A 230,686-nucleotide genomic window follows, 5' to 3' on the forward strand; every position below is an offset into this window, starting at 1 on the left:
TTTTGGAAAGCTTATATTGCAATCTCCACTAGTAAATGATCATGTTTTAGAAACGGTACGCAAGTTCGATCATTATCATTTACTTGAAATTGATCATATTATCGGTACAGGCGAAACAGCTGTCAAAACAACCATTCACACAACTGAAGATTTTCTTGCCCCAAATCGAGCATTATCCCAGCTATTGCAGTCAACAAATGCTGATTATACGTATGAGGAATTTGACGGAGATCATACATGGAAACATTGGCAGCCATATATAGCAAAAATGCTAGTTAAAATGTTTCCTTCTTAAGAATGTTGTTTTTTTATAGAACCCATATAAAACGTAGTGTATGCAGACTACGGATAACAGCAACAAACTTTACGAAACCAGCTATTCATAAAGAAAATTAACCATCAGCAAAGGTGTTCCTCAAGCCTTCACTGATGGTTAGTTGCGCTTATCGGACCTTTATGGGGTAAGTTTAGTCCTCGATTTTCCTTAGCTTCAAATTGGTCCGTTAAAAGTGGAATAAAGCAAACCTCCGTTCGCCAAACATTAGATTTTTTCTGAAATCTTTGAACTAAAAAGAAGAATTTTGTTATAATATCTTACATATAGAACATTGAAATCGTAATAATAGATAGTCCATTTTCTATATTTTAAATTAAACCTTTTATTTTGAAATGGAGGTCCATCGAATGAAATACGGTATTGCTATTTTCCCTGGAAAAGATTTGCAGGATTTGGCCAATTCTCTTCGAAAAAGATATGATCCAAAATATGCTTTAATTCCACCACATATTACGTTAATCGGCGATTTTGAAGCTAATAATGAAGAGATTGAAGAAATAAGTAAAAAACTGGCAACGATTGCAAGCCATTATCATTCTATTCCCATTAAAGTAACAAAAGTCAGTTCTTTTAAACCCGTAAGCAATGTTGTTTACTTAAAGATTGAGCCAAGTACAGACTTAGAACACCTGCACCAAGAACTAATAAGTACATTGGCTGTTAACCCAGAGCATCCATTTGTTCCGCATATTACCCTTGGGCAAAATTTATCGAGTGACGAGCATTTGGATTTATACAGTAATTTACGGATGCAAAACTACAATTTTGAAGAAACAGCGGACCGTTTCCATTTGCTTTATGAATTGGAAAATGGATCATGGACAGTCTATGAAACATTCCGTTTAGGAAAGGAATAGTGAAAAGTGGAAGTAGTAGTTGTTAAAACAGATAAAGAATTAGAAGATGCATTTTATGTACGACAAACTGTTTTTGTAAAAGAACAGAACGTACCAATGGAAGAGGAAATTGATGCGTATGAAAAGGATAGTGTTCATTTTGTCCTTTATGATGGCGACAAACACCCAATTGGTGCTGGACGCTATCGAACCTTTGATGAATACGGAAAAGTGGAAAGAATTTGTATTCTCTCTACCAATCGCAAAGGAGGCGCAGGTAAAGCAATTATGAGTAAAATTGAGGAATATGCCCTAACTAGCGGTGCCCCTGCCCTAAAACTAAACGCACAAACACATGCGATTCCTTTTTACAGCAAATTAGGATATGAAGTAGTTTCGGAAGAATTCTTGGATGCTGGTATCCCACATAAAACAATGATTAAGAAATTATAAGGTTATTTTGGTTGCCCTATTGTTTGAAGCAAAGCTTTCCTGCTAAAAGGATAAAGCTTGTGGTTAAACTTAATAGGGCAACCTTTTTTGTTTCCACGATTATAGAATATAAAGGTTTAATTTTTCTACATCTGCCCAAAATCACTAGCGTCGCATAAACATTGACGGAATTTTCCGTTATTAATTATCCTTACTTTTGAGTAAAAAGAAAGATGATTAAACATAGGTAGTAAACATCCATTTTTTTACTATACCTTGTGGCGAGTGTGATAGAGACAGTGATTGGCTTATGGGACAGTGTTTCCCCCTATTTTTCTCAACCAAATGTGTTCCGGTTTCCATAAAGCTGCTTTCAAATAACGACTAATTTGTAAGTACGATCGCTTACTTTTCGTGTTCCGTTGAGCCAGTACATTCAAGCAATAGACGATCATCGCTATATACACTTGGTTGTGCACAGCTTGTTCACTCTGTCCAAAGAATTTTTTGATATTCAAATGCTGTTTCATCCATTTGAAAAACAGTTCAATGGCCCACCGTGATTTGTAAAGTTCAGCGATTTCATCCGCACTTAAATCAAAACGATTCGTTAACAAGTGTAGCTCATTTCCTTTTGTATCCCATACTTTGATCAAACGGAAAACATTCTCCGATCGATTTTGTGTGGTTCCAATGACGACCATCTCATCCGATAACACAGAAGAATCTTCTGGTAACGAGAGTGTTTCAAGGCTACGTACAACCGCATTTTTACGCAGTCGAGAGACGAAGAAATAGCCTTCATCTGTCATGCGATCGAATCGTTCATAGTCCAAGTATCCACGATCAAACACATACATGCATTCTTTGTCATCGACCAGGATCTCAAGCTGGCCTCGGTCATGTTCGTTGGCATTTGTAAGCACGGATTGATCTGGATAGGAATGACCTTTTTCCATAAATACGAGGCGTAGATGGAGCTTCACACCAGATTTGGTTTTTCGAAATTTTGCCCACTTATGGTTGTTCAAGTTTAATGGTAATGTACTGGAATCAATAATTTTAAGAGGTGTTGTCGTTTTTCGTCTCGCTTGAAAATCAGTCTTCCGATGAATTTGCTTGACTAAATCAAGAAAAATAGTTTGGAAAAACTCCGTTGGAACCAGATTTAATCGCCTACCCAGTTGAGAGAAACTAATGGAATCAAGTTGAGTGGCGTTTTGTAATTCTTCTGAAAACACGCAATCACTTAATGCACGCAAACTCTCCGTTTCATGGAGTTGTGCATATAGTAGTAATTTCAAAAAGGAAGTCATATGCAGCTTCTTCGTATAGTAATTTAATTGATAGTTTTTCACTTGTTCCTCTAACAAATTGTTGGAAATAGGTGAAAGCCATTGTTCAAATGATGTTTTTCGTGTAAACTTATCCATGCGTTAGTCCTTTATTTTGGATTTGGATAGGTTACTACCACCAACCCATTATAAAGGCTTTTTTTATAGAAAAGTTTATTTGCGGAAAATTTAATTTATTTAGCTATGTTGAATTATTTTAATGCGACACTAGTGGCCCAAAATAAATGTAGGAAAGGGTGATTTGCATGGAATTCACACATATATTCGGCGAACTTTTTATTGGCTATTTCTTATTGCTTCTTTTAACAAAAGTATTAGGAAAAACACAAATCACTCAGATTACTACATTTGACTTTGTCTCTGTCTTAGTACTAGGTGAGCTTGTTGGAAATGCTATGTATGATGCAGAAACTGGAATTAAGGAAATTATTTATTCCATACTTGTTTGGGGAGGGCTAATTTACATAACAGAATTTATTACCCAAAAGTTCCGAAAAAGCCGACAACTTTTAGAAGGAAAACCATCCATCATTATAAATAAAGGCAAAATTGATTTTAATGAGTTAAAGAAAAATCATTTAGATATTAATCAATTACAACATTTACTTCGTGCAAAAGATGTTTTTTCGATTACAGAATGTGCTTTTGCTATTCTAGAAACAGACGGTACAATAAGTGTTCTAAAGAAATCCGCGTTTGTTAATCCAACTAAGCAGGATATGAATTTACCACTTGATATTATTTCCCTACCGATAAGTATCATTCAAGATGGAGAAATCATAAAGGAAAATTTACCTCGTGTTGGTTGGAATGAGGATCAATTAATACAAGAATTAAAAAAACAAAATGTTCAATCCCATAAAGATATTTTATATGCCGAATGGCGCGAAGGGTCGCCATTATTTATTCAGAGCTACAAGATGAATTAAAACCCTTTATATCTGTGCATGAAAATAAGTGCCTTTTCCAGTTAATTGCGCCATTAACTTCTCATTGGCTGCTTGTTCTTCATGCATGTGTTTTTGCTGGTAAGAAGTCTGAGAAGGATGTTTCATCTCTAGATTGGCAGAAAAATTAGCGATTTTTGCAACAGGATAAATTTCTTCTTTCTTATAATTCTTCGCTTTGCTAACAATATCTCTAATCGCATACTGGTCTGCTTGAAAATGAGTGATTGGTAAAATATATCCCATCAGAATCTGTCCCTTCTTTTTTATTATTGGCTGTTTTGGTAAAGTTTGTTTCTATTCCCCGCGACCTGAGTATACTTCGCTTTTCGTGGGGAAAACGGAAGCCTCCTTAACGTCTGCCTCTCGGATTTCATCTATCTCGCTAATCTCCATAGCGTCTACGTATAATCAGGTTGCTCCATATACTATCTTTTACATTCTCCTATTAACAATCAACCTTATTATGGTATCCTTTTCCCTTCTTTTCCAAATACTAAACCCCTTTTCTACTCTTTCAACTATCCTCTGTTTTTGATATGATAGATATTATTTCTAATAATGCACGGTTACATGTATTACTAATAGATTCGAGGTTTCCTATGTTAACAGCTTTTTATTATGATAGACTCATTTCATTGCATACAATTGACAGACAAGAATTACAGAAAATTTATGAAGCTGGTAAAAATGGTTTTCTCGCATGCTCTGTATGTGGAGAAGCGGTAAAGCTATATTTGGGAATAAAAAGCGCTCCCTACTTTTATCATTATTCTTCTAAACAACCATGTATGACAGAAGCTCCTAATGTTGAAGAGGAACAAGCTGCTACCATTGATATCAATTACGAAGAGAAAAATGGCTTTCGAATTCCTAAGAGTAGAAGTATTTCGAAAAACAGTACAGAAAACACTCCTTTTCAACCGCCAATGTCCGTTAAAGCGACCAGTCATACATCTGAAATCGCAAAAAGTAAACCAGTCACTTTCCCAAAGGAATCTTATTTAACTATTCTAAAACAAAATGGCTATTCTCTTGATACTACCCAAAGTAAAGCTGTTGCAATAGATGATGGACCAATTCTGGTACTTGCTGGTGCAGGAAGCGGCAAAACGCGTGTACTAACGATGCGTGCAGCATATCTCATCCATGAGAAAAATGTTGATCCGTCATCCATTATGCTTGTTACTTTTACAAATAAAGCGGCTAATGAAATGAAAGAACGGTTATTGCACTATCCAATGATGAATAAAAGCTACGTGCAAAAAATTGTTTCAGGAACTTTTCATAGCATTCTCTACCAAATATTAATTTTTCATGAACGAGAGAAATGGCAGCGAAATAAGCTATTAAACAGTAATTGGCAAAGAGAACTTTTATTAAAGGAAATTGCAAGAGAAAAGCAAGTGGAAGAAAAAGACTTTCCTTTCGATGCAGCTCTTCAATTGATAAGCGCTTGGAAAAACAGCATGCTATTCCCTAAGGAAGTTAAACCTGTTAATGACTGGGAAGAAAAAGTCGCCCAGTTATACATTGGCTATGAAACGAAAAAACAACAGCGAAATCTGTATGACTTTGATGATATGCTTCTTGGTGGCTATCATTTCTTTCTTGAGAATCCAACTATATTGGAATCTTATCAAAGACGTTTTACTCATTTCTTATTGGATGAATTTCAAGACATTAATAAAGTGCAATATGAATGGATGAGGCTAATGGCTAAATCAGCACAATCTGTTTATGCAGTAGGCGATGATGATCAATCTATTTATTCCTTTCGCGGCAGTGATCCAAAATACCTGTTAGATTTTGAAAAAGATTATCCGAATGCTAAAACAATTATTCTAGATTATAATTATCGCTCTTCTCAAGAAATTGTATCGGTAGCTAAATCCACTATTAGTAAAAACACGAAAAGACGCACAAAAAAAATGATTACTGGCTATTCAGGTAAACATCCGCTTGCTTTTTATCCATATGACGAAGAAGAAGAAGCAACCATGATTTTGAGCGATATTCAAGAAAAGATAAAGATGGGGTATGAGCCTAAGGATTTTGCGATTTTATTTCGGACAAATACAAATAGTCGGGCTATGTTTGAGCGACTTGCTTCGTCTAGTCTGCCATTTCGTTTAGAACAAGATACTGGCTCCTTCTATCAAAGATTTATCGTCAAAAGTATGATGGCTTATTTAAAACTTATCCATGATCCAGATAATCAGCAGGCTGTTGCCGATATTCTTCCTACCCTGTTTTTGAAAAAAACCGTGTTACAGGATATTAAAGCAACAAGTATTCTAGAAGATTGCAGCTTTTTAGATTGTCTTGTTTTTATTAAAACAGGCTTTGCCTTTCAAGAAAGCAGATTAAAAAAGATTCCAGAAATAATAAAACGATTAATTCGTTATTCTCCTTTAGATGCGATAAATTATATTGAAAAAGAACTAGGCTTTCAGGAGTTCATCAAAAAACGAGGCAATGAAGGAAATCAGTGGGATAAAGGGTCAGATGATATCCGAGATTTAAAGGTTGTTGCCCGCAAATTCCAATCAATTAAAGAATTTGTACAATATACGGATCATATGATTGCGATGAATGAAGAATTGCGAAAACAATTCAAAAATGAAGAGAATGTCATCAGCTTAAGTACGATTCATCGTGCAAAAGGTTTAGAATATAATACGGTCTATATTCTTGGTACGGTTGATGGGTCTATCCCTCATGACTTTGCATTAGATTCATTCCGCAATAACAACATCATTCCGTTAGAAGAAGAACGTCGTCTTTTGTATGTTGCAATGACAAGGGCACAACAAGAACTATTTTTATCAATTCCTATGTATTTAAGAGGCAAAAAAGCAAAGGCTTCGCGTTTTTTATCTCCCTTGTCGATAACAGCTTTTACTTCTGAAGAAAAAGATTGCCCAATTATATGAGTTTCTATTTTTAAAAAAATAGGGTAACTATGTCGTGAATTCGAGTAGTTACCCTTCCTTATTCCTTACTTTTTATTAATCATATTAGATAAAGTATTGAAATCAAGCTGTTTGCCGTCTTTTACAATAGATTGAACGATTTTATCCTCTGTTTGTTTCGGAACAGACTTTCCAGCTATTTGTGATACTCTGCGAATAACACTTCTCACTGTTTTTTCATCTTTAAAATTAGCATTTTGTAAGGAATTCGCTAGTTCCAAAATATCTTTCATATTTACGCCAGTTTTTGACTCGATATTTTTAAAGAAATTATTGTTCATACCTGTGTTTCCTCCTTCGATGAGCTACTTTACATTGTATGAAACAAAGAAAAAAAGGTGAGAACATAAGAAAAGAAAACAAAAAATGAATAAAAGGCTTATTAAAATAAAAGGCTGTTTTCGTAAAATTTGTTGCGATTACCCGCAGCCGGAATACACTTCGCTTTCCGTGGGGCTAAGCTTAAGCCTCCTCACTTCGCCTCCGGGGTCTCAGACTGTCTCGCTAATCCCCGTGGCGTCTTCGTGTATTCCGGCTGCTCCATTTTTCCAACTAATTCTTTTTTCCTATTGAATAAACAACAATCCTTTAGAAAACAGCCAAATAAAAAGGAGCTCTCTATGAAAGAGAACTCCTTTCCCCATTGACTAATTGATTAGTTGTAGAAGCTAGCTCCTACGATAACTAAAAGGATAAATAAAACAACGATTAATGCAAAGGAAGAGATACCATATCCTCCACCGCCATAGCCGCCGCCATAGCCATATCCACCATAACACATTCCTACTTCACCTCGTTTCTCCTTGTACTCATTATCAGAATATGGAGAATTGAAGTTTATGTATAGGCAAGCTACTAATAATAATTAGAATGTACGAATGTCATGAAAAAAATTATGCTTTAAGTATATTTCAACACCGAGTTATTCTAATCATAAAAATCAAAAGTTAGCTCTCCTTGATAATCTATTTGCGCGAGAAATACTTCACTTAAATGTATTCCTCTTTTTCTAAGTGCCGAATATACCCATTTCTCCGTAAGGTTACATTTTTCTAAAGTACTTTTATTAATTTTGCCGTCCATAATAATAGTATATAACTCTTTTTCAACAGGTGGTAAATCGATCATATCCTCTACAAGTAAAGGCTGTTTTGCTTTTTTTAAAAGGACACTTAATTCCCCATTTGCTTCTAATGTAGCAAATTCCACATCTTCTACTCGAAAGATAGCCTTGATTCGTAATTGCTCCAATAATTCATCTATACTATACTTTTCTTTTTTTAGATGCTTTTCGATTACGTTACCATCTTTAATAAACACAGTTGGTGTGCCTTCCACAAAATCTCTAAAGCGTTTGTACTTTAAAGATAGATAACTGATTGTAATAGGAATACATGTCCAAATGATAATAGAAGCAACCCCATCTACTATTTTCAACGTTGAATCCAATGATATAGACCCAGCAATATCTCCAACTGTTATTCCAACAATATATTCGAAAAAGGAAAGCTTTGAAAGTTGTTTTTTACCGAGAAGTTTTGTAATAAAAAACAAACTGATAATAATCAAGATAGATCGGATAATTGTACTAATTAATTCATCCATATCAAGACCCCTAGTTATCCTATTCATTCTTCCATAAAAATTAATTCCTTTTATGTCAGTAGTTACCCCTTAGGTTTAAACAGCAATGCACCGATAAAACCAAATATGATAGCAGCAGATATCCCTGAGCTTGTTACTTCGAACATTCCAGTTAATACGCCAATTATACCGTGCTTTTCTGCCTCTTGCATTGCCCCGTGCACTAATGCATTACCAAAACTCGTAATTGGAATTGTAGCACCTGCGCCTGCAAAATCAGCAAATGGCTCGTATAATCCAAATCCATCCAATATCGCACCAGCAACAACTAATGTCGTTAATGTATGTGCAGGGGTTAGCTTAGCAACATCAAACATAAGCTGTCCAATAACACAAATAATTCCACCTATGACAAATGCCCAAAAAAACATTGGAAGCATAGTAATTCCTCCTTTTCCTTTATTTCATTCCCTATTACAATTAACAGGGGAAACTTGATACCTTGTCTTACTGATTAGATTTCAATTGATACAGCGTGAGCGATACAAGGGATTGATTCATTTTGTTGCACAGTTAGTGGAGAAAGAAGTGCACCAGTTGCTACTAATAGAATTCTTTTATACATCCCTTTTTTCATTTCATTTAATAAATGTCCATACAGTACAGTAGCAGAACATCCCGCTCCACTGCCTCCAGATTGCACAGGCTGCTCATTTGTGTAAATTAATAATCCACAATCTTTCATTTTATTTTCATCGATCGCCAAGCCTTTTTCCTTTAAAAGCCCTATTGCCGTTTCTCTACCGATTTTCCCTAAATCACCTGTTACAATTAAGTCATAGTGAGAAGGATCCAAATTCAAATCTTGAAAATGAGTAAGGATGGTATCTGCAGCAGCTGGAGCCATTGCCCCACCCATATTAAAAGGATCTGCTAATCCCATATCTACAACTTTTCCAATTGTCGCAGAAGTTGTATACGGTAGTTGCTCATTTGATTGATTTTTGGTAACTAAGGCAACGCCAGCACCTGTTACGGTCCATTGAGCTGTTGGCGGCTTCTGACCACCATATTCCGTTGGATAACGAAATTGCTTTTCTACGGCTGCATTATGACTAGAGGCACCTGTTAAGACATTATTTGCCCCTTGATAGTTAACCATAAAAGAAGCAAGTGCTAAGCCTTCCATAGACGTTGAGCAAGCGCCAAATAACCCGAAATAAGGTATTTTTAAATCTCTTGCAGCAAAGCTTGAGGGCGTAATTTGGTTGATTAAATCACCAGCTAAAAAAAACTGTGTATCTTCTGGCTTGGTTTCTGCTTTTTTTAAAGCTGTTTGTGCCGCTTCTTCTAATAAAATGCGATGGGCTTGTTCATAAGAGGTTTTCCCCATCCATAAATCATCATGCAATATGTCAAAATCATCAGCTAGCATTCCATTTGCTTCAAAGGGACCGCCAGATACCCCGGTAGCTTTTATTACTGGATGATTTTGAAAAACCCAGGATTGTTTTCCCTGAAGCATTAGAATCCCCCCGTCATCATAATAAATATTGTTTTAATAAGCGCTACTACAAATGCAGAAAATACTCCGAATAAAATAACCGAACCAGCAAGTTTGAAGATATTTCCGCCAACTCCAAGTACAAATCCTTCTGTACGATGTTCAATAGCTGCAGAAATAATACTATTACCAAATCCTGATACAGGAACTGCGCTTCCTGCTCCTGCAAATTGTCCTAATCGATCATAAATTCCAAACCCCGTCAATAACATAGAGAGAAAAATAACCGTTGCTGTTGTCGGATTACTAGATGTTTGTTCTGTAAAATGAAAGAAATAAATATAGAAATAGGAAATGAGCTGTCCTATCATACAAATAAACCCGCCGACAAAAAATGCTTTTATGCAATTTTTTAGAACAGGCCGTTTTGTTTCATATTTTTGTTCGAATTTTTCATATTGCTGTTGTTCTGGTGTTTTATTCTTTTTTTTACTATCTGCCACTTTTTGCCCTCCTTACGTCAATTCATTATTTAGTTTAATAATTTCTTTTAAACGCTTTTCCGCTTTTTCTTTGCTAAAGTCTGGCTCTTGGGTTTTATCCCATAAGCGAATGGTTTCTAAGAAAATTTTAAAATCACTGGAAACCGTGAATTTTTCATCTGGATATTTTGATTTCAGCTTTTCTGTTAATTCTTTTTCAATTCGTTTCATTTTGAAACGGGCCATCTGCTTTACCTTATAGGCAACTAATGTATCCTTTTTCCCTTTAATCACAGCTACATCATAAATAGATGGCATCATACTTGTTTCTTCTTTTATTCCTTGGAGCAATTCCTCTTGACCGGCTGCTGTCTCCGTATAAAGAGCGATTGGAGCTGGATCTACCTTTTTCAGCATAGACCATCTGCTATTCGGAGTTTCTTTCTCACAACCAGTTAAGAATACACATATGCTAAAAATTAAAATATAAAAGGCGTACTTTTTATTCGTCATATTCTTCCCTTCCTATGTAAATGATGAATTGATGTATCTTTATTTTTTTCTTATTAAGCATTATTTATTAGATATTTCCAAAACAAAAGACATCCAATTTTTTCAAACTAACTTTTGAGTACAAAAAAAATACCCGCACAAAGTCGGGCATTTTGCTTATTTTGATAATTTTTTTCCACAATTACATCCAGATTTTTTTCTTTTGCTTTTAGTTGGTTGTGTTTTTTTTGGTTCAGTTACTTTAGGTACTTTTTTTCCTAGCAACTCCAATCCCTCCAATATAATTATCTATGCACGAATAATGTGCTTATCACATTGTATGATGGTCAAAACTGTATGTGTAAATAACCAGCCTACCTACTAGTAACTATTCAACAAACAGTCTTTGTAAAACAGCTTCTATCAAAGAAGCAGCTCCAGCTATGGCAAAGACGAGAACAAAAGGTTCACAAATGCTTGGAAAGAAATAATATAAAATAGTAAGAAAGATAGCAACCCACACACCAGTACACCAATAACAGCTGATTAATTCACCAAAAAACCCGCGAATCTTTCCTGATTTAGGAACAATATAAACTTCTATCTGCCCATCTTTATTTTGTTCTTTTACTTCTTCCAAGAAAATTCCCCGAATAAATTCTGTGATTTGATCAAAAACGATTAATCTTGTTAAACGAAAACTTGCCAAAATTAATAAAAAAAGCTCCATCCAATGGATATTCATCCAGATTCTCCTCTCTAATCGACCAAGATATTCAATACGAATGGTCAAACGCCCAAATTTTGAGAAAAAAGGCGTTTGTCCGTAACCCATAAGGCTCTTCGGCAATATGTTAGTAATGTAAGAAACATAAAGAAAGAAACAAACAAGGAGGAAAACAATTATGGGTTGTGGAAAAAAAGAAGATATTTACGGTACATCCAGCTGTGTTTGCGAAGTGGTTCGTGCCATTAAAGATATCCAAGATAACGCTGAAGACACTTGCGAATGCGAAACTAACTGTTTCTCAGAGCCGCTAGGATCCCTTGTATCTCCAACAAAGCGTAACAAAGCAGATACTCGTGTATTCGTTTTAAGCACTGCAGATGGCTCTCCATTCCATGCATTTTATACAGGTTCAGACTGCAACTGTGTATCCATCTTTTTCCGAGTAGAGGACGTATTTGATAACTGCTGCGCAGTATTAAGAGTTCTTGCTCCGATCGGTAAAGACAGAGAAACACTTGATATCGTAGGACACAAAGGAATCGACTTAAGCAAAATTTGTGAATTAGAAGGATTCCGTCGTACTTCAAGCTGCATAACAGTTGACTTAAAATGCTTCTGTGCTGTTCAATGTATCGCTGATGTTGACTTAAATATTTGTGACTAATAACGGAAATTAGTATATGTTTTATCTCGGAGGACGTCTTTTAGGCGCCTCCATTTTGTTTTACTCCTCTCTGTTTTCATTTTATGCGCAGAAAAAGTTTGCCATGTTACTAGACAAGTCTGATTCAAATCTGTTCACGAATTTGTTAAAAATAGGTTAATGAGAAGTCCAAAATTAATACCTTTTGTTTACGCTAAGGGAGTATGAAATAACTTATCCTTTCTGACTGATTGCGTAAAAGCAAGTTTTTTTTTGCTTTATGAAAAAATGGCATTCATTCGCTTTATGAACGCCTTTTTTCTTGCTCTTTTGTTCAAAAATAGCGTTCATTCACTTTATGAACGCAAATTTCCCCTTTCTCTCTTGCACTAAAGCGGCGTTCATTTAAAATAAATTCCCCCACACACATGCTACCTATAAATAAAAAAGGTTATTTCAATTTGATAAATGCTCGAAATATAGTAGTAAAACCACTATATTTTAGGCACAGAATCTAATTGAAATAACCCTCTTAATAAATAGGCATTTATATACCAATCATTCTTACTTCCTGAATCGCAGGTAAATTTAAAGTGATGGTGGTCTGATCCATTAACTTTATATCTACTTTATCTTCTTTTAAATCAATAACAAATCCACGAACATTTTCGTTAGCAGTTATAACCAGACACGGTACGGGCGGTAACTGTTTAGGAAAATTAAGTAAGTACTCCAATTTCTCGATAATTTCCATTTCTTTAAAGCTCTTCAATCGTTTAAAGGCTGGTTTTCTTGGCGTTTTTTCAGCCTGCTGCTCTTGATAATGTTGGATTTGTTCTTGGAGATTAGAAATTGTTTGTTTCTCCGCTCCTTCTTTTACTTGCTCTTTTTGCTCTTTTATTTCTTGTAGCATTTCTTCCTTCTGCTTTTTCTCCATTAGCTCTTTGTATTGTTTTTGTTTGGAAATTTTCGCAGAATAGCTGACTTGCATATTGCCTTCCATCATTTTTGTACCAGACAGAGAAAGCTGAGGCTTATCATTCTCACTATACATCAAATTTCACCTCCTAAAATAAACAACACAATTTTATAGGATTCATCCTAATGTATGCATGATTTGCCTAATATGTAACTTTAATTAACGAAAAAGGGATAATTAGTAGCTGGAGAGGAATGAATGAAACAAGAAAAGCACAAGCACCTGCTTACACGGACAAACTGGAAGTACACGTGAGGTTCCTGAGGTAAAATTAGTGCGTCAGTGAGCAGATATTGACTTAACGTAAATAGAGAACGAGTCATGAACCAGTAGCTCCTAAGTGCCGGGAGCTAGACACCAAATTAATGTGAGAAAACTTATACTTTCTAAAACGTTGAAAAAACAAAAGGCAACCAATCACCAAAATTAACGGATAGGTTGCCTTTACTTTAATGGAATTAACCAACAATATGAAAACCTGAGTCTACATGAATATTTTCTCCAGTAATTCCTCTTGCTAAATCACTGAATAAGAATAATGCCGTATCCCCTACTTCTTCTGGAGTAGTTGTTCTTCTAAGTGGAGAACGTTCTTCGATTTCTTTTAGAATCGAATTAAAATCACTAATTCCTTTTGCAGATAATGTACGAATTGGACCTGCAGAAATGGAGTTTACACGAATGCCTTCTTTTCCTAAATCAGCAGCTAAATAACGAACGCTAGCATCTAAAGAAGCTTTTGCTACACCCATTACATTGTAATTTCTAATCGCACGCTCTCCGCCTAAATACGTTAAAGTCACAATGCTTCCGCCTTCTGTCATTAGCCCTTTCGCTTCTTTTGCTACAGCTGTTAATGAATAAGAGCTAATATTATGTGCTAGCAAGAATCCGTCTCTTGTTGTATTCAAATAGTCGCCTTGTAATTCTTCTTTATGAGCAAACGCAATACAGTGAGCAATTCCATGAATTGTTCCGACTTCTTTTTTAATTGCTTCAAAGCATGTAGCAATCTCTTGATCATTTGTTACATCACATGCTAATACAATGCTATCTGTTGAATCTAAAGTAGCAACAAGGTCACGAACGCTTTTTTCTAATCTTTCCCCTGCATAAGTGAAAATTAAACGAGCACCTGCTTTATGCAAGGAAGTCGCAATTCCCCATGCAATACTTCTTTTATTTGCTACACCCATTACTACATAGGTTTTGCCTTTTAATGAAAAAGTCATTCTTATTCCTCCTATATACTATTACAAGTTATTAGTACCTAGTACTAATTTTACTACAAAAAAATAAAAAAAGAAAGCACTGTTACAATAGGCACTTTTATCAATTTTATGTTTTGGAAGGTGATTCTATTTCTCTTTTGCTTTTTTCTTGGACAAACGGCAGTGGTGATGCCTCTCTGTTACCTTTTCTCCCTGCATAAGGTAGCAATCCCTATTTACATCCAACTAAAAAGCTTTCTCCTCCTTTTATCCAAAAAGGAAGAAAAAGCTTCATTACTCGCTTATTTAAAATTAAATTCCAATTGCCGCTTTAATTCTGTTACATACTCATGTGAACCCGTTACAAGAAGATGGTCATGAAGCTGTAACTCCGTATCTCCATGAGGAATAACGAAATCAGACCCTCTAAAGATGCGAACGAAAATGACATCTCCAGTGAATGGGAATGAGCGTAAAGACATTCCTTCAAAATCTGTATTTCTTAATGTAATTTCATGTAATGATGTCTCCGTATTGCCAAGTAAAGCAAAAATATTTGGAGATTGTATTAGTGCTGTTAATAAAGCCTTCGTCGATGTCAACATGGAGAAAACCTCGATATCTTCTCTTCGTAACTCCTCTTCGTTCTCCATCGATTCCACACGACAAATAACTCGGTCCACTCCTGCCCTTTTTATCATAAGACTCATCTCAGCATTTAAGAGGGAATCTCCGGTCGAAACTACAACAATATCGGCTAAATAGATATCTGTTTGTTGAAGAATCGCTTCCGAATAATTTTCCAACTCAATAATTTCAAATAAGGAATCAGCAATTTGAAAATCCTGTTTTTCTTGTTTTTTATGATAGAAAGTGACATCATACAGAGTTGACTTCAATTCTTGATAAACTTGCATTGTTACTTGATTGACTCCAATAATAGAAACTTTTATCACTTTTTCTTGAACCACATCTTTCGGGAACAATTTTTTAAAGACTATTGGAGTAATAATACAAGAGATAATAGCAACTAGAATAAAGATTCCGCTCATTTGAGGTGTTATTATGTTTAATCGTTCACCAATTGTCGATGCTGCAATAACAAGAGACAAGGTTGATGTTAATAAAAACCCAGAAGCCACAATCGTTTTGTTATCATACCATTTTTTTAAATAGTAGATGGGTAATAACTTACTGACTAATAAGGCAATTAATAATAACGGAATAAATAGTAATAGTTTAGGGTCTGTGAATAACGACCATAAATCCATCTCGACACCAATCATCACAAAGAAAATTGGGATTAGAAATCCATACCCAAAGGAATCTAACTGATGAACCAATTCCTCATTTGGTGATAATAGTGACACTAGCACACCTGCCAAAAAAGCTCCTAAAATATGTTCCGCTCCGACAGATTCTGATAAAGCGACAAGAAAGATAATCAGTGCAAATACAGCTCTTGTACCGATTTGTACCGTTCCTCTTGAAAGAGTATCCATTAATTTATTATTTTTTATTCTTCTACCAACAAAGTACAGAATTAACCCTGCTACAAAAAGAATTAATAAGAGCCAAGTATTTCCCCCTGATTCATGGATAGACGCAAAAATGGCAAGTAAAATCATTGTGACTAAGTCTGCGATAACTGCCACAAGCAAGATAATTTGCCCAATAACAGACTTCATTATATTTGCTTCTTTTAAAGTAGGAACTACTACCCCTAAAGAAATAGTTGCAATAATTATCGTCATTAAGAAAGCACTCTCAACAAAACCAGCGAGCACAAATAAAAAGCTTAATCCGATTGATAGAACAAGAATGGCGGCAAAAATAAGCGATGCTGTCGGAAAGGATTTTGGCTCTAATTTTCCATTAGGAAGGGTTTCTCTTTTTTTCTTACTAGAAAAAGCGGAAAAATCTATCTCTAAGCCACTTAAAAACATTAAAAAGATAAAACCTAACGTTGATAGAGTCTCTAGCCACATATCCTGCTCCACTAGATTAAATCCACTTTTTCCGATTATTAATCCCATTAAAATTTCCGCGACAACCACTGGAATAATATTTAGTTTTAGCCGTTGAAGAATAATAGGTGTTAACAAGGCAACCGTAACAACGATAACTAGTGATGCAAAAGAAGCACCGTGTTCCATCGCTATCCCTCCTCTTTTTCTAATTGGTTAAATAGCTCATAAACATTGTTGCCATACCAAAATAAATCAAAATACTGATAATATCATTAATTGTTGTAATAAACGGTCCTGAAGCAACAGCAGGATCAATATTAAACTTGTGCATGATAAGAGGGATAATTGCCCCAGCTATTGTTGCTACAATCAAGGTTCCAAGAATGGAAATGCCGACTAGCATACCAAGAAAGAAATCACCCTTCCATACATACACAACCATTGTAACAAGTATTCCACAGATTGTTCCCGTAATGAAACCAGTCCCTGCTTCTCTTACAATTAATTTCAAACTACTTTCTTTTCCTATATCTCCTGTGGCGATTCCTCGAACAGCTACAGCTAGAGCTTGCGTTCCTGTGTTCCCAGCCATACCAGCTATTAATGGAATAAACACAGCGAGAATGGCAACTTGATCTAACGTTTCTTCAAACCGGCCAATAAGGCTTGCTGTAAACATACCGAGAAATAATAAAATGATTAGCCACGGGAGTCTTTTTTTTGCAGCAGAAAATGGATGCTGATCAACAAAATCCATGCTAGATACAGCAGCAAACTTTGAATAATCCTCAGATGCTTCCTCTTGTATAACATCAACAATGTCATCAATGGTAATTATCCCAAGTAATCGTTTTTGAAAATCAACAACTGGAAGTGCTAAAAAATCATAGTCCTGCATTTTTTTAGCTACCTCTTCCTGATCCTCACTTACCGAGACCGAATAAATACGATCGTTCATAATTTCTTTTATTAGAGTTTGATTATCACTAATGATTAGACTTCGTAAAGATACAACACCGACTAATTGTTTTTCTTCATTTACAACATAAATATAGTAAATCGTCTCTGCGTTTGGAGCCTCTCTTTTCAAAATTTCCATTGCCGTTTCTACTGTTTGTTCTGCCGATAAACTAATATAGTCTACAGTCATAATACTTCCTGCAGTTGATTCTTCATAATGCATCAGTGCTTTAATCCTTGCTGCAGTAGGTTGTTTCATTATGGCCAAATAACTTTCTACTTGCTCTTTATCTAAAACATTTAAAATATCGACAGCATCATCAATAGACATATTTGCCAAAGTCTCTGCTACATAATTAGGCAGAAGCTTGGAAAATATCGCTTGATACTCCCAGTTATCCATTTCTAAATTCGCAAACATTTCGGCAATTTCACTTGGAGCTAAATATTCAAACACTTGAGCTCTTTCTTCTATCTCCATTTCCTTAAAAAAGGAAGCTTGATCATAAGGATGTAAATCAAGGAAATTTTTTCGAAACTCCTGTAAGTTTTCATTTTGTAAAGAATGGAGAATGACACCACGCTGTGCTTCATTTGTTAATATTTTTTCTGACATTCGCTTTTCCTCCTCTCTTTTTGGAAAATAAATATGTTTTTTATAGTAACAAAAGATAGACAATTTGTCTTTTATTTTTATACATACATGTCATCACTTTATCTTTCCCCAAAACCAGAAACAATTAACAAAAATGCTAGGTACAGCAATGGGGTATAGTATAAAAAGAACAGGAAGGGGGATTTTATGAAACTGGATATCATCGGAGATATTCATGGATGCTATGAGGAGTTCAAGCAATTAACAGAAAAATTAGGATACACTTGGGAACAAGGTTATCCACAGCATCCTCAAGGAAGAAAGCTAGCGTTTGTAGGAGATCTAACAGATCGTGGTCCTTCTTCCTTATCCGTAATAGAAACCATTTATCTATTAGTGAAAAATAATTTAGCCTATTATGTGCCAGGTAACCATTGTGATAAGCTATATCGCTTTTTCTTAGGCAGAAATGTAAAAATCGCCCATGGGTTAGAAACAACAGTAGCGGAATGGGAGCAATTAAATAAAAAAGAACAACAAAGAATAAAGGGAATGTTTAAAGACCTATACGAAAATGCACCGTTATACCACATCCTTGATAATCAAAAGCTCGTTATCGCCCATGCAGGCATTCGCGAGGATTATATTGGCCAATATCATAATAAAGTAAAAACTTTTGTGCTTTATGGTGATATTTCTGGAGAAGTACATGCAGACGGTTCACCAGTAAGAAGAGATTGGGCTAAATATTATAAAGGCAATGCGACTATTGTTTATGGTCATACTCCGGTAAGAGAAGTAAGAGAAATTCAACGTACCTATAACATTGATACTGGTGTTGTCTTCGGAGGAAAATTAACAGCCCTCCAATATCCAGAGTTGACGATTAAATCTGTACCGTCGAGTCTGCCATTTATTGCAGAAAAATTTCGCACTTTTGAAAATCAACCAGTAGTCGTCAAACAAAGCCCATGAATACATCAAAGTCTAATAAAAAGGCTGTTTTCGTAAAGTATGTTGCGATTACCCGCAGCCGGAATACACTTCGCTTTCCCTGGGGGTCTCAGACTGTCTCGCTAATCCCCGTGGCGTCTTCGTGTATTCCGGCTGCTCCATTTTTCCAACTAATTCTTTTTTTCGATTAAAAAACAACAATCCTTTAGAAAACAGCCAATAAAAAAGAGTTAAAGATCTTTTAAGTGATCCTTAACTCTTTTTCATGCCTTGCTCTATCCTTTTCATATCATCGGGAAGAGCAACGGTAAATGTCAACGATTGTTTGGTTACAGGGTGGGTAAACTGGAGAAAAAAACAATGCAGAGCTTGACGATTAATCCTGTCTCTTTTCCCTCCGTATAAGTCATCTCCTAGAAGCGGATGCCCTTTATAAGCAAGATGAACTCGGATTTGATGTGTTCTTCCTGTCTCTAGTGATAATTCTACGAGTGAGAAATGCTTACCTTGTGACAATACTCGATAATGAGTAATGGCAGTTTGCCCATCTGCTCTTACTTCTCTTTTAATAATGCTATCTGAGCATCTGCCAATTGGCTCATTAATCGTATCATTTAATGGCGAAATTTCCCCTTCTGCAAAAGCGAGATATTTTCTTTTTACATCGCCGCCTTTTTGCTGTTCGCTAAGTAAATGATGGATGTGGCGATGCTTAGCAATAAGAACTAATCCAGATGTATCTCGATCTAATCGTGTAACAATATGGGTTGTTGATTCAATTCCATGTTTCAAATAGTAACCAACTAAAGCGTTAGCCAAGCTGCCAGTAGGATGCTCTCTTGAAGGAATAGTATTCATCCCATATTCCTTTTGTACAATTAATAAATACTCATCCTCAAAAATAATGTTTAACGGAAGTTGTTCAGGACTTAATCCACTGCTAGGTAGCTCAGGTGGAAAAAGAACTACTAATCGATCGCCACTTTTCAAAGTATAGCGCACATTTTCTTCGCTCTCATTTACAAGAATCTTCCCACCTTTAAACTTTATATCTGTTAAGGCAGCCTTGGAGATACTTTGCTTCTTTAAAAAATCTTTAATGGTAATGCCTGTTTCATGCTGCATAACCCACTCTAACGTAAAGCTCAAACTATCGCTCCTGTCTATTGCTTATTCCGAAATGAAAGAATCATGTACTCGTTTCCAGAACGGAAATGGACGAAACCTTGCAAACCTTACTTTTTCTTCTGCTACTCGATATTGAATCGAATGTACTTTTTTATGTAATAGATTCAAATGATCAATCGAAATTTGAAAATTAGGTTCATTAACTGGTTTAAGTACACAAGTATGATGTTTCGGCAATATTAATGGCGATCCTACTGTTCGAAAAACTCGATTATTAATAGATGCCATTTCCGCAAGCTGTATCGCTTCAATGGAAGGATGTACAATTGCTCCACCTAATGCCTTGTTATAAGCTGTACTTCCTGAAGGGGTCGATACACAAAGTCCATCCCCTCTAAATCGCTCGAAATGTTTTCCGCTCATTTCCACATCCATTACAAATGTCCCTTCGATACTTTTGACCGTTGATTCATTTAAAGCTAAGTATCTCGTTTCCTTCTCTTCATTCTGGTAACGCACAATCACTTCTAAAATAGGATATTCAATAATGTTATATGGCGTTTTTGCGATGGCAATCACTAGTTTTTCCAATTCAGCAGGCGTCCAGTCTGCATAAAACCCTAAATGACCTGTATGCATCCCCACAAATGCCGTCTTGTCTAAACGATTGCTATAACGATGAAAAGCGTAGAGAAGGGTTCCATCTCCACCTACAGAGATAACAATATCTGGCTCTTCTTCATCATATTCAAGTTCAAAATCAAGTAAATATTGTTTAATTATTTGGACTAAGTTTTCTGATTTCGAATCACCCTTTGAGGTAACGGCAAATTTCATAAGTTTGGTAGCTCCTCTTCTCAGTTTAGAAATGCAGAATATAAAATGAGTTTCTTTTGAATTACTAAGAAAACACTAATTATTCTTGTCATTTTCTTTTTTACGATTAAAGAAAGCTTGTGCATCTTGAATTTCTCCCCGGATTAAAGACATTTCTTTATCCAAACGAAAGGCACCTTCGGCAGCTCCCTGTAACCTCATTTTAATATCTTCTGGAAATTGCCCTTTATATTTATAATTCAATGAGTGCTCAATCGTCGCCCAAAAATTCATTGCAAGCGTACGAATTTGAATTTCGACTAGGAGTTTCTTTTCCCCATTGATGGTTTGTACAGGATAGACAATTACCACATGATAGGATCGATAGCCGCTTTCTTTTCTATGTAATATGTAATCTCGCTCTTCAACAATTTCGAAATCATTTCTTTGTCTTAATAGTTCAACTACTCTTATAATATCGTCAACAAATGGACACATCATACGGAGTCCTGCAATATCCTGCATTTCCGTTTCAAGTTTGTCTAAAGGAATCCCCTTTTCATTTGCCTTATCCAATATACTTGCAATCGGTTTTACTCGCCCTGTTACAAATTCTATTGGAGAATGGTCATCTTCATGATCAAATTGACGTCTCATTCCTTTTAGTTTAACCTTTAGTTCCTCCACTGCTAACTTGTAGGGAGCCAAAAATTGATCCCATTGTTTCATATATAACACCTCATTTCCAAGGTTCTTTTCAGACGAGGTATTTCTTTTATAGAAGATTTGTTAATTATTTCTTATTCTTATCTAACAGGAGGAATGCCAACATTCTAAACTGCAATTATACTAATTCCTGTTTAAAAAAAATCTAACAAATCATTGTAGAAAAATGGATGAAACTGCTTTTTCCATATCCTCTCCATAATTTCCATTTCCTCGAATATTTTCAATTAAATATTCTATTTCCTCTTTAAAGCTTTCTAGCAATATTTCCCCATTTGCATCTTTTACAAAAAAGGCATCATTTGAATCTACTGCTTCTTTACAGTCCTTCCATACCTTTTCCGGAATTTCCAGATAAACATATTCGTTTTCTTTTTCAAGTAAATATATAAACGCAAGAGAATCAGAATCAACAAGGATTTGACCACATGCTTTCGTACTTTCTAGAATTGCATTCTCTTGCAATTGAAATACCAGTTCATTTTCCCTTTTTATTGTCTCTTTAATCTTCCATTTTTGCTTCATAATTCACCCTCCAACTATGCATATTTTACCACAATCAAAAGAATTATCATAGAAAAGCGGAAGAGCCTGATTAGCGGTGTACAAACTGGAAGGATATCGACTGAGATAAAGGAAACACGATGAGCAACAGCGAATCGATGTTGACTTATCGTAGGGAGGTAGCCTGAAGTTTGCTAACCGCTAGGCGCTGTAGCTAGACATATAGAAAAGCGGAAGAGCCTGGGTAGCGGTGTACAAACTGGAAGGATATCGACTGAGATAAAGGAAACACGATGAGCAACAGCGAATCGATGTTGACTTATCGTAGGGAGGTAGCCTGAAGTTTGCTAACCGCTAGGCGCTGTAGCTAGACATATAGAAAAGCGGAAGAGCCTGGGTAGCGGTTTATATAACAAAAAATGAATGTAATAAGACCCTAAAAGAAAATCGTCAATAAAATAGCATGTTTGGCAATCACACTTTATAATAATAGACAAGTCATTTTGGAAAGGATTTATTTATGTCTCATAATCAAAACATTGAAATAGAATTTAAAAATATGTTAACAAAAGAAGAATACGCATTGCTCCTAACTCATTTTCACATTCAAAAAGAAGAACTATTTGAGCAAGAAAATCATTATTTTGATACAAGTGATTTTGCTTTAAAGAAGAATCATTCTGCTCTAAGGATTCGCAAAAAAAAGGAAGATTATGAATTAACTTTAAAGCAGCCACATCGCGACGGACTTCTTGAAACAAATAAAATTCTTTCAAAGGAGGAAAGCGACGCTATTTTCGCAACTGGGAAAATAAATGATGAACAAATCTCTGGTCTTTTATTAAATATGAACATTAACCCAGCCTCCATATTATATTTTGGTAGCTTACGAACAATTAGAGCAGAAAAACAAATTGGAAATGGTTTACTAGTTTTAGATCATAGTTTTTATTTAAAAAAGGAAGATTATGAGTTAGAATTTGAAGTAAGCAATCGGGAAAAAGGAGAAATATATTTTACAGAGTTATTATCTACCCTAAAAATTCCCGTTAGAAAAACGAAAAACAAAGTCCGTAGATTTTATGAAGAAAAATATAAACAGAAATAACCTTAATTTATTTAATCAAAGTACAAATTAAATCACTTAAAAACAGATTAATCTTTTACACCCTGATATGTAGCAATAAAGATTTTCACACTCTTTATTGCTTCTATTTTGTTAGCTACAAAAGCGTTTTAGATTTTGTTATTTTAAGAAGTTGCTAATAGACGGAGGAAAGCAATGAAAATTGATCAATTTAAAGTAATGCTTGAACTCCAAGCTTTACAAGGTTTAAATTCAACAAACACTACCAGTAATGCATCTACTCTCTTCCAAGATTTTCTCAGTAATATGTTGACATCTGAAACAAATTTAACAAATTCAATCGAAAACAATACATTAGGAGCATCTTCCACACCTTTAGGATTAGCGAATAATGTTTCCCTTCTGCCACTAAGTTTAACTAAGCTGAATGCTTCATCGTCATCCACCACAGATTTCGATGAAATGATTAGAACAGCAGCGGAAAAATATAATTTGCCTGAAAAACTAATAAGCTCTGTAATCAAAGTAGAATCCAATTTCAATCCAAATGCAACTAGCTATGCTGGTGCATCCGGTTTAATGCAACTAATGCCAAGTACAGCAAAATCATTAGGAGTACAAAATGTATTCAATCCATTGGAGAACATTATGGGCGGAAGTAAGTATCTAAAACAAATGTTAGAAAAATACAGTGGAAATGTCGAACTTGCTTTAGCTGCATATAATGCAGGACCAGGTAATGTAGATAAGTATGGGGGTATTCCGCCTTTTAAGGAAACACAGAATTACGTCACTAAAGTGACACAGCATTATATGGCATAATTTTCATCTCGATCTATTTACAAGCTATTTATTTGTACAATGAAATGTCGATTGTTACAATATAATTAAAGTAACGATATAAAAGAACAATAAAGGAGTTTTAAATATGGTCGAGAACATGTCGACACCTTATGAACGAATTGGTGAAGCCACATTAAATAAACTTGTAGATTTATTCTACAATCATGTTGGTCAACATCCTGACCTAGCTCCTATCTTCCCAGAAGATTTAACAGAAACAGCTCGTAAACAAAAACAATTTCTTACACAATTTTTAGGTGGTCCAACTCTTTATTCTAATGAACACGGTCATCCAATGCTAAGAGCGAGACATTTACCTTTCCCAATAACAGAAAAACGTGCACTAGCTTGGTTAGCTTGTATGGATCAAGCTATGGAAGAAGTAGAATTAGATAGCAAACTACGAGAAGAGATTTTTTCAAGACTCGTGCTGACAGCAAAACATATGATTAATTCGGAGGAAATCGAAACTAAAAAAGGTGATAACACGTGATGGAAAAAGACTTTTCTGTATCCAAGCCGAAAACAGCTGATGACAATTGCCAAGAAAGCAAACCACTCGAAATATATATGTTTATCGACCCACTCTGTCCTGAATGCTGGGCGCTTGAGCCTATTATGAAAAAATTGCAGATTGAATATGGACGATATTTCTCCCTTAAACATGTATTAAGCGGTAGATTATCTGCCTTAAATTGTAGTAAGAAAAGTAAGTATGCGAATATCGCTGAATTTTGGGAAAAAACCGCTAGTCGTTCAGGGATGTCATGTGATGGATCTTTATGGTTTGATAATCCAATCATTTCTCCTCATTTGCCTTCCATTGCACTTAAAGCAGCAGAATTGCAAGGACGGAAATCTGGTATGAAGTTCTTACGAAAATTACAAGAGCTATTATTTTTGGAGAAAAAAAATATTGCTACATTTGAAGTTCTTAAATCGTGTGCTAAAAGTGTGGGAATTGATGTAATAGAATTTATAGCTGATATTCATTCAAACAGTGCAGCTAAGGCATTTCAGTGCGATTTAAAAATCACCAGAGAAATGGAAGTAAATGAAATTCCCACACTCGTCTTCTTTAATGAAAATATCGAAGAAGAAGGAATTAAAGTGACAGGTTATTATCCATATGAGGTATACGTACAAATTATCGAGGAAATGCTGCAAATCCAACCAGAAAAAGCAGCTCCACCACCGCTTGAAAACTTTTTAGAATGTTTTAAGTTTGTCGCTTCAAAGGAATTATCTGTTGTTTATAATAAATCGATTCAAGAAATTGAAAAAGAAATGAAGAAGTTACAATTACGACAATTAGTAGAGCAAATACCAGCTAAATACGGGGTATTTTGGAAATATATTGGTTAAAAATGGGGGATGTGGCTATCTATTAAGATGCCATGTCTATTTTTTTATATAGTGTATTTTAATTATAGGAATGTCAATTTGAATAAAAATAAAAAAGGACTTGCTGTCTCAAGGCAAGGCCTTTTTTATTTTTACGAACAAAGGGGATGGGAGAAATTTTTCACGGTCAAACAAAGGGGTATAAGTTTGTTTGTGATTAACTTCACAACTAAATAGTATCATAGATCGATAATTTTCTGCAATACACCTGGTACTTTGTTCACAAAAATGTCAAAATTAAAAGATAAAAAGAAGAACCAAATGAAAAAACGAGCAAAAGAGCTGCCTCTCTTACTCGTTTTTCCATTCTAAAGACTATTGAAGCTCATTCAATAAGCTTTCCATTTCATTTAATTTCTCTTCAAAAACCTTACATGCTTCTTCAATTGGTGTTTTGCTTGCCATATCTACTCCAGCTTTTTTCAGTACTTCAATTGGATAATCAGAACTACCAGCCTTTAAGAAATCGATGTATCGTTCTACTGCTGGGTTTCCTTCCTCTAAAATTTGTTTACTTAAAGCAGTTGCAGCACTATAGCCTGTCGCATATTGATATACGTAGAAATTATAATAAAAATGTGGAATTCGAGACCATTCCAAACCAATTTCTTCATCTATAATGATATCTTCTTCTCCAAAATACTTCTGATTTAATGCATAGTATTCTTTTGTCAATAAGTCTGCCGTTAAAGGCTCGTTATTACTTGCTTTTTCATGAATTAATTGCTCAAATTCAGCAAACATTGTTTGGCGGAATACAGTTCCTCTGAATCCTTCTAAGAAATAATTGAGCAAGTATAGACGTTTTTGTTTATCCGTAATGGTTTTAAGCAAGTAATCATTTAATAGTGATTCATTACAAGTTGAGGCTACCTCTGCAACAAAAATTGAATAGTTTCCATAAGGATATGGCTGGGATTTTCTTGTATAGTAGCTATGCACAGAATGACCAAACTCATGGGCTAATGTAAATAGATTGTTTACATTGTCCTGCCAGTTCATTAGAATATATGGATTTGTACCATATGCTCCTGAAGAATAGGCACCACTTCTTTTCCCTTTATTCTCATGGACATCCACCCAGCGGTTTTCAAATCCTTCTTTTAAAATAGAAGCATACTCTTCTCCGAGAGGAGCCAATCCTTTAATGACTAAGTCTTTTGCTTCTTCATAAGGTATTTCCATTTTCACATCTTTTACCAATGGAGTATATAGATCATACATATGGAGCTTATCTACACCTAAAACCTTTTTACGCAGCTTCACATAGCGATGCAATAATGGTAAATTTTTATTAATCGTTTCCACAAGGTTTTCATATACTTGTTCTGGAATATTGTTACCAGCAAGTGCCGCATGTCTTGGTGAATCATAATTTCTAATTTTTGCGTTAAAGGTATGATTTTTTATTTCTCCACTTAATGTTGAAGCAAACGTATTTTTAAATTTACCATACGTATCATAAACTGCTTTAAAGGCATCACGACGTACACGTTGATCCGCACTCTCCAAAAAGCGTGTGTATCTACCATGTGTAACCTCTACTTCTTCTCCATTTTCGTCTTTAATGCTTGGGAATTCCAAGTCAGCATTATTTAACATTCCGAACGTGTTGCTAGATGAATCCAATACCTCTGAAGCTTGGGCAAGTAACGCTTCCTGTTCTGCATTTAAAACATGTGGACGTTGTAGATTAATCTCTTCTATCGCCTTCTTATAAAGCTTCAGTTCTTCCTTTTCTTCTAAAAAAGTATTTATGACTTTTTCATCAATCGATAATAACTCAGGAACGATATAAGCAAGTGCACTTGCAGCATGTGCATATAAGCTTTTAATACGACCTTCTACTCCTTGATAAAAGCTATTTGTTGTATCCTGGTCGTAGCGCATATGTGCATATGTATATAATATCCCAAGCCTTGATAGTAGCTCATCTTGATATTGTAAAGCTTCATAAAGTACATCAGCACTATCAGCAAGCTTGCCCTGATATTCGGTAGCCTTTTGTGATAAATTCTTTACTTCTTCAAATTCTTTGTCCCATTCTTCATCACTTGCGAAGATATCCTCTAATCTCCAAGTATCTTCTGCTGGAACCTCATTACGTAGTGGTAATTTCTTAACACCTGTTTCTGTTGACATGCTTCATCCTCCACTCTATTATTTCGCCATACGAATATAAACCTTACTACATATTCTCTGTTTGCCGACTAACTCCTTCTTATTCTAACAAATTTTCGCTCTATTTCCGATTTTAACGCATGAACTAGTTGCATACATATCCAAGTAGCATATGTGTATTTTATGCTATTTCATTTATGTTTATTGCATATCATTTAATTTTTTTAAATGCTTATAAAATGCCACTTCTTCTTGTGTCTGTACCTTATAATTTCTGATTTCTTTCCAATAAAGAAGACGATAAAAATTCGGTTTTATTTCTTCCATAATTTTCAAATTAATAAGTGTCTGTAAATATTGCTTAACGGCTACTTTCCAGTTTTTCTCTTTTAGAAAAGGCAAGTCTCTTATCTTTATATTGCCTTTTTCTATTCTCCTTTGGAAATGTCCATAAACTTTTTGGAGGGGATATATTTTTGTTGCATCGAAAAAGCTGTCTAAAAAAATAGTGGCCTGCCAATAAAGTGGAGGTGTTTCTATGAGGAAGCCTTCTTTTAAGGGTATACCGATAAATGGCGGTAAGAAATGGGGATGTAGTTCCCTTGCATATAGCTCTTTTAAAAAATGATCATTTGTTTTTGTTGGATAATGCACATCCTTTGTCTTTTGACGGTGAATCAACTCTCGCCAATAAGAGATAGAAAAATTCTTATTTGATAGGATGGGAAGTTTCAGTTCGCCCTCCATTTTTACTAAGGGATAGGAAGAAGTGGAGATAAATGTTTGAGAAATAGAGATAGGGACGGGGTTTTGAATCAAGTAAAATACCCTATCATAAGGACAATATGTTGGGAGTAGATACTGATTCTGATAAAAAGTGAAAAATTGATAAATAAAGGTGGAAAGTTTCACTTTGATCGGATTCCATTTTTTCAAATGATGAAAGCCAATAATCCAAATCGGGTAAATATTTATTTTTCGATAACCTTCTGTACGTTTTTTTACTAATTGCGGAGAAATAACTGCGCATTGATATTCGATCACATATTGCTCCTTGTTAAAGACAAAACTAATATCTGCTCGCTGCTTTATTTCTGGAAAATAAGGTTCTAATTTAGGTTCAAGATTAACTTCGAGCAATTTTTGATATAGTTGTAGCTTTCCTTGCAAATGATAAGAAGACTCAGCCTCTCCATTCCCCGCACACCATTGTGTCCTCTCATGTGCAAAATGAGTAATCTTCTTCTCCCCCATTTTTAAAATGACTCTCCCTTTACATTCTGGACAATATATCGGCAATTCACGTAAGCCTTTTAGCTCATCCTTATTTTCCATCGTAAACAAGTTAATCATTTTTCCTTCTGCCGTTATTGCTGTATACAAGTAATATCCCTCCTTTTATCCTCTTTTTTTATTATTCTTTTTTGTTCTTCTTATTCCTGCAAAAAATTTAAACTTCTCAGAAATACTCACAAAATGAATTTTCTATAAAGACAACTTTAATACTCTCTTCAGCAAAAGTAATTCTCCTAAACCAGAAAAGGGCTAAATTTTCTTCACATTACCATTGAACAAAAATGCTAACATAAAGAGAATTTTAGTCCTTTTCAGAAGTATTTCCTTACATTTATTTCATATATCAAAAAAACAGCATTTATAATAACGGAGATAACAATCTAGAAGTCGATTCAAGCATTCGATATCCGTAATGCCTTTTATTAAAGGTCTCCACTTCTAATTCGATTGAGTGAGTTATATCTTCTAAATAATCTTTCACTAGTTTTTCTGTACTTCTTGTCCTATATAAAAAGGCACTTACTTCAAAATTTAAATGAAAGCTTCTCATGTCCATATTACATGTCCCAATGGAAGCAATTTCACCATCTACAATAATAATTTTGCTATGCATAAATCCTCGATTGTATTCAAAGACTCTTACTCCTGACTCCAGTAATTCTGGGAAATAAGAACGAGAAGCATGGAAAACGATTCGTTTATCTGGTTTGCTAGGAACAAGAATCCGAACATCCACTCCACTTAATGAAGCGATTTTTATAGCAGAAAAAATATCTTCATCCGGAATAAAGTAAGGAGTAGCAATCCAAATTGATTTCTTCGCCGAAGTAATCATGCTGAAAAAAATACTTTTAATAACACTCCATTCATTATCTGGACCACCTGCAATCAATTGTACTCCGCCATGGGAATTTTCCTCAGAAACTGGTGTTAAATATTCCTCTGTTAAGAAACTATGGTTGGTCATATAAAACCAATCTTGAAGAAAAATCAATTGTAAAGACCTAACCGCATCTCCTTTCAGAAGCAAATGAGTATCTCTCCAATAACCAATCGAAGGATTTCTTCCTAAATACTCATCTCCAATATTTAAACCTCCTACAAAGCCGATATTTCCATCAATGATAATAATTTTGCGATGGTTTCTAAAATTAAATTTGCTATTAAAAAAAGGCATTTTAACAGGACTAAAAGCAACCACTTCAATGCCAGCCTCTTTCATTTCTAAGCAGAACTTTTTAGATAGCTGCCAAGACCCAACAGCATCATATAAAAATCGAACCTGTACTCCGGCTCTTGCTTTTTCAAGCAAAATATCCTTTATCTCTTGACCTATATCATCATCTCTCACAATATAATATTCCATGTGAATATGGTGTTTCGCTTTCCTTAATTCCTTTAAAATGGTCGAAAACGTCTCATCTCCATCTGTTAGTACTTGAGTGGAAGTACCAAATGAAATTGGACTATTTCCAAGTTTCTCGGCTAAGTGAAATAAATTGCGTTGATGTCCATCCAGTATCTTTTTCTTCTCTTCTTTTCGGGAACTAATTTCACGTTCAATCTTCAGAAATGCTTCTTTATCTAGAAAGTACTTTTTTCGATAAATTCTTTCTTTGCGATAGTTCCTCCCGAAGAACAAATAAAAAACAAACCCAATAATTGGAAAACTTCCTAATACAATTAACCAGGTTAATGTTTGTGTCGGATGCCTATTTTCAAAGAAAATGACAAAGCCGATAAAAATTACCGACAAACTTATAACTAAACTTAACTGTCCGTAAATTCCCCCTTTTACGGAGAAAAATAAATTAAACACATAAACAAATAGAGCTGCTACTACAAAAAACAATCCTAACCTAGCAGTATGATTCATGACAGGCACCGCCATTCTCCCATTTACTTACAATAAGCTTCGTATAGCTCATTTATTATTCCCTTATATTTACCCACAATGCCACTAAAATACTCCCATCTAAAGCGTTCCTCCGCTCTTTCTGTAAGTAGAGTGAGACCTGACATGCTTTAAGTGATTTAGGTCTATCATTACATTTTCTACAGGTGTCTATATCTATTCATCAAGCTTGGCATTTATACATCCTTCTTCTGCTTCCCTCTTATCTGTACACAAAAAAACTCTACAATGATAGGCACTAACCACACATTGCAGAGTTTCTATTTAGCATCAAATTTTTCTTATATTAATTAAAGTATTTTCTTAACTCCATAAATACTTCATTCTCCATAATAACCTTTCCATACTCTTCAAGAACATGAATAGTCATTTTGGAATCCTCTTGAGCATATTCCAGTAAAATGCTTAATGCATTTTCTACTTCCTCTTCTGGAATTTCCTCGTCAAGGAACTGTACAAATAAGTAATATTTTCCATTGTAGCTATAGAGTTTTGTATCCATTCCTTCTAGCCCTTGCATTTTGGATAAGGAAATGATGTCCTCAAAATCATTAAACGTTAAAAGAAATTCAAGACTCTCATCATACTCCTCTTCACCATCTTTTATAGTAAAGTGTTGATCCATTAAGTCTTCAAAACGTTCATCAATAGGTAAATCCTTTAGCTTATCCTCCGGAATGGAAATTTCAAACTTCTGTCCGTCTTTAGAAAGCTGCGCTTTTGTAACAAGAATTTCCAAGCCTTTTTCTAGAGCTTGAACTTGGATCCATAATGGTCCATCAAAGATAAAGTCCTCTTCTTGATGCACTTCGTCCATCATTTCCCAAAATAATTCCTCACTGCGCTCCCGATTGTACCAAATCTCCTCACGTTTAAATCCACGTTCTTCTATATCAATATACGAAATATAAAACTTTACTGTATGATCATTAATTCTTTCAATTTCCATACGCTAACACTCCCTTCAGACTATGATGGAAGGGACAAGAGACCCCCATACAGATTTGTTTTATTTCTTACAAGTAAACTTTCTGAAATAAAATATAATTTTTCCTTGTATTGTACCTTGTACTTTATATTTTATGACAAAAGCAGTATAAATGGAATTAAAACATCTTGGGTTTGAAAAAAACCATTATATGCCTATTCAAAAAACATTCACAATTCTCCATTTTTTTCATGGTTGATAGTTGACTTCTACTTATTCTTTTTTAATACCATATTCCTGTTTAGTTATATTTAGTAGTATTACCTCATAGAAATTATTTCAAACTAAAAAGAAAAGGCAATCAGTGACAGTTTTAACCAAATCCCCAAAGTTTTTATCAGAATCTGTTTCTTCTATTCATAAGGGGAAAGAAAAGGAATTAAATGTTTACCCGTGAATAAAAAAGAAAAATCTGACTGAAAGATACCAAATATATATTTGGTATCGATTAAGTCAGATCTTTTATACTGCGTTCATATTAGTTAACTAATCGTTGTGCTTCTCGTAATTGGAAAGTACGAACTTTTCTTGGTAAAAATCTGCGAATTTCATCTTCATTGTACCCTACTTGCAGCCTTTTTTCATCAATGATAATCGGACGTCTTAATAGCCCTGGGTTATTTTGAATAATGCCAAATAAATCTTGTAATGGCATTGTTTCTAAATTCACATTTAGTTTTTGAAAAGTTTTACTTCTTGTTGAAATAATCTCATCTGTTCCATCTTCTGTCATACGAAGAATTTCTTTTATCTCCTCAATAGAAAGTGGCTCAGAGAATATATTTCTTTCTTTATAAGCAATTTCATGTTCCTCTAACCATGCTTTTGCTTTTCTGCAGGATGTACAACTTGGTGAAGTGTATAATGTTACCATTTTACAAATTCACGCTCCCTTTATTTAGACATGTAATTAACTACATTCGTTATAATTATAAAAAACTTGAGTTCTTGCTTGGAAATTCTTAAATTATAATTAATTCAATCAAGTAATTTATATTAATTATTATACACTAATTGTTTGCTTTATGGTATATGTTTTAAAAAATTTATCCACAAGTATAATTAATTTCTGTATATTAGCTATTAATCTTACGTTATTTGTTGTTATTCTCCTCCTTTATGTAAGAAAAACTCGTTAAATTAAACCGAATTTCTCGCTTATTTTCTTGCTTATCATTATAGACGTTTGAAAACAAAAAAAGTTTCAAAAATTTATCGTATCTGTTAAAATATTTGTTCTAAAATATATACTTTCTGATTAATTACCCATCATTCATTTCTTTTAAACCTATTTCTATTCTCAATTAAAGATATTTTAATGAAAATGAATGTTTCCACTATTAGCTTCTCATTTATGCTTATTCATAAAATCAAATATCATCAAGTATATTTTTCTGTTCTTGGCCATTATTAAATTGAACGACTTTATCGACTGGTTCATAAGCTTCCCCGTAAAAATGGATATCATTATACGTATGAATTTTATTATAGGTTTTTACCAATGCTTGATAAACGACATCTTCGTTTTCATTATTAGGTGCCCAATAAAGTATCTCCATTGCATTTACTTCCCTTGTGGCTAGGGATAACCTTCTATACCCAATGGATGTTGCATGTTTAAACCCTTCTCTTTGGTAAAACTTAAGCCTTTTTTTCGTATCACTATCCTTGTAATTTATTGGTTCCACTTCTAATATAATTGGTTTATCCTTTTCTTTTAACTTCTCCACTAATTGATGCCCAAGCCCCTGACCTCTGGCTTCATTGGAAACAAATAAATAATCAACAAAGATAAAATCCTCTGCTTCCACATACATTAATACATGGTATTTCCCTTCATCTTTATGATAATATTCCGGAAAATCCTTTAACAAGGCTTCCATATGTTCTTGTGATTTCATTTCTTCTACGGGAAAATACTGATTTAACTTATCATACCAATGCATGCCTTAATCTCCTTTTTTCTCTTCATTTTTCGGTGTGTAATCTACATTCTTCGTATAATTATTCCCTGCATTCCATAGTAAAAACTCGTTAACTCCTTGATCATTTAATGCTTCAATCTGTTTTTGAACCTCTTCTTTTCCGTATACTTGATAATTATCTTTTCCAAGCCATGCAGCCGTAAAATCTTGAAGCCATGGTCTTGAAATAGGCGGGTTCTTTAATTCATTCAACTTTTTCTTTTCCATTTTCGTATACTCACTCACAAGTTCATAAGGATGCAAATCTGGTTTTTCAATTCCAAAATACGCGGTCCAATGACTTGGATAGATCATCGAAGAAATGACATCAACATGATTACTTATTTTAGAGAAATTTTGACCGATTCCTGGTGCTTCTTCTAAAGTTGCTGTATATCCAAATATATCCACAGAAACCTTCACGTTATAGGGTTCTAGCTTTTCTTTGGCATACTGAACAAAATCTGTTACCGCTTCTACCCGTTTCTGCCCTTCACTTTTATTTAAATTCTCATAATCACCTTTTGTATAGGTTAATTTATCTCCCTTATTTTCAAAGCCTTCTGGAAAACGAACGTAATCGAATTGGATTTCCTGGAAACCCATTTTAGCCGCTTCAATAGCAAGATTGACATTATAATCCCAAACCTTTTCTTCAAAAGGGTTAACAAATGCTTCTCCTCTTCCATTGGTCCAAACCTTTTCTCCCTCCACAAATGACCATTCTGGTTTTTCTTTAGCTAAAACGGAATCCTTGAAAACAACAATTCGCGCAATCGGATAAATTTTCTCTTTTTCAAGCTGCCCTAATAGAGCCGTCATATTTTTGATAGAATTACTACCAATTTTCCGATATGATGAGCTTTCTTCCGGCATAAAGGTCAAATTACCATGATCTTCTTTATAATCAATTACCATTGCATTTAAATCGGTCGTTTTTATTAAATCAATTAATTGATTCCATTTATTCCCTCCAATTGAATTTGCATTTACATAAATCCCTCTTACAGCATCAGGGTATGTAAATTGGAAGGAATTGTTTTTCATTCTCGGTAAAGAATCTGGCCATTGTTTAACCATAATCTCCATTTGTTTTGTTGGCTGTTTTGGAATTACCTTCTCCTCTTTCGCAAATGCAATATGTGGAACCAATAAATAGAAACTTAATCCAAAGGATAAAAACTTTTTATTCATAGTGAAAACTCCCATCTATGTACAGTATCAATTATCTACTAACGTTGTATATATTATGTATACCTTTTATTGTAACAAACACAAACAACCTTAAGCTAATTTAGTTATTTTCGAACTGCACAAAGATAGAATTGCCAATAACAAGGCTCCAAAACAAAAAAGTCGACAACCTCCTTTCCGCTGAGATTGTCGACTTTGAGAATTATTTATTCTCCAATTGCATTTTATATTTTTTACATTCACTTTCAGAGCAATAAACAAAATGTCCTGGCTTAATTTCTCGCATTTTAAGTTCTTCGCCCTCTTCATATTGATGGACGGTCGGATCATAGACTGTTCTTTTTCTTGTACGCTCTGTTTCTGGATCTGGCAGAGGAATTGCTGATAATAAGGACTGTGTATATGGATGCATTGGGTTGTTATACAATTCATCTGCAGGCGCTAATTCAACTAATTTCCCAAAATACATCACACCAATACGGTCACTTATATACTTAACCATTGATAAATCATGGGCAATGAATAAGTAAGTTAAACCTTTTTCTTTTTGAAGTTTCTTCATTAAGTTAACAACTTGTGCTTGAATCGAAACATCTAATGCGGAAATCGGTTCATCAGCAATGATAAAGTCTGGATCTACTGCTAGAGCACGCGCAATTCCAATTCTTTGTCTCTGACCACCAGAGAACTCATGAGGATAACGATTAGCATGCTCTTTATTTAAACCAACTGTATGAAGCAGTTCGTATACTTTTTCCATTCTTTCTTTTTTGTTTTTCGCTAAACCGTGTATGTCAATACCTTCTGCAATAATATCAGCAACGGTCATTCTCGGATTTAAAGATGCATAGGGATCTTGAAAAATCATTTGCATTTTGCGATTAAACTTCTTTAAGTCCGTTCTTGATTTTCTTCCATGTACGTCTTCTCCGTTAAATAGTACCTGACCACCTGTTGCATCATACAGGCGAATAATGGTTCTTCCAGTTGTTGATTTCCCACAACCTGATTCCCCAACTAAGCCTAGTGTTTCTCCTTTGTAAATATCAAAGGTAACATCATCTACTGCTTTCACGACATTAGGAGTACCGACATTAAAATACTGCTTAAGATTTTTTATTTCTAATAACTTTTCAGCCATCTTATTTATCCCCCTTTACTAATACTGGTGTTTCAAAGTTAGAGGGTAGCTTTCTTATTCTTTCTTTAACAGAAGCAGGTGGTTCTACCGCTGGCGCATCTGGATGCAATAGCCACGACTTTACAAAATGTGTCTCAGACACTTGATATACTGGCGGCTCTTGTTCAAAATCAATTGCTAGCGCATATGGATTTCGAGCAGCGAACGCATCCCCAATTGGAGGATTTGTTAAATCTGGCGGTGTTCCAGGAATAGCTGCAAGCTCATCTTCATTATCATTATCTAAACTTGGCATGGATGCAAGGAGTCCCCATGTATATGGATGTCTTGGATCGTAGAAAATTTCATCCACCGTACCCATTTCAACGATTTGTCCTGCATACATAACAGCAACTCGATCCGCAACATTTGCCACAACCCCTAAATCATGGGTAATAAAGATAATGCTTGTATCCATTTTCTCTTGCAAATCTTTCATTAAATCTAAAATTTGCGCTTGAATCGTAACGTCTAATGCTGTTGTTGGTTCATCTGCAATTAACAGATGTGGATTGGCTGCTAACGCTATGGCAATCATCGCACGCTGCCTCATTCCACCAGAAAATTCGTGTGGATATTGATCTACTCTTTTCTCTGGTTTTGGGATTCCAACTAAACTTAAAAGTTCAATTGCTTTCTTTTTTGCTTTATCTTTGTTCATTTGCTGATGTTTAATCAGTACTTCCATAATTTGCGTTCCAATACGCATTGTCGGATTCAAAGATGTCATTGGATCTTGGAAAATCATACTCATTTCTTTTCCGCGGATGCTTTCCATCTCTTTATCTGTTTTTTGAACAATATCTTCCCCATTAAATAAAATTTGTCCACCTTTAATATGACCAGGAGGCATAGGAATTAATTTCATTAATGTTTGTGAAGTAACACTCTTACCCGAACCAGATTCACCAACAATTGCTAATGTTTCTCCTTTATATAAATCAAAGGATACTCCGCGAACCGCCTGCACTTCTCCTCCATACGTATGGAATGAGACTTGTAAATCCTTTACTTCTAATAATTTTTCCATTTATCTCACTCCTTACTTACGTAGTCTTGGATCAAGCGCATCTCGAATTCCGTCGCCAATAACATTAAATGCAAAGATTGTTAAACAAATAAAGATTGCAGGGAAAAATAAGCGCCATGGATAATATTGCATTGCACCAATTCCATCATTAGCCATCGTTCCCCAACTCGCTAATGGAGGAGTTAAACCTAAACCAAGATAACTTAAAAATGCTTCTGTGAAAATAGCATTTGGAACAGTAAGTGTTAAAGTTACAAGAATTGGTCCCATTGCATTAGGAATTAAATGCTTGCCCATAATTCTTGAAACACTTGCTCCTAATGTTCTAGAAGCCAGAATATACTCTTGGCTCTTTAATGATAATACTTGTCCACGAACCATTCGAGCCATATTGATCCAGCCAGTAATACTCATTGCTAAAATCATTGTCCAAATTCCTTGACCAAGAACAACCATTAGAAGGATAACAAGTAAAAGGTAAGGAATTCCATATAATACGTCAGCTATACGCATCATTACTTCATCTGTCTTTCCACCTTTATAGCCTGCAATCCCTCCCCAGATTACACCAATTACTAGGTCAATAAAGGCTGCCGCTATCCCAATAAACAGCGAGATTTTTGCGCCATACCAGATACGTTCGAACATATCTCGACCAAGTTCATCTGTTCCAAAATAGTGTTCTGCACTTGGGGGCTGATTCGTTTTTGTTAAATCATTTTCATAATAATTATATGGAGTTAATAATGGCCCAACAAAAGCCATAGCGATTAAAAGAATTAATAGGACAAGTCCAAATACGGCAAGCTTATTTTTTTTGAAACGAGTAAATACATCTTTCCAGAACGATAGACTTGCTTTTGAAATTTTTTCTGATTCTATGCTGCTATTGCCTACTATTTCAAATTTATCTTTCGAAATTTCTTGCATCTTTACGCTCCTTTCTTCCCGCTCGATAGTTTTATTCGAGGATCTATTAATCCGTACAACAAGTCGACAAGAAGAACAGATACTAACAGGATAATACTATAAAAAACAGTTACTCCCATAATCGCTGTATAATCACGGTTGTTTATGCTTTTTACGAACTGTGATCCAAGACCAGGAATCCCGAAGATTTTCTCTATTACAAAACTACCTGTAACAATTCCCGCAGATAATGGACCCATGTAAGAAACAACTGGAAGGATCGCATTACGGATGGCATGCTTCACTGTAATATTAAAACCGCTAATCCCTTTTGCTTTTGCTGTTTTAATATAGTCATTGCTTAATACTTCTAACATAGAAGATCTAGTTAAACGGGCAATAAAAGCTGTAGGACCTGCTGCTAGAGCCACTGCTGGTAGAACACTTTGCATAAAAGTCCCCCATCTAGCTACAGGGAAAATGCCTAGTTTCATTGCAAAAATATATTGTAAAAAAGCGGCCATTATAAAAGATGGAACCGAAATTCCTAATACAGCAACAATCATCGCTAAGTAATCTTGCCATTTATTATGTCTTAATGCCGCGATTACTCCTAAGGTAACACCAATTGCTAAAGCAATGAATATTGCTTCTAATCCCAATACTAATGAAACGGGAAACCCTTCATTAATTAATTGATTAACAGTTTGGCTCTTATATTTAAAAGATGGACCAAAATCCCATTGAACTACACGTAGCAAATATTCTCCATATTGAACATACCAAGGCTGATCAAGACCATAATGGGCATTTAAATTTGCTTCGATTGCAGGTGGCATTTTCTTTTCCGATGTAAATGGGTTACCCGGTGCCATTCTCATGAAGAAAAACGTTGCTGTAATGATTAACCATAAGGATATTGCCATAAACAGCAAACGTTTTGTCAAGTACTTAATCATGGTTTTACCTCCATTTTTTTCTAAAACAATGCGAATAGAAAGCAAGAGGATGCCTTAGGGAACGAGAATACGAAGTATCACTCGTTAAATAAGACAGCCTCTTTTATCTCTTTGGCTTGTACATCCTAAAAAGGTCCGGATTATCCGAAAGTACGCACCTTTCTTAAACATGATTGAATAATTAAGCCATTCCCTTAATTATTCAAAATGTGCCCATTTTAACTGAGCTTCTCCTAAGCCTGAAATTACTACATCTTTCAGGTTCTCTTTTTGCACCCATGTGTTTGTATAGAAATAAACTGGCGCAATTGGAAGTTCGTTCATAAGAATAGCTTCTGCATCTTGTAATAACTGTTTACGCTTCGCCTCATCTGTTTCTTTTTGTGAAGCAATAAGAAGTTCTTTGTATTCTGGGTTTTCCCAACCAGTGTCGTTATTTCCACCGTTTGCATCACGGTAAAGCTCTAGGAAATTAAATGCGTCATTATAGTCACCAGACCATGACATACGTCCAATTTGATAGTCACCAGAATCAATTTTTTCTAAATATACTTGCCATTCTTCGTTATCTAATTCTACGTCGATTCCAAGATTCTTCTTCCACATATCTTGTACTGCTTGTGCAATCTTCGCATGTGCTTCACTTGTATTGTAAGATAAAGTGATTTTTGGTAAATCTTTTACACTTGCATAGCCTTCTTCTTTCAACCCTTTTTCAAGAGCGGCTTTTGCTGCTTCGATATCATTATCTTTAAAGTAACCTTTTTCGTTTTCTGAGAACATTGTTGGAGGAACAACTGCCATAGCTGGAATTTGTCCACCTTGTGTAATTTGCTCAACAATTGCTTTACGATCAATCGCATATGTTAATGCTTTGCGAATATTTTCATTGTTAAATGGCTTTTCTTCTGTATTAAATTTATACCAATAAGTACCTGCGATTGCTTTCACATTTAGGTCCCCATTGTCTTTCAATGCTTTAATGGAATCGGTAGGTAATGCTCCAAATGGTAAGCCAGCCCAATCTAACTCATCGTTATCAAACATACTTAGTTCGGTTGTTGGCTCTTCCACCATTGACATTTCTACTGTCTCTAATTTAACTGTGTCAGCATCCCAATAGTCTTCATTCTTTTCTAGAAGGATCGATTCACTATGATTCCACTCTGTCATTTTGAATGGACCATTTGTAACATAGTCATCTCCAGCATCTTTATACCAATCTGGATTTGCTTCTGCGACATTTTTATTAACTGGGAAATAAGTATAAAAAGCTAATAGTTGCAAGAAATAAGGTGTAGGATTTACTAATGTCACTTCTAATGTTTTTTCGTTCACAACTTTAACAGCCACATCATCAAGACTGCCTTCACCATTATTTGCTGCTTCCGCACCTTTTATGGAATATAGTTGATATGCATATTGAGATTGATTTTGAGGGTCAATTGCCCATTTCCAAGCATATTCAAAATCTTCAGCTGTTACTGGATCACCATTTGTCCATGTAGCATCTTCACGAATTTTGAATGTATAGGTTAATTGATCATCCGAAACTTGGATATCTTCTGCCATAGCAGGCTGAGGAACACCATCTTTATCAATACGTGTTAATCCTTCAAATGTTTGAATTAACACACCACCTGATGTTGAATCTGTAGCTAATGCTGGATGTAATGTTGGTGGCTCTGAAACGATATTCAGACGTAAGTTTTGTGATGATGATTTATCACTACCACCTTTGTCATTACCACATGCAGCAAGAAAAGCACTTAGTATTAGCACTAAGCTCATTAGTACAAGCATTCTTTTTCTCATGTAATTACCCCCTAAATAATTTTCCTCAAATGGAACTTCGAAAATAGCTTTCCCATTCTAAACCTCAGAATACACAAGTAATCATTTCCTAAATAGTCAGTTATTTTAAATGGCTGTTTTCGTAAAGTTTGTTGCGATTACCCGCAGCCGGAATACACTTCGCTTTCCGTGGGGCTAAGCTTAAGCCTCCTCAGCTTCGCCTCCGGGGTCTCAGGCTGTCTCGCTAATCCCCGTGGCGTCTTCGTGTATTCCGGCTGCTCCAATTTTCCTATTAATTCTTTTTTCCTATTGAAAAAACAACAATCCTTTAGAAAACAGCCTTTTAAATAAATAACTATTTGCCGAACAAAATAAAAAACGTTAATAAAACCTATATAATGTTATACAAAAATAATTATTTCGTTCATTCTATTCATTATGTATTCTTACTTGTTTTAAATAATCTGAAATATCACTACCTAATCCATTCGTAATGACAATTATATAATCGGAATATTTATTACGCAAGAATTTTGTAGAATTTTGTAGAATAAAAACAAATCTGAAATATAAAAATCTACAGAATAATTATATTAATATAAATATATCCGAATTATCACAATTAGAAGAATACACTTTCTACTTCATTATTTTATTTTCACTCACTGATTTATCCAACTCTTACTCTTTTCCCTAAAAGATACCGACAAAAGAATCCCTATTTTTTTATTAAAATCGACAATCTTTAATAAAACAGCCTTTGAATATCAACTAATCATGCTAAAATGGTTATAATAATAATTATAATTAAGTTTCTAGATTCTATTTTAAAAAGTGATTTTTGTATTTGCTCGAAGAAAGCGTTGTTTTGGGAAGATATTGTCTTTCTTTTGCAGATTAACATAGCTAGTAAAAAGGCCTATTAAATAGAATGAATCACTTGATTAGATGCATCTGCCACCTAATCCTGTGTCTAGAATACATATTGGAGGAAGTAATGATGAAAACTATCTTTTCTGGAATTCAACCTAGTGGAACTATCACATTAGGAAATTATATTGGTGCATTAAGCCAATTTGTGGAGTTGCAAGACGAATACAATTGTTTCTTCTGTATTGTGGATCAGCATGCTATAACAGTACCGCAAGACCGGCTGGTACTTAGAAATAACACTCGTAGCTTAGCTGCCCTTTACTTAGCTGTGGGTATTGATCCCCAAAAAGCTACTTTATTTATTCAATCTGAAGTTCCTGCCCATGCTCAAGGAGCTTGGTTGATGCAATGTGTCTCTTATATCGGCGAATTAGAGAGAATGACACAGTTCAAAGACAAATCAACTGGCAAAGATGCTGTGTCTGCCGCTTTATTAACATACCCACCATTAATGGCTGCAGATATTCTTTTATATAGTACAGATATCGTTCCAGTTGGAGAAGACCAAAAGCAACATCTTGAATTAACTCGTGATCTTGCCGAACGTTTTAATAAAAAATACAATGACATTCTGACAATTCCAGAAGTGCGCATTCCAAAAGTGGGGGCAAGAATCATGTCCTTACAAGATCCTACAAAAAAAATGAGTAAATCCGATACAAATAATAAAGCAACTATCACTTTGTTGGACGAACCAGCCCAAATTATTAAGAAAATCAAAAGCGCTGTTACAGACTCAGAAGGTATAGTTAAATTTGACCGAGAAAACAAGCCAGGCGTGTCCAATTTATTATCTATTTACTCTATCCTTTCTGAGGAAAGTATTCCAAGTCTGGAAGCCAAATACGAAGGTAAAGGCTATGGAGACTTTAAAACAGACTTAGCGAATGTTGTAGTTGATGCATTAAAACCAATTCAAGAAAAATACAACGAGCTAATGAATTCGACTGAATTAGATGACATTTTAGATGAAGGCGCAGCAAAGGCAAATAAAGTCGCAGGTAAAATGATTAAAAAAATGGAAAATGCGATGGGATTAGGTCGTAAACGCCGTTAATATCCGCTCTTATAGAAACGATGGATGACTCCATCATTTCTGGTTGTCGACAAAAGCATTTTAAAAAAGTTAAATGAACTTTTTTAAAATGCTTGAAGTGGAAGGGGTGAGACTCCTGTGGGATTAGCGCGAGCTCCATGGAAAGTGAACCCCTGAAGCGGAAAGCAACATCCCTATTAGAAAAGGCAATATAAAGAAGACCATAGGCAAAAATTTCAAATTTCAAGAAGTTTTTCTACAGTTCTAAAACCCGATGAAAATTCATCGGGCTTTTTCATTCCTATTAATTTTGTAAAACGACTACTCTTAATTTACTTTCGGACCATGCTCCATTTCCCATAGTTTTTCAAAAAACGGCTGACCTTTTATAATATTCTCACAAAACTGCTCATGCTTATTCGACCAACCGTATTTTGTACACTCAAATAGTTCATTCCATGCATGTTCAAAATTTAAATGCTGAATCTCAAAATAACGTTCCGGACTCCATTCCGTATACCAATAGCGAACTTCTGCCACATTTTCAGACGAATATAGTTGATCTAGCGCCATAAACAATAATTGCTTTAATTGTCTTTCTTTTCTTGTTAATCCATTCATCACATGCGGCTCAGGTGATAAAATATGGAATTCTTTCTTTTCTTCGTTGTTTTGAAAGTTATAATAAATAGTTTCTTGATTTTCAAGCAGTTCATAGGCCAACTGTTCTTGTCTAGGTATCATTCGGCTCTTCCTAATTGGTACAGAATAACCTATTGTATCTACTACTAAAAGACCAATTCCATCAGAAACTACAAAACAATAATCTAATTGAATTCGTTCATGATTTTTTCGTAGATATGCCTTTTGATAAATTTCTTCTAATAATTGTCGTGGTATTTCCGCTAAATCATTTTCTATGTAATTGTATAAACATGAGTCTACTTTCAATAGCGGAACTTGATCCAATAATTCAACACCATCATCTTTTCTCCATTCATGAAAGTGACAAACATTATATCCGTTTTCTTCCCCTTCAAACCAATTTACCCAAACATCATGAAGATACTGCATATTTTATCCCTCACTTCAACAACTGTTTGTCCATAAGTATTGGCAGAGCGTAGTAAATTTATTCCTATTTTCAAAGGATTATTTTTAATCCTCCATTAATTTTGAAAATAACTTACTATCATAATATGTACAAACTTTCGCTTACATGTCTTTTTCATACTACTTTTATGACTATTTTTTCAGTCTGGTTATCCCAGTAAAAGAGATTCCTCTTTGTTTTTCAAATAAGATGCAATAGACGAGCAGGTTCAACGCTCGCCTTAAAAAATTTCTTATCCCCACTTAACGCGCAGTAAGTCCCCCCGCTAATAGAAATTTTCTTTATAAAAATGCTTCGCTTTTTATTGTAAAGTGCATTTTTTCTGCTATTTTTTTTTGAGAATGATAAGTATTAACTAGATAGAAGCCTGTATTATAACCAATCATTCGTGGATAGCGTCCATATCCATACAATAATTGATCATGTATCTCTTCTGTTTTTTTTACATCTAGATGCTCCTTTAGCTCTTTACCCCAAAATTTCTTTATTTTATCCTCTTCATATAAGTGACACCAGTTGGCATTATATGCTTCTCCACAGTTTTCCTTAACGGCAAGCTCAGCTAATCCTTCCATGATAATAGAATCTAGTAATGTATAATTCTCAATATCTTTTTTTTGATGATGAATTCGGCAAACATGATGGTATTCGTGGATAAAAAGGGCTTCTAGCTCCTTATCATTTTCTACTTCTCCAATAAACAAGAAAAGTTGATTTGGAAACGATACACCGGATTTATTTTCATCTCCTCTCCAGGAAGCCTGAAAGGGAAAAATATATATAGGTACATCTGGTCCATTCCATTTTTTCTTATACTTTTTAAAAAATCGGTCTATTTTATTCCATGTATCTAGTTCTTTCATTTTTTCAAATGTTTGCTTTGAACGTCTTGATGGCTTATACATTCCAAATTCCATTAGATATCGATATATATTTTGAGTTTTATCTCCATTAAATGTTGCTTTAAAATGTTCACATATAGAAGTTGGCTCATAAAAGTCATCCTCTAACCATTTACTTGTTTCGATTACCCCCACCAATATTTCCCCTTTTAATTCATTTTATCCTAATCATTTATCAGTATATGGATACTTAATTTATTGGTTCCATAACTATCATCACCTTACAAAAACTTCATTTCCTATTTAGAAAATCGCAAGCACCTAGTAAACTTCAGCTCAACTTTCCTATGATATTAAAAAAGGGATATACAAAGAAGAGCCTCATTTCGAGTTCTTCTTTGTATATCCCTTTCTTAATAAGCAACGATTTCTGTTAATGATGAGAAAAAACAAGTTATCTTACTATCTAATTTTTATTTATGTGAATCTTTCATAATCCTGCTTCCACACCCACAAATGATCGAGTGCTTCAATTTTTTTATTGGTTGTTTACACTCTAAACAAATAATTTCCTTTTTTCTTTTATGCTTTTGAACACTGCTGACAGGTTCCATAAAATTGGAGACTATGGGAGCTGATAATGAATTTAGATATGGATTTCGCAAATGCTTCTACCTCCCTTAATGTAGGATACCAAATATCTACTATCTCTCCACAATCACTACAGACAATATGATAATGTTCCTCTTTTTTCCATTCATATTTACTTAAGCCTTCTCCAAATTGTATCTCTTTTAACAACTGCAATTCCGTGAATAAATGAACGTTATTATAGACAGTCGTAATACTTACTGATGGCATATTCTCATTTAGTACATGATAAATTTCATCTACTGTCCAATGCTTATTATCTTTAGAAAGTATATTAATTAATTCTAGCCTTTGTGGCGTTAAACGGACATTTTTTTCTTTCAATAGGTTTTTAGCCTTTTCTATACTCAGCATAGAGTTCTTCCTTTCTCTGTAATATCCCTTTATACTGCCCACCTTAAAAAGAAAGCGTTTTCTCAATATGATAATCAAATCCGGCTTGTCTACGTTAAATAATAGAATTATAGTTTTAATTATATACACTTTATAATAATAGTCAATATTAATTTAAAATAATTATAAATAAAGGTTTTAAAGAAAAAAAACTGTTAGAATCTGCCTATAGGATATGACAGATTCTAACAGTTTAATAAATGCCTTTTTCTTTTATAATTATTGATATTTCTTAAATACTATTGTAGCGTTATGGCCACCGAAGCCTAGAGAATTACTCATCGCTACATTTACTTCTTGTTTTCTATGGGTATTAATTACATAATCTAGGTCACAATCGGGATCTGCCGTTTCAAAATTAATAGTTGGTGGTAAGATACTATCTCTTATTGCCAATACACTAAAAATAGCCTCAATTCCACCTGCTGCACCTAATAAGTGACCAGTCATTGATTTTGTAGAACTCATTGGAACTTTATAAGCATAATCTCCAAATACTTCTTTTACAGCCATTGTTTCGAACTTATCGTTATATGCAGTACTTGTACCATGTGCATTAATATAAGAAACATCTTCTGGTGCAAGTCCAGCATCATTAATTGCCATCTTCATTGCTCTTGCTCCACCTTCGCCACCTGGTGCAGGTGAAGTAATATGATAAGCGTCTCCAGTTGAACCATATCCAACTATTTCTGCATAAATTTTAGCGCCTCTTGCTAAAGCATGTTCTAATTCTTCAAGTACAACAATTCCTGCTCCCTCTCCAATAACAAAGCCATCACGATTTGCATCAAATGGTCTGCTTGCTGTTTTCGGATCTGGATTGAAAGATAAGGCAGTATTCGCACAGAAACCAGCAACAGACATCTTTGTAATAGGTGCTTCTGCGCCACCAGTAATCATTGCATCAGCATCTCCACGCTGAATAACTTTAAACGCATCTCCGATTGAGTTTGTTCCAGTTGCACATGCAGTAACAGTACAAGAATTTACGCCTCTTGCTCCTAATGTTATTGAAACTTGTCCAGATGCCATATCCGGAATTAACATTGGTACAAAGAAAGGACTTACTCGTTTATACCCTCTTTTTTGGAAGTTTTCATATTGATTTTCGAATGTTTCCATTCCACCAATACCAGAGCCAATCCATACTCCCACACGTGGTGCATTTTCATCCGTGATTTGTAAATCAGCATCTTTAACAGCCATCAAAGAAGCTGCAAGCGCATATTGTGTAAAGCGATCCATTTTTCTTGCATCTTTTTTATCCATAAAATCTTCTGGATTAAATTCCTTCACTTCTGCAGCTACTTTTGCTGGATATTCATCAGCATTAATTCTTGTTAATGGTCCAATTCCTGAAACTCCAGCAACAATATTTTCCCAGGTAGTTATTGCATCATTACCAAGTGGCGTTACAGCCCCAATTCCAGTAACAACTACTCTTTTATTCGTACTCATGACCTATTCTCCTTTTCTATATAGCATCAAATTTAAAGTATGTTCTATTTTATAGGAAGAAATTTATTATTTTCCCCAACGCATAGCAATTGCGCCCCAAGTCAAGCCTCCACCGAAACCGACCATTACAAGCACATCATCTTCTTTAATTTTGCCTGCTTCTAGTTCTTCCACTAATGAAATTGGAATAGACGCTGCACTTGTATTTCCATATTTATGAACCGTTTTAGAAAGTTTCTCTTCTGGTAAATTCAATCTTTGTCTAGACGCTTCCATTATGCGAATATTCGCTTGGTGTGGTATAAGGAAATCTACATCTTCCTTAGATAATCCTGCTTTTACTAAAACATTTTCACTGCTTTCACCCATTTGACGAACTGCAAATTTAAAGACTTCTCTTCCATTCATATAAATATAGTCTTCATCATCTAAATAAAGATGTTTTCCACCAGAACCATCTGCTCCTAATTCAAAAGAAAGAATTCCTCTTCCTTCTGAAACTTTACCTAGTACAGCAGCTCCAGCTCCATCTCCAAAAAGAACAGCAGTATTACGGTCTTCCCAGTTTGTTATTTTGGACAGCTTCTCTACGCCAACTACTAACACATATTTATATACACCTGTATCAATAAATTGCTTCGCTGTTACCATCCCATACATAAATCCTGCGCAGGCAGCACTTAAATCCATGGCAGCGGCTTTTTTAGCCCCTAACTTTTCTTGAATCATACATGCAACAGAAGGAAATGATTGATCAGGTGTAACAGTTGCAACCATAATCATATCGATATCTTCTGGATGAATATCAGCATCAGCAATTGCTTTCTTGGCCGCAGCTAATGCAATATCAGATGTATTTGTATTGTCATCTGCAATTCTTCGTTCTTGTATACCAGTTCTTGTTCTAATCCATTCATCATTTGTATCGACCATTTTTTCTAAATCAAAGTTTGTTAAAATTTTCTCTGGAAGTTCACGGCCAATACCAATTATTCCTGTACCCAAAGCTTTCAGCTCCTTTATAGTCACCGGTTTATCCGGTATGTGTTTCTTTTTGACTGTTATTTGCATAAAAAAGCTATATGAACAGTCTTTTTCATAAACTCTCGTTAAATAAGCTAATTTACCCCACTCTTAACGGACAGTAAAACTCCCCCCTCAAGCTTATTGGAAGTTTCACTTTATCCGCAGCCTGCATACAAGCAAGGAGTATAGGCTGGCTACTAGTAGATCTTAAGCCGAAAATAAATCCAATAGTGATTCTTTTAGTTTACCCTAATTTTATCATTATGGACTTACAAGAAAAGAGAAAAAACAGTCTTATTACAGTAATATATTATTATCAATTATTATGACTTGGTACTAATTTTATCAAATTCCTCCACCCTTTTGCAACATATTTCACTTTCTATTATATTGGTCTAAGCATTTCCCGATATTTTTCATAGCATATTAAGAACATAACGCGAAGATTGTGTAATAGGAGGAAATATAGTGGAGGATTATAATGATGAATTCTACGATGAAAAGGAAAAAGTAGATGTGACAACAGAGGAGGAAGAAAAAGAAATTGATCACTTCTCCCTGTTTATGTTTGGTACAAACAGTCGTTCCATAAGAAAAAATGAAAAGATAGACCATGAACGACTAAGCGATGAGAAGCCTTCCTACAATAGAAGAATGAAAGGAGATAATTGGATTCTAGGAAGGGGCGGCGGCGGAGATATAAATCAAGTGGAAGAAAAAGAAGAAAACGAAAATTTCGATGCCATTGCAAATTTCATAAATCAAATTGACCTTGAGCTTCTTATGAAAAATGTAGATATGTTTATGACATCTGCTAATGATTTAAAACCGATTTTCAAAAAGATAACTCCCTTCATAAAAAAATGGATGGATTAACCAAATAACAATGTGATTGCTTGTTAATCCACCCCTTTTTTATAGAGGATTTAAAGGCTCATATAATTCCACATAATCGTAATCCATTTGCAATACCATCTTCATTATTACTTGTTGTAACATAAGTGGCTGACTTTTTAACAATGTCAAAAGCATTTCCCATTGCAACTGGATATTTTACTAGCTCAAACATTTCTAAATCATTTAATCCATCTCCAAATGCATATGTATTTTCTACAGAACAATTTACATGCGAAAGTAAATACTCTATACCTGTAGCCTTTGACTTACCAGCCGGATAGATATCACATCCATAAGGTGAATTTCTTATAAACTGAAAATTTGGAAATTTCTCTTGGTAAAAGGTTTCTTCACCAGGTTCACAGAAGATTAACATTAGATGAATAGCCTCTTGATCGTACAAGCCTTTATTTATCGGAGGATATTCCCCCCCTACTCTTTCATAATTTTTCCTGATTAGAGTAGAGCCCTCACTCGTAACACTTATCTTTGCAGCATTATAAAAGGCCATTTCATGCCTATTTTTTATTGCCTCTAAGTGCAGTTCTTTAACCTTTCTTACCTCTAATGGATTTTCATAAATGACAGTTCCCTTATACATTACATACTGTCCATTCATCGCAACAACTGAATTGATGCCCGTCGCTTCTAAAATATAGCCAATTTCCATTAAAGTTCGCCCTGTTGCTATAATAGGCTCAATCCCTTTTTCTTTTAGCTTTTTTATTGCCTCTATTGAACTTTCGGACACTTTAAGCTCGCTTGTTAGAAGCGTTCCATCTAAATCAAAAAAAACAATCTGGTTTGTTTCCATACTTGTTACCACTCCTTTCCAATTTCATTACCGTACGCTTCGTTCCATTGACTTTGAAATACTTTCACATCTCTTTGAGTTGCTGGAAAAGCAATTAACTTTTCGATTATTTCTGGAGCTACAGTCACTGAATGTGCTCCAGATAAACAGGCTTGATAAACTTGGTTTACGTTTTTAAAACTTGCTGCCAATACTTCAGTACTGATTTTATGAATAGTAAATAAATGAATAATATCACTTACTACTCGGATTCCATCTCCTGATAAATCATCGATTCGATTAACATAAGGAGCCACATATTTTGCTCCTGCATTAGCAGCTATCAATGCTTGAAATGGTGTATAAATGGTAGTAGCTAACGTTGGAATATTTTTGGAGGTTAATTGTTTTATTGCTTTTATTCCTTCCTGTGTAACTGGAATTTTTATAATGTTTTTCCCTGGAATCAACTCCTGGAAATATTCAGCTTCCTCTACTATTTCACTAGCACTATCTGCAATAACTTGGATAAAAAGTTCCTTTTCTTCTCCTATTATCTTTCGAATCTCTTGAAGCGATTGAGTATAATGCATTTTCTCTTTTACGAGAATAGAAGGGTTTGTTGTTACACCCGAAATAGGATAATATTCATTTATTCTTTCAATTTGGGTAAGATTTGCTGAATCAATATAAAGTCTCATGAAGTAAATTCCCCCTTTATAAATAGAATGTTTTCGTAAAGTTTTTTCTGGTTACCGTAACTTGTAGCCTGAAGAGTTTCCACACCTAACTTCCTCGATATTCTTCAGCATGAGGTGGGGTTCTTACTGCCTGTTAAGTGTGGATAAAACATTTAAAAATTACAATAGGAGATTCCCTTTAACGATCTAATCATGCAACAATTTAGCTAACTTCATGCAAGGATTAAAAAACGAGTTGGAAGTCTCCTATCATTTTGTTCTTATTTTGAAACTATTTTCAACTTAGTACCAATTTCAAAAACTGGCATTTCTTTATCTTCTATATAAAGAGTACCAGGTAATTCAGGGTTAGTTGATCCATCAAACCGGATCGTAATATGGCCGATAGATGTTAAGTTTCGTTCTACAATTTCACCTACAGAGGTAATTTCAAATGATTCATTATTTATTAATAATTTCTGACCTGGTTTGATACTATCCTCTACATCAACTATTTCAATCCCATAGCAAAACTCTGCTAATTCTTGAGGTGCTCCATCCCCAAAAAGAATAATCATTTTTTCCTCTAAAAAAGTTGTGGCTAATGGCCCTATGCTATTAATTGTGTTTTCGTAAATTGTTTTCATCCTGTTCGGCATATTGAATAATGCCATTCGCCTCCATTCATTGTTTTTATCGCTTACAACTTTCCATATTCTTAATTACTATATAATCCAAAACTTGCTAACCAAGCCACAAACACTCGTGGTACACCTATTAAGAACCTAGAGTAGAGTACTGACGGTACGCCTACTTCAACTGTTTCTGCTTCTGCCTCTGCTAAGCCTAACCCAACTGGAATAAAATCAGCAGCACATTGAGTATTAATTGCAAAAACGGCTGGCAATGCTAAATTTGGCGGGATATTTCCTTTTCCAATTTCAACACCAATCAAAGTTCCAATAATTTGTGCAATTACTGCTCCAGGTCCTAATAAAGGAGAAAGAAACGGCAGGGAACAAATAAATCCGATTAATAATAGACCAATAATATTTCCCGCTAACGGTGACATTAATTTAGCAAATAGGTTTCCGACTCCTGATCCTTGAATAATACCAATTAATAAAGAGACAAAGGCCATAAATGGGATAATGGTGTTTATTAATGTTTGAACTGCTTCACGACCAGCCTGATAAAAAGTACTAATAACTTTACCAGCGCCAAGACCTATTTTGGTAAGCAGTCCTTGTTTTTGATTTTCAGCCAAGGTTTGAGAGATTTTTTTATCTGAACTATATTTATACTCTTTCTTAGGAGTGTCCTCTTCCTTTTCTACAGCACTAGCATTTTCTAATAAAGCTTCCTCTTCTACAAGTTCAATTTGATTTAATCCTACTGCAGATACATAGATGTCTTCTGTAATAAATTTTGCCAAAGGTCCACTTTTACCAGTAGGCATAATATTAATCGTTGGGATTCTCTTTTGTGGATAAATACCACATCTTAATGTCCCGCCGCAATCTATAATAGCAATTGCAATTTGCTCATCTGGTACAGATGTTTTAAATCCATTTACTGGCTCAGCACCAGTTAATTCCGCAATTCTATCTACAATATCTGGTTTTGCTCCTCCACCAGTAATATACACAATTTTATTTCGTTGCTCCGTTGGTGTAACAATTAATGGACCACCAAATCCACCATTTCCTTTTTTTATTTTTATTGTTCGATATTGTGCCATAATGGAATCCCCCATTTTAATGATTTAATTTTACTTCGGAACTTAGTTTGATTCCTTGCTGTTTTTCTACCATTTTTGTTGTAAAATCAGTGATCCAGCCTGCAAAGAAGTTCATTACTATTCCAACAAGGAAATATCTAACTGCTAGATCTGCCGTACTAAATCCTAATTGTTCAATACCTGCTGCAATTCCTAGAAAAATAAATAGTTCGCCTGGATTAATGTGAGGAAATAATCCATTACTTGTGTGACAGAAATAAGAAGCAGATGCATAATAACTAGGTTTATACTTCTCTGGTAAAAATCTTCCTAAAGATAAGCCCATCGGATTCCCTAGCATGAATGTTCCTAATAATGGCAAAACTAAGTATCTTAATAAGGGATTTTTTGAAGATGCCGACGCTAATCGATTGATGCGATCTTCACCAATTAATTGGATGATTGTATTCATCGCTACTAGTAATAACAAAACAACTGGTACAATGCCTGTCATCCATGAAATAAAGGTCTCTGCTCCTGTATCAAATAAATTTCTAAACCCTTCAGCAAACTTAATGATATAATCCATGAAATCCACCTCTTCTTATTTTTTGGCTGTTTTCTATAAGATTGTTGCTTTCTCAATAGAAAAAATCAATTAATGAGGAAATCTGAGCAGCCTGAATACACGTAGACTCCTGTGGGATTAGCGAGACAACCTGAGACCCTGCAGGCCAAAGGCAGACCGCGGCTCAGCGCGAGCCCCACGGAAAGCGGAGTGTATTCAGGCTGCAGGTCATAGCAACAAACTTTACGAAAACAGCCTATTTTTTAAATGAAACTGCATTTTCTGCACGTATCATCATTCTTTTAAAGAAACTATCTTTTTCCGGCACTACGCCGCCACTCATAATAATTTTATAATTATTGGAAGCATCTAAAATTGCATCCCTTAATAATTTGTTGCAATGCTTTAAATCTTCTTCTTTTAAATTTCTAATATTTTTATCAAGAAAACCTGGCAAATCACGAAACTTCGCCATGACAGTTACTCCTTGCATTTTTTTTGCGGCAAGGATTCTTCCATTATTGTTGATTGCAAATAAGACGATTGTCCCCGCTTTAATTCGACCAGGTTTCTTGCCAATAGCTACTTTCCCCATTCTTCTTAGTTCCGAATAGCCCTTTGTAAAATGTTTAATCTGTAAAAATCCTAACCCCATTTGAATAACAAATGCTCCTGCTATTAAAAGCATCAAAATAATTAGTTCCATTCTTTCACTTCCTAACTATCTTTTTTAACGCCATCTTCAAGATAAAGACATAAATCTTCATAGTTTTCAACATAAACCATCTTATTCACCAAATTAGTATTAGAAGATATATTAATAATTTCATCATAAATTTTCACTAATAAACTAGCATCATATTCTGTATTCTCAGGTAGAGCTAATAAAAATACTATCTTTAATGCGTAATTATCCTGCCAGACTGTTTCTGGAAAAATACCTATTGCTAGCTCTATTTTGTCTGACTGATAATTGATGGTATGTGGAAGTGCAATATATTTATCAAATATCATCGAACCTTTTTCTTCTCTTATTTGCAAGCGCTGTTTGAAGCCATCATCGACGTAACCATTTAAAACGAGTTGATCAACCATTCGATTTAAATTTTCTGAATAACTTAACGACTTATCCAAAATAAAGAATTTCTGTTTATTTAGTAGTAGTTTAATAACAGATTGGAAACTTGTACTACTATTTTCATTTATCTTAAATTTATCTAAGTAACTAATACGTTCAATTTGTTTGAGAACCTTTTTCTCATCAAAGATTTCATTAATGATTACTAACGGCGTTTGAATGGCATAAGGTATATTAACTGTCGAAAAGACAATATCGTACTTATCTAATGTATTCTTACTTACTTCATTTTCAGAAAAAATATCTATTTTAGTATGAGGGTCGAGTATTTTCTTCAGCTGCATTGCTACAATTTTTGCTGTCCCTCTACCTGTTCCGCAAACAATAACTACCTGTTCCAATTTCTTAAGATTTTCCTTATTATTTTCGATGAAAACACCAAAATATAGTGCGATATATCCTAGTTCTTCTTCTGAAACTTTCATTCCATATTCTTTGAAAATTCTTTCTCCAACTATTTCTGACATTTGATATGCCAAAGGATACTTTTCTTTGATATCATCTAATAAAGGGTTTTTTAATTGGATATTAAACATTAGACGGTTAATCATGAAAGTAAGATGATATTGTAAATCCTTGTAAAAATCTCCACTTTCTTTTACCTTATTTAAATTAAAGCCTAAATAAATGATGCTATTATCTAATAAATTCGTGATTTCCTTTGTCACTGTAATACCTTCAATGGAATGACTATTAATTGGTGTCCTTCTCCCGACGATTGGCAATGCAATAAAAACAATCTCATCTCTAGGTATGTTTATCGATAATTTCTGTTCAAGCACTTTGCCTATTTCTAAGGCTATATGAAAATCAGGTGAATTTACTATCCTATGGTATTTATCATCCATCTCTTTTATTGAATATCCTTTTAAAAGACGATCAAGCATAATGATAATGGAATGAAGTAACCTATCTCTCGTACTTATCTCAAAGTCGTAATGATTAGCGATGTTTATAATTTCCTCTTTAATATCCTCATCCAACGGATCTTCGGTAAAAAGATAGGAAAATAAATTATCCAATATAAAAAATCGCAAATCAATTTCTCTTCCCTTTAAGTACATCCCCTTGTTCTGTTTTCCTTTAATGGCAAGATTATACGTTTCTAGAGCTACTGAGGCTTTTTTTAATTCATTCACTAGTGTTGTTCTTCCGACGTTTAACTGAAAAGCCATTTCATCCATTGTTATTATTCCGTCATCATTCAATAACATATTTATAACAGTGGCAATTCTTTTTTGTGGTGAATCAACCTTGTGCGAATATACATTAAGGTTTTCTATAACCTTGTTAAGTTTTTGCTGATCATTGATTTTTAAACAAAACCCTTTCCCTCTTTCATTAATCAATTCTGCTATTCCTTGTAATTCTTTATTAAATTGATTAATTACCAGTCGAACTGTTCTTGTACTTACCCCCATTTGCTGGGCAAGATAATCCAAAGGACAGTACATTTTCTTAGTTGTTAATTCGAATATTTGCCTTATCCGATTACTTGTATTTAAATCAGTCATTCCATTACACACCCTTATATCGTATTGCTCATATATGCACAATGCTTATATTCAATTTACTAAATATATCATAAAGCGCTGGTGAATTAACTGATTTATGCATGAATCATTAGTTTGTTAACCACGGGACTTCCCGCCTGATATATTAAAGGTTGTTCCTGTAATATAGCTAGCTTTATCCGAAGCAAGATACGATACTAAATCTCCAACTTCTTGTAATTTACCTTCCCTGCCAATTGGAATTGATTTACTATAATCAGTTGATAATCCATCTACCGTCACTCCGCGAGTATAAGCTAAAGCCTCATTATAAGCATCTGTTCGCAATCCTGTTTTTTCTAATATTCCTGGAGCGATCGCTACTACGCGAATATTATAAGGACTTAACTCTTTAGCCCATGCTCGAGAAAACGAAATTAATGCCCCTTTTGTTGCCGAATAGCAACTCTGACCTGCTGATCCCTCTTGTCCTGCTTCTGAAGCAACATTGATAATTACACCTTTTCCATGTTTCAGCATTTCCTTTGCTGCTGCTTGGGCACAAAAGTACGGACCTTTTTGATTAACAGCAACCATAAAATCAAAATCTTTTTCATTTAATTCATATTGTGGTTTTTCACCCTTTACATCTACTAATAATCTCGGTAAATTAACCCCAGCATTATTTACTAAAATATCAATCTTTCCAAACTCTGCAACTGTTTTACTAACCATTTGTTCAACGCTTTCTTTATTAGTTACATCACATTTAATAAGATATGCTCTGTCCGCTTGTGGTCCCTCTTCTCCTACTAAATCGGAGATAATTACTTTTGCACCATTATTAATTAACTCTTTAGCAATGGAATAACCAATCCCAGAAGATCCTCCTGTTACAATTGCCACTTTTCCTTCAAGGTTTAACCAAGAATTATCCATCCAACTTTTCCTCCTCATCATTAAGCGTTTTCATTTCTATGGTTTAAGTATAAGACTCATTCTTTATTACATTAATACCTTTATTTGCACATAATAGTGCAGAGTGTGGTATTAATTAGTCGCTTTATATTTATAGTCATTAATTTAAACTTGATTTATTGCATAATAAAAATCATTTTTTCTAAAAGAGCGTCTGAGCCTTTTTTTAGAAAAAATGATTTTTTATTGTCTTCTCTTTTAATTCTCATTTGGCAACTTTCCTGTTTTCTTATACCGATTTAGCTCCTTCTGCAATATTTCTACAAATTCTTTATCTACATTGGGACTAAATTCCCCTAGAAAAATGGTATTATCTCTAATCCCACATAATTGATTCCCAGACTTCAGTTTTCCCTCATCAAACGCCTGAGCTACCTGGCCATACAGCTTAGGTATGTCTTGAATTGTGCTTGTTAATACTGTATATTTTCCTATTGTAGACTGATCCGAAATATATCCAATCGCATATAATCCATTTTCTTTCATTCTTTCAATGATATCTACATGAAAGCCATCACCAATTGGATAAACAATGTCTACATTTTGACTGATTTCATTATCTAACAGACCCATCGCTTTTTCTCGATCATCCCAATCATTGACAAATTCTTCAAGAACTCTTACATCCTTATTGATATAGTGAACCCCTGCTTTAAATCCACTGGCTTCCTCTTGCCATTCGTAAGCACCGATGACCCCAACCGTATTTGTTCTAGTCATATAACCGGCAACCATTCCGCCAAAAAAGCCCATCGGATAATTTTCCATTCTAATATTACTTGTATTCTTTTGTGTTGCTAGTTCTCTTCCGTTTAAACTGACAAAGTGAATGGAGGGATATTTATTTGCAAGGATATTAAAGTACTGCACAAAGTCTCCCCCATGACCAAAAATTAAATTAACACCTTTCCCTTGAAACTCCTTCACTGCTCTTTCTGCAACTGTATAAGAGTCGATTGACTCTTTATAAAACACGTCTAGGCCAAGCTTTGTATGTATATTTAATAAACCTTTATACCCTTGCGTTCCCCATGCTTGATCACTCACAGTTCCAGCCACAAAGAGACCTACTTTGTCTATCTTTCCTTTTTTCTCAGACGAATCATAAAAGAATAGGAAAAGAAAAAGAACACACGCAATTATAGGAATGATTAAAATAATCTTTCTCCTAAAAATCGATTTACGGATGTTCGTTAATATACTTTTCATGGTAATTACTCCTATAATACTACTAAATTCTATATAATAAATGATGCTTTTTTTGCTGTTCTAAATTATCTTTTATCGTTTCTTTATTTTCAACCATCACTTCTTGTAAATAACTGGAGAAACTTATATCTTTCGTTAATCCTTTTGGCATATCCCATTTTAATTGTTCTAAGCATCTTTGCCAATGGTTTATTTCCGTACTCTTTAATAGAATATCATTATTTTGTCCTTTCTTTGTCTGTTTTACTACTTCCTTTACAGCATCTTCGATAAATATTGCATCATTTGTATATTCTCGGATATTTAACTGAATATTTTTCTGCTCTTTTCCTTCAATGACCTGTTGAAATAGAAAATCACTAGGCTGCCAGGGTCCATATAGTGTTGGTAAATATACTACTTGCATCGCATAACCATTTAGAATATCTTTTATGGATGTAATAAAATCTAATTCCGTTTCTATGGATATAACATTTACTAGAAAAACGAACCTTTTATTTTGTGATTCCTTTTTATCACTGTACTCTGAAAACAGATTTTTCACCTTATCATATTTCGATAATTGTTTTAGCGTATAGAAATCAAAATATAAAACTTCTATGTTTGTATCTTGGAGAATAGACGTAAATTCAGCCAAGCTTTTTTCACTAAAATTTGCATTTCGACCTATCTCCATTCTTTTCTCATCTAGGTCTTCTACTACTAGGTCAGGATAAGTTATCCCAATTATTTCTTCTCCTTCTTCAAGTAACGCTGAGCATATATGAAACCCAAGAAAATGGTATGCACCGAATATTACAGCTTTCTTCATTAAAAAGCCTCCCATACAAAATACTTACTGTATCATATGCATCGGAAAAGACAAATATTTCGCAGCTTAACAAAAGCGTTTCCTACAAATTTTACTTACCGAACCTTTGCGGATGAGTTTCAACACCTAACTTCCTAGATTATCAGCAGTTTACGGTTTGGCCTTACTGACCATTAAGAACGGAAAAAAATGATGCTGTTCTTTTAGCAAATGCTATTAGAACAACATCATTTTTTTCATAATGTTTTTTCATACTTCTTAAAAAACGAGGCAATTTGTTTCGGAATGGTACTCCGTTTTTCTGGTAAAACATAGGAAACGAAAATAGGCAGATTTTTTTCTTCCCAAATAACAGAAGCTTTTTTTAAACCATGTGATTGATAATAGGATCTACCATTATGCAAAATTTGAATAATTTTTGTTGGTATGTCAGTCTCCTCTAATTGATACTCCTTTTTCTCCTTTACTAGCTCGAATAATTCATGCTTATTTGTATTAAAAGCAATACTTATTTCATTGGTTAATTTTTTTATAAAAAACTTATGCTCTTTCTCTCTTTCTAAATGTTCTTTCAAAGATAAAATCGGGTTTAACAAAACAACAGAGCGTATATTATCTTTCATCTCCATCATCAATCGAATCGCTGTCAGTGCTCCCATGCCTTCAGCAATAATATGAATTCTTTGGTTCAATATTTCTGTTCGAATAATATGTTCATATAATCTTCTAGCCAATTGTAAGGCTTTTTCACTTCCCCAGTTCTTTCCATAAAGATTGGAATAAAAAATCGTATATCCATTATCCCGTAACGATTCAATTAAGTTACGTTTTCCTTCATTTTGATTCCAAAAACTATTTGTGTCTGTTACAAAATTTCTTTCGTCTCCAATTATTAAGATACCGAAACCATTAGGTCGATGAGGATAATGTATCATGTTCCATTCGGTATCTAGCTGGAAGTTCCGGTTCTCCATCTTAAAAACTCCTTTTTAGCATTTTCCTTTTAATAATGTATGTCTCTTTTATTAAAACGTAAGGGAGTTTGCCTATATTTAAAGAAGAAATGCGGAGTTACATGACTAAATGCTGAAAAAATCGAATCAATTTTTTTCACCAGAAGAATGACTGAATAGCCTATGCGTGCATACTATTAATACATAAAAAGTGAAGAAATTAAGAAAGCTACATTAATCACATTTATTATTTATCTACAATGTGGTAAGATGATTATGATAAGCAAGCTATAAAGAGGTGAATTCGGTTGCGTTACATAATGACAATTTTTTGGACATTTTTACTTGCTCAAATGTTAGTTTATGTTGTTGGTTCAATGAATGGGGTTCCTTTTAGTTTTTCAATGGGGCTAATCCTAACAGCTGTCTTTTCAGTATTAGTTTTCATTTTATCAGCAATTATTCCAGATGAACCTACTCATGAAGAAGGTTCTCACTAAAACATGAATATTGTAGTAAATGGTGATTAAATAATATGCAAAAATAGTGGAAGAATTCCTCTATTTTGTATATATTACTTAATCACCTTTTTTCTTGTAAGTGATGATCTTAAATAAAAAAACCTGAATACTATATTGTCTAACTGTATTCAGGTCCTTATTAAGGTTAAGTTACTACATATGTCTTAAAATAATATGTGCATTTTCTTCATCAATTTGAACATGATCAATTTCTTTTATTTTACCAGCAATTATCTCTTTTGCTAGCAGTGTTTCTATTGTTTTCTGTAAAAACCTTCTAAGTGGTCTTGCGCCAAATTTTGGATCAAAGCCATTTCTTGCAACAAATTCTTTCGCTTTTTCTGTCATTTCTATGGTGATATGCTGATCAGTAAGCCGCGCTTGTAATTGAACAACAAGCTTTGAAACAATATCTTTAATATTTTCTAAAGATAAAGGTTTAAATAAGATCACTTCATCGATTCTATTTAAAAATTCTGGTCTAAAATGACCATTTAATTGATTCATGACTCCCTCTCTTATTTCTTCTGGTATTTCCTCTGCCTCTCCCGTTTCTAATAATAAATGGGAACCAATATTAGACGTCATGATTATAACTGTATTTTTAAAATCAACAGTTCGACCTCTTGAATCTGTAATTCTGCCATCATCAAGAACTTGAAGTAAAATATTGAATACTTCCGGATGAGCTTTCTCCACTTCATCTAATAGGACAACAGAATATGGTTTTCTTCTGATTGCCTCTGTCAATTGTCCTCCTTCTTCATATCCTATATATCCTGGAGGAGCGCCGATTAAACGAGACACAGCATGCTTTTCCATATACTCAGACATATCGATACGGATCATTTGCTCTTCACTATCAAAAAGCGTTGCTGCTAATGTTTTTGCAAGTTCTGTTTTTCCAACACCAGTAGGGCCTAGAAATAAAAAGGAGCCAATTGGTCTATTCGGATCTTTTATTCCCGCTCTTGCTCTTAGCACAGCATCACTAACTAACTGGACAGCCTCTGATTGGCCAACAACTCTTTCTTGAAGAATCGATTCTAGTCGTAATAGTTTTTCTCGTTCTTTTTCTACTAATTTGGATACAGGAATTCCTGTCCATCTAGCAACAATATTGGCAATTTCCTCTTCTGTCACTTCTTCACGAAGGAGACGATTCTCCTGTTCTTGCTTTGCCTTTTCTTCCATTTCTTTAATTTCTTTTTCTAATTTTGGGATACTTCCATGTCTTAACTCGGCTGCTTTATTCAAATCATAATTATTTTCTGCATCCTCTAGCTCTCTCTTTTTCCGTTCGAGTTGTTCTTTTTTCTCATGTATGGATTGCAAAGCATCCTTTTCCTGTTGCCATTTTGCTTTTAAGGCATTAGAACGTTCTCTTAAATTAGCTAGTTCCTTTGCAATAACAGCTAGTCTCTCTTTACTTTGTAAATCTTCTTCCCCATGTAAGGCAGCCTCTTCAATTTCTAGCTGCATAATTTTTCTGGTAAGTTCATCAATTTCAATAGGCATGGAGTCTATCTCTGTACGAATCATCGCACAAGCCTCATCTATTAAATCAATCGCTTTATCTGGCAAAAAGCGTTCTGTTATATACCGATCCGATAAAGTTGCTGCTGCAATAATCGAACGATCTTGAATATTCACGCCATGATGAATTTCAAATCTTTCTTTTAACCCTCTTAAGATTGCTATCGTATCTTCTACAGTCGGCTCCGAAACAAGCACCTGCTGAAAACGACGCTCAAGTGCTGGATCCTTTTCAATATACTGGCGATGCTCATCTAATGTTGTAGCACCAATACAATGGAGCTCTCCTCTTGCTAGCATGGGCTTAAGCATATTTCCTGCATCCATTGCACCGTCTGTTTTTCCTGCCCCCACAATTGTATGCAATTCATCAATAAACAAGATGATGCGTCCATTGCTATTTTTAACTTCTTGTAAAACCGCCTTTAAACGTTCTTCAAATTCCCCTCTAAATTTAGCTCCTGCCACCAATGCACCCATATCTAAAGAAAAAATAGTTTTATCCTTTAAGCCTTCTGGCACATCTTTTCGAACGATTCTTTGGGCTAAGCCTTCTACAATTGCTGTTTTACCTACTCCAGGTTCTCCAATTAATACTGGATTATTTTTAGTCTTTCTTGATAAGATTCGGATTACATTCCGGATTTCATTATCACGACCAATTACTGGGTCCAGTTTTCCCAATTTTACTTCTTCCACTAAGTCTCGACCATATTTACTAAGTACTTCATATGTCGCTTCGGGATTTTTGCTTGTCACCTTTTGTGTCCCCCTTATCTCTTTTACTGCTCTTTTCATTTCTGTTAATGGAATATCTTCTTTTAATATACTTCCTACCTTAGACTGTGCTACTTTATATGTTGCAAGAATGAGATGCTCTACGGATAAGTATTCATCTTCCCATTCAGCCATCTCTTCTTCTGCTCTCGTTAGAAGTTGCTGCAAACCAGCTGTTATATATACTGTTCCTTGTTGAGCACCACTTAACGAAACTTGTGGCTTTTTCTTCAATTCTTCTGTTAATTTATCAATAACCCTATTTGGATCTTTTTGTAGCTTATTTAAAATGGTAGTCAATAAATTATCCTGTTGATGAAGAATAGCCAAAAACAAATGAATATCATCTATTTCTTGATGACTTTCTTTTATTGCAAGGGATTGCGCTTCTGTTATTGCTAATTGGACTCTTTCTGTCATCTGCTCTACATTCATTTTACAAGACTCCTTTTTGACCTTTTTTGACCTTTGTTTTTATTATAGTATAATTTATCCATATGTAAAGAGGCTGGGACATAAGTATTCCAGCCAAGGATAATTCCGAACAATTATACGAAGATGCTAATGAATGTTCCGTATAATTGTTCGGGCTTTTATTTGTTTTTCAAAGGATGTTTCCATGAAGTTTGGTGCGATTCCCCGCAGCCGGAATACACTTCGCTTTCCATGGGGCTCGCGCTGAGCCGCTTCGGCCTGTGGCCTGCAGGGTCTCAGACTGTCTCGCTAATCCCATAGGAGTCTTCGTGTATTCCGGCTGCTCTGTTTTTCCAACTAATTATATTTCCTCTTGTAAAAAGTGTGCGAAAGCAGCCGCTATTTACTAGCTATATTAGAAATTGTTCGTCTTTACAGAGTATCTATTTAGTTATGTCCCATCCTCATCTTTAAATAATTTTAATTAAAACCTGATAGTTAGTTGCACTTATCGGACCTTTTTCAACACCTTGCTTCCTCGATCTTCCAATGTGTTAACAAGATCTCCCGAGAGAAATGGGAGCCTCTTAGCTAAGCCTATTATATTAGATCTCCCACTTTCCTTTATCTCCTCTAGGAGTCAAAATGCTTGCAGCAAGAAACAACTCAAGAAAATTAAACTTCATTTTAAACCTTAAAAATACATTCTTAAGGTTTTCTTTGATACGACCATAATCTATTGTGATTGGACGTTTCTGGAAAGCGATCTCCGGCTTTCATTTTTAATTTTTGAGGATTATTTACGTTACTTCCGGTTTCACCAATTTCTATATATAAACCATTGTTTGGTGCCTTTTGCCCTGGACGAAACTGTCTATTTTGACCCAAAATAAACTCCTCCTTTATCCATTACCAAATCGAAAGCTAAGTAAACACGAAGCAAAAATCGTCTTACTTAACTGCTTATTAGTATTGCCTTTTTTTGATTGAACATTACGGAAAATAATGACTGGTAGAAGTAAATACTTTTTATTTATTAGAGCATGCTATAAAGAATACTTCCATGATTGGGTGTGCACTTATCAAACCTTTACAAATACCTAGCTTCCTCGCGGGTTGGGTTGGTTGGGTCTTACTGCCCTTTACATATCTGGATTGTATAATCGCTGGTTTGTAAAAAACAAAGGCTGTTTTCTAAAGGATTGTTGTTTTTTCAATAGGAAAAAACAATTAGTTGGAAAAATGGAGCAGCCGGAATACACGTAGACTCCTGTTGGATTAGCGAGACGGTCTGAGACCCCGGAGGCGAAGCTGAGGAGCTCAACGAAGTGTATTCTGGCTGCGGGTAATCGCAACAAACTTTACGAAAACAGCCAAAACAAAAAAGTACTATTAACAATCACTTCCATTGTTAATAGTCCTGAGGGATTTATTTACTAATCATTTTAAAATCTCAACCAGTAATGCCTTTTGTGCATGCAATCTATTGCCTGCCTGCTGGAAGACATAGGAATGACCGCCATCGATAATTTCTGTTGTTACTTCTTCTTCACGATGTGCTGGTAAACAATGTAAAAATATATAATCAGCTTTTGCATGCTTTACTAATTCTGTATTAATTTGAAAGCCTTGAAAATCCTTTAAGCGCTGTTCATTTTCTTCTTCCTGACCCATGCTGGTCCAAACATCTGAATAAATTGCATCTGCCTGTTGAACAGCCTCTACAGGATTATTTGTTAAAATAATCTTACTTCCACTTGCTTTAGCAAAAGCAGATGCTAATTCTGCCACCTTTGCATCCACTTCGTAGTTTTTTGGTGTCGCTATGGAAATATCTATTCCTACTTTTGAGCATGCTATTAGCAAGGAATGAGCAACATTATTTCCATCTCCTATATATGCAAGCTTAAGACCTTGTAAAGTTCCTTTCACTTCTAATAAAGTAAGTAAGTCTGCTAATGCTTGACATGGATGGTATAAATCCGTTAGGCCGTTAATAATCGGTATTGTTGCATGTTCTGCTAATTCTTCCACAATGTTGTGAGAAAATGTACGAATCATTATCGCATCTACATATTGGGACAGAACTTTTGCAGTATCAGAAATTGTCTCCCCTCTGCCAATTTGAAGATCACGACTATTTAAATACAGTGCATGACCACCCAACTGTAGCATTCCTGCTTCAAAGGACACTCTTGTTCTCGTAGATGATTTCTCAAAAATCATTCCCAATGTTTTCCCTTTTAAAGGAGTAATGATGTCCCCCTTTAAGTGTGCTTCCTTCATCGTTTTTGCCTTATTGATTAATTCAAGAATCGTTTCCTTTGAATAATCTGCTAATGTTAGTAAATCTTTTCCCTTTAAATTTAGGTCTGATGCAATCATCATACAGTACTCACTCCTTTTCTTATATGTTCATGCCATTCCTGAATCGAATGAACGGTTAATTCCTTCCCTTTAAAGGATGAAATAAATGCCTCTAAACTTTCTTTTTGTGTAAAAGTAATAATTCGATTTCTAGTTGCTAATTCACGAGATTGTTTATCTTCTTGTAAATTTGTTGGATTGTAAAAGGCAATCGTTCCCTTATCTGCTAATAACGATTCAACTGTCTTATTATCAGCCATTTCAACTGATAAATGGACTAGTTCAGCCTTTTTACAAATATCCACTACATCTTCTGTCGTTTTAACGACAATTTTCATCTCCTGTTTTGACACTTTCTTTAAAGTTGGATGAAATACTTTTTTCAAGGCTTCTTCCACCGTATCTGCCAGCGCAATTCCCTCTCCAGTTGAACGCATTTCTGGCCCCAATTTAGAATCTAAGCCCTTTAAAGCATAATTTGAATAAACAGGATATTTAATACAAGTGAATGCTATTTCGTCAGTAAATACTTTTTCTTCTTCTGTGAACGTATATTTCCCAAGCAATATTTTTGTCGCAATTTGCACTAATGATACCCCAGTCACCTTACTTACAATCGGTACAGTTCGACTAGCACGAGGGTTTACTTCCAGTACATAAACATCTTCCTTATTTATGATATATTGGATGTTCATTAATCCTTTATAGCCTGTATGCCGCACAATTTTTTGAGCGTACTCTATCATCTTTGCTTTTACATTTAATGATAAGTTTTTAGCAGGTAATAAAGATAAACTGTCCCCTGAGTGTACTCCTGTTTTCTCGATATGCTCCATAATAGTAGGAACACAAATATCCATTCCATCTGCAGCTAAATCCAATTCCGCTTCAGAAGCTTCCATAAACTGATCGACGAGCACTGGATATGGTACATCTGTTTGCAAGTAGAATTGTAAAGCTTCTTCATCGTTTATGCGTTCCATTCCTTTACCGCCAATAACATAGGATGGACGTATTAGAACCGGATAGCCTAGTTTCTTTACTGATTCAACGATCTGCTGCTCATTTTCTGCGATATCTCCTTGGATATGAGGAATATCTTCTTCCTCCAATAGCTTATAAAATAAATCTCTATCTTCTAAAACATCAATCGTCTTGCTATTTGTTCCAAGAATATGAACTCCATAGGCTTCTAGCTCTTTTGCGACGTTAAGGGCGGTTTGACCACCTAATTGGACAATTACGTCCTCTATACCTTCCGATTCAATGACATTCATAATATCTTCTACTGTTAATGGTTCAAAATATAAACGATCTGCTGTTGCAAAATCCGTACTAACAGTCTCTGGATTATTATTAATAATGATGGTTTCAATTCCTTCTTCTTTTAATGCAAAAACGCCATGAACCGAGCAATAATCAAACTCTATTCCTTGCCCAATTCTAATTGGTCCACTACCAATAACAAGTACTTTTCGTTTATTGCTTTTATTTTGCTCATTTTCTCCATAGAAACTGGAATAATAGTAATTAGTTTTTGCTTCAAATTCGGCTGCACAAGTATCAACCATTTTGTAAATCGGAAGCACTTCTAATTGTTTTCGCTTTTCACGAACATCCTTTTCTGAGCTATTCCAGGCACTAGCTAAGAAGGCATCACTAAATCCTTTTTCTTTCCATTTCAGTAGATTTTCTTTCGTCACTGTTTGAAGTGAACAATCGATTATTTCTATTTCCATACCTATTAGTCTTTTAAAACTATTCAGGAAGAATAAATCAATTTTTGTTAAATCATGGATTTTTGCAACAGTCTCTTCTTTTCTAATTAATTCTAATATTACAAAGAATCTTTCATCCGTTTGTTCAAGCATTTTTTCATATAACGCTTCAACTGTCATATCCTTTAACCCTGGGAGTGTTAAATCACTTCCTTTTATCTCAAGAGAACGAATTGCTTTTAATAAAGCCCGCTCCATATTGCGATCTATCCCCATGACTTCTCCTGTTGCCTTCATTTGCGTGCCGAGTTTTCTTGAGACAGCTGGAAACTTATCAAATGGCCACTTCGGAATTTTTACTACGACATAATCTAATGCAGGTTCAAAGCTTGCAAATGTATCTCCAGTTACCGGATTTATCAATTCATTGAGATTATAACCCACTGCTAATTTGGCCGCCATTCTCGCAATTGGATAGCCAGTTGCCTTTGATGCTAGAGCAGAAGATCTACTTACTCGTGGATTTACTTCAATTAAATAATATTTCTTACTGTTCGGATCTAATGCAAATTGGATATTGCATCCGCCAATTATTCCTAAAGCAGAAATGATTTTAATAGAAGCAGAACGCAGCATCTGATATTCTACATCTGTCAATGTTTGCGATGGAGCAATAACAATGCTGTCTCCAGTATGAATTCCGACTGGATCGATGTTTTCCATATTGCAAATGGTAATACATGTATTCATACTGTCACGCATTACCTCATATTCTACTTCCTTAAAGCCAGCAATACTTCTTTCCACTAGGCATTGACCAATTGCACTCTCTTTCAAGCCGCCAGATACAAGACTAATGAAATCTTCCATGTCCCCAGCAATACCGCCACCAGTTCCGCCTAAGGTATATGCAGGTCTCACAATGATAGGAAAACCAATTTCATTTGCGAAGTCTACAGCTTCTTCGACTTCATGCACAACTTTGCTTTCTGGTACAGGTTCATTTAATTGATACATTAATTCTCTAAATGCTTCTCTATCTTCTCCCTTTTTGATAGATTCAATAGAGCTTCCTAGCAATTTCACTTGATACTTTTCTAAAATGCCTTGTTCACTCAATTGAAATGCTAGATTTAATCCCGTTTGCCCCCCTAAAGTAGCAAGAATTCCATCTGGTTTTTCTTTTTGAATAATCATTTCGAGAACATCTACTGTTAACGGTTCAAAATAGATTGAATCAGCAAAGGTTTCATCTGTCATAATCGTAGCTGGATTATTATTAACAAGAATGACTTTATATCCTTCTTCTTTCAAAGCCATGCATGCTTGTGTGCCAGCATAATCAAATTCTGCTGCCTGACCAATCACAATTGGTCCAGATCCTATTACAAGTATGGTTTTTATCGTCGTGTCTTTAGGCATATGCAAAAACTCTCCCATTATTTGCTTTAACATTTTCTATAAATTCATCAAATATATAACACCCTTCTGAAGGGCCTGGATTTGCTTCTGGATGGAACTGTACAGTTTGTAATGGATAAATGCTGTGAGATAGTCCCTCAACCGAACCATCGTGAAGATTATAAAATCTCGCTTCACAGCCAGTAGTAAGCAAGCTTTCTTCTTTCACTACGTAACTATGATTCTGCGAGGACATAATCACCTTCTTTTTTTTGCGATCCATCACAGGATGATTCGCTCCTCGATGTCCGAATGATAGTTTCGTAGTTTCTGCTCCTAGAGCTAATGCAGCAAGTTGATGTCCTAAACAAATACCAAGAGTTGGATAATGCTTAATCAACCCTTTAATCGTTGGTAGAATGCTTATTAATTCCTTTGGATCCCCAGGCCCATTTGATAAAAGAATGCCATCAGGCTGCAGTGATTTAATACGTGTAAATTCTGTATCATATGGAACGACTGTTACTTTACAATCACGCTCTAATAATGCTGTTAACATACTTTCCTTTTTGCCAAAATCAACAAGGACTATATGATATTTCCCCTGTCCATACGTCTGAAATTTCATTTCTGAAACTTTCGCTACTTTGACATCTTCCTTTAAAGAGAATGTATGGACTGAAATTTCTTTTTCTTCCGTTATAACGGCCGGCATGGAACCTGATTGTCTAATATTTTTTACAATGGAGCGAGTATCTACATGGCCTAACATCGGGATATTCCATTTATTCAAATAATCTTGTAATGAATATTCAGCTTGATAATGATATGCGTCACTATTCGCTTCATAAACAATAACACCAGCTACGTGAGGCTTTTTACTCTCAAAATCTTCCTTATTAATGCCATAGTTTCCGATTAACGGGTACGTAAAGACAATAATTTGATCTTTATAAGATGGGTCTGTTAGTACTTCCTGATACCCAGTCATTCCAGTAAAAAATACGATTTCTCCCTTTATTTCTCTGACAACGCCATTTGTAACAAAATCACCTTTATATTTCACACCATTGTTTAAGTGAAGATAACCTTCCATATTGAATACACCTCTATAATGAATGTATAGTTACTCTTTATTTCTTATAATTATACACAAACATGCAAAAAAATACATATCAGATCGTTAATTTTGCATGAATATTTAAATTTTTCTCTAAAATGGCTATTGCTCTTTCTATATCTTCCTTTGGGGTATTAAGACTTGGTAATAGTCGTATAACCTTTTCTCCAGCATTTAAAACGATTAATCCTTCTTTTCTCAATTCTTCTAAAATGGAAACTACAGGCATATCTAATTCAATTCCGATCATTAGTCCTAATCCTCGAATATCCTTTACTAGTTGATTTCCAGACAGTTTTTGCTTTAGAAGACTAAAAATCCATTCGCTTTTCGTTTGTACCTCTTCTAAGAAAGTGGGTTGAAAGATTATTTCCATTGTTTTAGTAGCTGCTGCCATGGCTATTGGATTTCCTCCAAATGTTGTTCCATGACTGCCGGGACCAAAAAATTCCTTTAATCTCCCGTCTGCAACGATAGCACCTGTTGGGATTCCGTTTGCCATTCCTTTTGCCACACTGATAATATCTGGTTTAATTCCAAAGTGCTGAAAGGCAAATGCTTTTCCTGTTCTACCAATTCCCGTTTGAATTTCATCAATTAACAATAAAGCACCCTTTTCTTTACAAAGCACTTCTACTCCTTGAAGAAACTCTTTTGAAGCAACATATATACCGCCTTCTCCTTGAACTACCTCGAGCATTACCGCAGCTACCTCTTCTGTTAATTGTTGTTCTAATGCTTGTAAATCATTAAATGGAACATACTCAAATTTATCCAGCATCGGACCGTACCCTTGCTTAATTTTATCCTGACCTGTTGCTGACATTGTCGCAAATGTTCTACCATGAAAGGATTGGTGGAATGTAAGGATTTTCGTTTTTCCTGTTGCCTTGCGCGCAAGCTTAATTGCTGCCTCGTTTGCCTCAGCACCACTATTTGCAAAGAAAACAAGATCTAATCCAGATGCATTTGTCAATATTTCCGCTGTCTTTTCTTGCAGATCTATTGGAAAAAGATTCGAAATGTGCCAAAATTTATTTAATTGTTGTTCAACAGACTCTTTTACTTCTGGGTGACAATGACCTAAATTACATACTCCTATTCCTGAAGTAAAATCTAAATACACACCACCATCTTTACAGTATAAGTAGCTGCCTTTTGCTGATTCTGGCTCCAGCTCCCATTTTGAATAGGTGGGGAATAAATGACTCATTCTACAATCCCTTCTTTCACAACGATTCTTGTTCCAAGTAATTCTTGACCATCAAAAAACTGTTTTTTCCCTGATACAATCATTACACTATTTAGTCCACTTTCTAGTGCAGCTATGGCAGAGGTAACCTTTGGGATCATTCCCCCACTGATCTGCCCGACTTCGATAAAATGATTAATTTCCTCTTGCTCCATTACTGATTGAAACTCGCCATTTATTAAAATCCCTGCTACATCTGTTACAAAGAGGCATTGTTCTGCGTGTAAATACTTAGCAACTGCTGAGGCTACATAATCTGCATTTATATTTAATTTTCTACCGTCCTCTGTAATTCCTAATGGAGTTATTACTGGGATTAAATTCTTCTCTAATAAAGAAGAAATTAACCTTATATTAACTTCAGAAACCGCACCTACCAGTCCAAGCTTTTCTTCATCAATCAGAGAAGCACTAATACAATTATCATCTGTCCCATTAAGTCCAATCCCGCTTAAGCCATGCTCCCTTAATAACTGAACAAGCTTACGATTGGTTTTGCCTGAAAGGACCATTTCAACTATTTCCAACGCCTCTTTCGTCGTTTTACGAAGTCCATTATGAAAGGTCGCTTTCACTTGAAAATGATCAAGCATTTCATTAATGTCAGGACCACCTCCATGTATGAAAACAAGTTGATAGCCATTATTCTTTAACATTTTCAAACTAGTAAAAAATTCTGGTGTAAGCTGATCAATTACACTGCCACCACATTTTATAACAATGGTTTTCATCCATTATCACCTCAAGTTCTGTAGCTTGCGTTTATCTTTACATAGTCATAAGATAAATCGCAGCCCCACGCTTTTCCTTCTCCTTTTCCATTATGCAAATCAACAAAAATCTGAATAAAATCCTGATTTAAATAATTGATTGCAACTTGTTCTGAAAAGGATTGTGGTTCACTTTCCTTAAGCATCACGATATTTCCAATTGCAATATCAACACTAGCAGGGTTAACTGCTGTATTTGTTTGACCAATAGCTGTAATAATTCTTCCCCAGTTTGCATCTGATCCATAAATTGCTGTTTTCACTAAATTGGAACCAACAATTTGCTTGGCAATAGCACGTGCTTCCTCATCATCTTTACTACCTGAAACTTTTACTTCTATTAGCTTTGTAGCTCCTTCTCCATCTTTTGCAATTTGCTTGGCAAGACTCTCACAAGTAGCAGAAAGTAACTCTAAAAAGATCGGATAATCAGGATGCTCTTCTGTAAGAGCTTCGTTTTTCGCCATTCCATTTGCCATGACTAACACTGTATCATTTGTAGAAGTATCTCCATCTACTGTAATTTGATTAAAGGTAGTAGGAATAACTTTACTTAAAGAGTCTTGAAGAATTTCCGACGAGATATTTACATCTGTCGTTATAAATCCAAGCATCGTTGCCATATTAGGATGAATCATTCCAGAACCTTTTGCCGTTCCTCCCATCGTTACGGTTACTCCAGCAATACTAGCGGAATAGCAGCATTTTTTCATAACTGTGTCAGTAGTCAAAATTGCCTCTTGAAATGCTTCAGCATGTTCCAGGGTAGAATCAAAGATAAATTGGTTAATTCCTTTTTCGATTTTATCCATTTGCAGGTATTCGCCAATGACACCAGTTGAAGATACAGCAACATATTCTTCCTTTATGTGAAGATGGTTTGCCATTATCTTTCTCATTTGATATGCATCATTTAAGCCTTGTTCTCCTGTACATGCATTTGCACAGGCACTGTTTACTACCACTGCCTGAATTTGTTTTTCCTTTGCTATCGATTCTTGCGTTACTTTTAACGGTGCAGCTTGAAAGTGACTTGTCGTATACACAGCGGCGCAATTTGCGGGAACTTCACTCACAATTGCACCAATATCTTTCTTGTTATATCGAAGTCCGGCATGTACTCCTGCAGCTCGAAAGCCAATTGGAGTAACGATACTTCCTTGTTTGATTTCTTCAATATGAGATGAATGCTGATGAATATTGTTAATAACCTGCACGTAGGCTCCTCCTTAAGGGTAAAGCGGAAGAAACTGTAATCCCATCGTTTCTTCATAGCCGTTCATGATATTTGCGTTTTGAATGGCCTGACCCGCAGCCCCTTTCACTAAATTATCAATAACAGATACGATCGTTAATCTTCCTGTACGTTCATCCACATTTATTCCGATATCACAAAAATTAGAGCCAGTTACTTCTTTTATCGAAGGATAGGTATGAAGTGGTCGAACGCGTACAAAAGGACTGTTCTTATACATTTCCATATATAAATCATGAATATGTTCACTTGTTATACTTTTATTTAATGTAGCGTATATAGTTGCCATTATCCCTCTGCTTGTCGGCAATAGATGAGTCGAAAAAGTAATAGCCTTCATCTCAGCATTCCAATCAACTAATTGTTGCTCTATTTCTGGAATATGCTGATGTTCATTCACTTTATAAATTTTAAAATTTCCACTCATCTCAGCGAACATATTAGCCCTTGAGGGACTCCTTCCCGCTCCAGAAATGCCAGATTTAGCATCAATAATAATACTATTTGGTATAATCAGATTTTCTTTCACTACTGGTGCTAATCCTAAGAGCGTTGCAGTGGGGTAACACCCTGGGTTTGAAATTTTCTTGCTAGAAGCTATGTTTTCCTTATTCCATTCGGAAAGCCCATAGGCAAAGCTCTTAACAACCTCAGCCGATACAGGTTCTTTTTTATACCATTTTTGATAATCTTCTGTATTCCTTAAGCGCAAATCCCCAGATAAATCGACCAGTTGTATCTCTTTATCTATGAATTCTTGCACCAACTTTCCGGAAACACCTGTTGGAGTAGCAAAAAAGACAATATCGCATTCCTTTGCTATTTTTTCTGGATTTATTTGTTCAAGTTTATTTTCTATAATATTAATCAGGTGCGGATATTCATTCCATACTGGGACTTCTTCTCTTGTTGTATGTACAGACTTGATTGTAAACAATGGATGACTATGCAAAATTCTAATTAATTCCACTCCTCCATAGCCAGTTGTACCAATAATAGCTGCCTTCATAACTTCCTCCTTTCGATAAAATTAATGTATATTTAATCATTTTTATTTATATTTATTAATCTAAGATTCTCTTATTATAAAAACTACTGGATATAAAATCAACACTTTTTCATAAAAGTAGTAGTTTTCTTATTATTCAGATAATTAATTAGATATAGTGATGTTAAAAAAAATCCTAGTTGAGTTAAAAATTAAGGTATAACGTTCAAAGCCGATACAAATTAGAGCAAAGATTATAATCGAAAATAGCATAACTAATCCAAGTTTGAAAGATTGTTTGTTTTAATAAAAAAATTCTATTGAAAAAACTAAACAACAAACTTGAGGAAAACAAACCAATTAAAATTAATCTAGCACTATCTCCATAAAATGAAACTTCCATCAGTGGGGGTTCCTTCCTCCCCACTGATGGTTAGTTGAACCAATCGGACCTTTACGGACAGTTAATCTCCCACCTAGATTCCTCGTATTCTCCTAAGCTTGAGAGAGGAGGCTTAAGCTTAGCCCCACGGAAAGCCAAGTGTATTCCGGCTGCGGGTAATCGCAACATACTTTACGAAAACAGCCATAAAGAAAAAGAATTTCATTTAACAACATCATCATATGAGGCATTTATCTAGTGGTGTCAGAAATTTCCACATAAAGCTTATCTATAAATCTTCCACTACTAGATAGGCAGCTTTCACTGGACCATGGACACCGACGACTAGATCCATTTCAATATCCGCAGAGTTGCTTGGTCCTGTAATATAGTTAATGCATGACGGGAGTACTTCTCCCTTTTGAACTTTTTCTCGTAAGATTTTTGCTGCTTGAGTCATTCTTGGCACAATCGTACTTTTTGGGACAATTACGATACTATGAATAGGTAAAAAACTGACTGTTCTCCCTCGATCCTTTCCACTATAAAAAACAACAGTGCCTGATTCCGCTAACGTAATTTCGCTTATGGTAATGCCTATATTTGCTTGTTCTGCTTTTACAATATTTTCTTTTCCTAAAGAAGCGTCCCATTCAAAAACATCGATATTTTCTTCAAGCAGTTTCTCTTTAAATAAAGCGTGGAGTCCATACTGCTCATACCGCGCATCCTTCCAAGTAACAATCTTTCCTCCACCATATTCTTTTATTAAATTATACAGTGTGTGTGTTAGTTCCTTTTGGGAAGTAATAACTAAGTCTGTATGAATAAGCGTACATTGCGATTTTAAGACCTCAACTAACTCATCCTTTGTTGCCTCCTTCAGCACTTCTTCTTGTGGATGATAATTCCATTGCGGCTGTTCTAGCTTGGTTTTCCTTTGTCTACCTAATCTCGATGCAATTGTTTCGAGAAAAGCGTCTCTGTTCTGGATAGTCCCTGTCATTCTTTCCCCTCCTCCTTGTCTCGATTCTTGAACCAATCGCGAAATCTCTCTTTATTTGGTGCTGGAAGATCACGGATATCTGTCCATTCTTTTAACATTCCGACACCCTTCGTAATTTTATCTCCTTTTACTAATGGTTTCGTCACGGCTGGGGCGATTTTAGAACCAATATTGTATAGCTTGGGTGAAGAAGCACCGATACCAAAAGCTTTAAATATCATCTTTTCAGAAATTGGCGCTTTTCCTTCCTTTTCCACAATTACTTGTCTATGCTTATGCAGCAGTTCATGAAGCGGAATTTTTACCGGACACGCATCTGTGCAAGCCGCACAAAGAGTGGACGCATATGGGAGCTCTTTATATTCTTCATACCCACCTAACAATGGTGAGAGAACAGCTCCAATTGGTCCTGAGTAAATAGAACCGTATGAATGTCCTCCAACATGTCTATATACAGGACAAACATTTACACAAGCTGCGCAGCGGATACATTGTAGTACGGATTGAAATTCTCCACCTAGAATATCTGAACGACCGTTATCCACAATAACTAAATGAAAATCTTCTGGTCCATCTACATCCTCAGCCTCTTTAGGACCAGTTAACGTTGTCACATAACTAGTTAATTTTTGGCCTACGGCACTTCTTGTTAACATGCCAACCAATACTTCCATTTCGGAAAAAGTAGGGACAATGCGTTCCATCCCCATCACAACTATTTGTGTTTTGGGAAGTGCTGCAACTAAATCAGCATTTCCTTCATTTGTTACAAGTGTAATCGATCCTGTTTCTGCAACAGCGAAATTGCATCCTGTAATGCCCATATCCGCAGTTAGATATTCATTTCGAAGTACTTGTCTTGCATGCCATGCTAATTCTTCTGGCTTTTCTGTATTGGTATAGTTTAATTTTTTTGAAAAAACATCACGGATTTGTTCTTTATTTTTATGCAAAGCTGGAACAACTATATGGGATGGAGGATCATGATCATCTACCTGCAAAATATATTCTCCTAAATCCGTTTCAATTACCTCACACCCAGCTTCCTCTAACTTTTTGTTTAAGGAAATTTCTTCTGTTACCATCGACTTTGCTTTTACCACTTTTTTCACTTTTTTTTCTAACGCTACTTGCTCAATATAATGACTTGCCTCTTCTGCTGTTTTGGCGAAAAAAACATTCCCACCACGCTTTGCCACTTGTTCACTCAGTTCGAATAAATAGTAATCAAGATTTTCTAAAACATGCTGGCGGATTTCTTCTCCATGGGACCGCCATTCCTCCCAATTTCCCATCGCCTCGGTCACATTATTTTTTCTTGCTTGAATTGTTTGCTGCGCTTTTGATACAGCACCACGCATAAATACGTTTTCTAGTTCTGTTGACACTCTATCCTTAAATTTTTGAGAACTTGTTTTCATCGACATAGCTTTTCATCCCCCTGTTATGCTCGACTATTTAATACTTCTGCTATATGTAAAGCCTTAATTGATTTGCCCTTTCGACCCATTCTTCCCCCGATATTCATTAAGCAGCCTGCGTCTGCACTAACTACATATTCAGCATTTGTGGATTCTACACATGCAACTTTTTCATCTACCATCTGCTCGGAAATTTGCCCCATTTTCACAGAAAAAGTCCCCCCAAAGCCGCAACAATTCTCCTTTAATGGTAATTCGGTATATTCTACCCCTTTCACGTTTTTTAATAGCTTAATAGGAGCGTCTTTCACTCCTAGTAATCTCGTCATATGACAAGATGTATGGTAGGTAACTTTCCCATGGAACGTTGCTCCTACATCTTCAACTTTTAAGACATCTACAATAAACTGTGTTAACTCGAATGTTTTAGAGGCAAGTTCTTTTGCAATTGGCTCCCATACCGGATCCCCTTTAAAAATATGCTGGTATTCATGAAACATATAGGCACAGGAACCAGAAGGACAAACAATATATTCAGCATCTTTAAAGGATTTCATCATTGTTTTCATTACTTCCTTCGTTTCCGTTACATAGCCACTATTATAGGATGGCTGTCCGCAGCAGATTTGTGTCGTTGGAAAATCGATTTCGCATCCTAATCTTTCTAATAATTCTACCGTTGCTCTTCCCACATCACTTTGAAACATATCAACAAGACAGGTAGCAAATAATGTCACTTTCATTCTGAAAATCCCCCTCTAAGATTAAACTGTACATCCTAATAATCATCAGATGATATGAACAGGTCATCTGATGACCTTATTATTAAAAGCACCCTACATACATTTATAGAGTGTTTTTTACTATTATTGGAAAAATAATAATTAAAGCGTTTTCATTAATATAGAGTTAATTTTTCAATTTGCAAGAAGAAAAAATTTTAAAACATTTACATTTAAAACTGAATGTTAAGCTTTATGCTCTTTCTCAGCAAAATATTCTTTAAGCACCGCTTCAACCTTTTGTAGATGATAAAGCATTGCCTCGCTTGCTTCAGCCTCATTATTCTCCACAATAGCCTCATAAATGGTTAGATGCTCCTCATACAGGCGTTCTGTCGTTGTTTTTTAGAAAATAACCATAACCGCCTCGTTTCTTTCATTGCTTCTTGCATGATATCAGAAACGTTAAGTAATAAGTTTACAAGCAAAGGATTTTGTGAAGCTGCTGCAACTGCTAAATGAAAGTTCAAATCCGATTTTTCTCCTAATTCTTCTATTCCATTTGCCTGTTTCATTTCTTCTAACGCTTGTTTCATTTTTTCTAAATCTTCGGTTGTGCGGTTTTTTGCTGCAGCAGCAGCTGCGCCTACCTCCATAATTCTTCTTACTTCAAGGAGATGATTAAGGTCTTCTTTCTCCATCAAAATCGCAGAAGGAAAAGAAAACATAATTTGATCAGCTTCAAACTCTTTTACATAGGGGCTGGGACATAAGTATTCCAGCCAAGGATAATTCCGAACAATTATACGAAGATGCTAATGAATGTTCCGTATAATTGTTCGGGCTTTTATTTGTTTTTCAAAGGATGTTTCCATGAAGTTTGGTGCGATTCCCCGCAGCCGGAATACACTTCGCTTTCCATGGGGCTCGCGCTGAGCCGCTTCGGCCTGTGGCCTGCAGGGTCTCAGACTGTCTCGCTAATCCCATAGGAGTCTTCGTGTATTCCGGCTGCTCTGTTTTTCCAACTAATTATATTTCCTCTTGTAAAAAGTATGCGAAAGCAGCCGCTATTTACTAGCTATATTAGAAATTGTTCGTCTTTACAGAGTATCTATTTAGTTATGTCCCATCCTCTTACATAGGTCCCTTCTCCTTGCCTCATTTCAATCAAACCTTTTGCTTTCAAAGCAGAAAGCGCTTCCCTTACAGCAGAACGACTTACGTGGAAATTTTCTGCAAGCTGCTGTACAGATGCCAATTTTTCACCAGGTCTTAAACCTCCTGAGCGAATTCCTTCATGCAAGGCTTCTGCTATTTCTTCATAAATTTTTTTGGGTCGAATCTGCTTAAATTCCATTATTCTACCTCCAAAGCGTCCATCCCTTTTATTGTTATTATACTGCTAAAAGTCGCAATGTACATAAAAAAAAGTCATAAAATTGTCAATTTTATGTTGTTTTTTGGAAAACATCATTTTATAATAGGTTCATCAAGTCATCAGATGACCTAATTTTTGGAAGATTGAAATGATAGCGGTTTCTTCATCTGATCATTGTCTAATAATCAATAATTCAACATGAAATGGAAAAAGAAATATAATAAGGGAGATGAATTTATGACGTTTACTCAAAATTTTACCGCTGTTGGCGACAATTTGGCATTATCTGCTATAGTAGCAGTAATTCCAATTTTGTACTTTTTTTGGGCGCTTGCCATTAAACGGATGAGAGGACATGTAGCCGGAATTACTACCTTGCTGCTCGCTTTATTTCTTTCTGTAATCGCTTTCAATATGCCTGTTGGAATGAGTATGATGTCTGCTAGCCAAGGCATCGTTTATGGACTATTACCTATTGGCTGGATTATCGTTACATCCGTGCTTTTGTATAAATTAACCGTTAAAAGCGGACAATTTACCATTATACGCAATTTTATTTTGTCCATTACAGAAGATCGCAGACTTCAAGCATTACTTGTAGCTTTCTCATTTGGAGCATTTTTAGAAGGAGCTGCTGGCTTCGGGGCACCTGTTGCTATTTCTGCTGCCCTTTTAGTCGGGTTAGGTTTTAATCCATTATATGCTGCCGGTATCTGTTTATTGGCTAATACGGCACCTGTTGCATTTGGGGCAATCGGTATCCCAATCACCGCTGTAGAGGGGCCTACTGGCATTCCGGCGTTAGAAATTTCTAAAATGGTTGGGCGTCAACTGCCATTTATTTCAGTTTTTATTCCATTTTATCTAGTTATTATTATGGCTGGCTTTAAACGAGTATGGGAAGTGCTTCCTGCTATTTTAGTATCAGGTATTTCCTTTGCATTCACACAATATTTATCATCTAATTTCCTAGGACCTGAATTGCCTGATATTTTATCTGCCTTAGTTTCTTTATTTGCATTAGTTATTTTCTTAAAATTCTGGAAACCGAAAAAGATTTTTCTCTTTAAAGGGGACGCGGAAACTGCAGCAGCATCAGCAGAACAAGAGAAAACTCCAGAATCTACATACACAGCTGGTGAAATCTTTCATGCTTGGTCTCCTTTTTTAGTATTAACTGCCTTCATCTCCCTTTGGGGAATTCCTACTGTGAAGTTAGCATTATCAGGTTATTATGAAGGAACAAACATTATTTTGAAGGGTCTTAATAAATTAGGAGAACTTTTGACCTTTATGCCTGAAGTACCACTACTTCACAATAAAATTATTAATGGTGCTAGTGAAGAAGTTGCAGCCATTTATAAAATAGAAATGTTAGGTGCTGCTGGAACTGCAATATTATTTGCTTGTATTGTTACAAAATATATTGCCCGACTTTCCTGGAGAGAAGTGTATGAGACATCAAAGGAAACACTTCAAGAGTTAAAATTTCCAATCTTAACAATTTCGTCTGTAGTTGGTTTTGCCTATGTAACAAATGCATCTGGTATGTCCACAACGCTTGGAATGACATTAGCTAAAACGGGAGCATTATTTCCATTCTTCTCTCCAGTCCTTGGATGGCTTGGCGTATTTATTACTGGTTCTGATACATCGGCCAATTTACTATTTGGAAATCTACAAAAAATCACTGCTATATCTGTTGGCATGGACCCTGTGCTTGCTATTTCAGCTAATTCAAGTGGAGGAGTTACAGGGAAAATGATTTCTCCACAATCTATCGCTGTCGCATGTGCTGCGGTTGGTTTGGCTGGCAAAGAATCTGAACTACTTCGCTTCACCTTAAAACATAGTATATTCCTTTTGCTACTTGTATGTATTATTACCTTCCTGCAAAACAATGTGTTATCCTGGATGATTCCTTAAAATTCATCGACAAAAAAGTAGAGAAATCCTTGTAAGATTGCTCTACTTTTTTCTTCTTCCTACAATAATCATTGATTTTCTGTCTCTTCCAGCAAAATCACTTTTACTATATCACCACATTTATAGCCTGAATCTCCTCCAGGCAATATTGTTAAGCCATTTGCAAAGGCTAAGCTGCTCACAATATTCGATTTATCTACGCCACTTGTGCCTGTTTCTAGCTTTCCATCTACAATGGAGACTCTACTTCTAATAAGACGTGTAAATGGATTTGCCATTGGAAAATCTTCTTGCAACACCGCATCAACTATAGGCAAATGAGGCTTCTGGGAAAACAGAAAGCTTTTTATGATTGGGTTTGTAAACAATTCAAATCCCACATAACACGCAGAAGGATTTCCTGAGAGTCCAAATAATAATTTGCCATTTAGCTGTGCTACTGTTGTGACGCTCCCAGGTCTCATCGCTATTTTATTAAAAAGTACTTCAGCCCCCAGCTTGCGGTAAATATCTGGCAATAAATCATAATCGCCAACAGAAACCCCACCTGTCGTAATCAGCATATCAACTGAATTTAATTCATGTCGAATAGCTTCATAACTGGTTTCCATAATATCTGCCAACTTGCCGAAATAACGAGGAATAGCACCTGCCCGTTCGATTTGCGCCATTATCATATAAGCATTGCTATTTCTGATCTTTCCTTCTTCCAGTTCTTCATCCACTTCCAATAATTCTGTTCCTGTCGCAAATACACCTATAATTGGTTTCTTGGCAACAGGAACTTGTTCTATTCCAAATGTTGCTAAAAGCGCTACTATTCCTGGATTTATTTTTGTTCCTTTTTTTATTAAAACAGTTCCTTCCTTTACATCTTCTCCTTGAAATGATATATTTTCTCCTTTATGTAAAACATGGTCTATTTTTATATATGTTCGTTGTTCCTTTTTCAGCTCTTCCGTTTTTTCAAACATTACAACAGCATCTGTATCAGTTGGCAGCATGGCTCCTGTCATAATCCTGATTGCTTGATACTTCCCTATTTTTTTATGTGAGACTTGCCCAGCCCCAATTTCATCAATTATTTCTAATTCAATTGGATGTGTTTTTGATGCAGCAATTGTATCTGCTGAACGTAATGCAAACCCATCATAGCTGGAGCGATCAAATCGTGGAACATTATGTGACGCTTTAATATCTTCAGCTAAATAACGGCCGTTGCTATTAAAGATGGATACAAATTCCTTTGTCCCTTCCCTTTTATATTCCATTACTTTGCTTATTGCATCTTCTATTAGAATAGGAACTCTATCCTCTGCTGTCATTGCCTTTCCTCCTTATCCATGAAACAACTAAAAAAGAACTATTCTGATACCATAAAGTATTTTTTCGTGCATTTGGTTCATTATCATTAGCTCTCAACCACCAATATAAGACATTTCTACTTTTGTGCCAGAAGTGGCTGCTTCTTCTTTTCGTTCATCTGAATATCTATCCTGTCTATTCCGCCAAATAGTTCGAATATATTCAAGCAGCTCCGCATCGGATGCCTCTTGTCTCATAAAATCACGGATATTATGGCCATTTCCGTTAAAAAGACATGTATATAAATGACCATTTGCCGATAACCTTGCTCTCGTGCAGCTCGAGCAAAAAGATTCAGAAACAGAGGTAATAAAGCCAACTACTACATTGGAATCCTTGTACTTATACTTTTTGGCTACTTCTCCAAAGTAATCAGCCTCTAGCGGCTCGAGTTCAAATGATTCTTGCAACTGATTATAGATTTCTCTTTTTGTTATAACATCCTTCATTTTCCACCCATTTGTACTGCCAACATCCATATATTCAATAAAACGAAGTTCTAATTCATTTTCTTTACAATAGGTTGCCATCGGGATGATTTCTGAATCATTCATTCCTTTTTTTATTACCATGTTTATTTTAATTCCTAAGCCAGCTTTTTTAGCAGCTTCTATTCCTTTTTTAACAGGAGTAACGCCTACATTACGACCATTCATCTGACCAAACAATTCATCATTTATGCTATCTAAACTAATGTTTACTCGCTTGAGACCAGCCTTCTTTAGGTCGTCGGCATATTTAGGAAGAAAAATTCCGTTTGTTGTTAAGGCAATATCATTTAGACCTTCTAATGGAACAAGTCTTTCAATAAGCAAGGGTAAGTCCTTACGTAACAATGGCTCTCCACCAGTCAACCTAATTTTCTCAACACCTAATTGCACAAATAATTTCGCTATTCTTTCTATCTCTTCATAAGTTAATAATTCACTTGGAGGAAGAAAGGGATAATCTGGACCAAAAATTTCTTTCGGCATGCAATATTGGCACCGTAAATTACAGCGATCAATAACACTAATGCGCAAATCCCTTAGTGGTCGATTTAACTGATCCTTCATATTCGATCTCACTCCTTTTTACTAAACTTTCATAAAGTGAAACTTCCATCACGGGGGAGTCGTACTGTCCGTTAAGGGTGGGATAAAAGTTTCACTTTGTATTTTTCTATCATATCATTTTTCATAATATACAGTATATTATATACAAAGAAAAAAAGAAGAGGGTTTCCCCTCTTCTTAATAACCATATAAAATTCATCTACCTAGCTTCTTATCGGACACCTAAGGCAATTTTTGCATATCTGGACATTCTATCTTTTGTCCAAGCTGGCGACCAGACAATGTTTACTTCTGTCTCTTTTACTTCTGGAATATCTGTTACAGCTGCCTTTACTTGATCGACAATGACGCCTGCAAGCGGACATCCCATTGCTGTTAAAGTCATTGTTACAACCAATAATCCCTCTTCTTTAAGCTCCAAATCGTAAACTAATCCTAGGTTTACAATATCGACTCCAAGCTCTGGATCGATAACAAGCTCTAGTGCACCCATAATACTGTCTTTTAATTCTTCATTCATTCGAAGGCACCCCTTATTTTTATTTATATTCAAACGTATTTATTTTTTACCGTAAATGAAGCTTTATCTTTATAGTTACACTATAACAAATAATTATGATTAGAAAAAAGGATTTGAATCACGCTTTTATTAATCCCTCTGCTAAATGTTTTTCAAACCATTCCACTGTTTTAAGCATGGCTTTTCGGCTTACTTTATGACCAGTATTTTCTTCGGAAAGGTATACTAGTCGATCTGGTGCTTCCCTGTACAAAGGTTTTATATGTTCATAAAACTGATGGGAGTATTCATAAGGAACCACTTCATCCTTTTTGCCATGCCAGAACATAAGCGGACGATTTTTTAATTTTTCTGGAGCCTTACTTAAATCCAATTCTTCTAACTGCTTAATTAATGCTTCAATTTCGCTATCATTTATTGGCAGCTCATAGCCCCTCTTCTTCACTTCAGAAATGGTATAATGAGCAAATTTTTCATAATATGGCATCCCCATTAAGCTAACTGCTGTGTTAATCCAAGAATATTTTCTTAATGCACCCAATGTAACGATTCCACCCATACTTGTTCCAACTATACCTATATGCTGATCATCGATAAGCTCTTTCTTACTGAAATAATTTTTTATCTCTTCTATTTCATCAATCGTTTTCATTACGATATTCCAAAAGTGCATGTTTAATTCCATAGCAGATAGTCCTTGTTCTCTTTCTCCATGATATAAACAATCAGGCAGTACAACACGAAAACCTATCTCTGCTAAGTGATAGGCAAAATGGAGATTGTGCTCCTTTGCACTTGTGAAGCCATGTGTAAATTGAATATATGGTCTTTTTTGATCATAGTAGTCTTTTTTTACAATATGCAATACAGGAATATCTTCTATATGTAATTTTTCAACTAGAATCATTATCCACCCCTCCTTTTTTGGAAAAAATAACTGATTCATGTAAAATAAAAGGGAAACAATAGAAGGGGAATATATCTTCTATTTCTTTGCTTTTTTTTACATAACTTAACACCGTGAAAGTAGAATTAACGAATAAAGTGTAATAATATTTTATATGTATAAGTAAGTGTAACATGAAGTGGCATTTTTTTCGAAAAATACGCCCCTACTAGCTGGAATAAAAATTAATATACTGACACTAAAGGAGACACTATGACAGAAAAACACCTAATTGCATTAGACCTTGACGGAACTTTATTAAAAGATGATAAAACCATTTCTCCCCTTACCAAAAAAGTTATTCAAAAAGCGATGGATGAGGGTCATGAGGTGATGATTGCAACGGGAAGACCATTCCGCGCAAGCGAAGCGATTTATCACGAATTAAACTTACGTACTCCTATCGTTAACTTTAATGGAGCTTTTATTCATCATCCAAAGGATACTAATTGGGGTTTTTATCATTCTCCACTTGATATAAAAACGGCGCGGGACATCGTAGCTGCCTGCAATGATTATCCTTTTCTCAATATTATCGCAGAAGTAATAGATGATGTTTACTACCATTATCACGATGAAAAATTGATTGATATTTTTTCCTTAGGAAATCCAAAAGTTACAACCGGAAATCTATTGGAATTTTTAGAAGCGTCACCTACTTCTATCCTAATTCATGCCGAAGAAGAACATGTTCCTGCGATCCGTAAGCATCTATCTGATGTTCATGCAGATTTAATTGACCATCGCCGTTGGGCCGATCCATTTCACGTCATTGAAATTGTTAAATCTGGAATCAATAAAGCCATCGGATTACAAAAGGTATCTGATTATTATCAAATTCCACAAAAAAATATTATTGCATTTGGCGATGAAGATAATGATTTCGAAATGATTGAGTATGCTGGCACAGGTGTAGCAATGGGAAATGGAATTAAAGAGTTGAAAACACTTGCCAATGATATTACTTTATCCAATGAAGAGGACGGTCTCGCTATTTATTTAAATGAAGCTTTAAATCTTCGTGTTCTTTAAGATTTGGGTATCATTACCGTCTTTATTACAACTGTTTTCGTCCATACTATAATTGAAGCAGTCATTACTGTTTCATGTGATATTTAAAATGCTTCTTTCTGTCTTTCCAATTACACTCAACACTCGGAGGGATCATTAATGGGAAAACGAAACAAATCGAAACGTTTTGTACAACAAGGAGTAGATTCTGTGACAAAGCATTCCGAACGTATCCCTTATCATATGACATATGCTGAAGCTGAGAGCTATAAAATGTCAAATGAAAGACCATCTGATGGAGGATTAGAATAAATGGGAAATAGACTTTTTCAAGAAGCTAGACAAGCAGTCGAAGTAGCTAAAAATGCTAACGGTCAAGATGTAAACGGCTTAGTTGATAAAGCAAAGAATGCAATTAGTTCTGCTTATGCTAATACAACGACAGCCGAACAGCATCAATTAGCCGAATTACAAACAGAGCTGGATCAAATTCAGACACATTAAATTAAGAAGAGCTGTCCATAAAGGAACCCTCCATAAGCAATAAAAAGAGAAATGCTTGGGAGACAGACCTTTATTGGGCAGCTTTTTTGCTTCAACTTAAATTGCAACGCAAAACTCCATTCAAAATCAAGTTTCACGAAAATGTTTCTAATACTACTGAATATGGTTCTTTCCCTTCTTCAGAAAAATATAAAATTACTGTTCCATTCGTCGGCAAATCTTTTTTATTCAAATGAATTTGCAATAAAAATCTGTTATTGTTAATTTGTAATTTTTGCTTTGTTAATAATTCATTATGCCCATCTTCGACAGAATAAAAAATAGTCCCTGCTGTTGTTGCTTTCCCTTTTACAACATAATTTCCGTTTGTACCACTAACAGTTACATCTTGTAGTTTTACTTGCTCTTTCGTCGAGTTTGCTGATGCCGCTATCGATAGGAATGGCATACTAATGAACAAACATAAAATTATTGCAGTAATTTTTTTCAAAATGCTTCCTCCTTTATGCTTTTCTAAAGAAACCGAGTACTGCTGTTGTCTGTACAACATTGGTAAATGCTTGCGGATCAACTTCCTTAATGACACGTTCCAAATCAAATAATTCATACCGAGTCACTACAATCATTAGCATTTCCTTTGGCTCATTAGAAAATGCTCCACGAGCAGGCAAAATCGTAATTCCCCTCACTAATTTTTCATGAATTGCAACTTTTAGCTCATCTGTTTTCTTTGTAACAATCATCACCGTTAATTTTTGGTGGGCTGTATGTATCGTATCAATCACCTTTGTCGCTGCATAAAGATTCACTAGCGTATATAAAGCTTTTTCCCAACCGAACATGGCTCCAGCTGTGATAATAATAGCTCCATTCAGAATAAAGAAATAGGTACCGACGGGCTTATCTTGTACACGTGAGAGAATCATGGCGATAATGTCCATGCCTCCAGTTGATGCCCCCCACTTCAACGTTAATCCAACCCCAACAGCCGCAATGACACCGCCAAAAACAGCATTTAACAAAATATCATGGGAATAGCTATGGACTGGAATTATTTCCATAAACAAAGACATAAAAACAACACTTAAAAAACTAAAACACGTAAATGATTTTCCCACTTTGATCCAACCAAGAATCGCAATTGGCACATTTAGGATAAATAATAAAATCCCGGTAGAAATAGGTGTTACTTTTGATACAAGCTGTGCGACACCAGCAAATCCGCTTGCGTATACATCAGCAGGTATTAGGAAAAAATTCATGGCGATGGCATTTAAAAGTGCCCCAAAAATAACGACAATTAATTTTTTTGTTAATAACCAATACATAAGTATCCTCTCCAATACGATATATAGTAATTTTTACTATTTTAACCGTTACTATTCATTGTTTTTTCCTGCAAAGTTTTATAAACTACAAATAAGTATGCCTTGTTTTAAAAAAACAAGGCATTTTTACAGAGATTATCGTTATTTATCATAACAGTACTCCAATTACCATATGTTTTTATAAAAAAAGAAAGAAGTGAAATGAATATGACTTTTAAAATCCTAGCAGATAGTGCAAGTGATTTACCTCTATCCTATTATGAAAAAAACGAGGTTTCACTACTACCGCTAAAAGTTAACCTAGACGGTAAGGAATATGAGGATTTGAAAACAATAGAACCACTTACTGTCTACAATGCTATTCGCAGTGGACAAGTTCCAAAAACCTCTCAAGTTTCTCCTGCATTATTTAAAGATATTTTTACAGAATTAGCACAAAATAATGATAAAGGTGTTTATATTGCTTTTTCTTCGCAATTATCTGGAACCTACCAAACAGCAGTAATGATATTAGAACAAGTAAAGGAAGAATATCCTGATTTTGATTTAACGATCATTGATAGTAAATGCGCATCATTAGGTGCTGGATTAGTGGTTCAAGAAGCGGTAAAATTACGCGATCTAGGTAAAGACATAAGTGAAATTATACCACGCCTGCAGTTCTTATGCGAGCATATGGAGCACTTATTTACAGTAGAGGATCTAGAATATTTAGCAAAAGGCGGACGTGTTTCAAAAGCCTCTGCATTTCTTGGTGGGTTATTAAATATTAAGCCTTTATTACACGTTGAAGATGGGAAGCTTGTCCCTCTTGAAAAAATTCGTGGCAAAAAGAAACTTCTCCGCAGAATGATTGACCTAATAGAAGAACGAGGAGATAAGTTGGATCAACAAGTGTTTGCAATCAGTCATGCCGATGATGAAGCGACAGCTTTAGAAGTAAAAGAAATGATTGTAGACAAATTCCAACCAAAAGATGTGTTCATTTCATCAATTGGCGCATCTGTTGGTTCTCATACTGGTGCTGGAACAATCGCTATTTTCTTCTTAAATAAACTACCTAAATAAATACGTTAAGTTAAAAAGAATAAAATTTACTCCTTTCACTCATACTAACAATGTTCTAATAGAACAAAAGCTGACGTTGAAAGGAGTATTTTTTATGCCACATACTTCTGATAATGATAAAAAAGCCAAAGATAATAATGCATTGCGTCATGAAAAGAACATGATGCGTGAAAAAAACCGCAAAAACGGCAAACATCAATATAGTAAAAAAACAGATCACCTGTAAGAACAACGGAGATCGGAATGGCTAATATAGGAGCTGCCTGATTTTTAAGGCAGTTCTTTTTTGGCACTTCCTCTGGGTGAAAAGTTATCGAGGTTATTTCTCTGTTACCTTATGGCACTTCCTACATCTGAAAAAGGCATTGAGATAAAACTATGCGCCTTTAACTTTCCAAGCCTTTTCTATAATTAAAAAGGCATCCCAAAGATATAAATACTTTGAAATACCCCATTATCCAGCCTATTTTGGATTAGTTTTGACTGTCTTCTTTTAAATACGTCCATCCTTCTTCTTGGTAGACTTTATTTTCCTTCATTAGCTTTCCAAGCGCCCGTTTGAAAGATCCTTTACTTAAATTAAACCGTTCTTTAATATCCTCTGGCATGCTCTTATCTCCATACGGCATTGCACCCTTTCGAGTAATTAAATAATCTAGAATTAGTTGGGCATCTTTATCAAGCGCTTCTTCTTTTCTCGGTAATAATGATACATTTACCGTACCATCTAGCTTTACATCAATAATACGACCGTTCACCTTTTCTCCTAATCTTGGTTCCTGGCCTCTCTCTGATTCATGGATAAATCCTTTAAAGCCTTCCTCTGTATAAATCCAGCTACCAACCTTTGCTGTTCGATAAATATAGCCATGGATGTTTTTATTAAAATCCGCTCTTGTCGCTTTTGTTGCCATTTCTTCAATGATAGGATCTGTTGCAGGTTTAACATATAAGTAGTTGTTCTTATTTACCTTTAACGTAATATAAAGCATATCCCCAACTTCTGGCCAAACCTCTTCATGAACTGGTAAATCATCCTCGCCTAATAGCATGTCCTTTTTTAAGCCTATATCAAAGAAACAGCCGATTCCCTCTTTGCGATCCGTTACCTTTACCCAATCATACTTCCCGACTGCGATGGACGGAATAAACGTACTCGAGCACGCTCTTCCTTGTGAATCACTATAAATAAAAACGCGTACTTCATCGCCCTCTTCAAATTTCTGATCAGTTTCACTAAAATGCAAAAGCACATCCTCGTCTTCCTCTTCTAACGTCAAAAAGTACCCGAAAGATGCTATCCTAGCCACTGTTAATATTTCTACTCGTCCCATATAATCTCTTAACGACATTTGGTTTCCTCCTTTAATTCTTGTCTATTTCAACTTTACTCTATATTCTGCCATCCTAATTATTTCCTTATTTACGAATATTCCATGCCTAAAGTTGTTACAACTGCTTAATTTTACTATAATACAAGCATAAAAGAAATTGGATTTACTACAGACTTACTTATAATTCGTATTAAATTCCAATTAATCAGGAGGTAAATATGGCAAAAGAAAGTTCATTTGATATTGTATCAAAGGTAGATTTTTCAGAAGTAACGAATGCTGTCCAGCTGGCGATGAAGGAAATTCAAAATCGTTATGATTTTAAAGGAAGCAAAAGCAATATCACATTAGACAAAGAGGACTTAGTGCTTGTTTCAGATGATGAATATAAATTGGAACAGCTAAAAGATGTACTTATTAGCAAAATGTTTAAACGTGGGATTCCTATCAAAAACTTAGATTATGGCAAAATAGAAGGTGCTTCAGGTGGTACGGTTCGCCAAAGAGCGAAATTGATACAGGGCATTGATAGAGACAATGCAAAAATAATAAATGCATTAATTAAAAATAGTGGTTTGAAAGTGAAAACGCAACAACAAGACGATCAAATTCGTGTAACTGCTAAAAGCCGTGATGATTTACAAAAGATTATTGCTGCTGTTAAAGACGAATCAAAAATTACAATTGATGTGCAGTTTGTCAATTATCGCTAATAATAAAGGGTGGGAACCATTTGGGTACCATCCTTTTTTACCTGCACTCCTTATCAAACAACCCTATTTTTACCATGTTTATTTCAACTGATTTGGGAAAAATAAGTAAACATGCACAGAATATAGAAGGAGTGCTTGAAATGGCTAACAATAATAACGAACAAATTGAACAAACATTTCCCCCTCAACATCAAGAACAACAACCAGGTATTCAAACTGAAATGAATCCTATTCCGAAAGATGTAGATCCCTCTTATAAAGGATCTGAAAAATTAAAAGGAAAAGCGGCAATCATCACTGGTGGTGATAGCGGAATTGGCCGTTCTGTTGCTATTTACTATGCAAAAGAAGGTGCTGATGTTGTAGTAGTATACTTAGATGAGCATGATGATGCAAATAAAACAAAAGAATTAGTCGAAGCAGAAGGAGTAAAATGCTTACTGCTTGCTGGGGATATTGGTGATGAAAGCTTCTGTAAAGAGGTGGTAGAAAAGACCGTTTCAGAATTTGGCAAGGTTAATATTCTCGTAAATAATGCTGCAGAGCAACATCCGCAATCAAGCATACTGGATATCACGTCAGAACAATTAGAGAAAACATTCCAAACTAATATTTTCTCTATGTTTTATTTAACAAAAGCCACTCTTCCACATTTCCAAGAAGGCGATACGATAATCAATACAACATCGATTACTGCCTATAAAGGGAATGAAACATTAATTGATTATTCAGCTACGAAAGGAGCTATTACTGCCTTTACTCGTTCCTTATCAGGTTCTCTAGCTGGACAAGGCATACGAGTTAATGGTGTAGCACCAGGACCAATTTGGACACCACTAATTCCTTCTACCTTTGATAGTGAACAAGTGGCATCTTTTGGAGCAAATACTCCTTTTAAACGTGCTGGTCAACCTTGTGAACTTGCACCAGCCTATGTATATTTAGCTAGTAATGATTCCACTTATGTTACTGGACAGGTCCTCCATGTTAATGGTGGTACAATTGTTAACGGATAATTTTCGATATAGTAAATGTAAGCCGCTCGCTCCTCTATTTTGCGAGTGGTTTTTCCATTAATAAACTAATTTTCTTTTCTCCCTTTTAAAATCTTTCTTAACTGTCAACACTATTGGCAAAAAGATATAGAAAGATTACAAAGGGAGTGTGAGAAAATGATTGATTTAGCCTCTATCTATCATCGCAGCGGAGATAATTATTGTTATTTACAAAATGGAGATACCCTCCATATCCACATTCGAACAAAAATAGCAAATGTCAAAGAAATAGAACTAATCTATGGGGACCAGTACGAGATGATTGACTATCATTGGGTATCTCAGCGCATAACAATGGAAAAAAGCGGATCTGATTCCCTGTTTGACTATTGGCATTGCACAATTACCAATAAAAAAAGAGTCCGCTATGGCTTTATAATAAGAGATAATGAACAACAAATAACCTATACAGAAAAAGGATTCTTTCCTTTTATCCCAGAAGATGCTGGCTATTATTTTTGCTTACCTTATCTTCATCAGAAAGATGTTTTCACTCCCCCTTCTTGGGTATCCACAACTGTCTGGTATCAAATTTTTCCGGAACGATTTCGCAATGGAAATAGCTCCTTGAATCCAGCGGATATTGCTCCTTGGGGGCAAGAGGAGCCAGGATTGTGGAATTTTTTTGGCGGTGATTTTCAAGGGATTATCGACTCTTTAGACTATCTTTCTGACCTTGGCATAAATGGTATTTATCTTACTCCTATTTTTCACGCAAAAAGCAATCATAAATACGATACCATTAACTATTTAGAAGTAGATCCGCAATTTGGCGATACCGAAATGCTCAAACGTCTTGTAAAAGAATGTCACGAGCGTGGAATTCGAGTAATGCTTGATGCCGTATTTAATCACTGTGGTTATCAATTTCCACCATTTCAAGATGTTCTAAAAAACAAAGACAATTCACGCTATAAAGACTGGTTTCATATACATAAATTTCCTTTAAAAGAAAATGACACATTAAATTATGAAACATTTGGCTTTTATGAAACAATGCCAAAGTTTAATACAACAAACCTAGAAGTAAAGGATTATTTATTACATGTAGCACAATATTGGATAAAAGAATGTGATATCGATGGCTGGCGCTTAGATGTTGCCAATGAAATTGATCATGATTTTTGGAGATCCTTCCGTTCCGTCGTTAAAGATCTAAAACCTGACCTCTTTATATTAGGAGAAATTTGGCATGATTCTTTACCATGGCTAAGAGGTGATCAGTTTGACTCCGTTATGAATTATCCATTGCTAACAAAAGCGTTACAATTTTTTGCTTATGACATGATTTCTTCTCAACAATTTATGGAAGAGATGACAACCACTATACAGTCCTATCCAGATACAGTGAATAAAGTATTATTCAACATTATTGGCAGCCATGATACCCCACGGATTATGCATGAATGCAGTTATCGCAAAGAACGTGTAAAACTTCTGTTTACCTTTCTCCTCACTTACCCTGGGACTCCATGTATTTACTATGGAGATGAAATTGGGTTAGGCGGGGGCAGCGACCCTGGATGTCGAAAGTGTATGCCATGGAACTCAGACGAACATGACGAAGAATTAAAAGGCTTTGTTAAGCGATTAATTCAAGTCCGTAAACAAAGTTCCTTTCTCATTAATAATGGCTCTTTTTACTTTTTGTCACAATCTGACTCTTGTTTAGCGTATTATACAAAAAAAGACGATGAAATCCTTTTAACAGTTATAAATAAGAGTGATATGGAAGCACAATTTCTTCTTCCCTTCCCATTACGAGGAAAAAAAATATCCCTTTTATTAACAGAGGAAGAATATGCTGCTGAATCAGATGATCTTGCAGTAATTCTGGGACCATATGAATGCAGCATCCTTCGTTTCGATATGAACTATGAATTTATCCATGCAAGGTAAATAACAAAAGCAACTAGAGATTTAAAGATAAGTATTCCAGCCAAAGATAAATCCGAACAATTATACGAAGATACTAATAAAAGTTCCGTATAATTGTTTGGTTTTTTATTTGTTTTTAAAAGGATGTTTCCATGAAGTTTAGTGCAATTCCCCGCAGCCGGAATACACTTCGCTTTCCGTGGACAACGCTTGAGCCTCCGGGGTCTCAGACTCTCTCGCTAATCCCCCGTGGCGTCTACGTGTATTCCGGCTGCTCTGTTTTCCCAACTAATTATATTTCCTCTTGTAAAAAGTATGCGAAAGCAGCCGCTATTTACTAGCTAAATTAGATATTGTTCGTCTTGACAGAGTATCTATTTAGTTATGTCCCAACCTCTCTTTTTTCCAACAAATGAAAAATAATGATTGTTTCCTGCTGCTGAACGTACTATATTTACTATTATATCAAATTGTTTGAATTGTCAGGGGGAAACAAAGTGAATCAGCAATCATCAAAATCTATTGGACTTCCATTACTTATCTCGATTATCGCTATCTCGTTTTCTGCGATTTTCGTAAAATGGTCGGAGGCTCCTGCCACTATTTTAAGTATGTATCGAATGTGGCTTGCATGTCTTATTATGATTCCTATGGTATATATTCATAGAAATGATTTTAAAAAACTAACGAAAAAAGATTGGTCGTTCTTATTTTTTTCAGGTTCTTTTTTGGCTTTACACTTTGCTCTCTGGTTCAGTTCTCTAAAGTTTACTACTGTAGCTAGTTCTACGATTATCTTGGCACTGCAGCCTATTGTATCCCTTCTTGGCGGATTTATTTTCTTTCGTGAAAGAACTACTTCTGCAGCGATTATGACAATGGGAATTGCTATCGTTGGCGCTATGATGATCGGATGGGGAGATATTGGACTAGACAGCAATGCAGTCATTGGAGATATTCTTTCCTTTTTGAGCGTGATTGCTGTAGTTGGTTATTTATTAATCGGTCAAAATATTATTAAAAAAATGACCCATTGGATATATACCTTTACCGTTTTCTTTTTCGCAGCTTGTTTGTTAACCATTTATAATCTAATAGTTGGTGAAACATTGACAGGCTATTCTGGAAAAGAATGGGGTATTTTCGTATTGCTTGCCATTGTGCCGACACTTGCACATGTTATTAATAATTGGTTACTTAATTATGTTAATGCAACAACTATCTCTATGAGTATCCTAGGAGAACCCGTTGGGGCTACGCTTTTAGCTGTTTTACTTTTAAACGAGCGGTTAATCCTTGCTCAAATCATAGGCGGATTACTCGTTTTGTTCGGCGTCTTCTTTTTCTTACTACAAAAGCAGCATAAACCTGCCATTACGCAAGAAAAAACAATAGGATAGATTATTATTAAAAATCAGTGGACATAATCCGCTGATTTTTCAGTGTAAACAAGCAGCTATCTATCCATTAATAAAGGAAAAGTTCTTTACGATCGAAACTACTCTTTCTTTTTTTGAATATTCCTGGTAAATTGGCAAATACTACTTTAAGCATATACATATTTCCAATTAGGAGATTCCTTTCATGCTAAAAGAAAATCTATCTTTAAGCCAGTTATTTGCTATTATTATTGGATTTAATCTGGGCACTACCCTTGTAATTGTACTTGGTATTTCCGCAAAAGAAGATGCGTGGATCGCCGTGCTGCTTACCACCGCTATCGGCATATTAATCGCCTCTTTTTTTCTCAATCTAAACGAGTTAGTGCCTTCAAAAAATTTATTTGAGATTATTGAATTTGGATTTAATAGAGTTATTGCTATTCCAATAACGCTAATCTATACCCTGTATTTTTTTATCTTGCCTCTATAACCATTAGAGATTTTGGAGAATTAACGTCTACCTTTATCCTACCTTTGACTCCGATTGAGGTCATTGTGATTACGCTAATGGTTATTATAGGCTATATTGTGTATTTAGGTATTGAAATACTAGGACGGACAACGGAAATATTTATTCTATTAATCAAGAAGATTAAAAGGAAAGATAAGGCTAAACTACATGAAAATCCCTAGCTAGCATGAACATTCTCATACTAACTAGGGATTTCTTTGTATTATTTTACTCTACAACATTGATATTATAATCTTTAAACCAATAATGAATTTGTACTAAGTGTGCGAGTAGCTGTGGACCTGTCATCAACTGACCAAACCACGGCTCTTTAAATGCAGAGCCTTCTGTTTGAATAATTTCTGCGAGACGTTCTTTATCAAAGAATTCATATAAAGCAGAGCTCTTATCTGTTAAAGCAGTTTTTAACATATCTGTTACTGTTTTTGTGTAAATAGGATTATGTGTTTTTGGATAAGGGCTTTTCTTGCGATATAATACTTCATCTGGAAGAATTCCTTCTAACGCTTTTCGCAATAATCCTTTTTCCCTGCCCATATAATTCTTCATTTCCCATGGTACATTCCACACATATTCTACTAAGCGATGGTCAGCAAATGGTACACGTACCTCTAGGCTTGCTCCCATACTCATTCTATCTTTTCGCTCCAATAAAGTGGTCATAAACCAGAGCTGATTAAGATAAAATAATTCTCGGCGTTTTGCATCTTCTTTGTTTTCTCCAGCTAATTTAGGTGTCTCTGCAATTGTTTGGTTATATTTATCCATCATATAATCTTTTAATTGCAATTTATCGCTCCATGCATTTTTCAATAGCTTTTGTCGTTCTTCAATCGATCTCATCCACGGGAAGCCTTCTCTTTGCAAATCCGCCTCTCTCCTAAACCATGGATAGCCACCAAAAATTTCATCTGCACATTCGCCGGATAAGCTCACAACAAAATCTTTCTTTATTTCTCGACAGAACCATAATAAAGAGGAATCCACATCCGCCATCCCCGGCACATCTCTTACCGTTACCGCCTCATGCAAAAAGGCAGCTAATGTCTCTTGGGTGATCACACAATTATGGTGGATGGTTCCAAAAGTGTCCGTCATTTTTTGGATATAAACGCCATCTGAATTTGGCTGGAACTCATTTGCTTTAAAGAATTTATCATTGCCTTCATAATCGATGGAATACGTATGAAGCGGTCCTTTTCCCGTTTTCGCATATTCCATGGAAGCAATGGCTGTAATAGCACTGGAATCCACACCACCTGAAAGAAAAGTACTTAATGGTACGTCTGATACTAATTGTCTTGTAACAGCATCTTTAAAAAGGAAACGTACTTTTTCAACTGTTTCATCAAATGTATCTTTATGTTCTTCACTTTTTACATTCCAATACCGCCATACTTTCAGCCCATCCTGTGTAAACTTTAATGCATGCCCTGGACGAAGCTCTTTAATGCCTTTAAAGATACCACTTCCTGGTGTGTGAGAAGGCCCAAGAGCAAACACTTCTGCTAACCCTTCTCTATCTAGCTCTGTTTTCACATTCGGATTTGCTAGCAATGCCTTTAATTCAGATCCAAAGATAAAGCTAGTTCCAACTTCAGCGTAAAACAACGGTTTAACCCCTAATCGATCTCTTCCAATGAATAAGGAATTGCGTTTTTCATCCCAAACGGCAAAGGCAAATATTCCATTTAAGTATTCGAGGCAATCTTCTCCCCACTCTATATAAGAAGTAAGTAAAACTTCTGTATCAGAATGACCTTGAAATGAATATCCTTTTATTAGTAATTCTTTTCTTATGTCTTCCGTATTATATAACTCACCATTGTAACAAATCGTGTAGTGATAACCCTGTTTTTCTTTTGTCATTGGTTGAATACCATTTAACGGATCTACTACCACTAATCGTTTATGACCGAATCCTGCATGCAGTGTAGTCCAAACATTTGTATCATCTGGGCCTCTTTTGGCCAACGTTTCTGCCATAGCTGATAATACTTCCGACTCTTTTCTTAAGTCTTTTTTGTAATCAGCCCAACCTGTTATTCCACACATGATTATCATCCTTTCTTTCGTGGAACTTATGATTAGATACCAATCAATCAGTATGGAGTATTCTATGCCCTAAAAATAAAATGGTTATTTGTCCATATGAAGTTTATCTAATGTTCCATTTTAAAAAAGAAAATTAATCGTTTTCAATCTTTTAAGGAAGGAAAAAGAAGGATTAGTTATAAAATTTTGTTTATCTGTCTAAAAAGAATTTATGGGCGTGTAATCTTTGGGAGGTTTACAATGAACAATCAGCACAGATCAAAACTAATTGAATTTCAAACGCGTGCCTTTACAAAAGGGACAGTTGAATATATAAATAATCAATGGATTTTTTTCGATGAAGAAACAGAAGACGCAGCTATGCTTGATGAATATTTACATCAAGAAATTGAAATTCTCATCTTAAATCGTTGGCGAAAAGGAATTCTACTTGAGGAGGGCAAAGTAAATGTTTCTAGTTCCATCCACTTTCTAGAGCATGAAGATCCAATTCGCATAAGAAAACATCTAGTATTTGCCTTAGAAGAATTATTAGATGATTTAAGTGACGATAGCTTTTATCAGTTTATTACTACGTTAAATTCGATGAAGTTCTCCATTTATGATTGTATATATTGTTATAATCACCTTACCTTTTTAAAGGATGAAAAGCGGAAGAGTGGTGTAAATATGATGATTTTTGATAATGAGGAGGGACTCTGTAGCGTTAATCATCATTTCTTTTATAATGAAAAAAGCACCGACCGTTTTGAATTCACCTTAAATACTGGAAAACGAATGATTGTGGAGAAGCTTTCTTCTTGAAACATTTCCTATCCATTTTTAAAACTGTCGACAGGATGAACTGCCGACAGTTTTTTATATCAAATAAGTGTTTTCGTTGTCATTATTTCCATCCAAAAAACAACTTCTGTTCATTTCGGCCACGAATTTCGAAAATAGTTCTCTAACTATCTACATGCACTTTTGCGATCTCTTTGGCATCCTCCCCTTTTGCTTTTCTAATAATCATATATACTCTCCTTTTTCTCCTTATATATGGAAGGATTTCTTCCCTTCCCATTCCTTAAACCAAGTTACTTCAAGTCCAATTGATCCTGTTTGTATCCACTCTACTGCCTTTCATACAAGTGGAGAAGCATTATCTATGGATAGTTTATCTAAATTTTCTTATGAATAACTAACAATCTATTATTTTCTATGTAAATTCCATATACACCAAAAGGTAGATGAAAATTTTTCTGTTCGCTCACATGTTATTCCTCCAGATTCGGTTTACAGTTATCTTCTCTTGATTGAAATGGACCTGAAGAACATCTGGATTCGAGAGCTCTCTCCATTCTTTAAAACATACTGTTTGATCAAAATATTTCCATATCAAAGAAAGCAAGTTTCCATGAGTAACAATTGCAAAAGTCGTTTCCTTTCTATACATACACTCTTTTATAACAGTGACGCCTCTTTCCATTGCTTGTCTACTAGACTCTCCACCTTCGTATACGATGTCTAGGTTTGTAAAAGATTTTTCTAATAGCAAGAGCCACTCATCCAAGTTTTTGTCACTAAGCTTTCTCTCGATTAAACGTTCATCTTTATGGATCGGCAGCTGAAGCCTTTCTGCTAAAGGTTGAATTGATTTATAGGCACGCAAATATGTACTGGATAGGATATATTGAATATTCTTTTCTTCGAGAAAATCTGCTAGTTTAACAGCCTGTTTTCTTCCATTTATCGTCAGTTCAGCATCTTCATTTTGTCCTGTCGCCTCACAATGACGAATTAGATACATGGTTTTGTTTTTATTCATTTTTCTCTCCTTCTCCCCCATTTACAAGTTCTCCTTTAAAGCTTGCATTAATCGATTGTAATAAGAAATAGGATGTGGCGCAAAATTTTCTCGTCCAACTTGTCGCTGAATCATTTCTCGTTGTCCACTTTCCTTCCTTTCATATCCAACAACTTCGATTAGCTGTTCCGTTCCTTCCCATAATGCATAGAAATCTTCCAATCTAGTCGATACAATTCCCGCTACTTCTTCTTCCTGTAATTGAAACTCATCGAAACCTATGTTTCTTTTATATAAAAAAGTATGGGCAAATTCCTTGTCCAAAAAGTTTCCATTGTTCATTTCATAATTCAACACACCTAAGTAAATTAACTCCTCCATTTTCGCATATATCCCAATCTCTTCTTCCATCTCTCTTATACCATCTACAATCTCTTCATGTGCTAGCAAATGACCCGCTGCCGTAATATCTAAAAGATTGGGATAATCCTTTTTCAAAGGACTTCTAATTTGTAAATAGAGGTACAATTGTCCATCCTGTTCAGATACAATCCAACAATGAAAGGTTTCATGCCATAATCCCTTTTCATGAACTTCGCTGCGGGTTACAATACCGATTTGTACTCTCTTTTCGTCAAATACTTTTAATTGCTCTTCTTCCATGATGTTATCGCTCCTCTTATATTCTTTATAATAGAATCCTTCTTTATTTACTAACCATTATGAGTTAAATCCCCCTAATTTTGTATACATTTATACTCCTTTTCATAAATGTATTATTAATGGGCTTAACTATTATCAATTAGAAAACACATTTATCTATATCCCCATAAAAATCGAGACTAATGAAAAAGGAGTCCTCTATTAATAGAAGACTCCATTCTTACCTATATTTTATAATTCATCGGCAGCAAATACTATTCCCGCCCTTTTTCTAGCAACTGTAATAATCTCCATCACCTGAAGGCTATGTTCTAGTTTTTTCAACATTTCACTTTTATTTTTCTCACGAATTATTCTTTCGAATGCGACAAATTCTTCGTACATTCGATGTGTATGCTCATTTTTATTCATATTTTCAACTACTTTACTAGCAGTACTAATTGTAAAAGAATCAAGACTATTAACAGGTCCATTAACTGTTAAGAAGCCATTCTCTCCTTGAATAGTAGCAAATGATTGACCCATACTATCTTTAGATCCGATACAGACCGCTTTAAAGCGATCATATTCTAAAATCAAGACTCCAGAAGTATCAATTCCCTGAGACAGATTTGGATAATACTGTACACCGTTTGGTTTCCCAAATATCCCTACAACAAAATGAATATTATAACTATTAATATCCATTAATGCACCACCTGACATCTCAGGATTAAAAGCCGGTAAGATATTGCCTTCTTTAAAGGCATTGTACCGAGATGAATATTGAGAATAATTTACTTCTACAACCTTTACATCACCTAATTTAGGTAACAATTCCTTTATTTGTGAATAGTTTCCTCTATATTGATTAGTAATTGCCTCTATTAAATAAAGATCGTTACTTCGTGCGATACTTTCCAATTCCTTTAATTCATCTAAGTTAGATGTAAAAGGCTTCTCACAGATAACATGTTTTCTAGCTCCTAATGCTAGTTTTGTATAGGAATAATGAAGATGATTTGGTAATGCTATATAAATTACATCTATTTCAGTATCAGCAAGCATTTCTTTATAATCTATCACTAGTGTTGCATAAATATTGTCGCAATTTTCAGTCTGATTATCCTCCTTGTTTAGAGCCAAAAAGGTAAATACCTATTCAAAGGTGGCTCCATCCATTTGGGTTTTTTTTACAATTAGACTTGTGCGACAACAACAATTTGCTTATTAAGGGATGGCTTTCCCTTCAATCTTTCGAAGCCAGATATGGGCTGGTTTCCACAATGCAGCCCTTAAATAACGGCTAATTTGTAAGGTTTTTCGCTTACTTCTTGTTTCAAGTTGTACGAGAACATGTAGGCAAAAAACAATCAGTGCGATAAACACTTGGTTTTGAATCGCCCATTCACTTTGACCGTAGAACTTTTTGATGCTGAGATGCTGTTTGATCCATTTAAAGAACAACTCAATTGCCCACCGTGATTTGTACATCTCTGAAATTTCTTCGGCACTCAAATCAAAACGATTGGTAATTAAATGCAGTTCATTTCCTTTTGAATCCATCACTTTTAGAAGACGAAAGTAATTTTCAGCACGGTTTTGAGTCGTACCAATCAACACCATTTGATCTGACAAAACAGCTGAATTCTCGGGTAGTTTAAAATTATAAACTTCCCGTATGACTGCGTTTTTCCGTAGCCTTGAAAGAAAAAAGTAACCATCATCTGTCATTCGGTCAAAGCGCTCGTAATCTAGGTAGCCACGGTCAAACACATACATGCATTCTTTATCATCAACCATGATTTCAAGCTGACCACGATCATGTTCTTTTGCCGTTGTTAAAACAGCCTTTTCAGGATAGGAACTCCCTTTTTCCATAAACACAAGTCTCAAATGCAACTTGACACCCGCTTTTGTTTTGCGGAACTTTGCCCATTTATGATTGGTCAAATTAAGTGGCAATGTGCTTGAATCAATGATTTTTAACGGCATAATAAGCTTTGTATAATGTGTTTTTGCATGAATTTGTGCGACTAAATCAAGGAAAAGCCTTTGAAATAAATCTGGATTTATACCGTTTAATCGGCGTGAGAGCTGAGAAATACTGATTGAATCAAGATCAATGCCTTTTTGTAGTTGGTCGTCGAAAAGACAATCGCTTAGCTCATGCAAACTTTCGACTTCTTGTAGCTGTGCAAAAAGGAGTAATTTTAGAAATGAGTCTGTTTTTAGTTTTTTCGTATAGTAATCTAATTTCAACGTTTTCACGGTTTCTTCAAAAAGTTGAAGATTTATTGGTGAAAACCATTGTCCAAATGAAGTTTTTCGTGTAATCTTGTCCATGTGTTGGTCCTTTTTTAGTGGATTTGGACGGGTTACCACCTGACTTATCCATTATAAAGGACTTTTTCTTTGCACAAAATAATAAAATTGAACATTTTGAGTATTTTTAATAATGAAAATAAATTAATGCAACACTAGTGATAATCTATATATATTTTTTTGATAAGATATTCTTTTTGTAAAGATAATAAGAATTCTTTTTTAGCTGGTCTTCCAAAAATCGCCACCAAGTCTATTTGGGGTATAGATTTAAACACAGGTAATAAATCCTGAACAATCATTCCTGCTCCCACTATTCCAAGTTTCATTTCATTTACATCCTTTCATTCCCTCTTCTAAAATTGCCAATTGTAATAGTGTTTCGTCATCTTTTATTATTTATTCCTCCCGATGTATGATAGTATAATAAATTGTTTTCACCTTTATATTTTCTCTTTGTAAAGCAAAAGGAAGGTGATACCGATTTGTACTTTTACCATTTCTTATATATCCAATTGTTAGCATAAAAATACTCCTTTTTATCCTCAATGAGTTTATTATAGGATGGAATAATAGAGAATTCCATGTAAGGATCTTGATTTAACGGATTTAGGATAAAATGTTCAAGACTTAACCTAAAATAAAGCTGTTTTGATGAACAAAATGTTCAAATTTAAAGGAGTGAGACGGTTTGTTGCTAGAACAAATTGCAAATAGAACGGATTATACTGCAGCAGAAAAAAATATTGCAAAATATATATTGGAGAATGCTAACTTAATTGAGAGAATGACAATCCAAGAGTTAGCACAAAAAACATTTACTTCACATACTTCTATCATTCGCTTTACTCAAAAACTAGGGATGAAGGGCTTTAAGGATTTTAAGATTATGCTTGTTAAATCTATCGAACAGAAAAACCATGTCTTATCTGAAATTAATCCCAATATTCCTTTTGAAGATGACGCTTCCCTTATGAAGATTAGTCAAGATATGATGTATTTAACTCAACAGGCTATCAAAGAAAGTTACGAGTTATTAAATGAAAGATCACTGTTTAAGATGGCTAAGTATCTATACAATTCAAAACGAATCTTTATGTATGCTGTAGGGGATTCCCAAATTCGGGCAGAAAGTTTTCAAAATAAACTTTTAAAAATAAATAAATATGCAATAATTGCAACGGCTCGTAATGAATTTGCCAACAATACGGTTAACATTGATATAAATGATTGTGCCTTCTTTATTACTTATGAAGCTAAATCAAAGGATGACTTAATTGCTGCTCGTATATTAAAAGAGAGACAGGTGCCAATTTTATTACTTACAGCCTTTCCTGAAAGTAAACTAGCCAAAATGGCTGATGTTGTTTTAACCATACCAGCTTTAGAAAAGAAAGAAACATACAAAATAGCTACCTTTTCATCACAAGTAGCTATTGATTATGTACTTAATGTGTTGTTCTCCAGCTTATATCAAATTAATTACTCACAGAACATAGAACACCAAAGAAAAAGTACGGAATTAATCGATAGCTTTCTTTTTTAAAAGATAAGAAAAATCCCTAGTCTAAATGTGTTGCTATTTTAAACTAGGGAGGGATTAAAAAATAAACATTAAGCGAGGTTTATTTCTTTCTCCACTTTCCATTCTCCTCATACAAAAATCGAGTATATACAAATTATCCTCAAGAATCCAAGAACTAACTTTTAGTAAACACTATTTGTAGCACTTTGTTTACTTTTCATTTTCCTCCAGGACAGAAGGTTAACAAAGAAAAGCAACAGACCGTATATATAAACGCCAAAAGGAAGAGATATACTGATATAATGGATACCCGCCAAAATCGGCAGAGGGATCAACAGCAGAAACAATCTCCAGCTTTGCTGGTTCCCACCTGATTCAAAAGACATGGAAAAAGGGATTTGTTTATCTAATAATTGATAGCAAACAATAGCATAAAAGAAAGCAGATAGAAACACTACTAATAAATCAGGAATAATTCTTATTCCAAACAGAAACACAAACACTATACTTAATAAAAAATAAATGGGTAAATATAATTTAATTATGACCGCTTTTAACGAACCTTTATAATAGGCATAAAAATCTGAAACTGGGAGTGTTGTAAAAATCCATGCTCCTTTATATTTTCCTGAATACCTCAACATAAAAATAATCGTCGGGATATTAATCATTGTAAAATAAATCGTTAAATAAGAAGAACTTGTTGCAAATTCGATTTCCTCAAAATTTGTGCCACTATAAAGAAACAAAAAGGGAATAACGATGGAAAAACCTAATGACGGATAAACCTTTAGTTTAAAATCTCTTTCCTGGCTAATCATTTGTCCTGTAAAATCATAAAAAGCCTTTTCTTCCCTGCTTTTTATAAAAAGTGATAATAGCCATTTTCTAAACTTTGAAACCTTTCTTTTTTTCGCTTTACTTTGGCTCGTCAATTTTTCTAAGTTTTTCTCAAAAACAGGAATTAGCTTCCCATAAATAATAATCGCGATAATTGGTAAAACAAGAGCGAGAGTGGCGAGAAGTATCATCATCTTTTCGGTATTCCCATTCAAAATCCATTCATACGGACCTGCAAACCACATTGGAATGATAAAAATATGCCACCAATGTACTTGATACACAATATTTAAATCAACAAACTCAAAGCTTCGAATAACAAGTTGGTACCCTACCATAATAACGATAGACAAGCCAATCTGAACATAATTGATTATATCCTTTAGTTTTTCTCCATCAAAAAAACGCAGAATAGCCAAGTATAATAATGCTGTAATAACAACAATAAATAAATTAGCTAAAACAAGGAGAACAACTGTTATTAAAAAAAAGACAATGCCTTGTTTTATGAGACTTACGACTAACGGAATAAAGGTGATCGCAATCGTTAGTTGAGACAGATAAATCATGATATGTAACACTTTTGCTGCATTGATTGTTCTCCTATTAACTGGTTTCGTGTGTACAATATGCTTGTCGCGAACATCCAATAATACAGCAGAAAAATCTGAAATCATAGAAGTCATAACGAGAAATAAAATAATTCCAAAAGAAATACTCATTTGAAAAAGGTAGTTGTCACCGAATGCCATAAACGGAATAAGAACTAATCCCATAAAAGCATATAACCATAAAGATTTTATATAGGCATATTTATCTTCTTTCTTTTCTTTTTTCTGATTAGACTGTGAGAAAATGGTTGGTAGTTTGCGTTGATCCATCATAAGTTTTACTTGAAGAATGGCCCTTAACACCTCATAATCGATGCCTAATTTCTGAAAAAAAGCTTTAAAGCGATCAAGAAGTTTTAATACCGTATAATCTGTCATGATTGCACCTCTTGCACAACGGATACGAAGGATTCCCCAATTTCTCTATGATTATGAAATCCTGTAAGTTGATTAAAGATACCTTCTAAACTTCCTTGTTCATTTTGTGTCTGAAGCTCTTTGAAGCTTCCATCTACCACAATCTTTCCCTCATTTAATAAAATAATTCGACTACTTATCTTTTCTACAACATCCATAATATGAGAAGAATAGAAGATTGTTTTTCCAGATGACGCGAGCTGTGCAAGAATTTCCTTAAATATCATCACACTATTAGCATCTAGCCCATTGATTGGTTCATCTAGAAATAAAATATCAGGGTTATGTAAAACACTAGAAATAATTAATAGTTTTTGCCGCATTCCTTTTGAATAAGAGGATATTCTGGAATGATAAACCTCACCAATTCCAAACAGCTCCATTAATCTTTGCGCTTTTTGATCAACAAAATCTGCATTCATCCCATACAATTTGCCTATAAAGGTTAAATACTCATAGGCAGTTAGATTATCATACACCTCTGCTATCTCTGGTACATACCCAATTCTCCGCTTATACTCGATTGAATCTTGATTAATTTCTTTTCCGAAAAGTTTTACTTCCCCTTCATTATAACTTTCAATCCCAAGGATAATTTTAACGGTGGTGCTTTTTCCAGCTCCATTCGGTCCAATATAACCAATAATCTCCCCGCGTGAAACATGAAGATCAATCCCTTTTAAAACCTCCTTTACACCATAGTTTTTCCGTAATCCTTTTATCGTAATGATTTCTTCTGTAGCCATTGGTTTTCCTCCCTTATAGACTTTTCTGTCTCTATGATTCTAAAAAAAGGAAAAAATCTCCTTTTTATCTATTGTACCATTCCTCTTTACAGCATTTGTAATATGTTTTTATATTCGATAAAAACCATGTTAAGAAAAATTTCATTAGCAGGGCTTTTTCCTCATTCCCCGCGAGTTTCAACACCTAGCTTTTCGACCAAATCTTGAGCTGGATCGTTAAAAGTGGGATAAAAAAACTCAGCAAAAGCCTTTAAGGCTTCTAACTGAGTTTCTGTTATTATTCTCGTTTATTTACATTTTACCTTCATATAAAAGCGAGATTGGGTAGCATCCAAGTATCCCACTTCTTCTAAATGCTGATAAAGCCGATACAATGCATCTTGGTATTTTTCTACGCTAAAATCTGGAATTTGCCAAGGAATCGCTTTTAAATAGAAAAGAACTGAGCCCAAGTCATAAAATCGCTGTGTAGGAAACTCCTCTCTTTGCTCTAGAATCTCCCATTGGTCAATAGAAAAATTCTTGAGAGCTGATTGAAGATTCCACTCCTTAAATTCAGAATTAACAGCAACTCCAAACCAGTCATTTAACTCCTTGCAATCCCAGCCACCTACTTGCTGGGTGATAAAGATTCCATTCGTCTTTATTATCCTTTTTAACTCCTTTACAGAGTATGATTCATGCCTGTTAATTATTAAGTCGAAGTGATTATCTGGAAACGGCAAATGCTCATTATCAACAACTTCATATACTTTGACTCCTAAAGGTTCTAACTTCCTTTTCGCAATCGGTACATTCGGTTTATAGCCTTCTGTTGCATAGACGGTTGGTGGATAGTACCCCTTTAATAGAGAAAGAAACTCTCCGCCACCAGTACCCATATCCAATATAGCAGTAGCTCCCTGCATTGCGGAGATCACTTTACTACCATAAGACCAGGAAAGCAGGCTGTTTTGGATTCTCCCTGTATCATAGATGCTCGAAAAATCCCAGCCTTCAAACTTCTCGTTTATTTCCTCTAAATACCTATGAAAATTTGAATCTTTCACTTTTTATTCCTCCTCTATTTTCTCTTTTCCTACAAAAGATAGTGGATAGTGGAGGGCCTCTGCAATAATGATTTTATATTTCATGTTCCAGTAATCTCATATCTTCGCATCCTCTCAAGCTTATTTATATAACCATTGTTGTATACCATTTTTCCTATCATTCTTAATCGAAAAAATAACGATAGTAGGTAATAAAGGTAACGAGAATACTAATAACGATAAATAAAATAAGTCCAATAATTATTGGCGAAATCCGGAAATGAAAAGGACCAATTCCAGCTTCCTCCCATGTCCAGCCGGCAATGTTTGCATTGAAGGTTGCATTGGTTTGATGAATATATAGACGAAAAAGATAAACAATTCCAAAAAGCAAAAGACTGCCTAATAAGATGGTGTCGATAAAGTGAAACTTCCATCAGTGGGGGTTTTTCTTCAACCCCCACTGATGGTTAGTTGAACCAATCGGACCTTTACGGACAGTTGATCTCCCACCTATCTTCCTCGTATTCTCATAAACTTGAGGGGGGAGTCTTACTGTCCGTTAAGAGTGGGGTAAAGTTCCATCCTAATAAATAGGATGCAAACCATATTATCAATGTTTCGACTGTTAAAGTTGCTAAAATTATATAGATACTTTTCATGCAAATCCCCTTATCATTTTTGCTCATTACTAAATCTGTTATTTGAAAGTTTAGTTTTTTTGATACAGATGAATAGCTCTTGTATTATGTCCAAGTATATGTAATGAAAGTTTCTTTGCACCTAAAGTTTGAACGTATTTTCCCAATGTTAAAAGGGCTGCTGTTCCATATCCTTTATCTCCATAAATAAGTACCTGCCTTCCACAGACAGATACTTATTTAACTACCTTTTTTACTTACTACATATCTCTAATAGTGTCATTCGTTAATCGCACGAGGCTACCACTTGGCTCAAAAATAACAGAAATTAATAAGGTAAGAGGCAGAACAACCACATATAAAGTGAAACTTCCATCAGTGGGGGTTTCCTTCCCCCCCCACTGATGGTTAGTTGAACCAATCGGACCTTTACGGACAGTAGATCTCCCACCTATCTTCCTCGTATTCTCAGAAGCTTGAGGGGGGAGTCTTACTGCCCGTTAAGAGTGGGATAAATATCCTTTAACTATTTTTCGTATCAAGTGTTTCAGCTCCTTCCTCATCAATTTTGGAATCTATTTCCTTTATTATACACCGTTTTTTATTTTTTCGAAATATTCCATCATAACATTTTTTTACACATGTCTTTTTTCAATAAGCTGAATGCCGATGCCTAGCATAATCGTTCCCATTAAACAAAGAATTCCTGCTGGAACCATGATGTCCATCCATGAGGCACTTTCAATAATCCCTTTTTTTAATAGCTCCATTCCATAAGTAATGGGAATAAATTTAGATAAAAGAAGCATTACTTTCGATGTAACGATTTCAATTGGCCAATATGCTCCGCCAAGCATAGCAAAGCTAACTGATACAAGTGGAATAATGGCATTGAACTGGCTTGGTGTTTTAACAAGACCTGTAAGGAGAATCGTTAATGCCACGATGGAAAATAAGTATGGAATGATTAGTACATACACCAAATAAAAATTTCCATTAAAATCAATATTTAATCCATATTTAAAAAGAAGAAAGATCATAATAATTTGTGCGTATCCTATGAAAAAGCTAAATAATAGATGTCCTAAATATATTTGGGCTTTCGACGTAGAGGATAAGATAAAACGATCCCATATTCCATTTTGTTTATCTCTTAGTATCTCTATTACCGTAAATGAAATGGTATAAATACAGAAGAATAAAGTAAATCCAAATAACGACTGGAGTGACTGATTATAAGTCGCTTCTTTTTCTGATAAAGTTTGTTCATTTGATACCGGAATAATTGGCGTTTCTTTATTACTTATAAGCACCCTTTTTGCTTCTTCTTTATCCGCTGCATTATTTAATAATGCATCTTCCTTCAGCATATAACCATAATAGGTTTGAAGAAAATTTTGCACCATTAATACATTGGCAGTTTCGGCTATCCTAAAGATCGTATAAGTATCTGCATTTATCGATACCCCTACATCTGCTTCCCCTTTTGCCAATTGTTCCTTTACTTCTTCTTCTGTATATGAAACAAACGAATAACTCTCACTTTTATTCAAATCCTTTAAAATGTTATTTGCTTTCGTCGACTGATCAGTGAAAATTGGCACCTCTACTTTTGTAAAGGAAGAGATCCCGACTAAATAAGCAAATACGATACAGATAAGGGAGGTTATAATAAATCCGCCTGGCTTTCTTATAAATTTCTTGCATTTCCCCCATAGTACTGCATTCATCGTATCCCTCCTCTTTTCTTCAAGGTAACTACACTAAGTAAAAGCAAAAGAACAGAAAACAAAAGAATTGCTCTTAGCTGACTCCATATATCCCCTAAGGAGTACCCTTGATATACTTTTAAATACGCAGTAAGCGCAGCTCCCCCAGGAGAATATTTACCTAATGTTTCCATAAATCCGCCAATTGCACTCACATTGAAAAAACTGCCGCCAATAAAAGCTAGGATCGGAACAATGAGAGACGAAAAAATACTTTCCACATTTCGTGAATTAGTAGCAAAAGCAACCGCAGTAGTAAATGTGGCGAATGTTGCTGCCATTATGCTCACAGTCAAAGTTACGAATAAATGATTGATTATACTAGGAAAGACTACTCCATAAATCAATGCTGTTAAGCTAAATAAAATCGTTAATTGTAATAAAGATAATATAAATGCTGCCATAAAAACGCCAGTAAAAAATACGATTTTTGGAACATTTGCTAATAAGATTCGCTCATACATAAGCTCTTCCTTTTGCTGAAAAGCAAAACCCGCTACGGTTGTAGAAATATAGAACACAAACATGACACACATTCCCACTCCATAATAAGCAAAAGCACTAATCTCTTTTTTCTTTTCAATATTCTCAATTTGTCCATATATGTTTGTATTTACTAATGCGGAATAATCAATTTGAAGATCTTGTGCTGTTTTTTGATAAACCCATTCTTTTTGATAATTTGTAATAATATCTTGGATAATGGTTGCACGAAGGGATTGTTCATCCTTTGTCTTTAGGATCCACGCCGGAATCGTTGTGTTTTTTTCTAAAAGATTATTATAAAATTTAGTAGTAAAGCCTTCTGGAATAAGTAACACACCGTCATAATCTTTTTCCTTCACTTCTTTTATGTTCCGATATTCGGTGATAGATAGAACTTTCTTTAATTCTGGACTCTTTCCTACTACATTAATAAATATGTTTATCGGTTCAAGGGATTCAATAAGCGCTATGTTAGCTGCTTTTTTCTGTTCGGCTGCATTAGACTGTCTAATTTTCTCTATTACTTGTTGTTGTGCTTGGTCTGCTTCATCTTCCACTACAACAGCGAGCTTTGCAGTCACTTCTACCTCTTCATTATTATTCAATGCCCCTAAAGCACTTCCAAGAATAGTTATGAGTACAAATGGCATAAGCAGTAATACAATTAGTTCCCGTGGTCTTCTCCAAATCATCAATAATTCTTTCTTTATCATTTGCCAAAGCATATGGTACCCTCCTAATCCCTTAATTGACGACCTGTTAAATGCAAGAAAACATCTTCTAAAGTAGGTGTCTCAATATGGACAGAGAGTACATTTGTTTTCTGCTCTTCGGCAATTCGCAAAATATCTTTCAGTAAATGAACTTGTCGTGGCACGATTACAGTAATTACTGATTGTTGAATGGAGATATTTTTAATATTTTTATGATGGCGGAGTGCTTCTGTAAATTCATGCTTTACTATTTCCACCTTAATATTAATGGCAGTTTCTGCGGAGAGGATGTTTTTTATATCCTCTTTCGCGCCAGAAGCAATAATTTCACCATGATCCATAATATAAATGCGATCACAAAGAAATTCGACTTCTTCCATATAGTGACTGGTGTATAGGACAGTCATTTGCTTTTCTTTATTTAGCCTTTTAACGGTTTCTAAAATGTAATTTCTTGATTGGGGGTCAATTCCAACGGTTGGTTCATCCATAATAATAATTTCTGGTTCATGAATTAATGCAACACCAATATTTAATCTTCTTTTCATCCCACCGGAAAAAGTTTTCACTAAATCCTTTTCCCGCTCCTTTAAACCGATTATTTCAAGAACTTCATCTACCCTCTTTTGTAGTATATTTTTAGGGATTCGGTGCATTTTTCCAAAGAAAAGTAAGTTTTCTCGTGCAGATAAATCCAGATAAACAGCAATATCCTGTGGGACTACTCCAAGTATTTTTCGTAATGTCTGTGGTGTTTTTAAAATACTTTCGTTATTTAGTCTTACATCTCCAACATCGGGAGCAATTAACGAAGATATCATGGAGATTGTAGTAGATTTCCCAGCCCCATTTGGTCCAAGCAATCCTACTATTTCTCCCTTCTCTAAATATAAATTAACGGAATTTACAGCTTGTTTTTGTTTAAATGATTTAGATAAATTCATTATCTCTAACAAGGTCATCATCCTTTCTATATACAGAATAATGAAAATACACCTCGATTCCTATACCTATAGGTCATTTTTTTCCAAAAATAAAATGACTCAGGTCATATATTTTTTATTCTTATTGAAAATTACAGCAAATTGGCAAAAAGCATACTTTCCCTTAAAAAGGGTAAAACATAAAGAAGATAATCTCTCGGAAAGGAGCTGAAAGATTTGGGCATTTTAGTCCTAGTCATTCTAATTGCATTAAATGCTTTCTTTGCTGCCGCAGAAATTGCGCTCATTTCCTTAAATGACAATAAAATTAAACATATGGCGGACACAGGTCATAAGAAAGCTAAAATAGTCTATAAACTACTATCAGAGCCTAGTAAATTTTTAGCCACCATCCAAATTGGTATTACCCTTGCAGGATTTCTAGCCAGTGCCTTTGCAGCTGATAGCTTTTCTGGTCAATTGACAGAGTTATTTTTAACAATGGGAATTCCTCTCTCTCAAGGACTGCTTGATTCTATTTCAGTCATTATTATTACTCTACTGTTATCCTATTTCACCCTTGTTTTTGGTGAATTAGTTCCTAAACGAGTGGCTTTAAAGAAAGCAGAAGGTATTGCGATGTTTGCTGCAAGTCCATTAACGGTACTTTCCAAAATAACAGCACCATTTGTCGCCTTCTTAACATTCTCCACCAATCTAGTTGCACGCCTATTCGGAGTACGTCCAGGTGAGGAAGATGAGGAAGTAACAGAAGAAGATATAAAAATGATGATAGATGTAGGAAATGAAAGAGGAAGTATTGACGAAGATGAGCGAATGATGATCCATAATATTTTTGAATTTGATAATAAAAATGTCACGGATATTATGACCCATCGCTCCAATATGGTAGCCATTCCTTCCGATTACACATTAAAGGAGATAGCTACTCTAGTGAACCGTGAAATGTATACTCGCTACCCTGTTTACGAGGAAAACATTGATAACATTATTGGCATCCTACATTCCAAAGATCTGTTAGCCTATATGGGCAAAGAAGATACCTCATTTCAATTAAGTGAGATTATTCGCAAACCTTATTTTGTATTGGAATCAAAAAGAATCGATGAATTATTTATCCAGATGCAAAAAAATAATGTTCTTTTTGCCATTGTCGTCGATGAATATGGCGGAACAGATGGAATTGTTACAATGGAGGATTTAGTTGAGGAAATCGTCGGCAATATTTTTGATGAATACGATGAACCAAAACCTCCTGAAATTAAGATTATCGGGGAACATACCTATCTATTGCAAGGGACTATTAGTTTAGACGATGTGCAAGAATTATTGAAAATTACCTTGCCGATAGAAATTTATGATACATTAAGTGGTTTTCTCATTAGTAAGATTGGCTATATTCCAAATGATCAGGAAAAACCATCCATCACTTTCAAAAACTTTGAATTTCAAGTAGAAGAGATTGTAGATCGCAGAATCAGCCAAATAAAAGTAACGAAAATAATCGAAGAAGAATCACCAACAAACAATACTTTAGAAAAATGACTCTTTCAAAAGAAAAATGGCTTATCTTTACCTAAATAAGCAGCAGACTTTGTAAAAAATTGATATATTTGAAACTCCCACTTCCGACATGATGAGTGGGAGTTTACTCTATCCCTCTCATTTCTTCACATTTATTCCCGATTATTCGCCTAAAATATCACCAAGCAAATACTATCCTTTGAATCGTTCACAAGTAATTTAAGTAACAGTAACTTTCCTGTTGCCACCATACCTGTACTAATGTAATCCCTCTTTTCTTCTTCCTATTCCATCAATATGTACTAAGTAAATTTTCCCCTTCCTAAAGTTCAACTAACCATTCAGTGGTGGTTTTCCTTCCTCCCCCACTGATGGTTAGTTGAACTAATCGGACCTTTATCTCCCACCTATCTTCCTCGTATTCTCATAAGCTTGAAGGGCGAGTCGTACTTTCCGTTAAGAGTGGGATAAAATTTTTCCTATGAATTAACGGCTACCTTTATTATACTTGATAATGATTTAGCATTTACTTTATGTTCTATTGGAGGTTTTTTTATGAAAAAATACGGAAAGGATATCCTTGTAATTATATTTGGATCCTTCCTTTTTGCATTAGCTGTCAATTTATTTGTTATTCCTAATGACTTAGGAGAGGGAGGAGTTACCGGGGTAGCCATTATTGCTTATTACTTATTTAAATGGTCGCCAGGTATTGTTAACTTTACGTTAAATAGCATTTTATTAATAATCGGCTATAAATTTTTAAGTAAACAAATGATTGTTTATACCATTATTGCAGTCTTCTTCAACTCATTATTTTTACATCTAACAGAGTCATGGACGATATATTCTGATGAATTATTTGTTAATGTCATTTTTGGTGGAGTTTTTGCTGGGGTTGGAATCGGTTTAATTATAAGAGTAGGCGGTACAACAGCTGGTTCTACTATTCTCGCAAAGCTAACCAATAAGTATCTCGGTTGGAGTATTAGTTATGGCTTATTATTTTTTGATCTACTTGTTGTATTTGCATCCTTTTTCCTTATAAAAGCAGAAGGGGTCATGCTGACAATTATCATGCTCTATGTTGGAACAAAGGTAATGGAATTTGTCATTGAAGGCGTTAATCCGAAGAAAGCAGTCACGATTATTTCCAGTCACCCCACTGAAATTGCCGATCAGGTAAACGAGCAATTAAATCGTGGAGTCACTGTATTATCTGGACATGGCTATTATACAAAAGATGAAAAAGAAATACTGTATATTATTATTAATAAACAAGAAGTTGTTAAACTAAAGAAAATAGTAAAGCAAACAGATGAGAACGCCTTTATTACCATTCACGATGTAAGGGACGTCTTTGGTGAAGGTTTTATCCATCTCTCTAAAGCATAATAAGGGGATTTCTGGGCCAAATCCCCCCTTTGGCTTATTTGTGTATATGTAAGTTGAAATCTACTCAGATTTTGCACTACTAGATACTAGATTTACCCAACAAAGAAATTACTTCATGTTCTATTCCGCTCTGGGATTTATATATAATCATTCCGCACTGCATATATGGCTAATTGAGTTCTATCTCTTAATTCTAATTTAGCTAAAATTTGGGTGATATGATTTTTTATCGTTCCAACTGATAATAATAATTCACTGGAGATTTCTTTATTTGTTTTTCCTTGACCAACTTTTTTTACGATTTCGATTTCACGTTTTGTTAGTGCAACCATCTGATTCAAAGAATTGTCGTAATGGCTCTCTCTTTAAGAGCTTAGGCATTAATTTAGCTGCAACTTGATCATGTATCGCCATACCACCTATTAAACAGCTTTTTATACTATTTACTAGCGTAACACTATCTGTCGTCTTTAGCAGAAAGCCATTAGCACCCTCTTGAAATGCTTGTATTGCATATTCTTCATCATTAAAAGTCGTAAGGATCAGTATTTTTATATGCGGAAATTGCTGATGAATTTCTTTTGTTGTCTGCATTCCATCCATAATTGGCATTCGAATATCCAAAAGGACAATGTCGACAATTGTACGCTCTAATAAAGACAATACTTCTTTTCCGTTTCCCGCTTCAGCAACAACTTGGATTTCTTCATCTTGTTCGATAATCATCTTTAAACCATTTCTGACAATCGCTTGATCCTCAGCAATTAACACGCGAATCATCTCTACATTCCTCCCCAACAGGAATATTTCCTTGTAAAATAAATTCTCCATCCAATTGAAGAATCTCTAATTTGCCATGTCCTTCTTCCATTCTTTTTTTCATGTTTTCTAACCCAAATCCGTAATGAAAAGGATGTTTATGTATATAAGGGTTTCTAATTTCAAACGTTAAGCTGCCAATTGGTGAAACACCTAGCGTAATATATACTGCCCTTGAACTCCCATATTTCATCGCATTTGTTATTCCTTCCTGGATACAACGATATAGAACTGCACTTTGCTTATTACTCAGATTGACTTGAAGTACTCCTTGTTTCGTTGTAAAGTGAACATGAATATTGTTTTCACTTTCCAATTTTTTAACAAGAGCAATAATGGAAGCAATTCCTCCAAGTTCTTCAACTTGTAAAAGCCGAACCGCTTTTCTCGTTTCTTCTAAGCATTCCTCTGTCATATTTTTCAAAAGGAGATATTGCTCTTTCTTCTCTTTAATCCAATATTGTTCAATTTGCATCATTAAGGCTGTCAGCTGATGACCGACAGAATCATGCATTTCTCTGGCAATAAGATTTCTCTCCTCCACTCTTGCAGCATGCTCATTGTAATAAGATTGTCTTTTTTGTATACGATAATCACTTAATAAAGATTCGTATGTCTCCCTGATTTGTTGATAATCTTCGTCCAGTTCATTTAAACGTACAAGTAGATACGAAATTAGCAAGAAGAAACTTATCCAGATCATAGTAGGATAGGAAAATAATATAATGCCAATAGCTAGGCTCAGCAATAAAAACAGGATTACAACCATTCGAAAGAAATCGCTTGATGTGTTTGAACTCATTTCTATCATAAAATAAAAGAGAAAAAGCAAGAGATACGCATATAATTCTTTTCCGACTGCAAACTGGATTAATTCTAGAATAACGATGATGGAAAGAAACGGAATGCTTTTTCTTGTAAACACAGGTACAAGAAAATAGAATGCCAGAATAATAGATAAAAGAAATAATAGCATGACAAAATGCCAAGCATCTGTGTTATATGCTTGATATAACGCACCTAAACATAAGAAAAACAGAATTCCTGTTTTTATCGTAAAGACCTTCATTAGTTCCCCTTTCTAACAGCATCTCTTTTTTATAGGATGTTTTCGTAGAGTTTATTGCTCATTACCGGCAATCCTGAGTAATTAATATTATTCTTATTGAAAGCAACACTTCTTTAAAAAATGGCCCTTTTATAAAAGGGCTTGTAAAAGATATCTCTTCTACAAGCCCTCTCGTTGTTTCTATTAAATACTATATCCAATCACTAATACGAGAATAAAGGAAACTACCAATAAAATCCATAGTGTTTTTGTATTTTCCCCTTTTTTTGTGCGAATAAGTACCATTTCAAGCATGCCAATAACCCAAATACCTACAAGCATCTTTATCGTATGCATGAAATCCATCCCTGTTTTTGCGATTAAGCCAATCCCAGAACCAATAATAAGAATGTATACAACCCGTAACACCATATGTAGGATTTTACTTCCCTTTTCTTTTCCAGCTTTATGTAAACCGAATGATAAGGCAAATAGAACTAGCCCAATAATCCACGTCAGTACATGAGCATCTGTTGAACTCATATATATTCCCCCTCCTTTTCTCCATTATTTTAACATATATCGCTTCATTTCCTCTATTTTCGACTCTTTACTTATCTCTTGCTACTTTATTTATAAGAGTGCCAATCCCTTCAACCGATATTTCAATGGTATCTCCTGCCTTTAAGAACCGAGGCGGATTAAATCCTTTCCCTACTCCAGCAGGTGTCCCTGTTGCAATAATATCCCCTGGCTCTAACGTCATTCCTTTAGACAATACACTGATAACCTCTTCGATTGGGAAAATAAAATGCGTAGTATTAGATTGCTGTCTAACTTCTCCATTTACCGTTGTAGTAATATTTAATGAATTGGGATCTGTTATACTATCACTTGTCACAATCCATGGCCCCATCGGAGCACTCGTGTCCAAGCTTTTTCCAATGAAAAATTGCTTATGTTTCTTCTGCAAATCTCTTGCTGTAATATCATTTAAGATAGTATAGCCAAATATGTAATCCAATGCCTTCTCCTTTTCAATCCCCTTTCCTCTTTTCCCAATAACAACTGCAAGTTCACCTTCATAATCAAGCTGTTCGGTTACTTCTTTATGTTCTAGAACATCATTCAGATGTCCAATAACCGTTGTCGGAGCTTTTGTAAAGACCATTACGTGCTTAGGAATATCTTCTTTACTTCCCATTTCTATTGCATGTTCTACATAGTTTTTCCCAACGCAAAAGATATTTTTTCTCGGTCTCGGGATAGGGGCTAAGAACTTCACCTTTTCCATTGGAATATAAAAATTAGCTTGATCATTTTGTTCTTCTATCCAATGAATTAAACTTCTTACATTATTTAAAAAGTCTTCTTGTTCCATACATGTAACTAAGTCTTCTGCATAGGGGCGTCTGCCTGTACGCTTTTCTTCCGCATCATTCAATGGCACTATTCCATTTTCATCCACTATTCCTACCAAAATTTTCTCTTCTAAAGAAATTGTCGCAAACTTCATTTCTCTTCCCCCCATTTTTATGACTAAAATCATTTAAGAAAATTATAAACTTTCTAAATGCTTTTTCCAAATAGAAAAAAGACTTGCTTAAACTCATCAAGATAATTAACTACCTAACACAATTATTTTCCGCTTGCTTATGGACAGATTTCTAGTCATAGTACAACCATTCATAAGAATAAGTTAATTAGGAGAAGAATTTATCTATCTAGGTAAATGTATCACCTATTCTGTTGTGTTCCATAGTATGTATAAGAATATTGTATAAAGGATGTTGAATATGCCAGCAATCGTTGGAGTAGCTCAAGTCATATCTGTTGGGGGTAGCTCTATTTTTAATATTGGCGATGTTTATAAAATGATGCCTATCTCTAATGCGAAGACTTTTTCTGGATCTGGCTCTTTTAATACAGGTGATGGATTAAAAGTTACTAACTATCGTAGTTCTACTAATACGTATGATAACGACGGTCTGGATCAACCAATTGCAGGAAATGCGTAAGTAGACTAAAGGGTGATGTGTAAATGAATTATTTTATCCAACAATCCATAGTCATTAACACGATTAAAATCGGAGGTATCTCAAACTCCTCTGTATTACAAATAGGTAGCGCCGGTATCATTAAACCTGCCTCTTATTTATACAATACAGGCGGATTCACCGAATCAGCTCCCGAACTTAAGCCAGATCAGCCTGGATTAAACATTGCAGATGAAGAAACGGTTTTCTCACCTGCAGTTCCCTTGCAAGCTCCTCGAAAATAGGAAAGATTTGCAATAAGGAAAGGGGGATAGAATTGTCTTATGATTTCTACCAATACAGTGAAAAAATGCGTAATTATTTACAGTTGCTTGAAAAAAGGATAAAAGATTTAGAAAAGCAAGTTGCTGCCTTAACCATTGATCTAACAACTATAAAAGAAAAACCTACTGTTCATATTGATCGAATTGACTACAGCTTTGATCAATTAAAAGTGGAAACATTAGAAGGAACACTAAATATCGGTCTTAATCCAGAAGATCTAAGCAATATTGAAGAGCTTGCGATTAATCAAAATTCACCAATTAATCAGCCGCATGCCCCTTTCTATCCGCCCATCGATCCAAAGCAAATGATGAACCGATCCATGGATATAGAAGAGGAAATGAATCAATTTATTCAACTAGAACTGCCTGACATCATTCGAAAAAAACAAACAGAACTAAATATGCCAGAAGAAGAATCTTATGTCACTTTTATTCAAGATGACATCAACAAACAATTGCCAACAAGAATTCAATATTATTTACAACAAGGTGCCAATCGCAAACAAAATGGAAACAATTTATCGAACGAAGCAATTATCCAAGCTTTAAAGGAGGAAATGGAAAACGGGGTTCACCTATTCCTAAGCCATATACCAGATAATATGAAGGGAAGTGGAAATGAATGAATTTTCAAGTATACAACCGAGAGCTTCAAGTAGGAAATATCAATATTATTGGGGTTGCAAGTTCCTCTATTTGCCTTGTTGGCGATGCCCAAACAATCCAATTAGCTTCTACATTTGATACACCAGCTGAATCACTAATAATCGGTCCCTTTGTTCCACTGCATCCGAAAATTTAATTATGTTACAGCGTACATCTGTTGTCGATTCAGTGAAGGTCAGGACAGTATCCTTTTCTTCGATTGTGGAAATTGGGGACGCTACTTATCATCAAGCTTTTTCACGAGCTTTAGCTGTTCAAAGACAACAGGAACTCTTTTATGGAACAGAAGGTGTTTACGAAGAGTATGATGTCTTTAAGGAACCTATCCCTTTAATACCGATTATCGAAAATGTAGAATGTCATTTTGAAAATGTGAAACCCATTATTAAAGTTCATCATATAGATATTACAGGTATATCCTCTTCTTCCTTATTACAAATAGGAAATTGTCGTCATATGTATACAGAAGCAAGAATTAAGCATATTCGCCAAATCGAGCAATCGATAGCAACAGAAGTTGGGGATAATTTGATTCAATTAAATGAACCTAGCCAATTAGGTATCCCAACCTCTGAAAGTCCCGTTTCTGTTACCGGTACAGATATTATGGGATCGCCTTTTTCAGGGGTGGGGCCAGAGCAGGAACAATAAAAGTGTAATCTCAATCTATATTCTTTCCATTTAGGGCGATTATGCATGGAACCAATAGGGCTATTTCGGTTAAACTTCTAAATATCAGCCAAAAGCTTAATGATTTCAGCCAAATCAATCGCTTTATCAGCCAATATATCCAGTTTTTCAGCCAAACCTGCAATGCTATTAAAATATGGTTTTACTGTTTCGTTCATACTGGCTAAATATGAAGTATCAACATGATAAAGTGAAACTTCCATCAGTGGAGGTTTTCCTTCATCCCCCACTGATGGTTAGTTGAACCAATTGGACCTTTACGGACAGTTGATCTCCACCTTTCTCCCTCGTATTCTCATAAGCTTGAGGGGGGAGTCTTACAGTCCGTTAAGGGTGGGATAAAGATACGAAACAAGGAGGTTAAAAAATGCCTGCAATCGTAGGACCAGTACAAATTGTTAACGTGGGGGAAGGAATTGTTCAATTTGGAGATTCGTTGTTTATTTCTCCTAAAGGGAATTCCAAGGCAACTTTAGGCTCAGGTACCTCCAATACTGGAGCATTTATTATTACAAATAACGGATTGAACGCTAGTAACTATGTAGACACTAGTTTAATTGATCAACCAGTTGTTGCAAATAACTAAGCATAGAATCATTAATTTTTTTAGGGAGGAAAGAATCATGCCTGCTATAATAGGTCCGATTCAAATTGTTAACACAGGAGCAGGAATTGTTCAATTCGGAGATTCCTTATTTATCTCGCCTAAGGACAATTCAAAAGCAACGATAGGCTCAGGTACCGGTAATAACGGTGCGTTTGTTATCACCAATAATGCAATCAATTCCAGCAATTATACAAATGGCAGCGGTGTGGATCAACCAATAGCTGACAATAATTGATAAGAATGTTCTTTAGGAAAACATTTTTCTTTAATCTAAAAAAGCATCCCGCACTATTAGGAGGGCACTGAAAAACTGGCTAGTTAATGATGATGGGCAATAGCCACTTTTTAAACATAAGATGATGGATTTGTTTTCCGAGGCGTCCGCTCGCTTTCCATGGGGCGAGCGCCAAGCCTCCTCGTCACTACGTTCCTGCGGGGTCTCGGACTTTCTCGCAGCTCCCATAGGAGTCGAGCGGACGCCTCTCCAAACCAACCTTATTTTCACTTTCAAATATACTTGCTCTTCATTTCGCACGAAAAAAACTTTTTCAGTGATCTCCACTATTAGTCTGGCTGTCTTTTTAGGTTAGTTTTTAAAAACATTTATAGCTTAAGCACATGAGCACCATCAAAGAAGAATAAGTATTTCTCTTCAATTTTTCGTTTTAAGATTTTTTCTAATGCTTCTGTATAAAGCTCTATTTGGACTTTATAGCGTGATTCCAATATTGGTTTAGCTTCTTCATATCCACCCTTATATCGAGCAGATATCGTGTCTGTTTTATAATCAAGCAATACTGTACCTAATTCATCCTCAAAGAATACATCTATTATCCCTTGCACGAGAACCGGCTCCTCGCCTCCTTTCCAGTCTGCATATACTCGACTCGCTGGATAGGCAATATTAAACGGGATTTCTCGTACAAGCTTTGGTGCCTGTTGCATTCTTTTTCCTAAAGGAGATTGGAAAAAGGATAGAATAGAGGAAATATCAATAACTTCCGCTTGGTCGATCGTTAATAATTCCTTTTTGACCATATCCTCTACTAAATGATTCAGACTAGCTTCTGTTACTTCTTCTTTTATCACTATATGCTGCATAACCATATGCATAGCGGTTCCGATTTCTGCTGGGCTTAATTTTTTTTCCTGCATAAATTTAGGGCGATTCCAAACCGTTTGCTTCCACGCTTTTGCAAGTTCTATCCCACTTTGAACATCACGTAATTCTCCTTGGCGCTTCAATTCAGATACCGACTGCTTCGATCGATGAGAAGTGCTTTCTTTAGAAGCGTATGACCATGCAAATGTTTCTTTGATTGCTTCTTTATAGGTAGAAGTACTCTCCATTCTTTTTCCTTCTGTTACCTTTTCCAACCATTCATTTTCTTTATTTTCTTCTTCCACTGATCGACTCAAAAGCTCTTCTTTTTGAAGAATCCTTACTTCCCAATTAGATGGGTGAACAGAGATTGCTTCTTTTTCACTCCAGCTTTCTAAATGAATCCATGTATTGTCACGATGTCTAACTAATGCAGGACCAATCCAATCTAAATAAGACTTCGCTTGGGCACGATCAAATTCATTTAAAAGCCAATTGGAATGTCCCGCTATTTGCGCCCATTTCTGTTTTGCTTTTTCTATATCCTTTACAGCACCTATTAAAATAAGTTTTTCCTTCGCTCGAGTTAAAGCAACATACAAGACCCGCATTTCTTCTGCAAGTAGCTCCATTTTTTTCTTTTTTGCAAAAGCAATTTGCGGAAGAGATGGATAAGATATTCGTTTTTTTGCATCGATATATTTTGTAGCGAAGCCTAAATCTTTATCTAATAAAAAATTCTTTCTTAAATCCATTGTATTGAAATTACGTCCCATCCCTGCTATAAAAACAAATGGGAATTCTAAACCTTTACTACTATGGATTGTCATGATCCGAATAACATCTTCTTGTTCCGTTAAGGCTCTTGCTGCTCCTAAATCATTTCCTCGATCTCTCATTCGCTCCACAAATCGAAGGAAGCGGAATAAGCCACGAAATGATGTCTCTTCATATTGACGTGCTCTATCATAAAGTGCACGCAAATTTGCCTGACGTTGATTTCCTGCTGGTAATCCACCAACAAAATCATAAAAGTATGTTTCTCGATATAACTTCCAAATCAACTCCGATAATGAGCCTCTTCTTGCTTCCGAGCGCCAGTCAGCAAGTCGATCAAAAAACGGTCTTATTTTTTCATACAGAACCTCTTCTTTCTGACTGCTCGAATGAATAAATGCCTGAATGGATTCATAAAACGCTCCTTGCTTTTTCGCAATTCGCAGCCTGCTTAACTCCTCTTCCGATAAACCAACAATTGGGGAGCGAAGAACCGAAGCAAGCGGAATATCTTGATATGGATTATCAATAACCTTTAATAAGGACATCATAATATCCACTTCTGTTGATTCAAAATAGCCGGTCGTTAAATTAGCATAGGTCGGTATGTTATATTGCTTTAATTCTTCCATAATTTGTGGAGCCCATGTCATGGATCTTAATAGGATAACCATATCCTTATAGCGAATTGGTCGATATGCTTTTTGCTTTGCATCATATACCTCTTGGTTTGTTTCAAATAATTCTTTTACTTTTTCGGCGATGACCCTAGCTTCCAGTTGTGATTGTTCAAGCTCTGCTGCATCAAGTCCCGTTGTCTCTCCTTCACTTTCACTGTCATCACTAATTTCCGTGCTTTGATTTACTAAAGCAACTTCAATTGGGTAAGGAGTTTCTTCTGGATAACTTGCACCTAGCTTTAACTCTGCACTTTCGTCGTACTCAATTTCGCCTACTTTCACTCCCATAATTTGCTTAAAGAGAAAATTGGTTCCTTCTAATACTTCTTTTCTACTTCGAAAGTTTTTCGCTAAATCAATTTTAAAACCAGCATCCTCGCGCTCTTGAAAACGAAGATATTTGGCTAAAAACAAGTTCGGTTCTGCCAATCGAAATCGATAAATACTCTGTTTTACGTCCCCAACCATAAAGAGATTTCCTTCAGACTCAATATCCTTTGTTACTAGCTTTAGAATCGATTCCTGAACTAGATTGACATCCTGATACTCATCTATAAGAACTTCTTTAAACTGATTTCGATAAAATAATGCTGCTTCTGATGGGATAAGTGCTGTAGTGTTTTCTCCAATCTGACTTAAGATTGCTAGACAATAATGTTCCAAATCGGCAAAGTCCACTAATCCTTTATCCATTTTTACTTGTTGAAATCTTTCCCCAAACGCTGCCACAAGATAAACAAGTGTCTCCACATGTGGCTTCATCTCCGCCATATCTTTTAAAAAGCTTTGCGGCTTTCTTGTAAATAGATCACTTTGCAATTCTTGCAATATTTTTTTCGCGCGATCTCTGATTCTTTGTCCTTCTTCTATTAGCGCGGGATCATACTCGTCTCCTTTACATGGCTTTGCTCGAGAAAACTTTAAGGACTGCATTGCCTCATATAATGTTCCCCAAGAATGAGCCATTGCCTTTTCTAGGATAGACACTATTTCTAAATCATCCAAGAAATTACTAGCACGCGGAGCAGGTCCTCCTGGAAGCTGTGTCAATTCATAGCCATACTCAAGCAGCTTTCTTACTCCTTCTAGTTGTAGCTCCACATCATCGATTAAATGCTGCATAAATGGTAATTCCATAATGTCCGTATCTTCACCGATAGCATACATCTTGATTAAAGACTGTAAATAAGCAGACGGGAATGGATTAGCACGAGAAAAATCATAGATTTCTTGAATCATACGTTGGAGAGCATCGTCACTACGATCGTTCGTAAATGCATCTACTAGATCAAAAAATGCAACATTGTTTTCTTTTCCATATTCTTCTTCAAAAAGATCTTCTAAACATTCATCTCTTAACAATTGCGCTTCTGTTTCATCGGCAATTCGAAAGCCTGGATCCAAATCAATGACATAATAATATTTTCGAATGACTTCTAAACAAAAAGAATGAATTGTAGAAATATGAGCTTTATTTAAAAGCGCCAATTGTCTTTTTAAATGCTGCGACGTTGGATTTGCGTTAATTTCCTTTTCCAATACCTCGCCAATCCGGTGCTTCATTTCCGCTGCTGATGCATTCGTAAACGTAACTACAAGCAATTCATCGACATTTATAGGCTGATCAGATACTATTTTTCGAATCATTCTTTCTACTAATACAGCTGTTTTACCAGAACCAGCTGCTGCAGCAACTAAAATGTCCTGCCCGCTAGACATAATCGCTTTCCATTGATCGTCTGTCCAGGTAACATCTGCTGGTTTGTCCGGTATCTTAATCTCTTTCACTTGTATTAGCCTCCTCTCTGATTAATTGCAGCACCTCTTCCTTTGAATAGGCTGGCAATTGTCTATATTGATTTGTTTCCAGCGCTTCATCAAATTGACAAACAGACTTAAAGGAACAGAAAGTACAAGGCTTCTTATCATTTAATCGATATGGCTCAATTCCTACTTCGCCACTAATAATCTTATTTCCTGAATCCCTATATTTGTGACGAACGAATTTTTGCATTTCATTAAAGTCATCTCTAGTGGCTACTTTAGACGCTTTTGTAAGAGTTCCATCTGTTTTAAAGCCAGCTGGTACAATCGGAGAATTCCCTTTTTCCAACGTTTCATCCATTAATTGAATGACTCGTTCTTCTCCAAGCATTAGTCCATTCATTTTAAATTTCTTTAATAGCTCTTCTTCAATTTCTTCTAGCGTTAATATTTTCTTACTTGAAATCATCGGATTGTGAACATGAAAATATAGTACTCCAGCTGGACTCGCTTCCTTATCTACTAAAATCGTGCTATTTGTAATGATTAAATCTAAATAAGTAAGCATCTGTAAGGATAAACCATAATATACTTCGTTCATATTCAATTCTTGGCCGCTTGATTTATAGTCAATTACTCGTAAATATACTTCATCACCAACAACTGCTTTATCAACACGATCGATTCTGCCAATTAAATTCATATTTGTGCCATTTTTCAACGGAAAAGAAATAGACGGCAGCTTACCTTGTGGTCCAAATTCAAGCTCTAAATCGATTGGTGCGAATCCGCTATGTTTGGCATGCTCGCTCAAAATAAGTGAAGCTCTGCTAATAATTTGCTCTAGCTTTCTTTTTATATAATGATGTCTATTAGTGCTAAGTAGTATCTCATTTTGCAATTTCGGTGCTAACATATCTACCGCATCTCTTGCTAATCTTTCACACTGCTCCCTCGTTAAGCTAGACCACATTAACTCTTTATGCATAACCGTTTCTGCAATATATTTTAAAGCAGCATGAAATAAATCCCCTATAGCAGGTGCTTCTAAGCGATATACTTGCCGTTCTCGAAGCTTTAATCCATGGGTTGCAAAATGTGAAAATGGACACGCGTGAAATAATTCCATTCTTGAAACACTGGCTGAAATAGTTTCCCCATATAACTCGCTGCTTGTTTGCTCCGATAATTGCTCCGTTTTATTTTGATAGGTTAAACTAGAAAATACTTTTTTGGCTGGTTCCTTCCAGTTTGGATGTCCGATATATTCATTGTAAACATCCCACCAAAAATCATAAATTGGATACTCTCTTTTCTTTAAATAAAGCTGCCCTGTTAAGTAAGATAAGGTTGTTTGAAAATGAACTACATAATCTAACTGTCCTTCTTCTGACAGTTCTTTTGGATCTGACATATAATAGATGGTTGTCGCTTTAGGAAATAAATCTTGCATTCTTTTGATATAAGTAGATGGCAAAATAGATTTTCCTTCATCATTTGCCAGCGGGTAAGTTAAGTAAAGATGATCGGATGGCGTTGTAAATGCTTTGTAGGCAAGAAACTCCTCATCTAACAGTCTTGTTTTACTAGTAGGAGCAAGCTTCATGCCTTTTTGTTGTAATGCTTCTCTATCACTATCCGCAAGTATGCCCTCATCCTGGAATCTTGATGGAAAAACACCCTCATTTAGACCAATGACAAACGCAACTTTTATATCATTTAAACGCGATTGTTCTAAATCAGCGATCAATACTTGATCCAATGCTGGAGGGACTAGGGAAAATTTTAATGTATCCAAGCCTGCACCAATAACAGTTGCAAATTGCTTTATTGAAAACTCCTCTTCCCCTAGTATCTCGACAAATTGATCTAGTAAATCTACTATACTATTCCAAGCTTGATCATGTTCTCCAGCCTTTACTAACTCTCCTTTTTCCTCTAGTTCATTCTTCCAGTGTTCCATTTTCACTGGTACTTCAAGTTCTTCTAAAAATAAATATAATGCTTCACATTTTGCTCTACCTGTTTTCCCTCTTTTCAAACGATTTTGAAGCCGAATTAACGGCGCAGTTAAAGAGAGGCGCAACTCATTTAATTCTTGCTCGAATTCCTTTTCTGCGTCTGTCTGAACACCTTGATCAAATTCTAGCCCTTTGATTCTTCTATACTTCCAGCGTTCTTTTGAAGTCCACCTGCTTCCCTTTATTCCATAGGCAAGGCAATAATTTTCAAGCCTGTCTACTTTTTCCCTAATATTATTTTTGCGTTCATGAAGAGGAAATAGTAATTCTGTCTTTATCGACCGAAAGACGGGCTCATAGCGCCAATTTGTTTCAAAAATTTCCAAAGATGATCGAATTAACTCCACTAAAGGATGATCATGCATTCTACTTTTTTGATCAATAAAGAAAGGAATATGATAATCTCTAAAAACAGTCTCCATAATATTCTGATATGTAGACAAATTACGAGAAAGCAGACTGATCTCTCGATAGCGGTAATTCTTATTTCTAACAAGCTTGATTATTTCACGTGCGATTCCTTCTATTTCTGCTCGAGGATTAATACTTTCAGCAAATGTGATTGTTGTTTCTTCTTTATAAGCTTTTGCTGGTCTACTGTCAAAATGACTTTCTATATATGCTAACGATGGATGGCTATTCTTTTTTGATTCTTTGAACTTTACAAGTTCGACTTCCACTCCTAATTGCTTTGCCATCGTCTGGACTGTTTGGAAAGATTCAGTCGTCATACGAAACAAACTTAAATCATCCATTTGGGAAGATAACGGTTCTAATGTATTTGTGATTGTCACTCGTTCACATATATGCATTAACTGTTGAATGATTAAATATTCTTGTGGGGTAAAACTGTAAAAACCATCAATATAAATTTCTGCATTTTGTAAATAAGAAGATTCGCTAATCTTTTCTGCAAGCAAACGGAAATAATCCTCTCCATCGATATATTTCCCAACAATTCTTGCTTCGAATTTTTCATATATTAATTCAAGATCACTTATTTTATCCATTAATGCTTTTGTAGATTCTTTTGTTTCCCCCAACTGCTCTTTCGTCGATAATAGTTCGTCTGGAGTAACCGTGTATCTTCTAAATTCTGTGACCAATTGTTCTACTTGATCAATAAATCCGTTTTTATCGGCAACCTTTTTGAAAAGGGTTAGTTCATTCTTATTCTCTTCAATAATTTTTCGAATTAGCATACTTACGCCCATGCTATTTATATGGTAGCGACTGATTCCGCCTGTTTCTTGCAATACTCTCCATGCAAGACGGGTAAAACTGTATACTTGCGCCCGAAACATTCCTTGCACCTCGGAACCAGATAGTAAACGCTGATCGGATAAAAAGGTCATCTGATCTGGAACGATGTAAATAATGGGATTGCCTTCCGGATTTTCGGCAAGTTTCGCTTGGATTTCTTCTATACAAAACCTTGTTTTTCCGGTACCAGATCGACCTAGTAATAAACGAACACTCATCCAATGCTCCCCCCTTTTTCTTTATCTCAATAATATTTTATATGTAAATAACATCATATCATAGAAACACATGTTTCCATAGAAAAGTGATACTGGATATTTTTTCTCTTCCTATAAGTAACGAAAAAAAAGAACCCAATTTTGAGTTCTCATTTAATCCAGCAAAACTAAAAGGAAAATTGTATTTCATTAAATGGCCAATAACGCAAACTTACCTTTCCAACTACTTGATCAATCGGAATAAAACCAAAATGTCGACTATCCCAGCTTCCTAAACGATTGTCCCCTAATACAAATAATTTTCCTTTTGGCACCGTAACCTCTCCCGTGATCTCTTCCAACGTAAAATTCCCAGTTAATCTTCCGGTAGATACTTGTTTCCGGTAATCATCTAGAAAAGGCTCCTCATACTTTTTCCCATTTATAAATAGATGGTCATCTCTATATTCTACTTTATCTCCAGGGATGCCAATTACTCGTTTCACATAATCATCATTTTCGTTAGCATGAAAAACAATAATATCAAAGTGATTAAAATCAGTCATTTTATAACCAACTTTATTAACAACTAATTTATTTCCGTCCTGTAATGTTGGCATCATCGATTCACCTTCCACTACATAATTGGAGAAGAAAAAAGCACGAATTATAACAAAGATGATAATCCCGATCGCAAATGCCTTTAACCATTCTATGCTTTCTTTCTTTATTGCTTCTTTCAACCTCTATCTCCTCCAAACAAAATTTACAGACCATATTTTCTAATGGCTTCTCTCTTTCTCATCTATACCTGCACTATTCATTTTTATCTCGATCCTTTTTCCAATAACCCAAAGAATAAAGATCGCAATTACGACAGGAATCGTACGTAACGGCTGAGTAATCATTGACTTCAAATCATAACCGATAAAGCTAATTGTACTAATCATAACTAGCTTTCCTGCAATTACTGCGAGAACATATTGGCTCGTACTTATTCTCGACAAACCAGCGACTATATTTACAAGGGCAGAAGGTGTAAACGGAAAACATAGAAGCAAAAACAAGGGACCAAATCCATGCTTTTCAATCCAAATCATTGGTTTCTGCACCTTTTTGTGATTACTTAAAAACCTTAGTAATCTTTTTTTTCCATATCTTCTTATAATCGAAAATACAAGCAATGCTCCTAAAATTGTTCCAGCCCATGAATATAGAAATCCCAGCCAAAATCCAAATGCATTTACATTAGCCATAATAAAAACAAAAAGCGGCAAAAAAGGGATAAACGCTTCTATCATTGGCAATAAGACACCTGGCAACGGTCCAAATGAACGATAACTATCTATTAAATCCATTATTTTTTCAAGCGTAAACCATTCTTTAATTAAGTTGATATCCATGAGCACAAAACCCCTTGTATAACTTACGCATCTTTTCGTATGTGTATTCTTTTAATTAAGTTCGTTTCAATGAATCCCATTAAAAAACGTAAGGATTCCTTGTACCTTTCCTCTTCTAACTAAACAATTTACTTATAGCATTTCAATGAACAAAATAAAGTGAAACTTCCATCAGTGGGGGTTTTCCTTCCTCCCCCACTGATGGTTAGTTGAACCATTCGAACCTTTACGGACAGTTGATCTTCCTCATATTCTCATCAGTTCGAGGCGGGAGTTTTACTGTCCGTTAAGAGTGGGATAACTCTACCTGACTATTCCATTTTAATTCATCTATTACTATCTAAATATAAAGAATATGTTAAAAAAAATCCGAATTATTGAGCTAAAAATTCTTTTATTGCTGCTTTATTCGCTTCTAAATCAATCAATAAGACAGCGGCTCCGTTCACTTTCATATCCTGGAAGCTTCCATCTACAGGAACTCGTAATGATTCTACCTCGTGATTTTTTGAAGTTAATAAATCTTTTCCGATAAACAGCATATCTCCCGTGTCCATGCTCGTATTTATATAAGGCATAATTACCCCTGCAAGTTTTGGTAGCTTAGCAAATGTCTGGACTGCAGAAACTTGATCAGCGATTGCTTGTAACGTTTTTTGCTGTCTCGCTACTCTTCCAAAGTCAGATTCTGCATCATGGCGGAAACGAACATATCCTAATAACTGCTTTCCATTTAAATGCTGTACTCCTGGCTCTAACGTAACACCAATATTTTTTGACATTTGTTTTTCTACATCGATTTCTACGCCATTCGGGAAGGCTTCATCAATAACTGCTTCAAATCCTTCAAAATTAATAATGGCATAATATTGCAAATCTATATCAAAATTTTGTTTGATTGTTTGTCTAAGTAGTTCAGGACCATCAATTGTATAAGCTGTATTAATCCTACCTTGTCCATATCCTGGTATCTCTACATACATATCTCTCATTAAGGAAATGATTTTATATGTACCTTTATCTGGATGATATTGGGCAATCATTATCGTGTCTGTGCGAGATTGTGTTTCTCCTTTACGCTGGTCACTTCCTAGTAAAAGAATATTCGTTCCTCCGTTAATATCCTCTTCCCCATTAAATTCATATTTAACCTCATCCACACCAAGTTTACCTAATGATTGCTTTTCTCCTTGTTTAAATTGAAAAATACTATATATCCCTGCAAATAATATAAATAGAATGAGGAATAGAAAGAAGACTCTTCCTTTTCGTAATCTCCTTCTTTTCTTTCCTTTTCTATATTCCGTTCTCCCCATTTCATTTAATCCTTTCCATATTCATAATCGTTTTTAAGCATGTATTATTATCAATTGTAACCTTTGCACAAAAATATAGACCTTCTTTTCTATGTAAAATCCTACTTATTATCTAACCCCTTAATTACTTAATCATAAACTTTCTTTTTACTATCATATCAAAAAAAGTTCCATTAGACATTTTTTTCTTGCTTAAAATTACATTGCAGGGTAACACTGTACTTTTTTTGTCTATTCATCTACTCATTCTTCGTTATTTTTAGAAAGGCTGTTGATGTATATAATGATCTAAAATAACAACCTCTCCTCCTATAAAAAGAAGGCACCAAATGGCACCTTCGATTATTGATTCATTATACGTATTCCAAAAACCAATTGTTAATATAGTTCAGTCTCTCTATTCTAAGGGCAGGTTTTCCACTTCTGGAAAGTTCATGATTTGATTCTGGAAAACGAACAAATTTTGTTTCCTTCTTCTGTATCTTTAATGCACAATAAACAATTGCTCTGCTTGTTCAATTGGACAGCGATAATCCTTTTCTCCATGCAAAATAAGCAATGGAGTTTTAATATTCTTTACATAGGTTAAGGGAGAATGCTTCCACAGTGTTTCGATATCATTTAAATCTGCTTTAATTTGCCAATCAGCAAAATAATAGCCAATATCACTAACCCCATAAAAACTTATCCAATTAGAAATGGATCGCTGTGTGACTGCAGCCTTAAAACGATCGGTATGTCCCACAATCCAGTTAGTCATAAAGCCGCCATAACTACCGCCTGTAACACCTAAACGTGAAGAATCAATAAAATTAAATGTCTCTAAGCAATAGTCTACAGCATCCATAATATCCTCATAATCCTTCCCACCATAATCGCCGCGGACAGCGTCTACAAATTGCTGTCCATAGCCATGGCTTCCTCTCGGATTAATAAATAATACAGCAAAGCCATTGGAAGCTAGTGTTTGAAATTCATGAAAATAAGAATTAGCATACATGGCATGCGGCCCTCCATGAATCTCTAATACTAATGGATATTTTTCTCCCTCTTTAAAACCTTGTGGCTTCATTAACCAACCATGAAGCTCCCAGCCATCTCGAGACGCAAATTGTAGCGGTTCAGCTTCGGAAAAAGCATGCGATTCAGCAAATTCTTTATTCACCTCTGTAATTTGCTGAATCTCTCCTGTCTCTAAATCTAGAGTATATAAATCTCCTGGATGTGTAGGTGTACTAATAGCTACAACCGCCTTTTTTAAACTTCCTCCAGTGGATAAGCCGTATACATGCTGATTATCAATGAGAGATGGATAGATTGCTCCAGAAATATTTCCAAAATAAACAACTGTATTTCCATGATCGGATGCTAAGAAAGTAAAGCTTTCATTATCCTCTCCCCACAGCATTCCAGGTGTTACTACTCCCTGTTGAAAATCACCGATTGCATAATCGCCAACATTAACATCCCACTCTGGAGTCAAGCATTGTAGAAAATCAGATTCTAAATCATATACCCATAGTTTTGATAGAGTAGCATTCTCATACTCTCTGTCGCTTCCGATTAATCCTATTCTTTTACTATCAGGCGTCCATGTTACTTTCCCATAATTCCCATTGCTTTCCGTAATCCTCTTCCAGTTTTTCTCTTTTCTGTTATATAAATAAATATCAGAGATAAAACTAAAATCCTTCTCTTTATTTTGATCTGCACTAATAGCTATATATTGTCCATCTGGTGACCAGCTTTGCAAGTAATAATTATTGTCTCCAGTCGTAAGTTGCTCCATATTACCACTTTCGATATCGATCACCGCAATATGATCATAACTTCCATCCCAAAAGCCTTTGCCATCTGATTTGTACTTCATGTTAGTTACCTCTAAGGCAGTAAGGTTGTCCTCTTTGTCTTCCTTTTTAGACTCTTTGTCTGCTACGGTTTCACCTGTTTTGAAATTACTTTGAAAAGCTATTTCTTTGCCATCGGGAGACCAGACTGGATTACTTACTCCATTCACTAAATAAGTAAGCTGCTTTGCTTCTCCCCCTTTTTTACTTAATAAAAATAATTGATTTTTCCCAGAACGATTAGAAATAAAGACAACTTGTTCTCCATTTGGTGACCATCTTGGAGAATGGTTTCGATCCTTCCCAAATGTCCATTGAGAGGTTTCAAGTGTATTTAAATTCTTATGAAAAATATTAGAATAATACTTATCGGTTTCTTTACAAATGGAAGTGAGTACATATAAACATTCTTGCCCTATTCCATTAACTTGTGGATCCACCACAGATTTTAATTCATATAAATCCTCTGCATTTATTCTTTTACTTTCTTTCACTTCCATCTTCCTTCCTTGTTAAAGTTATTATATATTTCGACGAATGAAATACTTTCCCCTCCTTATTTCCTTTTAAAATTTTGCCTATTTTTGTAAAGTTTGTTGCTACTGATCTGTAGACTGAATACCTTCGATTTCCAGGGTCTCGCTAATCCTTGCATGAGTCTACATAATTCAGGCTGCTTAGTTATTCTATACCTTAAGTTTTCCTATTGAAAAAACAAACATCTTTTAGAAGTTTTTAAAGAAATTGTATGCTTAACATTCCACTTCCTGCAATTATTCACTTGAAAATAAGAAACAAAACAAGTATTATCATATAAGAACAAACGTTCTATCCATCAAAAAAAGAAGGGGCTAAAGGATATGACACGAATTCCTGAAATACAAAGAGACATTATGGAAAAGGCCATTTATCTTCCTATGCTTTTAACTATACTTAATCGGGATCTACAGGTCGTCAAAATAAGTAATTTTAAATTAAAACAACCTTATATAGACCTTATCGAAAATTCAATGAAAGCAGTACAATTGGAGTTTAAAAAAACGAAGAGTTATATGTATAGGCATACAATGAAGATACAAGAAGTAAATCGTGATGAAGCATTTACCATGTTTTTATTTATTTATAACGGATATGAGGAATTTCATAACTACTTTAACCCACGCCTTCGTAATAAAGCTCAGGAATTATTAGAGTATTATTTATATAAGCGGTTTCACTAGTGTCGCATTAAAATAATTCAACATAGCTAAATAAATTAAATTTTCCGCAAATAAACTTTTCTATAAAAAAAGCCTTTATAATGGGTTGGTGGTAGTAACCTATCCAAATCCAAAATAAAGGACTAACGCATGGATAAGTTTACACGAAAAACATCATTTGAACAATGGCTTTCACCTATTTCCAACAATTTGTTAGAGGAACAAGTGAAAAACTATCAATTAAATTACTATACGAAGAAGCTGCATATGACTTCCTTTTTGAAATTACTACTATATGCACAACTCCATGAAACGGAGAGTTTGCGTGCATTAAGTGATTGCGTGTTTTCAGAAGAATTACAAAACGCCACTCAACTTGATTCCATTAGTTTCTCTCAACTGGGTAGGCGATTAAATCTGGTTCCAACGGAGTTTTTCCAAACTATTTTTCTTGATTTAGTCAAGCAAATTCATCGGAAGACTGATTTTCAAGCGAGACGAAAAACGACAACACCTCTTAAAATTATTGATTCCAGTACATTACCATTAAACTTGAACAACCATAAGTGGGCAAAATTTCGAAAAACCAAATCTGGTGTGAAGCTCCATCTACGCCTCGTATTTATGGAAAAAGGTCATTCCTATCCAGATCAATCCGTGCTTACAAATGCCAACGAACATGACCGAGGCCAGCTTGAGATCCTGGTCGATGACAAAGAATGCATGTATGTGTTTGATCGTGGATACTTGGACTATGAACGATTCGATCGCATGACAGATGAAGGCTATTTCTTCGTCTCTCGACTGCGTAAAAATGCGGTTGTACGTAGCCTTGAAACACTCTCGTTACCAGAAGATTCTTCTGTGTTATCGGATGAGATGGTCGTCATTGGAACCACACAAAATCGATCGGAGAATGTTTTCCGTTTGATCAAAGTATGGGATACAAAAGGAAATGAGCTACACTTGTTAACGAATCGTTTTGATTTAAGTGCGGATGAAATCGCTGAACTTTACAAATCACGGTGGGCCATTGAACTGTTTTTCAAATGGATGAAACAGCATTTGAATATCAAAAAATTCTTTGGACAGAGTGAACAAGCTGTGCACAACCAAGTGTATATAGCGATGATCGTCTATTGCTTGAATGTACTGGCTCAACGGAACACGAAAAGTAAGCGATCGTACTTACAAATTAGTCGTTATTTGAAAGCAGCTTTATGGAAACCGGAACACATTTGGTTGAGAAAAATAGGGGGAAACACTGTCCCATAAGCCAATCACTGTCTCTATCACACTCGCCACAAGGTATAGTAAAAAAATGGATGTTTACTACCTATGTTTAATCATCTTTCTTTTTACTCAAAAGTAAGGATAATTAATAACGGAAAATTCCGTCAATGTTTATGCGACGCTAGTGAAGCGGTTTACTATTAGTTAACAATAACAAATAAAAAAAATCCATGCGTTAGCTATCTCATTTTCCCTTCTTTTTTTTATAGATCATTTGCGTTTCAGCTAATTTCTTCTGTTTTTCCACCAGTAAACTTTTATAGGTTAATTTAGGATTAATGCTTGCTTCATGATTATAGCGCTGTAAAGTTTTTAATGAGTTCGTCCGCATAATTTGATTTCTTAGCGTATAAAGAGAAATATCCACTTCTATTTTCTGTAAATTTTGAAAGGTGATTCTCACTTTGGACACTTCTATTTTTTTGGTATCGAGAATATGATGAAGAGAAATCCATGCGCAGTTGTTATTTCTAGGAGAGTGAGTTGGAAAAAAATAAATGGAATTAAAATCATCAATAACAATTGGCAGCTTGTGGTGATATGTCATTAATTTACGTGTCCCGTCTCTTCTCCCTTCATAGGAACTGCCCAGATAACCACATGTAGTTTTGACAATCATTAACGGGGTGAGTTTGCACAAGAATACCTTATCATGTTCATATACCTTTGAATAAATAGTACCGTTAGTTAAGATGTAAGGCAATACTGCGAGCGTGTAGTAATTAATACAATACTTATCTACTATTAAGTAATTTTCTTTCATCCATAAACCACTCCTTTTATTAGTAATTCTCCCTTATAATAGCACTTTTCACCTAATAAACTTAATTATTTATTTCATTTTTAAGAATATAGACATACTTTATAATCAAATTTCTAAATTTTTAAAAAACAAATTGATAATTATCAAATTTTCCCATATAATATTAAAAAGGCATCAGGAGGGAAAGACAATGAATGACAAGTCGTATACTGAGTTTACAAAGTTAAGTGCCCTTAAAAAAAACGCGGAAACTTATGTAAAAGACCTCTATATTGAAATGTTGCTTTCAGAAATTCAATTAAATAATGAAAAAGCAAGTTTGATGTCCTTGATCGATAAAGCCATTGATGAACAAGATAGAGAAAAGTTCAATGAACTAAGTATTAAATTCAACTTATTATGTAAGCGCTTTGGTACTTGATAATAATAGATTTACTTAAAATGTAAGGATGATTCAAAAAGCCTAATCACTTAGCTAGGATTACGCTCTTTGAATCATCCTTTTATCTTTTTGTATAGAATATTTTTAAAAATACAAAGAGCAACTTGAATATACATTGATTCTTGTAGAAATAGTGAAACCTTGTCTCACCATTCGCCGAAAGAACTCCAAAGTGTATTCAAGTTGCTATCAGATGAACAAACCAAAAGTAAAAACCGTTCCTTATTGCTTCTCATTTTGTAAACGAATGCTTTCCTCTTCCAGTTTACTAATTCTTTCTAGCATTGTCGGATGGCTATAGCGGAATATTTTTACTAATAATGGGGGATTCACCTCACTCAACCCTGTTTTCGCTAGCTTTTGAAAAGTAACAATACCAGCTTCCGGATTGTCTGTTAATTGGATTGCATAGTTATCCGCCCTTTTTTCCTCATATCTTGAAATTAAATTAGTTAATGGATTTACAGCAAAAAGTAACATGGAAATTAATAAAAGAACTAGAGGGAAAGACTGGATATCCTCTATTTTCGATATTTTAAGGGCTGGTCCCCATCTATTCACAATCCAGTGCATTAATTTATAAACAAAATACAAACCAAACAAGGAAAAGAATAAGGAAATACTAATTCCGATGTAAATATGTTTTTCTACATAGTGAGCCATTTCATGTGCCATTACAAACAAAATTTCCTCATTCTCTAATTCTTTTAAGCTTGTATCCCAAAGCACGATTCTTGCATTGCTTCCTATTCCTGTTACATAGGCATTTAATGCGCTCGTTTTATCCGACATATTCACTTCAAATACATGATCAGCTGGTATATTGGAGGCACTGGCCAGCTTCAATATCTCAGTCTCTAATTCTTTATCCTTTAAAGGCGTGAAATCATTATATAAAGGATCAATGACGACAGGCTGGATAAACGTAAGAAATAATGTAAACGGAATAGATAAAAACCATCCATAAAGCCACCATCTCTTTTGGCTCTTTCTCATTAGCCAATATAAGACTACGACAACAAGGTATACAATAACAAAATTCACCCAAAAATCAATTAATTGATCCTTCATCCAAGAAGGAAAGCTTTGGGTAGAAATATGATACGTTTTCGACAAAGAGTAACTGATATAACTAATGGGAAATGTAAGAATAAACGCTGTTATATTCAGCCAAAATAAATAAATTGCCGTTTGCAACGGCTTATGTTTCGCAGAAGTCTCTCCCCACTTTTTAAACACTTTGGAAAAACCAAATAACAAAATAAATAAGTAAAGAAGCCATTCAAACGGTGTAGATATAAAAAACAAAAAGTTCCTTACCCGCGAATATTCCTCACTTAATAGCAATTCTCTACTATTTAGAAAAGTACTCGGATCGGCTTGTGACCCCTGATATTCAAATGGTAAAGTTGGACTAGTGTATTGAAATAAATACCAATAAAAAAACAAGCCGTATAACACATAGGCAACTACTGCATAAAAACCAATTTTTCTAGTCATAATCTCCCTCCTGCCTGCCTAGTACAACCTATTATAATAAGTAGTCCCAAAAAGAGTTTTTTAGAACTAAAAGGAGATATTTTTGCTATTTATTTTACTTCTGTCCAGGCGTCTCAGCCGATACTATTTCCTTAGGGAAGCAAACTCCTCGTTATCATAGATCATTAGTCTGACAACAGTCGCATTAATTTAAAAAAACATATTCCCTGCTACACTTTACTTTAAAAGTGTGAGCGCAATGGAACGGACCCGCTTTTACTTTTAACTACAAAAAAGCATCCAAAATAATAAGATACCTACTATCATTTAAGATGCCTAAAAATTATTCTTCTATATGATCAATAAATTAATTGCAGAAAATCTTCTTTTGTTACATTTCCAAAATAATGCTTAATAGAAATGTCTTCTAATGCCTTTTCTAATTCAGAGCGGTCATAGCGGACACCAATCAATCGCTTTTCGATATCTTCTACATCGCCAACCCCAAAGAAGTCACCATAAATTTTGCAGTTTTTCACAATTCCTTTAACTACATCAAATCTTACATCAATTTGGCCAACTGGGAAACGATGAGAATGCTGTAAGTTAAATTTAGGGGATTTTCCGTAATTCCAATCCCAATTTTGGTATCTTTCTTTTGATAGTTGATGGATTTTCTCCCAATCTTCAGCTGTTAATACATATTCTTGAATATTCTCTTCCCCATCAAAAAGATAAATTAATAGCAAGCGGCGAAATTCTTCGACTGCTATTTTTTCTGGAAGAAACTCAGTGATATTTGCAACTCTGCTTCGTACTGATTTAATCCCTTTTGATTCGATCTTGTCTTTTTTCACTTTTAAGGCTGATACAATATGATCCATTTCAGAATCAAATAACAAGGTACCATGTGTAAACATTCTGCCTCTTGTAGAAAATTGGGCATTCCCTGAAATTTTTCTACCTTCTGCAAGCAGATCGTTACGTCCGCTTAATTCAGCATTTACTCCCATACTTTTAAGAGCTTGGACAACGGGTTCCGTGAATTTTCTAAAATTATGGAAGCTATCTCCGTCATCCTTTGTGATAAAGCTATAATTTAAATTACCTAGATCATGATAAACAGCACCGCCGCCAGACAATCTTCTAACAACATGTATACCTTTTGATTCAACATATTCAGTATTAATTTCTTCTATTGTATTTTGGTTTTTCCCAATAATGATAGAAGGTTCATTTATATAAAATAAAAGAAAAGTTTCATTTATGTCTAAATTTTTCAAAGCATATTCTTCTATTGCTAGATTAATGCGCGGATCTGTAATCCCTTTATTATCTATAAATAGCATAAAAAGACACCCCTTATAATTTTGTAGAATTATATCCAAATTTCCCGAATTTAATTGCCCTTTTATACTATAACGAAAAAACGGCAAATAATCACTTCATTTGTACTTTTTTCATAGAATTGGCAAAGTTTTTTTTGTAACAGCATTAAAAAAAGCTGCAACTAAGTAACTCCACCATTATCTATTGATAATAAGTTCAATAGATGTTCCTGTGAAGATACAAAGTTAGCAGCTTTCCGTTTATTCGACAGTTGCTTCTACTTTCGTATTTGTATAATAACGTTTGTACTTAAAGATAAAGTAAGCAGCTGTACCAGCAAAGAATATTAGTGGATAAATACCAAGAATCTCTGCATTATGCCACATAAATTCTAAATCACCTGTAGAGATAACAGCTTTTAATCCAGCTACAGAATAAGACATTGGCAATAGATTGTGGATATGCTGTAGCACATTTGGTATTAACTCTAACGGGAAAGTACCCGCACTTGTTGTTAATTGGAAAATCATGATGATGACGATAATAAACCGTCCAGGATTTCCAAATAAAGTAACAAAAAATTGGATAATCGAGAAAAATACTAAACTAGTTAGCACGGTAAATAGGATGAACAATGGTACACTTTGCACTTCCATACCTAAAATGACTAATAATACAAAGGAAGCAACAAGAGCCTGTAAGACACCCACACCGATTAAAATGATTGTTTTACTTAAGAACCAACGAATACCGCTCTTCGGCTGCTCTTCTGGTTCTGCAAAAGAGAACACAATAGAGAGCATTAATGCACCAACAAATAAGCCAAGAGAAATGAAATATGGTGCCAAACCAGTACCATAGTTTGGAACGTCTGATACCTTTTCTTGATCAACTAAGATTGGCTCAGCTATCATGTCATATGTTTTTTCATCTGAATGAATGGAACTTGCTTCCTCTGCTCCATCTGATAATTTGGAGGCAAGCTCTTTACTGCCATCAACTAAGGAAGAAGTTCCGTTCACCAATTCCTTTGAACCACTTTTTAGTAAATTAGTTCCATCTGATAAGGCAGTCGATCCTGATGCAAGTGTATTCATTCCGGATACCAGAGTATTAGCACCAGTAGCTAACTTAGAAGAACCGTCGACAGCTTTTGAGAACTCTGCAGCATACTTATTCATCCCAGCAACAAATTGTTCTTGACCAGCTACCTGCTGTTTTACCCCATTTTCTAATTGGCTGCTACCATCACTTAGCTGATTAACACCTGATTGCAGCTGTTTTTGTCCTTCATTTAAGTCCGTTAACCCATTAGATAAGCCCTCGCCACCTGCTGCCAGTTGGTCTGCAGCTTGACTCAAAGCTTTCGTATTTGTTGCAATCGACGAACTACCGTCCACTAAGCCTTGAAGTGCTGCTACTAGCTGTTGTTTGTTTTCTTCTGGTAATCCTTGCAACATTGGCATCATTGCATTAATTGTTTCCTGTAAGGTTTTAGCCCCTTCATTCAACTGATTTGCACCAACTGCTAACTGTTCAGATTTATCACTCCACTCAGTCAAATTTTGCGTTAACTTATTTGAACCTGATTGCAGTTGATCTGCTCCCTCTATTAAGGAAGGTAGATTTGTTTTAACTGTATTAATTCCATCTTTCGTTTGAGAAACGCCATCAAGGATCGCTTGATCTCCCCCTTGCAATTTCTGTGCAGCACTATTTAATTCTCCCTGTGCTGATTGTAATTGGGATAATCCTTGATTTAAATCACCTGCACCAGTAGCAAGCTCTTTCACTCCATCATTTGCACTATTTACACCATCAGAAAATTGTATAGACTTTTCAGCAAGCGTTTCTAGATTTTTATACACTTCTTCCGTGCCTGATTTAATTTTGTCTGTGCCTTCTTCTAAATCCTTTGCACCAGTACTTGCCGTTTTTAAGCCATCTGACATTTCTGTAATGTTTTCAAATATAGACTCCGCATAGGTTTCAGTCACTTCTTTACTAACACCTTGTTTTATTTTTTCTATCGCAGAATTCCCTATTTGAGAAGAAATAAAGTTATATCCTGGATTTGAAACATACTTCAAATCTAATTTTTGCGGATTATCTTCCAATAATGTTGTCGCATTTTCCGAAAATTCCTTGGGAATTTCAATCAGCATATAATACTTTTGTTTTTCTAAATCTTTATATGCCGTTTCTTTATCTACAAAAATAAAATTAAAATCTTCACTATCCTTTAAATTTTCCACTAAATCTTTTCCGATATCTAACGATTTACCATTCATCTCTGTCCCGGTATCTTCATTAACAACGGCAACAGGTAATTTATCTAAGTTTCCATACGGATCCCAGAAGGCCCATAAATAGATACCAGCATATAAAACTGGAATAAATACAATAGCAATGACAGAGATCAGCATCATTTTATTTTTAAAAATAGAGGACAGCTCTGCCTTTAATAAACTTTGTTTCATGTAATTTCCCTCCATTTTTAATAAAGTGAAACTTCCATCAGTGAGGCTTTTCCTTCCTCCCCACTGATGGTTAGTTGAACCAATCGGACCTTTGATCTCCCCCCCATCTTCCTCGTATTCTCAGAAGATTGAGGGGGGAGTCTTACTGTCCGTTAAGAGTGGGATAAATCATTTTATCCTTTACAATTTCCGATAACAATAAAGGACAAGCATCGAATTTATCTATCTTTTTCCTTTAGTAGCTTTTGGACGTACTTGCTAAACCATGAAAAAGATGTAATTCAAAGTTAGAAGCTATTTCCTCTGCAGTTAGGGGTGGGTGCTGTTTCTCCCACTCAAAAATTAACGCTAAATATACTTTAAAAATAATAAAGGAAGTTAACTCCGTATTCTGTGTTTTAATTTCTCCTTTATCAACAGCTTCTTGGACACGTATTTTCATGTAATTTAATATGGCATTTTCTAAATGACTAATTACTTCTTTCACTTCCAAAGTACCCATTTCGCGTTGCTCTTGGAAAAGCTTAACCGTAAGTTGGTGCTCTTTTCGGTATTCAATCATATTCATCAGTGCTCGATGCGCATTTTCCATAAATGTAGAGGAAGAATCAAATGATTCATCTGCTTTCTCCTTCATTTCCACAATCAAATCATTAATAATTTCAAAAAACAGTTCTTCCTTATTCTTAAAAAAGGTATAAATCGTTCCTTTTCCTACGTTTGCAATTTTAGCGACATGATCCATAGTAGTTGCTTTATAGCCAAACATAGAAAATGATTTTGTTGCCGCCTCTAAAATAAGCTTCCTACGATCAACAGCCAAATCTCCCACCTCTTTCTTAAGTTATCTTTTCATGTTGAAGAAAACATACACCAGTCTGCTTTGACGTTCTCCATTAATTAACTTTATTATGACTAATCTTTAGTCTAGGTTCGTTCCATCGCGCTTTTCAATAATGTCAAAAGGAACATGCTTTTTATGAAATCAGCCTTATTTTCCACCGAAACTGACTAAAATAACATTTCGGTCAGTTAGTACAAAAATGAATATATCACAGTGTTAAATCTGTTGCAACAAAAGAAACCAAGTGATTTTCGTAAAAATCACTTGGTTCCGTTTACAATATAATAATAACAAGAAAAAAATAATTTTGTCATTTACCCTTTAATAGGCGCAGCAATTTCTTTTAAAACAGCTGTTGCTAATGCATCAATAAATTCTGGCTGTGCATTCGGCATTTTTGGTCGATAATAACTTGCCCCAACTTCTTTCGTAACGACGAGGCATTCGTAATCATTGTCATATAAAACTTCTAAATGTTCAGCTACAAAGCCTACTGGAACATACACAAATGCTTTATATCCATACTTAGCATGTAAATCTCTTGTTAAATCCTGAACATCTGGACCAAGCCAAGGATCTGGTGTATTACCTGCACTTTGCCAGCCAAGATAATAAGTAGAAATTCCTGCTCCCTTTGCTATTAACTCTGCTGTTTCCTTTAATTGTTCCGGATAAGGATCTCCATATTGAAGAATTTTTTCTGGTAAGCTATGTGCAGATACAATTAAAGCTGCATTTTCTCTTTCATCCTGAGACATTTTTGCGTACGTCTCTTTTAATTGGTTGACCCAATAGTTAATAAACTTAGGCTCCTTATACCAGCTTTCCATACTATGAATCGTTAAGCCACCTAGTTTGTCTGCTTCTGCTTTCGCACGAGTATTATAAGCTTTAATACTGAAAGTAGAATAGTGAGGAGCTAAAACAATACTAAATGCCTCTTGAATTCCATCGTCATGCATCATCTTTACTGCATCTTCTACAAATGGTTCAATGTGTTTTAAACCTAAATACATTTTAAATTCAATATCAGCTTGAATCTCATTAAGATGCGCTTCTAATCCCTTTGCCTGTTCCAGCGTGATTTTTGCCAAAGGGGAAATGCCTCCGATTGCTTCATAGCGACTTTTTAAATCTTCAAGCATTTCATCTGTCGGCTTTCTTCCATGTCTAATATCTGTATAATATCTTTCAATATCTTCTTCCTTATATGGAGTTCCATACGCCATGACTAGAAGGCCCATTTTTTTGCGAGTCATTTTCATTACCTCTTTTCTTTCTATATATTTTATATCCTTCTAACTGTAGATATCCGTAAAAGTGATTTTTATTTACCAACAAGCTTACTTAATAAATCACCAGAATACTCATGAATAAAACCAGTCAATCTTTTCAACACAGCAGGATCTACATCCGGAAATACACCATGTCCTAAATTAAAGATAAAGCCTGGTTGTTCTATTCCCTGCTCAATGATTGTTTTCGCTCTTTCTTCAATAACACTCCATGGTGCAAGAAGCACAGCAGGATCTAGATTTCCTTGAACAGCTTTGGTTATCCCCATTTTTCTTGCTTTAGATATAGGTAATCTCCAATCTAGCCCAACAACATCAAGAGGAAGATCATTCCATTCAAGAGCCAAATGACTTGCCCCTACTCCATGCATAATGAAAGGTACATTTTCATTCGCTAACTCTGAAAAAATTCTTTTCATTACAGGCTTTATAAATAAGCGGTAGTCCTCCACATTTAATGCTCCCACCCATGAATCAAAAATTTGAATCGCACTTGCTCCTGCACTAATCTGTGCCTTCACGTAAGTAACAACCATATCACCAAGTTTTTCCATTAGAGCATACCAAGCTTCTGGTTTCGCATACATAAATGCTTTTGTTTTATGATAGTTTTTGGATGGTCCACCTTCAATCATGTAACTAGCAAGGGTAAAAGGAGCACCAGAAAAACCAATTAAAGGTACATTTAATTGCTCAGTTGTAAGGAGCTTAATTGTGTCAAGGACATATTTAATATCTTGTTCAGGATGTAACATACCAAGTCTTGAAACATCATCCATTGACTGAATAGGATTCTCTATCACTGGTCCAATTCCTGATTTTATTTCCACATCCACACCAATTGCCGGCAGTGGTGTCATAATATCTTTATATAATACCGCAGCATCTACATCATACTGATCAACAGGTAATTTTGTCACATAAGCACATAATTCTGGCTGATGTGTTATTTCAAATAAAGAATATTTCTCTTTAATTGCTCGGTACTCAGGCTGGGAACGGCCAGCTTGCCGCATATACCAAACTGGAACATAATCCGTCTGCTGTCCTTTTGCCGCTTTAATAAATGTATCTTTCACTTGTTTGCTCATCCTCTATAAGTCCACCTTTCAAAGGTATGTATTCCATTTATCTATAGTAATTTATACATTCCACTTATTTATAATCATTATTAAGTTATAATATTTATAAATAATATGCAAGTAAAAAGTTTTGTGGGGAGGATTTTTTATAAAAGAAACTACCTATCCCTCTTCTTATAGCCATACCATTACCAATAAAGTGAAACTTCCATCAGTGGGGGTTTTCCTTCCTCCCCCACTGATGGTTAGTTGAACCAATCGGACCTTTACGGACAGTTGATCTCCCACCTAGCTTCCTCGTATTCTCATAAGCTTACGGTTGAGTCTTACTGTCCGTTAAGAGTGGGCTAAAAAGGAATGTCCACATCTAGACACCCCACTCTCTCTTTACTTAATGTAAAAATATTCATTTTCCATATACATATATTTTAATAATATATCTTTTTCACTACCTTTGCATAGATAACTTATCACTTTGTCACAATTTAGACATTTTTACCCGAAAAAACCGAAGACCTTTACTCTAACAATTATACTGAAAGCACGCGAAAAAAATTTACTTTGTGAAAACCTATTTGAATAGGTTGTAGGTAAAAATAAGTTACAATGAAAGAGGTATGCTTATAATATTAATTTGTGAAATAAAACAATTTTTATTATAAGGATATACAAAATAGGTTATATAATTAGTTATGTAGAAGTTTAAGGGGATTTCATCGTAACCTTCCCCTTCTATTGTATGCTTAAAATCTTTGTTATATTGGAGGGAGATTATTGAATATCTATCTTACAAGCGGAACCTATGATTATTTAAGGAAAAAATACGAGAGTGAATTTTCTAAAGAAACATTATTGTTAATGCAAGATGAAACTAGCGATCGGGCGATACTGCTTCATGAAAGCCAAACCCCTTCTTTATTTCAAGAACCAAGAAGCTATGATATTTTATTCAGCGATGGAGTGTTAGAAAACAAAGGTTTTATTACAATGAATCACATTCCAGTAAATGAAGAGAATAAACCTATTTTCGAACATAATATGCTCCATTACTTTACTTCTCACCCGAACAGAACAATGACGGCTATTCGATTTCTTCGCCCTAGAAAGGGAGACACTTATATTCTCTTTTGCCTATGGGAAGAAAAAGCTAGTTATATTAAGTGGAAGCAACAGCCAGAAAATGCTAATGCGCCAATTGGCAAAAACAGTGAAAAGAGCTGGAATTCTTCCCAACACTCTATCTTTAATGGAAAACCCTACTTTGTCCAATTAACTATTCCTGAAGAAGTGGAGTCATAAAATGAAATTTCCATCAGTGGCGGTTCTTCTTCATCCCCCACTGGTGGTTAGTTGAATCATTCGGACCTTTACGGACAGTTGATCTCCCGCCTCTCTTCCTCAAATGCTCTTAAGCTTACTGCCAAAGTCTTACTGTCCGTTAAGTGTGGAATAAAAAAATCCTTGTAGCCTATGAACAAATGACTACCTTGTTTTAATAATGCCATTTCTATTCGCATACACAGCTGCTTGTGTTCGGTCGGCTACTCCTAATTTTGATAAGATATTGCTAACATGAGTCTTCACTGTTTTTATCCCTATGTAAAGTTCTTCACTAATTGCTTGATTTGTCATCCCCTCACCAATACACATTAGTACTTCAAATTCTCTTTCCGTTAACTCATCATGAGGTTTTCGTTCTGTTGCTCGCAATTTTTTCACCATTACGTTAGCAACTTTCGGTTCAATCACTGCTTCCCCACTATATGCTTTATTAATGGCATGAACAACTTCAGAAGCGCTTGCCGTTTTTAATAGATAGCTAAAAGCACCTGCCTCTATTGCCGGAATTACTTGTGCCTCATCATAAAAGCTAGTGATAATGATAACTTTGCAGCTAGGATAATCCATTAAAATAGCCTTTGTTGCTTCCATTCCATTGCCATTTTCCATTAATAAATCCATTAGCACAATATCTGGTTTTTCCTTTAACACAAGCTGAACTGCTACCTTGCCATTATTTGCTTCTCCCACGATTTGCATATTAGACTCTGTCATTAAATAAGAAATGATTCCTTTTCGCACCATTTCATGATCATCTACTACTACCACTTTAATCATTTCTCCCACCCCTTTATCGGAACTCTAATATCGATATATGTGCCTTCACCAATTTTCGAACGAATTTCCATCACACCACCAATTTCCTCACATCGTTCTCTCATTGTTTTTAATCCATATGATGCAATCCTCTCTATAGTTGGATCAAAGCCTTTGCCGTTATCACTTATATGTAGAGAAGCATATTCTCCACGTTCTTCCAAAATGATTCTTACTTTATCTGCATGAGAATGACGAAGCACATTTGACAAAGCTTCTTGAACAATTCGAAATAAATGTTCTTGTCCAGCTGTAGATAAGCCTTCTATTTCATCAATACTTGCAGAAAAATGAAGCGTTGTTTTTCCTTTCAGCTCTTGAATAAGTTTAATAATGCCATCGCACAGTGTATCATTGCTTAATTCAATAGGTCTTAAATGAAGTAATAACGCTCGCATTTCTCCTTGAGCTTTTCCAGCAATCGAAACAATTTCCTTTAACTGTTGTTTCGCTAATATGGGATCACTATCAAAAATTTTATAAGCAGCAGAAGACATCATATTTAAAGCAAATAATTGTTGACTAACTACATCATGCAAATCCCTTGCCAGTCGTTGTCTTTCTTCTATTACTGCAGCATTGTGCGCTGTTTGACCTAGTGTTGTTTTTTCATTTGCTAATCTCTGCAGAGAATGCACTTGCTCTTGTTGATAATCAGCAAGTTGATTAAGTTCTTCTTTTAAATCATACACATACTCATTTGTTGCAAGCTGCATTTTTTGCGGTACTTTCCCTCTCCTTAAAGAGGATGTAAACCAAAATACTTCATCTAACTGTTTCTTTAGCGTGCTGTTCCATTTAAAAGCAAAATAAAAACCGATCATTGTTGTGAGGAAAAACCAGATTACAGCTAAAACAAAACTTCCTATCGTCGACATTACATAATATGGAAATGTGTACATACTTATAAATAACAACAATGAACTAATTAAACTTGTTAACACTACATTTCGGTAATACCCGTAGCGGCTATTTGTCTGTTTCATGTTTCCCCCTTATACTTTTTGCACTGTAATATCGCCTATATTAAGTAAAATATTTAACTTAATCTTTTTTATGGCCTCTTCATAATCAGCAGATTTAAACTCCATGCTATTTCCTATCCCGTCCTTAATCGACTGGAGAATTCGTACTTCTCCAATCTTTGCTTCTGCATGCACATAAATCGCTAGATCATCTGGAACAATAATTTTCACATCACCAATTCTTGCATGGATAAATAGTTCTGTTTCCCCTTCAGGAATAAAAGCTTTGCTAAAATCGAGATAGACATCTCCTATCCCATGCGAAATCTCCATCGGCTCAACAGCCCAATTGTCTGTGTTATATTTAACATCTCCGATTCGAAAAGATTTCGTAGTATACCGTTTTCCCATACTATTTATTTCAAAGGTAAATTTAGGTTTTATTAATCCTAATGCCATTAAAATAATAATTAATGGCCACAACCTCCAAAAATCCATAAATTTGAATTCTAATATTTGAAAACGATCCAATATTAAGAGACTGGAGAAGGTAAGAAGAAACAAGGTGAAAAACAAATTACTTTTTCGCTTAATCGCTATTTGATAGAGAGAAAGCAGCCCGTAAATAAGCAACAAAAACGGATATATTATGACAAATAATTTTTTTATTTCCAAGGAAATGACACCGATATTAACAAGTAATAAAATTACTCCCACAATCAGTAAACTAATAGAAAACATTATTTTGGAGATAGATTTTCTCAAAAACTCCCCTTCTTTCTTTAGACATCTATATCTAGAATATTGGGTTTCAACAAACAAAACATCCTTTGTATTCGTATAATTCTAAAAAGTATTACATTTTTAAAATATAAACCTATTGTACTACCATTATGAATTTTTTTGCTCCTTCTTTCGATGTTTTTTTCTCCATCTTGAGAAGGAGTCTATTACACCTCCTTTATTCTTTCTTGATTCTTTTAACATGAACGTTTCATCTGCTTCAAAAGGAATAAGGTAAACTCCCCATTTTTCACAGGAGAACCAATCACCTTTTACATACAGCGACATAATCTGTATTAACCGAATTGTGATAGATGCCTATAGCATCATCGACTTTAAATCGGGAAAGGAGCTGTATTTATTTGGATATCGAATTAACAGCACTTCATTGGATATATGTATTATTCATTGTCTTTATCATCGGCTTTATGGTAATGAGAAGAGATACTACCTTTATTTGTATCGTCGGAATCTTTCTTTTGGCGATAACAGCGACAGGTTCCCTAAGTACCTCGATTAGCAGCATTTTTAATAGCTTCATCTTTGCGATTACAGAATTGTTACCTACTATCGTTGTCATCTCTATTATTGTGGCAATGAGTAAAATTCTGACGAAAACTGGTATTAATGATGTGATGATTTCTCCCTTTTCCAAACTCATTCGTTCACCTGGTCTCGCTTATTGGACGATAGGGATAGTAATGATGTTGATTTCTTTCTTCTTCTGGCCATCACCAGCTGTGGCATTAATCGGGGCTGTACTGTTGCCAGTAGCTTTACGTGTCGGTCTGCCAGGAATAGCAGTTGCCATGGCAATGAATTTATTTGGTCACGGCATAGCATTATCAGGAGATTTTATCATTCAAGCTGCTCCAAAGCTTACAGCAGATGCAGCTGGTATACCAGTCCAAGATGTCATGCATGCAAGCATTCCACTTGTCATTGTTATGGGGCTTGTGACAACTATTACTGCGTTCTATTTTATTAAACGCGATATGAAAAGAGGAACTCTTACGTTTTCAACTGGAGCCACCTCTGCTAATAAATCGGATATTCTTCCGCAAGTAAATAGATTACTACTTAGCAGCACACAAAGGAAATTGTTTGCTATCCTTATTCCGATTCTCTTTATCCTTGATGTCGTTGCCATGTTTCTTTTAGATTTACAAGGGGGAGATGCTACGGCACTAGTTGGCGGAACATCGATTTTCATTCTACTTTTAATAACATTAGTAAGTTATAAAAATAAAGGGTTGGAGAAAACAACAAGTTATTTGATCGAAGGATTCCAATTTGGCTTTAAAGTTTTTGGTCCTGTTATTCCAATCGCCGCCTTCTTTTATTTAGGTGACTCAGGTTTTAGTACGATCATCGGTGACTTTCTTCCAAAAGAATCCCATGGAATCGTCAATGATCTCGGCGTAGCCTTGGCTTCAACTGTTCCATTAACAAAAGAAATCGGCGCCATTACATTAACAGCTGTGGGAGTTATTACAGGCTTAGACGGCTCTGGCTTTTCAGGAATTTCGTTAGCAGGATCGATTGCAGGTTTGTTTGCACATGCGATTGGCAGTGGGATAAGTACATTAACTGCTTTAGGGCAAATTGCTGCTATATGGGTTGGAGGCGGAACTTTAGTTCCTTGGGCACTAATACCCGCCGCTGCAATCTGTAACGTCGATCCATTCGAATTAGCAAGAAGAAATCTTCTTCCCGTCTGTATTGGATTAGTGGTAACTACTATTTTTGCCATGTTCCTTATCTAACTAGTTACTAACACTTAGAAACCAACAAAAAGGCTGGGTCATAAGTATTCCAGCCAAGGATAGATCCGAGCAATTATACGACGATACTAATGAAAGTTCCGTATAATTGTTTGGTTTTTTGTTTGGTTTTTTAAAGGATGTTTCCATGAAGTTTGGTGCGATTCCGGCTGCTGTGTTTTCCCAACTAATTATATTTCCTCTTGTAAAAAACGTGCAAAAACAGCCACTATTTACTAGCTAAATTAGAGATTGTTCGTTTTTACAAAGTATCTATTTAGTTATGTCCCAACCTTTTTCTCCTGTTTATTAAGTCGATCTTTAAAAGTTTCATACAAGCTAACCCATAAAAACAACCAGATACCTCCTAATAAATAACCACCAATAACATCTGTTGGGTAATGAGCACCTAAAACAATTCTACTTATTCCGATTAAAATAATTAACAAAAATGAAGCAGCTGCTAAAATTAGCTTTCCTACATTTCTTTTTATCTCATTCGCAAGAATATGAGCAATAAATAAATAAAGAAGTAAACCTACCATCGCATGCCCACTAGGAAAGCTAAAACTGTCTGTCTCCATGGCATCAGCAGTTACTGGTCTGGGTCTTGCCACCAAATCTTTGACCCATTTATTCAGTTCATTTCCAAGTCCCACACATAAGACAAATGCTGCAATCCCCGTATAATCTTTCTTTTTCCACCAAAGAAATGGGATAAATAACAAAGCAATAATCCCAATTCCCATTTTATCTCCTAAGTAAGATATTCCTTTCCAAAAAGGATTGAAACTAGCTGGAAAAAGTGTATCTATAAACTCAGTTAGCCCTGTTTCAAACGATAAATTCTCCTGTCCATTGACAGCGACAATTAGAATTATAAAGAACAGGAATGATAGAACTAGTAATCCCCAAGCCATTTTTGAATTTCTAATATCCATAATTTCCTCCTAAATGATATTCCATATTATCCTTATTTTAGCAACATCAACCTTATTAGGATAGGAAAAATTCACATGAACGGTATTTACTTTGCTCTCTTTTCTCCTATCTTCTTACTTTTTCCATGCTATAATGAAAATATTCTAAATAGTAAAACGAGGTGAAAGAGATGCTACAAACTATGTGGGAACGATTAGAAACTTATTACGACGAGATGATCGAAATACGGAGATACCTTCATCAATATCCAGAATTATCATTTAAAGAGCATAAAACCGCTCAATATATCATCTCTTTCTATGAAAAATTAGGAATTCATGTTACTGGAAATGTTGGTGGGAATGGAGTTGTCGCAAAAATAGATGGAGGAAAGCCTGGAAAAACAGTAGCAATACGTGCTGATTTTGATGCCCTTCCGATACAAGATGAAAAAGAAGTACCCTATAAATCAAAGATTCCAGGTGTGATGCACGCCTGTGGTCATGATGGACATACAGCAACATTATTAATACTTGCTAAAGTAATAAATGAATATAAAGAAGAGCTATCAGGAAATTTTGTATTTATCCACCAGCATGCAGAGGAATCAAACCCTGGCGGAGCAAAAGCAATGATTGCAGCAGGCTGCCTCGAAAACGTGGATGTAATTTTTGGAACGCATTTATGGGCGACACTCCCGACAGGTACTGTCGCCTACAAAGCTGGTCCAATGATGGCTGCTGCAGATGAATTCAAAGTTAAAATTCAAGGCCAAGGCGGACACGGAGCACAGCCCCATAAAACAAAAGATTCTCTTGTGACCGCTTCTCAGCTAGTCATAAATCTCCAACAAATTGTCAGCAGAAAAGTTAATCCTATTCATCATGCTGTTGTAACAGTAGGTTATCTTGAATCCGGTAATGCTTTTAATGTAATTGCCGATACAGCAACACTTGGCGGAACAGTTCGCACATTTGATTTAGGATCGCAAGCATTAATAAAAGAAGAACTAGAAAGAGTAATCAAGGGAACCTGCTATACTGCAAACAGTACGTATGAATTTATTTATGATGATGGCTATCCTGCTGTTGTAAATCATCCAGAAGAGACTTCCTTTTTAGCTCGCTGTGCACAAACTATTCCAGGATTGCTTGTACAAGAAAGCGAACCAGAATTAACCGGGGAGGATTTTTCCTATTATCTTCAGCATGTTAAAGGAACTTTTTTCTTCACAGGTGCAATGCCTGATACGAACGAGCCAACTTATCCTCATCATCATCCAAGATTCGATATTAACGAAAAGGCCATGCTTATTGCTGCAAAAACTTTGTGCTCTGCCGCTGTCCAATACGACCTTTCCTATTCGAAAGAAAAAACTAATACAACAATAAATTCGTAAATTTCCGAATGGAAAACGGAATGGATTCATCTTAATGAACCCATTCCGTTTATTTTGTTTGATTCTGTTCTTGAAAATAGCGCCAGCGATAAACGTTTCTAACTGCTTCTCCTAATTGATCCATTAAATTATAATTGGCGTATGCACCTACAGCTGCCCCGATACCTGGTACTAATTGAAGCATTTTTACAAAATCAATAAAATCGCGATATTCTTGCTGTAACTCCTGCCAATTAAGAGAAGCAATTTTATGCCTTTCTTCTTCCCAATTTTCGATTACCTCTAATGTTTCTCTTCTTTTTTCTTCACTCGAAAAAGCTAGCTGAAAAATATACAGTAAGTAGATTCTTTCCTCTAATTGATCCGTATCGTATCCGTACGTAGTTGCTGCCTCCATTAAAAACTTCATTTTAATGGAAAGTAACAGCGGAAAATCCGCCAAACCAAGCAATAGCCCGCCAGCACCTGTTCCCGCTCCTTCCACAACAGCAACTTTTTTGTATTGACTAATTTTTTTAGTTAACTCTTCATCTTTTCCTTGTAAAGAATGGAAGAAAGGCGGATTCTTTTTCTTTATAATATTACTGCCAGCTAAGGTAGCTTGAATCATCTGCTTGATTGCTTCCGTGATTGTTTGGTGAACTTTGTCTGGTATATAAGAATTTATTTTGGTTTGCGCTTTCTTAGACACTCTATTTAAAATGGACGAACGCTTTTGAATTTTACGTTTCCACTCCTCTACTTCTTCTAAAGCTCTTTGTTCATATTCATTCATTTCCCTTCCTCCTTATGCTTATTCTTACGTACAATAGAAAGAATGGTTCCCTTTTTTCTTTGTTTCTAATCACAAAAAAGGAGCCTCAGTACCTTCTATAAACACACAAAGGTTAAAGCTCCTGACACAATTATCCGTTTTTCACTTTTTTATTTATGTAAAACAGCACAAAGAAGATAATAAAAACAACATTTACAATGAAAGAAATCAATGCATACATCCAGTCCCCTTTTGAGGCAATAATAAGAGATAAAATAATCCCTTGGGAGCCTAAAATAGATGCCATAATTTGCTTAAATGATTTTTCTCTATAAGAAGATTCCACCGGATAAATAGTAATCCACAGTTTATTATCATATGCATTCCAAAGGGGCAGTAACTGCAATCCTGTTAAAAAAACAAACAATACACTTATGAATACTTGTCCAGGTCCAAAAGACAAGAAAAAGATGAAAATTCCACTTATTGCTGTAAGCCGAATCGTTAATCCGAAATAATCACCTGCACGAACGTAGGTCCTCCAGTATAAATGGGTGAATACTTTTTCTTTCGCATAAGGAACACGGTTAAACAATACATCAAGAAAACGTCTTCGTTTAATACGGTTTCTTAGCTTTGGTACTTCTGTAAACATATTAGCGAAACGATAAAAAGATGCTAGTCTTTTTTCATCCTGCTCAATTAAATATTCCCATTTTACTCCTTTGTTGCTAGTTGCCTTCTGAAAATATATAAGCAAGAATGCCATGATAAGGAGCAAAGCAAGTATAAAAAGCGGAGAAGAATCGGCAAATAATAAATACAGGATAGCTAAGTTAATCAAGAAGCGCACAACCGTGTCTATATAATGATAGCGAACATTTACATAGTATTGAATATGCCAACGAATCAGCAAATTAGCTCCTTTACTAATTAGTAACACAATAAGCAAATACCAAAATTGACTAAAATCTCCGCCATGTACTTGCGCATATAATGGCATTAAAGCAGCAAGAATTATAACCAGTACATACCCTTGAATGACAAAGCTAACCATCATCGATTGCAGAAAATACTTTTTCATTTTTGTTTCCACTGCAATTAAAAAGATTCGATCAGCATCCTTCAAAAAGGTGTAGGTTGGGCTATTCGTCACAAAAAGAGTAAGGATAAAGCTCATGATAAGAGCAACAGGAAAATCATTAGGAATCGTTTTTAACCATGCTTGATAATAGTAGGCAGCAGTTCCTAGTAAAAAAACTAAAACAATGACAAGATGTCCATTAAAAATATACTTTAAATATTGGCCATATTCTTTAGCTGTTTGTCCAGCTCGCGCTCTCCACAGTTGCTTTTCATTAAATTCAAACATGTTCTTCTTCCTTTGTTAGAAGGATATATAAATCATCTAATGTTGCACCTGGCATATTAAATGCTGCCCTTAACTCATCCATCGTTCCCTGGCACTTTATTTTCCCTTCATGAATGATAATAATCCGGTCACAATATCTTTCCGCTGTAGCAAGAATATGAGTGGACATTAAAATACCTGCACCTTTTTCCTTCATTTTCTTTAGTTGGTCTAATAATGATTGAATTCCAAGAGGATCTAAACCAACAAATGGCTCATCAACTATATAAAGCGATGGCTCTACTAGAAAAGCACACATTATCATAACCTTTTGCTTCATTCCTTTGGAAAAATGAGCAGGAAACCATTTTAATCTTTTCTCCATACGGAACTCTTTTAATAGTACGTCCATTCGTTTTTGATATTCTGATTCAGACAAACCATATGCCATTGCCGTTATCTTCAAATGTTCTTCCAATGTTAATTCATCATATAATATAGGTGTTTCTGGTACAAAGGTAAATTCTTTTCGATACGCCTCTTTATCTCCCTCAAACGTCTTTCCATTAATAAGGATTTCTCCTTTATGTGGCTCCATTAACCCGATTATATGCCGGATTGTTGTACTTTTCCCAGCTCCATTTAAACCAATCAAACCAACCATCTCATTCTTATTGATGGAAAAAGAAATATCTTTTAGAACAGGATTCTTCGTATAGCCTCCAGTAACATTTTTTATTTCTAATAATGCCATCTATTGTACCTCCAATATGTATTATCTATAGTTTAACAACATTCTTCTTTAATTAAAAATGATTGCACAGAAAAATTTTTTATTCTTTTGTATATTAATTTCAGTTCGGGGACATTCTAATTATTGAAGGGGAGCACCAAAGGAATATTGCAGTATAACTCCAATATTAAATGAGGTGTTTGCAAAAGATTCTATAAAGATCTTTTAAAATAAACTTCCATTCGTTTTTAAAAGGGGATGTTTGCCTTGCATAAGCGAGATATAAACATGAGATCAGTAACACCAAGTTGCTTTCTATCAAAAGCAGCCCTATAAATCATTTCCACTTTGAAATGAGGTGTTTGTCGCAGACAGTCATCCATTCTTTATAAGTTTTTGAACATATAAAGACATTTTAAGGGGATGGTTCGTTTGAACAATGATCGATTTTTCTCATAATAACAATTCATTTTTAAATGAGGTGTTTATCAAAGAGAAGAACCCTAAAACATGAAGAAGTTCTCTCCTTCAATAAGAGGGTGTCCTAACAAGGTTTTCTTAACATGTATTGCCAGAAATGTACGGAGTTTGCTTAAACTTCTTACTTGGACAATTCATGTAAGAACAGCCTTTACTAGGCACCCTCTTTCCTTTTGGTGTTCACTAAAATAGCTCCTGTGTTAAAATATTGGTAATACATAATGAAGGAAGGTATTTTTATGAGTGATTGTATTTTTTGCAAAATAATGGCTGGAGAAATTCCGTCTAAAAAGGTTTTTGAAAATGAACATGTTATGGCGTTCTTAGATATTAGCCAAGTTACAAAAGGACATACATTGGTTGTACCTAAACAACATGTGAAAGATATTTATGAATTAACACCTGAAATTGCAAGCAATCTATTTGAAGTCGTGCCAAGCATTGCATCTGCAATTAAAGAAACATATGAACCAGTTGGTTTAAATCTCCTTAATAATAATGGCGAAAAAGCAGGACAATCTGTTTTCCATTATCATATGCATCTTATCCCACGTTATGGAAAAGGTGATGGTTTTGGCGCAGTATGGAAAACAAACTTTGATGGATATTCAAATGAAGAATTGACAGAGATTGCGAAGAAAATTGAAGAAAAAGTGAGATAAGTACCTACCAAACATACCGAGACAAAAGAATTTTCTAAAAAAATTCACTTTTTCCAAAAAGCTATTTAATAATAGTTTCAATTCTATTCCACTAATTCCTTCCCCCTTACCTATCAACAATCAAAATTTTTTAGCTTGGGGGAAATACTTTTTTAATAGTACAAAATTACTAAACACCCTTTTGAAAAATTCTAATTTTTTCAAAAAAGGTGTTTTTTTAATCTGTACAAATCAGCTGAATTTGTTAGTATAAGGGTATTCATTTTGTCTTTACCGCATTACAATTTGAACAAGTTAATTTAGGAGGAAAGCACGTTGAAAAGAGCATATAACTTTAACGCAGGTCCTGCAGCTTTACCAGAATGGGTTCTACAAGAAGCAAAGGAGCATTGGTTGAACTTTAATGATACAGGCATGTCCTTAATGGAATTAAGTCATCGTAGCGCTGACTATGAGGCTGTACATAATGAAGCAAAAGAGCTCCTTACATCTTTACTTTCTATACCAGATAATTATGAAATTCTTTTTTTACAAGGAGGCGCAAGTCTTCAATTTACGATGATCCCAATGAATTTGCTTCCTAAAAATCAAACTGCCTATTACGCACTCACTGGCATATGGTCAGAAAAAGCATTAAAGGAAGCTTCTAAACTTGGTAATACAGCTATTTCCATTTCAAGCAAAAATGAAAATTATTCATATATTCCTAATTCAGAACAGATTGAAGTACCAAAAGATGCTGCTTATCTTCATATTACAAGTAATAATACGATTTATGGCACCCAATGGAGCAGCTATCCTACCAATGTATCTGTTCCTTTAATTGCTGATATGTCCAGCGATATTTTAAGTACTCCAATAGATGTTTCGAAGTTCGGCTTGATTTATGCAGGTGCTCAAAAAAATCTTGGACCATCTGGAGTGACTGTCGTCATTATTCGAAAAGATTTGATAAAAGAAGATGCTGCTTTACCGACCATGTTAAGTTTTCATACACATGCTAAAAATAATTCTTTATTCAATACACCACCAACTTTAGCAATTTATCTTTTATCCCTTGTCTTAAAATGGGTAAAAAAACAAGGTGGAGTGGAAGGAATTGCTGCCATCAATAATGAAAAAGCAAAACACTTATATGATGTAATCGATCAAAGTAATGGTTTTTATCGTGGTCATGCAGAAGAAACAAGCCGTTCTAAAATGAACGTTACCTTTACTTTACAGTCAGAAAACCTCACAAAGGCTTTCTTACAAGAGGCAAAGGAAGCAGGATTTGTTGGTCTTAATGGACATCGATCTGTCGGTGGTTGCCGTGCTTCCATTTATAATGCTGTTCCTCTTGAACATGTAATGGAGCTTACTAAATTCATGAAGGAATTCCAACGCAAAAATCAATAACTTATGACAAAGTATAAGAGGAGAACCTAAAAAATAGTAATGATCGCTTGAATACGTTATAATGATGGAAAAAAGAGCGAGGTGTAAGTAAATGAGCGCAAAATCATTCTTATCAGGATTTTTAATCGGAGGAATTGCAGCGGGAATCACTACCTTACTAACTACTCCTTACTCAGGAAAAGAAGTAAGAAAAGCCTGCAATGAAAATGGAAAAGCATTTCTTCAACATATCCAAGAACTAAAATTGGATTTAAATGAAATAAAAGATTCTGTAAAAACAGCCACAGTAGAGGGTAAAACCGTATTTAGCACTTTTATTGAAGATCTTAAGCTATCATTAGAAACGTGGAAAGAAGAAGTAAAGCCACATCAAGAATTGCTTCAGAAGGAACTTGATGAATTACAATCTACGATCAATGAGTTAGAAAATGATTTAAAATAAAGTGAAACTTCCATCAGTGGGGGGTTCCTTCATCCCCCACTGATGGTTAGTTGAACCAATCGGACCTTTACGGGCAGTTGATCTCCCTCCTATCTTCCTCGTATTCTCATAAGCTTGAGATGGGAGTCTACTGTCCGTTAAAAGTGGGATAAGAATGATGCTTTAACAATCGAATAGCAGATAAAAAATGGAGGATTTCTAACATGAATATCCTCCGTTTTTTTATTCCTCCTCACCCTCTCTCTCCATGTTATATTTCATTACACGATTATGTTAAATTTCTATTCGCATATAATTTTTCATTTCTCTTTTATGCCATTTCTGCTTAACTCTACCTAGCTGCTCTTTTTGTGAAAATTAATTTTTTATTCACTTCTTTTTTTTATGATTTTTCTAGATTTTACAATTACGTCTTTTTTGGAACACACAAAATGCTTATTTTTCTTTTTTCCTCTCTTCCAATCCCTTAAAATCTATAGACATTTTAAGGGATTTCCATTCGGGTTGATACATATTTATACATTAAAGCGCTTACTTTAAACAAAATTTCTTATTTCTAAAAATTTTGTTAATTTTTATCTTTATTAATTTTTGTTTTATTGGCATAATGTTTATAGATAACAGAAAAGTAGGTGATTTGTGGATGAATGAAAGTCAGATCTCAATGAAGGACGCTTTACTCTTCACTCAAAGAATTGGACAACTTAGCAAAGCATTATGGAAGGCAATCGAAAAGGATTGGCAAAATTGGATTAAGCCGTATGATTTGAACATTAATGAGCACCACATACTTTGGATTGCTTACCAGTTAAATGGTGCCTCTATTTCAGATGTAGCAAATTTTGGGGTAATGCATGTCTCAACAGCATTTAATTTTTCGAAGAAATTAGAAGAAAGAGGACTACTACAATTCTCGAAAAAAGAAAATGACAAAAGAAATACGTACGTTTGTCTTACAGATAAAGGCAAAGAAGTATTTGTTCAAATTATGGAAGATTATAATCCAAGTAACAGCTCAGCATTATCTGCCTCCTTACCAATCAAAAATTTATATGGCAAGTTTCCAGAGCTTTTAGAAATGATGACAATCGTTAAGCATATTTACGGAGATAACTTCATAGAAATTTTTGAAAAATCCTTTACTAATCTTGACGATATTTTGGAAGAGGACGAAGGGCATCTAAAGAAAAAAGATCCTGTATTTACTAAATAGAGAAATAAAAAATTGGGGAAAAGGACTCCAGGTTTGGGACATTCTAGACCGGTGGTAAAAAAAGATAAGAGGGCAGCTTGCTTTCTTGTCTTTTTTTCGGAAAATTTAAACAACTGTTACAAATGCAAAAAATACATAGAGAGAATGATCCTTCATTTCTTTCCAATCTAAAATAAAAAAATGTCTTAAATTTGTATAAAGAGACTATTGATTTTTTACTCTTTTCATCGTAAAGTAGCAAGGTGAGTTTGCTTGATTAAAACGCAAGATAAGGCAAAGAAAAGATATTCTTCCAATTATTAGTTATTCAAGCAAGAAAGTAATATCACAAGTAACTAAAAATTTCTCCCTATGGAGGGTATTAACATGAACTGTTGGAAGACTGTCAACTTCCATAAACAATATGGAGCTCAGCGCCTATTTATTCTGTCTTCTATGACAATGATTGGTTGTTTCCTTTTTCTATATGTACCAATTACAACCTATTTTGCACATAATAAACTTTCTGACGATTACTTTTTATTATTTATGGCAATGATTTTACTTATGTATCCTTTACACAAATTATTACATTTATTGCCGATGATTCATCTAGGGGATAAAATTAAAAAGACATGGAATAGACATTTGCAATTTTTGCCTGTTCTTCACATTCAGGTAAAAGAACCAATCGGTAAAATACACTTTCAGTTTGCCTTAATTATTCCATTTGTCATTATTAGTGGACTATTATTATTATCTTGCTTTCTTTTTACAAGTTATGTTCATTATTTTTTAATGCTTTTCGCTTATCATACAGGGATGTGTGTCCCAGATTTTATTCGAATGAAAAACCTATGGCGTTCTCCTCGTTCTTGTTATGTCGAAGAAAACGAAGATGGATTTGAGATATTGATAAATAATGTTAGTGAATTATCGTAAAGAGATTCTATTATTGTCTGACGAAACATACAATGATATAAAACTTGAATGCTTGTTTAACAGCCTCCTTAAGATAGATTGCAAGGAGGCAAGAGAATCATCCGAGCTCTTTCCAGAACAAAAATACTAAGTTACCGTCTAAAATAGTTGATAATACTATCTTTTTATCCTGTTATTTGATAATGTAAATAACATACAATAAATTCCGCTTATAAGGAGGGAATCAATGATGATCTCCATTTTCATTATTTTAGCTATTTTTATTTTATATAATATTAATAGACTAACAAATGCCCTATGTTTACAAAAAGAAATTCCTGAAGAAAAACAACCAAAAGTTTTTCGAACAATAAATGTTCTTATCACGATTCTTTTGATTTCTTCCTATGTAGATATTCTTTTTTAACATCAAATTATTTTTTTAACCATCTCTGTTCCTTTAATCATACTGGCAAACAGAGATATGTAGAAAAGAAGCAGTGTAATAGTCGATAATACCGACTGTTACACTTGCTTCTTTTTATATTTCTTCAGATCAACTTATAGCCAAGCTGCTCCGATGATCACTAATAAGATGAATAGTACTACTAATAAAGCAAAGCCTCCACCGTAAACTCCTCCACCAGACATGAAGATTCCTCCTCTCTCTATCGTTCCAGTTGTTCATTTGGCGCATAAATGGGCACTCATCCTAGTAAGATTGCCATTATACGCTTTTATAGCTTACAGCCATGCAGCGCCAACGATAACTAATAAGATAAACAGTACAACGATTAAAGCAAAACCTCCGCCGTAAACGTTACCCATAGTAACACCTCCTTTAAGGTTGCTACCATTTGTTAAATAAATTTATGGTGTTTCGGTTTTCTTCTTTCTTTTATTCATATGACTGCGTTAATTTCTTCCAATCGATGATCAATATGCTTTCAGTTTTACACAACTCCGTCCACTTCTATCTAAACTAAAACCTATTGATCACTTGATAACGATTGAGCTTGCTGAGATCCGAATAAAAGAATTTACTGTTAATTATATAATTCCATATAGTACGCCAACTCTATTTGCCTTTTTTACTACGTAACCGTAACAACCTTTTGAATTTGCTTAACGCGAATTCTTTTGAACTCTTATTCAAGCTCAATTTATCATATGTATTTGACCTAAATTCGGAACAGGACATATACCCATTTTTTATCAGGAAAAAAAGGACAAAAGGATATACCATAAATATGTTGTAAAAACAGACATAAAAAACAAAGGACCCAACCCATAAAATTCGTTTCCTTAGCAGAGGTACACTGCTTAGAAATGAATTTATAGCATTAGATCCTTTGGAGTAAATAGAAATAAAAGAAGTTCCTAATAAGAAGGAAGACTAAGGCTGTTAATTCTCATACGCCCTCTCTTCTCCATTTCTGCGTTTTTTCTCCTCCTCTAGCCTCTTCATATAAACTTCTCCTTCTTGTTCAATTATTTCATTTTCTGTAGCTCTATCCTCTTTTCCTGTTTTAACTGCCATAAACGCACTTATTGCAATTCCTCCTAATACAAAAATAATCCAAAGTGGGATTCCTAGCATTGAAAATTACCCCTTTCTAGTAATAACTACCTTTTACTTCATCCTATGCTAGAAAAACTAGATTATTCCCTGGAGCGCAGATTTTCACAAGAAATAACTTTCCAAATAATCCTTAACAACCATTATATAAAAGGCTATTTTCGTATAGTTTATTGCCATTATTCCTCGCCTGAACGATTGACTTTTTCTATTAAAAAACAACATTCTATAGTAAATAGTCAAACAAAAAAGGAAGAGATCCCATCGGAACTCCTCCTTAATCTTTTATTTATGAAATGTCGGCTTATAGAAGGAACGGTTTTCTAATGGGAAAACTCTTTCCGTGAATTCACCTGGTTTCGCTCTTTCTAATACACGATCCAACATATTCATTTTCGCATCGAGGTTATCGATATAGTGCAAAATTTCCGCTTCTTTAATTAATGGAGCTTTAGGACTTCCCCATTCAGGCTTTCCATGATGAGATAAAACTAAATGTTGAAGAATCACTACTTCTTCTCCTCTTATTCCTAACTCATCCGCTGCTTTACCAATTTCATTAATCATAATGGAAATATGTCCAAGTAAATTCCCTTCCAAAGTATATGAAGTGGAAATTGGTCCAGATAATTCGATGACTTTCCCAAGGTCATGGAGAATAATCCCCCCATATAGCAAATCTTTATCCAAGCTTGGATAAAGCGAAGCAATTGCCTTAGCCAAATCTAGCATACTGACAACATGATATGCCAAGCCAGAAACAAATTCATGATGATTTTTTGTCGCTGCTGGAAATTGTAAAAATGCTTCCTGATGCTTCTTTACTAAATGTCTTGTTATTCTTTGAATATTAGGATTCTGCATTTCAAATATATAATGAGTGATTTTACTTAACATTTCATCGGTTGTAAGTGGAGCTGTTTCTAAGAAATCAGCTAGGCGAACGCCCTCTTCCCCTGTTGCAACCTTAATTTGGCGAATTCTTAATTGAGACTTTCCACGATAACTTTGAATATCACCATTAACTCTTACAATTGTTTCAGGCCGATAGCTCTGTTCATCCATTTCTGTAGCATCCCAAAGCTTTGCTTCAATTTCACCAGTTTTATCTTGGAAAATAAGCGTCATAAACGGTTTCCCGTTACTTGCAATTGCTTTTGTCGCACTCTTTATTAATAAATAGGACTCAAATTGTTCCCCAACTTCATACTGAAGTACTCCTTTTTTATCCAACTCACTCTCTCCTTTATCTTTCTCTTTATTTAGTATAGCATGAACCTCTTCCATCTTTATAAGCTTGTTTCTCTTTCCTCTGCTGGTAATACATGCAAACTATTATCTGGAAAATGCTTTAATAGATGTCGATGACATGTGAAGAAAATCAATTGATTTTGCTCGCACTTCTTTAATAATTGAATCACTTTCTCCGTTCGTTTTTCATCAAAATTAACAAAGCTATCATCTATAATAAACGGAAACCAAAAGCTTTTATAAAACGTTTGTGCCAAAGCAATTCGAATAGATAAATATAGTTGTTCTGTCGTTCCTTGACTTAATTCTTTCGCTTCATAGAAAACATGCTGATGACTTTCTACTAAAAATCCTGCCCCTTCTTCCTTTGGCAAAATCCGAATGTATTTCCCTTCTGTCAAAAAAGCTAGATTTTCCTCTGCTTTCTGCAGCATAGCTGGCAGCTGTTTTTGTTTATATTGCTCAACGGTTTTGGCTAATAACTGTTTTGCAACGGCAAATTTTGCCCATTCTCTTACGTCTTCTTTGAATTCAGACTGAAATTGTTTAAATGTATGCAATAAATCAGTATACGTACCCCCACTCTCAATTCGTGAAAGCGTAAAGTTAATCGCTGCCGCCTCTTCTACAAGCTCTTTCAAGCGAGACGCTAATCTTTCTATTTTTGTTTGTTTTTCATCTAATTGCCGTTCAGGATCTAGGATTTTTTTGTACAAAGGAATTTGTTCTTTGGAGATATGGGCTATTTCTAATTGAACATCAATCGTGGAAAGCCTCTCCTTATATGTATCTCTTTCTTTTTCCAGCGCTGCCTTTTCAAGAAATGCCTCTTCCTCCTTTACTCCTGCAATTGAAAAGAGAGCAGTTTTTTCTTCTGCATAACGATTATACTCTGTTTGATATTTTTCCATATGTTCTGATAGGTCATCTTGTTTTCTCTGCAAGGTTTCTATTCTGTCTTTTTTCTTTTTTTCTTCCGTTAGTGCTGTTTTTAATCGGTAACACATATTAGCAATCGTTTCTTTCTCCATTCCGATAAACTTCTCAAAAAGGTGGATAATCTTACTAATAATCTGCTCCCTTTCCTGTTGAATTTCCTCAAGCTCTTGATAAATAGAATTACTTTCTCTATCTTTTGCTTTCCATTCTTCTATTAACAAAAAAGCATCATATATTTGTTGTGTTGCCAATTCATAAGGAATTCTAAGCTCATTAGCCAATTGTCTTAACAGCTTCTGGTGGGAAAGAAAATCTGCTTCCCACTTTTCAAATCCTTGTAATACTCTTTCATAGCTCTCATTCTGCTGCTCTAATTTAAACTGAAGCTGTGTGAATTTCTCTCTACACTTTGTATCATCTTCTAGCTTCTGTTCCTCATATGGAGAAATTCCCTGTCCCTTTTCCATAATTGCAAGTAACTGAGCTCGTTCTTCCTTAATAAGTACGATTCTTTTCTTCTTTTTACGAATTTCATTTTTAGCAAGTTTTCTTCCAGACAAGAACACCAAAAAATAAACAATACTTATAGCAAAGCTAATAAGTGTTAAGAACCATTGCTCAAAAAATAAAGCCCCTGCTCCAACTAATAAAAGAAAAGTCGATAACACACTTGTTATCATGGTATTCTGTTTAATACGCTTTTCTTCTACCTTTACTTGCTCTTCCAATTGCTTGATTTCCCTTAATAGTAGATCTGCCTTCTCTTTGTTCCATCTAACTTGATTATCACTCTTTACATGCTCTTCTAGTCTAATTCTCTCATCTTTTGGCAAGAGTTTCTGCTTATATTCCTTCACTGTCTCTTCTAATAATTCTAAAGTTGTTTGTTCATCCTTTAACCGCTCGTCTAGCTCTTCTTTCTGCTCCTTTAATCTCCGTTGTTTAGAAGCGGCCTGTGCACATTGTTCTTTTAAGAAAATACTTGTATTACTTTCCTTTAATAAAATCTCTTCTTCTATCGGTAAATGCAATTTACTTTTTAGACTATCAATTTCTTCCTCTATACTTTTCAGTTGATTTTGTACTTGATTTTGCCGGTTCTGTAATTGTTCATAAACAGGAAATTTTTCTACAGCCAATATAATATCCTTTTCAGATTTAATTAATTCTTCTTGTATAGATAAGCTGGTCATTTCTTGTTCTATTTCCAATGCTTTTGCTTCTAAATAGCGAAGCTCTGCTTCTACAGAAAGCATTTTCTCTTTTAGCGCTCCCCATCTAGTTAATCCATTCTGCGGGAAATTAAGCTCCTTGAAAGCAGCTAATTTTTCTTCCAATATATCCTTTTCTAGTGCAATTTCTTTTATTTTTATCCATTCTTCCAAATATCGTATTTCATGCTCTTCTTGTTTTAATTCAGCTTCTGTTAACTGCCTTTCTTTTTCTAACTCCCTTTTCTTTGCAAGTAATTGTACGTATTGATTATTATCCTTCTCCGCTACTTTTAATTGACCATGCTTATCTCGTAAATTTTGGAGCTTTTCATTTACAACTGGCTTCTTTCCGCTAGGCTTATAGCGCAAGTCTAATTCCTTTTGTAGCTCATTTTCTGCTTTCAATAATCGATCGGAGCCAACCGCCCCTGTTGAAAACAAAAATCGCCCCAGCTCTTCTCCTTTTAATTGCTGCACATTTTGCAATCCGTGTAAATTAAACGAAAAAATGGATTGATAAAGACTTTTATCTATTCCTGCTAACAGTTCATTTAAAAGCTCCTCTTGCCCTCTCCTGCCATCCTCTAAAGTGACTGTAACATCACCAGTGGCTTTTCCTTTGACTCTTTCAATTGTTGCTAGTCCAATTTTAGGAAAATAAATTTCTAATTTGCCCCCATATTTATGCTGCAGCTTCGGCTCATACCGTAGTTCTGTCTGTTGTTTTGTTGGAAATCCAAATAAAATGCTATGAATAAAACTCATTATTGTCGATTTACCAGCCTCATTTTCCCCGTAAAACACATGGATGGGAGAATGGATAGAAAACGTTAGATTTTCTAGTTTTCCATAACCGTAAATGGTAATCTTTTTTAGTTCCATATTGGTTACCTCCCGCTTTTCATAAGCATTGTAAGCAGCAAATCTTCTGCTTCCTTTGCTAGTTCTTGTTTTTCATTGACAGAAAGCTCCTCTAAGAAACGATGGGCTTTTGGATGTTGATATAATGGAGCGACTGCTTCATCCACCAACTCGGAATCCTTTGAAACAGCAAATAATTCTTCATAAAATGCTGATTCCTTTAATAGATTCTCTTTTAACCATGCCGTATTTTCCTGTCTCTTTATAGAGGCAACCCAAACAAAGGAGTCTGCATCTACCTCATCCTGGTGGAGAATTTCTAATAAATCGGAATCGAGAAAAGTTTCTTCCAAATTCAATTGTTCAATCTCGATGGAAATAATAAAGGAATATCTCTCCTCTCTCTTTTCATCAACTTTATTCCGGCAAAGTCTGTATAAATCATCAAATGTTCTTACAGGGCTGGCATCTATTTTCACTGTCTCCCAAATCACTTCAGATGTTGGGATAAATTCTAAACTAGCATCTCCTTCGCTTAATTCTACATAGTAGCATCCCTTTACTTCCGTTTCCTTTTTATGCCGGCCTTGAATGTTTCCTGGATAGATAATAGGAGGAATGGTCTCTAAAATTTCACGTTTATGTATATGGCCTAAAGCCCAATAGTCCATTTTTTTAGCGAGCAAATCTTTCACTTGAAAAGGAGCATAGGCACTATGGTCAGTCGCTCCCTCTAAATTCCCATGTAAAATTCCTATATGAAAATTGGCATCATCTCTTCGTGCGTATTCATCAATTTTTCTCTCTTTGACATGCCTTGTTTCATAACTAAAACCATAGAGATTAACCGTTACATTATTTTTCATAAATTGTTCTAACGTCACCATAGAAGGATAAACATGCACATTAGGAGGCAATTCTATTTGTACCCAGCGACCATTTAAATGATCATGGTTACCATGCACAAGATACACCTCAATTTGCTTTTCTTTTAAACGAAGCATCTCGTCTCGAAAGCGAATTTGAGCTCTTATACTTCTGTCTTCCCCATCATAAATATCTCCAGCAATAATAATAAAGTCTACTTTTTTGCTAATGGCAGTATCAATTATTTTCTTAAATGCAGTAAATGTACTTTCCTTCAGTTTGTTATGTATAAATGCGGGCAAATTCTTCAATCCAACCATTGGACTGTCTAAATGTAAATCCGCACAATGTATAAAGGATATTTCCATACTCTCACGTCCTAAAACTATTTGTTTCTATTCTACCATGCACAAAATACGAATGCACGTTCTTATCTATTTTGTTGTTCATTTCAATATCTCATGCAACCTTGTATTCTCATAAGCTTGAGGAGGGGAGTCTTACTCCCATGAAAATAAACGGTCGTCCCCCCCTATTTTCATCCTTGTTGGTGAAGTTTGCTTCATGGATGACTGTCCGTTAAAAGTGGGAAATGAGACTGGGACAAAACAAAATAAATAATAGATTAGATAAGACGAACAATCTCTCATTTAGTAGCGAAACCAACTCGTTCCATTACGCTACAGACACTCCGTTTTTAATCGTTTTTTTCTAAAAAATGGTTGTTTTTATAATGGAAAATATAATTATTTGGAAAACGGAGCAGCCTGAATACACGTAGACTCCTGTGGGATTAGCGAGACAGCCTGAGACCCCGGAGGCGAAGCTGAGGAGGCTCAGCGCGAGCCCCACGGAAAGCGAAGTGTATTCAGGCTGCGGGTAACAGCAACAAACTTCATAGAACATCTCCTTTTTAAAACGAATAAAAAAAGCCCGAACAACTATACGAACCTTCATTAGCATGTACGTATAATCGTTCGAGGTTATTTGGTTGAAAATACCTATGTCCCAGCTCTTTACAAGTTTATTCTTTTTTCGTTAGTTGCAGTGCTTTCTTTATATCTTTATAAGAATTAGATTTTCCATACATAAGCACTCCACCTTTATATACTTTTGCACCAAAAATGGCCAGAATCATAATGGTTGCAACTAAAACAAGGATTCCTAAAATCGGCTCCCAAACTGGTAAATTCAGCATTCCTACTCTCATAAACATCAGCATTGGAGTAAAGAATGGGATATAAGAAGTAATCGTTACAAATGTGGTGTCCGGTGCACTTAATCCAAACATTGCAATCATAAACCCTGCCACAATTAATAATGTCATTGGTGTAATCATTTGCTGTACATCTTCAATTCTACTTACAAGCGAGCCTAGTAAAGCAGCAAGAGTAGCATATAGGAAATAACCTAAAATAAAGAAGATAGCAGCATAAATAATTGTGCTTACAGGTACCTCGTTAAACCCTAAGAACCCTTCCATCGAACTTAAGCTTTCATTGCTAGTCAGCGAGAAATAACCAACAATCATCAATATCGCTAACTGAGTTAGACTTAGTAGACCAATTCCAAGAATTTTTGCAAACATATGCTTTATTGGGGAGACACTGGAAATCAGTATTTCCATTACACGTGACGATTTTTCAGTAGCTACTTCTGTCGCTATCATATTAGCGTACAAAATGACGGCAAAATAAATTAAGAATAAGAGAACATAAACTAGCCCTCTAGCTTGATTTAATTCTTCTTCTGTCTTCGCATCTTTCTCAAGGGCAATTTTCTCAAAAGAAACTGGTTCATTTAATTTTGCTAGCTGCTCATTTGTTAAATTGAGTTGATTAGCTGCTAATTGACTTTTAACCATTTGGATACCATTTGTTATATTATCGGAAATAGATGTTTCTGCAATGTCCATCGTATAATAAGTGGCGATTGGTAAATTACTTGAATCTACATCTACTACCAGTAACCCACTATAATTTCCTTCTTCTACTTCTTTTTTAGCAGATTCTTCACTATCCTTATAGGGAACTAGTTCCAGATCCTCATTTAAAGTCTTTGTTGCCTCTTGAATAATTGGCAATAAAGAATCGCTTTGATCAATTACTGCTACTTCTGTTTTTCCTTCTTCTCCAGAAAAAGTATCAATAATGGTAGTAAGATTTGTGAGTGCAACAACAAATAATAAGGTGATAGCCGTTGTAATTAGAAAAGATTTGGTTTTAAACTTACTTAAAAATGTGTGAAATAAGATAATCCAAAAACTATTCAAGAGAAGCACCTACCTTTTCGATAAAAATATCATTTAAAGAAGGCTCTTCTAATGCAAATTTGCGGATAAAGCCTTTTCCAACAATATCTTTTAAAATTCTCTCCGCAATTTCCTCTCCTTCAATTTGAAGAGAAACTCCCTCTGCTGTTTCCTTTAATTTTAGTACACCTGGATAACGAATTAAATGCGTTAAATCAAAGTCAGCGTGGATAGTCACATTTTTCTTACCAAAGCTTCTTTTAATATCCTTTAGAGAACCATGCACAACTGGCTTTCCTTTATGCATGATGCACAGATGCTGACATAATTCCTCTACATGCTCCATCCGGTGGCTAGAAAAGACAATACTTGTACCGTTATTCTTCAAATCAACAACTGCACTTTTTAATTGCTCAACATTTACTGGGTCTAATCCACTAAATGGCTCATCTAAGATTAATAGCTTCGGCTTATGTAAAACAGCACTAATAAATTGGATTTTTTGTTGATTTCCCTTGGAAAGTTCCTCCACTTTTTTATCCAAATATTCAGGAACTTTAAAGCGCTCCAGCCAATATTCCAGCTCTCTTAATGCAGCCTTTTTTTCCATCCCTCTCAGCCTAGCTAAATAGACAAGCTGATCTCGCACTTTTAATTTTGGGTACAGCCCTCTTTCTTCTGGTAAATATCCAATATGCGGACTTGTTGAATAATTAATAGGTTTATTATCCCATGTTATTCTTCCAGCTGTACTTTCCAATATACCTAGAATCATCCGAAAAGTAGTCGTCTTTCCTGCCCCATTTCCTCCTAAAAAACCAAACATTTCATTTTCAGGAATCGAAATAGATAAATCATCCACTGCAGTGAACGAACCAAATTTTTTTGTCACGTTTCTTAGCTCTAATGACACAAAATCCCCTCCTCACTCTGTTATACGATTAGAATTGTAAAAGGTTTCATTTTACACTGATATTATATTATTTTTAGTAACATCCAGCATAGTTTATTTTCAGCCTCTAAGTGAGCGATTATTCTTTTGTTTTTAAGAAGTTAATCATAAGGACATGTCTGTTCATCACGTTCCAAATAGAAGATTTGCTGGGGGATTTGAGTATTAAGAGCAGAAGAAAAAAAGCTGCTGATCAGCTCTATTGAGTCTATCAGCAGCTTTTTTTATTAATGTGGTAAGAAAATTAGTTGATAAAGGAATAAAACAGCAAACACATATACTAGTGGATGAACAGACTTTCCTTTTCCTTTTACTAGCTTTAATAATGGATAAGAGATAAACCCAAGAGCAATTCCTGTTGCAATACTTGATGTAAGTGGCATACTTAGAATAACTAAAAATGCTGGGAATGCTTCATCAAATTCAGACCATTTCACATCACTGATCGCGCCCATCATCAAGCTTCCTACAATTATTAGTGCAGGAGCTGTAATAGCAGATAAACCAGAAATACTGCTAACTAAAGGAGCAAAAAAGGCAGAAATGATAAACAACACAGAAACAGTTACACCTGTTAATCCAGTACGTCCACCTGCTGCAACACCTGATGTCGATTCGATAAAGGCAGTTGTTGGGCTTGTCCCAAACATTGCTCCTACAGATGTTCCAAGTGAATCAGCAAGAAGCGCCTGTCTTGCTTTAGGTAATTTATTGTTTTTTATTAATCCAGCTTGCTCTGCAACACCAATCATCGTACCAGTTGTATCAAAAATCGTTACCAATAAAAAGGAGAATACAACAGCATACAATCCATGCTGGATCACATCACCAAATGCTGAAAATGGATTACTAATGATAAGACCTTCTGGTAAATGAGGTCTTGCCATGATCCCATTGTCAAAAGATAAGTACCCAGTAAAATAAGCAATAATACTTGTTACAATCATCCCGATGAATAATGCCCCTCTAACATTCAAACTAAATAGAACAATGGTAATCGCTAAACCAATAAGGGCGATAATGACAGGAGGAGACTGAAGATTGCCTAGTCCGACTAGATTTTCGGGATGAGCAACAATAATTCCCGTTTGTCTTAAACCGATAAATGCTATAAATAATCCAATACCTGCTGTTATTCCGTGTTTTAAGTTATCCGGAATCGCAAGAATTAATTTTTCTCTAAATGGTGTTAACGATAAAATAACAAAAATAATACCGGCAACAAATACTGCTGATAATGCAACCGTATAATCGACATTATTATTTCCGACAACAGAAAAGGCGAAGTATGCGTTCAACCCCATACCTGGTGCAATTGCGATAGGATAATTTGCGAACAGCGCCATCCATAATGTCCCCAAAGCAGCTGCAATAATGGTTGCCAGAAATACTTGATCAAATGGAATTCCGGCTTGTGAAAGAATACCTGGATTGACAACTACTATATAAACCATTGTTAGAAAGGTTGTGAATCCAGCCATTAATTCCGTTCTCACAGTAGTATTATTTTCTTTTAACTTAAACATGAAAAAACCTCCAAAAAACGAACATTTAAAAACAACATTTTCTATGTTATTCGTTTTTACAACAAAAAGCAACTATTTTTCTTGATAAAAAAATTGTCTATTTAGTGAAAAGCATTTATTAGTTTGACACTATTGCTTCTTTTCCATACGAAAATAATGACTAGAAGAAATAAAAAAATCTACCAGAACCGAAAATGATTCTAGTAGATTTTTATGGCTTAATTCTAAATGATTTTACATTTTTGCTTTCGGGGGCATTCTTATTTAGAAGCTTCTAACGAAAAATGTTCGTTTAATAAGATAATTTTTTTATCTGTATATTCCTCGAAGCTTTCATTATAGGTTTTGGGATGCTTTGGATTAGAAAATTGTGTAATCTTCCCTGTTACTGGATGAATAAATTTACTAGATGCACCACAGCCAAGCCCAATAACTGTCTGCAATTCTTCCATCATCATAATATTGTAGATACTTTCTTGATTTTTCTTTGAATAGCCGACATTCTCTAAATTACCAAGAATATTTTTCTGACGATATAGATAATATGGAACATAATCATAATCCTCTGTCCATTCTTCTGCCATCTTCATCATTTCCTGGATTTCATCTCTATCTGCAACTTTATATCTTGATTTATTGCGAGTCATTTCAGATGCACGTTTAAACGAAAGTGTATGAACGGTCAAAGATTCAGGCATTAATTCTTCTGTTTTATCAAGAGAATACTTAAACTCTTCCACACCCTCGCCAGGAAGACCGATAATCAAATCCATATTAATATTATTCATCCCATGCTTACGAGCTAGATGATACTTTTCAATTGTTTCCTCCACCGTATGATGTCTGCCAATAGCTTTTAATGTTTGTTGTGTATATGATTGTGGATTAATACTAATGCGATCGATATTATATTTTTTTAAAACTTCAAGCTTTTCTGGCGTAATCGTGTCTGGTCTTCCTGCTTCGACTGTGATTTCACGAATGTTTTCTACATTTGGGAAAGAAGTATACATACGCTCATAAAGCATGTCCATTTCTTCTGCCGTAATACTAGTTGGTGTACCGCCACCATAATAGACAGTCGTAATATGGATATTTTTTTCTTTCAGCCATTCGCCAATCTTTTCCATTTCATAATGAAGCCCACCTAAAAAGGAGGAAACAGAACCTTGTCGTCCATTAATTGCATAGGCTGGGAATGTACAATAAGCACACTTTGTCGGACAAAATGGAATTCCAATATAGATGCTTACTTCCTTTTTCAAATCATATAAATCAGGAATCACCGCTAATTGTCGATCAATGATTTTCTGCATTAAATTAATTTTTTCATCTGACATCAAATATTCTGCACGAAGAGATTGATGGGCTTCTTCTTTTGGTGTCTGATTTTGCATATGTCGATGGAGAAGTTTTGTTGGGCGAATTCCTGTTAGAATACCCCATTTTTGCACCATCCCCGTATATTCTTGTAATAACAATAAATAGCTTTTAGAAATGGCTGTTTTCATTTGCTTAAATATTTCTTTTTCCGCTAAATCACGGAGATCTGCGTTACTTTCAATTGATTTTCCGCCTTCTAGCTCCTCAAGCTTCCCTCTTACAATAAATTCATTATCAATAATTTCAGTTTCAAAATGAACATGGAGATCTGCCTTTTCTTCTGCTTCGCTATATAAGATCTTTGTATCTTCAAAAAATAAATTGCCTATATGCTCTAATGGTCTTATATAACGTTCGTCTGTTAATCCCTGTATATATATTTGTTTCATAGTAATTTTTTCAACTCACCTTTTTATTCTGAAGTATAATTACGCTTTATTTATCCAATTATACTTTAGTGTTTAAAAAATAACTAGAAAGGTCAAAAGACTTTCTGTATTTTCCATTTTCAAGAGAAGATAAAGGTTGGGACATAACTAGATAGATACTCTGTAAAGACGAACAATTTCTAATTTAGCTAGTAAATAGTGGTTGCTTTCGCACACTTTTTACAAGAGGAAATATCATTAGTTGGGAAAACAGAGCAGCCGCAATACACGTAGATTAGCAAGACAGTCTGAGACCCCGGAGGCGAAGCTGAGGAGGAGGCTCAGCGCGAGCCCCACGGAAAGCGAAGTGTATTCCGGCTGCGGGGAACCGCACTAAACTTCATGGAAACCTCCTTTTAAAAACAATAAAAAACCAAACAATTATACGTAACTTTCATTAGAATCTTCGTATAATTGTTCGGATTTATCCTTGGCTGGAATACTTATGTCCCAGTCTCTCCGTAAAAAATTAAATAATGGCTATTTTATAATATTCATCTTTCGTAAAAATTCAATTGGCTGCTGTTTGCGAAAATGTTCTTTTACCATATAGGCAACCCCGTCTTGATTATTAGATCTAGTCACCCAGTCTGCTGCAATTTTCAACTGATTTGAGGCATTACCCATTGCTACGCCAAGACCAACTGCTTCAATTACTTCTAAATCGTCCAGCCCATCTCCTATCGCAACCATTTCACTACTCTTGATACCGAGCCTTTCTCCTAAATATAACAAGCCATTCAGCTTCGACACGCCTTCTGGTAAAATATCTAAGCGCAACTCATTATGCTGAACAACGTGAATATCATCAAACATTTTTTCCAGTACTTCTTTTGCATCCTGACAATCTTTCTTTTCTTCAAAGTAAACTTCCATTTTTGGCGGGCTAACTGGTTCTTCTAATAATACATCACTTAAAACATCGACAAATTGGTGGGAATAAAACACTGGGTCTCCAGAAGATAAAACTGTTTTGGCAAGCATATTATGATGGAGCTTTGATTTATTAGCCAACGAGAATTTTTCATGCACTAACCGAATTTGGCAGATGAAACCTTCTAAAAACCGGACTATATCCGAAGTTAGATCTTCTGCTATTCGCTTAACAAAAATAGTCTCGTCGTCATTATTAGCGACTAATGCTCCTTCATGTGCAACGATATAGCTATTCAATCTTAAAGCTTTCGCTACCTTTTTTGCAGATGGTAAACTCCTTGCTGTTACAAGCGTCACATAAATTCCCTTTTGTTGTACATATTCAATCGCTTCTTTCGTTGATTTCGTTAAGCGCCCATTTGATTGAAGGAGAGTACCATCGATATTTAAAGCTAATAAGCGATAAATCATAAAATTCCCCCATTTCTTTCTTCGATGTATTGTCTTTATATATCATTTATGTAGAAAACAAGCATAATAGAACTTTCCAGCGAAGATTAACAAGAGATGTATGGATTTATTGTGGTTATATTTTGCAATGTGGGGTTATTTGTTATGGAGTTAAGTTTATGAACTAATCTGTTCCATTACACTCTCGATTTTAATTTTTCCAAGTTTGTAGTCTTTTTCAGTATCGATTAGTGTAGGAAAGCTAGTCTATGGAAAAAATTGCATTTTGTTTTTTTGTATAAAATAAGTCATTTTTTTTAAAATAATAAACGTAACATCAATTAAATCACTCAAGGAGGAAACATTCATCATGGCAAATAACAATTCATCAAATCAATTATTAGTACCTGGAGTATCTCAAGCATTGGATCAAATGAAATATGAAATTGCATCAGAGTTTGGAGTAAACCTTGGAGCTGAAACTACTGCACGTGCTAACGGTTCAGTTGGTGGCGAAATCACTAAAAGATTAGTACAAATGGCTGAACAACAACTTGGCGGTAGCAAATTCTAAGCAAAACGCAAATAGATTAATTAAATAGATATGGCTTTAGGAGGATGGCATGATGCCATCCTCCTATATTTATGCTCTGTTTAAATCACAAAGGGAAGCAGTAGAACCGTCCCCTGCTTCCTTCTATTATTATTGTTGTACTGATCCGTATAGCTCTTCTAATGGTTTCATGATAATTTGGTTCAATTCACCAATAACAACGCTCATGCGTTGTTCTGCTGCCATAAGTTTGGAAATGCTTTCGTGTTGTTGAACAAGTGCCACTGTTTTTTGGGCTTGTTCTACTTCTTCTTGTGTAATTTCTTGACCAGACATTTGCTTTTGCTGAAGCTGTAATTGAATATTACGGAAATTATCAAACATCGCTTTCGCGGAAGGATCTGCATTTACCGTGTCATACATCTTTTTCAATTCTGTATATTCATCACTTTGACGAATCGCTTTCTCTAATGCATAAGCAGGATCATGTAAATTTACTGCCATTTAAACAACTCCTTTTATTAACAATTGACTCCACTATAACAAACTATGCATCATAATACCAGAAATACCTCTATTTCAAAAAGGAAATAAGAACATTCATCTTGATCTGGGTGATAAATCTTTTTCCATGTCTATCACAACTTTGCTAATCTTTCATACGATATATCAGCACGAAAATAGGCGAATATCAGTATGCCTCTTCATAACTTGAACAACAAATGGGGAATCGGGATGACACGGAAATTTTTACAACTATCGAAAAAGGATGATTTTCAAGAGATATTAGAAGGATTATCTATTGCTATCAGTCCCTCTTTATTAAAATTCTTAAACATTGACCTTAATAATACTGTCTATGTATGTGTAGCTAAGATAATTATTCCAGTAAATGTTCAAACACATTCCCTTGAAAAACAAGATATTATTTTTAGCTCTGATTTAGAAAAAACTTTGCTACTTCCTAAGGAAATTAAGACCTTCCTTATTCCCTATTATAATAAAAATCAAATCATTCATTTAGGCCCAGTTATTGGCATATTAACAGATATCAATGACAATAAGGAAGATATCTCCTTTCCAGCTATTCAGCATTTATGCAAAGAATTGGCGGAAGAATTAGTTCAAATTGGCGGATTTTTTTATGTTTTTGGACTGCAAAATTTCGAAGAAGATAAAATTTATGGTTACTTTTTAGATAATCATACTTGGACAAAACACCTCTTCCCTTATCCTAATGTTATTTATAACCGACTTCATTCTCGTAAAGCAGATGCTAGCACCACCTTTTTAAAGCTAAAAAAAATATTGGAAGAAAAGGAAATCCCAATTTTCAACAGTAAATTTTTCGCAAAAGATGAAACGAATCAGCTTCTAGCCGACCAAGCTTCTATCGATAAACATTTACCCGTCACAGAGAAACTAACTGAACAAGGATTTTTCTCGATGCTAAAAACTTTTCCAATTCTCTATGTGAAACCTGTTCATGGGAGCCAAGGAAGAAACATCATTCATATTGAACACATAGACGATCATTTTATTGCGACCATTTCGTCTGGAAAAAAGAAAGGAAAAGGACAGCTTTTTACAGAGGAAAAAAAGCTATGGATGTGGTTAAAAAACTACGTTAAAAATAAAAGCTATATTTGCCAGCAAGGAATTGATTTTCAAAAATGGCAAGGTCGGCCGCTCGACTTTCGTATTCTTTGTCATAAAAATTACCAAGGACATTGGACGATTACCTCCACTGTTGCAAGAATTGCCCAAAAAGATGCCATTGTTGCAAATCTTGCCCAAGGTGCAGAAATGAAAGCTGCAAAAATTGTTTTAAATGAATTACTGAATACAGAAAATGCCTCCCAAAAATTAGAAGAATTAAAAGTATTGGCTATAAAGATTGCAACTATTCTTAGTGAGAATACAGAGGGATATTTAGGAGAACTCGGAATCGATATCGGCATGGATAAACAAGGACATTTATGGATTATTGAAGTAAACTCTAAACCCTCTAAAAAATTAGAGGAACATATTGAAAAAACAAGGCCATCTACGAAAGCTTTGCTTGATTATTTTATTGCACTTTCCTTTTCCCCTTGTTTAAAGGAGCTATCAGAAGATGAATAATTTTGGAATTATGTCATTATCATTAGATCATGAAAATCATTACATTCACCAAATGGCAAAATACGGACACGATTTAGGCTTTACCCTTTATCATTTTGTCCCATCTACTTACCATCCCTTTACACATACCGTAAAAGGAAAAAAATATTTGCCAGAATCAGATGCTTGGCTAGAATCAGAGTTTCCTGTACCTACTATTTTATATGATCGCTGTTTTTATCATGATGATTCTCATTCTATTCAATGCAAAAACATTATTCAATGGCTAAAAAAACAGCCCACTATTACCTTTATCGGCAATGGATTGCCAAATAAATGGGAGTTATATCAAATATTGCGTGAATCTAAACTTGCCGCTTATATTCCCGAGACATTCCTCTTACAGTCAGCCAATCAAGTAAATTTCCAGAGCTTAAATCCTGTCATTATTAAGCCAATAAACGGTTCTCAAGGATATGGACTGTATTTTATCGAGAAGTCAAAAGAGGGAATTTTGGTTAGAACAGATAAAAAGGAACAAACAGTAGAAAAGATTTTTTCAGATCGAATGACTTTTAATAAATGGCTTAACCAGCTTTTAAAAAGAAGCTCGTATTTAATGCAAGCATATCTACCTCTTTCCAATCAAGAGAAACAACCATTTGATATCCGTGCCTTACTGCAAAAAAACACGCAAGCAGAATGGAAAGTTATTGAAAAAGGAGTCCGCATTGGAGAAAAAGGACGAATTATTTCTAACTTAAGTGCTGGTGCGTCCATACATGCATTTGAAGAGTGGTTTCGATTCACTCCCTTTAAATTAAAAAGCTTTCTTAAGCAGGAAATGGAGGAAATATTCACTCTCCTTCCTTCTATCTTAGAAAATTCCTTCTCTGCTTTATTTGAAATTGGCGTAGATATTGGTATTACACCAGATGGTTCCTTATGGATTCTCGACGTAAATTCAAAGCCAGGGAGAAAAGTAATTATGACAGCATATCCCCATCTATGTGAAAAACTCTATAAAGCTCCTGTCCTTTATGCTGCAAAACTAGCTGATGATAAAAGGAGGAATTTAGATGAAAAAGCTATATCCTATCGAAATAATCACTAATAGTGAAAATACGGTCTACTTACCAACTGACTTTAAAGCTAGTACCCATTTAAATAAGATTGCATTAGGAGCTTTGAGCAAAGATGCAACCATTCAACAACATAAAAAAACAAGGAATACGGTGGGAATCACTTCTGACCTTTTTAAAAATTTGCTTTTTCCATCGTCAACTTCTAATGTTCATTTATTCGCAGATGAAGAAACCTTATATATCGGACCACTTGTAGGAATCTTTACATCCGGATTTTCCACCATTAAAGTTCGCCCAATCGGCGAACGTTCCATACTTTTTTCCAAACTTCTATCTGTCCAAAAGACAGTTGGTGTCATTGCCTTCCTATTCGGGGAACAGCATATTAATTGGGAAGCCGGAACGATTAATGGACTATTTTATGAAGATGGCTGGAAATCAGCAGAGGTGCCTTTCCCTAATGTTGTTTATGATCGTATTCCTAATCGCCGAATTGAAAATCTCCATAAGATTCAAGGCGTTAAAAACCGATTACAGAAAGAGTATTCAATCCCTTGGTATAATCCAGGCTTTTTTAACAAATTGGATATATATGAACGTCTTCTTCAGGATGACAGTATTTCAGATTATTTACCAGAAACACATGCACTCACAAATTTTACCGTCATTGAAAGAATGCTTAGCAACTTCGGCAATGTGTATATAAAACCGAAAAATGGAAGCTTAGGAAAAGGTATCTACCAGCTTTTATATGATAAAAAGGATGGCTATTATTATACGCGTTTTAAGGATTTGGAGCAGGGCAATCGCTTAATGAAATTTGATCATTTAGAAGCATTAATAAATCATTTATTCGAAAATCAGAATTTGTCCCATTATATTGTGCAACAAGGAATTCACTTAATTCGCTCCGAAAAAAAATCAGTCGATTTCCGTGTTCATACAAATAAAAATAAAGATGGTAATTGGGAAATGACTGCGATTGCCGCAAAAATTGCTGGAGCAGGAAGCGTAACCACCCATCTTAATAATGGTGGTACAGTCAAAGCAATCGAAGAATTAGCAGATACCGAATTGCAAAGCGATGAAATGATCAATAAACTTACCAAAGCTGCTTTACAACTAAGTAAAGCATTGGAAAATCAAATGGAAGGATATATTGGAGAAATTGGATTTGATTTAGGATTGGATCGCAAAGGACGCGTATGGTTATTTGAAGCAAACGCTAAGCCAGGGAGAAGCATCTTTAAGCACCCTTCTCTAAGAAAATTCGATCTGGAAACACGAAGAAAATCACTGGAATACGCAGTCTACCTCATGGACCAAAGTATTAAGAGTCTAGAGGATATCTATCAATGAATATTTATTATGATTCCGAAAAAGAATGTTGGTATACAGCTTCAGAGGACATTCACTTTTTTGGGACATCTAAAAAGCGCTTATCTACCGCTAAGCCACATGATGATCATGCAGCTTTTCCGATTGTCCAATATGAAAAAAAGGTTGGTCCGTTAATCGGGATTATGATTGCAAGAAGTAAACATCATAAATTAATTGGAAATGGCGAGCTCTTCAAGCGACTCCAGAAACAACTTCAATTGCAGGCAGGAGGAATTATCGTGATCTTTCCTCCTGAAAGTTTACAGACAGACCAACTAACTGGATATATTTATTGCTCCACTAGAAACAAGTGGCTAAAAGCTATTACCCCATTACCAGACATTGTATATAACCGAGTGCCTTTTCGAACAACTGAAAAACAAGAAGCGTTCCAATCGGCAGTGTCTTTTTTTAAAGAAAAAGGAATCCCTTTTTTCAACTCTTCCTTTATAAATAAATGGGAACTTTATCAACTATTTAGCGATTACCCTTTGTTAAAAGAACATTTACCAAAAACAATACGCTTAGAAGAAAAAACGGATTTCACTAATTTTTTTCTTACCTATAATAATATTTACTTAAAGCCTGTAGAGGGATTCAAAGGAAAAAACATTTACCGTATCAGATTAGAAAAAGATGATTCGATCAGTGTAAGCACAACAGAGGAGACTGCTTATTTTTCTAGTATAGATGAAGTCTGGAAACATTATCAGCAAGAATGGTCCAAAAAAGAATATCTGATACAGGAAGAAATCGACGGTGCCTTATATAATGGAAACCGTTTTGATTTTCGCTTATTAGTTACCTTTGAAGAAAATCGCTATGTACTTACTGGAGTGGGAGTGAGACAGTCTAATCAACAAGATGTAACGACCCATATCCCATCCGGTGGAAAACTGCTTGCCTATCAAGAAGTCCAACAAGAAAAGCATGATTTATTTTTCAAAAAGATGGTCAACCATTGTGGAAGCATTTTAACAAAAAAATATGGTTTTATCGGTGAATTTTCCATCGATGCCTGTATAGATAAGAACGATCATTACTATCTTTTCGAAATTAACGCAAAACCGATGTTATTTGATGAAAAGGAAATTGAAGAAAAACGATGCCAGCAACTAATAAAACTATTTTATACATTGACTAATTTTCCCTACAAGAATAAATCACATTAGATATCCTCATCCTAAAACATAGGAGGGATCATCATGAAAAAAGCCAAAAAGGATCTTGAATTTGAAGGTAGAGACGAAGCTTATTTAGATATTGACCGTGTCATTAATGAAGGTTTAGCTGGCGGAACCGTTATAAACAGAGAAGAAAAAACAAATATTGAGGAAGCAAGGGAACTTTCAGAAGAAGAACCTCCTCATATAAGCGAATAGACCTTTTCAGCATCCCCTTAATTTGTGGTTTTACAGGAAAGGGGATGCTTTTTTAGCTTTGTCTCGGTTAATTTTAGTTTTTATCAGCCAACGTGGGGCGGATTTCAGCCAAACTTTGCGGGTTATCAGCCAACGTGGAGTGGATTTCAGCCAAACTTTGCTTTTATCAGCCAACGTGGAGTGGATTTCAGCCAAACTTTGCTTTTATCAGCCAACGTGAGGCGGATTTCAGCCAAACTTTGCTTTTATCAGCCAACGTGGAGCGGATTTCAGCCAAACTTTGCTTTTATCAGCCAACGTGGAGCGGATTTCAGCCAAACTTCGGATTTTTCAGCCAAAGTTAAACTGTTATCAGCCAAACGCTCCCTCCCCCCACTTGCTCCCTTTCTATAAAACGTTATAAAATAAAGTTATAAAAATGTTGTTACTATTTCGGAGGAACCATCAATTGAAGCATAAATTATTAGCCTATTATAAACATAGCTTGGAGCAAGCAACACCTCCAACCCCATCACAGCTTTCCGATTATTATTGGTTTAAACTTGATTTTCAAGACGATTGGATCGGCATTCAGAAACAGGAGATTGATGTATCTCAGCTTGAATTATTAAAAGCGTGTTATGATTTTTTCCAACCTGATGAAACATTAGAAAAAGAAGAATACAGTTGGAATCAGTATCTTTATTTCAATGGAGAACAGCCTTCTTTCAAAAATATTGAAACCTTACGTTTGATTCAGTTCCAGATTAAAGGTGATTCTGCTTCCATTGAAAAAAAGTTAATTGAATCTGCTTTTGATGGTTTTATTCATGCAAATAGCCTTATAATTTGGAATGGCTCCAATGAAGGTGTTGTGATTGAGCAAAATGCACAATATCTAGAAGAGGAAGATTTTATTGCTCTTGCTCAAGCTTTACAATCTGATTTCTTTTTTTCAATCTGTTTTTATATTGGAAAAGAGCTGAAGCTTAATAGTCCTGTTCCCACTGTTTTCGGACAAGAAAGAAACTTATTTACAAAAGGTTTAGCATTTATGCCAAAATCGATTGTCCTTAGTTTAGAAACGATTCTTCCCAACCTCTTAATCAGCCGACTAAGAGAAGAGGAGCTTGAATTATTCAAAGAATGGTTTTCCATTTTTGAAGAAGATAAAGAACTTTTGCTTACCATTAAAACATTTATTGAAAACAATGGACATAGCACCAATACAGCAAAACAATTATTTATCCATCGCAATACATTACAATACCGCCTTGATAAGTTTACAGAAAAAACTGGTTTTGACCTAAAGAATTATCATAGCTATATTACCACCTATCTTGCCTGCTTGTTTTATACTAGTGGCAAATAGTCTCCTTGAAGCCATCATTGGCTTTTTTTCTTTTGCCTTCTCCTTTTTATCGAAATTGTTTTCAAAGAGATTGTTGTTTTCTCATTTCAAAAAAATATGGAGCAACTTGAATAAACATAGACTTATGCGAAGCGTATTTAGGCTGCAGAGTATAACACCAAATCTTACAAAAACAGCGATTCCCCCCTTATGATACAAGTAGTTAGGCATTTTGCTCAAAACTTTGTAAGCGTTTTTCATGCATTTCGCCGATTTGAAAACGGTATCAAAAATGATAAAGTATAACTATCAAATAGTAGGGGGAAGAACAAAATGGCAGAATTAGTGTTAAAGAATATTTATAAAATATATGATGAAAAAGTAGAAGCAGTTAGAGATTTTAATTTACACATTCAAGATAAAGAATTTATCGTATTTGTTGGTCCTTCTGGTTGCGGTAAATCTACAACTCTTCGTATGATTGCAGGCCTTGAAGATATTTCAAAAGGTGATTTCTTTATTGATGATTTACGTGTTAACGATGTTGCACCAAAAGATCGTGATATCGCGATGGTTTTCCAAAACTACGCATTATATCCACATATGACTGTTTATGATAATATGGCATTTGGTTTAAAACTTCGTAAATTTCCTAAAGCGGAAATTGAAGAAAGAGTAAATAATGCTGCAAGAATTCTAGGATTAGAAGAATATTTAAAGAGAAAACCAAAAGCGTTATCTGGTGGACAACGTCAAAGGGTTGCACTTGGTCGTGCCATCGTTCGTGATGCAAAAGTATTCTTAATGGATGAACCATTATCAAACTTAGATGCTAAATTACGTGTTCAAATGCGTGCTGAAATTTCTAAATTGCACCAAAGACTACAAACTACTACTATTTATGTAACCCATGACCAAACAGAAGCAATGACAATGGCTACAAGACTAGTAGTTATGAAAGATGGTATTATCCAACAAGTTGGTGCTCCAAAAGAAGTATATGAAAAACCGGAAAATGTTTTCGTAGGCGGATTCATCGGTTCACCAGCAATGAACTTCTTTGAAGGAAAAGTAGTGGACAATAAATTAGTTATTGGTAATACTTCTTTCATCATTCCAGAAGGAAAATTAAAAACATTACGTGAACAAAATTATATTGGCAAAGAAGTTATCTTCGGTGTTCGCCCAGAGGATATTCATGATGAACTAGTATTCTTAAGCAGTTCAGAAAACACAAGTTTTGATGCAAAAGTAGAAGTATTTGAATTAACAGGTGCAGAAAGCCTTGTATACTCTACTCTTTCCGACAAAGAATTTGTTGCTCGCTTAGATTCAAGAGCAGACCTTCAAGCTGGTCAAACGGTAAAATTGGCGTTTGATATGAATAAAGGTCACTTCTTTGACAAAGAAACAGAACTTCGCATTCGCTAATAAAAAATCAATTATAATTTAAAAGGCTGGGACATAAGTATTCCAGCCATAGATAAACCCGAACAACTATCAAAGAATCCTAAATGGTTGTTCGGGTTTTATTAGTTTTATAAAAGGTTGTTTCAGTACAGTTAGTGTTAATATCCGCAGCCTGAATACACTTCGCTTTCCATGGGGCGAGCGCCGAGCCGCTTCGGCCTCTGGCCTGCAGGGTCTCGGACTTTCTCGCAGCTCCCATAGGAGTCTACGTGTATTCAGGCTGCTCCATATTTCCTACTAATTCATTTTTTCTAAAAAAACAATATTTTTTAGGGTATTGCCTTTAAAAACGGAGTGGAATGGAGCGGAAGACACTCGACTCCTGCGGGAAGTAGAGCAAAACCTAAGACCCCACAGGCTTTAGCCGAGGAGGCTTAGGTTGCTCCCCGCGGAAAGCGAGTTTCTGTAGCGCAATGGAACGAATTAGTTTTTACACTTGACTATATTTAAAAACATAAATAACCATTGTATAAAAGAAACCTTTATTTAAGAGATAAATTAGAGATTGTTCGTCTTTACAGATTGGCTATTTAGTTTTGTCCCAGCCTCTTAGTTTTTCGCCAAAAGATTTTTGAAAAGTAAATGGAATTTTCATACGTTGCTTGGAGTGGAAGGGGTGAGACTCCTGTGGGATTAGCGAGACAGCTTAGACCCTGCAGGCTGTAAGCCGAAGCGGCTCAGCGCGAGCCCCACGGAAAGCGAACCCCTGGAGCGGAAAGCAACAGCCCTATTCAAAGAGACTAATAAATATACTATAGACAAACCTCTATTTCTAAAATTCGGTTTGTGTCTATAGTTTAAGCTTACCTTGCTAAGGCATGGTAAGCTTTTTATTCATTGCTGTGGAAATTGTTTCTATTACTTCCTATTCCTTTATAAACAATACCTCTTCCTGTCCACATTGTTGACACTGCACAAGATGAGGACATAGATGTGCAGATAAATCCGGATAGCCATCTTCAAGCTTCATTTGATCAATTGGCATATAGGCACTATAATCATCATAATAATCCATTACTCTGCCCTTATCTTCGACTTGATTTCCACATTTGGAACAAACACTTTCTAATTTTTCCAATCCGTTACAAATAGGACATATCGAACCCAATTTATTTCCTCCCTCTTATTCCGCTTTAACGTCAGTCTACTTTCATGACTGACGTTTACCTGATCACTATCTTTAGTTTCTGTATGGAATAAAGAATCTATCCAATAGTTACAAAAGGAATTAATTACCTGTTTTTTTAAAGGAATAAGATAGTGAAAACCAACCATAATAAGAGTACAAGCAACAAACAAGGTACAAAACGCAGCAAACAATACATTCTATTACATTGGGTTATACCTAGTGGTAGTAAGAGATTTCTTACAAACTGGTGCAATTCCAGATAACCCAACCAAAAAAACAACTAGAAGGAGCTGGAACACAATGGCAAACAACAATTCTTCAAATCAACTTTTAGTACCAGGAGTATCTCAAGCTCTAGATCAAATGAAATACGAAATTGCATCTGAGTTTGGTGTTAACCTAGGTGCAGAAACTACTTCTCGCGCTAACGGATCTGTTGGTGGAGAAATCACAAAACGCTTAGTACAAATGGCTGAAAAGCAACTAGGTGGATATCAAGGTTAATAAAAATTTTATATAATGGCTAGAGCCCTCCTATTTTAGGAGGGCTTGCTTTATTTAGGATATAACCATTTTACTCCATTTAAAAATTGATGAACAAAATACTTTTTTTGGTGATCCGCATTTTTTCCAAGAACAAATTGATAGTTGTCCTTTGACAGTTTTCTTAAAAATATTTTGTTTGCAACGAGAACATTATTAACCATCTCTCTTTGGATATTGTTCTTTCTCTTCCCCTCTTCCTCTCCAACATATAAAAAAACACGATTTTCCTTCCCAACCTTATTTTTTTGTACAAATGAAAGGATATTCGGATACCATAATGACGGGGAGATAATCCCAAATTTCGAAAAATAATCGGCGAATTCATACATAGCGTATACTGAAATTAATCCACCTAAGGAGGCTCCCATCATTCCTGTATGTTGGCGATCTGTTTTCGTACGAAAGTGCCTATCAATATACGGTTTGATGTTTTGGCTAATAAAAGTTAAATATTCTCTTCCTTCTCCCTTAAAAGGCGGAAAAGCAGAACTAATACTAGGTGAAAACCATGGCGTATATTCATCAAGCCGATCCATTGGTTCAATTCCCACTATCATTACTTCCTCTACTAGTCCAAAAGAGAATAATTCTTCTAATTCACTTAAAACAGAATGAAAGAGAGATCCTCCATCTTGTACATAAATTACAGGATAATTTCTTACTGAATTATTATAAGAAGGAGGCATGTATATACTCAAAGATCGCGTCTGTATATGTGCCTCCACTAACTTTCCCTCCATCTACTTCTTCCTACTTCCTATTAATATCCTTCTATCATCACATAACTACACTCTTGCTTTTACTAACAAATAAACAAAATATGGTGCTCCAAGAATGCTTAGTATAATTCCAGCTGAAATTTCTGCAGGTGCTACAATAGTTCTGCCGATAAAATCTGCAATTAGCATAAAGAAACTACCAAGCAATCCACAAACAATAAGAGAATTACGATGTTTTAAACCAACAAGAAGTCTTGCCATATGGGGAGCCATTAACCCTATAAATCCAATGCTTCCAGAAACAGAAACACATGCTCCAATGAGGCCAACAGCACTTAATAGCAACAACCATTTTTCATTTTCTACTTTTACTCCAAGCCCAATCATTACTGGTTCCTGCAACTGAAATAAGTCAAGGGAATATGCTTTACGAATAATAAGTGGAATGATTAGTATAAACCATGGCAAGATAGACAGAATAAATAGCCAGTTCGCATTATAAATACTCCCATTTAACCATACTGTTGCCATTTCAAAGTCTTGTGCTTTCATTTTTAAAGACATATACATCGATAAAGAACCGAAGCCAGAATTTATCGCTATCCCCGTTAAAATGAGCTTTTGTGAATCAAGTCTTTCTCTCTCCTTTGCCAATAAGAAAAGGATAAAAGCTGCAATAAACCCGCCAAGTAACCCAATAAGCGGTGTGGTTAAAATAATCCACAAGCTATTCTTATTTATGTTTAGCAATCCTTGAAAGAAAAACATATAGGCAACAATCGCAGCACCAGCTCCACTGTTAATGCCCAAAATACCAGGATCAGCGAGTCCATTTTTTGTTATACTCTGCATAATAGAACCTGCTATTCCTAATCCAAAGCCAACTAAAATCGCTAAAATGATTCTTGGCAAGCGAAACTCAAATACCACCAAATCGGTATCACTATTAGGATGATATCGGAAAATACTCCTTACTAACTCTTGAAATGATAGAATATATTCGCCCTTAGATAAACTAATAAAAATAACTAATATGATTAAACCACTCAATATATAAAGTGATAAATAGGTTCTTTTTTTCTCTTTATCCACGTTGCATATTCCCTCCTCCCTTTGTTTTTATTAAATACAAGAAGAAAGGAACACCTATAAATGCTGTTACGATTCCAATTGGTGATTCAAAGGGGTAATTGATGAATCGACTGAAAGTATCACAAATAACCAGAAATAGAGCACCTAATATTCCAGAGCAAGGAATAATTTTTTTATAATCTACCCCAACAATCATTCGTGTAATATGGGGAATTATTAAGCCAACAAAGCCAATTTTCCCTGCTAATGAAACAGAAATGCCTGTCATTATCACTACAGCTACCATCGTTAATAGTTGGATAATTAATGTTTTTTGGCCTAGGGATGTAGCAATTTCTTTTCCTAAAGATAAAATAGCAATTGATTTGGAAAGAGATAATGCCAAAATAATACCAACAATTGCTAAAGGAAAGCATAGCAGCAATAATTCATTATTAAGCTGATGCAAGCGTGCATTATACCAAAAGCTCATATTTTGAGATACTTGAAAATAGGAGGCAAGCGCAGAAGATAAACTGCTTAAAAAGGAACCAAAAACCGTGCCAATAATCGCAAGTCTTAAAGGGGAAAAACCATTCTTCACTATGGACGCAAGACCTAAGACAAGAAATACACCTAAGGAGGATCCAAGAAAAGACACAGCAACCATTTGCAGTGAACTGATGCTTGGAAAAAATACAAAAGCTAACGTTATCATAAATGCCGCTCCATCTGAGACACCCATTATAGATGGAGATGCTAAATAATTTCTTGTCATCCCTTGCATCAAAGCTCCTGACATTGCTAAAAGACCACCTATTAATAAAGTTCCTACCGCTCTTGGAAATCTTGCTGTACGAATAATGATTTGCTCGACATTCTCTGCATCATAGTGAAAAAAAGCGTTATATATTTCATTAAATGAGATATTCATTGTCCCCAGAGAAATAGATAAAAGAATTACTACTATACTTAAAAAAGGTGAACTATATATAATTGCATAAGCGCGTACTTTCTCTCGATCCATGTTTCCCCTCACCTAACCTAGTGAATAAAATGCCTAAATCGTTGAATGAATAATTTTTTTCGATATCTTTATAAAGTGAAACTTCCATCAGTGGGGGTTTCTTTCCTCCCCCACTGATGGTTAGTTGAACCAATCGGACCTTTACGGACAGTTGATCTCCCACCTATCTTCCTCGTATCCTCATAAGCTTGAGGGGGGAGTCTTACTGCCCGTTAAGCGTGGGACAAATTAACAGAAAAAAGCCCCCACCTAAATGTTAAGAAAGTTAGGTGGGGATTAGTGCTCCTTCAGTCTTTGTTACCTTTCTTACTTGAATATATCTGTAAAAGCTGCTAAGAAAGTTGTTTTACTCCATGCTGTTCCCCCTGCTGCCAATGGATCAACTACATTTTCATACACTTGCTTATTTTTGACAGCATCTAAACTTTTCCAAATAGAATTATTCTCCAAATCAGCTAACGCTGTTGGACTGTCGGAATTTTCCGATTCTTCGAATTGGATAAATAAATAATCTGGATTCATTTCAGCTAATTTTTCTAATGAAATCATTTCTTGTGCTTTTGCTGCTTTCACTTCTTCTGGAACATCTAGTCCAAGATCCGTATATAGAACAGGATTAAAATAGACAGATTCAGGATAAATATATAAACTTCCTCCTCGCAATCTGAGCATTACTACCTTTTTCCCAGAAAGATCTGCTTGAAGTTCATCTTTTGCTTCCGTAACATTTTTTTCATAATCAGCTATGATTGACTCTGCTTTGTCTTTTTCATTGGATAATTGACCTAATAAGAGAAGATTATCTTTCCAGTTTGTTGAAATATGAGACACAGGAATCATTGTTGCAACTTTATTTAAGCTTTCTGCCACTTCTGGTTGAAATTTGCTTGTACCTAGAATAACATCTGGTTTTAATTGCAATAGTTTTTCTACACTAGGCTGTGTTTTTTCCCCAATTTGCTCAGCTTCTGACATAGAATCTCCTAAATAAGCAGGAAATTTTCCAGCTGTTGCAATAGCACCTGCTGGTTTAATGCCAAGTATTGCCGCATCTTCCATTGCCTCTTGGCTTGCTGTTACGATTGTTTCTATTTTTGCAGGTAATTCATATTTTTCACCTAAATAGGTAACCTCTTGAGTCATGCTTTGTTCTTCGTCTTTATTATCTTTTATAGCTGAAGTTGTACTTTTCTCCTCTTTTTCACCACATGCTGTTAATAGTAAAACAGATGCCAAGAAGATAAAGAATAAATTCTTTTTCATATACTTTCTTTCCTTTCTATATGTAATCCTAATTGATATTGATAACCTTTATCAATTAGAATTATACTGAAAAATACTTCAAGAAAGACATGGATAATTTCCGCTAATTTGCTTGTACTTTTTCCACCATTAACTCTTGGATATTGTGAAGTACTCTTAAATGCGAGCTTGCTGAGTACTCATTCCAGGGATCTGACTGGATAAAAGCAACCTTTTTACTTTTTACTGCTTTTATTCGATTCCATTCCTTTGAACATTTAAGTTTTTCCCAAAAGCCAATTGTGTCAATATCCTGTCGAATATTTAAAAACAAATAAGTAGGATTTAGGCTTACTAAATAGGAAAGTGAAATGGTTTCATTTAATTGGATATCTTCTTTAGGTTGTGCCGAGGAAAATCCTAAATCTTGATAAAGGAGATCGATAGCTGTTCTAGAACGATTTAGTACTAGTGTATTTTTAAATATACTTACTACCAACACTGTCTCTTTCTCTAATTGTTCCTGCAGTAGTTTTTTCGTTTCGTTCACCTTATTTTCATATACTTTTCGGAAGTATTCTGCATCCATTTCACAATGAATATAGGAAGCAATCTCCAACAATTGACTTTTCCAGCTGCAATTTTGGACATGATAATAGTAGACCGGTGCAATTTTTTCAAGTGCTTGCTTCTCTTTATCTGATATATCATCCTTCGCTATTATTTTATCCGGTTTCTCTTCAGACAGTTTCTGTATATTACTTTCCCATTGTGAATGAATCTTGTAGGCATTTAAATGAACAAGAATATCATCATGAAAAAATTGGTAATAGTAACGAGTCCATTTAGGATGAAGAGGGGCTGCATATGGGATAATATGTAGGGCAAGTAAATGTCCTGTTGTTGAAAAATCATAAGAGGCAATCTTCAGCTCCCGTTTTTTTCTGTAATTGGTTGGAGGAATGCCTACTATCTTTTTAAATACTCGGCTTAGATAAAATTCATCGGCATAGCCAACACTTGTAGCAATTACCCGTAAACTGTTGGATGTTTTAACTAGTAATTCCTTTGCCTTTCCTATACGAATTTCTGTAAGAAAATCTTGTACGCCAATCCCATACTCTTTTTTAAAAAGCTGTGAGTAATATTTTGGACTTAATCCTACTTTCTTTGCCAATAAAGCGGTAGAGATGGTCTCATGATAATGATTTTCCAGATACTTTTTTGTGTCTTCAATTGCAAGCATCGTATCTTTAGGAGCAGTTTGCTGTTGATTGCTCATAAAATAATGAAAAATCATCGCTATTTTTGCCTGTTTAAGAAAGTGATTGTTCGTTAGCTTATCACGTTCTAACGCTAACAGTTCATCCAACAACATTGGAATCTTATCAACTGGCTGTAACACAAATGATTGGAGAAAGTTATTTTCTTTTTTTAACTTTACTTTCTTATAGGTATCTATGCTTATCTCCCTCGCTTGATACACTTGAAATTGCAGAAAATAATAATCTATACAGCAAGTATTTTTAAACTGAAGATGATACGTGCATTCTGCTGGAATAAATAGCAGATCTCCTTTACGGAATAGAAATTTCTCTATGTCAATAGACAATAAGCCTTCCCCACTATTAATATAAATAAATAGATAACTAGTCGATAATACTCTTTCTATCTTCCTGTCATATAATCGTTCTATACGACAATAGTTGATTTCGAAACTCTCCCAATTATTAATCATCTCAATTTCCTCTCTTGTTATTTCTTCTATTTCTATGTACAATAGATTTACCTAATTAACATTGATAATCATTATCACTTATTTTAACAAATTGATGGATAGAAAGAAATAGGTGGCGATATGATGATTAAATCGAAAGAGAGCTTTTATATTCCCGATACAGAAATTTGGACATGTCCAATGAATGAAACGAAAAACTATAAAATTTTTGTTTATATTCCAAATATCCCTGTTCCTGAAAACGGATTTCCCGTCCTATATCTTTTAGACGGAAACGCAAATTTTGGTAGTTATGTAGAAGCAATGCGTTTACAAACTAGAACACAAGAAAAAACTGGATTACATCCTGCTGTTATAATTGGAATTGGCTATGAAACGAATGAACCATATAGCAAGGAAAGGTATCTCGACTTTACGTTTAATGCAGATCAAACATCGCTTCCTAAAAATCCTGCTGGGTCAAAATGGCCTCCTCATGGAGGTGGGAAAGAATTTCTAGCCTTTATTGAAGATACATTAAAACCGCTAGTGGAACAGAACATGCCAATAAACACTAATAAGCAAATGATTGTCGGTCATTCACTTGGAGGGCTTTTTGTTCTCTTTACTTTATTTACTTCTCCTTCTTCATTTCAATATTACCTTGCAAGTAGTCCATCCATTCATTGGAATGAGGAGCAGTTATTAGAAGAACTAGACTTTCTCCCAGAAAGATTGAGCGAGTTAGATCCAAGCAAGTTACTTCTGACAGTTGCTGAGAAAGAGAAATCACACTTTACAAATATGCACCAAAAAACACTTGATCTCTCTGAAAAATTACTAAACTACCATACTAAGACATTCCACCATATATTCCATGAATTTAAAGAGGAAGATCATCTGACTGTCCTCTTACCACTTATCAATAAAACGATTGCCTTCTTAAATGATAAGGTGATTTGAGTGACTGGAGGAAAGACAACAGCAAAAATGAGGCTGTGAGATAACTAAATAGATACTATGTAAAGACGAACAATCTCTCATTTAGCTAGTAAATAGCGGCTGCTTTCGCATACTTTTTTACAATAGAAAATATAATTAGTTGGGAAAACAGAGCAGCCGGAATACACGTAGACGCCACGGGGATTAGCGAGACAGTCTGAGACCCTGCAGGCCAAAGGCCGAAGCCGCTCAGCGCGAGCCCCACGGAAAGCGAAGTGTATTCCGGCTGCGGGCAACAGCAACAAACTTCATAGAGCATCCTTTTTTAAAATGAAAAAACCCTAAACAATTATACGAACTTTCCGTTAGCGTTTTCGTATAATTGCTCGGATTTAACTTTAACTGGAATACTTATGTCCCAGTCCCTTTCCTATTTCTTAATGAAGATTAAAGTATTCATTAACTTACTAAATCTTGCCCTTGTTGTAGCTGATACATCTGATAATACTTCCCTTTTCTATCCATCAATTCATCATGATTGCCTTTTTCCACTATCTGCCCATGATCAAGGACGAGAATTTGATCAGCATTGCGAATGGTCGATAGACGATGGGCAATGATGAAAGTTGTTCTGCCTTCTTTTAGCACTTCCATCGCATATTGAATAATTTGTTCCGTTTCCGTATCAATACTACTTGTTGCCTCATCTAAAATGAGTATTGCTGGATCAAAGGCTAGAGCTCTCGCAAAGGAAATAAGCTGTCTTTGTCCACTAGATAGAGTACTCCCCTTCTCTATCACCGGCTCATCGTATCCTTTTTCTAAATGCTTTAATACTCTATCTGCCCCAACATCCTTCAATGATTTCTCCACTGTTTCTCTTGAAATAGAAGGATCATTTAACGTTACATTGGACGCTATTGTTCCTGTAAAAAGAAATGGATCTTGGAGAACAATCCCCATATATTTGCGAAGATCCTGCTTCGAAAAGGATGTGATATCTTTTCCATCTATCATTATCCTTCCTGATTGAATATCATAGAAGCGGAATAAAAGATTCATAATCGAACTTTTACCAGAACCTGTGTGACCGACTAGTGCAACTGTTTCGCCTTGCATTGCCTCAAAAGAAATATTTCTTAACACATAGTCATTATCTTTATAAGCAAAGTTGACTTGATCAAAGGTTACATTTCCTTTATATCTTTCAAGGGTAACATCTTGGACATCGATTCCGTCTTCATCCAATAATTCAAACACTCGTTCTCCTGCCACAAGTGCTTGCTCCAAATTGGCCAATTGATTAACAATACCTTGTACAGGCTGAAATAGGCGATTTATATAGTCAACAAAGGCATAGAGCACGCCTAGCGAAAGTGCCGTTGTTGCCGATAAAGATTGACCAGCAACATACCAGATAAATACAACAAATACGATATTTCTTAAAACATTTACTAGGTTATGAGAGGTAAGACTATTTAAACGAAGCATTTTATTTTGGTAGCGGAAATGCTCGTTATTCAAGTCCTCAAATTCTTTTCTTGTATGCTTTTCCTTGCTAAATGCCTGAATAATATGCATTCCTTGAATAGATTCGTTTACCATTCCATTAATATCACTAATTTTTGCTCGAATAACATGATTATATCGAGAAGCAAACTTACGATATCCCATCATCCATACATATAAAATCGGAAGCAAAATTAAGCAAATCGCAGCAAGTGGTGGATTTAATATAAATAATGCAATATAAATTCCAATAATATTAATTCCACTTGAGAAGAAATTGGATAATACCGTTACATACAACTCCCGAATTGCCTCTGTATCGTTGGTTACTCTGGCCACTACTTTACCAGCAGGTAGATTATCAAAATATTTGATCGGTAACCGTTGAATGTGAGCAAATACATCCTCTCGCATCTTCTGAATAATTCGGTTTGCTGACTTTTGTAATAAATAATGCTGCCCGTATTGGAAAAAAGCAGAAATAATCACTAATCCAAAATAAAAAGTTAACAGCTTTAAAATTGGTGTAATCTCCGGCTTATAAAAATCAAAAACTTCAGAACTAGTCAAAGCCGTAGCAGGATACGTTTCCACTTCTTCCCCTCTGCTGATAGTCAATGTTCCATCATTAAACTTACGACTTCCATCAAAAGAAATGGCTCCCTCTACAAAAAGAAATTGTCTTCCAACTTGAAGTATTCTTGCCTCGGCAAGCTTTTCGTCATCGGCTTCAAGATACGCAGCTTTTTTGTAGAAATTTCCATTATAGGATACTGCGTCTTTTTTTGGTTCTGTTTGATACCAAGGTGATTCAATCCCTGTTATATGATCATCAATTACCTTTTTAGCAACAAATGGACCTGCCAGGTCGGCGAATACAGCAATTGTCAGCATGATTAACGCAGCAATAATAATTCCTTTAAATTTTAAAGCATATTGAAATAATCGTTTACCTGTTGTCATGCTTTCACCTCCACTTCTTCCGCATCCACCTTTGTCTGTTGCGTTATATACTGTTCCTTATACCAGCCATTCAGTTTCATTAACTCATCATGCGTCCCATGCTCTGTAATATGTCCATCTTCCATTACAATAATATGATCGGCATGCTGAACTGCTGTCATTCGGTGAGTCGTAATGATTGTTGTTTTTGCTTGTCTTTCTTTCTTAATATTCGTGATAATTTTTTGTTCTGTTTTTGCATCTACCGCTGATAAAGAATCATCTAATATTAAAATTTCTGGCTTACGGATAAGTGCTCTCGCAATCGATATCCGTTGCTTTTGCCCTCCAGATAAGGCAACTCCTTTTTCACCAACGAGTGTTTCTAACCCTTCTGGAAGCATTTCAATATCCTGTTTAAAAGAGGCAAGGCTAATTGCTTCTTCTAATTCTTCTTCGATAGCTCCCTCTTTTCCAAATAAGATGTTTTCTCTCACTGTTTTTGAAAAAAGAACGTGATCTTGGGGAACATAGCCAATCCAACCTCTTAACGTATGTAAATCAATTGAATCAATGCTTTTCCCGTTAATCGTTAGCTTACCTTCCCCTTTCGGATACTCTCTAAGCAGCTGTTTAATGATCGTTGTTTTCCCACTACCGGTCTTACCGACTATTCCCACTGTTTCTCCTCGTCTAATTGTTAAATAGATATCTCGAAGATTTTCTTGCTTAGACGATGGGTATTGAAAGTTCACATCGTTTAACTGGATAATTTCAGGAATACCAACTTCCTTGCCCTCTTTAGGACTAATTACGTCTGCTTTATAATTCAATGTATCCTGTACCCGATCCAAAGAAGCATTTCCACGTTGCATAATATTCATTAATTCACCAACTGCAAACATTGGCCAAACAATCATTCCTAAATAAACATTGAATGTAACAAGCTGCCCAATCGTCAGTTGTTGCTGAAAAACTAAATATGCACCATAACCCAGTCCAATCAAGTAGCTTAACCCAACAAGAATTCGTACAGTCGGATCAAATAAAGAGTCTATTTTAGCCACCTGTAAATTCTTCTTATAAACATCTTCCGTAAAACGGTGGAATTGTTTTTCTTCTTCTTTTTCTAAAACATAGGCGCGGATAACGCGAACCCCTGAAATGGACTGAAGGACACTATCATTCATATCACCGAATGCATCCTGTGCTTCCATAAACCGCTTATGAATTCTCTCCCCATATATTTGCATAATAACTGCCATAATAGGTAGTGGAAGAATCGCTGCTAGTGTTAATTTCCAGCTTACCGTTAACACCATCGTAATTAAAATGGTCAGCATAAATATGGTAGAATCGACTAAAGTCAAAATTCCAAATCCAGCAGTAACGGATACGGCCTTTAAATCATTGGTTGCCCTCGCCATTAAATCGCCAGTTTTATTTTTTTCAAAAAAAGTTGGTGTCATCTTAAATAGATGATTCATAAACTTGCTTCTCAATTTCAATTCTAAAATATTCGCTCCGCCAAATAGCTTATACATCCAAAAATAAGTGATGATATACGTACTTATTGTGATTCCCGCAACCACAAGTATATAGATCATAGTCTTATTGCTTGTTAAAGTACCAATCGTTAGTTCATCAATAAACATTCCGAGAATCCTTGGCGGTAGCACCTCAATAAATCCGACAAATATTAAAAGTATAATAGCTATCGTGTAACTCTTCCAATGCTCTTTAAAAAACCATTTTAATTTTAAAAATATAGAAAACATGTAATCATCCCCTGTCATTCTTCATCTGCTACTAGCCACTTTCTAAATCCTTTAATGCCTTTCTAGCTTCCTTAATGATTACAATCATCGACTTCTCCTCCTTTATCATTTCATTAGAAAATAAATGTATTTATTGCACAGAATACAAATTCCTTATTTCCCCACAAAAAAAGAGACAGACCGCAACCATGCGACCTATCCCTTTATGACAGAAAAATACACGGGTTACCTATATAGCAACCCATCTAATCCGCGCTAAAATTATCGATAAGAAAAAAGAGGGTTACCGAAATATGAAGTTGTAAATGAATAATATCTATTTAATCTTCTCATCGGTAACCCTTCCTTTCTCTACATTTATTTTCCAATATAAATGAAGATTAACACGTACCTTTTATAAAGTCAATTGCAATTATTTTGAAAATTAAAGATTTTAATAATTTAATTGTACCTCTTTTTGCCTTGCCAGTTCGTCTTTCTGCTCCTTTTCTTTCGCTAATTTAGGTAACACTAGACTGTAATAGCCACCAACTACAAGAAAACAAGCCCCAACAAACCAATAGATTATTTCTATAGAAAACCAATTAGGATAACCGATGGAAATAATCCCTAGTGTAATTGACTGTGAAAGCATCATTAACGGTGTTATCCACCCTTGTACTCTCCCCATCATCTTTGGTTCAATAATCGTAGGCATCCAGCCACCTATCGCAATATTAATCATTGGTAAGCCGAGCGCTAAGAAGAAACAGATTGTTAAAAAGACCAGAATATTTGTTGAATAAGAAGCCAAAATGGTCATTACGGCAATATAAAAAGCCCCCAGAATAATTAACTTATACAATTTAACCTTTTGTGTAAGAAGAGATGAAAGGAAACTTCCAATCATTACGCCTGCTCCAAACACAATTCCAAAATAAATGGAGACTTGTTCATAATTATCAGGCGCTAACTTATATTTCAAAATAAAGACTTGCATGACACTAAATCCGCCATTTACCACACCGAAAGCAATAAATCCATATATTAATGCAAGCAATAATTTATTGGTCAAAATGTATTTTAACCCAATCATAAAGTCACTCCAAATAAATCGAATGTTTAATTCCTTTATAGAATAACTTCCATTTGGTTTTCGAACACCTTCATCCAACTTCATGGATTTAATAAGTAAACCACTAATCGTTAAAGTAGCTACATCAACCAAGATTGCTCCATATATCCCTACTGTCCAATAGACAAATATCCCAATCGCATTGCCAAATAGCATAAAGACACTGTTCACTAATTGATTTAGTCCTGCTGCGGTTGTATAATCCTCTTTTTTCAATACTCCTTGAAGAATGCCTTGTTCTGCCGGAAAAAAGAATTTTTGAACAGCACTTCTTAAAAACAACATCATAAAAATAAGTGGCATCCATCCAATAAGAACTGCCCCCAACACGCATAAAGACATTGCAGCTGCAATCATCTCACAATAATAGGCAATCTTTTGACGATCCAATCGATCTGCTACGACTCCCACTAAAAAAAATACTGCTAATGTGGGCAAGGAAAACATTAATTCTGTAATCGTAGCATAGGCGGGCTGTTCAGAAAAACGATCGAGAATATAAAACATAAAAGCGGTTAAACCAATAACACTTCCCATTTGCGATGTGACATTTGCTATAAATAGTCTCGTAAAGCTTGCGTTTTTGAATATTTCTGCAAATTCTTTCATTTAATATCCCTCATCCTTTAGTTGATGAGTTAATTCTAGCTTTCTTTCCACGGAAAATGACCATTCATCCGATGGTTTCTTGTTCCGTCTACAGACGGAAATAAATTCCATTATAAAGGCGGATAATCCCCCATTTTACTTGAGCAAGGATGGTTATTTTCTATTTCAATGAAAGTAAGGATTAGCATTGGGGATAGTTCTATTGTTACCTATTGATTCTTATGAGACATGTAGTAGGGCAACTCTCTCTGTTCCCTTTTTCCTCTGCTTCTCTTCCTTTCGGGCATAGAGAACGCTTCTCTGTTTCCTTTCCTAAGCAAAAACGGACGCTGATGCACCCTTATTTTACGCACAAAAATAGACTGTCCATAAATTAGTCTTGAATAGATAAGTCATTCAAGATTAATGTAAAAACAGCCTCCTTATTCACATTGCTTATTCTCCTGAAAGTTCCTTAAAACGATCTTTTGATTCTTTTTCATCGAAGCTGGAAAAAATTCGAAAGTGGTCTTCATCAATAATGCGAAAATGCTGACTAATGATATTCTGTTGAAGAATAAAACCGTTCTTTTTTTCCACTTCTCTCCACCATACTTTTCCACCCATCGTTTTTTCTTTTCGGTAATCCATTCCATCACGAGCTACAGTTTCCAAAACCTCTAACGGTTCATTACCAAATAAAAAACGAACTGTTTCTGTCTCTCTGAATAGAGCGCATACTGCTACTACAGTAGACCAACCTGCATAAAGTCTACCTTTCTCAATTTGCACTAAGGTCTTTTTTGATAATCCAATAACCTCTGCCATCTTATCTTGGGTATATCCCGCTTCTGTGCGTATTAATCTCATCTTTTCTGATACACTCTCAATAATTTCTTCTCTTGTCAAAGTTTCTTCATTCCCTTATTAGTTATGTGTAATTTTACACCATCACTAATATTATAAGCTTCCTTTGCATAAATATCAATTTAAAACTATTAGACGCTCAAAATTATTTTTTGCTCAACATTTCACATTTTTGGTCACAAGCTTGCTTTAAGGAACACGCTGCACATTTTCCCTTTTTTGATTGTTGAATGTGACGGTATAATCCATAACCTGCATAACTAAAAATCATAAATCCGAGTAAAATACTGATAATCATTCTATTCACTCCTTCAATTTAAACCGATCCATTTTCCTAGCTGATAAATAATAAATGAAAGAATATATGCAAGAATAAGTGCATAACCGACAGAAAAGGCGGACCATTTTTTTGATCCTGTTTCTTTATAAATAGTAGCAAGTGTTGCCAGGCATGGAATGTATAATAGAATAAACACCATAAAACTATAGGAAGCTAATGGCGTATAAACTTCTCCCATTAAATGCTGCAAGCTTCTTGTGTCTGGAACGGCATAGATGATATTCATAGCAGAAATAATTGCTTCTTTTGCAAGAAACCCCGTTAACAAGGATGCTCCTGCTTCCCATGTTCCAAAACCTAGAGGGGCAAGAACTGGTGCCATCACTGAACCAATTAACGCCATAAAGCTTTGGTCCATTTCTACATCTAATCCTCCTGGTCCTAAATAAGTTAATAACCAAATTAAAACAGAACCAGCGAAGATAAAAGTACCTGCTTTCTTTAAGAAACCTTTTCCTTTATCCCATGTACTTTTCCATAAGACCTTTAAACTAGGCAATCGATATGGCGGCAGTTCTATTAGAAAAATAGACTTTTCTCCTTTTAAAATAGTAGAAGAAAATAGTTTAGCAAGTAATAAGGCCATTACTATGCTTAAAACATAGAGGGATAACACTATTAATGCTCCATTTTTGCCAAAAAACGCTCCTATAAATAATGCATAAACAGGAAATCTTGCCGAACAACTCATTAATGGCAACAATAAAATTGTTAATAATCTCTCCTTCTTTGTTTCGATTGTTCTCGCAGCCATTACCCCAGGAACATTACAGCCAAACCCAATAATCATTGGGATAAAGGCTTTACCATTCAATCCTACATTTTCTAACCATTTATCCATAACTAGTGCTACCCGAGACATATACCCAGAGTCTTCTAAAAAAGAGATACAGAAAAACAATATAAAAATTTGCGGAATAAAAACGAGAACGCCTCCTACCCCTGCGATAATTCCATCAATTACAAGTGACCGTATAAAGCTAGTTACTTGCAGACTGGTTAATAGATTCGTAACCCCCTCTGTCAATAAATCTGAAATAAGGTAATCTAGACGATCAGATAATGGTGTTCCAATCCAATCAAAAGTCAACATAAATAATATATACATAAAGGCAATAAAAATTGGAAATCCAAGATATTTATTTGTTACGAGATAATCGATTTTTTCCGAAATTGGGATCTGCTTTTTGTCTGCTTCTACTTCGACTTTTTGGACAATTTGATTTACCACTTCTCTACGTTTAAGATAAATTATTTGTTCTGGCTTTTTCGCTATTTTTTCACATTCCAATGTTACTTGATGGATAAATGTCTCCAACTCTTGTTTACTTAAAAGATTAGCAAGAAATTGGAAAATCGTTGTATTTCCATCAAGTAATTGGATTGTTAGCCATCTATTTGAAAGGGATGTTTTTCCTTGAAGCATAACGGACATTTTTTCTATTGCATTTTCGATTATTTCCCCATAATGGATAAACAGAGAGTATTCCCCATTACACTGCTGATCAATAGATGCTCTTGATAGCTCCTCACATCCATCTCCTTTTCGCGCACTTATCGCAATCGTATTTGCTCCTAAATAAGTGGCTAATAACTGGTGATCAATGACCTTTCCTTTTCTTTTGGCAATATCAATCATATTTAAAGCGAAAATTACCGGTTTCCCATATTCTAATAATTGAATAGTTAATAATAAATTTCTCTTTAATTGCGAAGCATCGATAATATTAACAATTCGATTCATCTTTCCTTGCAATAAGTAATTTGTGACTACGGCTTCTTCTTCAGAGATTGGTGTTAAAGAATAGACCCCAGGTAAATCTACTAAAATTGCTTTTTTATTTTTAAAGGTACCTATCTTTTTCTCTACCGTCACTCCATTCCAATTTCCAACATATTCATAAGATCCTGTTAGATGATTAAATAAAGAAGTCTTCCCTGTATTCGGATTCCCTAAAAGAGCTAATTCCATTTTATATGCTCTCCATATGCAATATTTTTATATCACTTTGTCTCATACCAATCGTCGTACCCTCATATTCCAAAATAAGCGGCCCGCCAAACGGCAAAATTTGCTGAATCGTTATTACAGCACCCTCTATTAATCCAAAATCAAGTAGCCTTCTTTTGAGCATTCTATTTCCATCTTCCACCCTATTTATCTTTAATCTTTGTCCTACAGTTAATTCCATCTTATTCGCCTCTCTTTTTTAATTGAGAATGATTATCTTTCTCTTATAAGATAGTTATATCAATCGTAACAACAGTATTCAATCTGATTTCCCCTAATAATTGTGACAATTTATTGAATTTTAAGAGCTTTTGCTTTTATACAAGGGCAAATTTCATCATACCTTTTTGAACAAATAAAAAAGCCATTGCTCCAAAATGAAAGCAAAGGCTTTTCCTTTATTATAGATTATATTTAGTCAATGAATCCTTTAATTCCTCATTGCTACTCTTCATTATTTCTGCTGTTTTTGCAACATTTCCAATCGCAGAGGTTTGCTCATCCGTACTAGAAGCAATTTGTTCAACTGCTGCTGCAACAGACTCAGAAACTTCTGATACTTTCGCAATAGAACTTGAAATATGATTGTTTTGCTCCACCACACGGTTTAGTTCAACTGTCATTTCTTTGACTGCTTCAATGCTATTGACTACAGCACTTGCAATGGCTGTAAATTCCTTTTCAGTATCCTTTACGGCAGTATCTAATTCCGCTGTTTGATTTGTCGTTTCATAAATCGACATAACGGTACTTTCCATTTCTTTTTCGATATTTTGAATCATATCTTGAATTTGCTTTGTTGCTGCATTTGTTTCTTCTGCTAGGTTTCTCACCTCATTGGCAACAACAGAAAAGCCCTTTCCGTGCTCGCCTGCTCTAGCAGCTTCAATACTTGCATTTAAAGCAAGTAGATTTGTTTGTTCTGCTATTCTATTAATAGTAGAAGTGATTTTAGATATATCTAAAACTTTCTGATATAAGCTACTAATTCCAATACTAACATCATTTGTTGACTTGCTTGCATTTTCATTACATATTTTCAACGTATTAATTGTCTTTTGTCCGTTATGGGATGCTTCTTGAGCATTTTCTGTTGCTTGCTTAATGATTTGATTTTTGCCTTCCATATTATCAATTGAATTGGTTAAGCTATCTATTTCTCTTTTAACCTCTTCTAACTCAGACGCTTGGCTAACAGCCCCCTCAGCAATTTCAGCCATTGCTCTTCCAATTTCCTCTGAACTTGCCAATGTTTCCTCTGCTATTACTGACACATCACTTGCCTGACTTATTCCATTTTCATTTACTGTTTTTAAACTTGATACAAGAAATGAAAATCTCTCCTGCAATTCAGCAATAGATTGATTTAACTGACCAATTTCATCTTTTGACTTGTCATTAAATTCAACCGATAAATCTCCCTGTGACAACTTACTCACTTTGTCGCTAAGACGAGATAATGCTTTAAATTTTCCTTTCATTAATACATTAAAAACAAGCGAACTTAATACAGTAAGAATAAGCACTACAGCTATTATGATTAAATAATGACTATAAGCGAATGGCAATACGTCTTGTATGGTTTCATTTTTCGCCATATAAAATCCACCAAGAGCACTAATAAATGTAGTAATAAGAATAAGCAGATTAAATCCAATAAACGCTTTCACTTTGAAACTATCTTTCTTTTTCATTCGAAACATCCTCTCTTCGCCGTCCGTATTAAGGGGCCATTTCTAAGCAAACACAAACAGATATTTTTAAAAACGCTTTCACATATAATAACGTATCTATTCGGATAAGCGTTAGTTATGTCTCTATATCTTTATTATCGGTAATATCTACCTACTTTTTAGCCTTTATTTGTAATTTTTTTATAAATTTTTTTTACAGAAATAAAAATAGCAAAAACGCCTAATTTCTGGTTAAAAACTTAAGATTTCAGAAGTTTACGAGCCAAATTTTTTTCTTGGCATAAAATACAACGATATCTCCTTCTTAGAAAATTAGAAAGGATGAACGATGTTGTTTAATATATTTGTAGATCAGCAAATTAGATTGCGGCTTTTAGAAGTGAAGGACTCCAATGAACTTTTTCAACTAGTTAATAAAGATAGGAAGTATTTAAGAAAATGGCTCCCATGGGTAGATCAAATAACCTCTCCCTACCAATATCAAAGCATCATTCCCCTCTGGAATAAACTTTTCACAGAGCAAACAGAATGGAATGCAGGAATTTTTTTCAATGGAAAGCTTGTAGGTATGATTACCTTACAACAAATCGATTGGGCAAGTCGCAAAGCAAGCATTGGCTATTTTTTAGCTGAGGACGCACAAGGGCATGGCATTATGACAAAGTCAGTTGCTGCTATGTTAAATTATGCTTTTTATTATTTAAAGCTCAACAGAATAGAAATTCAATGCGGGGTTAAAAATGTCAAAAGCCAAGCAATTCCGGAGAAGCTTTCCTTTAAGAAAGAGGGAATTATTAGAGATGGTGAATTTCTGTACGACCATTTTCATGATTTATATTCCTACAGCATGCTGGCAAGAGAATGGGCAGCTAAATAATAAACTTCCCCTCTAATACGTTATGTGAGGATAATAACAATAACATTAGGTTAAATCCTCTCTCCTCTTTATTCCCTCAAAAATTTTATTTTCATCTGAAAAAGGTATAAAATGAATAAATAGAAGGTTTTCTGTTTATATAAAAATATTTGAATACTTCTTTGATAAAAAATGAATGGTGATGAAAGAAATAATGATTGGAATACAACTACTGTTAATTGTCATACTAACTGCTTTTTCTGCCTTTTTTGTAGCAACTGAATTTTCTATTGTTCGTGTGAGACCTGCAAGAATTGAACAGCTTGTAGAAGAAGGACAAAAAAATGCCCTTGCTGTCAAAAGGATTATTGAAAATATGGATGCCTATCTGTCGGCATGCCAATTAGGCATAACCATTACCTCTTTAGGATTGGGGTGGTTAGGACAACCTACGATTTTAAAGTTAATTCAACCTTTAATGAATAATTTGACTGTTCCAACTGCTCTATCACAAGGATTAGCGTTTGCGATCTCTTTTTCGATTATTACATACATTAATGTCGTAATTGGCGAACTTTTTCCAAAGTCAGTTGCCATTATTCTTACGGAAAAAATAGCCTTATTAATTAGTAAACCACTTATTTGGTTTTATAAATTTATGTATCCCTTTATTTGGCTTTTAAATAAATCGTCAAGACAAGTAGCAAAATTATGGGGAATAACGAATCCATCAGCCAATAATGATGCACTATCAGAAGAAGAGCTGCAAATTGTATTGAAGGAAAGTTATCAAAATGGGGAAATTAGTTTATCAGAATATAACTATGTCAATCGGATTTTTGCATTTGACAACCGTTTAGCCAATGAGATTATGGTCCCAAGAACAGAAATGGTCACATTATCTGATCATATATCCATTAAAGAAGCTATAAATATTATTCAAAAAGAACGATATACAAGATATCCACTTACTAAAAAGGAGGATAAAGATAGCATTATTGGTTTTATCCATATTAAACAATTATTAACGGACTGGATAAAAAATGAGGATATTGAAAATAAATCGTTATTGGACTATGCACAACCAATTATACATATAATCGAATCAGCACCTATACAAGCCGTTTTCTTAAAGATGCAAAAGGAAAGAAGCTCGATCGCTATTCTTCATGATGAATTTGGCGGTACTGCTGGGCTAATTACCGCAGAAGATATTTTAGAGGAAATTGTCGGCGAAATTAGAGATGAGTTTGATGAAGAGGAAACCCCTCTTATTCAAAACATTAATGACCATCACTATATTCTTGATTCCAAGCTTCCCTTAACAGAAGTAAACAGGCTGCTATCCTTATCAATCGAGCGAGAAGAACTTCATACGCTCGGTGGCTGGATATTGTCCCAAAACCCTTACATTAAAAAAGGGGAAACGATTGAATATACTGGCTATCTCTTTAAGATTGACAAAATGATTCGCCAACATATTTTTACCTTTGACGTTCAAAAGATACCTTCACATCTTTTAAACGAAGATTAATACTAAGCTATTTATCCCATTTATGTTAAATCTACGATGGATGATACAAATTTATCATTCATCGTAATCCTTTCTGTTACTACTTCTTCATTTAACAAGGTAAAACAATCGATAGAAAACATGAAATACCCTTTTCTTTCATATATTAAACATATAGACAGAAAATTTAAAAAGTTAACGCTATCATCATTTGACTAGATAGTTTGGCTTACCGTATAATAATTAGTAAAATTAAACAATTGTGAGGTGGTATAATGGGGTTGTTTATCTAAAGGAAGAATTTCATACACATTCTTATTTTCAAACGATTATTATACTAGCCCATACACCGGACCTCGCTTATTACAAATCCATTTCCTAGAATTAGATATTACTCAATCTGAATTAATCAGGAGGTGACTCCTTACTCGGTAAACGAGATAAGGAAATTTATTTGGACATATTTAACTTGGTTATAATAGCCATTTTAATTGCTTTGACTGCTTTTTTTGTAGCTTCAGAGTTTGCTATTATTAGAGTTCGTAGCTCCAGGATTGATCAACTCATAGAGGAAGGTAATAAAAATGCCCTTTCCGCGAAAAAAGTTACTAGCAATCTCGATGAATACTTATCCGCCTGCCAATTAGGAATAACTGTTACAGCACTCGGTATTGGCTGGATTGGCGAAGAAACATTACAACACTTTTTATCACCATTACTGCAAATTATCCATGTCCCAGAAACAGCCATTACCGTCTTATCCTTCTCTTTAGCATTCACTTTTATTACTTTTTTACATGTCGTAGTAGGTGAACTAGCTCCAAAAACATTCGCTATTCATAAGGCAGAGAAAATTACTTTATGGGCGGCAAAGCCTTTAATCCTATTTTATAAAGTGCTTTATCCTTTTATTTGGACCTTAAATGGCTCCTCTAGAATTATCACAAGGACGTTCGGATTAAAACCTGTTTCTGAACATGAATTGGCACATACAGAGGAAGAGCTCCGGATTATCGTCTCAGAGAGTTATAAAAACGGCGAAATCAATCAATCAGAATTTAAGTATGTTAATAATATTTTTGATTTTGATGATCGTATAGCGAAAGAAATTATGGTACCCCGAACAGAGATTATTTCCCTTGAACAAACAAGCACATTAGATGAATTGCTTCATCTTATCCAGAAAGAGCAATTTACTAGATATCCCGTTACCGATGGAGATAAAGACCATATTATCGGAATGATTAATGTAAAAGAAATAATGACAGAGTTACTTAAATCAAGAGATCTTACGACCAAAACACTAAAGCCTTATATAAGGCCAGTCATCCGAGTAATAGAAACGTATCCTATTCAAGATTTATTATTAAAAATGCAAAAGGATCGTATCCATATGGCCATTTTAATGGATGAATATGGTGGAACCTCTGGGTTAGTTACAGTGGAAGATATTATTGAAGAGATTGTTGGAGATATTTGGGATGAGTTTGATAGTGATGAAATTCCTACTATTCGTACGATAAAAGAAAATCATTATATTTTAGATGCTAAAGTTTTGATAAATGAAGTAAATGATTTACTCCACATAGACATAAATGATGAAATAATTGATACATTGGGTGGTTGGATTCTTACTTCTAATTATGAAGCATCGGAGGGGGATACGGTTAACTTCGAATCCTATGCTTTTAAGATTTTAGAAATGGAAGATCATCATATTAAATATGTGGAAGTGAAAAAACAACCAACCAACATAGAAAAACAAAAAAAGCATATTACAATAAAGCAATCCCTTCCTTCCCCTTCATCAGAAGCAGAAATAGTATCCTAACGAGGCTGGAACATAAATATTCCATTCAAAGATAACCCCAAACAATTATACGAACATGCTAATGTTCCGTATAATTGTTTGGGGTTTTATTCGTTTTAAAAAGGATGTTGCATGAAGTTTGTTTGCTATGCCTGCGCAAAATAGATGACTCAGCCTCTTTTGCTTCCATAAGAATAAGATCAGTACTACTATTAATCATTTATCCTTGTTTCATCAAATTTATAGCCCACACCCCAGATAGTATGAATAAATGGCTGTTCTTTCGTACCGATTTTATTTCTTAGTCGCTTAATATGCACATCTACTGTTCTTTCATCTCCGTAAAACTGATAACCCCAAACTCGATCTAGTAGCTGTTCCCTAGTAAAAACTTGTTTTGGGTTACTAATTAAATAGTAGAGAAGATCAAATTCTTTCGGTGTTAAATTAGTCAGTACTTCATTATTGTAAATAACTTCTCTCGTTTCCTTGCTTATTTTAAAATGCTCTGTTGTCAGAAATTTATCATCTACTTGATTGGTTGTTTCTTTTTGATATCTTCTTGTTACAGCTTTAATCCGCGCCATTAGCGTTAAGGGGCTGAATGGTTTTGTTACATAATCATCTGCCCCCATTTCTAGTCCAAGTACTTGATCGGATTCACTATCTTTTGCAGTAAGCATAATAATCGGAACAGAACTAATCTCTCTAATTTTTCTACAAATCGTAACACCTTCCATACCTGGCAACATCCAATCAATGATGATGATATTCCAATTCTGGTTTTCCATGAAAAAGTCTAATGCTTCTTTTCCATTATGAATAAATTTCCCTTCATATCCTTCTTTTAAGAAAAACATCTCTAACATGGAGCAAACACTTTCATTATCTTCGATTACGAGTATTTTCATCCTAACACTTCCTATTTACTAGCGTACATTCTTTTGCTATTTATTATAGCAGATGTTATCAATAACTTTCATACCCTGGTAGCTAACAAGAAAAAATTTTGAATGATATAAGCAAAAAAAAGCTGTTTTAGTAAAGTTTGTTGCTATGCCCGTAGCCGAAATACACTTTCCTTTCCGTTGGGCTCGCGCTGAGCGGCGATCAACGGACCTATCAAGCATGAAAAACACTAAATGATTGCATAAAAATCTTTTTAATTGTAATAAACTAACAAAATAAACTATCCTATTTAATAACACCAGTATAAAGGAGTTATTGAAATGATTCATACGCTAGCTATAAATAAGCATAATGAGATACGTACAAATCTCCCCATTGAAGAAATATTGGAAGGAGATTTTCAGTGGTCTTGGATTGACTTCGATCAGCCAATTGACGATGAAATTGAAAAATTGCATCATCCTTTTAGGTTTCATCCCTTATCTATAGAAGATTGTCTCCATAATTTGCAACGACCTAAAATTGACTATTTTGAAACCTATACCTTTTTTGTCACCCATTGTTTAAATCCAAAAACCATAAAAAAAGATGAACTTAATATTTTCTTAGGGAAAAATTTCATCGTTACCTTTCATCATCATGCTTCGATTGAAGTGAATGCAGTAAAAGAAATGCTAACAAGAGAAGATGTTGCCACTTGGACACAATATACCGTTCTTTATCAGTTATTGGATCATCTAGTCGATAATTATTTTCCGATTGTCTATGACATTGAGGATTCCCTTGCAGAAATCGATGAAAACCCGACAAAAAAAACAATGGAAGCCTTGTTAGATGAATTATTTTCAACTAGGCACCAGCTTCTTTCCTTACGACATACCGTCGTGCCAATGAAAGATATAGTACACCAGATGATTAATAGCGAAAAAATAGCGGCTCTTTTAACCAAAAAAGAATACTATTCTGATATTTATGATCACTTATTGAAAATTAGTGAACTAGTTGAATCCAATCGGGAATTAACGACAGATATAAGAGATAGTTATCTATCCTATAACTCGCATCATTCTAATAGAATTATGCAAATTCTTACTGTCATTACGACCATTTTTATGCCACTCAGCTTCTTAGCTGGCTTATACGGAATGAACTTTGTAAATATGCCTGAACTTCAATGGAAATACGGTTACTTCCTTCTGTTATTTATAATGGCCAGTATAGGTATAGGAATGTTTATCTTGTTTAAACGAAAAGGCTGGTTTAAGTAAGACTGTCTTTTTCCTGTTATTCTTTTGCATATATTAAAAAAACACCGAGCTTTGATAGATATATTTCAAAACTATTATGATAAAATAGAATTATCGATATTTTTACTTATTGTTTACACATTTTTTTACATATAAAACGTAACTGGGGGGATTAACGATGGAGTCATCAAATATACAAGCAGAGGCAATTTTAGAAAAACCACAGCATAAAATTTTACCAAAAAAGGTTTTAGCTAGCAGGATATTTTTCATTATTGTTGGTAGTATTTTAATGGGAGTCGGCATTGAAGAATTTCTTGTTCCTAATAAAGTATTAGATGGAGGTATTGTTGGAATCTCCATTATCCTCTCTCACTTGTCTGGCGCAAAGCTTGGCTATTTTATCTTTTTATTAAATATTCCCTTCTTCTATATTGGCTACAAACAAATTGGTAAGACTTTTACTTTTTCCACGATGCTAGGTATTACCGTTCTTTCTCTTACAACCATTTTATTACACGATGTGCCCGTTTTCACATCTGATTTACTTCTCGCCACTGTGTTTGGTGGTATTATCCTTGGTATTGGAGTGGGAATTGTGCTACGCTTTGGCGGCTCCCTTGATGGTACAGAGGTATTAGCTCTCCTTTTCAGTAAAAGAAGCCCTTTTTCCGTTGGTGAAATTATTATGTTTTTCAATGTCTTTATCTTTATTAGTGCTGGGTTTGTTTTTTCTTGGAATCGAGCTATGTATTCATTGATCGCCTATTTTATTGCTTTTAAAGTAATTGATATTGTTATAGCTGGTTTAGATGAATCAAAATCAGTTTGGATTATTAGTGACCATTCACAAGTAATCGGTGAAACGATACTAGCAAGACTTGGACGCGGTGTCACTTATCTGAAGGGTGAAGGTGCCTATACTGGTGACACAAAGAAAGTTATTTTTTGCGTTATTAACCGTTTAGAAGAAGCTAAACTTAAAACAATTATTGAAGAACTAGATCCTACTGCCTTTCTTGCAGTTGCCAATATTTCTGAAGTACGTGGTGGAAGGTTTAAGAAAAAAGATATTCATTAAGGCTGTTTTCTAAAAAATTGTTGTTATTTCAATAGGAAAAAAGAATTGGTTAAAAAAATGGAGCAGCCGGAATACACGTAGACGCCACGGGGATTAGCGAGACAGTCTGAGACCCCGGAGGCAAAGATGAGGAGGCTTATGCTTAGCCCCACGGAAAGCGAAGTGTATTCCTGCTACGGGTAATCGCAACAAACTTTACGAAAACAGACTTCATTAAAAACAACCCTTTTTCATCTCCTCTTTCAGGCTATCTTCTTTGGTTGGCCACTTCTATTTTTGATACCTTTTAAAAAATAATTCTATTCCCTTCTTCTTTTGGGATCTGGTGTAATGAAAATAGAAAAGTGTTTAACGATTGATAGGTTTATTTCTCTCCATTTTTGTGAAAAATTTCATTTGATAGGAGGTTCAGCGTTGCGAAAAAACTTAACCGTTTCAATATTAACATTATCAAGCATCGTTTGTTTATTATGGATAATCGGCTTAGGATGGGTTCTAGTTGATTATACTAATCAGCCAGCTGAAAAGCCCCAAACAACAAATACCGAGAATCAGAAAGAAATAGAAGCTGATGGCGTCCACCTTTTAGCTTTAGGTGATTCTCTCACGCGAGGGACAGGTGATGATACCGGAAAAGGATATATTGGTTATCTAAAGGAAGCCTTAGCTGAAAAGACCGAAGAAGAAATCAAGATTACCAACTATGGAATAAAAGGATTAACGACAGATAAATTAGCCGAGCAATTAACAGGTCAGGAAATACAAAGACAAACAGCAAATGCTGACCTTCTCTTTATAACGATAGGAGGGAATGATCTTTTTCAAGGTGGCCAATCCCTTACTGAGATTGAAGAAGATTCCATAAGCAAATTAATGGAAGCCTATTCTAAACAATTGCAGACGGTACTAACAACTATTCGCTCCATTAATGCAGATGCACCCATCTATTTAATGGGCTTATACAATCCTTTTAATGATCTAGACAATCGTGCATTAACTTCTCAAGTAGTTCGCACTTGGAATAATACCACAGCGGAGATATGTGCTAATTATGCCCAAACCATTTTTGTCCCAACCTATGATATTTTCCAGCAGAATGTTCAGCAATATTTATATTCTGACCATTTTCATCCAAATAAAAAGGGCTATCAGCTAATGGCTGAACGTGTGGCATCCCTTATCTCCTGGGAGGTAAATGACAATGAGTGACATTACACTATCTGTTCAGCATTTAACGAAAAGAATTGGAAAAAGAGATATTATTAAAAACATTAGCTTTGAATTAAAAAGTGGAGAAGTCTTCGGCTTTCTTGGACCAAACGGGGCTGGAAAGACAACTACAATTCGCATGCTAGTTGGATTAATCAAACCAACATCTGGTCAAATATTCATTTGTGGATACGAGGTTAAAAAAGATTTTTCAAAGGCAATGGAGCGCTTAGGCTGCATTGTAGAAAATCCAGAGTTGTATCCGTATTTAACTGGCTGGGAAAACCTGCAATATTTTGCTCGGATGTTAACAAATACAGACGATAAACGAATAACAGAAGTTGTTGAATTAATTGGGTTAACTGATCGTATTCACGACAAAGTAAAAACTTATTCCCTCGGGATGCGCCAACGTCTTGGAATTGGTCAAGCACTATTAAGCCGGCCGAAAGTATTAATACTAGATGAGCCAACTAATGGATTAGATCCTTCTGGTATAAGAGAAATGCGGCAATTTATTCGGTTTCTTGCGAAGGAAGAAGGGCTAAGTGTATTAGTATCCAGCCATTTATTAAGTGAGATTCAACTTTTATGTGATCGTGTATCCATTATTTTAGACGGAAAAATCATCCATACTGAATCAGTACATACTTTACTAACCCAAAACGAGAAGTTAATTTGGCGATTTACCCCTGTAGAAAAAGGGCTAGAAATCTTGAAAAAGCTTGCTCCTTCTGTCACAGTACGAGAGGATGTTGTGATTACTCCATACATCGAAGAAGAAGTTTCTCAGTGGAGTAGATTATTGATAGAAGCTAATGTAGATATTAAAGAAATGAATCGACAAATTCCATCTCTTGAGCATCTATTCTTAGAGCTCACAGGAGGTGACTCCGTCGGTGAATAAACTTATTTATAATGAAATGCTAAAACTCGTTAAAAGTAAGCGATTATTAGTTGTAACGATAATCATCGGAATCATGATAACAATGTTTACGTATGCACAGCATCGCGAAATGGAAAACGTCAAAAAAAGAATTGGAGATACGGATTGGCGTGTCACTCTACAACAATCTATCGTTGATATGCAAAACCGAATTGGTTCAAGTGGGATTTCCGAAGAATTCCGCTCCCAATTAAAGGTTCGAATTGATCAAAGTCAATATTATCTTGATAACAACATTAACCCACAAGAGCCAGGTGCTCCAACCTTTTTGCGCGTGTTTTTAGATAATTCGATTCAGTTGCTTCTTCCTTTAATGGTCATGATTATTTCAGCTGATATGGTTTCTTCTGAAAAAAGTCTTGGCACCATTAAGCTGTTACTGACAAGACCAGTAAGGCGTTGGAAAATCCTGTTAAGTAAATATATCACGCTCCTTTTATCTGTTTCCTTTATCTTATTTATTTTTGGGTTATTTTCGTACCTTATTTCCGGGCTATTCTTTGGATATGCGGGTTGGACAGCCCCCATATTAACTGGGTTTACAGTGCAGGCTGGTGAATTAAATACAGCCAATGTCCATTTAATCCCTCAATGGCAATACATTCTTATGATTTTTGGGCTCGGTTGGTTTGTATCGGTAGTAGTAGGTACCCTTTCCTTTATGTTCTCCGTCCTTATTAAAAGTACAGCAGCGGGAATGGGGGCCATGCTTGCATTCTTGATTTCTGGTTCCATCATTAGTTCGATTGCATCTTCTTGGGAGGCAGCAAAGTACTTTTTCATGGTAAACTTGCGTCTAACAGATTATCTCCAAGGAAATATTCCTCCCATTGAAGGAATGTCCCTTCCCTTCTCCCTTATTGTACTGTCTATTTGGGGTGTAGCTGGGATTATTATCTCTTTCCTTGTATTTACGAAGAAAGATGTTTATTAAAAAAGACTGTTTTCTAAAGTATTTGTTATTTAATCAAAAAGATGGATGAGTTGGAAAAATGGAGCAGCCGGAATACACGAAGACGCCACGGGGATTAGCGAGACAGTCTGAGACCCCGGAGGCGAAGTGTATTCTGGCTGCGGGTTATCGCAAACAAACTTTGCGAAAAAATCCTTAAAAAAAGACCTTTTCGGTCTTTTTTTAAGGATTTGCTTCTTCTACTACTAGCGAGATAAATTTATCATCTTGTGTTCTATGGTTAATAGTAACGATAACGTTTTTTTCCTTTCCATCCTCTTTCACTACAAATTGAAAGGAATCTTGTTCCTCTTGTGCTGATATTTTTTTTCGTCCTAAATATTTATAGTCTGTTACAGACTCTTCTGGATAATCTGCTTTTACAACAGCAATTGCGATGGAGCCGAATTTTTTATAATCCAGTTCCTGTACAGCTACATTATGGGACGGAAACATAAATGCCATAATTAATACCGTCACGCTAACAATAAGAATGGATAAAGATCTAGTTTTCATAAATACCTCCAATATTTTTTTCTTATTATTAGTCCCCTAACATTTTTTTATGTACCGCATCTATTTTTTTTGCTTCCTCTATCAGTGTTCTTGGAATGGCCTTATTTCTTGCCCATTCATTTGAAAAATTAATTAAGGAAGGATCGCGCTCGTCTACCAATGGACATATTTCGATTGTAAAAGCTGGCAAATGATAGGTAGTAATAAACCAATCTGTAAATCCACCCCCAATTGCATCTTTGTTAGGTGTCCCCAGCTTGTATCCTGTTTCTTTTGCGAGAACTTCTGCAATCATTTGGTCTCTTTCCTCATTAACACCGTTATTATATTGCCAAAAAATCTCTTGCCCAGACGAATGATAAGCTACAGCAATTGTTGGTTTAATTTTTTCTGTTAACTTTACAATCGCTTGTACTTCTGCTGCCTCAAATGGTGCCTTACCTTTATAATTTTTATAGGAAGGCTCTTTTTTTGAATCCTTTAAATACTCCCATCCAGCCGGATACTGTCGATTAAGGTCCACTCCTAGTCCGTTACTTTTCCAGCGCGTAAAATCATCTATACCACCATTCATCTTCTTAATTTTTCTTTTAGAAAAAAACGGGAATTTATTAATTTTCCCTTGTTGAATCGTGACTCCATCCGGATTAATCATCGGTACAATCCAAATGGAATAGGAACCGAGAAAGTTGTCTCCATTTTTCATTGTTGCTGCAATATCTTCTGTCATTTTCATTGTTAACAAAGAAGTTATCCATTCTCTTCCATGATGGGCACCAGAAAGAAGAACGCTTTTTTCTCCTGTACCTATTTGAACCGCGTAAATCTTCCGCCCAAATTCTGATTTTCCAATCGTATGCACCTGTAACTGCTTTTTATATTTACTCTTCAAAATCCAAACATCTTCTTGAAAATCTTCGTATGTATACTCTTTATTCACATCAATAACTGAATCTGCACGATATTCCTTTGGATAGATAGAAAGTAGCAATACGATGATTGTCATAATAATAAGTCGCCGTTTCATAATAACCCCTTTTTTGTTTATATTGTGAATGTGGAACATTCCTTATTCATATTACAGTCAATTTCTTCTCCCTTTTTTTACACGAAATTATACAGGTAAAAATAGAAAATCCTTTTAAATCAATATAGCCAACTTTTAGTGAGTAACATTCTTCTCTTTCGTCATATAATATAATCATCTCCTTCCCACAAAAGGAGGCATTAAAATGAATAAATCAGATTATGATCGAGCCCTATATTATACACATCGATCAGAGTGGGATAATCTTCTTATACTAATGGTAAGAACCCATGATAACTTTCTCTCAAAAAAAATCGAACAATTTCTACACGCCTACAACTTTGAACATGATTATTCTGTCATAGAAAAACATTTATATTCATTATTACGCTACATCGATCACGCCAACGATTTAGTAGAAGATGAATGGATTCACACAACCACAATGTAATCTATAGAATTCCACCAAAAAAACCACGGCTTTTCGGCCGTGGTTTCAGTTTGTAGACAAAAAGATTTTTAAAAAGTTAAATGGAATTTTTATGCGTTGCTTGGAGTGGAAGGGGTGAGACTCCAGTGGGATTAGCGAGGTGGGCACTGAAAAACTGGCTAGTTAATGATGATGGGCAATAGCCACTTTTTAAACATAAGATGATGGATTTGTTTTCCGAGGCGTCCGCTCGCTTTCCATGGGGCGAGCGCCAAGCCTCCTCGTCACTACGTTCCTGCGGGGTCTCGGACTTTCTCGCAGCTCCCATAGGAGTCGAGCGGACGCCTCTCCAAACCAACCTTATTTTCACTTTCAAATATGCTTGCTCTTCATTTCGCACGAAAAAAAGACTTTTTCAGTGGTCTCATTAGCGAGACAGCTGAGACCCTGCAGGCCAAAGGCAGACCGCGGCTCAGCGCGAGCCCCACGGAAAGCGAACCCCTGGAGCGGAAAGTAACCTCCCTATTCAAAGGGACTAATAAATATGCTATATACAAACCTCTAAGTTTTAGAATCGAAGCCTTAAATATGACTCATTTTCATACCCCTTACTTTTTATATTCAATTCGATAAACGTCAAATCTTCTATCCTTTAATTGGCGGACAGTTCCTCTTTGGCGTTGTCTCCTTAATATTTCTAAGTCTACATCCCCGATCATGACCATTTCGATATTAGGGTTGGTTTCGCCAACAATTCCATCTCGTGCAAATTCAAAATCGGATGGTGCAAAGATTGCAGATTGTGCATATTGGATATCCATGTTTTCTGTTTGCGGCAAATTGCCGACAGTTCCAGCAATAACCGTATAAATTTGATTTTCAACTGCTCTTGCTTGTGCACAATAGCGTACTCGTAAATATCCTTGACGATCCTCTGTACAAAATGGGGTAAAAATAATTTTCGCTCCCATATCTGTTGCAATCCGAGCAAGCTCTGGAAATTCAATATCATAGCAAATTTGAATCGCGATTTTTCCGCAATCTGTATCAAAAACCCTAATCGCATCTCCTCGTCTTATTCCCCACCATTTCCGTTCATTAGGAGTTATATGTAATTTATATTGTTTTTCAATCGTTCCATCTCGTCTAAAAAGGTAAGCAATATTATAAATTTCTTCATCATCTTCCTTCACAAAATGGGAACCTCCGATGATGTTAATATTATAACGAATCGCTAAATTCGTAAAAAGTTCAATATATTGCTCGGTATATTCTGTTACCTTTCTAATGGCCGTACTTGGAACACGTTCATCCATAAATGACATTAATTGAGAAGTAAGCAGTTCTGGAAACACAACAAAATCTGATTCTGCATTAGAGGCCACATCTGTATAATACTCCACTTGGTTGGCAAAATCTTCAAAGCTATATATTTGCCTCATCATATATTGAACGACACAAATCCGCACCGGATAGCTGCTTTTGAAAAAACGTTTGGATTTTGGCATATATTCGACATTATTCCATTCCATAATCGTTGCATAACTTTTCGATTGTGCATCGTCTGGCAAATAGTTGGGATTAATTCGCATTAGCGTAAATCCATTTAATAATTGAAAAGACAAGACCGGATCGTATATTTTATGATGCAGAACTTCCTGCACATATTCTCTTGCCGTCATTTGATCTTCATACTTATAGTAATTTGGAATTCTACCGCCAATGATAATACTTTGTAAATTTAAACGTCGTACCAACTCTTTTCTAGCTTCATAAAGACGATGACCTATTTTCATTCTCCGATAAGCTGGATCTACCATTACTTCTATTCCATAAAGATTATAGCCATCTGGATTATGGTTTGTTATATATCCACCATCTGTCACTTCATCCCATGTATGGCGGGCATCATATTCATCAAAGTTAATGATCAAGCTAGAACAGGAACCGATTATTTCTCCATCATACTCTGCCACAAATTGTCCTTCCTGAAAGATATCAATATGGCTCTTTAATTGATCATTTTTCCAAGGATCCATGCCTGGAAAGCACTCTGCTTGCAGCTTCATAATCTTATCAATATCCTGATAATCAGTGTTTCGGATAATTAATTTCTTTTCAAATCTTGATAAATCCAATTTTGGCATACTATTTGACTCCCTTATAAATGTCTCTTCTTTAAAGAAATTTTACTTTCTATTTACTATTTCTACATTTCCCCATTTTTTTCAGATATAATCTATCTCCTTTAATGAAATCTAGTTTGTTTACATCAATTCCGAATACCTTTATACTTTTTCTATAGTGAAAATACCTTTATTAATTTTATAGTGAATAAACGACTGTAAAGGAGACTCGTATGAAAGAAAAAACAAAGCAAAAGGATTCCCGAGAAAACATCTTATATTTAGCATGGATTGCTGCTGTCCTTAGCATGTTCGGCAGTCTCTATTTTTCAGAAATCAGAGAGTTTGTTCCTTGTACTTTATGCTGGTATCAGCGGATATTAATGTACCCGTTTGTAATTATTTTAGGGATTGCGGTGATACGAAAGGATTATAAAATCACCTTTTACACCATGATTCTTTCTGGTATTGGTGCATGTATTTCCATTTATCACTATTCGCTCCAAAAGTTAGCTAGCATCTTTGAAGCAGCTGCTGCATGTGGACCGGTTGCTTGTACAGGCGAATACATAAATTGGTTAGGGTTTATAACCATCCCCTTTATGGCACTCATTGGCTTTATCATTATTTTTTCTTGCAGCCTTATCATTTGGAAAAAAACAAAGGAGATGAATGAATGAAAAAAGTAATATTTTTCTTAGTCTTTATTATTATTTTATTTGCAGGGGTAGCCTTTTTATCTAATATGCAAAAAGAAAAAGCTGTAGAAGGCAATATGTATAAAAAAGATAATTTAAAACCTGAAACAATTGAATTATTAGATGATCCAAATTACCAGAATATTATTCTTCCTAGTGAACTAGAGGAAAAATTAAAAACGGAAGAAGATGTTACCGTCTACTTCTTTAGCTCAGATTGTATGTACTGCAAACAGACTACACCAGAACTAATGCCACTTGCTGAAGAATTAAATGTATCCATCGATCAATATAACTTATGGGAATTTGAAGAAGGCTGGGATAAATACAATATTGAATCCACGCCAACAATTGTTCAGTACAAAAATGGAGAAGAAGTAAGTCGAATCAATGGCTACAGAGAGCCTGCTGTATTTAAACAATGGTTAGAGGAATATAGTGTTACTAAATAAAGCAATAAGCCACCGCAGTTTCTGATAACAGCGGTGGCTTATTTTTCAATTAATTAGGAACCTAGGCAACTAAGAATAAATTATAGTAAATACTGATTATTCGCCTCTGCATACATACTAAAATTTGCTTGATTGTACGAATTTCCATTAACATCAATTTTAAAATTTGCTAAATCAAATGGGAAGAAAATATCTAAGTCCTCTAATATTTGTACATTTCTTTCGAATAAATGCTTATATTTACATTTATTCTCTGGATCCTCCAGTATATTCACAAGGGTTTGCAAACTTGCAATAACTTGATAAGATGTTTTTAACGTACTTAATAACTGTGCTTTTTCAGGAGTGATAGCAAGAACCTTCAATCGCTCGAACTTATTAATTTCCTTGTCTGAAAAATAGAAAGGAAATATCTTTGAATAAAAGGTCTGAACCAGTTCATTAATTCTTTCCTCTTGTGTTGGTGTTGATGCAAAAACAACTTTCATGAAATGAAACACCCTCTTTATTTCTTTATAAATTTACACTACACAAAGTAATAACCCTAGTCTAACATATCCCTCAAAACCATTTCTGTGGTAATTAAAACCATGATATGATAACTAAGTTAGATTTAAGACACTTTTATAATTATGACACAAAAAGATAAAGGAGATTTATATATGCTATTTGAAAGAAAAGGAGACTGGCTACTGCTTAAAATCCCTTTCCAATGGGAAGGTTTATCAATCGAGGCATTATTTTCACAAATTTTATTAGCTTCAAAAAAACAAATCCACTTATCTAAAATGGGGAAAAAAGTACAGGTAAATAACCAAAATGTTCCTTGGAATACGTTGCTTAAGCAGGAAGATATTTTAAAAATTAAGCTCTTTCAGCAGGAGCCAAATGACATTATTCCGACCTATATGGATCTCTCCATTCTTTATGAGGATGACTTTCTTCTCGTTGTTAATAAGCCAGATGGGATAGATACACATCCTCATTCTCCCGAAGATGCTTCTGCTTTATTAAATGGTGTTGCCTATCATTTGTTAATGAATGGAGAAGAACGACAATTAAAGCATATTCACCGATTGGATCGAGATACAACTGGCTGTATTCTTTTTGCCAAACACGATTTGGTCGCTAATATGCTTGATTATATGTTGAGGGAAAGAAAAATCAAGAGGACATATATCGCACTTGTACAAGGATTCCTATCGCAGAAAAAAGGAACCATTAATAAGCCTATTGGGAAGGACAGATATCACAGTAGCCGCCGAAGAATTTCAGAAACGGGACAAAATGCAATCACGCATTTCAAACGAATGAATCGATTGCCTAATCAAGGATTAACGCTTATATCTTGCACATTAGACACAGGTAGAACCCATCAGATTAGAGTTCATTTGAGCTCCATTCATCATCCGCTTGCTGGCGATACACTTTACGGTGGCCAACCAATTTTTCATCGCCAAGCATTGCATGCCGTAAAAATTCAATTCATCCACCCTATTTCTGGGGAAGAAATTACCGTCTTTGCCCCTCCAATGGACAGCCCACCTATTTTCCCTGATGACGACTGGGAAGAGTTGTTGAAATAGTTTTTCAAAAAAAAAAGGAAATGGCTTAAAAAAGCTCATTTCCCTTTTTTATTATCCATTATGTTGTTTTACGCATCCCACGCATAATCAGGCTTAAAATAAATACTAGGACAACAGCTCCAATAATACTTGGAATTAGAGCAAAATCAGCAATCGATGGACCCCAATCACCAAGAATTAATGAACCTAACCATGCACCAACAAAACCAGCAATGATATTTCCAATCACTCCGCCAGGAATATCTTTACCTACAATTAAGCCTGCTAACCATCCTATAATACCACCTATAATTAATGACCATAAAAATCCCATATTTAACACTCCTTTTTATTATAGTGTTTTATTTTTTTCATGAGACAGGGAAGAATTCATGCTGCAGCTTTATTATCCCGTACGGTTATCTTCTCTATCTGCTTGTACTTATATTTACCACCCTGTGCTGCTTTTAAACCTAACAAAAGATTCATTGTTTCATGAATATTCATACAAATGGTTCCGAACAAAAAAGATCTACACCTATTCATTATAGGGTAGATCTTTTTTTGTCCCGTTTTACAGGTACACTAATTTAAATTAAAATAGCAATTCATCTGGATTACTACCAAGTCTTTCATTCATATTTAATTGATCTATTTGATCCATTTCCACTAAGCTTAGTTGAAAATCAAATATCTCTGCATTTTCCTTGATTCTTTCAGGATGAATGGATTTAGGAATAATAATATGTCCATTTTGTAGATGCCAGCGCAAAATAACTTGAACTGGGGTTTTCCCATGCTTTTTGGCAATATAATTAAGGGTAGGTTCATTTACTAACCGACCTTTCGCAATCGGGGACCATGCTTCCACTCTGATATCTTTTTTCTTGCAATATTCTCTTAAATTTTCTTGAGAAAGTCGTGGATGTAGCTCAATCTGATTAACAGTTGGTTTTTCATTTGCATTTGCAAGTAAATGGTCTAAATGGTGCTCATGAAAATTACTTACACCAATCGCCCTAACTGCTCCTTCTTCATACAATCTCTCAAGCGCTTTCCATGTTTCAACATACTTATCTTTTCCTGGCCAATGTATCAAATACAAATCAAGATAATCTAATTCAAGCTTCTTTAAACTTGTCTCAAATGCCTTTAGTGTCGAATCATATCCTTGATCCTCATTCCAAACTTTTGTGGTGATAAAGAGGGAATCCCTAGAGACAACGCTTTCTTTTATTGCTCTTCCGACTCCTTCTTCATTTCTGTAAATAGCAGCAGTATCAATAGCACGATAACCTAGTTCCAAAGCAGTTTGCACGGTATGAAAAACCGTATCTCCCTCTTCTACTTTAAAGACTCCGATACCCAATTGTGGTTTCTCTACTCCATTATGTAGCCTTACTTTTTGTTCGATGCTATAGACCAAACAAAACACCCCCAAAATCAGAATTATCCATATAATAACACTTATTTGAATGCTTCTCTATAAATATGATTGCACTATAAAGTGAAACTTCTATATACTGTCGCTAACAATAAGCGACTACTTCCTAATATATTTTTATTTTAAGATAAATAGAACGATTTTCTCCCACCATTTCCACGGGATAATGCGTTTAACAAGGATAGTACTTTTCGTTCCTTTTCCAACTACATAACGCATTTTGGGCTGTTTTTTTTGAGCAATAGCAACTACTTTTCTAGCTAGCTCCCTTGGATCTCCATCCTTATTCCTATTTTTTTGTAAATATGTATCTAACTGATTCATGTAAGTAAAATATGGTGATGTCGCCAAGGTGGATTTCTCCGTAACTTTTTTCCCTGTTGTCCAAATATTTGTTTGAAAAGAACCAGGTTCGATGAGGATAACAGGAATTGAAAAAGGTGCTAATTCTAATCTTAAGGACTCACTCCATCCCTCTAATGCAAATTTAGAGGATACATAAGGGGACATGCCAGGAAATCCGATTTCTCCACTTATGCTGCTCATATTAATAATCATTCCTTGACCTTGTTTTCTCATAAACGGTAGAACAGCTTGTGTTACACGAATTGTCCCAAAAAAGTTTGTGTCCATTTGCAATTGATATTCTTGGATGGGTATTTCCTCTGAAAAACCAGCTCCAGCATAACCAGCATTATTTATTAACAAATCTACTCGTCCAAATTCCTGTAAATATAATGTTAAGTTTTCAACTGATTTGTCGGAAGTAATATCCAAAATAATAATTTCAATATTGGACATTACCCCCATTTTAGTTGCGATGTCGATTAATGGTTTGCTTTTATTTCTATCTCTCATTGATGCTATAACTGTATAATTTGCTTTTGCAAACTCTAGTGCCATCCATTTACCAAACCCACTGTTTGCACCTGTTATTAGGACTACTTTCTTCTCCACTGTTTCACCTTTTCCTTCATATATATGGCATTAATTATTCGTCAATCCTTTAAACATTCCACTTACTTATATTCACTACTTAACATGGACATCATATAGATGGATTGGTAGTTATCGTTTAATTTTATTGCTTCGCGCTGTAATCCTTCTATCTTAAAGCCTTCTGATTCATAAAGAGACTTTGCACGATTATTATGATCGACTACCTCTATCCATAACCGATTTGCTTTCCTTTCGGTAAAAGCCCATTTTTTTATTAACTGAAGCATTTTTCTTCCATATCCCTTCCCTTTCTCGGAAAAGGCAATTCTTTTTATTTCGATGCTATTACTTTCATCTTCCAGTCCATTAATTAAGACATAACCAACTGGTTTTTCCGATGCTTTGTCTAGAACAATCAAATGTAAGAGATTAGAATCAGTTGATATCGCTTTTTTATGTTCCTGTAATGACCATTGTAATATATAAGGACTATTTGTGGGATCATTTTCAGTACTTATCACATAGGCGAGATCCTTCTCTAGGGTTTTTCGTATCAAAATAGTATCATCCATTAACAATTTTCTTCCTCCTTACTTGGACATTATGTTATTACTATATTCTGAAACAATAAATTGGACACTTTATGGGCAGAGAAGCAGATTGTTACGATTTTATCTCTGTAAATAGACGATAATTATTAAATTAGTGCGAACTTTGTAAAAATGTAATGTTATTTTCTTAAAATTTTGTAAACCAAATATTAAGATTTTGTAAATTTCTTTATAAAATACTAGGATATTCGACAACTTTCCTATACAATATGTAAGGCTTAGTCATATTTTGTTATATATTAATGGAGGTAACCGCAATGGTTTTTAAAAAACAAGATAAGTTTGCTGTTATGTTAAAAAATATCGCTTCAAATTTAAAAGAAGGAGCAGATTTTTTTGCTGACTATAAATTAACAAACGTTAGCGATTTAAAAACTTTTTCTGAAACAATGAAGGAAATTGAAACAAAAGGTGATACATATGTTCATGAAGTTATCACAGAATTAAATAAAGCATTTATTACTCCCATTGAAAGAGAAGACATTCTAGCTCTTACAATGAGCATGGATGATGTATTAGATGGCCTTGAGCATACGGCAGCACTATTTGAAATGTACAACATCATTAGCGCTGACGAATACATGCTTCGTTTTGTGGAAGAAATTAAGAATTGTGCAGTTGAAATCGACAAAGCAGTGGATCTGCTTACAACCAAAAAATTACCTAAAATTAGAGAATATGCGATTAGAATTAAAGACCATGAATCTAAATGTGATGGCATTTTACGTCAATCCATTAAAAACCTATTCTCTGTAGAAAAAGATCCTATTCGCATTATCCAATATAAAGAAGTGTATGAAAATCTTGAGGATATTGCTGACTACTGTCAAAGTGTTGCAAACACACTTGAGAGTATTATTATGAAGAACGCGTAAGGAGTCTTTTTCCAATGAATACACTATTAATACTTACTATATTAATCGTTGTCTTTGCATTAGCATTTGATTTTATCAATGGCTTCCATGATACAGCCAACTCAATTGCAACTGCAGTGTCAACAAAAGCCTTAAAACCGAAACATGCGATTATTATGGCAGCATGTATGAACTTTATAGGTGCGATGACATTTACAGGTGTTGCAAAGACGATTACAAAAGGAATAGTTAATCCTTTTGATTTAACAAATGGATCACTAGTTATCCTTGCCGCATTAATCGCTGCTATTATCTGGAACTTAGTTACATGGTATTATGGGATACCAAGTAGTTCTTCCCATGCCATTATTGGATCAATCGCTGGAGCTGCTATTGCATCTTCCGGATTTGCTTCCCTTAATTACACTGGATTTATTAAGATTATTCAGGCATTGATTCTTTCACCAATCATCGCCTTTATCGTTGGATATATTGTTTATTCGATCTTTAAATTTTTCTTTAGAGATTTAAACTTAACAAAAACAAATAGACGCTTCCGCTATTTTCAAATATTCACGGCAGCATTGCAGTCTTATACTCATGGTACAAATGATGCCCAAAAAGCAATGGGGATTATCACAATGGCTTTATTAGCTAATAATTATGTTACAACAGATGAAGTTCCGTTTTGGGTACAGTTTGCCTGTGCCGCTGCAATGGGTCTAGGAACATCTGTTGGTGGATGGAGAATTATTAAAACAGTAGGTGGAAACATCATGAAAATTCGCCCAGTAAATGGAGTTGCAGCTGACCTAACAGGCGCAATGATTATTTTTGGGTCAACTTTAATCCACTTACCAGTTAGTACAACTCATGTTATTTCTTCTTCAATCCTAGGTGTTGGTTCATCACACCGATTAAAAGGGGTTAAATGGGGAACAGCACAAAGAATGCTGATTACATGGGTAATTACATTACCAATTTCAGCTAGCATAGCTGCAATTTGTTATTATATCTTGCACTTCTTTTTTTAAGTAATTTTTTTGTATAAATATCATTATAAAGGTTAGTGCTATTTACCCGCGGCCTCACCGCTTTCCGTGGGGCGAGCGGTGAGACTGCTCAGTATCTCTAATAACTTATTATTATTAAATAATCTAGTCATACAAAAAAATCTTTACCAAATTGGGTAAAGATTTTTTTGTATTTAAAGCGAAAGCAATCTTTCTGTAACCTTTCTTATAAGCAATGGCAAGGTTTGGAATGTGTATGGCTTATATACCCTTTCTGTCCATTTATGCCCACCTTTTCCATAGACACCAATATTTAAAGCAGGGATATTTAAATTACTCATTTTTTCAAGATCTATTGGAAATAACGTATGCATTCCTGGAAAATTTGCTTTTACTGTTTCAATCTCTGCTTGATCTCCATTAAATGCTAAAAAGCTTCCGTCACATAAATAAGGGAAATATCCTCTTAATGGAAATTCTTCCTTATATTCCTCTTCCGATTCGTGTAATACTTCTTTAAGTGCTTCTTTTAAAGAAACAGATTTTTCATCCTCTTGTAACGTATTAGATGGTAAAAATGGTGTAGCAAAAAAGAGAATAACGCGAGGCTTCTTTTCCGGATCTAATTGCTGTAAGGATTCCACTAATGCAAAAGCTTTTAGACGATCATCTAAATCCTCAGGTAAGCTAACTAGTAAAGATTCCAACAGCTTTTCTGGTTCCTCTCCACTCTTTTTTAAATAGTCCATGTATTCTTGAAGAGTTATCACATCTGTTTTCCAATTAACCGAGCGTTCTGGCAGCTGATTCGCTTTCCGAAATGCCAAATAGTTCTCAGCTAATTCGCTTTCTATTCTTGCGCATGCTGCTTCGGCAATTTTTTTTAAGACGACTAAAACTTCACTTGGTGTTTTTTTATAAATAAAATAATTAAAATACATTCTGGTACTAAGAGGCGTTTGCACATTATAGCTTTGCTTATTTTCTTTCATGAATAAACAACTAGGTGGCAGCACTAATTCATTATCCAGCTTTTCGGCTAGCGAAAAATTCTGATTAATGTTTCGATTAATCTCTGAAGCGATTAACGTTGGGTCAATACCAAGTAAGCTTTCACCAACATGCGCCTCTCTTCCTAGGATCGAAAAACACGGCAATAACTTACCTGCTCCGCCACAATATACATATTTTGCTTTATCCCCATTATATAAAGGAGAAATAAAATCATTATTAATAGCCGCTACATAGCTTAATCCTCTTTCTTGCTGAAGACGAACAAGTTCATCTAACGCGCCTCTTATGCCAATATGTTGATTCTCCTCATCGACATTGAATAAAACTAGAATATTGCCATCTAGCTTTTCTCTATTGTTCATATAATAGAGAAGATTCACGAGATGAATACTTATTCCACTTTGCATATCAAGAGAACCTCTACCAAACATCCACTCTCCACTCTGTGCATCTTCTCGAGTCTCTTCGTCCCCTTCGTACCCTTGGAAAAACTCCGCTAATTTATCGGGATTATGTGCAATATCTTTTAGCTTTCCATAATCTTCTATTCCTACTGTATCTACATGCGCATGGTAAATGACCGTTTCTTTTTTATCTGTATTTCTTTGCAAATATGCCCATACATTGAACCGTTTATCACCATCCAATTCCTGTTTCCAAACATGATTTGGATGTGTTTGAAAATAAGGAAAAGAGCTAATTATTTCAAATAAATAGTTAGCCTTATTTACTTCCCCAGCAGTTCCATTATAGCTTTCGATTTGAATAAGTTGTTTCGTTAACAATTCAACTTGCTGTTCCGTCCTTAAAGATGATAATTGATTATACATGCTTTCATCCCCTGATTTTTCTTATTAAATTTAAGTTTATTGCTATTCTACCTATCTGACAACTTATTTTTCTGTTTTTTCAAATAATTATTTAAGTTATTTGATGATTCTTATTAAGTTAACTTCGCTCTTCCTCCACTGAGAGTTAGTTACACTTATTGGACCATTAGGCAAGATTCGCACCACCTTAGCTTCCTCGATTTTCCGCAGCTTGAGCTTGGGATCTTACCACCCGTTAAGAGTGGGATAAAATTTTCCTTTTTTCCCCTCTATGAATCTCTTCTATTTTTATTGTTTAACACATAGGTATAAGTACAATGGACAAGGTAAAGTTAGGATGATGTTTATTGATAGAAAAAATCGCTGCTACATTTGTCGGGAGCTTACTAATAGGTATTGGAGTTAATGGATTTTTAGTACCTCATCATCTTTTAGATGGAGGGATTATTGGAATTGGGCTTATTCTTCATTATCACTATGGAATTCCAACAGGTCTTTCGATGATTCTTTTAAGTATTCCTTTGTATATACTCGTTTGGTTTTACAACAAAGAATATTTTATTTATGGTATTTTTGGATTTCTTATTTCTTCCTTTTCCATTGATATTCTTTCTTTTTTAAGGAATTTATTTTCATTGAACGTTGTATTAAGTGCGATTTTAGGGGGAGTTGTTATTGGAGTAGGTATTGGTCTCATGCTTCGTTTTGAGACAAGCACTGGTGGGACTGATCTTCTTGCCCAAGTTCTCTCAAACATTCTATCGATTCAGGTAGGAGTCATTATTTTTCTAATAGATGGGATTGTTTTATTGAGTGGCTATAAAATTGTTGGGTTTTCTACTTTTATTGCATCGTTTATAACCATCTTCTGTGTAGCAATTTTTACAACTTTATTATCGAAAAAAAGAATTTCCGTCTAGTAATTAAAAGGAGAAGCATCTCTTGCCTCTCCTTTTAATTACTAGACTTGCATTTTAATTCCAATCATTTTAGGATTTTTGAGTATTTTTATAATAAACGACCTGAAAGCCATTATCCTTTCGTTCATGAACAATTAGTTCTCCCAAACTAATATCATCTTCTATTACCATGATGGAGTATGTTTGCTTATTTTCTAGAGCTTCCTCACTACTTGAATTGCATGGATGAGCGGAAAAACAAGTGTAAGCGTGCTTCCCTTTCCATATTCTGATTCAACCATCACTTTCCCATCATACGCATTCATTATTTCTTGAACAATGGAAAGCCCTAGTCCTGTGCCACCAATCTTTCTCCTATCCGTATTATCTACTCGATAAAACTTAGTAAATAATTTATCCATTGCCGTTTCTGGTATTCCTAGACCTTCATCTTTAAAAGCTACACGTAGTTGATCAAGCTCTTTATATATGTTAATCTCAATTTTTCCTCCATTTGGAGAATACTTAATAGCATTACTTAAAAGATTAGCCATCACCTGTTCCATTTTTGCTTTATCACCAATAACCATCGTTTCCTCTACCAATTGGTTAATTTGGATAATATGAGAGGGAGTATTAATAGATAAATTATCCTTTACTCTTTCCAATATTGGCAAAAGATCAATATTTTTCTTTTCATAGGTTTGTTTCCCTGCTTCCATCCTCTGTATGTCTAGGAAATCATTTATTAAGGATGTCAGTCTTTTCGCTTCTCCATATATCGTCTGTAAATATTTCTTCTGCTTTTCCACTTTTAATTCTCGATTAATCATTAATTCGGTAAATCCAAGAATACTTGCTAGCGGTGTCCGTAACTCATGGCTTACAGTGCTTACGAACTCAGACTTCATTCTATCGACTTCATATTCCTTCGTTATATCTCTATAAACTAGGATTGTCCCAAATTTGACGTCTCCTCTATAAAGTTCCTCTGCATAAATGTTAATAACTCGCCCATCTTTCATGAAAGCACTATAAGACTTGTTCTGTTTTTCCTGAATCGATGCTTCGATGTACTGCAGTAACCCTTCCTCATCTTTAAAGTGAGCTGTTAATTGATGCTTCCATTCATCCCATCCACAGCCTGAATAAAATATCGTTTCTTTCGATTCTCCGACTATTTCTTCAAATTTATCATTTACGAGAATTATTTCACCTATTCCACACACTACCTGAATACCCTCTTGAAGAGTATTCAATATATCGTGATTTAATACACGATCATTTTCTGTTTGCTCAAATAATTCAATTTTATCTAATGAAATACTAATTTGTTTTGCCAGCGCA

Annotated in this window: 216 protein-coding genes and 3 pseudogenes (2 of these 219 only partly in view); 73 read left to right on the plus strand and 146 right to left on the minus strand. The window is 35.0% G+C overall.

All coding sequences use genetic code 11. The features are described from left to right. The 3 genes from NST60_RS04355 to NST60_RS04365 form a co-directional block, all read left to right on the plus strand. Positions 1 to 295, plus strand: the final stretch of a protein-coding gene (locus tag NST60_RS04355) for an alpha/beta hydrolase (RefSeq protein WP_328020781.1). It extends 431 nt beyond the left edge of the window; only the last 295 of its 726 coding nucleotides appear in the window; the start codon falls outside the window, past its left edge; the stop codon is at positions 293 to 295. 389 nt (positions 296 to 684) lie between these two features. Continuing rightward, positions 685 to 1,194, plus strand: a complete 510-nt coding sequence (locus tag NST60_RS04360; RefSeq protein WP_169188142.1) for a 2'-5' RNA ligase family protein — start codon at positions 685 to 687, stop codon at positions 1,192 to 1,194. 6 nt (positions 1,195 to 1,200) lie between these two features. Beyond that, the gene (locus tag NST60_RS04365) at positions 1,201 to 1,626 is read left to right on the plus strand and encodes a GNAT family N-acetyltransferase (protein WP_169188141.1); all 426 of its coding nucleotides are present in this window, start codon (positions 1,201 to 1,203) and stop codon (positions 1,624 to 1,626) included. Between the two features lie 287 nt (positions 1,627 to 1,913). On the opposite strand, the gene NST60_RS04370 is transcribed toward NST60_RS04365, so the two are convergent. Then, entirely contained in the window at positions 1,914 to 3,038 is a 1,125-nt protein-coding gene (locus tag NST60_RS04370; RefSeq protein ID WP_016205491.1) for an IS4 family transposase, read from the minus strand. Positions 3,039 to 3,205: 167 nt separating this feature from the next. Here NST60_RS04370 and NST60_RS04375 point away from each other — a divergent pair, with 167 nt between their 5' ends. Next, positions 3,206 to 3,889 carry a DUF421 domain-containing protein gene (locus NST60_RS04375; RefSeq protein WP_016204348.1) on the plus strand — a complete coding sequence of 228 codons (684 nt, stop codon included), beginning with the start codon at positions 3,206 to 3,208 and terminating at the stop codon, positions 3,887 to 3,889. A 6-nt stretch (positions 3,890 to 3,895) separates the two neighbouring features. Here NST60_RS04375 and NST60_RS04380 read toward each other — a convergent pair whose 3' ends face one another. Then, positions 3,896 to 4,153: a hypothetical protein gene (locus NST60_RS04380; protein WP_169188140.1), complete on the minus strand. Its 258-nt coding sequence runs from the start codon at positions 4,151 to 4,153 to the stop codon at positions 3,896 to 3,898. Between the two features lie 356 nt (positions 4,154 to 4,509). Here NST60_RS04380 and NST60_RS04385 point away from each other — a divergent pair, with 356 nt between their 5' ends. Next, positions 4,510 to 6,843 carry a UvrD-helicase domain-containing protein gene (locus NST60_RS04385; RefSeq protein WP_212120917.1) on the plus strand — a complete coding sequence of 778 codons (2,334 nt, stop codon included), beginning with the start codon at positions 4,510 to 4,512 and terminating at the stop codon, positions 6,841 to 6,843. A 65-nt stretch (positions 6,844 to 6,908) separates the two neighbouring features. Here NST60_RS04385 and NST60_RS04390 read toward each other — a convergent pair whose 3' ends face one another. From NST60_RS04390 to NST60_RS04425, 8 genes are all read right to left on the minus strand, one after another. After that, positions 6,909 to 7,163, minus strand: coding sequence for a stage VI sporulation protein F (locus NST60_RS04390; RefSeq protein ID WP_101730314.1), 255 nt, complete (start codon positions 7,161 to 7,163; stop codon positions 6,909 to 6,911). 374 nt (positions 7,164 to 7,537) lie between these two features. Further along, positions 7,538 to 7,663: a YjcZ family sporulation protein gene (locus tag NST60_RS04395; protein WP_040344002.1), complete on the minus strand. Its 126-nt coding sequence runs from the start codon at positions 7,661 to 7,663 to the stop codon at positions 7,538 to 7,540. 146 nt (positions 7,664 to 7,809) lie between these two features. Further along, positions 7,810 to 8,487, minus strand: a complete 678-nt coding sequence (locus tag NST60_RS04400; RefSeq protein ID WP_328020784.1) for a DUF421 domain-containing protein — start codon at positions 8,485 to 8,487, stop codon at positions 7,810 to 7,812. 62 nt (positions 8,488 to 8,549) lie between these two features. Beyond that, entirely contained in the window at positions 8,550 to 8,906 is a 357-nt protein-coding gene (gene spoVAE, locus NST60_RS04405) for a stage V sporulation protein AE (protein WP_016204342.1), read from the minus strand. Between the two features lie 74 nt (positions 8,907 to 8,980). Continuing rightward, complete coding sequence (gene spoVAD / locus NST60_RS04410) at positions 8,981 to 9,991, minus strand: stage V sporulation protein AD (RefSeq protein WP_016204341.1); 1,011 nt, start codon at positions 9,989 to 9,991, stop codon at positions 8,981 to 8,983. Then, positions 9,991 to 10,473: a stage V sporulation protein AC gene (gene spoVAC / locus NST60_RS04415; RefSeq protein ID WP_212121797.1), complete on the minus strand. Its 483-nt coding sequence runs from the start codon at positions 10,471 to 10,473 to the stop codon at positions 9,991 to 9,993. Before spoVAC ends, spoVAD begins: the two co-directional genes overlap by 1 nt. Positions 10,474 to 10,485: 12 nt before the next feature. Further along, positions 10,486 to 10,965 (minus strand): hypothetical protein, encoded by a 480-nt coding sequence (locus NST60_RS04420; protein WP_016204339.1) that lies wholly within the window; start codon positions 10,963 to 10,965, stop codon positions 10,486 to 10,488. 367 nt (positions 10,966 to 11,332) lie between these two features. Beyond that, positions 11,333 to 11,689, minus strand: a complete 357-nt coding sequence (locus NST60_RS04425) for a DUF1360 domain-containing protein (RefSeq protein WP_341098248.1) — start codon at positions 11,687 to 11,689, stop codon at positions 11,333 to 11,335. A gap of 160 nt (positions 11,690 to 11,849) precedes the next feature. Here NST60_RS04425 and NST60_RS04430 point away from each other — a divergent pair, with 160 nt between their 5' ends. Continuing rightward, positions 11,850 to 12,338, plus strand: coding sequence for a CotY/CotZ family spore coat protein (locus NST60_RS04430; RefSeq protein ID WP_016204337.1), 489 nt, complete (start codon positions 11,850 to 11,852; stop codon positions 12,336 to 12,338). Between the two features lie 526 nt (positions 12,339 to 12,864). Here the strand turns inward: NST60_RS04430 and NST60_RS04435 are convergent. The 4 genes from NST60_RS04435 to mgtE form a co-directional block, all read right to left on the minus strand. Beyond that, on the minus strand, positions 12,865 to 13,371 hold the full coding sequence (locus NST60_RS04435) for a CotO family spore coat protein (protein WP_341098249.1): 507 nt from the start codon (positions 13,369 to 13,371) through the stop codon (positions 12,865 to 12,867). A 383-nt stretch (positions 13,372 to 13,754) separates the two neighbouring features. Further along, complete coding sequence (gene fabI / locus NST60_RS04440; RefSeq protein ID WP_341098251.1) at positions 13,755 to 14,528, minus strand: enoyl-ACP reductase FabI; 774 nt, start codon at positions 14,526 to 14,528, stop codon at positions 13,755 to 13,757. A 281-nt stretch (positions 14,529 to 14,809) separates the two neighbouring features. Continuing rightward, positions 14,810 to 16,663 carry a monovalent cation:proton antiporter family protein gene (locus NST60_RS04445; protein ID WP_224427370.1) on the minus strand — a complete coding sequence of 618 codons (1,854 nt, stop codon included), beginning with the start codon at positions 16,661 to 16,663 and terminating at the stop codon, positions 14,810 to 14,812. A gap of 19 nt (positions 16,664 to 16,682) precedes the next feature. Beyond that, the gene (mgtE, locus tag NST60_RS04450; protein WP_016204333.1) at positions 16,683 to 18,053 is read right to left on the minus strand and encodes a magnesium transporter; all 1,371 of its coding nucleotides are present in this window, start codon (positions 18,051 to 18,053) and stop codon (positions 16,683 to 16,685) included. A 186-nt stretch (positions 18,054 to 18,239) separates the two neighbouring features. Here mgtE and prpE point away from each other — a divergent pair, with 186 nt between their 5' ends. Beyond that, positions 18,240 to 19,007, plus strand: coding sequence for a bis(5'-nucleosyl)-tetraphosphatase PrpE (gene prpE, locus NST60_RS04455; protein ID WP_169188135.1), 768 nt, complete (start codon positions 18,240 to 18,242; stop codon positions 19,005 to 19,007). A gap of 231 nt (positions 19,008 to 19,238) precedes the next feature. Here the strand turns inward: prpE and NST60_RS04460 are convergent, their stop codons facing one another. From NST60_RS04460 to NST60_RS04475, 4 genes are all read right to left on the minus strand, one after another. Further along, positions 19,239 to 20,135, minus strand: a complete 897-nt coding sequence (locus NST60_RS04460; protein ID WP_016204331.1) for an RluA family pseudouridine synthase — start codon at positions 20,133 to 20,135, stop codon at positions 19,239 to 19,241. 21 nt (positions 20,136 to 20,156) lie between these two features. After that, positions 20,157 to 20,951, minus strand: a complete 795-nt coding sequence (locus NST60_RS04465; protein WP_016204330.1) for an NAD kinase — start codon at positions 20,949 to 20,951, stop codon at positions 20,157 to 20,159. Positions 20,952 to 21,026: 75 nt separating this feature from the next. Then, positions 21,027 to 21,659 carry a GTP pyrophosphokinase gene (locus NST60_RS04470; RefSeq protein ID WP_169188134.1) on the minus strand — a complete coding sequence of 211 codons (633 nt, stop codon included), beginning with the start codon at positions 21,657 to 21,659 and terminating at the stop codon, positions 21,027 to 21,029. Between the two features lie 150 nt (positions 21,660 to 21,809). Then, positions 21,810 to 22,181 (minus strand): UPF0738 family protein, encoded by a 372-nt coding sequence (locus tag NST60_RS04475; RefSeq protein WP_016204328.1) that lies wholly within the window; start codon positions 22,179 to 22,181, stop codon positions 21,810 to 21,812. Positions 22,182 to 22,680: 499 nt separating this feature from the next. On the opposite strand from NST60_RS04475, the gene NST60_RS04480 reads away from it, so the two are divergent. From NST60_RS04480 to NST60_RS04495, 4 genes are all read left to right on the plus strand, one after another. Next, the gene (locus NST60_RS04480; RefSeq protein ID WP_341098253.1) at positions 22,681 to 23,268 is read left to right on the plus strand and encodes a CYTH domain-containing protein; all 588 of its coding nucleotides are present in this window, start codon (positions 22,681 to 22,683) and stop codon (positions 23,266 to 23,268) included. Between the two features lie 174 nt (positions 23,269 to 23,442). After that, the gene (locus NST60_RS04485; RefSeq protein WP_169188132.1) at positions 23,443 to 24,069 is read left to right on the plus strand and encodes a lytic transglycosylase domain-containing protein; all 627 of its coding nucleotides are present in this window, start codon (positions 23,443 to 23,445) and stop codon (positions 24,067 to 24,069) included. A 106-nt stretch (positions 24,070 to 24,175) separates the two neighbouring features. Then, on the plus strand, positions 24,176 to 24,583 hold the full coding sequence (locus NST60_RS04490) for a globin domain-containing protein (RefSeq protein WP_016204325.1): 408 nt from the start codon (positions 24,176 to 24,178) through the stop codon (positions 24,581 to 24,583). Next, complete coding sequence (locus NST60_RS04495) at positions 24,583 to 25,455, plus strand: ClpXP adapter SpxH family protein (protein ID WP_016204324.1); 873 nt, start codon at positions 24,583 to 24,585, stop codon at positions 25,453 to 25,455. Before NST60_RS04490 ends, NST60_RS04495 begins: the two co-directional genes overlap by 1 nt. A gap of 354 nt (positions 25,456 to 25,809) precedes the next feature. Here the strand turns inward: NST60_RS04495 and pepF are convergent, their stop codons facing one another. The 12 genes from pepF to NST60_RS04555 form a co-directional block, all read right to left on the minus strand. Next, positions 25,810 to 27,636 carry an oligoendopeptidase F gene (gene pepF, locus NST60_RS04500; protein ID WP_169188131.1) on the minus strand — a complete coding sequence of 609 codons (1,827 nt, stop codon included), beginning with the start codon at positions 27,634 to 27,636 and terminating at the stop codon, positions 25,810 to 25,812. Positions 27,637 to 27,816: 180 nt separating this feature from the next. Then, a complete protein-coding gene (locus NST60_RS04505) occupies positions 27,817 to 28,998 on the minus strand; it encodes a competence protein CoiA (RefSeq protein ID WP_016204320.1) in 1,182 nt (393 codons plus the stop codon). Positions 28,999 to 29,269: 271 nt separating this feature from the next. After that, positions 29,270 to 30,787, minus strand: coding sequence for a cardiolipin synthase (gene cls, locus NST60_RS04510; RefSeq protein ID WP_169189626.1), 1,518 nt, complete (start codon positions 30,785 to 30,787; stop codon positions 29,270 to 29,272). A gap of 325 nt (positions 30,788 to 31,112) precedes the next feature. After that, positions 31,113 to 31,775, minus strand: a complete 663-nt coding sequence (gene mecA, locus NST60_RS04515) for an adaptor protein MecA (protein WP_016204318.1) — start codon at positions 31,773 to 31,775, stop codon at positions 31,113 to 31,115. Between the two features lie 517 nt (positions 31,776 to 32,292). After that, positions 32,293 to 32,688: a transcriptional regulator SpxA gene (gene spxA / locus NST60_RS04520; RefSeq protein ID WP_016204317.1), complete on the minus strand. Its 396-nt coding sequence runs from the start codon at positions 32,686 to 32,688 to the stop codon at positions 32,293 to 32,295. A 496-nt stretch (positions 32,689 to 33,184) separates the two neighbouring features. Further along, the gene (locus NST60_RS04525; protein ID WP_016204651.1) at positions 33,185 to 33,760 is read right to left on the minus strand and encodes a GNAT family N-acetyltransferase; all 576 of its coding nucleotides are present in this window, start codon (positions 33,758 to 33,760) and stop codon (positions 33,185 to 33,187) included. A 3-nt stretch (positions 33,761 to 33,763) separates the two neighbouring features. Then, on the minus strand, positions 33,764 to 34,972 hold the full coding sequence (locus NST60_RS04530) for a putative glycoside hydrolase (protein WP_016204650.1): 1,209 nt from the start codon (positions 34,970 to 34,972) through the stop codon (positions 33,764 to 33,766). Between the two features lie 202 nt (positions 34,973 to 35,174). After that, a complete protein-coding gene (locus NST60_RS04535) occupies positions 35,175 to 36,113 on the minus strand; it encodes an ABC transporter ATP-binding protein (RefSeq protein ID WP_016204649.1) in 939 nt (312 codons plus the stop codon). Position 36,114: 1 nt separating this feature from the next. After that, entirely contained in the window at positions 36,115 to 37,182 is a 1,068-nt protein-coding gene (locus NST60_RS04540) for an ABC transporter ATP-binding protein (RefSeq protein ID WP_101730325.1), read from the minus strand. 12 nt (positions 37,183 to 37,194) lie between these two features. Then, positions 37,195 to 38,112, minus strand: a complete 918-nt coding sequence (locus NST60_RS04545; RefSeq protein ID WP_169188130.1) for an ABC transporter permease — start codon at positions 38,110 to 38,112, stop codon at positions 37,195 to 37,197. A 2-nt stretch (positions 38,113 to 38,114) separates the two neighbouring features. Continuing rightward, the gene (locus NST60_RS04550) at positions 38,115 to 39,050 is read right to left on the minus strand and encodes an ABC transporter permease (protein ID WP_169188129.1); all 936 of its coding nucleotides are present in this window, start codon (positions 39,048 to 39,050) and stop codon (positions 38,115 to 38,117) included. Positions 39,051 to 39,248: 198 nt separating this feature from the next. Next, complete coding sequence (locus NST60_RS04555; RefSeq protein WP_016204644.1) at positions 39,249 to 40,865, minus strand: peptide ABC transporter substrate-binding protein; 1,617 nt, start codon at positions 40,863 to 40,865, stop codon at positions 39,249 to 39,251. 979 nt (positions 40,866 to 41,844) lie between these two features. Here NST60_RS04555 and trpS point away from each other — a divergent pair. Continuing rightward, positions 41,845 to 42,834 (plus strand): tryptophan--tRNA ligase, encoded by a 990-nt coding sequence (gene trpS, locus NST60_RS04560; protein WP_341099794.1) that lies wholly within the window; start codon positions 41,845 to 41,847, stop codon positions 42,832 to 42,834. Between the two features lie 306 nt (positions 42,835 to 43,140). Here trpS and NST60_RS04565 read toward each other — a convergent pair whose 3' ends face one another. The 5 genes from NST60_RS04565 to NST60_RS04585 form a co-directional block, all read right to left on the minus strand. After that, positions 43,141 to 43,887: a YjbA family protein gene (locus NST60_RS04565; protein ID WP_016204642.1), complete on the minus strand. Its 747-nt coding sequence runs from the start codon at positions 43,885 to 43,887 to the stop codon at positions 43,141 to 43,143. 321 nt (positions 43,888 to 44,208) lie between these two features. Beyond that, positions 44,209 to 44,964, minus strand: a complete 756-nt coding sequence (locus tag NST60_RS04570; RefSeq protein ID WP_224427406.1) for a DUF2268 domain-containing protein — start codon at positions 44,962 to 44,964, stop codon at positions 44,209 to 44,211. A 387-nt stretch (positions 44,965 to 45,351) separates the two neighbouring features. Continuing rightward, complete coding sequence (locus NST60_RS04575) at positions 45,352 to 45,774, minus strand: Fur family transcriptional regulator (protein ID WP_016204639.1); 423 nt, start codon at positions 45,772 to 45,774, stop codon at positions 45,352 to 45,354. Between the two features lie 258 nt (positions 45,775 to 46,032). Then, complete coding sequence (gene fabF / locus NST60_RS04580) at positions 46,033 to 47,274, minus strand: beta-ketoacyl-ACP synthase II (RefSeq protein WP_212118942.1); 1,242 nt, start codon at positions 47,272 to 47,274, stop codon at positions 46,033 to 46,035. A gap of 66 nt (positions 47,275 to 47,340) precedes the next feature. Continuing rightward, positions 47,341 to 48,279, minus strand: coding sequence for a beta-ketoacyl-ACP synthase III (locus NST60_RS04585; protein WP_341098256.1), 939 nt, complete (start codon positions 48,277 to 48,279; stop codon positions 47,341 to 47,343). Positions 48,280 to 48,768: 489 nt separating this feature from the next. Here NST60_RS04585 and NST60_RS04590 point away from each other — a divergent pair, with 489 nt between their 5' ends. After that, a complete protein-coding gene (locus tag NST60_RS04590; protein WP_016204636.1) occupies positions 48,769 to 49,176 on the plus strand; it encodes a hypothetical protein in 408 nt (135 codons plus the stop codon). A gap of 58 nt (positions 49,177 to 49,234) precedes the next feature. On the opposite strand, the gene NST60_RS04595 is transcribed toward NST60_RS04590, so the two are convergent. From NST60_RS04595 to NST60_RS04645, 11 genes are all read right to left on the minus strand, one after another. Further along, positions 49,235 to 50,011, minus strand: a complete 777-nt coding sequence (locus tag NST60_RS04595) for a Cof-type HAD-IIB family hydrolase (RefSeq protein ID WP_341098257.1) — start codon at positions 50,009 to 50,011, stop codon at positions 49,235 to 49,237. A 5-nt stretch (positions 50,012 to 50,016) separates the two neighbouring features. Beyond that, positions 50,017 to 50,691, minus strand: a complete 675-nt coding sequence (locus NST60_RS04600; protein WP_341098258.1) for a transaldolase family protein — start codon at positions 50,689 to 50,691, stop codon at positions 50,017 to 50,019. Between the two features lie 260 nt (positions 50,692 to 50,951). Then, positions 50,952 to 51,344 (minus strand): PTS glucitol/sorbitol transporter subunit IIA, encoded by a 393-nt coding sequence (locus tag NST60_RS04605; RefSeq protein WP_224427407.1) that lies wholly within the window; start codon positions 51,342 to 51,344, stop codon positions 50,952 to 50,954. Positions 51,345 to 51,388: 44 nt separating this feature from the next. Beyond that, positions 51,389 to 52,411 carry a PTS glucitol/sorbitol transporter subunit IIB gene (srlE, locus tag NST60_RS04610; RefSeq protein WP_212118936.1) on the minus strand — a complete coding sequence of 341 codons (1,023 nt, stop codon included), beginning with the start codon at positions 52,409 to 52,411 and terminating at the stop codon, positions 51,389 to 51,391. Between the two features lie 16 nt (positions 52,412 to 52,427). Next, positions 52,428 to 52,979, minus strand: coding sequence for a PTS glucitol/sorbitol transporter subunit IIC (gene srlA / locus NST60_RS04615; RefSeq protein ID WP_169188125.1), 552 nt, complete (start codon positions 52,977 to 52,979; stop codon positions 52,428 to 52,430). 235 nt (positions 52,980 to 53,214) lie between these two features. Then, entirely contained in the window at positions 53,215 to 53,664 is a 450-nt protein-coding gene (locus NST60_RS04620; RefSeq protein WP_169188124.1) for a transcriptional regulator GutM, read from the minus strand. Positions 53,665 to 53,675: 11 nt separating this feature from the next. Then, positions 53,676 to 55,610: a BglG family transcription antiterminator gene (locus tag NST60_RS04625; RefSeq protein ID WP_169188123.1), complete on the minus strand. Its 1,935-nt coding sequence runs from the start codon at positions 55,608 to 55,610 to the stop codon at positions 53,676 to 53,678. Between the two features lie 117 nt (positions 55,611 to 55,727). After that, positions 55,728 to 56,528 carry an SDR family oxidoreductase gene (locus tag NST60_RS04630; RefSeq protein WP_169188122.1) on the minus strand — a complete coding sequence of 267 codons (801 nt, stop codon included), beginning with the start codon at positions 56,526 to 56,528 and terminating at the stop codon, positions 55,728 to 55,730. Positions 56,529 to 56,765: 237 nt separating this feature from the next. Next, positions 56,766 to 57,776, minus strand: coding sequence for a BMP family ABC transporter substrate-binding protein (locus NST60_RS04635; RefSeq protein WP_341098259.1), 1,011 nt, complete (start codon positions 57,774 to 57,776; stop codon positions 56,766 to 56,768). Between the two features lie 22 nt (positions 57,777 to 57,798). After that, a complete protein-coding gene (locus NST60_RS04640) occupies positions 57,799 to 58,587 on the minus strand; it encodes a UDP-glucose 4-epimerase (protein ID WP_016204633.1) in 789 nt (262 codons plus the stop codon). A gap of 236 nt (positions 58,588 to 58,823) precedes the next feature. After that, positions 58,824 to 59,561 (minus strand): hydrolase, encoded by a 738-nt coding sequence (locus NST60_RS04645; RefSeq protein WP_341098260.1) that lies wholly within the window; start codon positions 59,559 to 59,561, stop codon positions 58,824 to 58,826. Between the two features lie 287 nt (positions 59,562 to 59,848). Between NST60_RS04645 and NST60_RS04650 the strand changes: the two genes are divergently transcribed. After that, on the plus strand, positions 59,849 to 60,040 hold the full coding sequence (locus NST60_RS04650) for a YjzD family protein (RefSeq protein WP_040344147.1): 192 nt from the start codon (positions 59,849 to 59,851) through the stop codon (positions 60,038 to 60,040). 174 nt (positions 60,041 to 60,214) lie between these two features. Here the strand turns inward: NST60_RS04650 and clpB are convergent, their stop codons facing one another. From clpB to NST60_RS04720, 14 genes and pseudogenes are all read right to left on the minus strand, one after another. After that, positions 60,215 to 62,809 (minus strand): ATP-dependent chaperone ClpB, encoded by a 2,595-nt coding sequence (gene clpB, locus NST60_RS04655; RefSeq protein WP_169188120.1) that lies wholly within the window; start codon positions 62,807 to 62,809, stop codon positions 60,215 to 60,217. Between the two features lie 687 nt (positions 62,810 to 63,496). After that, positions 63,497 to 63,676 (minus strand): YjzC family protein, encoded by a 180-nt coding sequence (locus NST60_RS04660; RefSeq protein ID WP_016204629.1) that lies wholly within the window; start codon positions 63,674 to 63,676, stop codon positions 63,497 to 63,499. A gap of 552 nt (positions 63,677 to 64,228) precedes the next feature. Further along, positions 64,229 to 65,176, minus strand: coding sequence for an ornithine carbamoyltransferase (gene argF / locus NST60_RS04665; RefSeq protein ID WP_016204628.1), 948 nt, complete (start codon positions 65,174 to 65,176; stop codon positions 64,229 to 64,231). Next, on the minus strand, positions 65,173 to 68,295 hold the full coding sequence (locus NST60_RS04670) for a carbamoyl phosphate synthase large subunit (protein ID WP_169188119.1): 3,123 nt from the start codon (positions 68,293 to 68,295) through the stop codon (positions 65,173 to 65,175). Before NST60_RS04670 ends, argF begins: the two co-directional genes overlap by 4 nt. Further along, positions 68,288 to 69,370, minus strand: a complete 1,083-nt coding sequence (locus NST60_RS04675; protein ID WP_169188118.1) for a carbamoyl phosphate synthase small subunit — start codon at positions 69,368 to 69,370, stop codon at positions 68,288 to 68,290. The genes NST60_RS04670 and NST60_RS04675 overlap by 8 nt, the downstream gene beginning before the upstream one ends. A gap of 79 nt (positions 69,371 to 69,449) precedes the next feature. After that, on the minus strand, positions 69,450 to 70,607 hold the full coding sequence (locus tag NST60_RS04680; RefSeq protein ID WP_016204625.1) for an acetylornithine transaminase: 1,158 nt from the start codon (positions 70,605 to 70,607) through the stop codon (positions 69,450 to 69,452). Continuing rightward, positions 70,604 to 71,377 (minus strand): acetylglutamate kinase, encoded by a 774-nt coding sequence (gene argB, locus NST60_RS04685; protein WP_254414790.1) that lies wholly within the window; start codon positions 71,375 to 71,377, stop codon positions 70,604 to 70,606. Before argB ends, NST60_RS04680 begins: the two co-directional genes overlap by 4 nt. Before the next feature lie 11 nt (positions 71,378 to 71,388). Further along, positions 71,389 to 72,633, minus strand: coding sequence for a bifunctional ornithine acetyltransferase/N-acetylglutamate synthase (gene argJ, locus NST60_RS04690; RefSeq protein ID WP_224427411.1), 1,245 nt, complete (start codon positions 72,631 to 72,633; stop codon positions 71,389 to 71,391). A 12-nt stretch (positions 72,634 to 72,645) separates the two neighbouring features. Beyond that, positions 72,646 to 73,680, minus strand: a complete 1,035-nt coding sequence (gene argC / locus NST60_RS04695; RefSeq protein ID WP_169188116.1) for an N-acetyl-gamma-glutamyl-phosphate reductase — start codon at positions 73,678 to 73,680, stop codon at positions 72,646 to 72,648. A gap of 650 nt (positions 73,681 to 74,330) precedes the next feature. Continuing rightward, entirely contained in the window at positions 74,331 to 75,047 is a 717-nt protein-coding gene (locus NST60_RS04700; RefSeq protein ID WP_169188115.1) for a LutC/YkgG family protein, read from the minus strand. Further along, positions 75,044 to 76,474 carry a LutB/LldF family L-lactate oxidation iron-sulfur protein gene (locus NST60_RS04705; protein ID WP_169188114.1) on the minus strand — a complete coding sequence of 477 codons (1,431 nt, stop codon included), beginning with the start codon at positions 76,472 to 76,474 and terminating at the stop codon, positions 75,044 to 75,046. The genes NST60_RS04700 and NST60_RS04705 overlap by 4 nt, the downstream gene beginning before the upstream one ends. Before the next feature lie 17 nt (positions 76,475 to 76,491). Then, on the minus strand, positions 76,492 to 77,211 hold the full coding sequence (locus NST60_RS04710) for a (Fe-S)-binding protein (RefSeq protein WP_016204618.1): 720 nt from the start codon (positions 77,209 to 77,211) through the stop codon (positions 76,492 to 76,494). A gap of 347 nt (positions 77,212 to 77,558) precedes the next feature. Further along, positions 77,559 to 77,918 carry a FadR/GntR family transcriptional regulator gene (locus NST60_RS04715; protein WP_341098261.1) on the minus strand — a complete coding sequence of 120 codons (360 nt, stop codon included), beginning with the start codon at positions 77,916 to 77,918 and terminating at the stop codon, positions 77,559 to 77,561. A 395-nt stretch (positions 77,919 to 78,313) separates the two neighbouring features. After that, a pseudogene (locus NST60_RS04720) lies at positions 78,314 to 78,547 on the minus strand (FadR/GntR family transcriptional regulator); the annotation flags it as partial. Positions 78,548 to 78,805: 258 nt separating this feature from the next. On the opposite strand from NST60_RS04720, the gene NST60_RS04725 reads away from it, so the two are divergent. After that, positions 78,806 to 80,494 (plus strand): L-lactate permease, encoded by a 1,689-nt coding sequence (locus NST60_RS04725; protein ID WP_341098262.1) that lies wholly within the window; start codon positions 78,806 to 78,808, stop codon positions 80,492 to 80,494. A 68-nt stretch (positions 80,495 to 80,562) separates the two neighbouring features. Here NST60_RS04725 and NST60_RS04730 read toward each other — a convergent pair whose 3' ends face one another. The 4 genes from NST60_RS04730 to NST60_RS04745 all read right to left on the minus strand — a co-directional run bounded on the left by NST60_RS04730 (position 80,563) and on the right by NST60_RS04745 (position 84,341). Further along, positions 80,563 to 81,819 carry a molybdopterin molybdotransferase MoeA gene (locus tag NST60_RS04730; RefSeq protein ID WP_341098263.1) on the minus strand — a complete coding sequence of 419 codons (1,257 nt, stop codon included), beginning with the start codon at positions 81,817 to 81,819 and terminating at the stop codon, positions 80,563 to 80,565. Between the two features lie 93 nt (positions 81,820 to 81,912). Then, complete coding sequence (moaA, locus tag NST60_RS04735; RefSeq protein WP_101730599.1) at positions 81,913 to 82,926, minus strand: GTP 3',8-cyclase MoaA; 1,014 nt, start codon at positions 82,924 to 82,926, stop codon at positions 81,913 to 81,915. A 199-nt stretch (positions 82,927 to 83,125) separates the two neighbouring features. After that, a complete protein-coding gene (locus NST60_RS04740; protein ID WP_101730336.1) occupies positions 83,126 to 83,434 on the minus strand; it encodes a metal-sulfur cluster assembly factor in 309 nt (102 codons plus the stop codon). A 118-nt stretch (positions 83,435 to 83,552) separates the two neighbouring features. Further along, on the minus strand, positions 83,553 to 84,341 hold the full coding sequence (locus NST60_RS04745; RefSeq protein ID WP_341098264.1) for an alpha/beta fold hydrolase: 789 nt from the start codon (positions 84,339 to 84,341) through the stop codon (positions 83,553 to 83,555). A gap of 252 nt (positions 84,342 to 84,593) precedes the next feature. On the opposite strand from NST60_RS04745, the gene NST60_RS04750 reads away from it, so the two are divergent. The 3 genes from NST60_RS04750 to NST60_RS04760 all read left to right on the plus strand — a co-directional run bounded on the left by NST60_RS04750 (position 84,594) and on the right by NST60_RS04760 (position 85,895). Further along, on the plus strand, positions 84,594 to 85,412 hold the full coding sequence (locus tag NST60_RS04750) for a Cof-type HAD-IIB family hydrolase (protein WP_101730337.1): 819 nt from the start codon (positions 84,594 to 84,596) through the stop codon (positions 85,410 to 85,412). 138 nt (positions 85,413 to 85,550) lie between these two features. Further along, positions 85,551 to 85,703: a hypothetical protein gene (locus NST60_RS04755; protein ID WP_016204611.1), complete on the plus strand. Its 153-nt coding sequence runs from the start codon at positions 85,551 to 85,553 to the stop codon at positions 85,701 to 85,703. Further along, on the plus strand, positions 85,704 to 85,895 hold the full coding sequence (locus NST60_RS04760; protein WP_016204610.1) for a DUF3813 domain-containing protein: 192 nt from the start codon (positions 85,704 to 85,706) through the stop codon (positions 85,893 to 85,895). Between the two features lie 133 nt (positions 85,896 to 86,028). Here NST60_RS04760 and NST60_RS04765 read toward each other — a convergent pair whose 3' ends face one another. Next, entirely contained in the window at positions 86,029 to 86,385 is a 357-nt protein-coding gene (locus tag NST60_RS04765) for a hypothetical protein (protein WP_016204609.1), read from the minus strand. Positions 86,386 to 86,398: 13 nt separating this feature from the next. Further along, positions 86,399 to 87,223, minus strand: a complete 825-nt coding sequence (locus tag NST60_RS04770; protein ID WP_016204608.1) for a YitT family protein — start codon at positions 87,221 to 87,223, stop codon at positions 86,399 to 86,401. Positions 87,224 to 87,430: 207 nt separating this feature from the next. Here NST60_RS04770 and NST60_RS04775 point away from each other — a divergent pair, with 207 nt between their 5' ends. Then, complete coding sequence (locus NST60_RS04775) at positions 87,431 to 88,291, plus strand: DegV family protein (RefSeq protein ID WP_341098266.1); 861 nt, start codon at positions 87,431 to 87,433, stop codon at positions 88,289 to 88,291. A 94-nt stretch (positions 88,292 to 88,385) separates the two neighbouring features. After that, a complete protein-coding gene (locus NST60_RS04780; RefSeq protein ID WP_081836758.1) occupies positions 88,386 to 88,517 on the plus strand; it encodes a DUF3941 domain-containing protein in 132 nt (43 codons plus the stop codon). A 247-nt stretch (positions 88,518 to 88,764) separates the two neighbouring features. Here the strand turns inward: NST60_RS04780 and NST60_RS04785 are convergent, their stop codons facing one another. After that, positions 88,765 to 89,643, minus strand: coding sequence for a CvfB family protein (locus NST60_RS04785; protein WP_016204606.1), 879 nt, complete (start codon positions 89,641 to 89,643; stop codon positions 88,765 to 88,767). A gap of 200 nt (positions 89,644 to 89,843) precedes the next feature. On the opposite strand from NST60_RS04785, the gene NST60_RS04790 reads away from it, so the two are divergent. The 5 genes and pseudogenes from NST60_RS04790 (at position 89,844) to NST60_RS04810 (ending at position 95,346) form a co-directional block, all read left to right on the plus strand. Next, positions 89,844 to 90,338 carry a YajQ family cyclic di-GMP-binding protein gene (locus NST60_RS04790; protein ID WP_016204605.1) on the plus strand — a complete coding sequence of 165 codons (495 nt, stop codon included), beginning with the start codon at positions 89,844 to 89,846 and terminating at the stop codon, positions 90,336 to 90,338. A 140-nt stretch (positions 90,339 to 90,478) separates the two neighbouring features. Continuing rightward, entirely contained in the window at positions 90,479 to 91,354 is an 876-nt protein-coding gene (locus NST60_RS04795; RefSeq protein ID WP_169188107.1) for an SDR family oxidoreductase, read from the plus strand. A 156-nt stretch (positions 91,355 to 91,510) separates the two neighbouring features. Beyond that, the gene (locus NST60_RS04800; RefSeq protein WP_101730340.1) at positions 91,511 to 93,292 is read left to right on the plus strand and encodes an alpha-glycosidase; all 1,782 of its coding nucleotides are present in this window, start codon (positions 91,511 to 91,513) and stop codon (positions 93,290 to 93,292) included. Between the two features lie 476 nt (positions 93,293 to 93,768). After that, positions 93,769 to 94,671, plus strand: a complete 903-nt coding sequence (locus NST60_RS04805) for a DMT family transporter (protein WP_169188106.1) — start codon at positions 93,769 to 93,771, stop codon at positions 94,669 to 94,671. Between the two features lie 184 nt (positions 94,672 to 94,855). Next, positions 94,856 to 95,346: pseudogene (locus NST60_RS04810) on the plus strand (GerAB/ArcD/ProY family transporter). A 46-nt stretch (positions 95,347 to 95,392) separates the two neighbouring features. On the opposite strand, the gene asnB reads toward NST60_RS04810, so the two are convergent. Further along, the gene (gene asnB / locus NST60_RS04815; protein WP_169188105.1) at positions 95,393 to 97,240 is read right to left on the minus strand and encodes an asparagine synthase (glutamine-hydrolyzing); all 1,848 of its coding nucleotides are present in this window, start codon (positions 97,238 to 97,240) and stop codon (positions 95,393 to 95,395) included. A gap of 240 nt (positions 97,241 to 97,480) precedes the next feature. Here asnB and NST60_RS04820 point away from each other — a divergent pair, with 240 nt between their 5' ends. Continuing rightward, entirely contained in the window at positions 97,481 to 98,044 is a 564-nt protein-coding gene (locus tag NST60_RS04820; RefSeq protein ID WP_169188104.1) for a DUF2777 domain-containing protein, read from the plus strand. Between the two features lie 445 nt (positions 98,045 to 98,489). On the opposite strand, the gene NST60_RS04825 is transcribed toward NST60_RS04820, so the two are convergent. The 6 genes from NST60_RS04825 to NST60_RS04850 all read right to left on the minus strand — a co-directional run bounded on the left by NST60_RS04825 (position 98,490) and on the right by NST60_RS04850 (position 102,518). Continuing rightward, positions 98,490 to 99,047, minus strand: a complete 558-nt coding sequence (locus NST60_RS04825; protein WP_040344131.1) for a histidine phosphatase family protein — start codon at positions 99,045 to 99,047, stop codon at positions 98,490 to 98,492. 21 nt (positions 99,048 to 99,068) lie between these two features. Beyond that, positions 99,069 to 99,689, minus strand: coding sequence for an NUDIX hydrolase (locus NST60_RS04830; RefSeq protein ID WP_341098267.1), 621 nt, complete (start codon positions 99,687 to 99,689; stop codon positions 99,069 to 99,071). Positions 99,690 to 99,920: 231 nt separating this feature from the next. Continuing rightward, positions 99,921 to 100,814 (minus strand): Gfo/Idh/MocA family protein, encoded by an 894-nt coding sequence (locus NST60_RS04835; protein WP_341098268.1) that lies wholly within the window; start codon positions 100,812 to 100,814, stop codon positions 99,921 to 99,923. Between the two features lie 84 nt (positions 100,815 to 100,898). Further along, on the minus strand, positions 100,899 to 102,014 hold the full coding sequence (locus NST60_RS04840) for an IS4 family transposase (RefSeq protein WP_016201461.1): 1,116 nt from the start codon (positions 102,012 to 102,014) through the stop codon (positions 100,899 to 100,901). A gap of 134 nt (positions 102,015 to 102,148) precedes the next feature. Then, entirely contained in the window at positions 102,149 to 102,322 is a 174-nt protein-coding gene (locus NST60_RS04845; RefSeq protein ID WP_341098269.1) for a hypothetical protein, read from the minus strand. Positions 102,323 to 102,392: 70 nt separating this feature from the next. Next, a complete protein-coding gene (locus tag NST60_RS04850; RefSeq protein WP_263479751.1) occupies positions 102,393 to 102,518 on the minus strand; it encodes a hypothetical protein in 126 nt (41 codons plus the stop codon). Positions 102,519 to 102,684: 166 nt separating this feature from the next. Between NST60_RS04850 and NST60_RS04855 the strand changes: the two genes are divergently transcribed. Continuing rightward, positions 102,685 to 103,539 carry a MurR/RpiR family transcriptional regulator gene (locus NST60_RS04855; RefSeq protein ID WP_341098270.1) on the plus strand — a complete coding sequence of 285 codons (855 nt, stop codon included), beginning with the start codon at positions 102,685 to 102,687 and terminating at the stop codon, positions 103,537 to 103,539. Positions 103,540 to 103,700: 161 nt separating this feature from the next. Here the strand turns inward: NST60_RS04855 and NST60_RS04860 are convergent, their stop codons facing one another. The 8 genes from NST60_RS04860 to NST60_RS04890 form a co-directional block, all read right to left on the minus strand. Next, positions 103,701 to 105,347: a hypothetical protein gene (locus tag NST60_RS04860; protein ID WP_341098271.1), complete on the minus strand. Its 1,647-nt coding sequence runs from the start codon at positions 105,345 to 105,347 to the stop codon at positions 103,701 to 103,703. Further along, the gene (locus NST60_RS04865; RefSeq protein WP_341098272.1) at positions 105,344 to 106,132 is read right to left on the minus strand and encodes an ABC transporter ATP-binding protein; all 789 of its coding nucleotides are present in this window, start codon (positions 106,130 to 106,132) and stop codon (positions 105,344 to 105,346) included. Before NST60_RS04865 ends, NST60_RS04860 begins: the two co-directional genes overlap by 4 nt. 287 nt (positions 106,133 to 106,419) lie before the next feature. Next, on the minus strand, positions 106,420 to 107,181 hold the full coding sequence (locus tag NST60_RS04870; RefSeq protein ID WP_169188100.1) for a class I SAM-dependent methyltransferase: 762 nt from the start codon (positions 107,179 to 107,181) through the stop codon (positions 106,420 to 106,422). A gap of 163 nt (positions 107,182 to 107,344) precedes the next feature. Then, entirely contained in the window at positions 107,345 to 107,554 is a 210-nt protein-coding gene (locus NST60_RS04875) for a hypothetical protein (RefSeq protein WP_169188099.1), read from the minus strand. A gap of 318 nt (positions 107,555 to 107,872) precedes the next feature. Next, a complete protein-coding gene (locus tag NST60_RS26730) occupies positions 107,873 to 108,010 on the minus strand; it encodes a GNAT family N-acetyltransferase (protein WP_224427415.1) in 138 nt (45 codons plus the stop codon). 426 nt (positions 108,011 to 108,436) lie between these two features. After that, on the minus strand, positions 108,437 to 109,531 hold the full coding sequence (locus NST60_RS04880) for an ABC transporter permease (protein WP_341098273.1): 1,095 nt from the start codon (positions 109,529 to 109,531) through the stop codon (positions 108,437 to 108,439). Beyond that, complete coding sequence (locus NST60_RS04885) at positions 109,528 to 110,781, minus strand: ABC transporter permease (RefSeq protein WP_341098274.1); 1,254 nt, start codon at positions 110,779 to 110,781, stop codon at positions 109,528 to 109,530. Before NST60_RS04885 ends, NST60_RS04880 begins: the two co-directional genes overlap by 4 nt. An 11-nt stretch (positions 110,782 to 110,792) precedes the next feature. Further along, positions 110,793 to 111,725, minus strand: a complete 933-nt coding sequence (locus NST60_RS04890; RefSeq protein ID WP_169188096.1) for an ABC transporter ATP-binding protein — start codon at positions 111,723 to 111,725, stop codon at positions 110,793 to 110,795. 204 nt (positions 111,726 to 111,929) lie between these two features. Between NST60_RS04890 and NST60_RS04895 the strand changes: the two genes are divergently transcribed. Together NST60_RS04895 and NST60_RS04900 are read left to right on the plus strand one after the other, a co-directional pair. After that, the gene (locus NST60_RS04895) at positions 111,930 to 113,258 is read left to right on the plus strand and encodes a hemolysin family protein (RefSeq protein WP_016202036.1); all 1,329 of its coding nucleotides are present in this window, start codon (positions 111,930 to 111,932) and stop codon (positions 113,256 to 113,258) included. 534 nt (positions 113,259 to 113,792) lie between these two features. Beyond that, positions 113,793 to 114,632: a YitT family protein gene (locus tag NST60_RS04900; protein ID WP_169188095.1), complete on the plus strand. Its 840-nt coding sequence runs from the start codon at positions 113,793 to 113,795 to the stop codon at positions 114,630 to 114,632. 137 nt (positions 114,633 to 114,769) lie between these two features. On the opposite strand, the gene NST60_RS26735 is transcribed toward NST60_RS04900, so the two are convergent. From NST60_RS26735 to NST60_RS04920, 5 genes are all read right to left on the minus strand, one after another. Then, positions 114,770 to 114,964, minus strand: coding sequence for a response regulator transcription factor (locus NST60_RS26735; RefSeq protein WP_445304405.1), 195 nt, complete (start codon positions 114,962 to 114,964; stop codon positions 114,770 to 114,772). Then, entirely contained in the window at positions 114,942 to 115,412 is a 471-nt protein-coding gene (locus tag NST60_RS04905) for a response regulator (protein ID WP_445304389.1), read from the minus strand. Before NST60_RS04905 ends, NST60_RS26735 begins: the two co-directional genes overlap by 23 nt. Further along, positions 115,390 to 116,520, minus strand: coding sequence for a sensor histidine kinase (locus NST60_RS04910; RefSeq protein ID WP_169188093.1), 1,131 nt, complete (start codon positions 116,518 to 116,520; stop codon positions 115,390 to 115,392). The genes NST60_RS04905 and NST60_RS04910 overlap by 23 nt, the downstream gene beginning before the upstream one ends. Positions 116,521 to 116,703: 183 nt before the next feature. After that, a complete protein-coding gene (locus tag NST60_RS04915; RefSeq protein WP_016202032.1) occupies positions 116,704 to 117,042 on the minus strand; it encodes a DUF1516 family protein in 339 nt (112 codons plus the stop codon). A 67-nt stretch (positions 117,043 to 117,109) separates the two neighbouring features. After that, positions 117,110 to 118,015, minus strand: a complete 906-nt coding sequence (locus NST60_RS04920) for a fumarylacetoacetate hydrolase family protein (protein WP_169188092.1) — start codon at positions 118,013 to 118,015, stop codon at positions 117,110 to 117,112. 280 nt (positions 118,016 to 118,295) lie between these two features. On the opposite strand from NST60_RS04920, the gene NST60_RS04925 reads away from it, so the two are divergent. The 5 genes from NST60_RS04925 to NST60_RS04945 are packed head-to-tail and all read left to right on the plus strand — an operon-like array spanning position 118,296 to position 120,139. Then, on the plus strand, positions 118,296 to 118,517 hold the full coding sequence (locus tag NST60_RS04925) for a spore germination protein (RefSeq protein WP_016202030.1): 222 nt from the start codon (positions 118,296 to 118,298) through the stop codon (positions 118,515 to 118,517). A gap of 23 nt (positions 118,518 to 118,540) precedes the next feature. Next, a complete protein-coding gene (locus tag NST60_RS04930) occupies positions 118,541 to 118,780 on the plus strand; it encodes a spore germination protein GerPB (protein ID WP_016202029.1) in 240 nt (79 codons plus the stop codon). Between the two features lie 32 nt (positions 118,781 to 118,812). Beyond that, a complete protein-coding gene (gene gerPC, locus NST60_RS04935) occupies positions 118,813 to 119,448 on the plus strand; it encodes a spore germination protein GerPC (protein WP_016202028.1) in 636 nt (211 codons plus the stop codon). Continuing rightward, positions 119,445 to 119,624 carry a hypothetical protein gene (locus tag NST60_RS04940; RefSeq protein WP_016202027.1) on the plus strand — a complete coding sequence of 60 codons (180 nt, stop codon included), beginning with the start codon at positions 119,445 to 119,447 and terminating at the stop codon, positions 119,622 to 119,624. Before gerPC ends, NST60_RS04940 begins: the two co-directional genes overlap by 4 nt. A 2-nt stretch (positions 119,625 to 119,626) precedes the next feature. Next, positions 119,627 to 120,139, plus strand: a complete 513-nt coding sequence (locus NST60_RS04945) for a spore germination protein GerPE (RefSeq protein WP_169188091.1) — start codon at positions 119,627 to 119,629, stop codon at positions 120,137 to 120,139. Positions 120,140 to 120,216: 77 nt separating this feature from the next. On the opposite strand, the gene NST60_RS04950 is transcribed toward NST60_RS04945, so the two are convergent. Next, positions 120,217 to 120,381 (minus strand): hypothetical protein, encoded by a 165-nt coding sequence (locus NST60_RS04950; RefSeq protein ID WP_205835580.1) that lies wholly within the window; start codon positions 120,379 to 120,381, stop codon positions 120,217 to 120,219. Positions 120,382 to 120,545: 164 nt separating this feature from the next. Here NST60_RS04950 and NST60_RS04955 point away from each other — a divergent pair, with 164 nt between their 5' ends. Beyond that, positions 120,546 to 120,764, plus strand: coding sequence for a spore germination protein (locus tag NST60_RS04955; RefSeq protein WP_016202025.1), 219 nt, complete (start codon positions 120,546 to 120,548; stop codon positions 120,762 to 120,764). 37 nt (positions 120,765 to 120,801) lie between these two features. Continuing rightward, the gene (locus NST60_RS04960) at positions 120,802 to 121,020 is read left to right on the plus strand and encodes a spore germination protein (RefSeq protein WP_016202024.1); all 219 of its coding nucleotides are present in this window, start codon (positions 120,802 to 120,804) and stop codon (positions 121,018 to 121,020) included. Positions 121,021 to 121,388: 368 nt separating this feature from the next. Here NST60_RS04960 and addA read toward each other — a convergent pair whose 3' ends face one another. From addA to NST60_RS04990, 6 genes and pseudogenes are all read right to left on the minus strand, one after another. Next, positions 121,389 to 125,132 (minus strand): helicase-exonuclease AddAB subunit AddA, encoded by a 3,744-nt coding sequence (gene addA / locus NST60_RS04965; protein ID WP_169188089.1) that lies wholly within the window; start codon positions 125,130 to 125,132, stop codon positions 121,389 to 121,391. Further along, on the minus strand, positions 125,119 to 128,610 hold the full coding sequence (gene addB / locus NST60_RS04970; protein ID WP_016202022.1) for a helicase-exonuclease AddAB subunit AddB: 3,492 nt from the start codon (positions 128,608 to 128,610) through the stop codon (positions 125,119 to 125,121). Before addB ends, addA begins: the two co-directional genes overlap by 14 nt. 167 nt (positions 128,611 to 128,777) lie before the next feature. Further along, entirely contained in the window at positions 128,778 to 129,332 is a 555-nt protein-coding gene (gene lepB / locus NST60_RS04975) for a signal peptidase I (protein WP_016202021.1), read from the minus strand. Positions 129,333 to 129,371: 39 nt separating this feature from the next. Then, positions 129,372 to 129,992, minus strand: coding sequence for a TVP38/TMEM64 family protein (locus NST60_RS04980; RefSeq protein WP_016202020.1), 621 nt, complete (start codon positions 129,990 to 129,992; stop codon positions 129,372 to 129,374). Between the two features lie 374 nt (positions 129,993 to 130,366). Next, the gene (locus NST60_RS04985; protein WP_169188088.1) at positions 130,367 to 131,308 is read right to left on the minus strand and encodes an LCP family protein; all 942 of its coding nucleotides are present in this window, start codon (positions 131,306 to 131,308) and stop codon (positions 130,367 to 130,369) included. A 353-nt stretch (positions 131,309 to 131,661) separates the two neighbouring features. Continuing rightward, positions 131,662 to 133,655: pseudogene (locus NST60_RS04990) on the minus strand (S9 family peptidase). Between the two features lie 360 nt (positions 133,656 to 134,015). Here NST60_RS04990 and NST60_RS04995 point away from each other — a divergent pair. Continuing rightward, a complete protein-coding gene (locus tag NST60_RS04995) occupies positions 134,016 to 134,375 on the plus strand; it encodes a hypothetical protein (protein ID WP_169188087.1) in 360 nt (119 codons plus the stop codon). A gap of 129 nt (positions 134,376 to 134,504) precedes the next feature. Then, on the plus strand, positions 134,505 to 135,629 hold the full coding sequence (locus NST60_RS05000) for an IS4 family transposase (RefSeq protein WP_016205491.1): 1,125 nt from the start codon (positions 134,505 to 134,507) through the stop codon (positions 135,627 to 135,629). Positions 135,630 to 135,831: 202 nt separating this feature from the next. On the opposite strand, the gene NST60_RS05005 is transcribed toward NST60_RS05000, so the two are convergent. Then, complete coding sequence (locus tag NST60_RS05005) at positions 135,832 to 136,410, minus strand: competence protein ComK (RefSeq protein ID WP_169188086.1); 579 nt, start codon at positions 136,408 to 136,410, stop codon at positions 135,832 to 135,834. A 190-nt stretch (positions 136,411 to 136,600) separates the two neighbouring features. On the opposite strand from NST60_RS05005, the gene NST60_RS05010 reads away from it, so the two are divergent. Beyond that, the gene (locus NST60_RS05010; RefSeq protein ID WP_016202015.1) at positions 136,601 to 136,831 is read left to right on the plus strand and encodes an IDEAL domain-containing protein; all 231 of its coding nucleotides are present in this window, start codon (positions 136,601 to 136,603) and stop codon (positions 136,829 to 136,831) included. A gap of 243 nt (positions 136,832 to 137,074) precedes the next feature. Here NST60_RS05010 and NST60_RS05015 read toward each other — a convergent pair whose 3' ends face one another. The 6 genes from NST60_RS05015 to hemE all read right to left on the minus strand — a co-directional run bounded on the left by NST60_RS05015 (position 137,075) and on the right by hemE (position 145,370). Beyond that, on the minus strand, positions 137,075 to 138,352 hold the full coding sequence (locus NST60_RS05015; protein ID WP_101730353.1) for a M48 family metallopeptidase: 1,278 nt from the start codon (positions 138,350 to 138,352) through the stop codon (positions 137,075 to 137,077). 338 nt (positions 138,353 to 138,690) lie between these two features. After that, positions 138,691 to 139,680 carry a lipoate--protein ligase gene (locus NST60_RS05020; protein ID WP_169188085.1) on the minus strand — a complete coding sequence of 330 codons (990 nt, stop codon included), beginning with the start codon at positions 139,678 to 139,680 and terminating at the stop codon, positions 138,691 to 138,693. 240 nt (positions 139,681 to 139,920) lie between these two features. Beyond that, complete coding sequence (locus NST60_RS05025; RefSeq protein WP_016202012.1) at positions 139,921 to 142,140, minus strand: YhgE/Pip domain-containing protein; 2,220 nt, start codon at positions 142,138 to 142,140, stop codon at positions 139,921 to 139,923. A gap of 235 nt (positions 142,141 to 142,375) precedes the next feature. Then, entirely contained in the window at positions 142,376 to 142,963 is a 588-nt protein-coding gene (locus tag NST60_RS05030) for a TetR/AcrR family transcriptional regulator (RefSeq protein ID WP_016202011.1), read from the minus strand. Positions 142,964 to 143,298: 335 nt separating this feature from the next. Then, positions 143,299 to 144,243 (minus strand): ferrochelatase, encoded by a 945-nt coding sequence (gene hemH / locus NST60_RS05035; RefSeq protein WP_016202010.1) that lies wholly within the window; start codon positions 144,241 to 144,243, stop codon positions 143,299 to 143,301. A 68-nt stretch (positions 144,244 to 144,311) separates the two neighbouring features. Further along, positions 144,312 to 145,370: a uroporphyrinogen decarboxylase gene (gene hemE, locus NST60_RS05040; protein ID WP_169188084.1), complete on the minus strand. Its 1,059-nt coding sequence runs from the start codon at positions 145,368 to 145,370 to the stop codon at positions 144,312 to 144,314. A gap of 765 nt (positions 145,371 to 146,135) precedes the next feature. On the opposite strand from hemE, the gene NST60_RS05045 reads away from it, so the two are divergent. Next, the gene (locus NST60_RS05045) at positions 146,136 to 146,660 is read left to right on the plus strand and encodes a hypothetical protein (RefSeq protein ID WP_016202008.1); all 525 of its coding nucleotides are present in this window, start codon (positions 146,136 to 146,138) and stop codon (positions 146,658 to 146,660) included. 183 nt (positions 146,661 to 146,843) lie between these two features. On the opposite strand, the gene NST60_RS05050 is transcribed toward NST60_RS05045, so the two are convergent. The 3 genes from NST60_RS05050 to liaF are packed head-to-tail and all read right to left on the minus strand — an operon-like array spanning position 146,844 to position 149,248. Beyond that, on the minus strand, positions 146,844 to 147,479 hold the full coding sequence (locus tag NST60_RS05050; RefSeq protein WP_169188083.1) for a response regulator: 636 nt from the start codon (positions 147,477 to 147,479) through the stop codon (positions 146,844 to 146,846). Then, positions 147,476 to 148,504, minus strand: coding sequence for a sensor histidine kinase (locus NST60_RS05055; protein WP_016202006.1), 1,029 nt, complete (start codon positions 148,502 to 148,504; stop codon positions 147,476 to 147,478). The genes NST60_RS05050 and NST60_RS05055 overlap by 4 nt, the downstream gene beginning before the upstream one ends. A gap of 9 nt (positions 148,505 to 148,513) precedes the next feature. Next, the gene (liaF, locus tag NST60_RS05060; protein ID WP_016202005.1) at positions 148,514 to 149,248 is read right to left on the minus strand and encodes a cell wall-active antibiotics response protein LiaF; all 735 of its coding nucleotides are present in this window, start codon (positions 149,246 to 149,248) and stop codon (positions 148,514 to 148,516) included. 380 nt (positions 149,249 to 149,628) lie between these two features. Between liaF and NST60_RS05065 the strand changes: the two genes are divergently transcribed. After that, positions 149,629 to 151,032: a hypothetical protein gene (locus tag NST60_RS05065; RefSeq protein WP_341098286.1), complete on the plus strand. Its 1,404-nt coding sequence runs from the start codon at positions 149,629 to 149,631 to the stop codon at positions 151,030 to 151,032. A 278-nt stretch (positions 151,033 to 151,310) separates the two neighbouring features. Here the strand turns inward: NST60_RS05065 and NST60_RS05070 are convergent, their stop codons facing one another. Beyond that, complete coding sequence (locus NST60_RS05070) at positions 151,311 to 151,970, minus strand: phosphatase PAP2 family protein (protein WP_016201955.1); 660 nt, start codon at positions 151,968 to 151,970, stop codon at positions 151,311 to 151,313. 170 nt (positions 151,971 to 152,140) lie between these two features. Between NST60_RS05070 and NST60_RS05075 the strand changes: the two genes are divergently transcribed. Further along, on the plus strand, positions 152,141 to 153,349 hold the full coding sequence (locus NST60_RS05075) for a M20 family metallopeptidase (RefSeq protein WP_169188081.1): 1,209 nt from the start codon (positions 152,141 to 152,143) through the stop codon (positions 153,347 to 153,349). A gap of 49 nt (positions 153,350 to 153,398) precedes the next feature. On the opposite strand, the gene NST60_RS05080 is transcribed toward NST60_RS05075, so the two are convergent. From NST60_RS05080 to NST60_RS05090, 3 genes are all read right to left on the minus strand, one after another. After that, on the minus strand, positions 153,399 to 154,124 hold the full coding sequence (locus NST60_RS05080; protein ID WP_169188080.1) for an EcsC family protein: 726 nt from the start codon (positions 154,122 to 154,124) through the stop codon (positions 153,399 to 153,401). Positions 154,125 to 154,254: 130 nt separating this feature from the next. Beyond that, positions 154,255 to 155,475 (minus strand): ABC transporter permease, encoded by a 1,221-nt coding sequence (locus NST60_RS05085; RefSeq protein ID WP_169188079.1) that lies wholly within the window; start codon positions 155,473 to 155,475, stop codon positions 154,255 to 154,257. Then, the gene (locus NST60_RS05090; RefSeq protein WP_169188078.1) at positions 155,468 to 156,208 is read right to left on the minus strand and encodes an ABC transporter ATP-binding protein; all 741 of its coding nucleotides are present in this window, start codon (positions 156,206 to 156,208) and stop codon (positions 155,468 to 155,470) included. The genes NST60_RS05085 and NST60_RS05090 overlap by 8 nt, the downstream gene beginning before the upstream one ends. 698 nt (positions 156,209 to 156,906) lie before the next feature. On the opposite strand from NST60_RS05090, the gene NST60_RS05095 reads away from it, so the two are divergent. The 6 genes from NST60_RS05095 (at position 156,907) to NST60_RS05120 (ending at position 161,709) form a co-directional block, all read left to right on the plus strand. After that, positions 156,907 to 157,329, plus strand: coding sequence for an HIT family protein (locus NST60_RS05095; protein ID WP_169188077.1), 423 nt, complete (start codon positions 156,907 to 156,909; stop codon positions 157,327 to 157,329). Between the two features lie 315 nt (positions 157,330 to 157,644). Beyond that, positions 157,645 to 158,727 carry a 3-phosphoserine/phosphohydroxythreonine transaminase gene (gene serC, locus NST60_RS05100; RefSeq protein ID WP_169188076.1) on the plus strand — a complete coding sequence of 361 codons (1,083 nt, stop codon included), beginning with the start codon at positions 157,645 to 157,647 and terminating at the stop codon, positions 158,725 to 158,727. 91 nt (positions 158,728 to 158,818) lie between these two features. Continuing rightward, the gene (locus NST60_RS05105; RefSeq protein WP_101730359.1) at positions 158,819 to 159,169 is read left to right on the plus strand and encodes a YtxH domain-containing protein; all 351 of its coding nucleotides are present in this window, start codon (positions 158,819 to 158,821) and stop codon (positions 159,167 to 159,169) included. A gap of 643 nt (positions 159,170 to 159,812) precedes the next feature. Then, a complete protein-coding gene (locus NST60_RS05110) occupies positions 159,813 to 160,382 on the plus strand; it encodes an HTH-type transcriptional regulator Hpr (protein ID WP_016201947.1) in 570 nt (189 codons plus the stop codon). Between the two features lie 366 nt (positions 160,383 to 160,748). Then, on the plus strand, positions 160,749 to 161,303 hold the full coding sequence (locus NST60_RS05115) for a DUF3267 domain-containing protein (protein ID WP_016201946.1): 555 nt from the start codon (positions 160,749 to 160,751) through the stop codon (positions 161,301 to 161,303). A gap of 226 nt (positions 161,304 to 161,529) precedes the next feature. Then, positions 161,530 to 161,709, plus strand: coding sequence for a hypothetical protein (locus NST60_RS05120; protein ID WP_035416273.1), 180 nt, complete (start codon positions 161,530 to 161,532; stop codon positions 161,707 to 161,709). Positions 161,710 to 161,843: 134 nt separating this feature from the next. Here NST60_RS05120 and NST60_RS05125 read toward each other — a convergent pair whose 3' ends face one another. From NST60_RS05125 to NST60_RS05175, 11 genes are all read right to left on the minus strand, one after another. Next, complete coding sequence (locus tag NST60_RS05125) at positions 161,844 to 161,933, minus strand: YjcZ family sporulation protein (RefSeq protein ID WP_035416274.1); 90 nt, start codon at positions 161,931 to 161,933, stop codon at positions 161,844 to 161,846. 93 nt (positions 161,934 to 162,026) lie between these two features. Continuing rightward, complete coding sequence (locus NST60_RS05130) at positions 162,027 to 162,110, minus strand: YjcZ family sporulation protein (protein ID WP_035416275.1); 84 nt, start codon at positions 162,108 to 162,110, stop codon at positions 162,027 to 162,029. A gap of 577 nt (positions 162,111 to 162,687) precedes the next feature. Next, positions 162,688 to 162,882: a sporulation YhaL family protein gene (locus NST60_RS05135; protein WP_016201944.1), complete on the minus strand. Its 195-nt coding sequence runs from the start codon at positions 162,880 to 162,882 to the stop codon at positions 162,688 to 162,690. A gap of 264 nt (positions 162,883 to 163,146) precedes the next feature. After that, positions 163,147 to 164,148: a 3'-5' exoribonuclease YhaM gene (gene yhaM, locus NST60_RS05140; RefSeq protein WP_016201943.1), complete on the minus strand. Its 1,002-nt coding sequence runs from the start codon at positions 164,146 to 164,148 to the stop codon at positions 163,147 to 163,149. Between the two features lie 2 nt (positions 164,149 to 164,150). Then, the gene (locus NST60_RS05145; protein ID WP_341098290.1) at positions 164,151 to 167,147 is read right to left on the minus strand and encodes an AAA family ATPase; all 2,997 of its coding nucleotides are present in this window, start codon (positions 167,145 to 167,147) and stop codon (positions 164,151 to 164,153) included. A gap of 5 nt (positions 167,148 to 167,152) precedes the next feature. Next, positions 167,153 to 168,361, minus strand: coding sequence for a metallophosphoesterase family protein (locus NST60_RS05150; protein WP_341098291.1), 1,209 nt, complete (start codon positions 168,359 to 168,361; stop codon positions 167,153 to 167,155). A gap of 656 nt (positions 168,362 to 169,017) precedes the next feature. Continuing rightward, complete coding sequence (locus NST60_RS05155) at positions 169,018 to 170,265, minus strand: ABC transporter permease (RefSeq protein ID WP_016201940.1); 1,248 nt, start codon at positions 170,263 to 170,265, stop codon at positions 169,018 to 169,020. Then, entirely contained in the window at positions 170,258 to 171,157 is a 900-nt protein-coding gene (locus NST60_RS05160; RefSeq protein WP_169188074.1) for an ABC transporter ATP-binding protein, read from the minus strand. The genes NST60_RS05155 and NST60_RS05160 overlap by 8 nt, the downstream gene beginning before the upstream one ends. A 266-nt stretch (positions 171,158 to 171,423) precedes the next feature. Then, positions 171,424 to 172,722: an NCS2 family permease gene (locus tag NST60_RS05165; protein WP_016201937.1), complete on the minus strand. Its 1,299-nt coding sequence runs from the start codon at positions 172,720 to 172,722 to the stop codon at positions 171,424 to 171,426. Positions 172,723 to 172,982: 260 nt separating this feature from the next. Next, positions 172,983 to 174,494 carry a coproporphyrinogen III oxidase gene (locus NST60_RS05170; RefSeq protein ID WP_016201936.1) on the minus strand — a complete coding sequence of 504 codons (1,512 nt, stop codon included), beginning with the start codon at positions 174,492 to 174,494 and terminating at the stop codon, positions 172,983 to 172,985. A 519-nt stretch (positions 174,495 to 175,013) separates the two neighbouring features. Further along, positions 175,014 to 175,880, minus strand: a complete 867-nt coding sequence (locus NST60_RS05175; RefSeq protein WP_016201935.1) for a Cof-type HAD-IIB family hydrolase — start codon at positions 175,878 to 175,880, stop codon at positions 175,014 to 175,016. 349 nt (positions 175,881 to 176,229) lie between these two features. Between NST60_RS05175 and NST60_RS05180 the strand changes: the two genes are divergently transcribed. After that, on the plus strand, positions 176,230 to 176,433 hold the full coding sequence (locus NST60_RS05180) for an alpha/beta-type small acid-soluble spore protein (RefSeq protein WP_016201934.1): 204 nt from the start codon (positions 176,230 to 176,232) through the stop codon (positions 176,431 to 176,433). A gap of 129 nt (positions 176,434 to 176,562) precedes the next feature. On the opposite strand, the gene NST60_RS05185 is transcribed toward NST60_RS05180, so the two are convergent. Then, positions 176,563 to 176,916, minus strand: a complete 354-nt coding sequence (locus NST60_RS05185; RefSeq protein WP_016201933.1) for a YlbF family regulator — start codon at positions 176,914 to 176,916, stop codon at positions 176,563 to 176,565. 231 nt (positions 176,917 to 177,147) lie between these two features. On the opposite strand from NST60_RS05185, the gene NST60_RS05190 reads away from it, so the two are divergent. The 7 genes from NST60_RS05190 to NST60_RS05220 all read left to right on the plus strand — a co-directional run bounded on the left by NST60_RS05190 (position 177,148) and on the right by NST60_RS05220 (position 185,123). Continuing rightward, entirely contained in the window at positions 177,148 to 178,536 is a 1,389-nt protein-coding gene (locus tag NST60_RS05190) for a YheC/YheD family endospore coat-associated protein (protein ID WP_341098295.1), read from the plus strand. After that, a complete protein-coding gene (locus tag NST60_RS05195; protein WP_224427873.1) occupies positions 178,529 to 179,629 on the plus strand; it encodes a YheC/YheD family endospore coat-associated protein in 1,101 nt (366 codons plus the stop codon). Before NST60_RS05190 ends, NST60_RS05195 begins: the two co-directional genes overlap by 8 nt. After that, positions 179,595 to 180,959 carry a YheC/YheD family endospore coat-associated protein gene (locus tag NST60_RS05200; protein WP_212118832.1) on the plus strand — a complete coding sequence of 455 codons (1,365 nt, stop codon included), beginning with the start codon at positions 179,595 to 179,597 and terminating at the stop codon, positions 180,957 to 180,959. Before NST60_RS05195 ends, NST60_RS05200 begins: the two co-directional genes overlap by 35 nt. Further along, positions 180,956 to 182,152, plus strand: coding sequence for a YheC/YheD family endospore coat-associated protein (locus tag NST60_RS05205; protein WP_224427874.1), 1,197 nt, complete (start codon positions 180,956 to 180,958; stop codon positions 182,150 to 182,152). The genes NST60_RS05200 and NST60_RS05205 overlap by 4 nt, the downstream gene beginning before the upstream one ends. 33 nt (positions 182,153 to 182,185) lie before the next feature. Further along, complete coding sequence (locus tag NST60_RS05210) at positions 182,186 to 182,362, plus strand: hypothetical protein (protein ID WP_016201927.1); 177 nt, start codon at positions 182,186 to 182,188, stop codon at positions 182,360 to 182,362. A gap of 448 nt (positions 182,363 to 182,810) precedes the next feature. Then, complete coding sequence (locus NST60_RS05215; RefSeq protein WP_224427876.1) at positions 182,811 to 183,713, plus strand: PucR family transcriptional regulator; 903 nt, start codon at positions 182,811 to 182,813, stop codon at positions 183,711 to 183,713. Positions 183,714 to 184,025: 312 nt separating this feature from the next. Continuing rightward, entirely contained in the window at positions 184,026 to 185,123 is a 1,098-nt protein-coding gene (locus NST60_RS05220) for an ABC transporter ATP-binding protein (protein WP_016201925.1), read from the plus strand. A 904-nt stretch (positions 185,124 to 186,027) separates the two neighbouring features. Here the strand turns inward: NST60_RS05220 and NST60_RS05225 are convergent. Beyond that, positions 186,028 to 186,270: a hypothetical protein gene (locus tag NST60_RS05225; RefSeq protein ID WP_169188068.1), complete on the minus strand. Its 243-nt coding sequence runs from the start codon at positions 186,268 to 186,270 to the stop codon at positions 186,028 to 186,030. Between the two features lie 321 nt (positions 186,271 to 186,591). Between NST60_RS05225 and NST60_RS05230 the strand changes: the two genes are divergently transcribed. Next, a complete protein-coding gene (locus tag NST60_RS05230) occupies positions 186,592 to 186,795 on the plus strand; it encodes an alpha/beta-type small acid-soluble spore protein (protein WP_016201923.1) in 204 nt (67 codons plus the stop codon). A 50-nt stretch (positions 186,796 to 186,845) separates the two neighbouring features. On the opposite strand, the gene NST60_RS05235 is transcribed toward NST60_RS05230, so the two are convergent. The 5 genes from NST60_RS05235 to NST60_RS05255 form a co-directional block, all read right to left on the minus strand. Then, a complete protein-coding gene (locus NST60_RS05235; protein ID WP_169188067.1) occupies positions 186,846 to 187,577 on the minus strand; it encodes an alpha/beta hydrolase in 732 nt (243 codons plus the stop codon). Positions 187,578 to 187,622: 45 nt separating this feature from the next. After that, on the minus strand, positions 187,623 to 188,648 hold the full coding sequence (locus tag NST60_RS05240) for a FecCD family ABC transporter permease (RefSeq protein ID WP_016201921.1): 1,026 nt from the start codon (positions 188,646 to 188,648) through the stop codon (positions 187,623 to 187,625). Then, a complete protein-coding gene (locus NST60_RS05245; protein WP_016201920.1) occupies positions 188,641 to 189,654 on the minus strand; it encodes a FecCD family ABC transporter permease in 1,014 nt (337 codons plus the stop codon). Before NST60_RS05245 ends, NST60_RS05240 begins: the two co-directional genes overlap by 8 nt. Positions 189,655 to 189,960: 306 nt before the next feature. After that, positions 189,961 to 190,917, minus strand: coding sequence for an iron-hydroxamate ABC transporter substrate-binding protein (locus tag NST60_RS05250; RefSeq protein ID WP_341098301.1), 957 nt, complete (start codon positions 190,915 to 190,917; stop codon positions 189,961 to 189,963). 103 nt (positions 190,918 to 191,020) lie between these two features. Next, on the minus strand, positions 191,021 to 192,634 hold the full coding sequence (locus tag NST60_RS05255; RefSeq protein ID WP_341098303.1) for an ABC transporter substrate-binding protein: 1,614 nt from the start codon (positions 192,632 to 192,634) through the stop codon (positions 191,021 to 191,023). Between the two features lie 120 nt (positions 192,635 to 192,754). On the opposite strand from NST60_RS05255, the gene NST60_RS05260 reads away from it, so the two are divergent. After that, positions 192,755 to 193,576: an alpha/beta hydrolase gene (locus NST60_RS05260; RefSeq protein WP_169188064.1), complete on the plus strand. Its 822-nt coding sequence runs from the start codon at positions 192,755 to 192,757 to the stop codon at positions 193,574 to 193,576. A 438-nt stretch (positions 193,577 to 194,014) separates the two neighbouring features. On the opposite strand, the gene NST60_RS05265 is transcribed toward NST60_RS05260, so the two are convergent. The 8 genes from NST60_RS05265 to NST60_RS05300 all read right to left on the minus strand — a co-directional run bounded on the left by NST60_RS05265 (position 194,015) and on the right by NST60_RS05300 (position 204,398). Continuing rightward, on the minus strand, positions 194,015 to 196,027 hold the full coding sequence (locus tag NST60_RS05265; protein ID WP_341098304.1) for an ABC transporter ATP-binding protein: 2,013 nt from the start codon (positions 196,025 to 196,027) through the stop codon (positions 194,015 to 194,017). Further along, entirely contained in the window at positions 196,024 to 197,784 is a 1,761-nt protein-coding gene (locus tag NST60_RS05270; protein ID WP_016201915.1) for an ABC transporter ATP-binding protein, read from the minus strand. The genes NST60_RS05265 and NST60_RS05270 overlap by 4 nt, the downstream gene beginning before the upstream one ends. A 433-nt stretch (positions 197,785 to 198,217) precedes the next feature. Then, positions 198,218 to 199,507, minus strand: coding sequence for an MFS transporter (locus NST60_RS05275; RefSeq protein WP_101730374.1), 1,290 nt, complete (start codon positions 199,505 to 199,507; stop codon positions 198,218 to 198,220). Positions 199,508 to 199,942: 435 nt separating this feature from the next. After that, entirely contained in the window at positions 199,943 to 200,395 is a 453-nt protein-coding gene (locus NST60_RS05280; RefSeq protein ID WP_016201912.1) for a helix-turn-helix transcriptional regulator, read from the minus strand. Between the two features lie 103 nt (positions 200,396 to 200,498). Beyond that, positions 200,499 to 200,651: a FeoB-associated Cys-rich membrane protein gene (locus NST60_RS05285; protein ID WP_016201911.1), complete on the minus strand. Its 153-nt coding sequence runs from the start codon at positions 200,649 to 200,651 to the stop codon at positions 200,499 to 200,501. 13 nt (positions 200,652 to 200,664) lie between these two features. Then, on the minus strand, positions 200,665 to 202,665 hold the full coding sequence (gene feoB, locus NST60_RS05290) for a ferrous iron transport protein B (protein WP_016201910.1): 2,001 nt from the start codon (positions 202,663 to 202,665) through the stop codon (positions 200,665 to 200,667). 1 nt (position 202,666) lies between these two features. Further along, entirely contained in the window at positions 202,667 to 202,885 is a 219-nt protein-coding gene (locus NST60_RS05295) for a FeoA family protein (protein ID WP_016201909.1), read from the minus strand. A gap of 220 nt (positions 202,886 to 203,105) precedes the next feature. Beyond that, positions 203,106 to 204,398 (minus strand): methyl-accepting chemotaxis protein, encoded by a 1,293-nt coding sequence (locus tag NST60_RS05300; protein ID WP_016201908.1) that lies wholly within the window; start codon positions 204,396 to 204,398, stop codon positions 203,106 to 203,108. 331 nt (positions 204,399 to 204,729) lie between these two features. Between NST60_RS05300 and NST60_RS05305 the strand changes: the two genes are divergently transcribed. The 3 genes from NST60_RS05305 to NST60_RS05315 all read left to right on the plus strand — a co-directional run bounded on the left by NST60_RS05305 (position 204,730) and on the right by NST60_RS05315 (position 208,598). Continuing rightward, positions 204,730 to 205,275, plus strand: coding sequence for a GNAT family N-acetyltransferase (locus NST60_RS05305; RefSeq protein ID WP_016201907.1), 546 nt, complete (start codon positions 204,730 to 204,732; stop codon positions 205,273 to 205,275). 193 nt (positions 205,276 to 205,468) lie between these two features. Continuing rightward, positions 205,469 to 206,788, plus strand: coding sequence for a hemolysin family protein (locus tag NST60_RS05310; protein ID WP_341098308.1), 1,320 nt, complete (start codon positions 205,469 to 205,471; stop codon positions 206,786 to 206,788). Between the two features lie 433 nt (positions 206,789 to 207,221). Beyond that, complete coding sequence (locus NST60_RS05315) at positions 207,222 to 208,598, plus strand: hemolysin family protein (protein ID WP_169188062.1); 1,377 nt, start codon at positions 207,222 to 207,224, stop codon at positions 208,596 to 208,598. A gap of 191 nt (positions 208,599 to 208,789) precedes the next feature. Here the strand turns inward: NST60_RS05315 and NST60_RS05320 are convergent, their stop codons facing one another. After that, positions 208,790 to 209,488 carry a response regulator transcription factor gene (locus NST60_RS05320; RefSeq protein ID WP_016201903.1) on the minus strand — a complete coding sequence of 233 codons (699 nt, stop codon included), beginning with the start codon at positions 209,486 to 209,488 and terminating at the stop codon, positions 208,790 to 208,792. A gap of 318 nt (positions 209,489 to 209,806) precedes the next feature. Between NST60_RS05320 and corA the strand changes: the two genes are divergently transcribed. The 5 genes from corA (at position 209,807) to NST60_RS05345 (ending at position 214,903) form a co-directional block, all read left to right on the plus strand. Continuing rightward, entirely contained in the window at positions 209,807 to 210,754 is a 948-nt protein-coding gene (gene corA, locus NST60_RS05325) for a magnesium/cobalt transporter CorA (RefSeq protein WP_016201902.1), read from the plus strand. A 157-nt stretch (positions 210,755 to 210,911) separates the two neighbouring features. Further along, positions 210,912 to 211,814: a YitT family protein gene (locus tag NST60_RS05330; protein WP_016201901.1), complete on the plus strand. Its 903-nt coding sequence runs from the start codon at positions 210,912 to 210,914 to the stop codon at positions 211,812 to 211,814. Between the two features lie 414 nt (positions 211,815 to 212,228). Beyond that, entirely contained in the window at positions 212,229 to 213,023 is a 795-nt protein-coding gene (locus NST60_RS05335; RefSeq protein WP_016201900.1) for an SGNH/GDSL hydrolase family protein, read from the plus strand. Next, positions 213,016 to 213,930, plus strand: coding sequence for an ABC transporter ATP-binding protein (locus tag NST60_RS05340; RefSeq protein ID WP_254416283.1), 915 nt, complete (start codon positions 213,016 to 213,018; stop codon positions 213,928 to 213,930). Before NST60_RS05335 ends, NST60_RS05340 begins: the two co-directional genes overlap by 8 nt. After that, entirely contained in the window at positions 213,923 to 214,903 is a 981-nt protein-coding gene (locus NST60_RS05345) for an ABC transporter permease (RefSeq protein WP_101730383.1), read from the plus strand. Before NST60_RS05340 ends, NST60_RS05345 begins: the two co-directional genes overlap by 8 nt. A gap of 201 nt (positions 214,904 to 215,104) precedes the next feature. Here NST60_RS05345 and NST60_RS05350 read toward each other — a convergent pair whose 3' ends face one another. Both NST60_RS05350 and NST60_RS05355 read right to left on the minus strand, forming a co-directional pair. Next, entirely contained in the window at positions 215,105 to 215,437 is a 333-nt protein-coding gene (locus tag NST60_RS05350) for a DUF3889 domain-containing protein (protein ID WP_016201897.1), read from the minus strand. Positions 215,438 to 215,465: 28 nt separating this feature from the next. Beyond that, complete coding sequence (locus tag NST60_RS05355) at positions 215,466 to 216,464, minus strand: M14 family zinc carboxypeptidase (protein ID WP_169188059.1); 999 nt, start codon at positions 216,462 to 216,464, stop codon at positions 215,466 to 215,468. Between the two features lie 205 nt (positions 216,465 to 216,669). Here NST60_RS05355 and NST60_RS05360 point away from each other — a divergent pair, with 205 nt between their 5' ends. Beyond that, positions 216,670 to 216,915, plus strand: a complete 246-nt coding sequence (locus NST60_RS05360; protein WP_101730386.1) for a YhdB family protein — start codon at positions 216,670 to 216,672, stop codon at positions 216,913 to 216,915. A gap of 587 nt (positions 216,916 to 217,502) precedes the next feature. On the opposite strand, the gene NST60_RS05365 is transcribed toward NST60_RS05360, so the two are convergent. Then, positions 217,503 to 219,041 carry a bifunctional GNAT family N-acetyltransferase/carbon-nitrogen hydrolase family protein gene (locus NST60_RS05365; protein WP_101730387.1) on the minus strand — a complete coding sequence of 513 codons (1,539 nt, stop codon included), beginning with the start codon at positions 219,039 to 219,041 and terminating at the stop codon, positions 217,503 to 217,505. 212 nt (positions 219,042 to 219,253) lie between these two features. Between NST60_RS05365 and NST60_RS05370 the strand changes: the two genes are divergently transcribed. Further along, entirely contained in the window at positions 219,254 to 219,700 is a 447-nt protein-coding gene (locus tag NST60_RS05370) for a disulfide oxidoreductase (RefSeq protein ID WP_101730388.1), read from the plus strand. Continuing rightward, the gene (locus NST60_RS05375; protein ID WP_016201892.1) at positions 219,697 to 220,170 is read left to right on the plus strand and encodes a thioredoxin family protein; all 474 of its coding nucleotides are present in this window, start codon (positions 219,697 to 219,699) and stop codon (positions 220,168 to 220,170) included. Before NST60_RS05370 ends, NST60_RS05375 begins: the two co-directional genes overlap by 4 nt. An 80-nt stretch (positions 220,171 to 220,250) precedes the next feature. On the opposite strand, the gene NST60_RS05380 is transcribed toward NST60_RS05375, so the two are convergent. After that, the gene (locus tag NST60_RS05380) at positions 220,251 to 220,658 is read right to left on the minus strand and encodes a DUF5365 family protein (protein WP_016201891.1); all 408 of its coding nucleotides are present in this window, start codon (positions 220,656 to 220,658) and stop codon (positions 220,251 to 220,253) included. 174 nt (positions 220,659 to 220,832) lie between these two features. Between NST60_RS05380 and NST60_RS05385 the strand changes: the two genes are divergently transcribed. Continuing rightward, positions 220,833 to 221,756, plus strand: a complete 924-nt coding sequence (locus NST60_RS05385) for an RluA family pseudouridine synthase (RefSeq protein WP_341098314.1) — start codon at positions 220,833 to 220,835, stop codon at positions 221,754 to 221,756. A gap of 58 nt (positions 221,757 to 221,814) precedes the next feature. Here the strand turns inward: NST60_RS05385 and NST60_RS05390 are convergent, their stop codons facing one another. From NST60_RS05390 to NST60_RS05410, 5 genes are all read right to left on the minus strand, one after another. Continuing rightward, positions 221,815 to 222,069, minus strand: coding sequence for a GlsB/YeaQ/YmgE family stress response membrane protein (locus NST60_RS05390; RefSeq protein WP_016201889.1), 255 nt, complete (start codon positions 222,067 to 222,069; stop codon positions 221,815 to 221,817). A gap of 56 nt (positions 222,070 to 222,125) precedes the next feature. Beyond that, the gene (locus tag NST60_RS05395; protein ID WP_263479830.1) at positions 222,126 to 222,260 is read right to left on the minus strand and encodes a hypothetical protein; all 135 of its coding nucleotides are present in this window, start codon (positions 222,258 to 222,260) and stop codon (positions 222,126 to 222,128) included. Between the two features lie 70 nt (positions 222,261 to 222,330). After that, positions 222,331 to 223,161, minus strand: a complete 831-nt coding sequence (locus tag NST60_RS05400; protein WP_016201888.1) for an aldo/keto reductase — start codon at positions 223,159 to 223,161, stop codon at positions 222,331 to 222,333. A gap of 135 nt (positions 223,162 to 223,296) precedes the next feature. Further along, positions 223,297 to 224,136: an SDR family oxidoreductase gene (locus tag NST60_RS05405; RefSeq protein ID WP_016201887.1), complete on the minus strand. Its 840-nt coding sequence runs from the start codon at positions 224,134 to 224,136 to the stop codon at positions 223,297 to 223,299. A 62-nt stretch (positions 224,137 to 224,198) separates the two neighbouring features. Continuing rightward, positions 224,199 to 224,690 (minus strand): GNAT family N-acetyltransferase, encoded by a 492-nt coding sequence (locus NST60_RS05410; protein WP_040342801.1) that lies wholly within the window; start codon positions 224,688 to 224,690, stop codon positions 224,199 to 224,201. 296 nt (positions 224,691 to 224,986) lie between these two features. Here NST60_RS05410 and NST60_RS05415 point away from each other — a divergent pair, with 296 nt between their 5' ends. Next, a complete protein-coding gene (locus tag NST60_RS05415; RefSeq protein ID WP_016201885.1) occupies positions 224,987 to 225,604 on the plus strand; it encodes a DUF47 domain-containing protein in 618 nt (205 codons plus the stop codon). A 14-nt stretch (positions 225,605 to 225,618) separates the two neighbouring features. Further along, the gene (locus NST60_RS05420) at positions 225,619 to 226,617 is read left to right on the plus strand and encodes an inorganic phosphate transporter (RefSeq protein WP_016201884.1); all 999 of its coding nucleotides are present in this window, start codon (positions 225,619 to 225,621) and stop codon (positions 226,615 to 226,617) included. Between the two features lie 173 nt (positions 226,618 to 226,790). Here the strand turns inward: NST60_RS05420 and NST60_RS05425 are convergent, their stop codons facing one another. Continuing rightward, positions 226,791 to 228,440 carry a M20/M25/M40 family metallo-hydrolase gene (locus NST60_RS05425; protein WP_341098317.1) on the minus strand — a complete coding sequence of 550 codons (1,650 nt, stop codon included), beginning with the start codon at positions 228,438 to 228,440 and terminating at the stop codon, positions 226,791 to 226,793. A gap of 347 nt (positions 228,441 to 228,787) precedes the next feature. Between NST60_RS05425 and NST60_RS05430 the strand changes: the two genes are divergently transcribed. Further along, complete coding sequence (locus NST60_RS05430) at positions 228,788 to 229,360, plus strand: YitT family protein (RefSeq protein ID WP_016201882.1); 573 nt, start codon at positions 228,788 to 228,790, stop codon at positions 229,358 to 229,360. A 194-nt stretch (positions 229,361 to 229,554) separates the two neighbouring features. Here the strand turns inward: NST60_RS05430 and NST60_RS05435 are convergent, their stop codons facing one another. Further along, positions 229,555 to 230,686, minus strand: the 3' portion of a protein-coding gene (locus NST60_RS05435) for an ATP-binding protein (RefSeq protein WP_341098319.1). Its footprint extends 1,100 nt past the window's final position; 1,132 of the gene's 2,232 nt are visible here — the last part of the coding sequence; the start codon falls outside the window, past its right edge; the stop codon is at positions 229,555 to 229,557.

Source organism: Niallia sp. FSL W8-1348 (assembly GCF_038006745.1).
Taxonomy (GTDB): Bacteria; Bacillota; Bacilli; order Bacillales; family Cytobacillaceae; genus Niallia; species Niallia alba.

Bases quoted from the DNA above. Each gene is read 5' to 3' on its own strand.
- NST60_RS04360 (WP_169188142.1), top strand. From the start codon at position 685: ATGAAATACGGTATTGCTATTTTCCCTGGAAAAGATTTGCAGGATTTG.
- NST60_RS04370 (WP_016205491.1), bottom strand. From the start codon at position 3,038: ATGGATAAGTTTACACGAAAAACATCATTTGAACAATGGCTTTCACCT.
- NST60_RS04375 (WP_016204348.1), top strand. From the start codon at position 3,206: ATGGAATTCACACATATATTCGGCGAACTTTTTATTGGCTATTTCTTA.
- NST60_RS04380 (WP_169188140.1), bottom strand. From the start codon at position 4,153: ATGGGATATATTTTACCAATCACTCATTTTCAAGCAGACCAGTATGCG.
- NST60_RS04385 (WP_212120917.1), top strand. From the start codon at position 4,510: ATGTTAACAGCTTTTTATTATGATAGACTCATTTCATTGCATACAATT.
- NST60_RS04390 (WP_101730314.1), bottom strand. From the start codon at position 7,163: ATGAACAATAATTTCTTTAAAAATATCGAGTCAAAAACTGGCGTAAAT.
- NST60_RS04395 (WP_040344002.1), bottom strand. From the start codon at position 7,663: ATGTGTTATGGTGGATATGGCTATGGCGGCGGCTATGGCGGTGGAGGA.
- NST60_RS04400 (WP_328020784.1), bottom strand. From the start codon at position 8,487: ATGGATGAATTAATTAGTACAATTATCCGATCTATCTTGATTATTATC.
- spoVAE (WP_016204342.1), bottom strand. From the start codon at position 8,906: ATGCTTCCAATGTTTTTTTGGGCATTTGTCATAGGTGGAATTATTTGT.
- spoVAD (WP_016204341.1), bottom strand. From the start codon at position 9,991: ATGCTTCAGGGAAAACAATCCTGGGTTTTTCAAAATCATCCAGTAATA.
- NST60_RS04420 (WP_016204339.1), bottom strand. From the start codon at position 10,965: ATGACGAATAAAAAGTACGCCTTTTATATTTTAATTTTTAGCATATGT.
- NST60_RS04425 (WP_341098248.1), bottom strand. From the start codon at position 11,689: ATGAATATCCATTGGATGGAGCTTTTTTTATTAATTTTGGCAAGTTTT.
- NST60_RS04430 (WP_016204337.1), top strand. From the start codon at position 11,850: ATGGGTTGTGGAAAAAAAGAAGATATTTACGGTACATCCAGCTGTGTT.
- NST60_RS04435 (WP_341098249.1), bottom strand. From the start codon at position 13,371: ATGTATAGTGAGAATGATAAGCCTCAGCTTTCTCTGTCTGGTACAAAA.
- fabI (WP_341098251.1), bottom strand. From the start codon at position 14,528: ATGACTTTTTCATTAAAAGGCAAAACCTATGTAGTAATGGGTGTAGCA.
- NST60_RS04445 (WP_224427370.1), bottom strand. From the start codon at position 16,663: ATGGAACACGGTGCTTCTTTTGCATCACTAGTTATCGTTGTTACGGTT.
- mgtE (WP_016204333.1), bottom strand. From the start codon at position 18,053: ATGTCAGAAAAAATATTAACAAATGAAGCACAGCGTGGTGTCATTCTC.
- prpE (WP_169188135.1), top strand. From the start codon at position 18,240: ATGAAACTGGATATCATCGGAGATATTCATGGATGCTATGAGGAGTTC.
- NST60_RS04465 (WP_016204330.1), bottom strand. From the start codon at position 20,951: ATGAAATTTGCCGTTACCTCAAAGGGTGATTCGAAATCAGAAAACTTA.
- NST60_RS04470 (WP_169188134.1), bottom strand. From the start codon at position 21,659: ATGAAACAATGGGATCAATTTTTGGCTCCCTACAAGTTAGCAGTGGAG.
- NST60_RS04475 (WP_016204328.1), bottom strand. From the start codon at position 22,181: ATGAAGCAAAAATGGAAGATTAAAGAGACAATAAAAAGGGAAAATGAA.
- NST60_RS04480 (WP_341098253.1), top strand. From the start codon at position 22,681: ATGTCTCATAATCAAAACATTGAAATAGAATTTAAAAATATGTTAACA.
- NST60_RS04485 (WP_169188132.1), top strand. From the start codon at position 23,443: ATGAAAATTGATCAATTTAAAGTAATGCTTGAACTCCAAGCTTTACAA.
- NST60_RS04490 (WP_016204325.1), top strand. From the start codon at position 24,176: ATGGTCGAGAACATGTCGACACCTTATGAACGAATTGGTGAAGCCACA.
- NST60_RS04495 (WP_016204324.1), top strand. From the start codon at position 24,583: ATGGAAAAAGACTTTTCTGTATCCAAGCCGAAAACAGCTGATGACAAT.
- pepF (WP_169188131.1), bottom strand. From the start codon at position 27,636: ATGTCAACAGAAACAGGTGTTAAGAAATTACCACTACGTAATGAGGTT.
- cls (WP_169189626.1), bottom strand. From the start codon at position 30,787: ATGAATCATACTGCTAGGTTAGGATTGTTTTTTGTAGTAGCAGCTCTA.
- mecA (WP_016204318.1), bottom strand. From the start codon at position 31,775: ATGGAAATTGAAAGAATTAATGATCATACAGTAAAGTTTTATATTTCG.
- spxA (WP_016204317.1), bottom strand. From the start codon at position 32,688: ATGGTAACATTATACACTTCACCAAGTTGTACATCCTGCAGAAAAGCA.
- NST60_RS04525 (WP_016204651.1), bottom strand. From the start codon at position 33,760: ATGCATTGGTATGATAAGTTAAATCAGTATTTTCCCGTAGAAGAAATG.
- NST60_RS04530 (WP_016204650.1), bottom strand. From the start codon at position 34,972: ATGAATAAAAAGTTTTTATCCTTTGGATTAAGTTTCTATTTATTGGTT.
- NST60_RS04535 (WP_016204649.1), bottom strand. From the start codon at position 36,113: ATGGCTGAAAAGTTATTAGAAATAAAAAATCTTAAGCAGTATTTTAAT.
- NST60_RS04540 (WP_101730325.1), bottom strand. From the start codon at position 37,182: ATGGAAAAATTATTAGAAGTAAAGGATTTACAAGTCTCATTCCATACG.
- NST60_RS04545 (WP_169188130.1), bottom strand. From the start codon at position 38,112: ATGCAAGAAATTTCGAAAGATAAATTTGAAATAGTAGGCAATAGCAGC.
- NST60_RS04550 (WP_169188129.1), bottom strand. From the start codon at position 39,050: ATGATTAAGTACTTGACAAAACGTTTGCTGTTTATGGCAATATCCTTA.
- NST60_RS04555 (WP_016204644.1), bottom strand. From the start codon at position 40,865: ATGAGAAAAAGAATGCTTGTACTAATGAGCTTAGTGCTAATACTAAGT.
- trpS (WP_341099794.1), top strand. From the start codon at position 41,845: ATGAAAACTATCTTTTCTGGAATTCAACCTAGTGGAACTATCACATTA.
- NST60_RS04565 (WP_016204642.1), bottom strand. From the start codon at position 43,887: ATGCAGTATCTTCATGATGTTTGGGTAAATTGGTTTGAAGGGGAAGAA.
- NST60_RS04575 (WP_016204639.1), bottom strand. From the start codon at position 45,774: ATGCTGAGTATAGAAAAGGCTAAAAACCTATTGAAAGAAAAAAATGTC.
- fabF (WP_212118942.1), bottom strand. From the start codon at position 47,274: ATGAGTACGAATAAAAGAGTAGTTGTTACTGGAATTGGGGCTGTAACG.
- NST60_RS04595 (WP_341098257.1), bottom strand. From the start codon at position 50,011: ATGGAAACAAACCAGATTGTTTTTTTTGATTTAGATGGAACGCTTCTA.
- NST60_RS04600 (WP_341098258.1), bottom strand. From the start codon at position 50,691: ATGAGACTTTATATTGATTCAGCAAATCTTACCCAAATTGAAAGAATA.
- NST60_RS04605 (WP_224427407.1), bottom strand. From the start codon at position 51,344: ATGGCATTATTCAATATGCCGAACAGGATGAAAACAATTTACGAAAAC.
- srlE (WP_212118936.1), bottom strand. From the start codon at position 52,411: ATGGCACAATATCGAACAATAAAAATAAAAAAAGGAAATGGTGGATTT.
- srlA (WP_169188125.1), bottom strand. From the start codon at position 52,979: ATGGATTATATCATTAAGTTTGCTGAAGGGTTTAGAAATTTATTTGAT.
- NST60_RS04620 (WP_169188124.1), bottom strand. From the start codon at position 53,664: ATGGAACTAATTATTTTGATGCTTTTAATAGCAGGAGCATTTGTTATT.
- NST60_RS04625 (WP_169188123.1), bottom strand. From the start codon at position 55,610: ATGACTGATTTAAATACAAGTAATCGGATAAGGCAAATATTCGAATTA.
- NST60_RS04630 (WP_169188122.1), bottom strand. From the start codon at position 56,528: ATGGATAATTCTTGGTTAAACCTTGAAGGAAAAGTGGCAATTGTAACA.
- NST60_RS04635 (WP_341098259.1), bottom strand. From the start codon at position 57,776: ATGAAAAGTATATTAACGAACATCCGTAAATCGATTTTTAGGAGAAAG.
- NST60_RS04640 (WP_016204633.1), bottom strand. From the start codon at position 58,587: ATGAAGAAAGCTGTAATATTCGGTGCATACCATTTTCTTGGGTTTCAT.
- NST60_RS04645 (WP_341098260.1), bottom strand. From the start codon at position 59,561: ATGGAGAACCGGAACTTCCAGCTAGATACCGAATGGAACATGATACAT.
- clpB (WP_169188120.1), bottom strand. From the start codon at position 62,809: ATGAATGTAGAGCAGATGACAGAAAGAGTCCAATTAGCAATAACAGAA.
- argF (WP_016204628.1), bottom strand. From the start codon at position 65,176: ATGATGATTGCATCAGACCTAAATTTAAAGGGAAAAGATTTACTAACA.
- NST60_RS04670 (WP_169188119.1), bottom strand. From the start codon at position 68,295: ATGCCTAAAGACACGACGATAAAAACCATACTTGTAATAGGATCTGGA.
- NST60_RS04675 (WP_169188118.1), bottom strand. From the start codon at position 69,370: ATGGAAGGTTATCTTCACTTAAACAATGGTGTGAAATATAAAGGTGAT.
- NST60_RS04680 (WP_016204625.1), bottom strand. From the start codon at position 70,607: ATGAGTCATTTATTCCCCACCTATTCAAAATGGGAGCTGGAGCCAGAA.
- argB (WP_254414790.1), bottom strand. From the start codon at position 71,377: ATGAAAACCATTGTTATAAAATGTGGTGGCAGTGTAATTGATCAGCTT.
- argC (WP_169188116.1), bottom strand. From the start codon at position 73,680: ATGAAGGCAGCTATTATTGGTACAACTGGCTATGGAGGAGTGGAATTA.
- NST60_RS04700 (WP_169188115.1), bottom strand. From the start codon at position 75,047: ATGACAGGGACTATCCAGAACAGAGACGCTTTTCTCGAAACAATTGCA.
- NST60_RS04705 (WP_169188114.1), bottom strand. From the start codon at position 76,474: ATGTCGATGAAAACAAGTTCTCAAAAATTTAAGGATAGAGTGTCAACA.
- NST60_RS04710 (WP_016204618.1), bottom strand. From the start codon at position 77,211: ATGAAAGTGACATTATTTGCTACCTGTCTTGTTGATATGTTTCAAAGT.
- NST60_RS04715 (WP_341098261.1), bottom strand. From the start codon at position 77,918: ATGTTTTCTTTTCCTTCTGCGATTTTGATGGAGAAAGAAGACCTTAAT.
- NST60_RS04725 (WP_341098262.1), top strand. From the start codon at position 78,806: ATGACGTTTACTCAAAATTTTACCGCTGTTGGCGACAATTTGGCATTA.
- NST60_RS04730 (WP_341098263.1), bottom strand. From the start codon at position 81,819: ATGACAGCAGAGGATAGAGTTCCTATTCTAATAGAAGATGCAATAAGC.
- NST60_RS04740 (WP_101730336.1), bottom strand. From the start codon at position 83,434: ATGAATGAAGAATTAAAAGACAGTATTATGGGTGCACTAGAGCTTGTT.
- NST60_RS04745 (WP_341098264.1), bottom strand. From the start codon at position 84,341: ATGATTCTAGTTGAAAAATTACATATAGAAGATATTCCTGTATTGCAT.
- NST60_RS04750 (WP_101730337.1), top strand. From the start codon at position 84,594: ATGACAGAAAAACACCTAATTGCATTAGACCTTGACGGAACTTTATTA.
- NST60_RS04755 (WP_016204611.1), top strand. From the start codon at position 85,551: ATGGGAAAACGAAACAAATCGAAACGTTTTGTACAACAAGGAGTAGAT.
- NST60_RS04760 (WP_016204610.1), top strand. From the start codon at position 85,704: ATGGGAAATAGACTTTTTCAAGAAGCTAGACAAGCAGTCGAAGTAGCT.
- NST60_RS04770 (WP_016204608.1), bottom strand. From the start codon at position 87,223: ATGTATTGGTTATTAACAAAAAAATTAATTGTCGTTATTTTTGGGGCA.
- NST60_RS04775 (WP_341098266.1), top strand. From the start codon at position 87,431: ATGACTTTTAAAATCCTAGCAGATAGTGCAAGTGATTTACCTCTATCC.
- NST60_RS04780 (WP_081836758.1), top strand. From the start codon at position 88,386: ATGCCACATACTTCTGATAATGATAAAAAAGCCAAAGATAATAATGCA.
- NST60_RS04785 (WP_016204606.1), bottom strand. From the start codon at position 89,643: ATGTCGTTAAGAGATTATATGGGACGAGTAGAAATATTAACAGTGGCT.
- NST60_RS04790 (WP_016204605.1), top strand. From the start codon at position 89,844: ATGGCAAAAGAAAGTTCATTTGATATTGTATCAAAGGTAGATTTTTCA.
- NST60_RS04795 (WP_169188107.1), top strand. From the start codon at position 90,479: ATGGCTAACAATAATAACGAACAAATTGAACAAACATTTCCCCCTCAA.
- NST60_RS04800 (WP_101730340.1), top strand. From the start codon at position 91,511: ATGATTGATTTAGCCTCTATCTATCATCGCAGCGGAGATAATTATTGT.
- asnB (WP_169188105.1), bottom strand. From the start codon at position 97,240: ATGTGTGGAATAACAGGTTGGGCTGATTACAAAAAAGACTTAAGAAAA.
- NST60_RS04820 (WP_169188104.1), top strand. From the start codon at position 97,481: ATGAACAATCAGCACAGATCAAAACTAATTGAATTTCAAACGCGTGCC.
- NST60_RS04825 (WP_040344131.1), bottom strand. From the start codon at position 99,047: ATGAATAAAAACAAAACCATGTATCTAATTCGTCATTGTGAGGCGACA.
- NST60_RS04830 (WP_341098267.1), bottom strand. From the start codon at position 99,689: ATGGAAGAAGAGCAATTAAAAGTATTTGACGAAAAGAGAGTACAAATC.
- NST60_RS04840 (WP_016201461.1), bottom strand. From the start codon at position 102,014: ATGGACAAGATTACACGAAAAACTTCATTTGGACAATGGTTTTCACCA.
- NST60_RS04845 (WP_341098269.1), bottom strand. From the start codon at position 102,322: ATGAAACTTGGAATAGTGGGAGCAGGAATGATTGTTCAGGATTTATTA.
- NST60_RS04850 (WP_263479751.1), bottom strand. From the start codon at position 102,518: ATGCTAACAATTGGATATATAAGAAATGGTAAAAGTACAAATCGGTAT.
- NST60_RS04860 (WP_341098271.1), bottom strand. From the start codon at position 105,347: ATGACAGATTATACGGTATTAAAACTTCTTGATCGCTTTAAAGCTTTT.
- NST60_RS04865 (WP_341098272.1), bottom strand. From the start codon at position 106,132: ATGGCTACAGAAGAAATCATTACGATAAAAGGATTACGGAAAAACTAT.
- NST60_RS04880 (WP_341098273.1), bottom strand. From the start codon at position 109,531: ATGAATGCAGTACTATGGGGGAAATGCAAGAAATTTATAAGAAAGCCA.
- NST60_RS04885 (WP_341098274.1), bottom strand. From the start codon at position 110,781: ATGCTTTGGCAAATGATAAAGAAAGAATTATTGATGATTTGGAGAAGA.
- NST60_RS04900 (WP_169188095.1), top strand. From the start codon at position 113,793: ATGAAAAAATACGGAAAGGATATCCTTGTAATTATATTTGGATCCTTC.
- NST60_RS26735 (WP_445304405.1), bottom strand. From the start codon at position 114,964: ATGGTTGCACTAACAAAACGTGAAATCGAAATCGTAAAAAAAGTTGGT.
- NST60_RS04905 (WP_445304389.1), bottom strand. From the start codon at position 115,412: ATGATTCGCGTGTTAATTGCTGAGGATCAAGCGATTGTCAGAAATGGT.
- NST60_RS04910 (WP_169188093.1), bottom strand. From the start codon at position 116,520: ATGAAGGTCTTTACGATAAAAACAGGAATTCTGTTTTTCTTATGTTTA.
- NST60_RS04915 (WP_016202032.1), bottom strand. From the start codon at position 117,042: ATGAGTTCAACAGATGCTCATGTACTGACGTGGATTATTGGGCTAGTT.
- NST60_RS04920 (WP_169188092.1), bottom strand. From the start codon at position 118,015: ATGAAGTTTGCGACAATTTCTTTAGAAGAGAAAATTTTGGTAGGAATA.
- NST60_RS04925 (WP_016202030.1), top strand. From the start codon at position 118,296: ATGCCAGCAATCGTTGGAGTAGCTCAAGTCATATCTGTTGGGGGTAGC.
- NST60_RS04930 (WP_016202029.1), top strand. From the start codon at position 118,541: ATGAATTATTTTATCCAACAATCCATAGTCATTAACACGATTAAAATC.
- NST60_RS04940 (WP_016202027.1), top strand. From the start codon at position 119,445: ATGAATTTTCAAGTATACAACCGAGAGCTTCAAGTAGGAAATATCAAT.
- NST60_RS04945 (WP_169188091.1), top strand. From the start codon at position 119,627: ATGTTACAGCGTACATCTGTTGTCGATTCAGTGAAGGTCAGGACAGTA.
- NST60_RS04950 (WP_205835580.1), bottom strand. From the start codon at position 120,381: ATGGAAGTTTCACTTTATCATGTTGATACTTCATATTTAGCCAGTATG.
- NST60_RS04955 (WP_016202025.1), top strand. From the start codon at position 120,546: ATGCCTGCAATCGTAGGACCAGTACAAATTGTTAACGTGGGGGAAGGA.
- NST60_RS04960 (WP_016202024.1), top strand. From the start codon at position 120,802: ATGCCTGCTATAATAGGTCCGATTCAAATTGTTAACACAGGAGCAGGA.
- addB (WP_016202022.1), bottom strand. From the start codon at position 128,610: ATGAGTGTTCGTTTATTACTAGGTCGATCTGGTACCGGAAAAACAAGG.
- NST60_RS04980 (WP_016202020.1), bottom strand. From the start codon at position 129,992: ATGGATATCAACTTAATTAAAGAATGGTTTACGCTTGAAAAAATAATG.
- NST60_RS04985 (WP_169188088.1), bottom strand. From the start codon at position 131,308: ATGGGGAGAACGGAATATAGAAAAGGAAAGAAAAGAAGGAGATTACGA.
- NST60_RS04995 (WP_169188087.1), top strand. From the start codon at position 134,016: ATGACACGAATTCCTGAAATACAAAGAGACATTATGGAAAAGGCCATT.
- NST60_RS05000 (WP_016205491.1), top strand. From the start codon at position 134,505: ATGGATAAGTTTACACGAAAAACATCATTTGAACAATGGCTTTCACCT.
- NST60_RS05005 (WP_169188086.1), bottom strand. From the start codon at position 136,410: ATGAAAGAAAATTACTTAATAGTAGATAAGTATTGTATTAATTACTAC.
- NST60_RS05010 (WP_016202015.1), top strand. From the start codon at position 136,601: ATGAATGACAAGTCGTATACTGAGTTTACAAAGTTAAGTGCCCTTAAA.
- NST60_RS05015 (WP_101730353.1), bottom strand. From the start codon at position 138,352: ATGACTAGAAAAATTGGTTTTTATGCAGTAGTTGCCTATGTGTTATAC.
- NST60_RS05020 (WP_169188085.1), bottom strand. From the start codon at position 139,680: ATGCTATTTATAGATAATAAAGGGATTACAGATCCGCGCATTAATCTA.
- NST60_RS05025 (WP_016202012.1), bottom strand. From the start codon at position 142,140: ATGAAACAAAGTTTATTAAAGGCAGAGCTGTCCTCTATTTTTAAAAAT.
- hemH (WP_016202010.1), bottom strand. From the start codon at position 144,243: ATGACTCGCAAAAAAATGGGCCTTCTAGTCATGGCGTATGGAACTCCA.
- hemE (WP_169188084.1), bottom strand. From the start codon at position 145,370: ATGAGCAAACAAGTGAAAGATACATTTATTAAAGCGGCAAAAGGACAG.
- NST60_RS05050 (WP_169188083.1), bottom strand. From the start codon at position 147,479: ATGATTAAAGTGGTAGTAGTAGATGATCATGAAATGGTGCGAAAAGGA.
- NST60_RS05055 (WP_016202006.1), bottom strand. From the start codon at position 148,504: ATGAAACAGACAAATAGCCGCTACGGGTATTACCGAAATGTAGTGTTA.
- NST60_RS05070 (WP_016201955.1), bottom strand. From the start codon at position 151,970: ATGGATATTAGAAATTCAAAAATGGCTTGGGGATTACTAGTTCTATCA.
- NST60_RS05075 (WP_169188081.1), top strand. From the start codon at position 152,141: ATGCTACAAACTATGTGGGAACGATTAGAAACTTATTACGACGAGATG.
- NST60_RS05080 (WP_169188080.1), bottom strand. From the start codon at position 154,124: ATGAATGAATATGAACAAAGAGCTTTAGAAGAAGTAGAGGAGTGGAAA.
- NST60_RS05085 (WP_169188079.1), bottom strand. From the start codon at position 155,475: ATGTTTGAATTTAATGAAAAGCAACTGTGGAGAGCGCGAGCTGGACAA.
- NST60_RS05090 (WP_169188078.1), bottom strand. From the start codon at position 156,208: ATGGCATTATTAGAAATAAAAAATGTTACTGGAGGCTATACGAAGAAT.
- NST60_RS05095 (WP_169188077.1), top strand. From the start codon at position 156,907: ATGAGTGATTGTATTTTTTGCAAAATAATGGCTGGAGAAATTCCGTCT.
- NST60_RS05105 (WP_101730359.1), top strand. From the start codon at position 158,819: ATGAGCGCAAAATCATTCTTATCAGGATTTTTAATCGGAGGAATTGCA.
- NST60_RS05110 (WP_016201947.1), top strand. From the start codon at position 159,813: ATGAATGAAAGTCAGATCTCAATGAAGGACGCTTTACTCTTCACTCAA.
- NST60_RS05115 (WP_016201946.1), top strand. From the start codon at position 160,749: ATGAACTGTTGGAAGACTGTCAACTTCCATAAACAATATGGAGCTCAG.
- NST60_RS05120 (WP_035416273.1), top strand. From the start codon at position 161,530: ATGATGATCTCCATTTTCATTATTTTAGCTATTTTTATTTTATATAAT.
- NST60_RS05125 (WP_035416274.1), bottom strand. From the start codon at position 161,933: ATGTCTGGTGGAGGAGTTTACGGTGGAGGCTTTGCTTTATTAGTAGTA.
- NST60_RS05130 (WP_035416275.1), bottom strand. From the start codon at position 162,110: ATGGGTAACGTTTACGGCGGAGGTTTTGCTTTAATCGTTGTACTGTTT.
- NST60_RS05135 (WP_016201944.1), bottom strand. From the start codon at position 162,882: ATGCTAGGAATCCCACTTTGGATTATTTTTGTATTAGGAGGAATTGCA.
- yhaM (WP_016201943.1), bottom strand. From the start codon at position 164,148: ATGGAAGAGGTTCATGCTATACTAAATAAAGAGAAAGATAAAGGAGAG.
- NST60_RS05145 (WP_341098290.1), bottom strand. From the start codon at position 167,147: ATGGAACTAAAAAAGATTACCATTTACGGTTATGGAAAACTAGAAAAT.
- NST60_RS05150 (WP_341098291.1), bottom strand. From the start codon at position 168,361: ATGGAAATATCCTTTATACATTGTGCGGATTTACATTTAGACAGTCCA.
- NST60_RS05165 (WP_016201937.1), bottom strand. From the start codon at position 172,722: ATGTTTAAGTTAAAAGAAAATAATACTACTGTGAGAACGGAATTAATG.
- NST60_RS05170 (WP_016201936.1), bottom strand. From the start codon at position 174,494: ATGAAACAAATATATATACAGGGATTAACAGACGAACGTTATATAAGA.
- NST60_RS05175 (WP_016201935.1), bottom strand. From the start codon at position 175,880: ATGATTTATCGCTTATTAGCTTTAAATATCGATGGTACTCTCCTTCAA.
- NST60_RS05180 (WP_016201934.1), top strand. From the start codon at position 176,230: ATGGCAAATAACAATTCATCAAATCAATTATTAGTACCTGGAGTATCT.
- NST60_RS05185 (WP_016201933.1), bottom strand. From the start codon at position 176,916: ATGGCAGTAAATTTACATGATCCTGCTTATGCATTAGAGAAAGCGATT.
- NST60_RS05190 (WP_341098295.1), top strand. From the start codon at position 177,148: ATGACACGGAAATTTTTACAACTATCGAAAAAGGATGATTTTCAAGAG.
- NST60_RS05195 (WP_224427873.1), top strand. From the start codon at position 178,529: ATGAATAATTTTGGAATTATGTCATTATCATTAGATCATGAAAATCAT.
- NST60_RS05200 (WP_212118832.1), top strand. From the start codon at position 179,595: ATGAAAAAGCTATATCCTATCGAAATAATCACTAATAGTGAAAATACG.
- NST60_RS05205 (WP_224427874.1), top strand. From the start codon at position 180,956: ATGAATATTTATTATGATTCCGAAAAAGAATGTTGGTATACAGCTTCA.
- NST60_RS05210 (WP_016201927.1), top strand. From the start codon at position 182,186: ATGAAAAAAGCCAAAAAGGATCTTGAATTTGAAGGTAGAGACGAAGCT.
- NST60_RS05220 (WP_016201925.1), top strand. From the start codon at position 184,026: ATGGCAGAATTAGTGTTAAAGAATATTTATAAAATATATGATGAAAAA.
- NST60_RS05230 (WP_016201923.1), top strand. From the start codon at position 186,592: ATGGCAAACAACAATTCTTCAAATCAACTTTTAGTACCAGGAGTATCT.
- NST60_RS05235 (WP_169188067.1), bottom strand. From the start codon at position 187,577: ATGGAGGGAAAGTTAGTGGAGGCACATATACAGACGCGATCTTTGAGT.
- NST60_RS05245 (WP_016201920.1), bottom strand. From the start codon at position 189,654: ATGGATCGAGAGAAAGTACGCGCTTATGCAATTATATATAGTTCACCT.
- NST60_RS05250 (WP_341098301.1), bottom strand. From the start codon at position 190,917: ATGAAAAAGAATTTATTCTTTATCTTCTTGGCATCTGTTTTACTATTA.
- NST60_RS05255 (WP_341098303.1), bottom strand. From the start codon at position 192,634: ATGATTAATAATTGGGAGAGTTTCGAAATCAACTATTGTCGTATAGAA.
- NST60_RS05260 (WP_169188064.1), top strand. From the start codon at position 192,755: ATGATGATTAAATCGAAAGAGAGCTTTTATATTCCCGATACAGAAATT.
- NST60_RS05265 (WP_341098304.1), bottom strand. From the start codon at position 196,027: ATGACAACAGGTAAACGATTATTTCAATATGCTTTAAAATTTAAAGGA.
- NST60_RS05270 (WP_016201915.1), bottom strand. From the start codon at position 197,784: ATGTTTTCTATATTTTTAAAATTAAAATGGTTTTTTAAAGAGCATTGG.
- NST60_RS05275 (WP_101730374.1), bottom strand. From the start codon at position 199,507: ATGAAAGAATTTGCAGAAATATTCAAAAACGCAAGCTTTACGAGACTA.
- NST60_RS05285 (WP_016201911.1), bottom strand. From the start codon at position 200,651: ATGATTATCAGTATTTTACTCGGATTTATGATTTTTAGTTATGCAGGT.
- feoB (WP_016201910.1), bottom strand. From the start codon at position 202,665: ATGGAATTAGCTCTTTTAGGGAATCCGAATACAGGGAAGACTTCTTTA.
- NST60_RS05295 (WP_016201909.1), bottom strand. From the start codon at position 202,885: ATGGAATTAACTGTAGGACAAAGATTAAAGATAAATAGGGTGGAAGAT.
- NST60_RS05300 (WP_016201908.1), bottom strand. From the start codon at position 204,398: ATGAAAAAGAAAGATAGTTTCAAAGTGAAAGCGTTTATTGGATTTAAT.
- NST60_RS05310 (WP_341098308.1), top strand. From the start codon at position 205,469: ATGATTGGAATACAACTACTGTTAATTGTCATACTAACTGCTTTTTCT.
- NST60_RS05320 (WP_016201903.1), bottom strand. From the start codon at position 209,488: ATGAAAATACTCGTAATCGAAGATAATGAAAGTGTTTGCTCCATGTTA.
- corA (WP_016201902.1), top strand. From the start codon at position 209,807: ATGATTCATACGCTAGCTATAAATAAGCATAATGAGATACGTACAAAT.
- NST60_RS05330 (WP_016201901.1), top strand. From the start codon at position 210,912: ATGGAGTCATCAAATATACAAGCAGAGGCAATTTTAGAAAAACCACAG.
- NST60_RS05340 (WP_254416283.1), top strand. From the start codon at position 213,016: ATGAGTGACATTACACTATCTGTTCAGCATTTAACGAAAAGAATTGGA.
- NST60_RS05350 (WP_016201897.1), bottom strand. From the start codon at position 215,437: ATGAAAACTAGATCTTTATCCATTCTTATTGTTAGCGTGACGGTATTA.
- NST60_RS05355 (WP_169188059.1), bottom strand. From the start codon at position 216,464: ATGAAACGGCGACTTATTATTATGACAATCATCGTATTGCTACTTTCT.
- NST60_RS05360 (WP_101730386.1), top strand. From the start codon at position 216,670: ATGAATAAATCAGATTATGATCGAGCCCTATATTATACACATCGATCA.
- NST60_RS05365 (WP_101730387.1), bottom strand. From the start codon at position 219,041: ATGCCAAAATTGGATTTATCAAGATTTGAAAAGAAATTAATTATCCGA.
- NST60_RS05370 (WP_101730388.1), top strand. From the start codon at position 219,254: ATGAAAGAAAAAACAAAGCAAAAGGATTCCCGAGAAAACATCTTATAT.
- NST60_RS05375 (WP_016201892.1), top strand. From the start codon at position 219,697: ATGAAAAAAGTAATATTTTTCTTAGTCTTTATTATTATTTTATTTGCA.
- NST60_RS05380 (WP_016201891.1), bottom strand. From the start codon at position 220,658: ATGAAAGTTGTTTTTGCATCAACACCAACACAAGAGGAAAGAATTAAT.
- NST60_RS05385 (WP_341098314.1), top strand. From the start codon at position 220,833: ATGCTATTTGAAAGAAAAGGAGACTGGCTACTGCTTAAAATCCCTTTC.
- NST60_RS05390 (WP_016201889.1), bottom strand. From the start codon at position 222,069: ATGGGATTTTTATGGTCATTAATTATAGGTGGTATTATAGGATGGTTA.
- NST60_RS05410 (WP_040342801.1), bottom strand. From the start codon at position 224,690: ATGGATGATACTATTTTGATACGAAAAACCCTAGAGAAGGATCTCGCC.
- NST60_RS05415 (WP_016201885.1), top strand. From the start codon at position 224,987: ATGGTTTTTAAAAAACAAGATAAGTTTGCTGTTATGTTAAAAAATATC.
- NST60_RS05420 (WP_016201884.1), top strand. From the start codon at position 225,619: ATGAATACACTATTAATACTTACTATATTAATCGTTGTCTTTGCATTA.
- NST60_RS05425 (WP_341098317.1), bottom strand. From the start codon at position 228,440: ATGTATAATCAATTATCATCTTTAAGGACGGAACAGCAAGTTGAATTG.